Source organism: Clostridium collagenovorans DSM 3089 (assembly GCF_900130005.1).
Lineage (GTDB): Bacteria > Bacillota > Clostridia > Clostridiales > Clostridiaceae > Clostridium_D > Clostridium_D collagenovorans.
Map to the genome: position 1 here is coordinate 128,046 of NZ_FQXP01000004.1, position 230,686 is coordinate 358,731.

196 protein-coding genes, 4 pseudogenes, 2 CRISPR repeat arrays, 2 riboswitches and 2 other annotated features (1 of these 206 running past the window's edge) are annotated in these 230,686 nt (G+C 28.5%); of the genes and pseudogenes, 143 read left to right on the forward strand and 57 right to left on the reverse strand.

Annotated features, from left to right (window positions below):
• Both BUA48_RS05065 and BUA48_RS05070 read left to right on the forward strand, forming a co-directional pair.
• Positions 1-33 carry the 3' portion of a response regulator transcription factor gene (locus tag BUA48_RS05065; RefSeq protein ID WP_072830785.1) on the forward strand. Its footprint begins 654 nt before the window's first position, so 33 of the gene's 687 nt are visible here — the last part of the coding sequence; the start codon falls outside the window, past its left edge; its stop codon occupies positions 31-33.
• Positions 26-1,051, forward strand: coding sequence for a sensor histidine kinase (locus tag BUA48_RS05070; protein ID WP_072830787.1), 1,026 nt, complete (start codon positions 26-28; stop codon positions 1,049-1,051). Before BUA48_RS05065 ends, BUA48_RS05070 begins: the two co-directional genes overlap by 8 nt.
• Positions 1,052-1,199: 148 nt before the next feature.
• On the opposite strand, the gene BUA48_RS05075 is transcribed toward BUA48_RS05070, so the two are convergent.
• On the reverse strand, positions 1,200-2,639 hold the full coding sequence (locus BUA48_RS05075; protein WP_072830789.1) for a DUF4317 domain-containing protein: 1,440 nt from the start codon (positions 2,637-2,639) through the stop codon (positions 1,200-1,202).
• 311 nt (positions 2,640-2,950) lie between these two features.
• Here BUA48_RS05075 and BUA48_RS05080 point away from each other — a divergent pair, with 311 nt between their 5' ends.
• From BUA48_RS05080 to BUA48_RS05105, 7 genes and pseudogenes are all read left to right on the forward strand, one after another.
• Positions 2,951-3,484: a UBA domain-containing protein gene (locus tag BUA48_RS05080; RefSeq protein ID WP_072830791.1), complete on the forward strand. Its 534-nt coding sequence runs from the start codon at positions 2,951-2,953 to the stop codon at positions 3,482-3,484.
• 155 nt (positions 3,485-3,639) lie between these two features.
• Positions 3,640-4,204 (forward strand): annotated as a pseudogene (locus BUA48_RS05085) (ubiquitin).
• A complete protein-coding gene (locus BUA48_RS05090; RefSeq protein WP_072830795.1) occupies positions 4,197-4,877 on the forward strand; it encodes a response regulator transcription factor in 681 nt (226 codons plus the stop codon). The pseudogene BUA48_RS05085 and the gene BUA48_RS05090 overlap by 8 nt, the downstream one beginning before the upstream one ends.
• A complete protein-coding gene (locus BUA48_RS05095; protein ID WP_072830797.1) occupies positions 4,870-6,132 on the forward strand; it encodes a sensor histidine kinase in 1,263 nt (420 codons plus the stop codon). The genes BUA48_RS05090 and BUA48_RS05095 overlap by 8 nt, the downstream gene beginning before the upstream one ends.
• A gap of 121 nt (positions 6,133-6,253) precedes the next feature.
• Positions 6,254-6,709: a hypothetical protein gene (locus BUA48_RS05100; protein ID WP_084666094.1), complete on the forward strand. Its 456-nt coding sequence runs from the start codon at positions 6,254-6,256 to the stop codon at positions 6,707-6,709.
• The gene (locus BUA48_RS15530; RefSeq protein ID WP_178138947.1) at positions 6,706-6,867 is read left to right on the forward strand and encodes a hypothetical protein; all 162 of its coding nucleotides are present in this window, start codon (positions 6,706-6,708) and stop codon (positions 6,865-6,867) included. The genes BUA48_RS05100 and BUA48_RS15530 overlap by 4 nt, the downstream gene beginning before the upstream one ends.
• 114 nt (positions 6,868-6,981) lie before the next feature.
• On the forward strand, positions 6,982-7,446 hold the full coding sequence (locus BUA48_RS05105) for a GNAT family N-acetyltransferase (RefSeq protein ID WP_072830799.1): 465 nt from the start codon (positions 6,982-6,984) through the stop codon (positions 7,444-7,446).
• A gap of 104 nt (positions 7,447-7,550) precedes the next feature.
• Here the strand turns inward: BUA48_RS05105 and BUA48_RS05110 are convergent, their stop codons facing one another.
• The 4 genes from BUA48_RS05110 to BUA48_RS05125 all read right to left on the reverse strand — a co-directional run bounded on the left by BUA48_RS05110 (position 7,551) and on the right by BUA48_RS05125 (position 10,454).
• On the reverse strand, positions 7,551-8,123 hold the full coding sequence (locus BUA48_RS05110; protein WP_072830801.1) for an accessory gene regulator ArgB-like protein: 573 nt from the start codon (positions 8,121-8,123) through the stop codon (positions 7,551-7,553).
• A complete protein-coding gene (locus tag BUA48_RS05115; protein ID WP_072830803.1) occupies positions 8,123-8,266 on the reverse strand; it encodes a cyclic lactone autoinducer peptide in 144 nt (47 codons plus the stop codon). The genes BUA48_RS05110 and BUA48_RS05115 overlap by 1 nt, the downstream gene beginning before the upstream one ends.
• Positions 8,267-8,395: 129 nt before the next feature.
• Positions 8,396-9,430: an ATP-binding protein gene (locus tag BUA48_RS05120; protein ID WP_178138948.1), complete on the reverse strand. Its 1,035-nt coding sequence runs from the start codon at positions 9,428-9,430 to the stop codon at positions 8,396-8,398.
• Positions 9,431-9,734: 304 nt separating this feature from the next.
• Entirely contained in the window at positions 9,735-10,454 is a 720-nt protein-coding gene (locus tag BUA48_RS05125; protein ID WP_072830807.1) for a LytR/AlgR family response regulator transcription factor, read from the reverse strand.
• Positions 10,455-11,017: 563 nt separating this feature from the next.
• On the opposite strand from BUA48_RS05125, the gene BUA48_RS15535 reads away from it, so the two are divergent.
• From BUA48_RS15535 to BUA48_RS05135, 4 genes are all read left to right on the forward strand, one after another.
• Positions 11,018-11,176, forward strand: a complete 159-nt coding sequence (locus tag BUA48_RS15535; RefSeq protein ID WP_178138949.1) for a hypothetical protein — start codon at positions 11,018-11,020, stop codon at positions 11,174-11,176.
• 143 nt (positions 11,177-11,319) lie between these two features.
• Positions 11,320-11,475 carry a hypothetical protein gene (locus BUA48_RS15540; RefSeq protein ID WP_178138950.1) on the forward strand — a complete coding sequence of 52 codons (156 nt, stop codon included), beginning with the start codon at positions 11,320-11,322 and terminating at the stop codon, positions 11,473-11,475.
• 317 nt (positions 11,476-11,792) lie between these two features.
• Entirely contained in the window at positions 11,793-12,320 is a 528-nt protein-coding gene (locus tag BUA48_RS05130; RefSeq protein WP_072830810.1) for a dihydrofolate reductase family protein, read from the forward strand.
• A 472-nt stretch (positions 12,321-12,792) separates the two neighbouring features.
• Positions 12,793-13,611, forward strand: coding sequence for an SDR family NAD(P)-dependent oxidoreductase (locus BUA48_RS05135; RefSeq protein ID WP_072830812.1), 819 nt, complete (start codon positions 12,793-12,795; stop codon positions 13,609-13,611).
• 262 nt (positions 13,612-13,873) lie between these two features.
• Here BUA48_RS05135 and BUA48_RS05145 read toward each other — a convergent pair whose 3' ends face one another.
• The 3 genes from BUA48_RS05145 to BUA48_RS05155 all read right to left on the reverse strand — a co-directional run bounded on the left by BUA48_RS05145 (position 13,874) and on the right by BUA48_RS05155 (position 15,214).
• The gene (locus tag BUA48_RS05145) at positions 13,874-14,338 is read right to left on the reverse strand and encodes a GNAT family N-acetyltransferase (RefSeq protein ID WP_072830816.1); all 465 of its coding nucleotides are present in this window, start codon (positions 14,336-14,338) and stop codon (positions 13,874-13,876) included.
• A 245-nt stretch (positions 14,339-14,583) separates the two neighbouring features.
• Positions 14,584-15,012 (reverse strand): hypothetical protein, encoded by a 429-nt coding sequence (locus BUA48_RS05150; protein ID WP_072830818.1) that lies wholly within the window; start codon positions 15,010-15,012, stop codon positions 14,584-14,586.
• Entirely contained in the window at positions 15,002-15,214 is a 213-nt protein-coding gene (locus BUA48_RS05155) for a helix-turn-helix transcriptional regulator (RefSeq protein ID WP_072830820.1), read from the reverse strand. Before BUA48_RS05155 ends, BUA48_RS05150 begins: the two co-directional genes overlap by 11 nt.
• A gap of 266 nt (positions 15,215-15,480) precedes the next feature.
• On the opposite strand from BUA48_RS05155, the gene BUA48_RS05160 reads away from it, so the two are divergent.
• Positions 15,481-16,839 (forward strand): D-serine ammonia-lyase, encoded by a 1,359-nt coding sequence (locus tag BUA48_RS05160; protein WP_072830822.1) that lies wholly within the window; start codon positions 15,481-15,483, stop codon positions 16,837-16,839.
• Positions 16,840-17,005: 166 nt separating this feature from the next.
• Positions 17,006-17,467: a hypothetical protein gene (locus BUA48_RS05165; protein WP_072830824.1), complete on the forward strand. Its 462-nt coding sequence runs from the start codon at positions 17,006-17,008 to the stop codon at positions 17,465-17,467.
• 262 nt (positions 17,468-17,729) lie between these two features.
• Here BUA48_RS05165 and BUA48_RS05170 read toward each other — a convergent pair whose 3' ends face one another.
• The 5 genes from BUA48_RS05170 to BUA48_RS05195 form a co-directional block, all read right to left on the reverse strand.
• Positions 17,730-18,683: a GNAT family N-acetyltransferase gene (locus BUA48_RS05170; RefSeq protein ID WP_072830827.1), complete on the reverse strand. Its 954-nt coding sequence runs from the start codon at positions 18,681-18,683 to the stop codon at positions 17,730-17,732.
• A 291-nt stretch (positions 18,684-18,974) separates the two neighbouring features.
• Positions 18,975-19,198, forward strand: a binding site (T-box leader).
• Between the two features lie 199 nt (positions 19,199-19,397).
• Positions 19,398-20,615, reverse strand: coding sequence for a tyrosine-type recombinase/integrase (locus tag BUA48_RS05175; protein WP_001291561.1), 1,218 nt, complete (start codon positions 20,613-20,615; stop codon positions 19,398-19,400).
• Between the two features lie 81 nt (positions 20,616-20,696).
• Complete coding sequence (locus BUA48_RS05180) at positions 20,697-20,900, reverse strand: excisionase (RefSeq protein WP_000814511.1); 204 nt, start codon at positions 20,898-20,900, stop codon at positions 20,697-20,699.
• Between the two features lie 460 nt (positions 20,901-21,360).
• Positions 21,361-21,591, reverse strand: coding sequence for a helix-turn-helix domain-containing protein (locus tag BUA48_RS05190; protein WP_000857133.1), 231 nt, complete (start codon positions 21,589-21,591; stop codon positions 21,361-21,363).
• Entirely contained in the window at positions 21,588-22,010 is a 423-nt protein-coding gene (locus tag BUA48_RS05195; RefSeq protein WP_000804885.1) for a sigma-70 family RNA polymerase sigma factor, read from the reverse strand. The genes BUA48_RS05190 and BUA48_RS05195 overlap by 4 nt, the downstream gene beginning before the upstream one ends.
• Before the next feature lie 504 nt (positions 22,011-22,514).
• Here BUA48_RS05195 and BUA48_RS05200 point away from each other — a divergent pair.
• The gene (locus BUA48_RS05200) at positions 22,515-22,868 is read left to right on the forward strand and encodes a helix-turn-helix transcriptional regulator (protein WP_001227347.1); all 354 of its coding nucleotides are present in this window, start codon (positions 22,515-22,517) and stop codon (positions 22,866-22,868) included.
• A gap of 59 nt (positions 22,869-22,927) precedes the next feature.
• Here the strand turns inward: BUA48_RS05200 and BUA48_RS05205 are convergent, their stop codons facing one another.
• From BUA48_RS05205 to BUA48_RS05275, 14 genes and pseudogenes are all read right to left on the reverse strand, one after another.
• A complete protein-coding gene (locus tag BUA48_RS05205) occupies positions 22,928-23,116 on the reverse strand; it encodes a cysteine-rich KTR domain-containing protein (RefSeq protein ID WP_012962334.1) in 189 nt (62 codons plus the stop codon).
• Between the two features lie 97 nt (positions 23,117-23,213).
• Entirely contained in the window at positions 23,214-25,133 is a 1,920-nt protein-coding gene (gene tet(M) / locus BUA48_RS05210) for a tetracycline resistance ribosomal protection protein Tet(M) (RefSeq protein WP_026389858.1), read from the reverse strand.
• Between the two features lie 15 nt (positions 25,134-25,148).
• Positions 25,149-25,196 (reverse strand): annotated as a pseudogene (locus BUA48_RS16040) (hypothetical protein); the annotation flags it as partial.
• 313 nt (positions 25,197-25,509) lie between these two features.
• Positions 25,510-26,442: a conjugal transfer protein gene (locus tag BUA48_RS05220; protein WP_001224318.1), complete on the reverse strand. Its 933-nt coding sequence runs from the start codon at positions 26,440-26,442 to the stop codon at positions 25,510-25,512.
• Entirely contained in the window at positions 26,439-27,440 is a 1,002-nt protein-coding gene (locus tag BUA48_RS05225; protein ID WP_000769868.1) for a bifunctional lytic transglycosylase/C40 family peptidase, read from the reverse strand. The genes BUA48_RS05220 and BUA48_RS05225 overlap by 4 nt, the downstream gene beginning before the upstream one ends.
• Positions 27,437-29,602, reverse strand: coding sequence for a CD3337/EF1877 family mobilome membrane protein (locus BUA48_RS05230; RefSeq protein WP_430516984.1), 2,166 nt, complete (start codon positions 29,600-29,602; stop codon positions 27,437-27,439). Before BUA48_RS05230 ends, BUA48_RS05225 begins: the two co-directional genes overlap by 4 nt.
• A gap of 14 nt (positions 29,603-29,616) precedes the next feature.
• Positions 29,617-32,064 carry a conjugal transfer ATPase TcpF gene (gene tcpF / locus BUA48_RS05235; RefSeq protein ID WP_000331160.1) on the reverse strand — a complete coding sequence of 816 codons (2,448 nt, stop codon included), beginning with the start codon at positions 32,062-32,064 and terminating at the stop codon, positions 29,617-29,619.
• Positions 32,048-32,440, reverse strand: coding sequence for a conjugal transfer protein (locus BUA48_RS05240; protein ID WP_000723888.1), 393 nt, complete (start codon positions 32,438-32,440; stop codon positions 32,048-32,050). The genes tcpF and BUA48_RS05240 overlap by 17 nt, the downstream gene beginning before the upstream one ends.
• A gap of 88 nt (positions 32,441-32,528) precedes the next feature.
• Positions 32,529-33,026: an antirestriction protein ArdA gene (locus BUA48_RS05245; RefSeq protein ID WP_000342539.1), complete on the reverse strand. Its 498-nt coding sequence runs from the start codon at positions 33,024-33,026 to the stop codon at positions 32,529-32,531.
• 116 nt (positions 33,027-33,142) lie between these two features.
• Positions 33,143-33,364: a hypothetical protein gene (locus BUA48_RS05250; protein ID WP_001009056.1), complete on the reverse strand. Its 222-nt coding sequence runs from the start codon at positions 33,362-33,364 to the stop codon at positions 33,143-33,145.
• A gap of 42 nt (positions 33,365-33,406) precedes the next feature.
• Positions 33,407-34,597, reverse strand: coding sequence for a MobT family relaxase (gene mobT / locus BUA48_RS05255; RefSeq protein WP_191619837.1), 1,191 nt, complete (start codon positions 34,595-34,597; stop codon positions 33,407-33,409).
• A gap of 192 nt (positions 34,598-34,789) precedes the next feature.
• Positions 34,790-36,175 carry an FtsK/SpoIIIE domain-containing protein gene (locus BUA48_RS05265; protein WP_000813488.1) on the reverse strand — a complete coding sequence of 462 codons (1,386 nt, stop codon included), beginning with the start codon at positions 36,173-36,175 and terminating at the stop codon, positions 34,790-34,792.
• Positions 36,176-36,203: 28 nt separating this feature from the next.
• Positions 36,204-36,587, reverse strand: coding sequence for a YdcP family protein (locus BUA48_RS05270; protein ID WP_001234286.1), 384 nt, complete (start codon positions 36,585-36,587; stop codon positions 36,204-36,206).
• A gap of 18 nt (positions 36,588-36,605) precedes the next feature.
• Positions 36,606-36,920: a YdcP family protein gene (locus BUA48_RS05275; RefSeq protein ID WP_000420682.1), complete on the reverse strand. Its 315-nt coding sequence runs from the start codon at positions 36,918-36,920 to the stop codon at positions 36,606-36,608.
• 471 nt (positions 36,921-37,391) lie between these two features.
• Here BUA48_RS05275 and aspS point away from each other — a divergent pair, with 471 nt between their 5' ends.
• Together aspS and BUA48_RS05285 are read left to right on the forward strand one after the other, a co-directional pair.
• On the forward strand, positions 37,392-38,681 hold the full coding sequence (gene aspS / locus BUA48_RS05280) for an aspartate--tRNA(Asn) ligase (protein WP_072830829.1): 1,290 nt from the start codon (positions 37,392-37,394) through the stop codon (positions 38,679-38,681).
• Positions 38,682-39,144: 463 nt separating this feature from the next.
• Positions 39,145-39,666, forward strand: a complete 522-nt coding sequence (locus tag BUA48_RS05285; protein WP_072830830.1) for a P-loop NTPase family protein — start codon at positions 39,145-39,147, stop codon at positions 39,664-39,666.
• Positions 39,667-39,855: 189 nt separating this feature from the next.
• Here the strand turns inward: BUA48_RS05285 and BUA48_RS05290 are convergent.
• Positions 39,856-40,347 (reverse strand): annotated as a pseudogene (locus tag BUA48_RS05290) (class I SAM-dependent methyltransferase); the annotation flags it as partial.
• 225 nt (positions 40,348-40,572) lie between these two features.
• Here BUA48_RS05290 and trxA point away from each other — a divergent pair.
• From trxA to BUA48_RS05305, 3 genes are all read left to right on the forward strand, one after another.
• Positions 40,573-40,911, forward strand: coding sequence for a thioredoxin (trxA, locus tag BUA48_RS05295; RefSeq protein ID WP_072830832.1), 339 nt, complete (start codon positions 40,573-40,575; stop codon positions 40,909-40,911).
• Positions 40,912-41,079: 168 nt separating this feature from the next.
• Positions 41,080-41,412, forward strand: a complete 333-nt coding sequence (locus tag BUA48_RS05300) for a winged helix-turn-helix transcriptional regulator (RefSeq protein WP_072830834.1) — start codon at positions 41,080-41,082, stop codon at positions 41,410-41,412.
• 139 nt (positions 41,413-41,551) lie between these two features.
• Positions 41,552-42,769 (forward strand): cytochrome c biogenesis protein/redoxin, encoded by a 1,218-nt coding sequence (locus tag BUA48_RS05305; protein ID WP_072830836.1) that lies wholly within the window; start codon positions 41,552-41,554, stop codon positions 42,767-42,769.
• 164 nt (positions 42,770-42,933) lie between these two features.
• On the opposite strand, the gene BUA48_RS05310 is transcribed toward BUA48_RS05305, so the two are convergent.
• The 3 genes from BUA48_RS05310 to BUA48_RS05330 all read right to left on the reverse strand — a co-directional run bounded on the left by BUA48_RS05310 (position 42,934) and on the right by BUA48_RS05330 (position 46,466).
• A complete protein-coding gene (locus tag BUA48_RS05310) occupies positions 42,934-43,575 on the reverse strand; it encodes an ABC transporter ATP-binding protein (RefSeq protein WP_072830838.1) in 642 nt (213 codons plus the stop codon).
• Between the two features lie 1,558 nt (positions 43,576-45,133).
• The gene (locus tag BUA48_RS05325; RefSeq protein WP_072830844.1) at positions 45,134-45,892 is read right to left on the reverse strand and encodes a hypothetical protein; all 759 of its coding nucleotides are present in this window, start codon (positions 45,890-45,892) and stop codon (positions 45,134-45,136) included.
• Between the two features lie 163 nt (positions 45,893-46,055).
• Complete coding sequence (locus tag BUA48_RS05330) at positions 46,056-46,466, reverse strand: hypothetical protein (RefSeq protein WP_072830846.1); 411 nt, start codon at positions 46,464-46,466, stop codon at positions 46,056-46,058.
• Positions 46,467-46,934: 468 nt separating this feature from the next.
• Between BUA48_RS05330 and BUA48_RS05335 the strand changes: the two genes are divergently transcribed.
• Positions 46,935-48,191, forward strand: a complete 1,257-nt coding sequence (locus tag BUA48_RS05335) for a hypothetical protein (RefSeq protein WP_072830848.1) — start codon at positions 46,935-46,937, stop codon at positions 48,189-48,191.
• 781 nt (positions 48,192-48,972) lie between these two features.
• Positions 48,973-50,706 carry a peptide ABC transporter substrate-binding protein gene (locus tag BUA48_RS05340; protein WP_072830850.1) on the forward strand — a complete coding sequence of 578 codons (1,734 nt, stop codon included), beginning with the start codon at positions 48,973-48,975 and terminating at the stop codon, positions 50,704-50,706.
• 271 nt (positions 50,707-50,977) lie between these two features.
• Here the strand turns inward: BUA48_RS05340 and cls (BUA48_RS05345) are convergent, their stop codons facing one another.
• Complete coding sequence (gene cls / locus BUA48_RS05345) at positions 50,978-52,408, reverse strand: cardiolipin synthase (RefSeq protein ID WP_072830852.1); 1,431 nt, start codon at positions 52,406-52,408, stop codon at positions 50,978-50,980.
• 445 nt (positions 52,409-52,853) lie between these two features.
• Here cls (BUA48_RS05345) and BUA48_RS05350 point away from each other — a divergent pair, with 445 nt between their 5' ends.
• From BUA48_RS05350 to BUA48_RS05365, 4 genes are read left to right on the forward strand one after another with little or no spacing between them, the layout of a single operon-like run.
• Positions 52,854-53,783 (forward strand): ABC transporter ATP-binding protein, encoded by a 930-nt coding sequence (locus BUA48_RS05350; protein WP_072830854.1) that lies wholly within the window; start codon positions 52,854-52,856, stop codon positions 53,781-53,783.
• A 16-nt stretch (positions 53,784-53,799) separates the two neighbouring features.
• Positions 53,800-54,663 (forward strand): ABC transporter permease, encoded by an 864-nt coding sequence (locus tag BUA48_RS05355; RefSeq protein WP_072830856.1) that lies wholly within the window; start codon positions 53,800-53,802, stop codon positions 54,661-54,663.
• A 13-nt stretch (positions 54,664-54,676) separates the two neighbouring features.
• Complete coding sequence (locus BUA48_RS05360; protein ID WP_072830858.1) at positions 54,677-56,134, forward strand: GldG family protein; 1,458 nt, start codon at positions 54,677-54,679, stop codon at positions 56,132-56,134.
• A 15-nt stretch (positions 56,135-56,149) separates the two neighbouring features.
• Entirely contained in the window at positions 56,150-57,562 is a 1,413-nt protein-coding gene (locus BUA48_RS05365) for a DUF4340 domain-containing protein (protein ID WP_072830860.1), read from the forward strand.
• Positions 57,563-57,701: 139 nt separating this feature from the next.
• Here the strand turns inward: BUA48_RS05365 and cls (BUA48_RS05370) are convergent, their stop codons facing one another.
• Complete coding sequence (gene cls / locus BUA48_RS05370) at positions 57,702-59,126, reverse strand: cardiolipin synthase (protein WP_072830862.1); 1,425 nt, start codon at positions 59,124-59,126, stop codon at positions 57,702-57,704.
• A gap of 629 nt (positions 59,127-59,755) precedes the next feature.
• On the opposite strand from cls (BUA48_RS05370), the gene BUA48_RS05375 reads away from it, so the two are divergent.
• Complete coding sequence (locus BUA48_RS05375) at positions 59,756-61,672, forward strand: FUSC family protein (protein WP_072830864.1); 1,917 nt, start codon at positions 59,756-59,758, stop codon at positions 61,670-61,672.
• 117 nt (positions 61,673-61,789) lie between these two features.
• Here BUA48_RS05375 and BUA48_RS05380 read toward each other — a convergent pair whose 3' ends face one another.
• Positions 61,790-62,632, reverse strand: a complete 843-nt coding sequence (locus BUA48_RS05380; protein WP_242944302.1) for a helix-turn-helix domain-containing protein — start codon at positions 62,630-62,632, stop codon at positions 61,790-61,792.
• A gap of 231 nt (positions 62,633-62,863) precedes the next feature.
• Here BUA48_RS05380 and mraY point away from each other — a divergent pair, with 231 nt between their 5' ends.
• From mraY to BUA48_RS05425, 9 genes are all read left to right on the forward strand, one after another.
• Positions 62,864-63,820 carry a phospho-N-acetylmuramoyl-pentapeptide-transferase gene (mraY, locus tag BUA48_RS05385; RefSeq protein WP_072830866.1) on the forward strand — a complete coding sequence of 319 codons (957 nt, stop codon included), beginning with the start codon at positions 62,864-62,866 and terminating at the stop codon, positions 63,818-63,820.
• Between the two features lie 277 nt (positions 63,821-64,097).
• Entirely contained in the window at positions 64,098-64,640 is a 543-nt protein-coding gene (locus tag BUA48_RS05390; protein WP_072830868.1) for a hypothetical protein, read from the forward strand.
• Positions 64,641-64,897: 257 nt separating this feature from the next.
• Positions 64,898-66,679, forward strand: a complete 1,782-nt coding sequence (locus tag BUA48_RS05395; RefSeq protein WP_072830870.1) for a sensor domain-containing diguanylate cyclase/phosphohydrolase — start codon at positions 64,898-64,900, stop codon at positions 66,677-66,679.
• Between the two features lie 84 nt (positions 66,680-66,763).
• Positions 66,764-66,997, forward strand: coding sequence for a hypothetical protein (locus BUA48_RS05400; protein ID WP_072830872.1), 234 nt, complete (start codon positions 66,764-66,766; stop codon positions 66,995-66,997).
• A gap of 39 nt (positions 66,998-67,036) precedes the next feature.
• Complete coding sequence (locus tag BUA48_RS05405; RefSeq protein WP_072830874.1) at positions 67,037-67,498, forward strand: hypothetical protein; 462 nt, start codon at positions 67,037-67,039, stop codon at positions 67,496-67,498.
• A 171-nt stretch (positions 67,499-67,669) separates the two neighbouring features.
• Positions 67,670-68,047 carry a GntR family transcriptional regulator gene (locus BUA48_RS05410; RefSeq protein ID WP_072830876.1) on the forward strand — a complete coding sequence of 126 codons (378 nt, stop codon included), beginning with the start codon at positions 67,670-67,672 and terminating at the stop codon, positions 68,045-68,047.
• Positions 68,048-68,764, forward strand: coding sequence for a hypothetical protein (locus BUA48_RS05415; RefSeq protein ID WP_072830878.1), 717 nt, complete (start codon positions 68,048-68,050; stop codon positions 68,762-68,764).
• A gap of 97 nt (positions 68,765-68,861) precedes the next feature.
• A complete protein-coding gene (locus BUA48_RS05420; protein WP_072830880.1) occupies positions 68,862-69,551 on the forward strand; it encodes an ATP-binding cassette domain-containing protein in 690 nt (229 codons plus the stop codon).
• On the forward strand, positions 69,544-70,233 hold the full coding sequence (locus tag BUA48_RS05425; RefSeq protein ID WP_072830882.1) for a hypothetical protein: 690 nt from the start codon (positions 69,544-69,546) through the stop codon (positions 70,231-70,233). Before BUA48_RS05420 ends, BUA48_RS05425 begins: the two co-directional genes overlap by 8 nt.
• Positions 70,234-70,359: 126 nt before the next feature.
• On the opposite strand, the gene BUA48_RS15545 is transcribed toward BUA48_RS05425, so the two are convergent.
• Positions 70,360-70,518, reverse strand: coding sequence for a hypothetical protein (locus BUA48_RS15545; RefSeq protein WP_178138951.1), 159 nt, complete (start codon positions 70,516-70,518; stop codon positions 70,360-70,362).
• Positions 70,519-70,720: 202 nt separating this feature from the next.
• On the opposite strand from BUA48_RS15545, the gene BUA48_RS05430 reads away from it, so the two are divergent.
• The 26 genes from BUA48_RS05430 (at position 70,721) to cas2 (ending at position 104,931) form a co-directional block, all read left to right on the forward strand.
• On the forward strand, positions 70,721-72,313 hold the full coding sequence (locus BUA48_RS05430) for an ATP-binding cassette domain-containing protein (protein ID WP_072830884.1): 1,593 nt from the start codon (positions 70,721-70,723) through the stop codon (positions 72,311-72,313).
• A complete protein-coding gene (locus tag BUA48_RS05435; RefSeq protein ID WP_072830886.1) occupies positions 72,310-73,902 on the forward strand; it encodes an ATP-binding cassette domain-containing protein in 1,593 nt (530 codons plus the stop codon). Before BUA48_RS05430 ends, BUA48_RS05435 begins: the two co-directional genes overlap by 4 nt.
• Before the next feature lie 231 nt (positions 73,903-74,133).
• Positions 74,134-75,297 (forward strand): AI-2E family transporter, encoded by a 1,164-nt coding sequence (locus BUA48_RS05440; protein ID WP_072830888.1) that lies wholly within the window; start codon positions 74,134-74,136, stop codon positions 75,295-75,297.
• 584 nt (positions 75,298-75,881) lie between these two features.
• On the forward strand, positions 75,882-76,304 hold the full coding sequence (locus tag BUA48_RS05445) for a DUF2871 domain-containing protein (protein WP_072830890.1): 423 nt from the start codon (positions 75,882-75,884) through the stop codon (positions 76,302-76,304).
• 11 nt (positions 76,305-76,315) lie between these two features.
• On the forward strand, positions 76,316-76,828 hold the full coding sequence (locus BUA48_RS05450; RefSeq protein ID WP_242944303.1) for a hypothetical protein: 513 nt from the start codon (positions 76,316-76,318) through the stop codon (positions 76,826-76,828).
• A gap of 647 nt (positions 76,829-77,475) precedes the next feature.
• Positions 77,476-77,838 (forward strand): GntR family transcriptional regulator, encoded by a 363-nt coding sequence (locus tag BUA48_RS05455; protein ID WP_072830892.1) that lies wholly within the window; start codon positions 77,476-77,478, stop codon positions 77,836-77,838.
• Between the two features lie 3 nt (positions 77,839-77,841).
• Positions 77,842-78,717: an ATP-binding cassette domain-containing protein gene (locus BUA48_RS05460; RefSeq protein ID WP_072830894.1), complete on the forward strand. Its 876-nt coding sequence runs from the start codon at positions 77,842-77,844 to the stop codon at positions 78,715-78,717.
• Positions 78,717-79,460, forward strand: coding sequence for a hypothetical protein (locus BUA48_RS05465; protein WP_072830896.1), 744 nt, complete (start codon positions 78,717-78,719; stop codon positions 79,458-79,460). The genes BUA48_RS05460 and BUA48_RS05465 overlap by 1 nt, the downstream gene beginning before the upstream one ends.
• A gap of 370 nt (positions 79,461-79,830) precedes the next feature.
• Positions 79,831-80,006, forward strand: a riboswitch (cobalamin riboswitch).
• Positions 80,007-80,300: 294 nt separating this feature from the next.
• Positions 80,301-85,109, forward strand: coding sequence for a DUF4430 domain-containing protein (locus BUA48_RS05470; protein ID WP_072830898.1), 4,809 nt, complete (start codon positions 80,301-80,303; stop codon positions 85,107-85,109).
• A 563-nt stretch (positions 85,110-85,672) separates the two neighbouring features.
• Positions 85,673-86,368, forward strand: a complete 696-nt coding sequence (locus tag BUA48_RS05475; protein ID WP_072830900.1) for a response regulator transcription factor — start codon at positions 85,673-85,675, stop codon at positions 86,366-86,368.
• Positions 86,369-86,563: 195 nt separating this feature from the next.
• Positions 86,564-86,794, forward strand: coding sequence for a hypothetical protein (locus BUA48_RS05480; protein ID WP_072830902.1), 231 nt, complete (start codon positions 86,564-86,566; stop codon positions 86,792-86,794).
• A gap of 328 nt (positions 86,795-87,122) precedes the next feature.
• Positions 87,123-87,821 (forward strand): response regulator transcription factor, encoded by a 699-nt coding sequence (locus tag BUA48_RS05485; RefSeq protein WP_084666102.1) that lies wholly within the window; start codon positions 87,123-87,125, stop codon positions 87,819-87,821.
• Entirely contained in the window at positions 87,796-88,815 is a 1,020-nt protein-coding gene (locus BUA48_RS05490; RefSeq protein WP_072830906.1) for a sensor histidine kinase, read from the forward strand. The genes BUA48_RS05485 and BUA48_RS05490 overlap by 26 nt, the downstream gene beginning before the upstream one ends.
• A 112-nt stretch (positions 88,816-88,927) precedes the next feature.
• Positions 88,928-89,683 (forward strand): ABC transporter ATP-binding protein, encoded by a 756-nt coding sequence (locus BUA48_RS05495; RefSeq protein ID WP_072830908.1) that lies wholly within the window; start codon positions 88,928-88,930, stop codon positions 89,681-89,683.
• A complete protein-coding gene (locus BUA48_RS05500; protein ID WP_072830910.1) occupies positions 89,683-91,767 on the forward strand; it encodes an ABC transporter permease in 2,085 nt (694 codons plus the stop codon). The genes BUA48_RS05495 and BUA48_RS05500 overlap by 1 nt, the downstream gene beginning before the upstream one ends.
• Positions 91,768-91,909: 142 nt before the next feature.
• Positions 91,910-92,833, forward strand: a complete 924-nt coding sequence (locus tag BUA48_RS05505) for an ATP-binding cassette domain-containing protein (protein ID WP_072830912.1) — start codon at positions 91,910-91,912, stop codon at positions 92,831-92,833.
• The gene (locus BUA48_RS05510; RefSeq protein ID WP_072830914.1) at positions 92,826-93,710 is read left to right on the forward strand and encodes an ABC transporter permease; all 885 of its coding nucleotides are present in this window, start codon (positions 92,826-92,828) and stop codon (positions 93,708-93,710) included. The genes BUA48_RS05505 and BUA48_RS05510 overlap by 8 nt, the downstream gene beginning before the upstream one ends.
• A gap of 120 nt (positions 93,711-93,830) precedes the next feature.
• On the forward strand, positions 93,831-94,733 hold the full coding sequence (locus tag BUA48_RS05515; RefSeq protein ID WP_242944304.1) for a sensor histidine kinase: 903 nt from the start codon (positions 93,831-93,833) through the stop codon (positions 94,731-94,733).
• 178 nt (positions 94,734-94,911) lie between these two features.
• A CRISPR array of direct repeats spans positions 94,912-96,190; the repeat unit is 30 nt; unit sequence CTTGAAGATTAACATTAGATGTATTTAAAT.
• Between the two features lie 156 nt (positions 96,191-96,346).
• On the forward strand, positions 96,347-97,039 hold the full coding sequence (gene cas6 / locus BUA48_RS05520; protein WP_072830916.1) for a CRISPR-associated endoribonuclease Cas6: 693 nt from the start codon (positions 96,347-96,349) through the stop codon (positions 97,037-97,039).
• Positions 97,040-97,050: 11 nt separating this feature from the next.
• Positions 97,051-98,787 (forward strand): hypothetical protein, encoded by a 1,737-nt coding sequence (locus BUA48_RS05525; RefSeq protein WP_072830918.1) that lies wholly within the window; start codon positions 97,051-97,053, stop codon positions 98,785-98,787.
• A 2-nt stretch (positions 98,788-98,789) separates the two neighbouring features.
• Positions 98,790-99,728 carry a type I CRISPR-associated protein Cas7 gene (locus BUA48_RS05530; RefSeq protein WP_072830919.1) on the forward strand — a complete coding sequence of 313 codons (939 nt, stop codon included), beginning with the start codon at positions 98,790-98,792 and terminating at the stop codon, positions 99,726-99,728.
• A gap of 2 nt (positions 99,729-99,730) precedes the next feature.
• The gene (gene cas5b / locus BUA48_RS05535) at positions 99,731-100,546 is read left to right on the forward strand and encodes a type I-B CRISPR-associated protein Cas5b (protein WP_072830921.1); all 816 of its coding nucleotides are present in this window, start codon (positions 99,731-99,733) and stop codon (positions 100,544-100,546) included.
• A gap of 11 nt (positions 100,547-100,557) precedes the next feature.
• Positions 100,558-103,116: a CRISPR-associated helicase/endonuclease Cas3 gene (locus tag BUA48_RS05540; RefSeq protein WP_072830923.1), complete on the forward strand. Its 2,559-nt coding sequence runs from the start codon at positions 100,558-100,560 to the stop codon at positions 103,114-103,116.
• Positions 103,117-103,135: 19 nt separating this feature from the next.
• Positions 103,136-103,630: a CRISPR-associated protein Cas4 gene (gene cas4, locus BUA48_RS05545; protein WP_072830925.1), complete on the forward strand. Its 495-nt coding sequence runs from the start codon at positions 103,136-103,138 to the stop codon at positions 103,628-103,630.
• Between the two features lie 11 nt (positions 103,631-103,641).
• Complete coding sequence (gene cas1b / locus BUA48_RS05550) at positions 103,642-104,640, forward strand: type I-B CRISPR-associated endonuclease Cas1b (protein WP_072830927.1); 999 nt, start codon at positions 103,642-103,644, stop codon at positions 104,638-104,640.
• Positions 104,641-104,643: 3 nt separating this feature from the next.
• Positions 104,644-104,931 carry a CRISPR-associated endonuclease Cas2 gene (cas2, locus tag BUA48_RS05555; RefSeq protein ID WP_072830929.1) on the forward strand — a complete coding sequence of 96 codons (288 nt, stop codon included), beginning with the start codon at positions 104,644-104,646 and terminating at the stop codon, positions 104,929-104,931.
• A 178-nt stretch (positions 104,932-105,109) separates the two neighbouring features.
• A CRISPR array of direct repeats spans positions 105,110-106,654; the repeat unit is 30 nt; unit sequence CTTGAAGATTAACATTAGATGTATTTAAAT.
• 163 nt (positions 106,655-106,817) lie between these two features.
• Here the strand turns inward: cas2 and BUA48_RS05560 are convergent.
• A complete protein-coding gene (locus BUA48_RS05560; RefSeq protein WP_072830931.1) occupies positions 106,818-107,066 on the reverse strand; it encodes a hypothetical protein in 249 nt (82 codons plus the stop codon).
• 697 nt (positions 107,067-107,763) lie between these two features.
• On the opposite strand from BUA48_RS05560, the gene BUA48_RS05565 reads away from it, so the two are divergent.
• The 8 genes from BUA48_RS05565 to BUA48_RS05600 all read left to right on the forward strand — a co-directional run bounded on the left by BUA48_RS05565 (position 107,764) and on the right by BUA48_RS05600 (position 117,202).
• Positions 107,764-108,540: a DUF5027 family lipoprotein gene (locus BUA48_RS05565; RefSeq protein ID WP_072830933.1), complete on the forward strand. Its 777-nt coding sequence runs from the start codon at positions 107,764-107,766 to the stop codon at positions 108,538-108,540.
• A 79-nt stretch (positions 108,541-108,619) separates the two neighbouring features.
• The gene (locus BUA48_RS05570; RefSeq protein WP_072830935.1) at positions 108,620-109,378 is read left to right on the forward strand and encodes a DUF5027 family lipoprotein; all 759 of its coding nucleotides are present in this window, start codon (positions 108,620-108,622) and stop codon (positions 109,376-109,378) included.
• Positions 109,375-110,238: a hypothetical protein gene (locus BUA48_RS05575; protein WP_072830937.1), complete on the forward strand. Its 864-nt coding sequence runs from the start codon at positions 109,375-109,377 to the stop codon at positions 110,236-110,238. The genes BUA48_RS05570 and BUA48_RS05575 overlap by 4 nt, the downstream gene beginning before the upstream one ends.
• The gene (locus BUA48_RS05580; RefSeq protein WP_072830939.1) at positions 110,228-111,088 is read left to right on the forward strand and encodes a hypothetical protein; all 861 of its coding nucleotides are present in this window, start codon (positions 110,228-110,230) and stop codon (positions 111,086-111,088) included. The genes BUA48_RS05575 and BUA48_RS05580 overlap by 11 nt, the downstream gene beginning before the upstream one ends.
• A 13-nt stretch (positions 111,089-111,101) precedes the next feature.
• Positions 111,102-111,746 (forward strand): ABC transporter ATP-binding protein, encoded by a 645-nt coding sequence (locus tag BUA48_RS05585; RefSeq protein ID WP_072830941.1) that lies wholly within the window; start codon positions 111,102-111,104, stop codon positions 111,744-111,746.
• A gap of 17 nt (positions 111,747-111,763) precedes the next feature.
• Positions 111,764-112,351: a DUF5028 domain-containing protein gene (locus BUA48_RS05590; RefSeq protein ID WP_072830943.1), complete on the forward strand. Its 588-nt coding sequence runs from the start codon at positions 111,764-111,766 to the stop codon at positions 112,349-112,351.
• Between the two features lie 146 nt (positions 112,352-112,497).
• Positions 112,498-113,721, forward strand: coding sequence for an exonuclease SbcCD subunit D (locus BUA48_RS05595; protein WP_072830945.1), 1,224 nt, complete (start codon positions 112,498-112,500; stop codon positions 113,719-113,721).
• Positions 113,708-117,202, forward strand: a complete 3,495-nt coding sequence (locus tag BUA48_RS05600) for an AAA family ATPase (protein WP_072830947.1) — start codon at positions 113,708-113,710, stop codon at positions 117,200-117,202. Before BUA48_RS05595 ends, BUA48_RS05600 begins: the two co-directional genes overlap by 14 nt.
• A 1,231-nt stretch (positions 117,203-118,433) precedes the next feature.
• Here the strand turns inward: BUA48_RS05600 and BUA48_RS05605 are convergent.
• Together BUA48_RS05605 and BUA48_RS05610 are read right to left on the reverse strand one after the other, a co-directional pair.
• Entirely contained in the window at positions 118,434-119,714 is a 1,281-nt protein-coding gene (locus BUA48_RS05605) for a sensor histidine kinase (RefSeq protein ID WP_072830948.1), read from the reverse strand.
• A gap of 13 nt (positions 119,715-119,727) precedes the next feature.
• Complete coding sequence (locus BUA48_RS05610) at positions 119,728-120,435, reverse strand: LytR/AlgR family response regulator transcription factor (protein ID WP_072830950.1); 708 nt, start codon at positions 120,433-120,435, stop codon at positions 119,728-119,730.
• A gap of 755 nt (positions 120,436-121,190) precedes the next feature.
• On the opposite strand from BUA48_RS05610, the gene BUA48_RS05615 reads away from it, so the two are divergent.
• Both BUA48_RS05615 and BUA48_RS05620 read left to right on the forward strand, forming a co-directional pair.
• Positions 121,191-121,622 carry a hypothetical protein gene (locus tag BUA48_RS05615; protein WP_072830952.1) on the forward strand — a complete coding sequence of 144 codons (432 nt, stop codon included), beginning with the start codon at positions 121,191-121,193 and terminating at the stop codon, positions 121,620-121,622.
• Between the two features lie 610 nt (positions 121,623-122,232).
• Positions 122,233-123,345 (forward strand): uroporphyrinogen decarboxylase family protein, encoded by a 1,113-nt coding sequence (locus BUA48_RS05620; protein ID WP_072830954.1) that lies wholly within the window; start codon positions 122,233-122,235, stop codon positions 123,343-123,345.
• A gap of 274 nt (positions 123,346-123,619) precedes the next feature.
• Here BUA48_RS05620 and BUA48_RS05625 read toward each other — a convergent pair whose 3' ends face one another.
• Positions 123,620-124,003, reverse strand: a complete 384-nt coding sequence (locus BUA48_RS05625) for a DUF5412 family protein (protein ID WP_072830956.1) — start codon at positions 124,001-124,003, stop codon at positions 123,620-123,622.
• Between the two features lie 479 nt (positions 124,004-124,482).
• Between BUA48_RS05625 and BUA48_RS05630 the strand changes: the two genes are divergently transcribed.
• Positions 124,483-125,481: a hypothetical protein gene (locus BUA48_RS05630; protein ID WP_072830958.1), complete on the forward strand. Its 999-nt coding sequence runs from the start codon at positions 124,483-124,485 to the stop codon at positions 125,479-125,481.
• A gap of 318 nt (positions 125,482-125,799) precedes the next feature.
• On the opposite strand, the gene BUA48_RS05635 is transcribed toward BUA48_RS05630, so the two are convergent.
• Complete coding sequence (locus BUA48_RS05635; RefSeq protein ID WP_072830960.1) at positions 125,800-126,549, reverse strand: hypothetical protein; 750 nt, start codon at positions 126,547-126,549, stop codon at positions 125,800-125,802.
• Between the two features lie 472 nt (positions 126,550-127,021).
• Here BUA48_RS05635 and BUA48_RS05640 point away from each other — a divergent pair, with 472 nt between their 5' ends.
• The 8 genes from BUA48_RS05640 to BUA48_RS15550 all read left to right on the forward strand — a co-directional run bounded on the left by BUA48_RS05640 (position 127,022) and on the right by BUA48_RS15550 (position 136,044).
• A complete protein-coding gene (locus BUA48_RS05640) occupies positions 127,022-127,423 on the forward strand; it encodes a hypothetical protein (protein ID WP_072830962.1) in 402 nt (133 codons plus the stop codon).
• Positions 127,424-127,505: 82 nt separating this feature from the next.
• Positions 127,506-129,338 carry a M3 family oligoendopeptidase gene (locus BUA48_RS05645; RefSeq protein ID WP_072830965.1) on the forward strand — a complete coding sequence of 611 codons (1,833 nt, stop codon included), beginning with the start codon at positions 127,506-127,508 and terminating at the stop codon, positions 129,336-129,338.
• 148 nt (positions 129,339-129,486) lie between these two features.
• The gene (locus BUA48_RS15350) at positions 129,487-130,485 is read left to right on the forward strand and encodes a GNAT family N-acetyltransferase (protein WP_143147668.1); all 999 of its coding nucleotides are present in this window, start codon (positions 129,487-129,489) and stop codon (positions 130,483-130,485) included.
• A 118-nt stretch (positions 130,486-130,603) separates the two neighbouring features.
• On the forward strand, positions 130,604-131,347 hold the full coding sequence (locus BUA48_RS05660; protein ID WP_072830967.1) for a LytR/AlgR family response regulator transcription factor: 744 nt from the start codon (positions 130,604-130,606) through the stop codon (positions 131,345-131,347).
• Between the two features lie 27 nt (positions 131,348-131,374).
• Positions 131,375-132,049: a sensor histidine kinase gene (locus BUA48_RS05665; RefSeq protein WP_072830969.1), complete on the forward strand. Its 675-nt coding sequence runs from the start codon at positions 131,375-131,377 to the stop codon at positions 132,047-132,049.
• A gap of 123 nt (positions 132,050-132,172) precedes the next feature.
• Positions 132,173-134,017 (forward strand): ABC transporter ATP-binding protein, encoded by a 1,845-nt coding sequence (locus BUA48_RS05670; protein ID WP_072830971.1) that lies wholly within the window; start codon positions 132,173-132,175, stop codon positions 134,015-134,017.
• Positions 134,010-135,842: an ABC transporter ATP-binding protein gene (locus tag BUA48_RS15255; RefSeq protein WP_084666104.1), complete on the forward strand. Its 1,833-nt coding sequence runs from the start codon at positions 134,010-134,012 to the stop codon at positions 135,840-135,842. Before BUA48_RS05670 ends, BUA48_RS15255 begins: the two co-directional genes overlap by 8 nt.
• A 55-nt stretch (positions 135,843-135,897) precedes the next feature.
• Positions 135,898-136,044: a hypothetical protein gene (locus BUA48_RS15550; RefSeq protein WP_178138952.1), complete on the forward strand. Its 147-nt coding sequence runs from the start codon at positions 135,898-135,900 to the stop codon at positions 136,042-136,044.
• A gap of 131 nt (positions 136,045-136,175) precedes the next feature.
• Here BUA48_RS15550 and BUA48_RS05680 read toward each other — a convergent pair whose 3' ends face one another.
• A complete protein-coding gene (locus BUA48_RS05680) occupies positions 136,176-138,170 on the reverse strand; it encodes a S9 family peptidase (RefSeq protein WP_072830973.1) in 1,995 nt (664 codons plus the stop codon).
• Positions 138,171-138,654: 484 nt separating this feature from the next.
• Here BUA48_RS05680 and BUA48_RS05685 point away from each other — a divergent pair, with 484 nt between their 5' ends.
• The 8 genes from BUA48_RS05685 (at position 138,655) to BUA48_RS05720 (ending at position 148,622) form a co-directional block, all read left to right on the forward strand.
• Positions 138,655-140,283, forward strand: coding sequence for an ABC transporter substrate-binding protein (locus BUA48_RS05685; protein WP_072830975.1), 1,629 nt, complete (start codon positions 138,655-138,657; stop codon positions 140,281-140,283).
• Positions 140,283-141,239, forward strand: a complete 957-nt coding sequence (locus BUA48_RS05690; RefSeq protein WP_072830977.1) for an ABC transporter permease — start codon at positions 140,283-140,285, stop codon at positions 141,237-141,239. Before BUA48_RS05685 ends, BUA48_RS05690 begins: the two co-directional genes overlap by 1 nt.
• A 2-nt stretch (positions 141,240-141,241) precedes the next feature.
• Positions 141,242-142,024: an ABC transporter permease gene (locus BUA48_RS05695; RefSeq protein ID WP_072830979.1), complete on the forward strand. Its 783-nt coding sequence runs from the start codon at positions 141,242-141,244 to the stop codon at positions 142,022-142,024.
• Positions 142,025-142,027: 3 nt separating this feature from the next.
• A complete protein-coding gene (locus BUA48_RS05700) occupies positions 142,028-142,669 on the forward strand; it encodes an ATP-binding cassette domain-containing protein (RefSeq protein ID WP_072830981.1) in 642 nt (213 codons plus the stop codon).
• A gap of 8 nt (positions 142,670-142,677) precedes the next feature.
• A complete protein-coding gene (locus BUA48_RS05705) occupies positions 142,678-143,442 on the forward strand; it encodes an ABC transporter ATP-binding protein (RefSeq protein WP_072830983.1) in 765 nt (254 codons plus the stop codon).
• On the forward strand, positions 143,435-144,994 hold the full coding sequence (locus tag BUA48_RS05710) for an aldehyde ferredoxin oxidoreductase N-terminal domain-containing protein (protein WP_072830985.1): 1,560 nt from the start codon (positions 143,435-143,437) through the stop codon (positions 144,992-144,994). The genes BUA48_RS05705 and BUA48_RS05710 overlap by 8 nt, the downstream gene beginning before the upstream one ends.
• Positions 144,995-145,856: 862 nt before the next feature.
• Positions 145,857-147,605 carry a peptide ABC transporter substrate-binding protein gene (locus tag BUA48_RS05715; RefSeq protein ID WP_072830987.1) on the forward strand — a complete coding sequence of 583 codons (1,749 nt, stop codon included), beginning with the start codon at positions 145,857-145,859 and terminating at the stop codon, positions 147,603-147,605.
• A gap of 226 nt (positions 147,606-147,831) precedes the next feature.
• Positions 147,832-147,934, forward strand: a riboswitch (purine riboswitch).
• 112 nt (positions 147,935-148,046) lie between these two features.
• Positions 148,047-148,622 carry a xanthine phosphoribosyltransferase gene (locus BUA48_RS05720; RefSeq protein WP_072830989.1) on the forward strand — a complete coding sequence of 192 codons (576 nt, stop codon included), beginning with the start codon at positions 148,047-148,049 and terminating at the stop codon, positions 148,620-148,622.
• 327 nt (positions 148,623-148,949) lie between these two features.
• On the opposite strand, the gene BUA48_RS05725 is transcribed toward BUA48_RS05720, so the two are convergent.
• On the reverse strand, positions 148,950-149,153 hold the full coding sequence (locus tag BUA48_RS05725; protein ID WP_072830991.1) for a hypothetical protein: 204 nt from the start codon (positions 149,151-149,153) through the stop codon (positions 148,950-148,952).
• Between the two features lie 222 nt (positions 149,154-149,375).
• On the opposite strand from BUA48_RS05725, the gene BUA48_RS05730 reads away from it, so the two are divergent.
• Positions 149,376-149,726, forward strand: coding sequence for a DUF3784 domain-containing protein (locus tag BUA48_RS05730; protein WP_242944305.1), 351 nt, complete (start codon positions 149,376-149,378; stop codon positions 149,724-149,726).
• Between the two features lie 196 nt (positions 149,727-149,922).
• Here the strand turns inward: BUA48_RS05730 and BUA48_RS05735 are convergent, their stop codons facing one another.
• Entirely contained in the window at positions 149,923-150,276 is a 354-nt protein-coding gene (locus BUA48_RS05735; RefSeq protein ID WP_072830995.1) for a hypothetical protein, read from the reverse strand.
• A 495-nt stretch (positions 150,277-150,771) separates the two neighbouring features.
• On the opposite strand from BUA48_RS05735, the gene BUA48_RS05740 reads away from it, so the two are divergent.
• From BUA48_RS05740 to BUA48_RS05760, 5 genes are all read left to right on the forward strand, one after another.
• Complete coding sequence (locus BUA48_RS05740) at positions 150,772-151,314, forward strand: chromate transporter (RefSeq protein WP_072830997.1); 543 nt, start codon at positions 150,772-150,774, stop codon at positions 151,312-151,314.
• Complete coding sequence (locus BUA48_RS05745) at positions 151,311-151,874, forward strand: chromate transporter (RefSeq protein ID WP_072830999.1); 564 nt, start codon at positions 151,311-151,313, stop codon at positions 151,872-151,874. Before BUA48_RS05740 ends, BUA48_RS05745 begins: the two co-directional genes overlap by 4 nt.
• A gap of 275 nt (positions 151,875-152,149) precedes the next feature.
• A complete protein-coding gene (locus BUA48_RS05750; protein ID WP_072831001.1) occupies positions 152,150-152,851 on the forward strand; it encodes an FUSC family protein in 702 nt (233 codons plus the stop codon).
• 46 nt (positions 152,852-152,897) lie between these two features.
• Positions 152,898-153,506 (forward strand): histidine phosphatase family protein, encoded by a 609-nt coding sequence (locus tag BUA48_RS05755; RefSeq protein ID WP_072831003.1) that lies wholly within the window; start codon positions 152,898-152,900, stop codon positions 153,504-153,506.
• Positions 153,507-153,531: 25 nt separating this feature from the next.
• Positions 153,532-154,098, forward strand: a complete 567-nt coding sequence (locus BUA48_RS05760; protein WP_072831005.1) for a flavodoxin domain-containing protein — start codon at positions 153,532-153,534, stop codon at positions 154,096-154,098.
• Between the two features lie 163 nt (positions 154,099-154,261).
• On the opposite strand, the gene BUA48_RS05765 is transcribed toward BUA48_RS05760, so the two are convergent.
• Positions 154,262-154,516: a hypothetical protein gene (locus BUA48_RS05765; protein WP_072831007.1), complete on the reverse strand. Its 255-nt coding sequence runs from the start codon at positions 154,514-154,516 to the stop codon at positions 154,262-154,264.
• Positions 154,517-154,789: 273 nt separating this feature from the next.
• Here BUA48_RS05765 and BUA48_RS05770 point away from each other — a divergent pair, with 273 nt between their 5' ends.
• From BUA48_RS05770 to BUA48_RS05790, 5 genes are all read left to right on the forward strand, one after another.
• Positions 154,790-156,442 (forward strand): ABC transporter ATP-binding protein, encoded by a 1,653-nt coding sequence (locus tag BUA48_RS05770; protein ID WP_072831009.1) that lies wholly within the window; start codon positions 154,790-154,792, stop codon positions 156,440-156,442.
• Between the two features lie 11 nt (positions 156,443-156,453).
• Entirely contained in the window at positions 156,454-158,115 is a 1,662-nt protein-coding gene (locus BUA48_RS05775; protein WP_072831011.1) for an ABC transporter ATP-binding protein, read from the forward strand.
• Positions 158,116-158,223: 108 nt separating this feature from the next.
• The gene (locus tag BUA48_RS05780) at positions 158,224-159,531 is read left to right on the forward strand and encodes a UTP--glucose-1-phosphate uridylyltransferase (protein ID WP_072831013.1); all 1,308 of its coding nucleotides are present in this window, start codon (positions 158,224-158,226) and stop codon (positions 159,529-159,531) included.
• 744 nt (positions 159,532-160,275) lie between these two features.
• Positions 160,276-161,082 carry a Shedu anti-phage system protein SduA domain-containing protein gene (locus BUA48_RS05785; RefSeq protein WP_072831015.1) on the forward strand — a complete coding sequence of 269 codons (807 nt, stop codon included), beginning with the start codon at positions 160,276-160,278 and terminating at the stop codon, positions 161,080-161,082.
• Positions 161,083-161,098: 16 nt separating this feature from the next.
• Positions 161,099-161,320 carry a hypothetical protein gene (locus tag BUA48_RS05790; RefSeq protein WP_072831017.1) on the forward strand — a complete coding sequence of 74 codons (222 nt, stop codon included), beginning with the start codon at positions 161,099-161,101 and terminating at the stop codon, positions 161,318-161,320.
• Between the two features lie 106 nt (positions 161,321-161,426).
• Here the strand turns inward: BUA48_RS05790 and BUA48_RS16015 are convergent, their stop codons facing one another.
• Together BUA48_RS16015 and BUA48_RS05800 are read right to left on the reverse strand one after the other, a co-directional pair.
• Positions 161,427-161,567: a site-specific integrase gene (locus BUA48_RS16015; RefSeq protein ID WP_084666108.1), complete on the reverse strand. Its 141-nt coding sequence runs from the start codon at positions 161,565-161,567 to the stop codon at positions 161,427-161,429.
• Positions 161,554-161,919 (reverse strand): annotated as a pseudogene (locus tag BUA48_RS05800) (site-specific integrase); the annotation flags it as partial. The pseudogene BUA48_RS05800 and the gene BUA48_RS16015, both read right to left, overlap by 14 nt.
• Before the next feature lie 459 nt (positions 161,920-162,378).
• On the opposite strand from BUA48_RS05800, the gene BUA48_RS05805 reads away from it, so the two are divergent.
• Positions 162,379-164,673 (forward strand): YecA family protein, encoded by a 2,295-nt coding sequence (locus BUA48_RS05805; protein ID WP_072831021.1) that lies wholly within the window; start codon positions 162,379-162,381, stop codon positions 164,671-164,673.
• A gap of 353 nt (positions 164,674-165,026) precedes the next feature.
• Here BUA48_RS05805 and BUA48_RS05810 read toward each other — a convergent pair whose 3' ends face one another.
• Both BUA48_RS05810 and BUA48_RS05815 read right to left on the reverse strand, forming a co-directional pair.
• A complete protein-coding gene (locus tag BUA48_RS05810; RefSeq protein WP_072831023.1) occupies positions 165,027-165,395 on the reverse strand; it encodes a hypothetical protein in 369 nt (122 codons plus the stop codon).
• A 24-nt stretch (positions 165,396-165,419) separates the two neighbouring features.
• A complete protein-coding gene (locus tag BUA48_RS05815) occupies positions 165,420-166,205 on the reverse strand; it encodes a phosphorylase family protein (protein ID WP_072831025.1) in 786 nt (261 codons plus the stop codon).
• Positions 166,206-166,566: 361 nt separating this feature from the next.
• On the opposite strand from BUA48_RS05815, the gene BUA48_RS05820 reads away from it, so the two are divergent.
• Positions 166,567-166,788 carry a YdbC family protein gene (locus BUA48_RS05820; protein ID WP_072831027.1) on the forward strand — a complete coding sequence of 74 codons (222 nt, stop codon included), beginning with the start codon at positions 166,567-166,569 and terminating at the stop codon, positions 166,786-166,788.
• A gap of 62 nt (positions 166,789-166,850) precedes the next feature.
• Positions 166,851-167,219 carry a DUF2116 family Zn-ribbon domain-containing protein gene (locus BUA48_RS05825; RefSeq protein ID WP_072831029.1) on the forward strand — a complete coding sequence of 123 codons (369 nt, stop codon included), beginning with the start codon at positions 166,851-166,853 and terminating at the stop codon, positions 167,217-167,219.
• Positions 167,220-167,313: 94 nt separating this feature from the next.
• On the opposite strand, the gene BUA48_RS05830 is transcribed toward BUA48_RS05825, so the two are convergent.
• On the reverse strand, positions 167,314-168,609 hold the full coding sequence (locus BUA48_RS05830; RefSeq protein WP_072831031.1) for a DUF4026 domain-containing protein: 1,296 nt from the start codon (positions 168,607-168,609) through the stop codon (positions 167,314-167,316).
• A 591-nt stretch (positions 168,610-169,200) separates the two neighbouring features.
• On the opposite strand from BUA48_RS05830, the gene BUA48_RS05835 reads away from it, so the two are divergent.
• From BUA48_RS05835 to BUA48_RS05875, 9 genes are all read left to right on the forward strand, one after another.
• Positions 169,201-171,666: a DEAD/DEAH box helicase family protein gene (locus BUA48_RS05835; protein WP_072831033.1), complete on the forward strand. Its 2,466-nt coding sequence runs from the start codon at positions 169,201-169,203 to the stop codon at positions 171,664-171,666.
• 183 nt (positions 171,667-171,849) lie between these two features.
• A complete protein-coding gene (locus BUA48_RS05840) occupies positions 171,850-172,158 on the forward strand; it encodes a nucleoside triphosphate pyrophosphohydrolase (RefSeq protein WP_072831035.1) in 309 nt (102 codons plus the stop codon).
• Positions 172,159-172,423: 265 nt separating this feature from the next.
• Positions 172,424-173,419: a DUF7662 domain-containing protein gene (locus BUA48_RS05845; RefSeq protein ID WP_084666110.1), complete on the forward strand. Its 996-nt coding sequence runs from the start codon at positions 172,424-172,426 to the stop codon at positions 173,417-173,419.
• Between the two features lie 116 nt (positions 173,420-173,535).
• Entirely contained in the window at positions 173,536-173,949 is a 414-nt protein-coding gene (locus BUA48_RS05850) for a hypothetical protein (protein WP_072831037.1), read from the forward strand.
• Positions 173,950-174,232: 283 nt separating this feature from the next.
• Positions 174,233-174,437: a binding site (T-box leader), on the forward strand.
• 49 nt (positions 174,438-174,486) lie between these two features.
• Positions 174,487-176,193 carry a proline--tRNA ligase gene (locus BUA48_RS05855; protein ID WP_072831038.1) on the forward strand — a complete coding sequence of 569 codons (1,707 nt, stop codon included), beginning with the start codon at positions 174,487-174,489 and terminating at the stop codon, positions 176,191-176,193.
• 476 nt (positions 176,194-176,669) lie between these two features.
• A complete protein-coding gene (locus tag BUA48_RS05860; RefSeq protein WP_072831040.1) occupies positions 176,670-177,437 on the forward strand; it encodes an ABC transporter ATP-binding protein in 768 nt (255 codons plus the stop codon).
• A complete protein-coding gene (locus BUA48_RS05865) occupies positions 177,427-179,430 on the forward strand; it encodes an FtsX-like permease family protein (RefSeq protein WP_072831221.1) in 2,004 nt (667 codons plus the stop codon). Before BUA48_RS05860 ends, BUA48_RS05865 begins: the two co-directional genes overlap by 11 nt.
• 120 nt (positions 179,431-179,550) lie before the next feature.
• Complete coding sequence (locus tag BUA48_RS05870; RefSeq protein WP_072831042.1) at positions 179,551-180,222, forward strand: response regulator transcription factor; 672 nt, start codon at positions 179,551-179,553, stop codon at positions 180,220-180,222.
• Complete coding sequence (locus tag BUA48_RS05875) at positions 180,219-181,220, forward strand: sensor histidine kinase (RefSeq protein WP_072831045.1); 1,002 nt, start codon at positions 180,219-180,221, stop codon at positions 181,218-181,220. The genes BUA48_RS05870 and BUA48_RS05875 overlap by 4 nt, the downstream gene beginning before the upstream one ends.
• Positions 181,221-181,474: 254 nt before the next feature.
• Here BUA48_RS05875 and BUA48_RS05880 read toward each other — a convergent pair whose 3' ends face one another.
• Positions 181,475-181,762 carry a hypothetical protein gene (locus tag BUA48_RS05880; protein WP_084666112.1) on the reverse strand — a complete coding sequence of 96 codons (288 nt, stop codon included), beginning with the start codon at positions 181,760-181,762 and terminating at the stop codon, positions 181,475-181,477.
• A gap of 629 nt (positions 181,763-182,391) precedes the next feature.
• On the opposite strand from BUA48_RS05880, the gene BUA48_RS05885 reads away from it, so the two are divergent.
• From BUA48_RS05885 to BUA48_RS05915, 7 genes are all read left to right on the forward strand, one after another.
• Positions 182,392-182,853 carry a hypothetical protein gene (locus BUA48_RS05885; protein WP_072831047.1) on the forward strand — a complete coding sequence of 154 codons (462 nt, stop codon included), beginning with the start codon at positions 182,392-182,394 and terminating at the stop codon, positions 182,851-182,853.
• 211 nt (positions 182,854-183,064) lie between these two features.
• Positions 183,065-184,672 (forward strand): beta-N-acetylhexosaminidase, encoded by a 1,608-nt coding sequence (locus tag BUA48_RS05890; RefSeq protein ID WP_072831049.1) that lies wholly within the window; start codon positions 183,065-183,067, stop codon positions 184,670-184,672.
• A gap of 495 nt (positions 184,673-185,167) precedes the next feature.
• Positions 185,168-185,920 (forward strand): hypothetical protein, encoded by a 753-nt coding sequence (locus tag BUA48_RS05895; protein WP_072831051.1) that lies wholly within the window; start codon positions 185,168-185,170, stop codon positions 185,918-185,920.
• 150 nt (positions 185,921-186,070) lie between these two features.
• Entirely contained in the window at positions 186,071-187,078 is a 1,008-nt protein-coding gene (locus tag BUA48_RS05900; RefSeq protein ID WP_072831053.1) for a Wadjet anti-phage system protein JetD domain-containing protein, read from the forward strand.
• A gap of 8 nt (positions 187,079-187,086) precedes the next feature.
• Positions 187,087-188,691, forward strand: coding sequence for a hypothetical protein (locus tag BUA48_RS05905; protein WP_072831055.1), 1,605 nt, complete (start codon positions 187,087-187,089; stop codon positions 188,689-188,691).
• Between the two features lie 95 nt (positions 188,692-188,786).
• Entirely contained in the window at positions 188,787-189,491 is a 705-nt protein-coding gene (locus BUA48_RS05910; protein WP_072831057.1) for a DUF6063 family protein, read from the forward strand.
• A complete protein-coding gene (locus tag BUA48_RS05915; RefSeq protein WP_072831059.1) occupies positions 189,484-193,884 on the forward strand; it encodes a hypothetical protein in 4,401 nt (1,466 codons plus the stop codon). Before BUA48_RS05910 ends, BUA48_RS05915 begins: the two co-directional genes overlap by 8 nt.
• A 49-nt stretch (positions 193,885-193,933) precedes the next feature.
• On the opposite strand, the gene BUA48_RS05920 is transcribed toward BUA48_RS05915, so the two are convergent.
• Positions 193,934-195,514, reverse strand: coding sequence for a BCCT family transporter (locus BUA48_RS05920; protein WP_341465240.1), 1,581 nt, complete (start codon positions 195,512-195,514; stop codon positions 193,934-193,936).
• A gap of 637 nt (positions 195,515-196,151) precedes the next feature.
• On the opposite strand from BUA48_RS05920, the gene BUA48_RS05925 reads away from it, so the two are divergent.
• Positions 196,152-196,547: an RrF2 family transcriptional regulator gene (locus tag BUA48_RS05925; protein ID WP_072831063.1), complete on the forward strand. Its 396-nt coding sequence runs from the start codon at positions 196,152-196,154 to the stop codon at positions 196,545-196,547.
• A gap of 414 nt (positions 196,548-196,961) precedes the next feature.
• Here the strand turns inward: BUA48_RS05925 and BUA48_RS05930 are convergent, their stop codons facing one another.
• Together BUA48_RS05930 and BUA48_RS15260 are read right to left on the reverse strand one after the other, a co-directional pair.
• Complete coding sequence (locus BUA48_RS05930) at positions 196,962-198,602, reverse strand: GxGYxYP domain-containing protein (protein WP_072831065.1); 1,641 nt, start codon at positions 198,600-198,602, stop codon at positions 196,962-196,964.
• Positions 198,603-199,009: 407 nt separating this feature from the next.
• Positions 199,010-200,632 (reverse strand): GGDEF domain-containing protein, encoded by a 1,623-nt coding sequence (locus BUA48_RS15260; protein ID WP_084666114.1) that lies wholly within the window; start codon positions 200,630-200,632, stop codon positions 199,010-199,012.
• A 427-nt stretch (positions 200,633-201,059) separates the two neighbouring features.
• Here BUA48_RS15260 and BUA48_RS05940 point away from each other — a divergent pair, with 427 nt between their 5' ends.
• Positions 201,060-201,359, forward strand: a complete 300-nt coding sequence (locus BUA48_RS05940) for an FtsX-like permease family protein (protein ID WP_143147670.1) — start codon at positions 201,060-201,062, stop codon at positions 201,357-201,359.
• A gap of 351 nt (positions 201,360-201,710) precedes the next feature.
• On the forward strand, positions 201,711-203,594 hold the full coding sequence (locus BUA48_RS05945) for an endonuclease MutS2 (protein WP_072831069.1): 1,884 nt from the start codon (positions 201,711-201,713) through the stop codon (positions 203,592-203,594).
• Positions 203,595-203,752: 158 nt separating this feature from the next.
• Here the strand turns inward: BUA48_RS05945 and BUA48_RS05950 are convergent, their stop codons facing one another.
• Positions 203,753-204,100, reverse strand: a complete 348-nt coding sequence (locus BUA48_RS05950; RefSeq protein ID WP_072831071.1) for a phenylpyruvate tautomerase MIF-related protein — start codon at positions 204,098-204,100, stop codon at positions 203,753-203,755.
• Positions 204,101-204,121: 21 nt separating this feature from the next.
• Complete coding sequence (locus tag BUA48_RS05955) at positions 204,122-204,481, reverse strand: hypothetical protein (protein WP_072831073.1); 360 nt, start codon at positions 204,479-204,481, stop codon at positions 204,122-204,124.
• 495 nt (positions 204,482-204,976) lie between these two features.
• On the opposite strand from BUA48_RS05955, the gene BUA48_RS05960 reads away from it, so the two are divergent.
• The 10 genes from BUA48_RS05960 to BUA48_RS06005 all read left to right on the forward strand — a co-directional run bounded on the left by BUA48_RS05960 (position 204,977) and on the right by BUA48_RS06005 (position 215,841).
• A complete protein-coding gene (locus tag BUA48_RS05960; RefSeq protein WP_072831075.1) occupies positions 204,977-206,689 on the forward strand; it encodes a M3 family oligoendopeptidase in 1,713 nt (570 codons plus the stop codon).
• A 753-nt stretch (positions 206,690-207,442) separates the two neighbouring features.
• Positions 207,443-208,864, forward strand: coding sequence for a glutamate/gamma-aminobutyrate antiporter (gadC, locus tag BUA48_RS05965; RefSeq protein ID WP_341465242.1), 1,422 nt, complete (start codon positions 207,443-207,445; stop codon positions 208,862-208,864).
• A gap of 84 nt (positions 208,865-208,948) precedes the next feature.
• On the forward strand, positions 208,949-210,355 hold the full coding sequence (gad, locus tag BUA48_RS05970; protein ID WP_072831079.1) for a glutamate decarboxylase: 1,407 nt from the start codon (positions 208,949-208,951) through the stop codon (positions 210,353-210,355).
• 595 nt (positions 210,356-210,950) lie between these two features.
• Positions 210,951-211,496 (forward strand): GNAT family N-acetyltransferase, encoded by a 546-nt coding sequence (locus BUA48_RS05975; RefSeq protein ID WP_072831081.1) that lies wholly within the window; start codon positions 210,951-210,953, stop codon positions 211,494-211,496.
• Between the two features lie 52 nt (positions 211,497-211,548).
• Positions 211,549-212,376 carry an alpha/beta hydrolase gene (locus tag BUA48_RS05980; RefSeq protein ID WP_072831083.1) on the forward strand — a complete coding sequence of 276 codons (828 nt, stop codon included), beginning with the start codon at positions 211,549-211,551 and terminating at the stop codon, positions 212,374-212,376.
• 78 nt (positions 212,377-212,454) lie between these two features.
• On the forward strand, positions 212,455-212,997 hold the full coding sequence (locus BUA48_RS05985; RefSeq protein ID WP_072831085.1) for a nucleoside/nucleotide kinase family protein: 543 nt from the start codon (positions 212,455-212,457) through the stop codon (positions 212,995-212,997).
• A gap of 147 nt (positions 212,998-213,144) precedes the next feature.
• Positions 213,145-213,492, forward strand: coding sequence for a TIGR04076 family protein (locus BUA48_RS05990; RefSeq protein ID WP_072831087.1), 348 nt, complete (start codon positions 213,145-213,147; stop codon positions 213,490-213,492).
• Between the two features lie 118 nt (positions 213,493-213,610).
• On the forward strand, positions 213,611-214,270 hold the full coding sequence (locus BUA48_RS05995) for a phage head-tail adapter protein (RefSeq protein ID WP_072831089.1): 660 nt from the start codon (positions 213,611-213,613) through the stop codon (positions 214,268-214,270).
• 241 nt (positions 214,271-214,511) lie between these two features.
• On the forward strand, positions 214,512-215,189 hold the full coding sequence (locus BUA48_RS06000) for an SGNH/GDSL hydrolase family protein (protein WP_072831090.1): 678 nt from the start codon (positions 214,512-214,514) through the stop codon (positions 215,187-215,189).
• Positions 215,190-215,322: 133 nt separating this feature from the next.
• Positions 215,323-215,841, forward strand: coding sequence for a nucleoside/nucleotide kinase family protein (locus tag BUA48_RS06005; protein ID WP_072831092.1), 519 nt, complete (start codon positions 215,323-215,325; stop codon positions 215,839-215,841).
• A gap of 173 nt (positions 215,842-216,014) precedes the next feature.
• On the opposite strand, the gene BUA48_RS06010 is transcribed toward BUA48_RS06005, so the two are convergent.
• Complete coding sequence (locus BUA48_RS06010; protein ID WP_072831095.1) at positions 216,015-216,824, reverse strand: MerR family transcriptional regulator; 810 nt, start codon at positions 216,822-216,824, stop codon at positions 216,015-216,017.
• A 105-nt stretch (positions 216,825-216,929) separates the two neighbouring features.
• On the opposite strand from BUA48_RS06010, the gene BUA48_RS06015 reads away from it, so the two are divergent.
• Positions 216,930-218,648 carry an ABC transporter ATP-binding protein gene (locus tag BUA48_RS06015; RefSeq protein ID WP_072831097.1) on the forward strand — a complete coding sequence of 573 codons (1,719 nt, stop codon included), beginning with the start codon at positions 216,930-216,932 and terminating at the stop codon, positions 218,646-218,648.
• A gap of 14 nt (positions 218,649-218,662) precedes the next feature.
• Positions 218,663-220,495, forward strand: a complete 1,833-nt coding sequence (locus tag BUA48_RS06020) for an ABC transporter ATP-binding protein (protein WP_072831099.1) — start codon at positions 218,663-218,665, stop codon at positions 220,493-220,495.
• A 70-nt stretch (positions 220,496-220,565) separates the two neighbouring features.
• On the opposite strand, the gene BUA48_RS06025 is transcribed toward BUA48_RS06020, so the two are convergent.
• A complete protein-coding gene (locus BUA48_RS06025; protein ID WP_207647617.1) occupies positions 220,566-221,201 on the reverse strand; it encodes a GNAT family N-acetyltransferase in 636 nt (211 codons plus the stop codon).
• A 190-nt stretch (positions 221,202-221,391) separates the two neighbouring features.
• Between BUA48_RS06025 and BUA48_RS06030 the strand changes: the two genes are divergently transcribed.
• The 8 genes from BUA48_RS06030 (at position 221,392) to BUA48_RS06065 (ending at position 230,616) form a co-directional block, all read left to right on the forward strand.
• The gene (locus BUA48_RS06030) at positions 221,392-222,192 is read left to right on the forward strand and encodes a MerR family transcriptional regulator (RefSeq protein WP_072831225.1); all 801 of its coding nucleotides are present in this window, start codon (positions 221,392-221,394) and stop codon (positions 222,190-222,192) included.
• Positions 222,193-222,304: 112 nt separating this feature from the next.
• Positions 222,305-222,973 carry an ABC transporter ATP-binding protein gene (locus tag BUA48_RS06035; protein WP_072831101.1) on the forward strand — a complete coding sequence of 223 codons (669 nt, stop codon included), beginning with the start codon at positions 222,305-222,307 and terminating at the stop codon, positions 222,971-222,973.
• Positions 222,973-225,366 carry an ABC transporter permease gene (locus BUA48_RS06040; protein WP_072831103.1) on the forward strand — a complete coding sequence of 798 codons (2,394 nt, stop codon included), beginning with the start codon at positions 222,973-222,975 and terminating at the stop codon, positions 225,364-225,366. The genes BUA48_RS06035 and BUA48_RS06040 overlap by 1 nt, the downstream gene beginning before the upstream one ends.
• 306 nt (positions 225,367-225,672) lie before the next feature.
• Entirely contained in the window at positions 225,673-226,368 is a 696-nt protein-coding gene (locus BUA48_RS06045; RefSeq protein WP_072831105.1) for a response regulator transcription factor, read from the forward strand.
• A complete protein-coding gene (locus BUA48_RS06050; RefSeq protein ID WP_072831107.1) occupies positions 226,365-227,615 on the forward strand; it encodes a sensor histidine kinase in 1,251 nt (416 codons plus the stop codon). The genes BUA48_RS06045 and BUA48_RS06050 overlap by 4 nt, the downstream gene beginning before the upstream one ends.
• 26 nt (positions 227,616-227,641) lie before the next feature.
• The gene (locus BUA48_RS06055; protein WP_072831226.1) at positions 227,642-228,679 is read left to right on the forward strand and encodes a S66 family peptidase; all 1,038 of its coding nucleotides are present in this window, start codon (positions 227,642-227,644) and stop codon (positions 228,677-228,679) included.
• Between the two features lie 96 nt (positions 228,680-228,775).
• Positions 228,776-229,315 (forward strand): GrpB family protein, encoded by a 540-nt coding sequence (locus tag BUA48_RS06060; protein ID WP_072831109.1) that lies wholly within the window; start codon positions 228,776-228,778, stop codon positions 229,313-229,315.
• Positions 229,316-229,794: 479 nt separating this feature from the next.
• A complete protein-coding gene (locus BUA48_RS06065; RefSeq protein WP_072831111.1) occupies positions 229,795-230,616 on the forward strand; it encodes a class I SAM-dependent methyltransferase in 822 nt (273 codons plus the stop codon).
• Positions 230,617-230,686: the final 70 nt, after the last annotated feature.

Genomic DNA, 230,686 nt, shown 5'->3' on the forward strand with positions numbered 1-230,686 from the left:
ATTGAAGCAATGGGAGAAAAGTATAATGGTTAGAAAATTAATGGGAGCATTTGGAAAATATAAAATATGGTTTTTTAGCATTTTAATATTAAATTTTATATTTGGTGCTATGTTGTGGCTTATAGATACTGAAAGATTTTTAGCCATTTTTCCTACAATGTTACTTGCTTCCTTTATGTTATATTGTGCCATAGGATTAATAGTATATTTTTTTGATGAAAAAAAGAAAGAACATTTTATGGATTTCTTAGATAATCCGGATATAGAAAAGCAAAAGAAAATACTTAGTTTATTTTCTTTAGAAGAAAAAGAAGTAATAAAAGAAGTTGGTGAGATATTAAGAAATAAAAATAGTGTTATTAAAAGTCAAGAAAAGAGTATAGATGAATACGAAGAATACATAGAGTCTTGGGCTCATGAAATAAAAACACCTTTAGCACTTATGACCTTTGTGTTAGATAATCGTAAGGAAGAAATATCACCAATTGTTTATAAGAGGCTAGAGTACTCTAGAACGAAAATACAAGAGGATATAGAAAGAATGCTCTATTATGCAAGACTAAAATCTGCTAGTTCAGATTACTTTTTCAAAGAGTTGTCTTTAAAAGAAATTTGTGATGAAGTGGTAGAGGAATACGATATTTTATTAAAAGAAGAAAATATATCTACAGTTATGGAAATAGAAAACTCACAAGTTATTTCAGATAAAAAGGCATTGCTATTTTTAATAAGGCAAATTATAAGTAATTCTATAAAATATAAAAAGGCAAATGAAGAAAGTCATTTTATTATATTTTCAGCTGAGCAAGATGAAATTAGTGGAGATATAAAGCTTATTATAAGAGATAACGGAATTGGTATAAAGGCATATGACTTGCCATATATATTTGAAAAGGGATTTACAGGTGAAATCGGAGAACAAAGAAAAAACTCCACAGGAATGGGACTTTACTTAGTAAAGCAGTTAGCACATAATTTAAAAATTGAACTTCAGGTTTCAGAGAATTATAAAGAAGGATTTGAGATAAGCTTAGTATTTCCAAAAATTTAATCTATAGAGCTTGAATCATGGAGATAATATATTTTCAAAATGTATCTAATTACAAATTAATATTTTCAGTATAAATTAGGGAACTTTTTCATGAGTTCCCTTAAAATTTTTTTATAGTGTCAATATTATTCTTTAGCAAAGATTAAATTTAAATTAAGTCATCTAAGCCATTGACTGTTGTTTGTTCATTTTCGTTAATTGGTATGATGATACACTTTTGTCCGTCAATTACTTGAGACTTTATATGAGGGACTTTTTCAGGTTTTACTTTAAGTATTACATCATATTCTGTAGCTGCAGTATCTTCTGAAGCTGAATTTTCTTCTGTAGCATCTTCACTAGCTTCAACTTCATTGTCCTCAGAGGAGGTGTCTAAATTCTCTTCAGTAGACTCTTCTGTTGTAGACTCTAAGGATTCTTCTAAGTTATTATTCTCAGAATTAGCATCTAGAATTTCAATATCATTTTCAGATTCTACTACTGTAGGAGCTTCAATACTTTCAGAAGTTTCTTGTTTAACTTGCTCAAGTTTAGTCTCAAGTATTTCTACTTGCTTTTGAAGAGCATCTTCTCTTTTTCTTTGAGAACTTGCCTTAAGGATTTTAGAATCAATTAAGTTTTCTACTAAAGGCAGATCTTCACCGAAGTTATCCATGTAGGATTTTTCAATCTTAGATGTCACTTCTTCAGGAACTCCACTTTCGATTAAAAGGTTTTGAATTTCTTTATTGCTTAGAGTTATAGGTTCAGCATCGGTATCATCATAAATGGCATTGTACTCATCTACCATATTATTTAGATTTTCTTGAATATCCATAAAGATTTTCTCAGCTTTCTTTTCATCAGTATTTATGGAATCCTTAATAATTGTTTGGAAGGTTTCCTTTTGTACAGTAGCTGTTTGTCTTGAGATACAGCCTAAAGCACCTTCCATTAACTCAGGGTGTGTATCCTTTGCGTTTTTAGTGTAATACATAATGGAGTTAACATCAGAACTACGCTCAATAAAAGCAGGAAATACAAATCCATTAACAGGGGCTTCAACTACCCAATCTCTAATACGAGCTTTTATTTTATTTTCCTCTTCAAAATATCTAAGTCCAGGCTCAGAAAGTGAAACGGGACAAATTGCACATAATACATATTCATAGACTTCTTCAGATTCATCTATTTTTGAATTATCCTTAGTTTTGGTAATAACATCATAGGCATCATGAAATATAAGTATTAAATAGTTACTTGCAAAGCCATAGCTTTCAATAATTGAATTATAAAAGGCATCAAGTAAGGTATCATCTTTTAATTGGCTATTCTTAAGCTGCATAAGAGAAACTTGTTTTTCATTTATAAAATCCTCATTAACCGGAAAGTTAAGTTCTAAAATATTATTTCCAATAGTCCCTGATAGGACCTTTTTAGCAATTTCTAAATATTTAAAGTACTCATCTTCATCTAAATTTAGAAAGGTTTCTCTAAACTTTAGCATCACATGTTTTTCACCAGTAACATAACAACCACACATTTTTGTGAAGGTACAATAATCTTTCTTAAAACGCTTTTTTAATTCAAGTATATCTTTTTTTCTCATATAGTATCCTTAGCAAGGGGCTAAAGGTATTAGCTCTTACTAAAGTTCACCTCCTTAAAATATCCCATATATTTAAACCAATTAGGATTAAGTTCAAATAACATCATTATATAAGTATAGTATTTTTTCTGTAGTAATTAAAGATTTTATTTTAAAATTTAGGCAAAAAATGTAAAAATAAAAATTAAAATAAAAAAATAAAATTTTAATCTAATTTTAATCTTTCTTATATTTAAGATTAATTTTCCAATTATATTATATAACCATGATGAAGAAAGAAATTAGTAAGCAATTTAGGGAGGAATCTTAATATGGAAAGAAACGAAATGATTCAAGTTTTAATGTCAAAGGTTAATGTAAGTTATGAGGAAGCTCAAGTAGCATTAGAAATCTGCAACTGGGATATGCTAGAAGCTGTTCTTTATTTAGAAAGAAGTGGAAAAGTTCCTAATGAGGAGGTTACAACTATGGTAAAAGTACCTGAAAATAATAATGACTATAAACAAAATAGCAAGAACAATGAGCACTTTGGTGGTATAGGAGAGATCTTAGGAAGAATGTTCAAGTTTGCAGGTAAAATTTTAAAGAAAGGTAATGACAATTACTTTGAAGTAAGAAAGGAAAATGAAAAACCTATAAGAGTATCAGTTACAATATCAGTAATCTTATTAGTATTTTTAGCAATTCCAACTTCAATTTTATTAGTAGCTGGTTTATTCTGTGGATATAAGTACTCAATTGTAGGCGAAAACATTAATTATGATGGTGTAAATAGTGTATTTGAAGAGGTATCAAAATCAGCAGATAGTATTAAAAAGGATTTCAAAAAAGGATATGAAAGATAATATTCTTTATAAATAGGGAAGCAATAAGGAGATTTTGACTAATATTCAAAGTCTCTTTATTTTTGTATAGAAATATTGAGTTAAATGGTATAATTTAATTGTTAAGGTATAATAAAACCTTAGACTTTATTATACCTAGATATGGAGGAAGATTTATGGATAAGCTTAAACTTATAGATAAATTAAGAGAAAAGACTGATATAAGTTATGAGGAAGCAAGGCATGCCTTAGAAAAAGCTGATTGGGATATCTTAGAGGCTATGCTTTATTTAGAGGAATGTGGAATAGTTGAAAAGCCTTCAGTTGGTGTTTTTTACACTAACGAATTAAATGAAAGTTATAATGATCATAGAGAAGTAGTTAATATTAAAGAAAATAGCCAGGGAAATAACTATAAAAACAAAAATAGTTTTGAAGGAATTTTTGAGGCTATATGTAAAACCATAGATAATTGCAATAATATATTTCTTTCAATAAAAAGAAAGAATAAGGTGTTTTTAAAAATTCCAATTACGGTATTAATAATACTTTTATTTTTTACATTTTGGGTTACAATTCCAGGAATTATAATAGCATTATTTTTTGAGATAGAGTTTTTTGTTCATAGTAATAGAATTAACACTGATAATTTAGAGAAAATAAATAATGTGCTTAATCAGATGTCTAGAGGTGTTAGGGACTTTAAAGAAAAATTATAAAAAGGGGCTTAGGAATGGTTAAAATTTTAATAGTTGAAGATGAAGAAAAGATAGCTAGATTTTTAGAACTTGAATTAATTCATGAGGGCTATAAAGTAATAAAAGCAAATAATGGGCGAGTAGGACTTGAGTTAATAGAACAAGGGGATGCAGATTTAGTTGTTCTTGATGTTATGCTACCAGAAATTAATGGGCTTGAAGTTTTAAGAAGGGTTAGGAAAAACTCAGATATTCCTATTATAATGCTTACTGCAAGGGATGCTGTTATGGATAAAGTATCAGGTTTAGATGCAGGAGCAGATGATTATATAACAAAGCCCTTTGCAATAGAAGAATTACTTGCGAGAATAAGAACAGCTCTTAAAAAGAGAGTAGTTACAGCAAAAAAAGATGAAGATGTACTAAGATGTGGATTATTAAGTTTAGATAAGATGAGACATAAAGTAACTTATAAAGAAAGTGAAATTGAACTTACTAATAGAGAGTTTACTTTGTTACAAATTCTTATGGAAAATAAAAATATAGTATTAACTAGAGATGTGCTTATAGAAAAAGTCTGTGGATATGATTATATTGGAGAAACAAATGTAATAGATGTTTATGTAAGATATTTGAGGACTAAAATCGATGATGTTTTTAAGGTGAAAATAATAAGCACAGTCCGTGGCGTAGGGTATGTAATAAAAGATGAGTAGAAGTAAAAGAAAGCAAAAAAATAAAAATGTAACATCTATTGCAATAAAGATTAATGCTATCTCTGTAAGAAAGTTATTTTTTAAGTTTCTTATAATTAATATAGCTTTAATGGCCATATTAACAGTGTTTTGGTGTTTAAATGCTGAAAAAACTTTTTATGGGGAATTAGTAGAAACAGCAGAGAGATCCTTTGTTTTTTATCCCATAGAAACTTCAAAATATACAGTAGTGTGGGATAATGGTAAAACCATGGTTAAGGAAGCTAAGGATTTTTTATATATGCTTAGACAAACAGTTATACTCTTAGGAATTGTAGAATTAGTATTTTTATTAGAAGAGATAATCTTTGGTACAGCTAAGGTTAGAAGAATTTTAAAACCTCTTAATGAAATGGCAGAAACAGCAAGTAGACTTAGTAACATGACTTTTGATGAGGAAAAATTTCAAAATCTTGAAGATGCTATATCTAAAATTAGTCCTGTAATTTCAGATGAGAGAATAAGCATTGGAGATAATGAACTTCAGGGATTAGAAGATGCTATAAATAAATTATTGGATAGAATGAGAGAGTCATATAGGCAACAAGCAAGATTTGTTTCAGATGCCTCACATGAGCTTAGAACTCCTATTTCTGTAATTCAAGGTTATGCAAATATGCTAGATCGTTGGGGGAAAAACGATGAAAGTGTGTTAGAAGAGTCAATTACAGCAATAAAGTGTGAATCAGAAAATATGAAGAATTTAGTTGAACAATTATTGTTTTTAGCAAGAGGAGTTAATGGCAAAACTCAGCTTACTATAGGAAGATTTTCTCTTAATGATATGATGAAAGAAGTATTAGAAGAATCTAGAATGATAGATAAAAATCATACGTATAATTATATTGATTCAGAGGATATAAGCATTCTAGGGGATGTAGCATTGCTTAAACAAACAGCTAGAATATTAGTTGAAAATGCGGCCAAATATACTGAAAAGGATGGTTTTATAACTCTTAGGATAGGAATAAATGATAAAGGAGAAGCATATTTCTCTATACAAGATACAGGAATAGGAATTGATGAAAAGGATGTAGCTCATATATTTGAACGTTTCTTTAGAGCAGATACTGCAAGAGTTAGAAAAGATGGAGGTACAGGACTTGGACTATCAATAGCCAAATGGATTGTGGATAGTCACAGAGGATATTTTAGTATCTTAAGTAGAAAAGAAATAGGAACAAGAATAACAGTATTTTTACCACAAAAATTATAACTATAGATAACTTAATAAATCATAATATGAAAAGACCTCATTTACATAAATACAAATTGTATTATATAAGTAAATGGGGTCTTAAGCTTAAAATAAATATATTAAATTAGGGAGTGGGGACATGAGTGAAAAAATACAGAGAGTTAATAGCTATGAAGATAACAGGTTTGATAAAGAAGTTTTAAAGCAACATGGCGCTTTTATTGTTGATGATAAGTATAAATGTAGCTTTATAATAATAAATAAGGACTCAGCAATTGTAAAATGGGATAAAGAAGTTGAGGTAAATAAGGTAATAGATGAGTTTAGATTTTATTCTGAGCATATTGTAAATTTTTATAATGAAGATATGGAATTGGTAAGGAAGTTTAATGAAATAAGTATATTTGATATAGAGATTAAGGATATTCAACCATCTCAATTCTTTGTGGATAAAGATAAAATTGAAGCTATAAAATCTTTTATAAGAAATGAGAAGGATATTATTATTCCATTGGTAAAAATAAATGATAGTTTTGTATCTTTAGATGGTCATACTAGGCTTTATTACGCAGTAAGTAAAAGTATTCCAAGGTGAAGGGATATTTAACAGAAGCTGGTGACTATATAAATGGATTTGTAGAGGAAGCCAGAAAAAGAGGGGTTTACTCACCTTATGACTTAGAATTTATATCACATGAGGAGTATGAAGTAAAGTGGCATAAGTTTTGTGAGTATTTTTTCAAACTCAAGTAATGTAGCATATATAATTTAGAAGATATATTTATTGAAAAAAATGTATGAATAATATACAATATAAGAAATAAATGGTTATATGGGTGTGAATATATTATTTTAGGGGGAGAGGATATGTCTAAGGTTGTTGTACATGAAATGCAATATTATGGGGATGAAGTTAATTCAGACATAGAGCTAGTTAATTATAGCGAAAAGGATTATGAAAATTATAGAAAAATTTGTTGTGATTGTTTTAGAAGATTAAGCTTATCTACAGGGTTAGATCCAGATGAATTTTATACTAAGGAAGAAATGAATAAAAAGAAAGACAATGTATTTATTATGTTTATAAATGAAGAAATGATTGGATCAGTTGAAATATATGACAATACAATAGATCATTTGTTTGTCAATGAGAAGTACCAAAATAAAGGATATGGAACAAAGCTTTTAAGCTTTGCTATTAGTTCTTTGCAAAAGTTAGGGCAAAAGGAACTTAGGTTACTCGTTGCAGATCTAAATGAAAATGCTGTTTCATTATACTTAAAAAATGGATTTAAAATTGTTAATACAATAGTAGATACTTGGGGTGAATAGTATATAAAAGAGAGGATGGTCTTAAAAATAAATTAATATTTTTAAGACCATTGTATTTAGAATAAATAGAATTGTTTTATTTAAAGTAATATAATTTATTTAAACTATTTTGAAAGTATGTATTGTAGTAATAGTGCAATTAATAAAATAAACATACCCAAAGCACATATAAAGACTAGTCTAAGTTGATTGAAGTATAACAGAATAATCATAAAGACTAACTCAATAGCCATATGAAGTAATATTTTTTTCTTGAAATATGCTACTTCTTCTTTATCTAGAGGTTTGTGTTTTGCTGAAACTGGAGATAGTTTCAAAATAAATGGTACTGATACTATCAAAAATACTAAACTAACAATTAATATTAATTTTAATGGTATTAATTTAGTTGTGATTAACACTAGTGCAATAATTAAACTTGATGCAAAATAACAAGTGCTTGCTTTTTCCGCATGATATCCACCTGCATATGTACGCAAGAATGAGAAGCTTGCTAAAAATACAATGCTTTCTATAAACATTCCAAAGATTGAGCCAAGAATAAGTGTAGTTATAATACTTAAACTTAGTTCTAAAGCTGAGGAAAGTCCATAAACGATAAAGTCACGATTTTCAGCAGGGCATGTCTCATTCTCAACAAGTACATCTGCCAATTTCTCAAATTGTTTAATAAGCATTAGAACTTACGTAAAGCTTTTGCTCCCTTTGGAAGTTCAGGTTGATGAAGAACGTAGTAGCAGCAAGTGCTTGCACTATGAGCTGTTACCATTAATGCTAAAGCAGTTAATACAGTACCATATTTTTGAACAAATTTTTTCATTATGTTCGCCTCCTTAAATAACTTTTATAATCTATTTATAAAACAAAATATGCACTTATTTTCATATTTAGGACAAGTTACATGGTTTTAAGGACTAAATACATTTAAAAAAGCTAAGGTGTGATAATATTATCTATATTTTACTAATTCAAACAATATAATTTCTAAGACAAATATATTGTTATTGTGGGATAAGCGTAGTTGACCATTATTATTTTCAACCATATTTTTAATGCTTTTTAAACCTATTCCATGCATAAAAGAATCTTTTTTATGAGTTAGTGGAAGGTTATTTTTAAGAGTAAGTTTTCTAAGGTATGGATTAGAAATTTTTATGTATAAGTTACTATGTTCTTCATATATTCTAACCACAATTTTTTTTGAAGATGATTTTTTGTCATTATAATTTTCTAAGGCATTATCAAGGGCATTACCTAGTATTATATACAATAAATTTTCATTTACTAAGGCTGAGTTATTAAGTCCAACCTTCACATCTACTTTAATATTTCGTTTTATAGCATTATCTAATTTATAATTTAAAATTGAATTTATTATAGTATTACTTGAGTAGAAGGTTAGCTCCTTTAATTCAATACTACCTATTAGTTTATCTAGTTCAAACTTTAAATCATTGATAGCTACCTCAGAATTTTCCTCAAGTTTATTTTTAATATACAATAATTGATGTTTTAAGTCATGTTTCAAAGTTCTAACTGCATCATAGTTGCTTTTTAAATTATCTTGTTGTCTAATATAATATTGAGCTTGTGCCTTTAATAAGTTATTTTCATATTTTGTCTGCTCAACTTTTTTTAGCTTATCAAATACATAATAAAAAAATAAGTTAACTATAACAAGAACTATTATTGATGAAATTATTAGCCATTGAATATTGGATGAAGTAAACAGTGATACTTGTACTAAAGCATGCATTACAAAGATACTACCAGCAGGAATAAGGAGTATTTGCATGGCTTGAAGTAAATTTAAAGGTTCATTATCTTGCTTACCTTCTGTATAGCTTTGAAAAAATTTAACTATAATTAAAGGAATAACTCTTGATATAACAGAGCCTAATATTTTTGAGGAATCTGTTGTTAAAACGCTATAGGTATTTATTTTAAATATAGAACTAAATATATAAACTATTAATAGTTCCATGCTAACCATAAAAGCAATAAAAAATATAGAAATAAGAATTTTATTTTTTATATCTCCATGATACAAATTAGATAATAATATTAATAATAGAATTTGAATAAAAACATTAACTAATGGGGTACCAGCTATTATAAAGGTTGTAATATTTATTCCTAAGTAGCTTATATAGGTAATTAAATAGTATAACTTAGGAATATACTCTTTGAGTTTCATTGTTGTTTTAAAAAAGCAGGTAACTGTATATAGGGAAACTAAATTTATAATGAAGTATATAATAATTTGTAAATTAAAAGACATATTCAATTTATTCACTTCTCCATTCTATATAATTAAAATATCGATTATATGTATCTTCTTTATATTTTCGCCCAATATTAAAGTCTAAGGAATTATCTTTTAAAATAACTCTATTAGATTTTAAGATTACATATTTTAAATTAAATATAAAAGATTTATTTGGCATAATAAAATTTTTATTTTCACTCATTTTACACCATACATTTTTAAATAAATCGGAATAACATATTAAGGTTTTAGTAGTCTGAATTTTTACTTGATTTCTATTAGCTTCAAAGTACACTATATCTTTTATTGGAACGAAATGTGTATTACCGTTTTTAGTATATATAAAGACCTTTTCAATTTCCTTTTGAATAGTATTATATGCATCTTTTAAAGCATCTTCTAAGTCTGAACATCTTAAAGGCTTATCAAGAAAAGCTATTGTACCAACACGAAATAATTCTCTTAATTTTTCGTCGTAACTTGAAATGAAAATAATTTTAGAATCTTCGCCCATGGAACGAATTTTTCTTGCTGTTTCAATTCCATCTAAATCATCCATAAGAATATCAAGTAATATAATATCGTAGCTATTTTCTTTTAGGTTTTCACATAATGATATTCCACTTTTAAAGGGGTAGATATCAAAGGTATCTTTCCATTCTTCTTCAATATGGCTTAAGTGTGACATAAGTATATTTCTATCATATTGACAATCGTCACAAAATGCAATTTTTAGCATGAAGCATCCCTCCTATTTGCATTGAATATTAATTGAAAGTTATGAATTTTGGAACTAATAATATTAAAGTAGTTAAGCTAAGTGAGAAATATTTAATATGAATAATAGTGTGGTTAATGTAGCTTTAACAGTATTAGTATATAAGGTTCATCACATGAAGTAAAAATAGAATATATTGACATTTATTTTATTGTATATTATATTGTTGTAAAAATGAGGTAATATAAAATTTTATCTCTACGAATCTAAGAAGAAAATACATGTATAATTTATCATATATTGAAAAAAAAGTATAGAATCTATTTTGTAAATAAACCATATTATTTAATTATTTTATTTCGTAGCAAATTATATTTGATCTAAAGAATATATTTTCCAAGTTTATAATGGGGATTTTATACAATAAAATGAGAAATAATCAATATGGGTATGAGAAAAAAACTATGATATTTAACAAAAAACTAGTATATTTAATAATTCTAATGTGCATTCTAAGTGTATTAAAGCCATAAGAGGTACAAGCGTTTCAATTTGCATCACATTATGCATTAATTCAAAGGGTAGTGCATGAGTTACCCAAGGATAGTGTTGTAAAAAAATCAATAATGAAATATCCTGATATAGCAGCATGGGGAGCAGTAGCACCAGATTTAGGATATTTTCAACCATCACAATTCGGAGGGTTACCCCATGAGCTGATAGGTATCACTACTACAAAGTAGGTACTTATGCAGTAGAACAATTAAAAGAAGCTTTAGATTCAGGAGATTATAAGAAGATAGCTTTTGCAGCTAGATGGGTTTCTCATGTAAGTGGTGACTTAGCTTGTCATGGTATTTATGTAAATCCAGAAGCTCAGGTATCTATGGAAAATAAGAATGGTAGAGATTTACATTCGGAACTAGAGAAAAATGCAGAACCTTACGTATGGGCAGAACTTGGAGGATTTCCAATAGGAGTTTATGAGAAAAAGTATTATCATATGTATTTTCACATGTTGAGGATATTCCTTTTGACTTAATTAGTAGTACATAAGAGTCTGTTTATAAAGTTTCATAAACAATTTGAAAATTATATTTTAAAATATAGTTTTAAGAAAAAATAATCCTTAAATAAAACTATAGTATTAAGAGGTTTTTGAATAATAACTTATATCAATAAATTAAGTAAAAGTATGTAGGTTTTAATTAATATTATAGATTTATAGTAAGTTTTGTAGTTATTTTATAATTAGTGTTATCTATAAATAAGATTAAGACTATTTATTGGAATATATAGCTATAATATTTAAATTACTATTATTGAGATAAATACATATTAATGATTTGTGAGGTGCATATGAAGAAAAGAAAGATAATATTAAATTTAGCTATGAGTTTAGATGGTTATATAGCTTCAGAAGATGGTGGTTTTGATTGGATAGTTGGAGAAGAGGATAACACCTTAGATACTAAAAATGAGTGGAATTATAGTGAGTTTTTAAACAATATTGATGTAGTATTAATGGGTAAAAAATGCTATGAACAAAATTTCCATAAAGATTTTAAGAATAAAAAGGTATATGTAGCAACTTCAGCTGAGCTAGAAGACTATGAAAACATACATTTTATAAATGGAAACCTATGTGAAGCTATAGAAAAGGAAAGAAAAAATGAAGGAAAGGATATTTTTCTATTCGGTGGTGGAGAGCTTATTGATAATTTTATTAAAGCTGATATCATTGATGAATATGTAGTTGGAATTATACCAACTATATTAGGGAAAGGTAGACCACTATTTCTGAAAAATAATCCTAAAATAGATTTGCATTTAGAAGAATATGTAGTAGAAAAGGGAGTCGTAGTCTTAAAATATTGCAGAAGATAAGGTAAAGGTATTCATTAATTAAATTAGTGGATACTTTTTTATATTTAGGAGATAGTTATTATTACAGAAGTTTGAGAAAATTAATAGAGGTGCTTTTCTTAAGATTATTACTTCTATAATCAAAGCAAGAAAGGTATTTAAAGATTTAATCTATGGACGGTAAAAAAGTAAAAGAGGTTGCATGAGGTAAAACAAAAGTTTACTTTTATAACTTCCTTAAAAGTATATAATTTATAGTAACTTAAAGTATAAAAAATATGAAAGAATGATATCTTAAGGTTATATTAGATAAAATTATTATAGGAATTTTACAATGTTTACAAAGTAACATTTACAAATTAGTAATTTTTATAATATAGTAATTTAACTTTTAAGGACTATACTATAAATAATGAATATATATTAATAATAAAGAATGGAGGATTTAGCGAGGGTTATGATTCATAATATACTCTTTCGCTAAGAAGTTTTTATGATAAATGTAATAAAAGATAGATTTAAAGATAAAGTTATGGTTGTTACAGGAGCAGCGGGAGGAATAGGTAAGGCAATTGCACTAAGAGCAGCAAAAGAAGGTGCAAAATTAGTATTAGCAGACAAAAAAGAAGAAATGAGTAAGAAAACTTTAAGTGAGATAAAAGAAATAACTCCTAATGTAGAGTTTTTAATAGTTGATTTAAGAGAAGCAACAAACTGTAAAAAGGTTATAGATACTGCAATAGAGAAATTTGGTGGATTAGATATACTTATAAATAATGCAGGTGTAACAGGAACTCCGGCTCCAGTACATGAGATGTCTGAGGAAATGTTTAGATATGTTCTTGATTGTAACGTTATGTCAGCATTCCATTGTTCTCACTTTGGTATAAATGAAATGATTAAATTAGGTAAGGGTGGAGCTGTGGTAAATATATCATCAGTAGCTGGATTAACTGGCTTCCCAGGACATAGTGCATATGTTACTTCAAAACATGCTTTAAATGGTTTGACTAGAAATATGGCATTAGATTATGCTAAAAATGGTATAAGAGTAAATGCTGTTAATCCAGGAACTACAGATACACCAATGTATCATGAAGCTTTAGATTTCTTAAAGAAAAAAAGAGAGATGGCAGCTAAAACTAATATAGAAAGTAATAGTGGAATAGTTTCAGGAAAGACAGTATCTCCACAAAATAGAGTTGCTTCAGTAGAGGAAGTTGGAGATGTAGCTTTATTCTTAGTTTCAAATGAAGCTAGTAATGTAACGGGTATATTTATGCCAGTAGATGGTGGTTTTACAGCATTTTAAAATATAAAATTAAAGATTTGTGAAAATATGAAATTTGTGCCTAGGGGTATGAATAAATTAATGGGAGTAAATATAAAATTTACTCCCATTAGCGGTATATAATATTTGCTGTTGCTTTCTAAATAATAGGTACCTAATATATAAGCATATGGTATACCTAAAAATAAAACCATACTTAAAATTAAAAGTAATATGGATTTTTTTATAGACACTTGAGTCCCTCCTAAAATGATGCATAAATAATTTCAAGTCTATAGCAATATTATAATCTTAGTTCCATAGGAGTAAATAAAATTCCTTGATATGTTTGTTGTTTTCCTAAATCCTTAAATCCAATTGAGTGGTAAAAAGGAACAGCATAAGGAGTAGAATTTAATTTTATACTTTTTACTTCTTGCTTTTTCAAATCTGAAATAACTTGTGAAAATAATGCCTTAGCAATTCCATTTCTATGATACTCCTTATTCACAAATACACATGAAATAAAGTCACTTCCCCTAACTGACACAACTCCAAGAAGTTCATCCTTTGAATAAGCTCCATACATGACCTCTTTACCAGATATAAAGAAATTTCTGTAATCCATATTATCTATAATATTACGCTTAAAGTTATCAACAGCTTCATCAGTATAGTCCGGTGACACAAATTCTGAAAATGTTCTCCAAATTAATGAAAATCCCCTATCTAATTCAGTATCTTTAACCTTTCTTATTAAATACTCCATAAATATACCCTCCATTTAGTTATTATTTCTTGAAATGATAAGAAAAAGATTTAAGTTGATTTAAGGATTATTATAACATAACTTATAAAATATAGGATGATTTTTGATATTATAATATATATAATTGCTTAGTGTCTTAATTGATAAATTTTTCCTATATAATGAGAATTTTTAAATAGCAGGGAGTTATTGCAGTATTAACAATAACTCCTTTTTAGCTTATTTAGTTTTTATAAAATAATATTTTAAAATTCTTTATTATATTTAATTATAAGCATTATTTCAATAATATACTTTAATAAGAATACTCCTAAAACAAAGAAGATTAGCCATAATGGATATCCCATAATAATACAAATATAGGCTATTAGTATTACAAACCAATTAGTAATATCTCCAGCTTTGGATTTAGCTATATTTCGTATAAGTTCATTTCTTTCGTCTTTGTAATCAATTTCCATTTGTTTAGATTTTCCAGGTATCTTTTCAATATTTCTAATCTTATATAAGTTACCTAAACCACCTCCAATTAAACCGAATCCTAAAGCAAAAATTAGTGTTGATAATCTTGAAAAAACGTCTCCTGCATTTACGAAGATAGTTAATAGTAATCCTATTATCGATAATGCTACTCCTAATAGTATAATAATTGATGTATTTTTTTTATTCGGCATTTTCATCATCCTCCTCATAGATAAATATGTCTTCAATTGACATATTGAAGTATCGAGCAATTTTAAAAGCAAGAAGAATAGAAGGGTTATATCTTCCTTTTTCTAAAGAGCTTATAGTTTGTCTAGAAACCTCAAGTATAGATGCTAACTCTTCTTGAGTAATTTGCTGTCCTTTTCTAATTTCTTCCAATCGATTATTCATACATAAATACTCCTCCTCAAATTCATGTAAAGTCAACTTTCCATATTTAAATAATAGCATATATAAAATGAATGTCAAGCTAACTTTACATTGAGATTATAAGATTGATAATCTTTATTTTTATAATAAATAAATTCAACATAGTTAATTATTTTGAAGATATAATAATGAATATAAGGTTGAATTATAAGATATATAGTATTAAGAGAGAAGGGAGGGTTTAGTGATAGCATATAGTATATATGCTTTGTCACTAAAGATAAATTATGAGTGAGTCATTAGTGTTAAATAAAAAAATATCAACTTGGACTAAAGAATATCCCTTGTTAAAAGAGATGATAGATTTACAAGAGGTTTTATGGATAAATCCTAAGTATAGTAGCTTTAAAGAAGCTGTTGATAAGATTAGTATTTCACAAGAGGATATAATAGATGCTGAAAGAAGATTAGAAAGATTTGCACCCTATATAGCTAAAGTATTTCCAGAAACTAAAGCTGAAAATGGAATCATAGAATCTCCTATAGTTGAAATAAATAATATGAAAAAAGAATTAGAAAATATGTATGCATGTAAGATTTATGGAAAGGTTTTATTAAAGTGCGATAGTCATCTAAAGGTCTCAGGCTCCATAAAAGCAAGAGGGGGAATTTATGAAGTTTTAAAGCACGCTGAAGATTTAGCTTTAGAACATAATATTCTTCACCTAGATGATAATTATGAAAAATTGGATAGTGATACAGCAAGAAAATTTTTCGGGGAATATTCTGTTGTTGTTGGATCAACGGGTAATTTGGGATTGAGTATAGGAATAATGAGTGCAAAGTTAGGATTTAAAGTTACTGTTCATATGTCAGCTGATGCAAGGCAATGGAAAAAGGATTTATTAAGAAGTAAAGGTGTAGAAGTTATAGAGTATGAATCAGATTATAGCAAGGCTGTGGAGGAAGGGAGAAAACAATCAGAAGCAGATCCAAATAGCTATTTTGTAGATGATGAAAATTCTAAAAATTTATTTTTAGGGTATTCAGTAGCAGCAAAGAGGTTAGATAAACAATTAAGCTCTATGGGAATAAAGGTAGATTCAAAAAATCTATTGTTTGTATATTTACCATGTGGAGTTGGAGGAGGGCCAGGAGGAGTTGCCTTTGGTCTTAAAATGTTATACAGAGATAATGTACATTTTTTCTTTGCAGAACCTACTCATTCTCCATGTATGACACTAGGGTGTATGACTCAGCAGCATGATAAGGTATCTGTTCAAGACTTTGGGATAGATAATTTAACAGATGCTGATGGCTTGGCAGTTGGTAGAGCTTCAGGTTTTGTTGGAAAAACCCTAGAGAAATTACTTAGTGGATGTTATACAGTCACTGATGAGAATATGTATAGGTTATTAAGTAAAATGGGAGATAGTGAAAATATATTTTTGGAACCTTCAGCACTAGCAGGTTTACCAGGCATAGTAAACCTACTTACTTCAGAAGAAGGAAAAAAATATTTAGAAGATCAAGGACTTGAAGATAAACTTAATAATATAACACATATTGCTTGGGCAACAGGAGGCAGTATGGTACCTAAAGATATTATGAAAGAATATTACAATAAGGGAATAGCCCTACTTTAAGAAAATAGACTTTAACATAAGAAAATCAATATATCAATTGCTTATAAATTAAATAAATAGTAAAATATACCCAATCTTTAAGAGAAGTAGACTTGAAACTTAGTATTTTCGTATAAAATACTAAGTTTTCTATCAAATGTTATAGCTATATTATAAGGGGGAACCTATGAGTAAGAAAAGAGTCATTTGGGTAATAGGTATAATTATTATAATAACTATAGTATTAGTGATTGCTAATCCATATATTTTCAAATCAAATAATTTAATTTCAAAAAATAACTATGACTACGAATATGTACAATTAGAAACTTTAGATTTAGATGGTGATTTAGGTTGGCTTGATGATACTGATGTTGGCGATATAGATAAGTTAGTTCATATAATTGATGATTTATCAGTTAAGAAAGCTATAAAGTCTAGCAATAAGTTTAAGTATAGCATTACTTTTATTGCAACCTACGAAGAAGATAAAAAAATACAATATACTAAACCAGTTTTTACTCTTAACTTTTATAAAGGTAATATAATGGGTTTTAAGAAATATCCTGGTTATAGAGAACAGTATTATAAAGTTCAAAATAAGGAATTTGATATTAAAAAAGTTATGGAACAATTACAAAAAAGGTAGCATATATATTCTAATAAACAATCTTTCTTATATTTAGAGGTAACATTCATTATATAATAAATATAACCATTATTAGTAATGTAGAATATTTATTAGAACTTATATATTTTAAAAAAATCATTTTTAAAAAAGTTATGTTTATAAATAAATAAGCTAAAAGTGGACAATTAAGGTGTCCACTTTTAGGTTCTATAATATTAAAAATGTTATACCTTAAAGAAATATAGTTACATAATGCGTATTTATATTGTGTTTAGTATATTTAGTCTAAAGCTCTTTCATCAATTCTTCTAATAAAACTATAAGTATAAGATTTAAAGTATTTTGTCCAAAATCCAAGAGCAGTGGGATTCAATGTTTCATAATCGACACCTAAATACTTAACACCTTCATTTGCTAGTTTTTTCATAGTGTATCCTAAGAGTTCCTTTGCTATGGAACCATTTCGATAGTCATAATCAATAAATGCACCACATATGTTGAGCATTTTAGAATTCTCTGAAATAAATGTTTCGGCTCCTTCACTTATTTCAATATATCCAATAGGTTTATCCATAACATATGCAACAAAAAACCTATTTTTTTCTTTATTGCATAACTCTGAAAACTGTTCATTTGTGAATTGTACATATGGAAGACATATAGGATTATCATTCAGATGCTTAAGAAGTTTATTTTTAAAATCTAATAAGATAGTCGCCTCTTGATAATTGATTTCTTCATATCTACACCTAGTATCCATATTCAATTCAGCTATATTATCTAGGCTTCTTATTGCATCACTGCATCGGATACCAAAACCATTCAATACTAAAGATTCTGCAATCTCTTTATCATGTGCATATTTACAGATTGCAAAACTAAATATTTTATCTTTAATCATTATTTCTGATAGACTTTGAAATAATAGGGTAGCTGTTTTTTTTCTGCATTTTCCTGAAAAAGCACTTCCGAATAATGGGGAAAATGCCCCTTTTACATTTCCAAAATGATCTTCAATTCCACCCCAAAAGATTAAATATCCTACAAGTTGTTCATCTTCTATTGCTACTAATCCATACTTGCTATTAAATATATTAGAGATTAAATCCTTTAGTGTATTTTTGTAATCTGCAACTAGTAATTGATTATTATTGCTACATTCATTTTTATATTCTCTTATTGCCAACTCAACAGCTTGATCTATATATTTTGCCTCTGCTTTTTTTAAGTTCATTTCATTCCTCCTGATTCTAATATAGGAGGGTTACTTAATTTCTTCCCTCCACCCAATGGTTACAAAAAAGTCTTTTTTCATCATAATACATCATCCTTTCTGTATTTAAGATTTATTAAAACACATGTTGTGTAGTAATATCATTAATTATAAACAATTTTATTGTTATTTAATATTATTTATAATCAATGTAGTTACATTATATAGGATTTATGGGTTATAATTCAATGGAAATTTTAAAATAAATGTTGACAATAGAAATATTATTGCATATACTAGGTAATAATAAATTTAAATTCTATGAAAGAAAGAGTAAATATGTACTAAGTATCCAAAGCGAGTAGGGTTGGTGAGAGCCTATGAGAAAAGTTATATTGAAAGACATTCTGGAGATGCTTATTTGAATATATAGTAGGATAAGACGGGTTTCCTCCGTTAAAGGGACTTGAGATGATAATGTATTAATACGTTATTAAACTAGGATGGTACCGTGAACATAAGCATTCACTCCTAAATTGGAGTGGTGCTTTTTTATTATATAAACAAAGTATAAATTTCTAATTATCTTTTTATATTTTCTTAAATGCTCGTAAAGCCTTATTCTATGTGCTTTCGAGTATTTTTACTGTAGGAAGATACTTCACGTTTCTTTGCATATTTCCTCATGTCTTAGCTGTCAGAAGTGGTAAATAAGTAGTAAATTCATTTGTACTACTAAGCAACAAGACGCTCCTGTTGCTTCTCTTTATTCAAGCGTTTCATTTCTGCCATTGCAGAATCGAATGTTGCATGTGCGTAATAGTTCAGCGTCATGGCTATATTAGCATGTCCCATAATGTACTGTAATGCCTTTGGATTCATTCCTGCATTTGCATAGTTGGTACAGAATGTATGTCGCAAACTATGTGGAGTGATGTGTGGCAATTTATCCTCGTTATACTTATTGTATTTCTTAACAAGACCTTTCATCATGCCGTTGTAATCACTTGCCACTTTTGGATAGTTCTTTCTATTAAGAAAGAGGAAATCACTATATCCATCAATCTCAACACGCTTATCATTCTTTCGATTCGCTAACACTCGCTTAAATGCTTGATAGGCTTCTTCAACCATAGGAACTTGACGTTCGCCACTTTTGGTCTTTGGTGTTTCAATGTAGTACCCAATTTCAGTATCTCTCAATAGCTGATGGTCTATATTGACAAGACGATTCTCAAAATCTAAATCTGGAAGTGTCAAACCACCAAACTCTGAAATACGAAGACCTGTTTTTAAGAGTATCAGAATTTCATCATAATTTTTGCTGTAGGTTTTATCAGCTTTTGCAAAGGCTAACAGTTTTTCTTCCTGTTCTTCTGTTAGTACGGTCTTAGGGACAGTATCATCATCAAGAACTGCTTTCAGTTGAAAGTCAAATGGATTCTTCCGAACACAATCATCTTGTATAGCAATATAGAATGAAGCCTTTAAAGAACGTTTGTAGTTATTGATGGTTTGATAAGCATAACCATTTTCACTCATTCTAATAGCCCATTCTTTAGCGTCTGATGGCTTAATACTGTCAATACTTCTTACACCTAACTTGTCTTTCTTCAAAATATCCATAAGATATTTGCGTCCAGTTTCAGTGTTTTTTCTAACCTTTGGTCTTTGAGCGTTCTGTTTTGCGTAAAGCTGGCAGAGTGTCATTTTCTTTCCTACAACATCAATACCATCATGAATGTCTTTCTGTAACTCTGCGATTTTCTCTCTAAGTGAGATACAATCACGCTTTCCTGCTGGTACTCGGTCTGTAGCCACAAGTTTCCACGAGTAAACAAATTGCGGTTCTCCAAATGAATCTATATATTTGTATAAGTATCTTCCGTCTTTTCGTTGGCTCTCTCCAGTCTTTAAGATTCGACCTTTATTGTCACGTCTTTTTTCTGACATGGCATTTGCTCCTTTCCTTTATGGAAAGAGCCTTGATACGACTTAATACTATTTTATCATATACAAGACCCTTTGGCGACGCTAGATTGCGTCCAATGTATCTATAATTTTTTCAAATTGTTTTCGTTTAATCTGAATACGATTGCCATTCATAATCAGCCAATTTGCATTTTTATTTTCCTCTGCCAAGCGTCGTAGCTTGTTTTCGCCAATACGAAAATATTTTGACGCTTCTTCAATGGTTAGGGTATAACGTTCCCAAATAGGAATGTCAGTCTGCTTCATAAAATCCTCCTTTCCAAATCACTTATTTGGATTTCATAAAAGTTGTTTTACCAGCAATCGAACAGCTTTAGCAAAGCTCACGGGAGTTCCACCCCTGCATGGTTCTCATGTAGCCATACTCATTGCCTGCGACGGTTTTATCACGCTCGGACTATTGACTGTATGGGAGTATCATTATCACGATAAGAATGTCGTTGCAGGCAATCCTGCTAAAGATTGCTTCTCGGATCACTAACATGAATCGCTCGCTATCTTTATAAGATAGGTCATGGCGGTTAGTTCCGTTGGCTCTTTTCTTATCGAAACGTATTCGATTACTTTTATTCAGTTTTCAAAGAACAATGGCTCGTTAGCCTATCAAAACACATTGAAAGCTCAATATGCTTTGGTGGAATAACAAACCTCCCTGTTCGGGAAGCGTGGAATGGTTTAGCACGCTTCCACGAAAGGAGAGAGGATATTACTTAATTTCAAATGACAAAATCTTTGTAATCAGTCTGGTTTCCATTCTTCCACGTAAGACTTCATCAACGACCATACTTTGATTGCCATATTCATCTTTCATAAGTCGTAGGGAACGCTTCGTTATGTACCCTCTGTAATGATGTAGAATCTGGTTAATCGCTTCGGTATCGCCATCTGTTGCCTTTACAATGAGAGGAAAGGGAATCATAGGATATTGTGTTTTCATTCTTCAAATTCCTCCATAAACTTTTTAATTAAGGCTAGTCCACTGGTTCTATGCCGATAGACAGTAGAACGGTTCAATTTCAACAGGTCTGCAATTTCTGAATCGCTCATGTCCATAAAGTAAAACAGCAGTAGAATTTCACGTTTCTTGTCTGGCAACTCACGTAATGCTTCACTCAACAAATCATTTTCAACGCCTACTGATAACCCATTGAGTGTAAAAATCTGAAAGTCAGTTGAATAGTTATCTGTTGTCGCAAACTGGCTAACAAGATAATCGCCAACATCCGAAAAGGACACCTCACGCTTTGCAATCCTTGAAAGATAAAGCATATAATTCTTTCGCTCGTCTTCCATAGCACGTTTACAGATATAGTCAAACTGATTTTCTATTGTGGTCTGAAAAGAAGATGGTTTCATGTTTCTCACCCCCTTTCTGTCTAGGAAAGGAAGTGAGCCTTGCTCGTTTATCTCCTTTCACTCTTAGTCCCAATGTGAAAGGGGGATTTGTTGCATTACTGATAAATAAACTTTGTAAAAAAGTTCTGAATAGCCAAAAAAGCATATAAACAGATTTATTTCTCTGTTTACATGCTTCTGTTATTCTATCTATATGATTTATAAAACCACATTGGTGGACGTACTTATCTATTGCAGATAGACGACTTTTTTTGACAAGAACCCAATGTAAGGAAATTTATTGTATATGATGTACTTCATGGCGACGTTGACCTCCAACAAACCGCCATTTGGAAGTAATATACAATATTTTAACAGCGTAAATAGCACTACCATATAACGGTTTTTTTTATTGGCGTTTAGTAGTGCTTTTTATTAAATATAAACCTATAAACCATATAACACGTTTTTCTATACCTGTTTTTAATTCAGTAGGAACAATAAAATGTATAGAGGTGGTCTACTATGCGTAAAAAAGAAGATAAATATGATTTTAGAGCCTTTGGTTTAGCCATTAAAGAAGCTCGATTGAAACGAGGTTTAACTCGTGAACAAGTGGGAGCATTGATTGAAATTGACCCACGGTACTTAACTAATATTGAAAATAAAGGGCAACACCCCAGCATACAAGTTCTTTATGACCTTGTATCGTTACTTCATGTTTCCGTTGATGAATTTTTCTTACCTGCTAATAACTTGGTAAAAAGCACCCGACGATTACAGATAGAGAAATACATGGATAGCTTTACAGACAAAGAACTATCCTTAATGGAATCTTTAGCCAGCGGTATCAACGAAGCAAGAAACATCGAAGACTAATTAAAAGAATCCATACATAACGGAAAGAGCCGATAAAATGAGATTGTATTAATCTCATTTTATCGGCTCTGCGTCTTTGCGTCTGGCTCTGTAATCACAGTTACTTTGAACTGCTTTATTTCAATTAAATTTTCTTGTCTGCATTTCGGACAATAGAGGGGGAATTTTTTTAATTCAGTATCTTCCCTTATCTTTAATCGTGTTTTATTTCCACATACAGGACACAATATCCACTTGTAGTTTATAATAACTATCTCCTCCTTTACACTTTAATTCAAATCTTTATTAAAAAATATTTCATCTTATTTAACAAGAAACCATATTTATATAACAACATAAAATACACTAAGTTATTTTATTGAACATATATCGTACTTTATCTATCCGACTATTTGGACGACGGGGCTGGCAAACAGGTTCACCGGTAGTAACATGGTACCCTTTTAACTCTGTTAAACAAACACTACGTCCATTTGTAAAGAAAGTTAAATCACTACGATATTCTTGAATACACCGAGCAGGGATTTCTCCACTAAGAATGACCTCATTATTTTTCAATTGAGTGTCTACGATGTTCGCACAATATTTAGGAGCATCGTTGTATGCTCGTGAAAGATATTCCTGTGGCGCATAAATTTTAAAACTAAGATATGGCTCTAACAATTCTGTTCCAGCTTTTTTTAAGACTTGTTCCAATACAATAGGAGCAAGCATCCGAAAATCTGCTGGGGTACTAACAGGGCTATAGTATAAGCCATACTTAAAACAGATTTTACAGTCCGTCACATTCCAACCATACAATCCTTGTTCACAGCCATAGCGTATCCCCTCCATAACTGCATTTTGAAACGATTGATTTAAGTATCCAAGAGAAACCGAGCTCTCATACTGTACTCCGCTCCCTAATGGAAGCTGTGCTACAGATAGACCAATGGAAGCCCAGAAAGGATTCGGTGGAACTTCGATGTGAATGGTATACTCTGCTTTTTTTAACGGTCTTTCCATATAAATGACTGTAGGCTCTTTTATTTCTATCTCCACATGATACTTTTCTTGCAGCAGAGCACAAGTCACTTCCATTTGTACTTTCCCTAAGAAAGAAAGTATGATTTCATGTGTCGCAGAATCCACATAATATCGCAGAAGCGGGTCACTGTCGGAGATTTCTAAAAGTGCATCAAGTAACATTTCCCTTTGTTGAGGTTTGCTCGGTTCAACAGTCGTTTGCAGCAGAGGGAGGGGATTTTCAATTCTCTCTCTCTGTGGCAATAGCTTTGTATCTCCAAGAACACTATTTAACTTCAAAAACTCATTCTGCAAAATAACAATTTCCCCGGAATAAGCCTTATCGATTTTACATAATTCACCATTTATTGAAGTATACATTTCTGTAATTTTTATTTTTTCCTTTTCCGATATTCTAACCGAATCTCGCAAATGCAGTACGCCACTATAAAGACGTATATATGCAAGACGCTGTCTTTTTTCCGAATACTCAATTTTGAAAACTTTTCCGCAAAGTTCAGACTGACCTCGATGTGTTGATGAATAAAATTTATTCGTAATCACTTCTATAAGGTTATCAATCCCTATATTGTTTTTTGCACTTCCGTGATAAACAGGGAACAGGGAACAATTATGAAATCTTATGCTTTCCTCTTGTTCGAGTTCTAATGCTTCCAATAATTTCCCAGACGTATATTTCTCCAAAAGGTAATCATTTCCTTCTATTACCATATCCCATTGTTCAGATTCGGTAAAGTTCATTACACGCATATTAGGATGCAGTTCTACCTTCTGTTTGATTACAATTTCCGCAGAAAGTTTCTCTTTAATATCCTGATAAACCGTTGATAAATCAATTCCATTTTGGTCAATCTTATTGATAAAAAAGATTGTGGGAATACCTATTTTCCTAAGTGCATGAAACAATATACGAGTTTGTGCTTGTACGCCATCTTTTGCAGAAATCAGTAGAATTGCCCCATCTAATACTGATAATGAACGATATACTTCTGCTAAAAAATCCATATGTCCTGGCGTGTCTATGATGTTCATCTTAGTATTTTTCCACTGAAAAGAGGTTATCGCCGTCTGAATTGTAATTCCTCTCTGACGTTCTAAAAGCGTATTATCCGTTTTCGTTGTACCTCTGTCCACGCTTCCTAATTCTGTAATCGCTCCACTGTTATATAATAAGCTTTCTGTTAAGGTAGTTTTTCCCGCATCAACATGAGCTAAAACTCCAATATTAATAATTTTCATGTGATTTTCCTCCATTCAAAAGCCCAAAAGGGCATAAAAATCCCAGTGATAAATACTCTTATCACTGGGATTTTTATGCATAACCATAGGCATACAAAGCATACAGATATTCTCCGGATACTTTAGAATCACATGATAAAGGTATTCTTAAACTGGGTACAAAAAACTAAGCCCTCCTAAAAAAGGACATCCAATTATTTGTTCCCACTATCAAATTGACAGTTTATTTAAGAATACCTTGCCGCATATTTATTAACTCCTTTTAAATAGATACTTAAATAATAGCACGTAAGAGCATATTTGTAAAGGAATCTCCAATTTTTTATCAAAGAGAGTACGTGATTACAAAATAGCTGTAATAATGTACCAATATTTGTTATTCTATAATCTTCCAATTACTCCCGTTCTTTTCAAGTACCAAATCAAATTGAGATACCTGCGTTGCTTTGGTCTGCTGGTCGATATACTCCACTGTCAGCGATACCGTGACTTGATTATCCTTACGATTGTGAATAGGATTTACCAGTTCTTGAAAGATGTACTCTTTTCCGATTGGTTTTAATATCCCGTCATTCACATAGTAGGAAAGTTCACTGGCTGTCGCTGTAGGATAGAGCTTGAAGAACGTCGTTAAAAACTCATTGATTTCATTGGTTGTAATGGAATCAACCGTCCCCTCACTTTCAATGGCTTTTGGTTTATAACTTGATTTCTTAGGTATGTTGGTAATGGTCGGATTCTTAACCAGTACCATATTTCCAGAACCATCTACATAGACACTCACTATATAAGCAGAGTGGACGGTCTTTGTATTTTCTCCCTCTGTAATGAGCTGGTCTACACTGTAGGTTACATTAAACTCATTGTCGCCAGTTGGCTCTACCGTCCATATCTGAAATCCTCTTACAGAAGACGATACAGGAATATCTTTGCGTACTGTATCAACATTGAGAGCTTGAAGTTCATCTGTCAGATAGCCTTTTAGACTTTCCATTCGATTATCAATGGACTTATCGGATTGCTCCCATGAATAGTAGACTTTCGCAAAGTTCTCTACAAAATTTTCTACATGATGAGTATCAACGTATTCCTTTTCTATGATAGTTGTTTCGTGAATAGTATGAGTATCTATAGCTGTAAAGTGCTTGAATATCGCAAAGCTGAAACTAAGCCCTAAAAGTACCCACAAGGCAATCACAACCTTTTTATGAGGATTGACCTTATAGACACGAGGTTTCTTTTCCTTTGGTATCTGTTTTTCTTTATTCTGATTTTTTCTAAATTTCATCATTAAATCTTCCTTTCTCATTGTTTGATTCGTCCTGCTCCCACTAAATGCTGTTGCCAGTAGGGGCTTGTTAAGTCGGCATAACCGATTGGGTCGCCTGCATGAAACATACGGTTATTGCCAAGGTATATCCCAACATGAGTAATATAAGAGCCAGCGTTATAGGTAGAATGAAAGAAAACCAAATCGCCAGCTTGTGCTTCCGATAGTGGGATATGCTGGGTCACATCATATTGCTGTTGTGCGGTTCGTGGTAAGTTAATTCCAGCTTTTCCATACGTCCATTGTGTCAGTCCGCTACAATCAAAAGAAGTAGTCGGGGAAGCTCCACCGTAAACGTATCGCCAGCCCTCATATTTCAGTGCTTCGTCCATGATGGCTTGTACCGTATCATCATCAAACTCTGTTGTGACAAGATACTGCGTTACCAGTTGCACATAAAACATATTGCCATAGTTGTATCGCCAGCCCCCATTGATAGGTATGGCTATGGGATTGGGGTAAGACACTTTTTCGCCACCTGAATACTCTTTTGAGAAACTTTGAGCCAGTTCAAAGGTATATTTATTTCCACGATTAGCCACATACCCTAAGAAACCACCACCATAATTGTAGGACTGGATAACCGATTCTAAATCTACACTGAGCCTTTCGCTACTGGCTAATAATTCACTGAAATACTTCACACCTTGCTTAATGGATTCTTCTGTACTCAATGAATTAGGTGGAAGACCGAGGGATTCCGAGGACTGCATAACATCTTCCGCAGTACCGCCCGATTCCACCTGTATAATCGCAAGAAGTATGTTGACATATTCTTCAACGCCATATTCTTTGGCATATTTTTCTACCATAGGCTTATGAGCCAGCACTTCTGCGGAAACATTCACACCTCCATAATGAATATTGGAAATTCCGCTGTCCTGTTCATCTGAAAATAAAATGGCAACAAACAGAAGCAGTGAGAAGACCATCAAGAATAATCCAGAACCACCAATCACTAAAGTTTTCAACTTCATGGTTTCTTACCGACTTTCTTAATGGTGGCGGTTTTGATTGGTGGTCTACTTCTTGTATTTTGTAGTGGTACTCTTTGAACAGTAGACGGACGTTCTTTTGTGATTGGACGTTGTGAAGTTCTATCTGCTGTAGTGGTTGAAGTTGCTGGCTTTTGAACGGTTTTTTCTTGAACGGTATTGCCTTGGCGTTCCACTTTTGGACTTGAAAAATCGGACTTAACTGCTGGACGCTCTTGTTTGGCTTGTTGAGATTCCTTATATGAAGTCTGAATATTAGACTGTTTTGAGGTCTGTTCATCATGATATTGTTCTTGTCTTGTAGTCGGTCTTTCATGAACAGAAGAAGCAGGCTGTTTTTTCTGTTTGACCTGTTCCATTTCAGAGCGACGCTTCGCAATGGTTTTTCGCCTTTGTTCCTGCTGTTCCTTGCGTCCACTGGCTCTGTCCGCTTTGGTTTGAGAAATACTACTGGTTAAATCACGGACATTCTCTTTTACTTTGGATTTTCCTTGATATACTGCATATCTTGCATTGGTCGGCAAATCTTTAACCTGTTCTTTCAAACCACTAGCAGTGTCTACCATTCTGTCTTTGGTATCAGCTACTGTACCGATGGTTTGACCGATACGTTTTCCAAGTGTTGATTTTTCCTTTCCGTCTGGTCGGGAGTGATCTGCTTGTGTCCTTGCAGAACTCCCCGAACCCGACTGTCCTTTTTTACCTGTAACAATGGCAGACCCAGCCCCTAGAGTAGTCATGGAACGTCCAAGTTTCCGCTGTAGACGGTGCATGTGAGCGTGCATAAGCATACGAGGTTTTCTCATCACACGACTTCCCACACTTTGAGAATCGTTACTCTGTAGAGAAAACATACTCATTAAATCGCCCAGCTTGAAGTAGATTCCTGCAAAGGTCACAATCTGTAGAAAAGCAATCAAAAAGAACGGATAACCAGCCGATAAGGTATAGAGCATGGTTGAAATACTAAATGCTGTCGTAATAATCAATGTGATTCCAGCTCGTGTCAAAATGGTATTAAAGAGCTTTGTTATGGCTCGTTTTGACATACCATCAAATGATGGAATCATGCTTAAAATAAAGCTCACAGGCAGAAACATAGCATAGATGATAAAAAGTACCTGCGAGAAAATCATGATTCCTGTTAATAGGAATACAAATATGGAAATCCCAATATTGAAGACAAATAGGAAGAAGACTGTACCTAAACGGTTAATGGTCTTTGTAATGGTTAGATTGGTATTGCTTCTGTCTTCAATTTCTTCCGCAACAATTTTTTCTCTGTCTTCGCCATTGTTGGAATCTGGGCTGGTGGAGAGCAGGCTTTCCACACGGTCAATACCGATACTTTCAATGTCTGAACTGTTGTATTGAAGCAGTAGCCACGGTTGCTGAACCTGTATGGAAAACAGGCTATCTCTGATTAAGTCCACGCTGTCCTTGCCTTGACTATCGGAATGGGGCATGACAATCTTCGTGCCAAGTGATAAACTGGCATTACTGATGTCTGATGAAAAGTCATTGATTTTTTTAATGTAGTCGGGAGCGTAGGCAATAAAGGAAGCCGATAGGATAAACACCAGCACAAAATTCATAATGGCATGAATTGCCTTTGTGGTTTCTCTCTTTATCAGTCCCGTATAGGCAACATAAACCCCAAGAACCAAAATCAAGAGTAAGAGGAATCCAACATAGAAACCCTCTGTTGAAAATCCGTTTGCACTCACACCAGCTAAGGTCTGCATATTCTTACCAATGGAATCTGCTGTAGCGGAAATGAAGTCTAAGGAATAGGCTTCCTGTACTAAGTAACCTGTCGCATTGGAAACATACAAACTGATTGTCCAAATAAAATTGGTAATGGCATATAGTCCATACATGACCTGTTTTCCAATCCCGTCCGACCAGTTCCACGGAAGCCAGCCCCAGCTATTATCCACATAAAAATCCAGTTGATAGTTTTCAAGTGGGTATCGGCTGTATTCATTTGCCACATTGACCGTATCATCTACCAAGCCCGCAGCTTGAACCACCGTTCCCAGCATGGCTAAAAGAAAAATGGCAATCACAAGTGTGAAAGCCACTGTCATTGCCACTTTACCTAGACGTTTCAGCGTCCAGTTTGATTTTATTCTGTTTACTATTGATGGTTTCACATTTACACCTCTTTTCGCACAGGTGGTCTGGTATCAAAGGCATGGAGCAGTTCTTCAAATACAGGGTGGAACTGTATCACACCGACACGACCATATAAATCACTGATAAGGCATTGCCCGTTTTCCAAATCACGCAATCGCTTCTGATTGTTTTCGTCCTCTGGGTCTACACCAAAAAAGGCTAAGGTCTTTTTAATCTCGTTAAGGTCAGTGGAACGAAATGCAAATTTTAAGCCGAGGTTATTTTTCAGTTTTTCATCTAAGAGGTCGTCTGTATTTTGGGTCACGAAATATACCCCAGCGTTCATAGCACGACCAGCCCGAACCAGCTTCATAGATAGTGTTTTTCCTTGTGCTACCTGTAAAAAGCTCCATGCTTCGTCTAAATCTACAATCTTGAAAATGCTTCGGTCTGTATGGATAAAGTCTAAAGCAAAGGTACTAATGACAATCAGCATAGCAACGGATAAAAGCTCCATAGTGGTATATTCCTCAAAGGAAGTTTCCTTGTCGGGAAGTACCAAGTCCGCAACCTGTATAATGTTCAGTTGTTTTTCTAAGCTGATAGACTGCTCCACATAACCATTACTGAATAATAAATGTGCAAAGTCATAGTCTGTAAAACTTTCGATATGGTCGGCTATACTGGTACTTAGTGGCGTATTCTCAACCCGTAATTCCTCAATCACTTTCATCAACCCTCGTACTTCACTATTGGTTACTGCACGAATGGCTTTTCTAAGGATTGGGAAGCGTTCCCCATCACGAGAGGAAATCCCCGTAAGGAATGTCAGAATATCAATAGCCAGTGATTCAGAATCTTTGGGATTTTTCATAATCACATAAGGGTCAAGTAAGCCTTTGTTTTTCTCATCAGAAGTCAGAGTGACGATATTGATTTCATGGGAAATCTCTGGCAAGGTTTCTTTCCATCTGCCACGTTCTGCTTTTGGGTCTACAATCACTGCTTGTGCCCCATAAAGCACCGCATAATAGACGATAAGGTTATTCGCAAAGGATTTACCACCACCCAGCGAACCAACAAAAGCCGACGCTAACGCATTGGTTACTGAACCCTTAACCCCTTGACTGGCAAGAGCAGGTTTCAGATAGACATTGCGTCCAGTATCTAAGCTGTAGCCAACATAAATCCCCTCATTTTCCCCCAGCATTTGAGTAGCACCAAAACCTAAACCAGCGAGGAAATCAGAGGTCACGTATTGAATATAATCATTCATATAACGCTTGCTGGCAGGTAAAAATTCTTCATGTAAGCCGAGCATATCCCCAAATGGTCGTACCAGTTTTACGCTTAAATCGTCATAAAAATCTTTCACTTCATTACAACGACGTTTGAGTTCGTCAAGATCATTTGCTGATACCCTTACCACATAAGACAGCTTGTACATAGATTCCTTGCTTTGGTCTAAATTGGTTTCCAGCTCATTCACACTTTCCAGAGCTTCCGCCACATTGGAGCTGGTTTCATTATCACTTTGCCAAGCGTGGTTATCCAAGTCTTTCAGTTCTTTCTTTTTATTGCGGACAGTAGATAGGGCTTTACGATTCGCTACAATTTCCACATTCATTGACGTATCAATCGGGAATGTAAATTGCTGTTGCTGGTAGTAGAAGATTTCAGAGGACGGGAAGTCCAGTTCTCCGACAATGCTGTTAATGGTAAAGTAAGCTACATAGACGGTTTCATCTTCCTGCTGGATTTTCAAATATCGCTGTTTTTCTTCCACCAAACAGCGAGTAGGCTTAATCAAGTCATAGTATTTAATCAGCGTTTCATTATCCAGCTTTTTCTTTGATAGATGGTACTCATACTCTTCATAGGCAGTGCCTGTCTGTCCGTAAAGGTGTTCAATCAGATAGCCGAAGTCGTCCTTATCTAACCTGCGGATTTTGAAACGACGAGAGATTTTATTTTCTAAGAGCTTTTCCATCTTCTGAAAACGCAGGATTTCATCATTACTCATACTAACAAAATCGCCCATCAGCTTATGGTTCACATCATAGACAAAATCAGACAAAGCATTTTTTGCTTCAACGGTAAGACTTTTCATAGAAAACTCCTGATCGTTGAGAAGCAACTTAAAGCCGATAAAGAAACGGTAGTTCACTTGATTTTCGCCAATCATGGATATTAAAGCGTCTGTCTGTTGGTCGATTTTGTCATAGGCAACCGCTTTGAGCTTGCCAGTGACTTCATTTTTGGAACGCTCTTGTGCAGAACGTATGCTGGATTCTGTACTGATTTGTAAAGCATGAATTTTGCCATCACGATTTTGTGCGATAAGCTGTCTGAAAGAATCATGCACTTGTATTTTCTGTTCTGGACTTAGAAATGAGTAATTGTAAGGAACAAGCTCATAGTAAGCATAACATTCCCCGTCTTTATTCCAGACGAGATTGTTTTCAATGTATTTAATTGGATATGCCATAAAATTCACTCCTAACTGCTGTAATGGCTTCTTGTGGCTGGTTTCTGCCAAGCGTTACTTTTTTTCCTGCATAGGTCAGCTTTGGTCGCAGTGCATAAGCAATGACAGACTTCAAAAATCCATAAGGCTTTTTACCATCAAAAGTTTTTGTAGACATAAACCATGTGAAAGCCACAGGAATCCCAAAGTATTTGAGAAATGCTCCCTCTATCATGGAAAGAGGGGGCAAGTTGCCAAGTATCATCACTGCAAAGAGTGACACGACAAACCATGTCATTTGCGTAAAGGTTATGGGAAACGGAAGTCTAAAATCATTGATAGAATACAGTACCTTTTCCACAGACCAGATACTGGTATAGCTTCGTATTTTCTTCATGTAATCAATCCTTTCATAAAAAATAGGGGTAGCTGATTGAGCCACCCCGTAAAATAGAAAATCTGCCAGTAGTAATGTACCGACAGATTTAATAGACGATTTCAAAAATCCCATGATTGGTTGAGATAAACGTTCCTGAAAGGTCTAAATCCCGACCATAGGCTTGATAATCAATATAGTTTTGAAGACTAGCTGGTACTTCGCCTAAAGCACCCGTTTCTTCAATGTAGTAGCGTGCCACGTCATACATATCATCACAATCGGAATGAATGATAATATCCTCTTGATGTTCGCTTAGTTCTTCAATGCTTGAAAAATGAGTGAGCAGAGCAGATAGCTCCGATTGTAATTCTTCGGGTAATTCCGATACCATTTCCCATAGTCGATTGAGTTCGCCAATGGAAGTGTATTCGTCAACCGTAAAGGGTAACTCGTAGTCATGAATGGCGTATTCCTCATATTCATCATTCAAGCCGATTTTCTCTTTGACTTCCTCAAAGTCAATGGGAAAGGTAAACCACGCACCGACCAATTCGCCCTCATTGTATTTGCCTAAATTCGCAATATAGACTTGCATATCGTCCATATATTCACGTCCTTTCTTTGTAGAGATTCAAAAATCCCTACCGCACTTCGTTTGGTGTACCATTCCTTTGCGGAACATAAGAAAACCACTTATATTCCACAAAAGAACGGTTTTATTTAAGCACCAATAATGCGATTGAATAGCTCTAGTAAAATGTCTTTTACTCCAGCAGCGTTGAAGACTAAGCCAACCGCAATAATCGCAATAATTAAAAAGCCAATCAGTTTGCTAAACTCACGCTTGAAGCCAAGATACAAGCCAATCACAACGATTGCTAAAAGCACCAGTGATTGAGCGTTTGATAGAAACCAGTTATAAAGGTTTTGTCCAAAATTCATAAAAATGTTCTCCTCTCTATATTCAATGAATTTGTATTTGAGTTATTTTTTTGTTGTTATCACGTCCTGTTCTTTTACTGACTGTTGCTTCAAAATCTGCTTGTGTCGGTCTGTCAGTTTCGCATGGTCGAGAATGTCTTTTACAACCTGCGTCTGGTTGATTTCATCAAGTTTAATCGCAACCTTTAAGGTCGGGGCAACTTGATGAGATAGCCAGTTCAGCGTCCTTTGGAAGGAGTAAGGCTCTGGTTTTGTGGTTAGTTTTAATCGTTCACGATTGTTCCCAATAAACCAAGCCCATTCTTCATTCAGTTTCCAATCAGAACGAGGTTTGGAATCGTCTTTATCTACAAAACGGATATACCGATTGATAATTTTAAAGGCGGTATGCTCTGGATTGTCATAGACGAGTAAATCACGGACTGCATAATAGGCACGCTCATTTTTCAATCGAATCTCAAAACGGTTTTTTACTTCTGCGTCTTCAATGGGAATATCATTTTTCTTGTACTGCTCGTAGTCCTTTTCATAGATACAGAAATAAACTTCACTTTGTAATGAACCGATATAGAGGGTGTTTCCCATACATTCCTTTTCCTCTTTGCGTACCAGTTCGCCACTGCGATAGCTTTTAAAACTGCGGAAGACGGAGATACATTCTTCCTGTTGGCACTTTTCAGTGAGTACAGGGATATTTAAAATCCCTGTCTTATCGTTAATGGCAAGGTCAAGGCGTTTCATCACACCGCCAGCCACCAAAACGTCCATAAAGAACTCATACCAGCTTCTTTGTTGTGCCAGAAGATAGCTTTCAAATTGTCTGCACCCACGACCTTTCAATTCCACCAGAACTCCTTTGTCCAGTTCATGGGAGCAAAGGACGAATATGTCGCCTAAAGCATAATGCTCTGAATAAGAATAGAAACCATAGTCCTCATGAAGAAAATAGGACAGTTTCAGTTGTAAGATGTTTTCGACCACCTGCTGTACGTCTGTTGTCGGAAAGCGAATTCTTACATAATCAAACAGCATTTCAAGGGGAGCGTCGGGATTGAAGCGTTCCAGAGCTTCCCAAAGGGACTGCTGTAAATCCTCTGATGGCTTGACTTTTCCTGTTTCAATATCGCTTAGATACTGCCTTGTAATACCAGTCGCAACAGCTAAACGGTTTTGAGATAGTCCATAAGCCAAGCGTTTTTCTTTTAAATGCTGTAACCAAGTTTGTTCATTCAGTAAAAATCCCTCCAATCAAAAAGGCGTATGTCAACTTTTAAAGCCCATTTGACATACGCTGAAATTTTGTAAATCCCTTGTAACCAAAGGATTTTCTAATGTTTTTTTGACTGTTTCCTGTCGATTTGTACCCCCCTGTTAGATACGGGGGGTTAAGTGCTGGCGTGGCTATTGCCACACCAGCCAGCAAGATCAGTCCACACCTGCGACTTCCGCTTCGCACGTCGCCTGCGTGGACTGTCTGCTGTTGGATAACTTTTTAATTTCCTCCAAGAAATCATATCCTTTTGGTACAAGGGGAGTATAAAACTCTGATATGACACTTGTTCCTACATCAACATAGCCACGACCTTTGATTCGCTTTAAGAAGAAATCCTTTTGTACGTCACTGCCAAACATCATGCCATAGCCCATTTCAGACATACGACCTAAAGCCACTCTGAAATTAAACTGATCACGGATTCCGTCGCCTAAATATTTTGCGTCTGGACGTTGACAAGCCAGTATTAGAAAGAAGCCAGCTTGACGACCTAACATGACAATCTGTTTCAGCTTATTCATAACTGCGGTGTTTTCTTTTGTTCCCAGCATTTCCATGAAAGCGACGTATTCATCAAAGATTAAGAAGTGTGCCGGGAGACCTAAGTAAGCATAATTTTTGCCAGTCTTATAGTTCTTCATCTGCTTCATTTCCTCACTACGTTTCATCATTTCTTCATAGAATGTTTCAATGCAAGAAAGCAAGTCTTCTTTTCTATAGTAGACATTTGCCATCACAGAACCTAAGTCCGCAAGATCAGCATTTTTCGGGTCAAGAATATACAGTTTTGAATCTGTATGAAGCAAGGCTTCAATCAGTGTCAGTATAAAGTAAGTTTTACCGCCACCTGTACCACCAGCAATCAACATATGAGGGAGCTTATCATATTCCCACCATACGTTTTTCATTAAGCGAAGTTTACCATCTTTAGCTTCTACTTCATCAATAGAAATACGACTGGCTATGGTGTCATAGAGCAAAGTATATTCCACATAGGAATCCTTTAACTCTTTATCCGTCAGCTCACAGTACAAGCCACTCTCTAATTTCTTTTCCAAGTGTAAGAGTTGGTCTTGATATTTTCCCAGCGTGATTTCCACCCGTATCTGTATCAAGCCATTTTTAAGTCGATAATACATTTTAGGGAAGTAGGTTATCTTTTCCTTTGTACGACCAGCACTATCTTTAAAGAAACCCTCTGTTTTGACCTGTTCAGATTCATACCACTTGTTTTCAAGTATCATCTTTGCCAGTTTTTGACGGTGGTAAAGTTGTTTAACCGTATCATAGCGAACCCGTTTGAATACAAACGCTACCAGCAAGCAGATAAGAATTGCGACACTGAAACTGATAATTAAATAGGGAATGTCAATCTTATCTGCTTGTGATAGGTTAAAATCCTGCCAGTTGATCTGCTGGATTGTCTTCACATGAAACAGTCCGACAACCAGCAGGAAAACAGGCAGGAGTGACGCTATCGTAAAATGAAAGACTAAATCTTTACCAGATGGGCGAATCCTTTTACCACGCTGTTTCATGCGAAAAAGTCTCCTTTCTACCTAGCGACTATTTGTCTTGTGTCGGTTCTTTCTTTGCTTGTGGTTGAGCTTTGAATGAACTAGAATCCTTTGTCAGCACAATATCGTCTGCCTTGATATACCAGTCAACATCTGCTCCTTGATAGGTGGCAGTAGCAACGGTGTCCGCAATGGGATTGATAAGTTCCACCCGTGCGTTATAATCAAACTCTTTCAAAGGCACGCTGGCAGGAATACTTACTTGAATCATGCGTCCTTGTCCTTTGGATTTTAAGTCATAGGTACGTTCCTTGATTTCATCTGAAACCGACCCGTCTTCATTTTGGATTCTCACTTCACGACGTAGAGCAGAGAATTTCAATTCTCCAAAAGTCGTGTCTTTATCTAATACAATGCCATTTGCTAATCTCATCATTTTTCCTCTCTTTCTTTATTCTTTTATCATGTCGTCAGCATGTAAAAGGTAATTTGTAAAACCACGAGTGCCGATTTTGTAGCCCTCTGCGGTAATACGTGGATTGACTAACTTCACACGTTCCTCAAAGCCGAAATGTTTTTCGCCAGCTTCAGCAGGAAGCACCACCACAATATCATCTGCTCTTTGAACATCAGAATAGAGATTATAGCTTCTTGATAAGACAGTTAGCCGTCCGTTGATTCTTCGCTGAACGACTTTATCCTCGCCAGCAAATTCTAAATTGCCGAATGTTTTTTCCATGTTGGGAATCACAAATTTAAGTTCCATATTTTTACCTATCCTTTCTTTTTTATTGGCTGAATGAATGTTTGATGGTCTTAAAGAGTGGGGAACGACCTTTTGATTCTTGATTTTTTGTTTTCATAAGTTCACTTCCTTTCAAAATCGGGTAAAAAAATAGACACCTCATTTTTTGAAGTGTCTACCTATTAAATATTCAAATTTTATTGGAAGTATCTTTATATCTTCACTTTTCAAGGATAAATCGTCGTATCAAAGCTCATTCATAAGTAGTAAATTAGTAGTAAATTGAGTGGTTTTGACCTTGATAAAGTGTGATAAGTCCAGTTTTTATGCGGATAACTAGATTTTTATGCTATTTTTATAATAAAAAAAGAGCTCATTTTATATAAGGTGCTATTTTAATTTAAGAAAACATTATTAAAAAGGGTGGTACCGCGAATATTTTGCCCCTTGAGTATAAAACTCAAGGGGCTAATTTTTTTGGAGGTAATTGAGATGAAAAGAATTTTAATAAGTGAGTTGAGAAATCATTTGAATAAAGAAGTATGTGTTGAAGGATGGATTCATAAAGTTAGAAAATTAAAAGCTGTAACCTTTGTAATTCTAAGAGATAGGTCAGGACTTCTTCAATGTGTACTTGATAATAATAGCTTTGAGGCTTTGGAATTAACATTAGAGTCTGTTGTATCTATTGATGGAATTGTTAAAGAAGGTAAGAATGCATTGAATTCCTTTGAACTACAAATAGAAGATATAAATATTATTAGCAAGGTTAATGGAGAGCTTCCAATAGAAATAAATAAGGAAAACTTAGAAATAAATTTAGATACAATGCTTAATAATAGAGTGTTAAGCCTAAGGCATAGAAAGATTAGTTCTATTTTTAAGGTGCAAAATTTAATAGTGAATTCCTTTAGAGAATTCTTGAATAAGGAGGGATTTACAGAAATTCATACTCCTAAGATTGTTAAGGAAGGGGCAGAGGGTGGAACTGAGGTTTTTGAAGTAAAATACTTTGAAAATAAAGCTTATTTAGCACAAAGTCCACAATTCTACAAACAGATGATGGTTGGAGCAGGCTTTGAAAGAGTATATGAGGTTGCACATGCATACAGAGCAGAAGAGCATAATACCAATAGACATCTTAATGAATATGTAAGCATGGACTTAGAGATGGGATTTATAGAAAATGAATATGACATTATGGACTTAGAAGAAAGTTTTTTAAGATTTATGATAAATTATTTAGAAAAGCAAGGAGGGGAATATATTCAGTTATTGGATGTGAAATTACCAGTAATAACTGAAAAAATACCAAGAATAAAATTTAAAGAAGCAGTTGAAATTTTGAAGAAAACTTACAATAAGGAAGGTATTGAAGAGGACTTGGATCCAGAGGCAGAAAAACTTTTATGTAAGTATGTGAAGGAGAAATTTAATAGCGACTTTGTATTTTTAACTAATTATCCAAGGAAAAAGAGACCTATGTATACTATGCCTTGTGGTAATGAGGAAACTCATAGCTTCGACCTTTTGTTTAGAGGAATAGAAATTACCACTGGTGGACAAAGAATTCATGAATATAATATGCTTGTAGAGAACATGAAGTATAAAGGACTTAATCCTAGTAATTATGAAAGTTATTTAGAGCTATTTAAGCATGGAATGCCTAAACATGGTGGTATTGCTATAGGCTTAGAAAGAATAACAGCAAAGATTTTAGGGTTAGAAAATGTAAGGGAAGCTACATTGATTCCAAGGGATAGAAAAAGACTAGTTCCTTAATAAAATTTTAACTAATAACTAAAATACAAAAATCATTTGCTTAAGTGAAGAATTAACTATTAATTAAGAAAAGATATATAGATAAAATCTAAATTATTTAAAAATCTATAATATATGGGTTGTTATATTGATAAATTTATATACAACATAATGGATTTGGAATTGATTTGCAAAACTCAGTGTATTGTAAATATTATTTTTTAGTGTGACAGCCCAATATATTAGGTTACTTTTAAAGAATAAAACATTCATTTAGCTTATAGTATATGATAAAATATCTATAAAAATAAAATATTCAAAATAAAGTAAGAATATGGTTTGAAAGTCTATTTTGTAGTTTATTACTTAGAATAATTCTAAAGAGCCATATAAAATAACCTATTTCATGTATTTACATAATATTAGATAAATATAGCCTTCAAATCTATGCTAAATTATAAAGAAAAATTTCTAGAGGTGATATATGAATATATTTGAATATAATCGAATTATTATTATTGGCAATAATGGTAGTGGTAAAAGTTTTTTAGCTAGAGAAATAGGTGCTATAACGGGATTACCAGTTACTCATTTAGATGCGCAATTTTGGGGTCCTAATTGGGAGAAGCCAACAAAGGAACAATGGATAACTAAGCAAAGTGAATTTATATCAAAGGAAAAATGGATTATAGATGGTAATCATACAGAAACAATGGAATTAAGAGTTAAAAATGCAGAATTAATAATATTTCTTGATATAAATAGACTTGTATGTTTATTTAGTGTACTTAAACGATATGGTACAAAACGAGCAGATATGCCTCAAAACCTTGAAGAAAGATTTGATTTAGAGTTTTTTAAATTTTTAAAAGGTCTATGGACATTTAATAAAACTAGAAAAGAGGTTATTAATGATCTACATAAAAGATATTCACATAAGCCTTTTTTAGTTCTTAGAAGTAGGAGAGAAATAAATAATTTATTAAAACAATTGAATATTATGTAATAAAATGTTATATACATATTATAGTTATAAAGGTATGAGATTTATTTTAGTATGACAGAGCAATATTAAGTAGATGATAAATTGAAAAAACAAGACTAAAAAAAGCCTTGTTTTTTTATTATATAAATTTTAGTATATTATTTTTATATTGAATAAAACAAACCTTAGAAAAGTTATAGATAACAATTATTAATTATTATTTTTCATTAATATATAATCATAATAAGCAGATATGTACTCTTCATCATCTAGTTTTCTTTTGATTATTCGTTTTTCCTTGTATAGAATTTCAAATTCACCGAAATATTGTTCGATTTCAGTATCATTATAATGACAATAAAGCACTTCATCATTATCATTGATATCTATGAATTCTCCATTACCTATCGCAGTACCTTTACCATATGAATCACATTCTTCACTTAAAAAATTCACATAACATAGTCCTCCATATTTTAATACTCGGTAAAACTCTAATAATGCAAGTGAAAAGTCTGCTTTTCTTATATGAACTGATGTATTATATGAAAATAAGAAACTAAAAAATTCGTTATCAAATGGAATTTTCATCATGTCACCTTGTATAATATTTAAATCTAAATTATGTTCATCACAGAATAAATTAGCCTTTTGTAATTGGTCTTTACATAATTCAATTCCATAAGTTTTATATCCAAACTCGTAAAATAAAGAAAGAGGTAGATTATTGTTTAGAAAATTAAAAGTAGTTAATTTATACTCTCAGTGGTAACTTTAAAGTGCCTAATTGTTAAGTTCTTCAGCTATTAGTACAATAAAGACAAGTTAAAGGTAACTTATAAAAAGAAAATAAAGTTATATATTAAAGGAGGTGAACTTTAGTAAGGGAATGGATTTTAATAATGAATTCTCTTACTGAAGATAATTATGTTAAAACATGTAAATGAAAAAGAATTTGAAATAGAAGTATTAAATGAGGATAAATTAGTTGTTGTTGATTTCTTTGCAACTTGGTGTGGACCTTGTAAGATGTTAGCACCTGTATTAGAAGAAATTCAAGGGGAAATGGATAATGTAAAAATAGTTAAAGTAGATATAGATGAAAATCCTAATTTAGCTGCTCAATATGGAGTTAGCAATATACCTACAATAAAATTATTTAAAAATGGAGATGCTATTACTACAAAGGTTGGGTTTGCACCTAAGGATTCTTTAGTTGGAATGATAGAAAACGCTCATAAGGGTAAAAGCAATTCAATCTTATAAATCATAGATATTTATAATTAATAAAAAATTGTAACTATGAATATTATACATTTGTGATATATAATATATCTACCTATCTTACTATAGTAGGAAGATAGTATTTTAAAAATAATATATTAAGTTCTAATGAAGAACTTATATTTAAGGAATATTATATGGGAGGAAAGAATGTATAATATAGATTCAATTATGTACGGTTGTCCTGTTGAGGCATTATCCAATATATTAGGAAAAAAGTGGGTAGCTCAAATTATATGGAGTATACAAGATAAAAGTATTAGATTTGGTGAACTTCAAAGAAGGCTAGATGGATGTAGTAAAAAAATGCTTACACAGCAACTAGAGATGTTAATTGAGAATAACATCATAATAAATGATAAAAAAACAATAAATAACATTGTAGAATCAACTTATTATTTAAGTGAAGCAGGGATATTATTATTACCCATTATGTCAAAAATGATAAAGTGGAGCAATGATAATCTTGCTTGTGGAAGATAATTAAATAAATAGTATTAAATAATAGCTAATATAAGGTTGTTATTTAATACTATTTTTTATATAAGGTATATAATTGTATCTTAATTATTAGAGGTTTAAAAAGTAAAGTTTAGAAATTATGATTCAGGAGGAATTTTCAGTGGAAAATATCAATTTTTTTATTGTGTTTATAGAGGGAATATTATCGATTTTCTCGCCGTGTATTTTGCCGATACTTCCCATATATTTAAGTATGTTGTCTAATAGTAGTGTAGATGATTTAAAAAGTTCTAACTCTTCAAAGAGCGTTTTAATAAAAAATACTATATTCTTTACATTAGGTATCTCTATGACCTTTTTCATATTAGGGTCCTCAATAAGTGTATTAAGCTCATTCTTCACAACTAATAAAAATATTATAATGTTAATAGGGGGAATTATAATATTAATTATGGGGTTGTTCTATTTAGGGGTAATAAAATCTAATTTCTTAAATAGAGAGAAAAGAATTAATGTTGAATATAAAACAATGTCACCATTATCAGCTTTTTTCTTAGGGTTTACATTTAGTTTTGGTTGGACTCCATGTATTGGACCAATATTAGCTTCAGTTCTAGTTATGGCATCTAGTTCAAGCAGTTTTCTTACAGCTAATTTATTAATCTTAATTTACACAATAGGATTTATTTTACCATTTATAATAGCATCAGTATTTTATAGTAAGTTATATAAAAAGTTTGATAAAGTTAAGAAGTACATGAACGAGATTAAGAAGATAAGTGGAATCTTTATTATAATAGCTGGGTTAATCATGCTAGTAAATGGAGTTATGGGAATAAATAGAGAGCTATCAACTAATAGAGAATCAGGAAATCAAACTCAAAGTAGTGAAAATAGTAATGGTTCAAGTAATGTTGTAGAAAATAAAGAGAAAAAAAGTAAGGAGGAAGCAATAAAAGCGTTAGACTTTACTTTATATGATCAATATGGAAATGAACATAAACTTAGTGAATATAAGGGTAAAACTATATTTTTAAACTTCTGGGCAACTTGGTGTCCACCATGTAGAGAGGAAATGCCTTATATAGATGAATTATATAAAGAGTATAATGAAAATAACGATGATGTAATAATACTTGGAGTATCAACTCCTAATGTGGGGAGAGAAGGCTCTGCAGACCATGTAAAGGATTTTTTAAACAAGGAAGGATATACTTTCCCAGTTGTTTTTGATGAAAAGTCACCTATGGCATTTGAGTATGGTATAAATGCATTCCCTTCAACCTTTATAATAAACAAAGAGGGATATATAACTAAATATATTCCAGGAGCAATGAGTAAAAAAACTATGAAGAATTTAATAGAGAGTGAAAGATAAGTTGTAAGTAAATGATTCACAATGAATATTATGACTTAGTGTAAAATTAATTCTAAGCTTTAAGTAGAGTATATATATCTTAAAGCTTAGAATTTTTGTGTTTATATGAGTAAATTTTAGTGTGTTTAAGTTAGCTTATTAAAGTAATATTAAGGTTAACTAGGTTATAAAATTAAGCTTAGCTTACCACTATTCATTTTATAAATCTCATCACATAAAATTTCGATATCTTCTTTATTGTGACTAGCTATTAATATAGTTACATTTTGAGACTTTAATTTTAGTAGTAAGTCTCTTACTAATTCTACTCCTTCTTCGTCTAAACCATTCATAGGTTCATCTAAAATCAATAATTTTGGATTTTCCATTATTGCTTGAGCTATTCCTAATCTTTGTTTCATGCCTAAAGAATACTTTTTAACGGGAGTTTTATCTTCTGCATCTAAGCCTAAAAGATTTATAGAATCTTTAATTTGCTGTTCACCTATACAATGCTTTATACTAGCTAACATTTCTAAATTTTTAAAACCACTATATTGAAGTAAGAACCCAGGGTTTTCAATTATAACACCAGTATCTTCTGGTAAATCTCCTTTATGTATAGCTTTGTTAAAAACAAATATTTCTCCTTCACTTGGCTTTATAAAGCCACAGATTGACTTGAATAACATAGTTTTACCTGAACCATTTCGTCCAACTATACCGTAGATTTTACCAGGCTCAAGATTTAAATTCACTTTATCTAATATTACCTTAGAGCCCACTATCTTAGATAAATTATTTATTTGTATAATATTATTTTTCAATAAATATCCCTCCCCATAAACAATGACTTAATGCCATAAAATGTAATAACTAAAAATACTAATATTAAAGTTATAGAAAATACGTAATTAAAATTATAAGAAATATGTTTTATTAACATACCTTGACTAATTAACAAATACTTATTTATATTTCCTTCTATAGAAGTTGAAATAATAGTAAAGAAAAATATTAGTGTAAAAACTAAATTTTCATTTTTTATAAAGAAAAACATTAATATTCCTATTAGAGAAAATGTGTAACTAAATAATATGCATAATAGGAAAATTTTAAAGAGATAAATTGAATTTATAGTAGTAAATAATAGTTTTAAGTTAAATGAAATTAATACAAGGAAGCCTATTAAATAATATAAAATGCAAATGCAAAACATAGAGACTAATAAACTATTAATAAAGGTTTTTTTATCTGAAACTCTTAATAATGTCATGTGGAGCTTCTCGTATACTTCAGTATAAAATAATTTTAGTATAATATATAAAATAAAGAATTGAATAGCACTCCATTTTAAAAATTCTATTGGCAATTCACTTATTTTAGGTACTCCGTAAAAGGATAGGTTTAGTAATTCGTTAAAGGTATTAATTTCATATGAACTTAAGGTTATTAAGTTTACAAGAATAAATAATATAGACACTTGGAATATATTTTTTTTAGAAATAAAACCTAATACATTATTTTTTACAATATTTAAGTTTATGTTCATAAAATTACTTTTCATAATAAAAGTCCACCTTAGATTTTATTATATTTCCTATAATGATTAATACTGTAATTAATATTACCCAATATAATATTCTATAAACTATGCTAAATACATTAATATCACCAATTGGAAAACTCAAGATAATGAGATTATAATATAAAGATATTTTCCTTATAAAATCAACTCCTAAATCACCAGTATAAATAACTATATTTAAGCAGTTTATAAAAAACATAATAGAAAATGAAATAATTTTATTTTTTATAATTAAAGAAAGAATAAAAATTGATAGTCCTATAACTATAAAAAAACAAATTACAAAAAAGAAGTTTATGAGAACAAAAGTTAATGGTGAAAATGTTTTCATAATGTATGAAAGCATTTCTTGACTGTATAAGTAAGTTATTGTATTGTTACTTGCTAAATTAACAATATATTGGCTCCAAGAATTATTTAAATCTAGTTTAATAACTCCTTGTAAAAAACATTGAGAAAATATTACAGTTGCAAAAGTAAATGAATAAAGAAAAATTTTATATACATTAAATTTATACCATTCCATGCTACTGGAATTCTTTAAAAAAACATATTTATAAAAGCCTTTATTAGAAGTTATATTGTAGTATAGTAAACAAAATAATAAAAATAGCATATAAGCAATCGCTAAATAGCTATTAGAAAGTGAAATACTTATATCATATATATTAAGTTGACTTACATTATTATATTTTAGAAGTAATAAATATTCAGAAAATACATAAGTTATCAAAGCTATTAAAACAAAATAATTAATTTTCATATTTCCTATAGTAATTTTTAAGTAGTAATAAAATTTATTCTTCACTGTTTTTTTCACCCCAAAAACAAAATAATGATATTCCAATAAATAATAAGATAGCTTCGTATATTAAAAGGTTAGCAATGGTCAAATATAAGTTATATGATATATCAAATAAAATAGAAACATTTAAATTAAAGATATCATTTATACCAAACACATAGAATATAGTTCCAGAAATCAAAACATATACAAATGGAACTATTATTGTAAGATACTTATTTTTAACTACCTTAGAAAGTCCCATAGAGAAAGTTGAAAATACAATACTGGAAAGCATTGTTACTAAAAGCACGATACCTATATATCCTATTTTGGATATAAAAAATACTTCATGGAAGGCTCCTACCACTTCTATTTCAGTACCATTTATGCCATGTCTTAAAATAAGAAAACTTAACATTATTATTTGCGGAATTACTATAGTAAAAGCACTTACCATGGCATTAACAATTAATCTGACCTTAAGATAATCTTTTCTTTTTATTTTTATAAAGAGAAATTTTGAAATTCCAGATGTCTCATCTTCTATGTATTTAGTCGAGCTTGGAAGGCAACATATAATAGGTGCTAATAATGGCAATAGGTATATGTTACTTCGTATAAAAAATATTGTTCCATCTGAATTAGGGTATGGAAATTTACAATCAGACACATATGGTATTAATAGTGATACCATAACCATTATCATAGCCATTAAGTTTATTTTAGAAAAAAAACATCTTTTTACTTCATATTTTACATAATTATTCACATAAAAACCTCCTTGAAATTATTGAATGATATTTTAAAAATATAATTAATAGAAAAAACCATAGTAAAATATTTTTTATTATACTTAAGATAATTAAAATAGTTACTATGGTTTTCAATTATACTTTCAATATTAACTTTAAAAATACAAATACCTTAGTAAATTAAGGAGTGTATGTCCCGCTAACAAACATTTTATGGTATACAGTTGGACCAGTTTTAATACCTAATCCAATGTTAGTACCGATTAAAGCAGATGCATGAGATTCATTAACATAATATGCATACTTTGGTCCTGTACCATGTGCGGAGGATCTATTCGTTTCATCACTAGTTATAGAGTTTCCGATTTTATATCCCCAGAAGTCATATCTGTCTCCAGAATCTACATGGGTAACATTATTAACTAAGGCTGGATATTTAGAATCTTTTTTTACATTTCCGATTCCATGACTTCCAGTAGCATTTAGTGTTATTCCATATTGAGCTGTTGCAGCAAATGCTGAGATAGCAGAAAGTGAAACTCCACCAGCGATTAAAAGTGATAAAAATAATTTGATTTTCTTATTTTTCATAGTTGTATCCCCTTATGAATATTTATTTTAACACTTGAAGAATACTAAGTGTTAATTGCAAAAACTTAATAATATATATTTTATAAATTTACAAATGTTATAAAACGAAATTTAATTGGAATTTAATTGGAATTTAATGAGTCAAATACACTATAATTGATTTTATGATAAAATAACGATTTAAATTCGGATGAAATTTATTACATTATGAATTATATTTGGCAATTATATTGTATAAATTTTAGATAATATTGTCAATAGTTTTTTAAAAATAAAATCATAAAGACTATGTTATAGAGTAAATATGTAAAATATTAATATTTAATCTAAAAGAAGTGAAATAGTTATAATAATCCCATAACATAAAACTTATCCTTATTACATATTATGTGATATTATATAAATAAATATAAAAAATATATATTATAGGAATGGATTATAAAATTAGTTAAAGGAATAAGTGGTGGGATGGATTTAATATACAAATTTAAGGATATTACAGAGGAGAATATTACGAAATGGTATAGTCTAAGTGGTGATGAGTTTTGTAATATGAAACCCTATACATTAGACGAAAAATTAAGTATAGAAAAAGAGATACTGTATTCTATAGATGGAAGCTTTGGAACTTTAAATGAATTTCCAGAAGAAGAAGAGAAAAGAAAAAAGTGGGTAAAGGATTTTACTTCTTTAATAGAAAGCCAGTTTAGGGGTATAAGTATACTTGATGAGGAGTTAAAGGATTATTTTCTTTCTTCTGGTATTGGAGAGGCAATAAAAAAGTTTTTATGTAGGGCTGTTAAGGAAGAGGAAACTCTTACTATAGAAAATATAATGCAAGCAATGAAGAACTTCATAGTCATGAATATAATCCAATTGATATTAGGAAAGGACGTTGAAGTTACGGAATCGGCTTATGCATATAGTATGTTGTATCCGTACACTGATAATTATTTAGATGATCCTTTATTAAATAGCAATATGAAGACAAAGATAAATGAAAGACTTTATAAAAAGCTTAAGGGTGAAGAAATAAGTAGTAATAATATATATGAAGATAAGCTTTTTTCCTTAGTTGATAATATAGAATCTCAATATTCAAGAGAGGCCTTTGAAGAGGTCTTTGAAAGTTTAGTGCTTATCCATGAAGCGCAAGTAAGAAGTCTTATCCAACAGGAAAATATAATTCCTTTTCAAAATGACATTATCTCTATAAGTTTCTCTAAGGGAGGCACTTCAGTATTAGCAGATGGGTATTTAGTTGCAGGTGAATTAAGTGAAAATGCAATAAGATTTTTACTTGGTTATGGAGTTGTGCTTCAACTAGGTGATGATATTCAAGATATAAAAAGTGATAAATTAAGCAATAGTAATACTATATTTTCTATATTGGCTGGGAAATATAATTTAGAAGCACTTACTAATAAACTATTTAGGTTTATAGATAATTTAGTGTCCATAGATTTACAAAGTATGGATTTTGAAAAAAAGGAACTTATGACAAAATTCATAAGAGAAAATAGCTTTTTACTTGTATTATATTCTGTATGTAGAAGTAAAACATACTTTGAAAGAAGGTATATTAAAGAGCTTGAAAGATATTTACCTGTTAGAGTTAAGTTTTTAAAGATGGTGGATAAGAAGATTAAAAAGCAATCTAAGAGGTTTAAAAAGAACTTTAGTGAAGAAGATTTTAAGCTTATATGCAAGTATTTAGAAGAATAAATATAATTTTAAATAAAAAATCATAATTACAATTAAAGATTTGAATTAGTATGGGTAATAATTATTAATAAAGTTCCTACTTAAACTGTAACATGAAGAGATAGTTTGAGCAGGAGCTTTATTTATTATGTTTATAAAATTATTTTAATATATTTTAAATCTTATTAAGACTTATTTTTAAAGTATTCAGTATATTTATAATTTTCACAAAATATTTTTAAAATTTTCAAAAAATACTATAAAAACATACATAAAGTATCTTTTTTTTAGTTTTTAAGCAATATTTTATCTTTTTTTCATGATTTTTATGAATATTTTTAATTTTTTATTAATAAAACTATTGTGTTGTTTATTAGAATAGTATACAATAATTTCTATAAAACATTATTAAAGTATATTTAGGTATTTAATTTAAAAACTTTAATATATTTGTTATTTTAGTTGAAGGATATTTTTGGTGTATAAAACCTTGAATTTTCTGATAATTAATACTTGTTATTTCAATGAATATTACACAATGATATTTATTGAAATAACAAGTTGATATTAAAACTTCCTATTATTAAATAAAAATATTTATGGTAAATCTATATTTAAGGCTACAATAATATATTTTTAACTAAAAGTATTTTGCTTTACCTTGCAAGCTCACTTATTAAGTAGTTTGATGTCTATTAAGTTTTTTTAGATTTTGCACATTGTTTTCTGATTTTTATAAATTTTAGAAATTCAATGTTCATATAATTTTAAAATGGATTTTAACTTTTGGAGGTAACTATTAATGAAAAGCAAAAAAATTCTTGCTACAATTTTGGCAGTATCAGTACTTTCTACTTCTGCTTTAGTTGGATGCAGCGACAAAAAAGATAGTTCTAATGGGGGTACTGGCTCAGCTAGTGGTCAAAAGGATAAAGAGCAATACCTAAATTTATTTGGTGGTGAACCACAAATCCTTGACCCAACAATAGCTGGTATAACAACTACATGGCAAGCTGTAGCACCTATCAATGAAGGTTTAACAAGAGTTGAGGGCTCTGAAGAACCTGGTGGACCGGATAAAATAGTACCTGGTGTTGCTGAGAGTTGGGAAAGCAATGATGATTCCACAGAATTTACATTTAAATTAAGAAAGGATTCTAAGTGGCAAGATGGAACTCCTGTAACAGCAAATGATTTTGTATACTCACTTAGAAGAGTTTGTGACCCAAGGGTTGCTTCTGATTATTCATCATTTATATCACCAATTATAAAGGGAGCTAAAGAAGTTTTAGATTTAACTGGACAAGCTGATGCTACTATAGATGCTGCATTAGAAAATGTCGGGGTGAAAGCTGTAGATGATTATACTTTAAAATTTGAATTAGTGAAACCTACACCATATTTTTTACAATTTTCTTACTTCCCAACTTTTAGACCTGTTCAAAAGGCAGCTATCGAAAAGTTCGCTGGTAAATATGGTACTGAAGCTGAAATGACAATGGCAAATGGACCATATATTTTAAGTGAATGGAAACATAATGGTGTATTAGTATATGAAAAAAATCCAAATTATTGGGATAAAGATAATGTATTCATTGAAAAAGTAACAAAAACTATAGTGGAGGATGCAAACTCTGCTATGCAAGCTTTATATAATGGGGAAGTTGATAGAGGAAATGTAAATGATCCTCAGTGGGTTGGAAAATTTGATTCTTCTGACAAATTTAATATAGAAAAGGTTCCAGCATATGATGTTGAATCCTTAGTATTTAATCTTAAAGAAGACAGACCTACTGGTAATATTAAAATAAGAAAAGCACTTGCTGCAAGTGTAGATAGAAAAAAATATTCTGAAGATATAAGTAATGGAAACAGCATTCCTGGTTTCGAATGTGTTCCTGAAAATGTATCTATTGATGGTAAAAGCTATCAGGAGAGACTTGGTAATCCTAAGTATGTAAAAAAACTAATAGATGAAGTAAAAGATCCTAAAGCTTTATTAATAGAAGGCATGAAAGAAGCTGGGTTAGGCGATGATCCATCTAAATTAAAAATTTCTATTAATACAAGAGGAGATAATGCTTATTGTAAAAAGCAAGGAGAATGGTTCCAAAATAAATGGAAAGAAGCTTTAGGAATTAACCTTGAAGTTATATCAAATCAATATCAGATAATGTATGAAAATATGCAAAATGGTAATTTTGATATAGCAGTAGGTAGTTGGTTAGCCGACTTTGATGATCCATCAAACTTCTTAGATGTATATGCTTCTGATGGTATTTATTCATATTTAAACTTTAATAATAAAGAATATGATGAGAAAATCGAAAAATCTAGATTAGAATTAGATCCTCAAAAGAGAGCTGAATTATTAGGTGAGGCTGAAAAGATTCTTACTTATGATGAAGTTTTAATAAGTCCTTTTGAGCATTCTTTATATAAAATGTATACTGCTAAATATGTTAAAAATTATAGAGTTCCTGGTTTAGCAGGTTTCTGTATGGATTATAAGGGTGTTTATACTTCTGGTAGATAATAAACTCATATTTTGTAAAGTTTTATAATTTAATATTATTTGTAAATTACAATCTTAGAAAAGTTATAAAATTTATTAGTATAAGCCAACTATAAATTCAATTATAAATGAAAAATCATGCATAATTAGTGCATGGTTTTTTATTATAAAGAAAAAAGAATATAAAAAAAACCATGCATGTTTATAAAGTATACTTATAAAATCATCTTATAATGAACTGAAATATAAGTATATAATTTATCAATACATGGTTTTACTAAGTTTAGAATCTCTATAGAATAGGAGCTATAAGTCTTATAAGAGCTTCCTTGATTTTAAGACTTCTGCTTCTGTTTTCATAGGTATCAAGATCAAGTTTTGTGCAGTAGTTTTGATCCTCTAAGAATATTTTTTCATGTTCACTGGCTATATTTTTATCGTATATAATAGCATTTACTTCGAAGTTAAGTCTAAAGCTACGTATATCTAAATTTGCAGTACCTACGCTTGATACTGTACCGTCAGAAACAATGGTTTTAGCATGAATAAATCCATTATTGTAGCCGTAGAATTTAACTCCAGAGGTTATAAGTTCACCTATACTAGCACTTAAAACCCACGCCATAAAAAAGTGGTCAGGTGTACCAGGAACGATTATTCTTACATCAACTCCTGATAAAGCAGACATCTTTAATGCCTGTATCATAGGGGCGTCTAAAACCAAATAAGGAGTTTGGATAAATAGATTTTTCTTAGCATTATTTATTATTTTTAAATAGTTATACTTTATATATTCATCTATATGGTCAGGACCTGAGGATACTATTTGTAGTCCCACATCACCATTTTCTTCGATATCCGGAAAGTACTTAGGATTCAAGGAGATATCATCCTTTGCGGCATAATCCCAATCAAGCACAAATCTTTTGTTAAGCTCTTTAACAGCATCACCCTTAATACGTAAATGAGTATCTCTCCAAAAGGCGAATTGTTTGCCCTTATTAACGTATTCATTTCCTACATTAAAACCACCAACATAGCCAATCTTTCCATCTATAACTACAATTTTTCTGTGATTCCTATAGTTAATACGTAAATTTACAAAACGAGTTATTCCAGGGAAGAATACAGCAACCTGTATGCCTACGCTTTTCATGTATTTTTCGTGCTGTCCTCTTGTTGCCTTAGAACCCATTCCATCCATTAAAACTCTAACTTCTACTCCTTCAGCAACCTTTTTTTCTAAAATTTTCATAAGGGAATGTCCAAGGTCATCTAATCTAAAAATATAATACTCTATATGAATAAAATTTTTAGCATTTTCTAAGTCCTTTAATAGAGATTTAAATTTATTTTCACCATTTATAAAGGTTTCTACATTATTATTATCTGTGTATTTACATCCTGCAGTTGCATAATTCATTTCAATTAAGTCTTTATAATCATTGCAGCTACTATGAGAGTTACAATCAACATTGAATTCAGATTTTAATTTTTTCCTTTTGGTAACATCTACGAAGGTTTTTTCTCTAAATATTTTTTCACGGCTTAGATTTTGTCCTATTGCTAAATACAGTATAAAACCTAATCCTGGTAGGAGAATTAAAATTAGTAGCCAAGCCCAAGTGGTATCGGCAGCTTTCCTTTCAAAAAATATAAGAGAAAATACACAGGCTATATTTACTACCGTTGCTATTGTTAATAAAACAAAATAAGCATTCATAAATTCCTCCTAGTTAAGTGCCTGTATTTTTATTTAAGTGTCATATTAAATTATATCCAATTTTTGAAAAGATAAATTCAAAAGCTTTATTTTACAAGCTATTTTATTATAAGCTATTTCTAAAAATAATATTATTCCATAACTATAATTTAAAGTACAAAGAACAAAAATTTTTATAGAAAAGCTAGTAAATTGTAATGTAAAAATTAAAGATTTACATTAGATTACAAATAAATCCTTAGCATAACAGTGTATACAATAATATTTTAAAGGTTCTTAAACAATTAAATGTGATTCATATCATTATATTCAAAAGTAATTAAAAGGATAAAAAGTTTTATAATTTATTCATTTAATGTTAACAAAAAAAGGTTTTTTGACACTTAGTTGACACATTAGGCAATTAAAATAATGTAGGAAAGTGAAATTAAAAAGGAGGGTTACCATGTTAAGGGTTGAAAATATTACAAAAAAATATGGTGATAAAGTTGTTGTAAATAATTTATCCTTTGAACTTCAAAGAGGTGAAGTTTTAGGATTTCTTGGTGCTAATGGTGCAGGTAAATCAACGACTATGAACATTATTACTGGATACATAGGTGCAAGCAGTGGTAGAGTTCTAATAGATGGTCATGATAGTGTGGATGAGGTAAATAAAGTTAAAGGACTTATAGGATATCTTCCAGAAAATCCGCCAGTTTACTTAGATATGACCGTTGAAGAATATTTGAAATTTGTTTGTGAACTTAAGAGGGTTAAGAAAACAGAGATCCATAATGTTCTTGAAGAAATTATGGATTCAGTAAATATTGTTGAGGTAAGAGGACGACTTATTAAAAACTTATCTAAAGGATATAAGCAAAGAGTAGGCATAGCTCAAGCTATAATTGGAGATCCAGAAATAGTTATTTTTGATGAACCTACTGTTGGATTGGATCCTAAAGAGATTGTAGAAATTAGAAATTTAATCAAGAAAATAGGAAAAGAAAAAACAGTTATAATTAGTTCTCATATACTTTCTGAGGTGGAAGAGGTATGTGATAAATTATTAATCATAAATAAGGGTGAGTTTGTAGCTATAGGAACAAAGGAAGAACTTAAAAAGAAACTTTCTAGTTCTAATAAGATATTCCTTAGAGTTAAGGGAGAAAAGAAATCTATATTAGAAGTTCTAAACACTATAGATGGAATAAATAGTATTAATGAATTAAAGAGTATTGAAGAAAACTCTTATGATTTCAATTTAGAATTAGAGGAAAATAAAGATCCTCGTGAGGATATTTTCTTTAAGTTAGCAGATAAAAAATTACCTATTATGATTATGAATACTGAAAATTTAGATTTAGAAAATATATTCTTAAAAATTACAGAATAAAAAGGGGTAGATTTAATTGTTTATATTATTTAAAAAAGAGTTTAAGGCTTATTTTAATAATGTAATAGCCTATATATTTTTAAGTACATTCTTGTTTTTTACTGGAATATACTTTGTGGTTACTAACTTATTTAATATGAATAGTTCTTTTAACTATGTATTAAATGATCTTGTGCTTATAATTTTATTTATGGTGCCAGTGTTTACTATGAGACTTTTATCTGAGGAGCGAAGAAATAAAACGGATCAATTACTATATACATCTCCTCAAAGTATATCAGGAATAGTTTTAGGTAAATATGCAGCTGCCTTTACTTTATTTTTATTAGGAACTTGCATTACTATAATTTATCCTATTATTTTAGGACGATTTGGTAAATTAGCACTTTCAGAAATTATTTCTAGTTATATAGGATTTATACTTATTGGAGGAACTTTTATATCAATAGGTATGTTAATATCAGCTATTGCAGAAAGTCAAGTAACAGCAGCAATAGGAACCTTAGGAGCTTTACTTGGGCTTTGGTTTATTGAACCAATTACAAATTCACTTCCTAAGGATGAAGTTTCAGGACTTATATTTGTAATAATTTTAGTTATAGCTTTTGCAGCTATAATTTATGTTGCAACTAAGAACATAGTAATTCCTATTATAGTGGGATTAATAGGCACTGCAGCTTCAGTTATTACATTCTTTGTTAATAAGGCTGTGTTTTCAGGGATTATAACTAAATTTTTTCAATGGTTTGCAATCATTGATAAAAGCTATAGCTTTAGTGAAGGTTTAATTCCCCTAGCATCAATAGTGTATTATATATCATTTATTTTTATAATGCTACTTTTCACTGTTAGATTAATTGAGAAGAGAAGATGGAGCTAAGGGAGGAATTTTCATGGGTATAAAGAAAAAAGATTTATTTAAAAATATTTCAACTAATGCTAAGGCTTCCTTTAAAACTAAACAAAGTAAGCATGGTTCATTAGTTACAGTGTCTACAAGTGTAATAATTTTAATAGTACTTGTAGTTAATCTTATCTTTGGTAAGCTAGATATCAAATTTGACTTAACTAAGGATAAGCTATATTCATTATCTGAGCAAACAAGCAATATATTAAATGCATTACAAAATGAAATTACAATTATGTCCTTAGAAGAATCGGACAAGAAAAATAATGCAGTTAGAGATATGCTTTCAAAATATGAATCAGAATCTAAAAATGTAAAGGTTGAATATGTAGATCCAGTTGTTAATCCTAGCATAGTTAAGGAGTATTCAACTAATGGTGAAAACATAACTGCTGGAAGTATAATAGTAAAAAATAAGGATAGATTTAAGGTTATAAGTAATATGGATATGTATGATGTTGATTATAACCAAGGTACTGTAAAGGGAATAAAAATAGAACAACAGGTAACAAGTGCCATTGATTATGTAACTAATAATAATCTTCCTACAGCCTTTGTATTACAAGGACATAATGAAGGAACTCTTCCTACTACAGTAAGTGATTCTTTAAAAACTGAAAACTATACAGTTAAAGATTTAAACTTATTAAGTGAAGGAAATTGGGAGTATAAATCTTCAGATGTATTAATAATAAATGCCCCTCAAAAGGATTTAACTACTGAAGAGTATGACTCAGTAATGAAGTTCTTTAATGCTGGTGGTGGAGCATTATTTATAATGGATTATGTTCCAGAAGGATTAGAAAACTTTAATAAGTTATTTGACAATTATGGAATTGCTATTAAACCTCATATAGTAGTTGAAGGAGATAATTCTCAGGTTTATAAGATGAATACTAACATAATACCAAGTATAGAATCTCACGAAATTACTAATCCAATAGCAAATGCAAAACTACCAATTTTAGTTACAGCATCACAAGGAATAGAGATTAAGGATTTAAAACGTTCTTCATTAGAAGTAAAACCGCTTTTAGAAACAACTGATTCTGCTTACTCAAAGAAAAACCAAAAGTTTGAAACAATTCAAAAGGAAGATGGAGATGAAAATGGTCCATTTAACTTAGGTGTTGCAGTAAGTGATAAATTAGATAATGAAGCTTTAGGAAGTGCTAAGCTTGTAGTAATAACTTCTAAGCAAATAGGAGATCCTCAATTAGTTAACTTAACAAAGGGTGGAAACTTAGACCTTATAATGAACTCTATGAACTGGTTAACAGAAAGAGAAAATAATATTTCTATAAGATCTAAAAACATACAACCAGAACAAATAATGATACAACAAAATCAATTTTATGTATTAGCTATGTTTAGTGTTATAGCTTTACCACTAGTATTTGCAATTGCAGGTGTTGTTGTTTGGATGAAGAGAAAACACTTATAAAATAGGGGGAGTATTATGAAAAAGCAATTAATTACCATAATTAGTTTAGTTGTAGTGCTTGCTTTAGTTGGTGCAGCGTACTTTTTCATGCCAAGCAAGGAAGATAAGGATAAAAACAGTAGTGAGGATAAAATAAACCTTCTAAATATTGATACAAATAAGCTTTCTAAAATTCAATATATAAATGGAGAAGAAAACTTTACACTTATTAAAAATAAAGAAGTAAAAGAAAATGATGAAGAGGTAAATGAGAAGAGTGAAGAAGCTAAGGTGCTTTGGAGTGCAGAGGGAAGTAAGGAAAGTGTAAAGCAAGAGATGATAAATGAAAGACTTAATATCTTTGGTACATTAAAAGCCGAGCAAAAGGTTACTGAAAATGCAGAGGACTTAAAACAATATGGCTTAGATAATTCTTCTAAAAAGATTATTTTAACTCTTGAAGATAACTCTACAAAGGAGCTTATAATAGGAGATAAGGTTCCAACAGGGTATGACGTATATTGTAAACTAGGTGATAGCAATACAATTTATACTGTAAATGAAACTACTATAGATCAGTTATATTTAAGCTTAGAAGATGTGATACAAATTAAATTACCAACAGCTGATATAGTATGGGACAGTGTTAGAAATATAAGTGTTACCCCTAAAGGTGAAGAGGAAATAGCATTAAATAAATCTGATGATAAATGGTATGTAGTAAGTCCATATAGTAAGAGAATATTTGCTAATAATAGCAAGGTGGAGAGTATTTTATCTACAGTGACCTCCTTATCTGCTAAAGAATCTTTTGATACTACGGGTAAATCCTCAAGTGAAGTAGGACTTGATAATCCTGCCTATATAATATTAGTTACAGATTCTAATAAAGAGTATAAGATTAAGTTTAGTGAAGATAAAGATGGAAAATCATATTTTAATGTGGAGGGTACTGATAATATATATGCTACTAGTTCAAGTATTTTAGCGAGTTATAAGATTAATGCCTATGATATGGTAGATGTGAACCTGTTTGCTATTAATGATACAGATGTATCTAAGATAATTATAAATAGTAGTGAATATGGCAATAAAAATTGGACTATAGAAGAAAACAAGGGTGAAAATAAGGATGGAGTAGAAGCAGAGTTAAAGGGTAATAATTCTTCAAAATACATTTATAAATTAAATGATGAGGAGAAGGATGAAGTGTATTTTAAAACCTTCTATGACTTATTGAAAAAGTTAAGTATTAAGGGAGAATTAAAGGAGAATGTAGCTGATTCTGAACCAGTAATAACAATTGACTTACAAGGAAAATATAAGGTTGATGCTAAACTCTATAATTACGATAAAGATAAAGACTTCTATGTTTTAGAGTTAAATGGAAACAAGAATTTCTTAATGGAAAAGAAGTTTGTAGATGAAGCTATCAAAATGCTTAAATAAAGAGTTGCTTTAAAAAGCTTATATAGTTCATTAAATAAACTATACTTATTTTTACAAACCTATAGTAAAATACTAAAACCTAATTAATATAATATGCTAGGCTTTTAGATTTATAAGCCTAGCATATAAACACATAATCTTATAATATAGGTGATAGTAATCTTATAATAGCCTCCTCAATTTTAAGTCTTCTAGGACGATTATTATAAGAATCCTTAGTAACTAAATCACACTTTTCTTGATCTTGTAAGAATATTTCTTCATGACTTTTAGCTATTTCATTGTCATAAATAATAGCGTTAACTTCAAAGTTAAGTCTAAAGCTTCTAATATCTAGATTAGCGGTACCAATACTAGATACAGCACCATCGGAAACTATAGTTTTAGCATGAATGAAGCCATGTTTATATCTATAAAACTTAACTCCTGAATCTATTAAAGTACCTATGCTTGCACTTAATACCCATTCCATAAAGAAATGATCAGGCTTATCAGGAACCATAATTCTAACATCTACTCCAGATAAGGCAGAAATCTTAAGTGCTTGTATCATTGGAGAATCTAAAACTAAATAAGGCGTTTGAAGGTACACACTCTTTTTAGCATTATTTATTATTTTTAAGTAGTTATACTTAATATATTCTTCAATGTGGTCTGGTCCAGAAGAGACAATTTGTAATCCAACATCTCCTTGATCCTCAACATCAGGAAAGTATTTAGGATTTAAGGAAATATTATCACTTGCAGCATAATCCCAGTCAAGTACAAATCGTTTATTAAGTTCTTGAACAGCATCACCTTTAATTTTTAAGTGAGTATCTCTCCAAAAGTCAAATTGCTTTCCACGGTTTATATATTCATCGCCAACATTAAAGCCACCGACATATCCAACCTTTCCGTCAATTACAACAATCTTTCTATGATTTCTATAGTTAACTCTTAAGTTAACTAAGCGAGTCAATCCAGGGAAAAATACAGCCATTTGCACTCCAAGGCTTTTAATATATTTCTCAGCATCACCTCTAACTCCTTTAGAACCCATACCATCAACTAATAATCTTACCTCTACACCCTCTTTAATTTTCTTCTCTAGGATTTTTACAATTTCTTTCCCTAAGTTATCTAATCTGAAAATGTAGTATTCAATATGAATAAAGTCCTTAGCATTTTCTAAATCATTAAGTAAGCTTTTAAATTTATTTTCTCCGTTTATAAAAGTTTCCACGGAGTTATTTGAAGTATACAAAGAACCAGAGTTATTATAGTTCATTTTAATTAAATCCATATAATTTTGAGAAGAACTATGAGAGTTAGTGTTAGAAAGTAAGTCCTTTAAATTTTTTCTTTTACTAACATCAATAGCTGTTTTCTCTCTAAAGATTTTTTCACGACTTAAATCTTGTCCAATTGCTAAGTAAAGTAGAAATCCAAAACCAGGCAAAAGTATTAAAATTAAAAGCCAAGCCCAAGTTGTATCAGGTTCTCTTCTTTCAATGAATATAAGTGAAAAAACACAGGCTGCATTAAGTAAAAAGAAAATTAAACCTATAACAAAATATGTCATAATAAACCTCCTAAACTTTAAAATTATGACTAATAGTGTATTATTACATAAATGATAAATTAATTTTAACAAATAAGCAACAAAAACTTAAAACATATAAAAGTATAAATTCAATAATAAGGTAATTAAAATGAAAATTATTATAAAATATATGAAATGTTAATACTTACAAAAAAATCTGAATATAATAAAAATAATTCAACGTATTGAATAAAAAAAATATATAAGATATAATAATATTGTTGCTATAGCAACAATACGAGGTTAATATATTTATCAGAATATATACTTTGTAATATTGAATTTATATAAGAATAATTTAGTGCAAGCTAAGCATTAAACAACTAATATTAAATACTTCTATTATATAAAATATGAATTAGATTTCTTTAATGCAACTATTATAAATTTTAATTACAGTTTTGCATATATTCAAGTAGTGTAATTGAATAAAAGTATTAATAAGATTATTTACTAGTATATATTAATAAATAATTGTAAGAATAAGCTGTAATTTTTATTACAGCTTTTAAATTTCTTTAAAATGCTAACTATAAACTTTATAGTATAAGTAAATAGATAATAGAAAAAAACTATATAAATAGAAATTCTAAAGTGAAGGTGATAGGATGAAGAAAAAAATTATAGAAAAAACAAAGATGTTTATTATTATTGTTTTATTTATTACAGTATTTAAAAGTATTTTTGGTGTAGAAAACTCAATAGTAGGAGTTGCAGGAATAACAGTAGGACTTACATTACTATGCATAGATTACACTATAAATCCACTACATAATACAATTAAGTTTGTCCTAATACAAGTGGGTATAGGTGCCGCTGCTTTTATAGGGTCACTTAATCCTATAACAGCATTAATAATGACTTTTGCAGTGTATTTCTTTATATTATATTATTTCACATATGATGCAAAGAAATCTGTATTTTTCCCATTTATATTAGAGTATATATTTATGCTGTACTATGAAGTTGATTTAAATAAGTTACCAATGCGTATAATGGCTTTAGCTGCCTGTGGAATACTTATTATGGCATTACAGCTTTTAATTAATAGAAATATGTTTTCAAAATCTTTAAATGTAAGAATTAAAAATCAAGTGCTTAAAGTTAAGGAAGAAATTGAATATATTTTTCAAAAAAGAGATATTCATCAGTTAACAAAGGAAAACATAGATATAGAGACTTCCTTAGTAAATCTTATGGATGAAATTTACTCTAGGGGCGAGCAAGAGTTTTATGAAACCAAAATTGGAGAAGTAGAACTTAATATTTTAATTGCTCTTAAAAGTTTAAATGTAACTTTATATAAAATTGCTTTAGAAGTGGACAAAAATCAAAATATAGATTTGTATGAAGGTGCTTTAAGAGGGGCTGCAGATTGTATTGATAGTATATATAAATGTTTAAATAGAGAAATAGATGTAGAATTATTAAAATTACAATTGAGTAATTTTGAAGAATATAATGAAGAGTATACACTTAATAAATATCTTACTTATGAAATTAAGCAAGATTTCCAATTACTTTTAGATAGTATAAATGATGTAGAGTTTAACAAAAAGGATTTTTATAATAGAGAGTGTAGCATCCATAATAAATGGGTAAATATTAAGTCTCTAAAGTTTAAGTTTAGTAGAAAATCATTAAGATTTTCCTTTGCTTTAAGGGGTGCTATTCTAGCCAGTATAAGTGCATGTATAATAAATTACTTTAACTTAGAAACAGGTAGATGGTTTATCTTGACACTTTCAACATTAATACTTCCATATGTTGAAGAAAGTAAAACAAAGGCTATAAAAAGACTTAAGGGAACTGTTATAGGAATAATAATCTTTGAGATTGCTTTTATGTTAATTCCATCAACTAATGCTAGAGTATTATTGATTTTATTAGTAGGTTATTTAAGTACATTCCCAGAAAAATATGATGTTAAAATGATTTATGTAACAATATCTGCTTTAGGTGCTGTTGCAGTAGGAAGCGATTTTACTCACTTTGCAGTAGATAGATTTTTATTCATAATAGGGGGAATTATAGTAGCTTTATTAGGAAACAAGTATCTTTTACCATATAAAATTGTAGATTCAACTAAAGAGTTAATAAAGAACTCCATAGATTTAGATAAAAAGATATTAAAGGATATTTTCTTATCATGTAAGGATGAAGCAAAGAAAGAAGAAATAAAAGAATTAATGATTTGTAATAGATTAATTAATGAAGAAATTGCAATGAATAATCAGGTTTTAAATAAGGATAGTGTAAAGAACTTTTTAAACAAACAACGTATATCTATGAACAATGTGTATTTCTTATTTAAAAATTTAAGTGAAGATAGCAATGATAATCTTAAAGTAGAAGAGATATCTAAAGAAGTAATTTATGCAGTAGAGTCAGGACAAGATAGTATAAGAGATTATGTAGTTTCAAGATTAAAAGAAGTAAGGAGTAGCTCAGATATATTACTACTTATTAATCTAGAAGAAATCTTTAATATGTTTAATGAAAGCTTAAAAGAACAAAGCATATAAAATAATAAAAAAGAGAATGTTACATTATGCTTCTAATAAAATATCCTATTAATTAATATGGATATTTTATTAGAGTATTCACTGTAACATTCTTTTTTATTTTTAAGAGTTTAAATTTTAAGATAAACTTTCTATAAAATTATAAACTATTTCATCTTCATAGGAAGAGAGTTTTAAATTTTCTATATGTATATCTTTAAAGTTAAAGCTTAAAAAAGTTTTCAATTCATTAAAGTTTAAGTCTCTATTTAATTTAGTCTTACTAAATAAAATCTTTTGCACACATGGTTTACTATTTGCATCTGATGGTAATAGCATCAGGCCCAGGCCGCCAACATATTTGTTTTTATTTATATTAGGTTTAATCATATTTATATAAGCATTGCCGTCAATATTACTGTATAAATTAAAAAAAACTAATTTATCAGATATTGTATAGGTACCATAAAAAGATTTAACTATTTTATTATTAGAGAGTATTCTAAAAACTACATTTGAATTAGAAAACTCCATAATGCCTTCATGAATAGCCCCTTCTTTATTTAGATTAGTCACTAGAAAATATACGTGATATATATCAAGAAAACAATCAAACTTAAAATCAGAAGAAATAATTAATCTTTCCATATCTAGTGCATTGAGTGGAACACTTAAAAATTTATTTAAATCAAGATTATAAAGTTTACATATATAAATTAAGGTTTCTATTGAAGGAAAGGCTTCACCAGATTTATATTTAGATAGTAAATCTTGAGATATTCCAATTTTAAAAGCTAATTTTTTCTGAGTTCCTTCAATTTGAATAAGTCTTTTTAAATTATGTTGAAAGATTTCACAGGTTTCTCTATATATATTATTTTTAATTATCTTAATTGCATTCATATCCGTTGTATCTAGATTAGGTTCGACAGAATTTGTTAAGTAACATGATGGCTTTGAGATTTCTAAATTTGTTTTCAATTAATGATCCTCCTTTAGAAGTAAAATATAATAAATTCCAAAAAAAAGTTGAATTATATTCAACTATATATTTTATATTTTTATAATCTATCTTAAGTTTTTATATAGTTATTGAGTTAATGTAATTAATATTTTACCATAATAATTAATTAATAAGAATAACTAGAATGGCTTTATAGAAAAGTAAAATTCAAAAGAGAGATTGGAGTTAACAATAAAGGAGATAAGAAAATGATAAAAATAATTATAATGGGGATGACTTCATTTATTTTAGCAGTTATTACGGGGAAGATACTTATTCCGATATTTGAGAGTTTAAAACTAGGGCAATATATAAGAGAAGATGCTCCAAAAGAACACAGAAAGAAGTCAGGAGTTACAACTTTTGGAGCAGTTATATTTATTATACCTACTTTAATTATAATTTTATTTAATATTGAAAGAGTAGACAATGAAATAAAGTTTATAATTATATCATTTATTATTTTTGCATTTGTAGGTTTTATAGATGACTTTTTGAAGAAAATCCATAAGAGAAATGAAGGCTTAGCCATTATGCAAAAGTTTATTTTGCTTACAATAGCTATAACTTATTGTGTATGTTATTTTAAGACTAATTTAAATCTAGATACATCTATTATAGTACCCTTCATAAAAAAAACTTTAGATTTAAAAATCTTTTATATACCATTTATTATTTTTATGTATATGTCTATGACTAATGCAGTTAATTTAACAGATGGATTAGATGGATTGGCAGGAGGGGTATCAGTTATTGTTGTAACGTTTCTAGGGGTTGTTAGTTTTCTCTTTAAGAAGTATTCAATTTGTGCAGTATGTATTGTTTTAATGGCTTCTCTATTAGGCTTTTTAAAATACAATAAGCATCCAGCTAAAATCATAATGGGGGATACGGGGGCATTGGCTTTAGGTGGAGTTATAACTTCAATTGCTATAGTTCTCAAATTACAACTTATTATACCAATAATAGGTGTTGTATATTTAATTGAAGCTTTAACAACAGTAATACAGATAGTATTTTTTAAAATAACTGGGAAAAGATTTTTTAGAATGGCACCTATACATCATGCTTTTGAGTTAGAAGGATGGAGTGAAGTTACTATAGTAAATAGTTTTTATATAGTAACAGCAATAATGTGCTTACTTGGATTCTTATCATTATTATAAGTGTTTTGGTAAATTTAAATATGAATTAAGTAAATTTTACAAATATAAAAAATAGTATTTATATTAAAAAATATTTAATAAAATATTAACGGAAATTAAAAAATATTCACAAAATATTTCAAAGTATGATAGTATGTAAGTATACTTAATAAAATAATATATACTATATATAAAACAATATATATTATATGTTTTTAAAAGTCTAAGTAAGGCTACATAATAACTTAATATTATGTATTAACTTATAATAAATTGTATACTATGGGGGATATTTTCTATGAAAAGAATTATTACTTTTTTACTAGTAGCTTCTATGAGCTTATTTTTACTTACAGGATGTAAAGAGGGTGCAAAGGTTATTACTTTAAAATCTGGAGCTAAGGCTTTCAGTTTTAATAATAAGGAATTCACTAAGAGATTCAATGAAGGAATCAAAGATGAGAAGGGCAAATTAGGAGAATGGGAAGAGAAATTTGATGGTGGTGAAGTTTTAAGAAGATATGATTATAAAAATGGGGTAAATATCTTAACAACTTCAGATTTAGTAGAAGATAAGGTAACATCAGTTGTGTCTATTTTAAAATTAGATGGGAAAAGTGATTCTGCAATGTGGGGTACTAACACAGCTCAATTATTTTATGCTGTTGATGGCAAGATGAACTCTGAAGATGGGACAAAAGTAATGATAGAGTTAGGTTTAACTAGTCCTGATAAGTGGACAAAAAATTATAAAGCAAATGCTGAACTTAATGGTATAAGTTATCATGTTGAAATTGACAATGCTAAGACATTATCCTTAGTGATAATACCTAGTCCATAATAAAATATTAATAGATAGACTATATCGGAGAGTTTAGAAGGTGATTTACTTCTATACTTTGATATAGTCTTTTAAATAACTTAAAATTGAAGTGCAAGTATAGGGTAAAAAATAAAGTTTAAGTTAGAGAATTACTTTACAGTAAATGTATTTACATCAGTTAAAAACTAAGTTAAAATATAGAATTGTGTAGAAATAAATAAAATGTTGAGGATAAAATTGTAAATTGAAATATATAGGGAAAAGGTGTGTTTAATATGTTGCACAGTAAATTTTTAGATCGTATCGACTCTCCAGTATGGGTATTAGATAAAGAGTTTAAATATGTATATGTTAATAAAAAATATTATGAATTGTATAAACTCCAAAATCCCAATATTATAGGAAAAACTATTTATGAGATTCTTCCTGAATATCTAACTTCAGAATATACTGAAAATATAAACAAGGTTATTTTATTAAAAAAACAAATGAAGTTTAATAAAGTTATAGATGAGAATTATTATGAATGTAAAATCTTTATTATGTTCAATGAAGATGATGAGGATGAAATTCAGTATATTGCAGGGTATGTAGTGGATGTAAGCGAGATAATTGAAAAGCGAAATGAAGTAATAAAGCAGAGAAACATATTACAAACAGTAATTGATACACTTCCAGATGTTATTTTTTTTAAAGGAGTAGATGGAAGGTATGAGGTTGCAAACACCAATTGTAGTAAATATTATGTTGATTTAGGTATAGAGAGTATAATTGGAAAAAAAGATTCAGAGATTAATCCAGATCCTATCTTAGTCAAGGCCTTTGAAGAAGATGATTATAATGTAATTAACAGAGGTGTTACGTTACATTCACAACCTACAATGAAACAAATTGATGGTAGCTATTCAGTTAGGCATGTAACTAAAGCTCCTCTTATTGGAGAAGATGGAAGTGTAAAAGGGGTTGTAGGTATTTCTAGAGATATAACAGAGAATAAGCGGTTGGAGGAAAAATTAAAGTACATAAGTTATACGGATATTCTTACAGGTGTATATAATAGAAGTAGTTTTGAGGAAAAAATTCAGGGTTATGGGAATGCAGAAAAAATGCCAGTTGCAATTCTTATGGGAGATGTTAATGGTCTTAAACTTATAAATGATACCTTTGGGCATTTAGAAGGGGACAAGCTACTTAGGTCAATAGCTAACGTACTTAAGAAAGTTTGTGGAGATTATGCAGATGTTTTTAGATGGGGTGGAGATGAATTTGTAATAGCTATTCCTAATGCAGCAGAAGACATATGTGATAATGTAATAAATCAAATAAAAGAAGAATGTAAGAATTATCAGAATAAGTATATTGAATTGAGTATTTCAATGGGTGGAGCGATTTACAAAGATAGCAAAACAGATATATATGATACTTTAAAAGTTGCGGAAGAGATGGTATATAAGCATAAGCTTCTAGAGCAAAAGAGTATTGTAAGTAGTTCAGTAAAGTCACTACTTGAGATGCTAGAAACCAAGACTTCAGAGACTCAAGAACATACTCAAAGAATGGTATCCTTAGCTTTAGAACTTGGAGAACTAATGCAATTAAGTATTTCTGACCTAGACGAATTGGTCATAGCAGCTAGATTACATGATATAGGCAAAATAGGTATAAGTGAGGAATTACTTACAAAACCACAGAGGCTTACAGGGGATGAATTTGAAATAATGAAAACTCACTCTGAAAAAGGCTATAGAATAGTAATGGCTTCTAATGGATTAGAAAGTGTAGCTAAGGCAGTTTTAGCTCATCATGAAAAGTGGAGTGGAAAAGGATATCCTTTAGGGTTAAAAGGAGAAGAGATACCATTATTGGCTAGAATTATAAGTATAGTGGATTCCTATGATGCTATGACAAGTGTAAGACCTTATCAAAAGCCTAAAACTATTGAGGAAGCTTTAAATGAGATTGAAAGATGCAAAGGAACTCAATTTGATGCTAAGATAGCTGATGTATTTATAAAAATGATAAGAGCAAAATTTACACCACAAAATATTGTTAAATAAATACAACTATTATTTCATAACAAAAATAAAATCTTAAGTATGATATAATACTTAAGATAAAAATATAAAGAACAGGAGTTTGAAATGATAGATAGATATAAACATATGAAGCATAAAAATATAGAACTTCATTTTATAGAGGGACATGAATATTTTGCCAAAAAAGCCTTTGATTCATTGAAGAGTTCTTATAAAAAGTTAAAAGAGTACTTCGAATTACAGAATGATATAAGTATAATGACAATTTTGGCACCTAACAGGTTAGAATTTGAATATATAATAATTAGTAAATTAAACGTTTCTATAGAGATACCCTAAAGAAGTAGCAGAATTGCTCAGCCAAATAAAAGTCAATTAGTGTTATTATCGCCAATAGCTTACGAAACAGAATCAAGTTATAAGTATAAAAGTGAAGATTTTGAGAGACTAATCTTTCATGAGTTAGTTCATATGTTTCAAGAGCACTTAATAGTCGATAGTGGGAGGTTTCCCATATGGTTTAAAGAAGGGGAGGCTATTTATTTATCAGGGCAATGGAACATAGAACCTGAGTTTAAAGATTCAGTTGAAAAATCACTTTCAAAAAATGAAATACCAACCTTAAGAGAAATAAACAATAATGTAGTATTATCTTATGAATGGGGAGGGGTACTTTTAAAATATATAGATGAGCTTTACGGTAGAGAAGGAATAGTAGATATTACAAAGAACTGTACGCATAGATATATATTTGAGTATTTAGATTGGGATTTATCAGAGTATGAAATTCAATGGAAAAAATGGGTTTTAAAAGTTAAAGAAGAGTACTTTAACTTTTAAGAAAAAGTAATTAAAGAAATGCTTTAAAGTTTAATAAAAAAATGTGTATTTATTCCTCTAAGCTAAATTTTGCTTGGAGGAATTTTTTTAGAATAATTTAACAAAAAAATGTTTACAATTATAAAATGTTAGTGTACTATGTAACTAGAACAGTGGTAAGGAGGTGTACTAGTGAATCTAGAACTTAAAAACTTTGAATTTAATGACAAAGAGTCCATATACCTTCAGATAATTGAATTAATAAAGAAAAGCATTGCCTTAGGAGAGCTAAAAAGTGGAGATAAACTTCCTTCAGTAAGAGAAATGTCAACAGCGCTAGGAGTTAATCCTAATACACTTCAAAGAGCTTATGGTGAGCTTGAAAGATTGGGGATAACTTACACTAAAAGAGGGATGGGGTCTTTTGTTAATGAGACTGATGACAGTGCAGATAGTCTTAAAGAGGATATGGTATATGACATAGCAAGAAAATTTCTTAAGGAAATGAAATCAATGGGAATTGAAAAAAGGGAAGCTATAAAAATAATAAAAGAGTTGGAGGAAGAATAAATGAAAAAATTATTTGGGGATGTATTTTTTTCAAATGCACTAACTAAAGTTATGATAGGATTTATTCCTATATATTTAATATGTGGAATAGTTGCTTACTTATGTAATAGCTTTGGATATATAAATTGGATTACCAATAGACCTATTGGTAATATGGAGATTGGAGCTATTACTATAGTAGCTATGCCTATGGTTATGATGTTTAAATTAGCTTTAAATATTATACCTATTTTATGTGGAGTTACATTATTTGTAATTTATATAAATACTTTTTCAGGAGAAAAAAATAAATTACAGATAATACCTAAAAGTAATAGAGAAAAATTAGTGAGAGAATTAAAACTATGGGGTATGGCTTACGGAATATATTTATTTATTACAGTAATTGGGCATTTAATATTATCACTTAGTCATATTAATATGAATTTTATCTTTGTAGTAGGAAATCTAATAATTAAATGGGCAATACCAATATTTGTAGCTTTAGCTGCTATTATTATGGATATGCAATGTAAAAATAGCTCCTTAGGAAAGTCTGCTACAGTAACATGGAATATTGTAAGTATAGTTATTGCTGCTTCCTTGATATATTTACCAATATCCTTATTAAGTGCAGTTATAGAATCTAGCATAATTATAGCAAGTATTATACTTATGGCTTTAATTTTAGAGATGTATTATATACTAAACAAGGTAAATTCTTTGAAGATAAATTAAGCAGAACTTTAAATTTATTATATGCTAGAATATATTTTTAAAAAGGAGGTGAACTTTAGTGAGCTTTTAGAATGTAAGGTCTCACTAAAGAAAATTAATGATTAAACTAACTAATATAAATAAATCTTATAAGGAAAAAAGGGTTTTAAATAATTTAAATCTTCAAATAAATAAGGGGGAAATCATAGGACTTTTAGCTCCCAATGCCGAAGGAAAAAGTACACTTTTAAAAATCATTGGTGGACATATTTCTATGGACAGTGGAGAATATACTTTCAATGGTGAAACCTTCAACCACACTCATAAAGAATTCATTGGCTATATGAATGATAGTTCTATAATACCTAGTTATTGGAGAATTAAGCATAGCATTGAATACTATAGAAATAATTTTAATACTTTTAATGAAAAAAAGTGTATGGATATACTAGAAAAGTTTAAATTGGATTTAGATAGAAAGATAAAGAGTTTATCAAAGGGAGAAAGCGAAAAATTACATTTGGCACTTTCGATTTCTGTAGAAGGCCAGTTATATATAATGGATGAACCTCTTGCTGCTATTGATTTAATTGGAAGAGATGATGTTATAAAAATGATATTAGAAAACTTTAGCTTAGATAGTAGCATAATAATAGCAAGTCATTTAGTTTCAGATATAGAGAAAATGCTAGATAGAGTAATTCTTTTAAGAGATGGAGAAATAATCGAAAATGTCTTAGTTGAAGATCTAAGAAGTAATGGAAAGTCAGTAGTATCTTTTTACAGGGAGGTTTATGGCAATGCTTAAATTTAAAAGAGATTGGCTATGGGAGCTTAAGATTATAGCTTTAGTAATAATCATAATAATGTTTTCAATTGGAGTTATAGCAATAGTTTCAATGAGCATTAATGATACCTTTGCTTATGTAATGCGTACTATTTATGAGGAATTTTCACGAACAGCAATTGGAATGCTAGGATTTGGACCCGTATGTAGTTTATTAACTATATGTCCACTTCAGTCAAAGGGAAAATCAAATCTTTCCATAGCACATCTTCCATATAGTAAAAAACAATTATTTTTTAAGGGGGTAAAGTCATGGATTAAGTTTTATCCTATTATAGTTATCATAAATATGGTGATTTTAGTTGTAATTAGTCCATATTTAGAAAGCAAGGGCTTTAAGTTTGCCTTAGAATTGGTGATAAATACTCAAATAATACATTTAGTTGCTATTGCAGTAATGCAAATTCAAGCTATTTCAGCAATAATATTTTACTTTGCAAATAAGAAGAAGTTATATGTTTTAATACCAAGTTATATTTTAATGAATATGTTGGTTATAACATTCTGTGTATTAGTAATTAGATTCTTAAATATTTATACTGCAAGAAATATTATGTGGATGCTAATATTAGCACTGTCACTTATGATTCCAAGCATTATACTTTTTATGAAGTCATGGAGAAATATAGAAAAGGTAAGTTAGCTAAAAATAGTTGGCTATTGCATAAATAGGTGTAAATACAATAATAATTATTAAGTGAATTTATTTAATAGATAACTTTACTTAATGCATTGTATTTATATATTTTAGTGCAATAGCCCTGTTGTTTTAATGGAACCCTTTTTTCTTAGCTTCTATACCACTTTCGTTTATTCCAGGTTCCTCAATAGTGGTATTAAAACTGTTTTTAGCATATTGGTGTTGAGATTTAAAACCATTAGCTAAGTAATTTTCTTTAGAGAATTCTCTTTTTTGTTTGCTTTTCATAATACATCTCTCCTTAGGCAAAAGTAATACGTTTAACTTTGGTGAAGAAGTACAATTATAGTATGGCTTTAAAATCAAAATTTATATTGTGATTTTAGTTCATTATTTTACAAGAAAAGTATTTACATATAAATAATAGATTGAATTATTTGATAATTGTGATAATATTAAAATGGAAAATATACATAATAAAGGGGGAAATATGCATAAAAGTTTTTGCAAGATTTATGGATTAAATTCATTAATTAACATAGGAGTAGGGTATATAAAGAGCTTAGTTGGATTATTTGTAATTTATTCAATATCTAAAATCTTTAATAGTGCAACTATGGGAGAAACTCATAAAATTTTAAATGAGATTCCAAAATTCATTATAATAGTAACCTTATTTACTGTGTTTAATTTTATAATGGATTTAGTAATTAATTTAAAAAGGCAAAAAAATAATAAAGCTTTCATGAGTGGTGTCTATGAAAGACTTTTAAAAATGCCTTATGAGGAAGTTGAAAAAAGAAGTTTTGGAGAGATTATTACTAGACTTGATAAGGATATGAAGGAAATAATAGAAATACTAGATATTAAAATAAGTGAACTAAGTATTTCAGTTTTAACCTTAATAACTTATGTTGTGGTCTTATTCAATATAAGTAGTTATTATAGTATAACAGTAATCTCATTAGGGCTAGGAACTTTGATAGTTCCATTTATATTAAAGAAAAAATTTGATAAGGCTATTAGTGATTATTATGTTAGTTGGGAAGCTTTAGAGAATTCCTTAATTACCACTGTTAAAGCCTTTGATTTTATAAAGCTAAACAACTTATATAAGTATTTTGAAAAGAAGTATTTTATTGTAGCGAAGGATATAGGAAGAGTTTCAATAAATTTAGACAAAACTGTACATATGCAAGATGGACTAAAGGTTTTTGTTGAGAACTTGGGTAATGTAATAGGTTTTGCTATAATAGGATTTTTATTATATAAAGATGTAATAGGTTTTGGACAAGTTATAATTTGCGTATTTTTAGGTAAAGAAGTTTTAAGGCTATTGAATGATGTATTCAATGAATATAGCAGTATACAAAAATATAAGATATGCAAAAATAGAGTTTATGAGATTTTAAATAGTGAGGAAAAAGAAGAGGGAGTGACTTTAAAATCCATAGAAACTATAGAATTTGAAGATGTTATATTTAGCTATGAAAAGGAAAATAAAGTTATTCAAAGGGTAAATTTTATTATAAATAATGGGGATAAGGTTTTAATAGAGGGGGAGAATGGTGCTGGAAAGTCCACTCTACTTAAGCTTATATTAAATTTATATAAGGATTTCAGTGGAAGTATAAAAATAAATGATTTAAATATAGAAGAGATAAACAAAGAGTCATATAAAAATCGTATAAGATATGTATCTCAAAATCAATGTTTTATATTAGAAAATGTTATGGATAATTTAATGTTATTTAATGATGATATTGAAGTTATAAAAGCATATTTAGAAGCATTTCAGTTATCTTTTCATGAAATTAAAGATAAACCATATTATGAATTATCAGGTGGTCAAAAGCAGAAAGTCTGTATAATTAGAGCCTTAATTGGGGAGTTTGATGTGCTTATATTAGATGAACCAAGTAATTTCTTAGATTATAAATCCATTGAAATATTAAAAAACATAATTAAGGAACTTGATAAGACTGTAATAGTGATAAGTCATGATTCTTCATTTAAAGAAGTACTTGAAAAAAGGTTCTTAATTCAAGAGGGAGCTGTACAAATGGAGGATTTAAAAATATGAATTTAAAAGAAAAAAGCAGTATTTTTGAGTTTGTAAAGAAGTTTTATAGCACAATAGTTATTTATATAATTGCTCAAAGTATAGGTAAGTATATAAGCATATACATGGTTAATGTAGTTGGTAATGTGACCAATGCTTTAATTGATAGAAATTTTATTTATTTGAAAAGTAATATAAGTGAATTTTTAATTTTGCTTTTAATAGTTTCCTTTGTAGTACCAGCAATTTTATTTTTGTCTTCAAAGGGATATGATAAACTTATCATGAACTTTAGTATTCTATCATATAGTAAATTTTTAAAACAAAAAAGAGGAATATTAGATCAATATGATGAGGGAGAAATTATATATAGGATACCAGAGGATGAAGTATCATACACAGGGGGAATTTATACTTTACTAGGTGATGGAAGTATAGTCATCTTCGTTATAATTCAAAGCTTTTATATAATGAGTACTATCCACATTAAGTTTGCAGTTATTTGTATGATTTTAAGTACAATACCTATTTTGTTAGTTAAGTACTTTGATAAGAAGATAGAAGATTTATATAGTAAGGAACAGGACTCTTTAAGTAAGATATCTAATATGGAAAGAAGTATTATAGAAAATTTTAGCTTTGTAAGAAGCCATTCTTTAAATAATAAAGTTATAAGTAGCATAGGAGAACAATATGATAGCTATTATGATATCTATAAAAATCAAACATTTATTATTAAGGCATTAGAAAATTTTAAGGATATTTTTTCTATAGTGTGTGAAGTTTTAATATACATAATAGGAAGTTATTATGTTAGTTCCAATCAATTAAATATAGGTAATGTTGTGAAATTTTTTGGACTATCAATTATATTAAAGGATAATGCAAAGTTATTTTCTAAGGTTTTAGCTAACTATTTTAGATTAAAAGCTGCCACAACAAGATATGTTGAATGGACTGGAAATGAGGAGAGCTTTGGGGATAAGCAACTTAAGGAAATAAATTCCATAAGCTTTGAAAAGCTTAGCTTTAAGTATGAGGATAAAGCTGTTATAGAGAACTTTACTTATAAGATAAATAAGGGTGATAAAGTACTTATTGAAGGGAAAAATGGAAGTGGAAAAAGTACTTTAATAAAACTTTTAACAGGATTATATAGTGAATATACTGGTGATATCTGTGTAAATGATTTAAATCTTAGCGAAATTGATATAAATGAATTTAGAAGTCATATATCAGTAGTTACTCAAAATCCTTTTTTATTAAATTTAAGTGTAATTGATAATATAAAAACTTGTTATAGAGTGGATAAAGGTGATAATATAGAAGATATATTAAAGGAATTGGATTTATATAGTATAAAAGACAAAATTGTAGGTGAAAACGGAGAACATTTATCAGGTGGACAAAGACAGAAGGTAGCACTAGCAAGAGCTTTGGTTGCAAAGTCTGACCTTATAATTTTAGATGAACCAGATAATGCACTTGATAAGAATGCTCAAGACTATATAATAAAAAAGTTCAGTAATGAAGAAAGTATTATTATGGTTATCAGTCACAATAATAAATGGAGAGAAGAATTTAAAAATAAAAGTATTGTATTAAAATAATTTCAAACAATAGTTCTTAAGGAGAAATTAATAATAATATAAATGCTTTCGTAATAATTTATTAAGAATTTAATGGTATAATAGCATAGAAATAGAGAAAAAAAGTATAATAGTCTTAAATTTTTAATCTTCTTACTTTATAGGATGAACTTGAAACTTAGATTTAAGTTGAAACTAAGTGTATAAAGATAGGTAGCATAAGGTTTAGACATAATATAGAGGGGGATGACTTTGAAAGTTAATTGGAATACTAAATATACAACTATAGCTGTATATATGCTTATAGTTATTTGTTGTAGCATAGCCTTTTATTTGGTAGCTTCAGATTTAACCATATTTACAAGTAAATTAAACTTGATTATAACTACATTACAGCCCTTTATTATAGGTTTTATTATGGCTTATTTATTAAACTTCGTACTAAATTTTTATGAGAATCGTTTATTAAGCCATAAATCCTTTGATAAAGTTAAGCCAAAGGGAAAACGTGCATTAGGTATGTTTATTACTTATGTTACTACTTTTGTAGTATTGTATTTATTTATGCATTTTGTTTTACCACAATTAGTGGATAGTATAGTTGGGTTAGCAAATGATGTTCCTTATTATGTAAAGGATCTTACAGAGGTTGCTAATGACTTAATGAATAAATTTAACATTGATAATCAGTACTATGATTTAGCACTTAATAAATGGAATGAGTTTTTAAATTATGTTATTAGATTCGCAACGGATTTACTTCCTGTTGTGGGGAATGTAGTTAAGGGAATTGCATCTAGCATTTGGAATATAGTACTTGGACTAATTATATCTATATATTTATTAATGGATAAAGAAAAGTTCTATGGATTAGGTAAAAAACTTACTTATGGTATTTTCAATAAAAGATGGGCAGATAAAATATTAGAATTAACACATAGAAGTAATGATACTTTTGGTAAATTCTTAAGTGGAAAGATTTTAGATTCATTCATTATAGGAGTTCTTACATTCTTTATATTAACAGTTTGTAAGATGCCATATACTTTACTTATATCTGTTATAATAGGAATAACCAATATAATTCCATTCTTTGGACCATTCTTTGGTGCTATTCCGTCCTTTATAATAATTTTATTTGTATCACCAATTAAAGCTTTATGGTTCCTACTTATTATATTAATAATCCAACAAATAGATGGAAATATAATAGGACCTAAGATTTTAGGTGACTCTATAGGAATTTCAGCTTTCTGGATTTTATTCTCATTATTAGTTGCAGGTAAATTCTTAGGTTTAATGGGAATGATAATAGGAGTGCCATTATTTGCTTTAGTGTATTCAATAATAAAAGAAATAATTGAAGAGCAACTAGAGAAAAAGAACCTCCCAAAGGATACCAATAATTATATGTAAATATAAATGTTAATTTGAATTTTAGAAAACAGTCTTAAGGACTGTTTTCTTTATTTTTGCAGTAAGTACTTTAGATATCTCTATAGTGATAGGTGAAACTAGTATGTTTAATTAGTTAATTATGTTAATGATATATAATACATAATTAGACATCATTAAGAAAACTATTATAGTTAGTTAGATAGTTAACTATACATGCAGTAGAAGGAGTATCAAGATTACTAAAAACAATAAGTAAACTTGAGTAAGGTAGAATTGTATCTGCTTTGTTATTGAATAGGGTAGTAAGATAAAGATATTAGAATATAAAGGTAAATTATATAGCTAATAAAATTTTGAAATTTATATAAAATAATTTTTAAAAATAATTAAATAATAATTTTTATTGTTTAACTTTAAATGTCTAGTATCCTCGTAAACATTGAAATATCAAGGTTTATGAGGATTTTATTAGAAAAAATATATTCAAATAAATGTATTTAGTTCAAAAAATATGCTTTGACATTGTTAAAATTCAGGAATATAATAAACAATGAACAAGGTTCAATTGTTAAAAAAAAATTAAAAATAAGGAGAAAACGATCATGAAAAAGTTAATTAATCTTTCTTTTATTTATGGAATTTTAGCGATGATAAGTGGAGTTTTTTATAGAGAATTTACAAAATTTAACGACTTTACAGGGAGAACAAGTCTTTCTTTTACACATACACATTTATTTGTATTAGGGATGTTCTTTTTCCTTATAGTTCTTTTAGTGGACAAAGAGTTTAAGCTTAGAGAACATAAAAACTTCAATAAATTTTTAGTTGTTTATAATTTTGGATTAATTGTAACAGCAATAACCTTTGTATGGAGAGGTGTTACTGAGGTTTTAAAAATACAATTATCCTCAGCACTTACAGCATCTATTTCAGGGATAGCTGGTATAGGACATTTATTTATAGCTATTGGTGTTATAATGTTTTTCTTAATATTAAAGAAAAGTGTAGAGAAAGTTGAAGCATAGGAGATGATTATATGGAAGAAAAGATGAGTTTAATAGAAAAATATTCACCAAAGGTTTCTAAAAGAGTATTACTTTTATTAGCAGGTATTGTTTGGGGTTTTGCTGGATATAATATCTTAAGACTTGGTATTCCAGATATGATAAGTAATTGGCATACTCCAATAATTAACTTAATCTTTGCTTTAGTTATATTTGGTTTGTTTTTTAAATTTGTATTCTTCAAGATGTTCAAAAAGCATAATAAGAGAATAAATTCTTATGTTAAGTCAAAAATTTGTGCTTTTGCTTTCTTTGATGCTAAGGGTTATTTAATTATGGCTTTTATGATTACTTTTGGAGTATTACTTAGAAAGTCAGGCATAGTAAACCCACTTTATTTAGGTACTTTTTATGTAGGTTTAGGATCATCACTAGCAGGAGCAGGGGTATGTTTCCTAGTAGCATATATTAAAAAAATAATGAAAACTGAAGAAATAAATGAGGATATACCTAATGGAGAGATAACTGAAGAATTAATGAGATAAAGTAATTAATTGGAATTAATTTTAAGTATTATGAAGATATATCATTAAAATATGCAGTATATAATTATGAAAGTTATATGTTATATTTTTGATTTTAGAATAAGTATTTGTTAAATTAATATTTTAATGGAAAAAGTATAATAGTGATATTTTAAGCGGCTGGCGCATTAAAATAAATATGACAACACATGATATTTGTGAGTAATTTACAAAGAAAATGTGTTGTTAATTTATTGATGTGGCAGCCTTTTTTATATATAAATTTACACTGTGAAATGAGTAACTTTACAGGAAGAGTGATTTATGAAATAGAGGCATAGTGAAAAAAATTAAAATTTTAATGTAAATTAAGTTGACAATATACTTAAACACATATATAGTTAATTACATAAGTAATGAACCAAACAAGTTGGAAGTGAATATAGTAAAATTACAAGAAGAATTAAACTCAAAACTTTATAAGTTTCATTAAAAAACAATAACTTTGCTTTGGTTATAGATAAGTTGAAGAATATAAATAAAACTAAAGAAAGCTGTTTATATACTTCGAGAATTATTAAGAGATTAAGGTGAAGTATTATCATAATAAAAAATATGAGTTCAAAGTAAGACAAGTGCTTTATGAGATTCAAGAAAGGAGGCAGCCTATGAAACTAAATTTAAATGAGGATAGTCCTATATACATGCAGATAGCTCAAGCAATTGAGGACAATATTTTAAAAGGAATTTTTGAGGAAGAAGAAATGATACCTTCAACTACAGAGATATCAGTGCAGTATAAGATTAATCCAGCGACTGTTGCTAAGGGGTTTAAGCTTCTTGTAGATGATGAGATAATTTACAAAAAGAGAGGTGTAGGTATGTTTGTTGCAGTGGGGAGCAAAGGTAAATTAGTTGAAAAGAGAAAAGATAGTTTTTATAAAAATTATGTTGTGTCTTTAATAGAGGAAGCAAAGAAATTAGATATTTCAACGGAAGATATTGTAGATATGATTAAGAGGGGGAAGTAGTATATGGCACTAATAAAGATTTCTAACCTTAGCAAAGCCTATGGGGATGAGTATGCATTAAAGGATTTATCTTTAACAATTGAAGAAAATAAGATTTATGGTTTACTTGGGAGAAATGGGGCAGGTAAAACTACACTTTTAAATCTTATTACAAATAGAATATTTCCTACAGAAGGAAAGGTAACTATAGATGGAATAGATGTAGCAAGCAACGAAGAAATAGTTGATAAAATATACTTTATGACGGAAAAGGACTTATACCCTGATAGTATGAGAGTAAATGAGCTTTTCAAGTGGACGAAGAGCTTCTATCCTAATTTTGATATGGAGTATGCTTTAGAGCTTTCAAAGAAGTTTGGAATTAATATAAAAAAGAAGTTTAAGGAATTATCAACAGGATATTCTTCCATAAGTAAGATCATAGTTACCTTAGCATCTGGGGCTGAAGTTTTAATTTTTGATGAACCAGTTTTAGGACTAGATGCACATCATAGAGAGTTTTTTTATAAAGAGTTAATTAGAAATTATACAGAGGAGCCAAAGACAATTATTCTTTCAACTCATATTATCGAAGAGATTTCAAGTATTTTAGAAGGGGTAATTATTGTTAAGGACAAAAACATTTTAAAGAATGATGATGTGGAGAACATTTTAAGTAATAGTTATACTGTATCAGGCTTAAGCAAAAAGGTAGATGAGTATATTAAAGATAAAAATTGCATTAATGTAGAATCCATGGCTAATTTTAAAGCAGCTACTATTATGGAGAAGTTAAGCAAAGAAGAAAAGGAATTAATAAGTAAATTAGAATTAGAAGTTTCTAAGGTAGAGCTTCAAAAGCTATTTATATATTTAACTGGAGAGGAGGAGTGTAAATAATGAAAAGTCTTAAAGTAGCTAAATATAATATTGAAGGTTGCATAAAACCAGTTGTTATTTTTTATACTGTAATGTTAAGTTTACTTGTTGTTATGACTGGTGTTAATGTAATAGAAAATGGAAGTATAAGAAACTCAGCAATAGATGTAGCAACAGTAATATTTTTATTTATTGCAGGAATAAGCACCTTTAAGGAAACATTCTACTTTTCACAAGCTAACAATATTTCAAGAAAGGACTATTTTAAGGGTATAGTTATGCATGCATTTCCCTTAGCAGCAGTATGTTCTATTATGGACATTATAATAAATAGACTATTTAATTTAATGAGTACATGTCCAAGCAGCTATGATATGCTATATGGTACTTTTTCAAATTTAGGTTTTAATACATGGGTACAAAGTAGTGATGTAGTAACACTATTTAAAACATTTTTATTTCAATTTTCATTATATACTTTAATAGTTTTAATAGGATTATTTGTAGGGGTCATGTATTACAGATGTAATAAAAAATTAAGAGTAGTAATATCAGTGGTACCAATAGCTATTATAATGGCATTCAATGCAATTGCACTTAGTTATCCAGAACTTCAGATGAGAGTTATAGAGGTTATAGACAAGATATTTGGAATTAGTACACAAAACGTATACTCAGCTATTATTACCTTTATATGTGGTATTTTAATACTAATAGTGCTTTTATATGTATTAATTAGAAAAGCTGTTATAAAAGAAAGATAAAAAATAATTATCTAATTTAAAGTTAATATATATGTTATAATAAAAAATCTTCGCTGTATTTGTAATTAAAATTCATTGTGGAATAAATGCAGCTACTCTTAGGAGTATAGAATATTAATTAAAACTTATATAAGAATATTAAAGAAAATTCATTAATATGAAGTGATTATAAAAAAATAAAATTACTAAGTAAAAATAGGCTGTTAAATTAAGAAAAATTCATAGAATATATTTATACAATATAAAGTTTTAAGGTATATATATTCTGTGAAAAACCCTTAGTATAACAGCTATTTTAAGTTTAAAATGATATTTCAAATATAAATATTATGTTAAATTATTATTGACAATGCAACATTTATGTTGTTAAATGTAAGAGAACGAAATAGGTGTATATATTTACTTAATAGGGAATTTAGTTTATGCTAAAGCTGCCCCAGCAACTGTAAATGATTACGAGCTAGTGTATGCCACTGTATTTTACGGGAAGGTTCTAGTGAGGTTTGAGTCATAAGCCAGGAGATCTGCCTATTTTGCAACTGCTCTTTCTGGGGAAAGATACATTTGTAATTGAATAAATTATTATGAGATTTATAAGCATGCTTATATTGTATAAATTATGAGTTATATTGTATTATAAGTTTATATAAGCATGCCCGCAGCCTTAAAATTATAGTAATGACTTAACTAGCAAACCTTAACAAGTTTATAGTTAGGTTTATAATGTATAATATATAAATCTAATAAACAATTACAGTGTAATCAAAATGATCCCTAGAATAGATATTAAGTTTAATATCTATTTTTTTATTGTCTAAAATCAAGAAGGGAGAATGATTTATGAAAAGAACAATGAGAAATTCAAGAAAGATGTTTTCGATTCTTGTAGCATTATGCTTTGTTTTAAACATAATTATGCCTAATGCAGCATTTGCTCAGGAATTACTTACAGCTGAAAATAGTGTTACTGTTTCAGTTGAGAGAAGAGTTTTAGGAGAAGAGGACATACTTGCTCCTATGAAGATTAAAATAACACCAGGGGAAAAAGCATCAAGTGTTATTGATAGAGCATTTAAGGAAAGTGGAATAGAATATAAAAGTACAGGAACCATAGAAAATGGATTTTATCTTGCACAGGTAAAGGATCCAAAGAGTGGTGAATGGATAAAAGAATTCCAACATGGCATTATGAGTGGATGGATGTATAGAGTAAATGGACAATCTCCTAATGTGGGAGCATCACAATACAATTTAAATCCAGGAGATGTTGTAAGAATTAATTATACAGCTAAGGATTTCGGAGATGACATAATAGCTGTTGATAAAATTTTTGCAGTAAGAGAAAAGCTTCAAGAAGCAGAGAAAATTTCTAAGGACAAATACACTGAAGAAAGCTTTAATAAGCTTCAAGGTGAAATAACTAGAATCAAATCAGAACTTCCAAGTAACGTGGAAATCGGAGAAATGATGTCAGATACAATAGGTGATGGTAAATGTGATACTATAGCCTATGGTAAAAAAATGGACAATTTTTTAAAGGCTTTAGAAAAAGCAATTGCAGAGCTTCAAGAAAAGCCAGTAGAACCAACAATAAATCCAGAGTTTAGCATTGACTTATTTAATAACTGGGATAATGTTAATTTTGAGACATCAGAACAACCTAATACTGTATATTTACAAGAAGGACAAAAATCAATAGGGGCTAAAATAGTTAGACTTTCAGACAGTAATAAACCTGTTAAGTTTAATGGAGTTGAATTACCTATTGTAGATAAAAATGCATTAGTAGAAATTAAACCAGGAATACAAACTATATCATTAATGAGATGGGGAAGAACATATGAATTCTCTATACCTTGTAAGACTTTACCTTATACAATAGAAGGTGATACTACACCAGGTGGAACAGTTACTATTAACTTTAAAGGTGGAGTTGAAGAGGGATTAAAAAACACTGCAGCTCATAAGTTAGAAGAAACTACTTTAGAATTTAGCACTAATATTCCAGGACTTAAAAAAGTAACTTCAGAAACTTTAAGTGGTGCACCAGTAGATAGAGAAAAATTATCAAAGGTAACTTTTACAATTCCTAAGGATACAGAAGTTGGGGAATATGAATTAACTAATGGAGGAGTATCTCAAACTTGGGGTGGGACTTCCTATGGTAACGATTTTTTTAAAGGAAAGTTCTCAGTACTTCCTAATATTAAATTAAATGTAACTCCAAAGATGGATTTAAGCAAAGCTTATGATATAGACTTAAGCACATGGACTAAATTTGATAAAGTATACTCTTTAGAAGACAATATACTTTTAAAATTGAACAATGTTAATGTTTCTTCAAAGGTTTTAGTAAATGGAGAAGCTATAAATCCAATAGAAAATTTATATGCTGTTAAATTACCAGTAGGTGATAATACAGTAACAGTTGATGGAAAAGACTATAAGGTATTTGTTAAAAAGGTTACTTATAGAATAGTTAATGAAAATGCTATAATACCAGGTTCAGAGGTTCAAGTTGTATTTGATGGTTTAGAAGAAGCTTTCTTATATATTCCAAGTGAGTATAATCCTAATAATATAAAAACAGTTTATAGCACTGATTTATCAGGTGTAGATAAAATTGAATCAGAAAAGGCTGGAAGCTTTACAACTGTAGATCGTGAAAAATTAAATACTGTAAAATTTACAGTACCAAAGGACGCTAAGGTTGGAACTTATACTATGTTTGATGGAGCTATTTATCAATCATGGTGGGGAATGAATATAAACGGAAAGAGTGAGAGAAACTTCTCAATACTTCCAAAGGTACAATTTAAAGTTAGAGAAGGAATACCAGAGGATAAAGAAGCACCACAAATTTCAACAACTTTAAATGATAATACAACAGTTTCAAAGGAAAGATTAAACTTTAAGGTTATTATAAGCGATAATGTAGATACATCTATAATACCAACTGTTAAATTAAACAATGAAATTATAGAAGGAAATACAACTGGAGAATACAACGTACTTTTAAATGAAGGCGAAAATAAAATTGAAATAGAAGCAATTGATGCAGCTGGTAATAAAGCTAATAAAGTATACACAATTAACTATAAAGTTAAGTTAAGAGAAGGAGCAAGTATAATATTAGATACTTTAGATTTAGCTCTTAACAGTGGGGATACTCATCAGATAATAGCTGTTGATGCACCAGATGCAAGATCAAGTGAAGATGAAGATACAGCTAAAATGACTTATAGCGTTGTAACTGGACAAGATGTTGTTAAAGTAAACAAAACAGGATTAGTTACAGCATTAAAAGCAGGTTCAGCAGAAATAAGTGTTAGATACCCAGGATTAGAAACTTCAGCTATAATACATGTTCATGTAAAAGGTGAAAATGAAGCAAATGGTCCTAAAATTACAACATCAATAAAAGAAACAAAGTATGATACTTTATATTACTCAGGAAATAATTATGATTATAACTTCACAGTAGATGCAGAAGGTAGTGACGTAACTGTAAGCTTTAATAATTCAGAATTATCAAAGGACAGTAATGGAAAATACAATGCTAAACTTACTGAAGGATATAACTTAATTAAAGTAAAAGCTACAAAGGGTGAAGCGACAACTTATGAAACTTATAATTTAAGAGCTAAAAAAGCTTCTGTTGATATAGAAAACTTAACAAATCCTGGACAACCTATAGTTCAAGGAAATGAAGTTAAAATTAGTCTTAAGGGAATAGAAACACCAGTTCCAAAGTTCTTAAGAGTTTATAACCCTAAGAGAACAAGAGTAGAATATAAAACAGATATTCCAGGAGCTACAAATATATTTGGTAATCCAACACAATATAATGTAGCTACAGATAATGCTATAATATTTACAGCAAGTAAAGCAGGTACATTTAACTTTACAGGTGGAAATATAGAAGAAGCTTGGTGGGGAGACGACTTATTCAGTGAAAGAGATATAAGCGGAGAAGGACCAAATATGTCAGCATCAGTTAAACAAGGTAACTTCTCAAAACTACCAGACTTCCAATTAGAAGTTAAAGAAAACAAAGACTATACAAATAAATATAGTGTAGAAATATTAAATAAAGAACCTATTAAGGCAGGAGATGAGGTTACATTATCAATAAAAAATCTTGATATGCCAAACACTGGTTCAGGAGCAGTAATTCAAGCTTACACAGTATTTAACACTGATATTAAGGGCTTAGATGAAATACAATCTGAAGATGCAGCAAGCGATGCAAGCAAACTTCAAAGTATTAAATTTACAATTCCAAAGGATACTAAGGCAGGTATTTACACCATTACAAATGGTAGAGTATTTAAAGAATGGCAAAAAAGTGTTCTTTATTCTGACTCTGAATTCTATAAAGGTGAACTGCCAGTTATTAAACTAGAAGTAACTGAAGATAAGGTTGAAGTGGTTAACCCAGCTATGACAGTAGAAGAGGGAATAAAATCTTCTATTAATTGGGCTTTAGAAAATATGAAAAACCCAACATTAGGTAGTGAATGGTACATGCTAGGTTTATCAAGAACAGATTACTACTCAAATAAAGAGTATGTAAATAAGTACTATGCAAACTTAGTAGAAGCAGTTAAAAAGTATGAAGGAAACATTAGTCCTAATAAATACACAGAGTACTCAAGAGTTATAATAGCTTTAACATCTATAGGAAAAGATCCTACAAATGTGGGAGGATACAATCTTGTAGAAAAACTATATGACTTTGATAAAGTATCAAAACAAGGAATTAATGGAGTTATATTTGCATTAATAGCCTTAGATACAAAGAATTATGCAATACCAGAAGATGCAAGTAACTCAAGAGAGAAAATGATAACTAGAATATTAAACTCTCAACTTGAAGATGGTGGTTTCAACTTATCAGGTAAAGAAGGCGATGTATATGTAACTGCAATGGCACTTCAGGCCTTAGCAAAATATAAGGATGAAGAAAAGGTAGCACAAAGCATAGAGAGAGCCTTAGACTTTTTATCAAAAGCACAATTAGAAAATGGTGGATTTGAAAGTTATGGAACTGAAAATGTTGAATCAGTAGCACAAACATTAGTTGCATTAACAGCTTTAGGAATAGATCCTAAGGACAGAAGATTTGTTAAAAATGGAAACTGGCTAGTATCAAATATTATGACTTTTGCAGCTGAAAATGGTGGATTTAAACACAGTAAAGATGAAACAGAAGCAAATGGCATGGCAACAGAACAAGTACTTTACAGCTTAGTAGCATATGAAAGATTCTTAAATAACAAGACTAGTTTATATGACATGAGCGATGTAAAACTAGATACTACAGAACCAGGTACAGATGACAACAACGGAAATGATAATAACAATGGCAACGACAATAATGGAAATGACAACAATAATAACGGAAACAATAACAATGGAAATGACAACAATAGCAACGATGGAAATGATACTAATAAACCAGGTACAAATGATGGAGTAAATCCACCAAGTGATAACAATAACAGTGGTACACAAAACACAGATAAGGTTGAAACAGGGGATACAAATACTTTAGATATTCAATTAAATGCTATTTTAATGGTAGCAGCAATATGCACTATAGCATTTGTAGCAACAAGAAAAAGAACTGCTAAAAAAGCAAAATAATTATAGTAACACAATATATAATGAAGCAAAATAATAAATAAAGTAAGACAACAAGCTTTACTTTATTTATTAAGATTAAATAACAGTACGCGTAAATAAAAGCTGAAAATTAATTTAAATAACCAAATAACTTAACCATGCATAACTAGGATAAAACTTAGAAGTGCATGGTTTTTTTTGATTTATAAAAGATATAGTTAGAGAATTAATTGAAAATGCTCTAACATACAAGGTATAATTTAATTGATAGCTTAAAATAAGTAAAAACAATGTAGTTTATTTAAAGTTGAGTTATATATTCATATGAGTTGATGATTCTAAGTAAGTTATGAAGAAATAAGTTAAATAAGGCTATGATACAAGTCACATAATAAAGTAATAAGTTATATAAGAAAAAGGTTAAGTGAATAAATTTACATAAAAAGAGGAGGATAATAAGATTCTTAGAACTAAGTAAAATTAAGTTTTAATTTAAGCTAGAATTTTATTTTCATATGAAATAAAATCTTAAGTTTAAAGAAAGTTTAAAAATTAGCTAATAGAAATCTTATTAAGGCAAAAATATGAATGGGGATATTAATATTTTAGTAGTTGAAGATGATTTAGATATAAATACTTTACTTTGCAGTATATTAAGTAAAGAGGGGTATAGAGTAAGAAGTGCTTACTCTGGTACAGAAGCTAAAATGTGTATAGAGCAATATAATTATGAACTATTATTGCTTGATCTAATGTTACCAGGGGCAACGGGAGAAGAACTTATAGAAGAAATAAGAAAGATAAAAGTAATGCCTATCATAGTTATATCAGCTAAGACATCACAGGAAGATAAAATAAAAGTATTAAAGATGGGAGCTGATGACTTTATATGTAAGCCCTTTGACATAAATGAAGTATTAGCTAGAGTTGAGGTGCAATTAAGAAGAAGTACGCAATTTACTAAGGTAAACAGTTCAAATAGTAAATTAAAACATAAAAATATAATTTTAGATAAAGATAGTAGGCAAGTTTTCATAAATAATAAAGAGATTTCATTAACAGCAAGAGAATATTCAATTTTAGAATTATTTATGGAAAATCCTAAAAAGGTATTTACAAAGGCAAACCTTTTTGAGTCAGTATGGGGAAGCGAATTTTTAGGGGATGACAATACCGTAAATGTTCATATGAGTAACCTTCGTTCTAAAATCTCAAAGGTAGATGAAAAGGAAGAATATATACAAACAGTTTGGGGAATAGGCTTCAAATTAAAGGACTAATAAAAATAATCTTTCAAAAATATCATTAATTGATAACATTTACTCGCCACATGAATATTATATAAGTATGGTATTACAAGGTCATAAACTAAGCTTTTAAAATATAAAGCAAATAGTTTAAGAAAGCTAAATCAAATCTTGTTATATAAATGAATCTAGGTTTTAGATTCAGCTTATAAGTGGGGAGGACTGTTAATGAATATTTTAGGAATAGTTATGAAAATAAAAGAGAAGATGAATGATCCCGTTTTTGCAAAAAGATTTAAAAAATCATCACAGGTTGTAACAAGCATACCAGGATTACAACAAGAAGTAATGAGAATATTACAAATAAGTGATGAAAAACAAAGAGATGCAGCTATAGCTAAATTACCAAAGGAAGCTAAAGAAGCTGTTATGGACATAATATCCTTATTAAACTCTTAGTTATTAATAAATAAAGTAGGAAACTTAAAGTATAAAAAGCAGCTCTAGGAGTACCTAGAGTTGTTTTTTTATACCTTATTAAGGTATCGGCAAAATACTGGTATTCTTTTTAAAAGGAGCATTTCAAGAAGAAACAGTGGAATCTCTTGGAACTTCTATTTGTAGAAATATACTCTGAAATAAATTGGAATATTAAAAGTGAATCTTTATATAATAAATTTTTGAACTTATATGTATGGAGGGTACGCATTGTGGTATAAGAGTCTGATATATATAATGCAATTTTATAGTATAATTAAGAAATAACAAAGAAAACTAAGGAGCAATTATGAAGATTTTATTAATTGAAGATGATACAAAACTAAAAGAGTATATTAGTGAATATTTAGAGGCTTATGATTTTAAGGTTAGAGCAATAGATGATTTTAATAATGTTATGAATATAGTTGAACAAACAAATCCTAACTTAATAATACTAGATATAAATCTGCCAAAGTTTGATGGTTTCTATTATTTAAGACTTATTAGGAAAAAATATAAAACACCAGTAATTATACTGTCTGCAAGAAGTGATGAAGGAGAACAAATAAGGGGAATGGAATTAGGTGCAGATGATTATGTAACAAAGCCTTTTGTAATTGGAATATTGATTGCAAAGATAAATGCATTACTAAGAAGAACTAATGAGTATGTTGACATGAAATATAGCAATGAGGAAAATAAGAATGATTATAAAGAGGAAATAAGTTTAATTCATGAGAGTATGAAACTTAAATATAAAGATAAGGTTATTGAGCTTACAAAAAATGAATATAAAATACTTAATATTCTATTAAGCAATACAGGAAAAGTAGTAACAAGAGAGGAAATGTTAGAAGTTTTATGGGATGACACAGTATTTGTTGATGATAATACTTTAACTGTAAATATGACTAGAGTTAAGAAAAAATTAAATGATTTAGGTATTGAAAATGCAATTGTAACTAAACGAGGAGTAGGCTATGTATTTAATGGAATTAATAATTAAAGTAGCTAAGGTAAAGCGTAGAGAACTAACAACTCTTATATTAAATGCATTAATCATAATTACATTCTATTATCTATTATTTGAAAATAGTGAAATTATATATCCATTAATGTTAAGTGCATTTATAATTATTATTTACTTTATTGTTGAAATTTTTAAGTATAATGTATTTAAAACTAAGTTAGAAGATAGTAGGGTTAGTCCCAATTATCAAAGTAATAGTTTAAGTTCTAATGAAGAGGAGATTTTAGAGATAATCAGTAGTATTCACAAGGAGTATTTAAGTAGAATAGATAGTTTAAAGCAGGAAAGAGATGAAAGGGAGCAATTATTTTCACAGTGGATTCATAATATGAAAACATCTATAACTGTAATAGACTTAGCTTGTAATAAGGATGAATTAACAAAGGGAAATAATAAGTATATTGAAGATATAAAAGAGGAAAATGGAATTCTTAAAAAAAATTTAGATGAGTGCCTAAATGTATTAAGATTAGATGACTTTTCAAGAGATTACATAACAACATCTTGCAATTTGAAGGAAATAATAAACACTGTAGTTAACTCAAAAAAGAGAGATTTCATATATAAGGGTGTATTTCCAATGGTTAGTATAAATGATGATGTTAATATTTATACTGATAGAAAATGGTGTATATATATGCTAGAGCAAGTTATTACGAATGCTATAAAATATTCTGAAAGTAAAGATGGGAATAAAATAGAAATCTGTGCAGTTAGAAGATGTGAAGAAGTTGAACTTATAATTAAAGATAAGGGTATAGGAATTAGTAAAGAAGATTTACCAAGAGTATTTGAACCCTTTTTTACAGGGAATAATGGTAGAAAGGAAAGAAGTTCAACTGGCATAGGGCTTTATATGGTTAAGATAATAGCTAAGAAGTTGGGACATAGCATTAGTTTATCCTCACAAGTAGGAAAGTGTACAGAGTTTAAGATATTATTTAAAGACATAAACCTTTCAGGACTGTAAGGTTGTGTAAGGTAAATCAATTAGAAAATCTAAAACTATGCTTTATACTTATATTTAAGAAGTGTTCAGAATAAAAGAATGCTTAAAAGTAATATAAGCGAGGTAAGAAGAAATGGAGATTTTAAATATTGAAAATTTAACTAAGGTATATAGTTCTTTTAAAGGAGCTAAGGAAGTTAATGCTTTAGGGGGAATAAATTTAACTGTTAATAAAGGTGAGTTTGTTGGGATAATGGGTCCTAGTGGAAGCGGTAAGACTACTTTACTTAATATCCTTTCAGGAGTAGATAGAGGTACTTCAGGAAAGATTATTATAAGCAATAAAGATGTTAGTAAAATGAAAAAAGATGAATTAGCTTTATTTAGAAGAAAAAATATTGGATACATATTTCAAGATTTTAATCTTTTAGATAGCTTAACACTTGAAGAGAATATTTCTTTACCATTAATTTTAGATAAAAAAAATCCCAAAGAAATTGAAAAGAGTGTAAATAACTTAATGAATTTCTTTAATATTTTAGATTTAAGGAAAAAATATCCTTATCATATTTCAGGGGGACAAAAGCAAAGAGTAGCAGCAGCTAGAGCTTTAGTTAATGATCCAGCTATAATTTTTGCTGATGAACCTACAGGAAATTTAGATTCGAAGTCAGCTAATAACATAATGACTACAATAAGTAAAATGAATGATGAAATTAATAGTACAGTACTTATGGTAACTCATGATTCATTTGCAGCTTCCTTTTGTAAAAGAATTGTATTCATAAAAGATGGTAAGATAAAAATGGAAATAGCATCAGATGGGGATAGAAAGAAATTTTTTGATAAAATACTTGAAGTTCAAAGTGTTATAGGAGGAGAAAACTAATGACTTTTTCTTCTATAGTACGAAAAAACTTTATGTATAATTTTAATAAGTATATATCATTTTATTTTGTAAACTCATTAATTACTACAATGCTTTTTATGTATGGTAGCTTAAGTTATAATCCAGCTATATTAGCTGACATAGGAAAGACTTCTTTATATGAAACAGTTAACATGGCACTTTTAGGAATAATATTATTTTCAATAGTATTTATTACATACACAAATATATCATTTCTTAAAAATAGAGGAAAAGAATTTGGAATGTATTTGACATTAGGAATGACAACAAAGGACTTAACTAAATTAATATTAGTTGAGAACTTAGGAGTAATGGTAGCTTCAGTAGTAACAGGAATATTAAGTGGAGCTTTATTTGGTAGATTATTTTATATGGGGTTAAATAAAATTTTAACTGGGACAAATATTCCTTATGAACTAAATTACAAGAGCTTTTTATTAAGTGGAGGAATCTTCACATTAATATTTATATGTAATTTTATTTTTAATGTAATTTATATAAAAAGAGTGTCCATTATTGATGTTATAAAGGCAGAGAAGAAAAAGGAAGTTGGAAAATCAAATATATTGCTTGGAGCAGTTTCATTAATATTATTAATAATAGCCCTATATTGTTTACCGAAAACAATGTTAAAAGAAATATTTAAAGAGCAATCTTATATGATTGGGGTATTTGTGGTTATAATTATGATTTCTCCATATTTGATAATAGGCTCATTTATTTCTATATTTAAGAAAATACTGAGCAAGTTTCCTGAAATTTACAATAAGAATTTGTTAATATTATCTAATTTATCACATAGATTTTTAGCATATAAAAATCTTTTATATGTACTTTCATTACTGATAGCTGGAGCAATGTTCTTTGTTGGATATAGTTATTCACTTTATACATCTAGTAGAGAGTATGTAAATAATGATAATCCATTTGAGATAATGTTTGTAGAAAGTGATAAGTATAATAAAGTAGATAAAGAAAATCTTGAGCAATCAATAAATAGTGCTAATGGCAAAGTGGAAAATTATAGTGTATTAGAATTTATAGAGGTACCTTCATTTAGAGAAAATGAAGGTAAGTTAAGATTATGGACAGATAAACAATCTGTAATAAGTGAATCAAACTACAACAAGCATATGAGAACTAAAGAGGATATTAAAACTAATGAAGCTATATATATAACAGTGGCTAATGAGAGATTAGAATTTAAACATCCAGCAACAATCTTAACAAATCTTACAGAAGAAAGATTAGATGAGGTTAGAAAAGCAGCAGTAGACCATAACTATTCAGTAGATAGAGAAAACTTAGATAGTATTATTGGAAATAATTTTAAATTGAGAATAGAAGAGAATAGTATTAAAGAATATAAAAATGTTAAGTTTACAAACTTTAGATATGGAGGAGAATATAACTCAGGTACTGCACTAGTTATTGATGATAAAGATTATGATGTATTAAAAAATAATTTCACAGAAAAATCTATAAAAAAATTACATTTGATAAATGTAAAGAATAAGGATATAGCATTCAATGAATTGATAAGATATTTAAAAGATGCAAATAGATTAGACAATACTTATTGGAAAGAAGGAAATCTTTGGGGTGGAAAGATAACGGATGATGAAAGAGGAACTACAGAAGCATATAGACCTATTTATAGAGAAGAAATTATTAGAATGCAGCTTGATAACAATGGCATAATGTTATTTACAATGATATTTATAGGAGTATTATTTGTTATTGCTAATGGAGTAGTATTATATTATAAAGCATGTTCTGATATAAGGGATGATAAGGAAAGAATTATATCATTAAATAGAATTGGAATTTTACAAAGAGAAGTAAAGTCAATGATTAGTAAGGAATTAGCTATAACGTTTTTCATTCCAATAATTCTTGGGGGGAGCCTAGGAATGTATTTCTTATATATAATGGTATCAAATTCTGGAATGACAAAATTGCTTATTGGCAAAGCCTCAATAGTACTTCTAATTGGGACTATTATTCAAATATTATTATATCTAATTAGTTTAAGAAAATATTTTAAGGAAGTCTCAGAATAAATAAAAAAGATAAACTCTTACTTATAATTAAAATAGGTAAGAGTTTATCTTTTATAACTTAATACTTTCTTAAGGTTTTTTTTAATCTATTTTATAAGTTTATAATTAAGATATAAATATAAGATAAGAGGAGGGGAAATACATGGGAGAAGTAATTTTAAAGACTCACAATATTTCAAAAAAATATGGAAATCAATTTGCAGTTAATAATGTAAATATGACTATAAAAAAAGGACAGATATACGGATTTATAGGACAAAATGGAGCAGGTAAAACAACATTAATTCGTCTTATTACAGGACTTGCTCATAAAACAAGTGGAGAATTAGAACTATTTAATTTATCAAGTGAGGGTGATTTAAATAAAGCTAGAACAATGATAGGAAGCTTAATAGAAACACCAGCTTTTTATGGCAATATGACAGCTAGAGAAAACTTAGAAGTATCAAGATTAGTTAGAAATATAGCAGGAAAAGAATGTATAGATGAAGTATTAGAATTAGTAGGATTAAAAGATACAGGTAAAAAGAAGGTTAAAAACTTCTCATTAGGTATGAGGCAAAGATTAGGAATAGCAAATGCCTTACTTGGTAATCCAAGACTTCTTATACTAGATGAACCAATAAATGGTTTAGATCCTATGGGAATAGTTGAAATAAGAGAACTCCTTAAGAAAATAAATAGGGATAAGGAAGTAACTATATTAATTTCAAGTCACATATTAGGAGAGCTTTCAGAATTAGCAACTAGCTATGGAATAATAAGAGAAGGAAAGCTTATAGAAGAGATAAGTGCAAAGGAATTAAAAGAAAAGTGTAGACAATATATAGCTCTAAAAGTAGATTATGCAGATAGAGCAGTTACAATACTTGAAAATGAATTAAATATAAGCAACTATGAAGTTATAGAAAATAATAATATAAAAATATACAGTAATTTAGATGATATTGGAAATATAAACTCTACCCTTTCAAAAAAAGGAGTAATTGTAGAAGGAATTACTTTAAAAGGTAAAAATCTAGAGGAGTACTTTATGAATATCGTTGGGGGTGGGAAAAATGCTTAGATTAATGAAAGCAGAACTTTATAAATTATTTAAAGGAAGAGCATTTAAAACCTTATGTGTAGTTGCAGTTGTTTTAGGAATATTATTAGTAGGTATAACCTCAATAATTACAGAGGACTTTCTTATGGATAGCTTAGGGGATGTACCACAGGCACAGAAGGAACAAATGATTACAGAATTAAAAAGCATGGGTTCAAGTGACAGTGTGGTAGTAGCAGGACAATTAGGATATAATACAAATGGTGTAAAGGATATGTTTAAGGTAACAGGACAAGAAGTATTCCATGTAGCCTTTGGATCAGGAGTAGCAGAGGTATTAATAGCAATATTAGTAGCTTCAATGATGGCGAAGGAATATACACAGGGAACAATAAAAAACACCTTAGCTTATGGTAAGAGAAGAGATCACTTCTATATAGCTAAACTTATAGCTATATCCATAGGAGTTGCAATAATACTAGCAATAATGACAATAATTCCGACAATAATCATAACAATAAAAAATGGTTGGGGTGGAAGCTTTGAAATATCACAACTTCTAAATATCATAGGAGTATATCTAGGAGCAACAGTAGTATATTCAGCAATAGCAGCAGTAATTATGTTACTTGCAACAATATTAAAAAGCAATGGAGCAACAATAGGAATAAGTATGGGTATATTTGTATTTGTACCAACAATACTAGGATTTTTATATGGAAAATTAGATTGGTTTGATGCAATATATGAAAAAACCCTATTCTATAGCTCAGCATTAGCTACATCCATATTATCAACATCAAAGGATGTAATAACAGCAACTATAATTGGAGCAGTAACCTTAGTAATAGCTACTATATGTGCAATAGCAATCTTTAAAAAACAAGACATTAAGTAAAAGTAAGAATTAAAAATATGGTAAAAACACTTAATATATGATACATTGACTATAAAAATAATAAGAGAAAAATATCTAATATATTATGTATTAATTAAAGAAATAATAAGAACAAGAGAGGTGAGAAAGATTATAATAATAATTTTAGTATTAATAGGAATTATTATAGCTTTACTCACCTTTGTTATAGGTTTAAAAAAAGATATAAAATCAATATCAAATCAAATAGGAAACTCAAAGGGCGAGTATAGAAATATATACATTAATACCTTAGATAAAGACATAGAAGAATTAGCAAAGAAAATAAATATATTATATGATAAAAATCAAGAAGTAAATGCAAAGGCAAAACATGCAGAAGAAGAGCTAAGACAAAGCATAGCAAATATGTCACACGATCTTAGAACACCACTAACCTCAATAATGGGATACGTGCAATTAATAGAAAAAGGAAATCTAGTTGGAGAAGAAAAAGAATACATGGAAATAGTAAAGAAAAGAACTAAGGTACTACAAAACCTTATAACAAGCTTTTATGAACTATCCAAAATACAAGAAAAAGAATACAACTTCCAGCTAAAACCCCTTAACCTAGGAAACATACTATGCGAAAACCTAGCAAGCTTCTACATGGAATTTGAAAATAAGAACATAGAACCAATTATAGAAATAGAGGATAACTTACCAAACATAATAAGTGATGAAAATGCAGTAATACGCATATTTTCAAACTTAATAAACAACATGCTAAAACATGGAGAAAACTACACCAAGATATCCTTAAAGCAAAGAGAAAATGCTATAGTATCAGAATTCATAAACAATGCACCAAACCTTACAGAAGAAGATATACCCAAAATCTTCAATAGATTCTATATAGCAGATAAATCAAGAAACAGCAACAACACAGGCTTAGGATTAAGCATAACAAAAGCCTTTGTAGAAGAGCTAGGCAACGAAATCAAAGCCGAACTAAAAGAAGGAAAATTAAAAATAGAAATAAAGTGGAAATGTAGAAAATAAATTTACCAGGCATGAAAGAAAATAAATTGTCCTTAAAGCACTGATATAACTTGCTTTAAGGGCAGTTTTTTATAATTTATAGACTTTTTGTATTTTACTTGGTAAAATAATCTTAGAATCCTTTAAATACAAGGGATAAAGCAGAAATTCCATTTATAAGAATGGCTAATTTACTGTGCTTGAAGATTAACATTAGATGTATTTAAATTTGGATTATTACCTAACATACCCATTAATTGTTGGGCTTGAAGATTAACATTAGATGTATTTAAATCATTTTGCAGATGTATTAGCTATGGCTTCTAATGCACTTGAAGATTAACATTAGATGTATTTAAATGTATATCCAATACCGTTATTTCCATCTCCTGCAGCTCTTGAAGATTAACATTAGATGTATTTAAATCCTATTAATGCCTCTATTACATTCTTTCTAATGTAGCTTGAAGATTAACATTAGATGTATTTAAATAACCAATATTTATTTGCATAAATACCACACCAATAGCTTGAAGATTAACATTAGATGTATTTAAATTCTACTTATTCTCCTTATACCATTCATAAATAAGACTTGAAGATTAACATTAGATGTATTTAAATGGTTTATTCTGATATATCTAATATAAATACCGCTTACTTGAAGATTAACATTAGATGTATTTAAATTGCTATACCTCCTAAGGAGGGGCAATGCCCTCTATTCTTGAAGATTAACATTAGATGTATTTAAATCAACTTGCATTACTTCATTTATTTCAGCTACTTTAGGCTTGAAGATTAACATTAGATGTATTTAAATAGAGAAATGCAAGCGAATGCACGAGACTAGGTATTCCTTGAAGATTAACATTAGATGTATTTAAATTAATGTTGTCTAAACTAGTTATAAATTGACCACTATCTTGAAGATTAACATTAGATGTATTTAAATTGATCTTGACTAGCCCAATAAAACATTTTTCCGTTCTTGAAGATTAACATTAGATGTATTTAAATTTTAGAACCACCCCCACTGTGAAAATCTGCACCACCTTGAAGATTAACATTAGATGTATTTAAATATTTTCATCTTTCCGAAATCCTCTTTATACTCAACCCTTGAAGATTAACATTAGATGTATTTAAATTACTTCTTGCAAGTCTACTAAAATCCCAAACATACTTGAAGATTAACATTAGATGTATTTAAATCTCCTTGACTATATTATACCATTTTGTAAATTTAAACTTGAAGATTAACATTAGATGTATTTAAATATCTTAATCCTAGTGTTTGGAAATATGATGATGTGCTTGAAGATTAACATTAGATGTATTTAAATGCATTTTTATTTTGCCATGCTCTCAACTCTTCATACTTGAAGATTAACATTAGATGTATTTAAATTTTTGAAGTAGAAGGTGTATAAATGACTAATATTAGACTTGAAGATTAACATTAGATGTATTTAAATAGACAAATTTCAGGTGTTTGTTCTTTAACATATTGTGTTAAAGAGTAACAGTATATATTAATTTTAGCAATAAATATGGAATATTTTATACAAATATAGAATATATATTTGCATTTTTGTAATTATATTGTAGAATAGAAGGAAAGGGGGATAGTCATGAAAGTATATGAAATGAAATTGAAGGTTTTTATGTTACAAAGTATAGAATTGAATAATTTAAGAGAGTGTGTATGTAACTTAATAGATAAAAGCTTGTTTAAGGATGAGTTTACTGCTGAATTACATAATGAAAATAAATTTAAGTTTTATACTTTCAATAATTTATATCCTATAGAAAATGATAAGCTTTATAAAGCTGGTAATATATATACCTTAATAATAAGAACTATTGATGAAACCTTAGTAAAACATTTCCAAAAACATCTTGCTAATGAATATAATGAGCAATTAAAGGCTTTATTAATAGAAACTAGAGTTATTCCTAAAAGACATATAGAGCGAATTTATAATATAACTCCAGCTGTTGCTAAGTTTGAAAATGGGTATTGGAAAAATGGTGAGGGAATTGAAGCTTTAGAGAAGAGGATAAAAGAAAATTTAATTAAGAAATATAATACTTTAATGAATGATAAAATTGATGAGGACTTTGAATTGTTTTCTTTCTTTAAGTTAGAAAATGCTAATCCTATTCCATGCAAGTATAAAAATATTAAGTTACTAGGTGATAAAATGACTTTAAATATTGCTGAAAATGAGAAGGCACAGGACTTAGCATATTTAGCTTTAGGTACGGGCCTGCTTGAAATGGGTACCCGTGGCTTGGGGTTTGTTAATTATAAGTTTTTATAGGAGGGGAGAAGATGTTAAAGGACTGCTTACAGGTCTTTAAAAAGTTATATGAAGAAAAGGGAGAAGCTTTAATTACTGATAATTATATTTTATCAGAAGGGACTTATATACTTGTTGATGATGATGGAAATATTGAAAATGTATTAGAAGTTTCTAAGAAGAATTTTGATAGAATAGCAGCTAGTGATTTTATAGTTATAGATTATTTAAGTAAGTTAATAGATATGAATAAACCCATAGATGGCAGAAAGGTAATTCATAGTAATAACTACTTAAGCTTTTGGGTTAAAAAGGAGAGCTTAACCGTAGACAACAAAGGCGAAAGAAAATTAACTAATAATATTATAGAGGATTATTATAAAATTCTTTCTGACCCTAAAATAAAATATAAAAAGGGAAAAGCTTTAACTTTATATGAAGATATAGGAAATCAAATAGGAGAACCACCAAAAGAGCAAATCTTAAAATGTGAAACTTGGATAAAGAATAATATATTTTCTATATTAGAGAAGTTAAAAATAAAAGAGGACAAAAGTTATCTTAAAATATTTTTTAAAACAGATGTAGAAGAATATGAAAGAGAAAATAAAAGATATATAGTCCCTAATATATACAATTCAACGGATTATAATGTTGATAAGGATAATATTATATATGGGTTACCCAATGACAATATGGGGTTAAATTCTAAAAAACCTTATTTGGAAAATAAAACAAGAGTAAATAGCATACCATATTTAATTTCCACAGAAGAAGTTAATTTACAAAAGAAGTTTATAGATTATTTATATAATGAAGCTTGCAATAGAAAAACAAATATTTATATAAATGAAGAAAATATTAAGGCCTGTGAATCTAATGAAGCTCCAGAAGAAGCGTTTAAAGGGTACTTTCTAAGGATAAAAAAAGGAAAAGAGTTAGAAATACATGAGTTTGATACAATAGCTGATTATAATCCTAAAATAATAGATTTAAATATAAATCAAGTAATTCCGGTTAAGGATTTCTTAAATAGTAAAATAGAGTATAAATTACAGTATGGATCTGTGAATTTATTAAAAGAGTTAAAAGCTATAATTAATACGGTATTTTTCTCAGGAATGTTATTATCTCATTATTTTACTGAAGAGAAAGATATAAGAGTAAGAGATGAAAGATTAAAAAAAGAAATCTTGGAATATAGAGATGGCTTTTTTCAATGGTTTCATAAAGGAAATAGTAGCATAATAAAGTCTCAATTTAAAGTAAACTCCTTGGAAATTATTAAAAATTCTTTAAAATGTAATGATAATAAATTAAGAATAATAGAAAAGTTTAATCTTAGAAGTGCTATTTTAAACTATTTGGAGGGAAGAGAAGAAATGGGTGATAAGTTAAGAACAATACATGATTCTTTAAGAGGAAAAATAAACGAAGACAATACTTCAAGTATCTCTAATGATGATGAGTATTATTTTGCAGTAGGACAATTAGTAAGTTACTTAATATCTTTAAACAAGGGAAGCAAAAAAACTCATTCATTAATAAATCCTATTTTGAATTGTAAAAGCGATGATAAGTTAAAAAAAGAAGTATGTAGAATGTTTAAAAAGTATAGTTACGATATAAACCAAAATAACAGAAGATTCAATAATTTAAATGCAATGATAATAAGTTATGAACCAGAAAATAAAATTTCTAATGAAGAGACAATAATAGCTGGATATTTATATAGCAATTTAATATATGAAAAAAAGGAGAGTAATTAGTTATGGAAAAAAGAGTTTACGGTGTTATAGGTATAAAATCAGTTATGGCTAATTGGAATGCTGATTTTACAGGAAATCCAAAATCAATTTCAACAGGAGAGGTTTTTGGTAGTGATAAAGCTTTGAAATATCCTATGAAAAAGATGTGGAATGAACAAGGTGAAAAGGTAGTTTATATCAAATCATTAAAAATGGATGAGGGCAAAAAGGGTAAGAAGGATGCTGAAGGACCTAAGGTAAGACCTAAATCTTTAAAAGAGAGATATGAAGAAGTTTTTGAAGTTGAGGATCTAAAAAAGGAAGATAGCATTAAGGTATTAACTAACCTGTTTAAGGCTGTAGACGTAAAAAACTTTGGATGTACATTTGCTGAAGAAAAAAATAACATTTCCATAACTGGAGCAGTTCAAATAACTCAAGGATTTAACAAATACAATGGACATAATGTTGAGGAACAACAAATTTTATCTCCTTTTAGAGATGGGACAAAGGATGAGGCAGAGTCATCAACTTTAGGAACTAAAATAGTAAGCAATGAAGCGCACTACTTTTATTCATTTTCTATAAATCCTTTATCATATAAAGATTATGTTGCTATGGGAGTAACAGAGGGATATACAGAGGAAGATTATAATAAATTCAAGGAAGTTGCTATGGTATCAGCTACATCTTTTAATACTAATGCTAAAGTTGGCTGTGAAAATGAATTTGCCATATTTATAGAAACAGAAAAGGAATTATATCTTCCAGAATTAGCTCAATATGTTACTTTTAATAAAGGTGAGAAAAATATAATTGAGTTAGGCTTTAATGACTTAATAAATGATTTTAAAGATAAAATAACTTCAATAGAAGTGTATTATAATCCATATACAACAATAATAAAGGGAGAATTAAATAAAGCTAAATACTTTAATATATTCACTAAAGCAGAGGTGTAAATATGGAAATTCTAAAATTTACACTTAGTGGTGATACAGCTTTTTTTAAAAAGCCTGATGTTAACTCATATTACTACTTTACCTATGGAAATATTCATAAAATAGCTTTAATGGGTATAATGGGAGCTATACTTGGTTTTGGAGGATATAATCAACAAAAAATAAAGAATGACATTAAAAAATCTTCTAAAAGCAAGGAGTTAGCAGTATATCCTGAGTTTTATGAAAGGTTAAAGGATATAGAATTATCAATAGTTCCATTACAAGACAAGGGATATACGAATAAAAAGGTACAAGTCTTCAATAACTCTGTTGGATATGCTTCTAAAGAAGAAGGCGGTAATTTAATAGTAAAGGAACAGTGGTTAGAAAAACCTATATGGGATATATATATAAGTTTAAATGATGAAAAATATACTGAAGAATTAAGGGATATTCTTAAAGAATTTAAAGAAAGAATGATAAATAGAAATTTTGTATATATACCTTACTTGGGTAAAAATGATCATTATGCTAATATAACTGATGTAAAGATATATGAAGATGCAAAGAAAACATATCTTAAACAAGGGGAAATTACTGATATTTATGGTTTAGCTTTAGATTCAATGTTTTCTTTAGAAAATGATAGTATGGAAGAGGATGACTTGTTTGAAACTGAAGTAAAATGGAAGTATCAAGAACGTTTACCTATAGAGTTAGAGAATTCATGGAATCAATATATAACATCAAGCTGTATTAATACAAATTTTAAGTTAAGAGCTAAAAGTGAAACTTATATATTTGAAATAGATGGGAAAAGATTATTCTTTTTATAAAGGTGGTTAAAATGTATTTTGACAATATAAAGATGTTTAATTTAAATGATGAAGTTAGAAACATAGATAAAATATATGCTCACTTAAAAGAAAATGAACTTCAATATGAAACCTTAGAAAATCATATGAATTTATCTTTGCATTATTTTGAAAAGTTATGTAAGGATAAAAACCTAGACAACGTATTTTTGAATTTTCAAAATAGTTTCTTTAAAGAGGCTTCTTATGAAGATATAGGATTATGGAAAGAATTAATATGTAATACCATATATATGCATGATTTAGGTAAAATTAATCCTAACTTTCAAAGAGAGAAGATGAAGAATACGTTCTTTGAAATGACTAATAGCATGAATAGTAAACATTCTTTAATGTCTTCAATTATTTATTTTAATTACTATTTTAATGAAGTTAATAAAAGAAAGGGAGAGCAGAAGAAAACTCTCCTTTTATTTTTACTCATAAATAGTTATGTTATAAGTAGACATCATGGATACTTGGGAGATATTAAAGAATACATTGACAAGTTATATTATTCATTAAAAGAAGATAAAAAAGAAGAACTTATAAATTATAAGGGGAGCTTTGAAAGTATCTCTAAATTAAGAAATTTAAATGAGAATTTCAATAAAATAATTGCAGAATTAGAAGGAGGAAAGACTTGGATTTCGCTGGATATATACATATATACAAGGTTTATATACGGAATTTTAGTATCTTGTGATTTTTATGCAACATCACATTATAGTGGCAATAAGGAAATTGAGGATATAGGTGTAATCGAAGACGTTGAAAAATACCTTAAGGGCTTTAGAGAAACAGAGGTATGTAAAAGTATCAATCAATATAGAAGATTTTTAGATGGAGAGGATATAAATCCATTTGGAAAAGACGATATAAACCAGTTAAGAACTGAGATGTTCTTAGAAAGTGAGGAGAACTTAATTAAGAATTTAAATGAAGATATATTCTTTTTAGAAGCTCCAACGGGCAGTGGAAAAACTAATACTTCAATAAATTTGGCTTTTACTCTTTTAGAAAAGAATAAAGAGCTTAATAAAATATTTTATGTTTTTCCATTTAACACTTTAGTAGAGCAAACAAAAGACTCTTTACTTAAGGTATTTAATAATTATGAAGATATAAAAAATGAGATAGCTGTTATAAACTCAATTACTCCAATAAAAATGTGTAAGGATGAAGAAAGTACTTTAAAGTATGAAAAGTCTTTATTATCAAGACAGTTCTTACATTATCCCATGACCTTAACTACGCATGTGAATATATTTAATTATTTATTTGGTATAGGAAGAGAAGATGTATTTCCATTAGTTCATATGGCAAATGGAGTTTTGATTTTAGATGAGATACAAAGTTATAGAAATTTAATATGGAAAGAAATAATTATTTTCCTGAAAGCTTATGCTAGGCTTCTAAATATTAAGATAATAATAATGTCTGCTACTTTACCTAATTTAGAAAAGCTTAGCTATGATAAGACGGGATTTACAAAACTTATAAAACAGCGAGAAAAATACTTTTCAAATAAATTATTTAAAGAAAGGGTAGAATTAGATTTTTCACTTTTACAATGTGACTTATCAAATGATGACAATGTACTTTTAGATAAAGTAATAGGATCATCTTTAGAGTTAAAGGAAATTGATGATTTAGAAGGAAAAGTGGTAGTTGAATTTATAAAAAAGACTTCAGCAATGAAGTTTTTTAAGGCACTTAATGAAAGGGTAGAAGAAGATAATTTAGATGTAGAAGTTCTATTAATAACAGGTGATGATAATAAAATTGAGCGTAAAAGAATTATTAATAAGGTAAAACAAGAACGGAATTTAATTTTAGTTGCAACTCAAGTCATAGAAGCTGGTGTAGATATTGACATGGATATTGGATTTAAGGACACTGCTCTTTTAGATGGTGAAGAGCAATTCTTAGGAAGAATTAATCGTTCTTGTAAGAAAAAGAATTGTAAAGTATTTTTCTTTAATAAGGATGAAGCAAATGTTATATATAAAAATGATGTAAGAAAAATGAATGATTTGATCTTAAAGAATGATGATATAAAAACAATATTAATGAATAAAAACTTTGATTTATTTTATGAAAAGGTAATGGAAAGATTAGAGGAAGAAAGTAAAAGAATTAACGTAGATATAAACATAGACGACTTTAGAAAAGAGAAAATGTGTAAACTTAAGTTTGAAGATATAAAAGATAAGATGAAACTAATCAATGATGATAGATTTATGTATACAGTATTTTTAAATAGAGAAATAGAAGATGAAGATGGTAAAGTTATATCTGGAGAAAATATATGGAAGGAATATAAAAGTATATTAATGGATAATAAGTTACCTTATGCAGAGAGAAGAGTGAAGCTCTCTATTATAGCAGAAAAATTAGATTATTTTACTTACCAAATTGATAAAATAGGTTTTACCTATAATGATGTTCTTGGAAATATGATTTATATAGAAGATGGAGAACAATACTTTGAGAATGGTAAGTTTAGTAAGGAATTACTACAAAAACATGAAAGTTTTGAGTTCTGTTAGGTATTAGGAGGAAAGTGCTGTGAAAATAAATGGTACTCTTATAAATTATTATTTTCATTGTAAAAGACAATGTTGGTTACACGGAAATAGAATAAATCTAGAATCTAATAGTGAAGATGTAAAAATAGGAAAGGCATTGCATGAAGTTAAGGAACTTGAAAGTAAAAATACGGAAATATCTATTGACAATATAAAGATTGATAAGATAACAGAGGAATATTTAGTTGAAATTAAAAAATCAGATTCAGATTATGAAGCTGTGAAGTGGCAAGTTTTATTTTATTTAAAGATACTTAAAAGTAAAGGCATATATAGAAAAGGCAAAATAGAGTTCATAGAGAAAAATAAAGAAAAAAATAAAATATTCTATGAGGAATTGACAGAAGAAATAGAAATGGAACTTGAAGAAATAGAAAATAAGGTGGAAGCTCTGTTAAAATCAGATACTCCACCAGTAGCAGAGTTCCAAAATAAGTGTAAAAAATGTGCATATTATGAGTATTGTTATATTTAGTGGAGGAGTAAATGGGAAGTACAAAATATTTAACGTCTATGGGAGAACTTTCTAGAAAAGATAATTCTTTATGTTTTAGAGTGAATAATAAAAATAACTATATTCCAATAGAAAATGTATCAGAAATATATTGTTTATCAGAAATATCTTTAAATAGTAAGCTATTAGATTTTTTAGCTAGAAATAATATAGTGGTACATTTCTTTAATTATTATGAGGGGTATAGTGGAACATTTTATCCTAAAGATAAGATGCTTAGTGGAAGACTATTAGTAAAACAAGTAAAAGCATATGAAACTAAAAGGTTATATATAGCTACAGCAATAGTTGAAGGAATAGGAGAAAACATATGCGAAACATTATATCATTATTATAAACATGATAAAAAGGAAGTTAAAGAAACTATTGATTGGATAAAAGGTGAATTTAAAGAAAAGCTTAAGAGAGTAAGCACAACACAAGAACTTATGCAAGTAGAGGGTGAAGTTTGGCAAAGATTTTATGGAGATTTTAAGTATATACTACCAGAGGACTTTGTTATGAATAAAAGGGTGAAAAGACCACCGGATAATCCTATAAATGCCCTAATATCCTTTGGTAATAGCTTGTTATATTCTAAAACAGTATCAATTATATATAAAACTCATCTAGATCAAAGAATAAGTTTTTTACATGAGCCATCTGAAGGAAGGTTTTCTTTGAGTCTAGATATAAGTGAATCATTTAAACCAATAATAGTTTTTAAGACAATATTTGATTTAGTAAATAACAAGAAGCTTAAAGTAAATAAACATTTTGAGAAAAAGGTTAACTATTGCATTTTAAATGAGGAAGGAAGAAAAATTTTTATAACAGCCTTTGAAGAAAGGTTAGAAACAGCTTTTATGCATGCAAAATTAAAAAGAAAAGTAACATATAGGACTGCAATAAAATTAGATTGCTATAAACTAATAAAAACTATTTTAGAAGATAAAGAATTTAGGACTTTTAGCATAAAGGAGAAAATGTAAAAGGTGAGTAAAAAATTCAATTATAATTATGCATTTTTATTTTATGATGTAAAAGAAAAGAGAGTAAATAAGGTATTCAAGGTGTGTAAAAAGTATCTCTCACATTATCAAAAATCCGTATTTAGAGGCAGTATAACGCCATCTAATTTAATAAAGCTAAGAAAAGATTTGAAGATGGTAGTAAATGAAAGCGAAGATTTTATATGTATAGTTAAATTACTCAATGATGAAGTTTTTGATGAAGAAGTTATAGGTGTATCTGGTCAAAGTGGAGAAGATCTTATCTTCTAAATTTACCAGGCTTGAAATAAAATAAACTCCTTATAAACCATTGATTTTACTAGGTTTATGGGGAGTTTATTATAAGTTATAGACTTTTTGTATGTTACTTGGTAAAATAATCTTAGAATCCTTTAAATACAAGGGATACAGCAAAAATGCCATTTATAAGAATGGCTAATTTACTGTGCTTGAAGATTAACATTAGATGTATTTAAATTGTCCTAAAAAAATAAATCACCTTAGAAAATCATCGCTTGAAGATTAACATTAGATGTATTTAAATAAATTTAAAAATTCTAGGAGGAATGAATTATGAAACTTGAAGATTAACATTAGATGTATTTAAATTAGTTTGATAAAGGTCGACAATGAAAGGAGAAAATCTTGAAGATTAACATTAGATGTATTTAAATCCCATTGATATACCAGTATTTTTCACTTGATTTAATCTTGAAGATTAACATTAGATGTATTTAAATATAAGTGCATCTACTAAGCTTGCGCAGCCTAAGGCACTTGAAGATTAACATTAGATGTATTTAAATAGTAAAAATGAGTGTGAATTAGGAGAAATAGGTAAGCCTTGAAGATTAACATTAGATGTATTTAAATTTTGTTGGTCCACTTCTTTCACTGTAACCAATGGATCCTTGAAGATTAACATTAGATGTATTTAAATTCTGTTAAAGTCATCAAATTTTCCACTTCTCATACCCTTGAAGATTAACATTAGATGTATTTAAATAATTTACTAAAAGAGAAATAGAGAAGGCAGTTGAAACTTGAAGATTAACATTAGATGTATTTAAATTTGTTAGCGGCTACGATAGCCTTTAATATTTTGTAACTTGAAGATTAACATTAGATGTATTTAAATCCTAATTGAGCAACGTTAGTATTGGACTTTTGGGACTTGAAGATTAACATTAGATGTATTTAAATTGGTTTGAAAGGGTTAAGGTTAGAAATAAATATAACCTTGAAGATTAACATTAGATGTATTTAAATAATTGAGTTTATATGTAATCCATTCATATACTATACCTTGAAGATTAACATTAGATGTATTTAAATTCGTTAAAATAGTTAAATACGTACACATTTTGCTTACTTGAAGATTAACATTAGATGTATTTAAATGTATGGGTAATTTTCCTATACTTAAGCTAGGTGAACTTGAAGATTAACATTAGATGTATTTAAATACTAGTATTCTATGTCGTGTTCCATTAGCTTTTAGCCCTTGAAGATTAACATTAGATGTATTTAAATAAATTAATAAGTAACTATGCTAGAATTTACGCTAGCTTGAAGATTAACATTAGATGTATTTAAATCCTTCTTTAATATCTGCAATTACTTCTCTAAATGTCCTTGAAGATTAACATTAGATGTATTTAAATTAGTGAAAATACCAAGCATGCTTTTAGATTAAAACTCTTGAAGATTAACATTAGATGTATTTAAATTTAAAAGCTTTTATATATTTAACTTTCCACTCTAACTTGAAGATTAACATTAGATGTATTTAAATTTTGTTGAATGGGTATTAGGAAAAGATCAATCACAATTTGAAGATTAACATTAGATGTATTTAAATGGATTAAGTGTTGCCATAAGATAATCATTTCTTGTACTTGAAGATTAACATTAGATGTATTTAAATGAATGTAGAGAAATTAGCAAAAATGAATTTGAAAGACTTGAAGATTAACATTAGATATATTTAAATTTGGTGACAGTACTAATAAGTGAGGTAGGAAGTGAAGTTTATAATTGAAGAAGGTTTCAACATAAAGTAACCAACAAGAGAATTGTTATTTCTTATTGGTTACTTTTTTATTGTTAAGTTTCATTATTTTTCGAAGTTTTATTCTTTGGTATTCTGTAGGTTCTTATGGTTCTTTATTCTTAATGTACATTTCTTTTTCTATGAAGCTCATCATTTTGTTTCTCATATATAAGTAAACTGAAAATGCTAGTATTGTATTAAATGCAACAAGGAATATGCTATTTAATATTTTGGTTACCACATATATAACTAAAATTATTAAGGTGATTATGCATAATGCAAGAGTATTGTCTTTAAGCCATTTTCTTTTTAAGGTCTTTTTTATTTCGGTGATATTTGAGGTATTTTTCATGATTTCACCTTCTTTTATTTGAAATTATATCCATATTGTATTGCGATTAAGTGGTGTTGTAAATAGGGTGGAGGTAATATATTTTATTAGAAGTTTTCAGTCTGTACTTCCAGGTATCATGTAGTAGAACTATTCTAACAATGTTTATGTACATCTGTTATTAAAGTATTATGACATTGATTTACACAAAAGTAACAAAAACTGTTATCATATTGATTAAATAACATAAATACAATAAAATTGAATTCATAGAATATATATATTAAAACTTGCTTCATAGTTATGCAAATCATAAAGAAAAAAATATTTATGGAAAATCTTTGTTGCAATTAAAAGCTTACATAAAAATCATATCAGAGAGTTTTCATGTTAGAGGTATAAATTATTTATATTACATAAATTACCAATTTATAAAGATGTTTTAAGTAAAGTATATTTAAAGGTTAAAGGGTGAAGCATCAATATGAGTATTCACTACCTATATAATCATTAGTTCTATCATTTAGTAGGTCTTGACTTATCAAAATTTAAAATCATTAATTCTATATTTATCAGAACATTATTAATATTAAAGACATAAAAATCCAGATTTGAGCAATGAATTTTAAAGATAAAGGGGGGACAATTAGTTTTTTTATAAATATTAAAAATATAAAATGGTATTTAATACTGTATATTAATTGAGGGGGAGTAAAAAATGAAAAAAATACATTGTATATCTATGGCTACTGCTGTGTGCATTATTTCTGGTACTATGCTTGGGGGCTCACATCAACAGTTTGATAATAAGCTTTTAAGTAGTACTAAAAAAGTTATTGACAGTGAAAAAAATAGTAAAGAAGAGAATAAGAATTTAAATAACGACGAAAAAAATTATGGTGAAGATGTTGGAAAAGGTGATGAAGTTTTCAACCCTAAGATATTCAATATATTTGAGGATAATAAGATAGCTCAAATGGGAAGTGTAATTAAACTTGAGCTTCCAAGTGATGATGTGAAACCAATAAGTGAGTATAAAATAAATAGTACTGATGTGTATTCCTCTTTAGATGAAAGTAATATTGATAAAAGTTTAATCTTAAATAACAATAATGAGAATGTTGATGAAATGTTAGGTAATGGAAAGAAGCTGTTACTTATGAATGTAACTATAAAAAATGTTAGTAGAGATGATGATATTTATATAAGTGATCTTGGATTAAGCTACCTTGAAAAAAATGGAGAAATCAGCACCACAAAATTTCCACCAGAAATAAAGTATTTTTCTGAAACGGGCTACAATAAAGATGGCAATTGGAAAAGTTATTATAAATTTCCTTTAGAAAAAGGGGAAAGTAAGAATGTTGAAGTTGGCTGGATAATAGATACAAATGAATTTGATTTAGATAATGTATATGTTTGTATTGGTTCTTGTACATCATATGAATATCAGAATTTTGTTAAATTAGATATAGTTGAAGATAAAAATAAGTAATTTTAAATAATATTTAATGAAGTAAGCATATTATTTAATTGATATGACTACTTCATTATTTATATAAAGGAGTAATAAAGTGAAAAAAATAAGATGTATATCTATGGCTACTGTCATTTGTATTATTGCTGGAACTATGACGGGGTGTTCATATAAAGAGTTTGAAGATAAGACTTTAAGTGGAATTAAAAAATTTTTTAATAGTGAAAAGAGCAATGATTCAAATAATTACGCAAAGAATGATGATGTAGATTCAGGAAAGTCAAGTGAAAAATTAGAGGAAAGCACCAAAAATATAATTAAAGATAATGCGATCCGTGAAATGGGGAGTTTAATTACCATAGATTTACCCTATGAAGGCGAAAAACATATAATTGAATATACGATAAATAATACTAAGGTATACTCATCTTTAGATGAAAGTAATATTGATAAGAATTTGATTCTAAATAGGAATAATGAAAATATTGATAAAATCTTAGGTAATGGAAAAAAACTAATACTTGCAAATGTAACTGTAAAAAATGTTGATAGAAATAGTAATATTAATATAGGTGAACTTGGATTAAATTACATTATGGAAAATGGAGAAAAGAGCTCAGGGAATTTTATGTCAGAAATTGAGTATTTTTCTTTAGCAACTCTAAAGGGAGATGGCAAAGAAAAAGGCTATTACAATTATAATTTGGAAAAAGGTGAAAGTAAGATTGCTGAAATTGGATGGATTATAGATCCAAATGAAGTTGATTTAGATAGATTATATATTTGTATTGGCAGTCATACATCATATGAATATCAGAAATTTGTTAAATTAGATATAGGGGAAGGTAAGAAATGAAGAATATAATTAAACTAGAATTAAATAAGGCTCTTAAAAATAAATTTTTTTATATAGCCATAGCTATTGGGTTTATGGCGACAATGATGAATTTTTTATACAATTTAGAAACTTTTAATAATGATTTAAGAATGCTTAAAGAAGCAGAAATTGCTATGAATGCTGTATATAATCCTATGGTAAGGTCATCAACTATATTTAATAACTGGGTTTTAGGTGAAACTCATACCTTAGGATCAGTAATATTTTTCTTTATCTTGCCTATTTTAGCAGCTATACCTTATACATGGTCTTATTGTTCAGAACGTAATAGTGGGTATGTTAAAAATATGATAATTCGTTCTGGAAAGAGGGAGTATTATACTGCAAAATATATAGCTGTATTTGTATCTGGTGGACTAGCTGTACTTATACCATTAGTATTAAATTTCTTACTAGCCTCAATGTTTTTTCCAGCATCAGTACCAGATTCACAATATTATATTTACTATGCTATTAGTGGAAATTCTTTATTGTCAGGATTATTTTATACTAAGCCTCTTATATATGTTTTCATTTTTTTAATAATGAATTTTCTATTTAGTGGGGTTATAGCATGTATTAGTTTTATAGTAGCTAGATTTATTAAAACTAAGGTAGCGGTAATTTTATCACCCTTCTTTTTAGTATTAGCTGTAGATTATTTTAAAAGGATACCAGAGGCCTTTATTAAAGTAGAGCTTTCTCCTATGCAATTTGTGAAAGGAATGAAATTTGGGTATGACAGTAAGTTGGGAGTTATTATTGCAGAGTTTATTTTCTTGTTTATAGTGACATATACATTCTTTGCAATTACAAGGAGTAAAAAAGATGTATATTAAGTTATTTAAGTTTGATATAAAAAACGGGTTACTAAAAAATAAAGTATTACTTAGTGCAAGTTTAATTATTCCAATAATTTTATGTATTGATTATATTATTAAAGTTAAAGGTATAACCTTTGGACAAGAAGTTACATTATCCTTTGCTGATTACTATATGTATATTTTTGGGGGGGTGAAGGAAGGTGTTGTTTTTGGTATGAAAGATTATATTCCATCTCCAACAACAAATTTTATTATGCCTATAATGTGGAGTATAGTATTTATTACTTTATTTTATGGAACCTTAAATTATCCCTTCAATGATATGAGCGGTATTGGAAAGCAGATTTTAATTAGGACTAAGGGAAGAATTTCTTGGTGGATATCAAAATGTATCTGGAATCTTATATGTTGTTTATTTTTCTTTTCTATAATTTTAGGAGTAATATGGATTTTTTGTTTGATTACAGGTGCAGAAATATCAGGCAAAATTAATGTACAGCTTCTCAATAGTGTGTATAATACAAAAATTGAAGAAATAGATGGAAATAACATATTAATGCCCGTTTATATGTTTGTTTTACCTATTATAGTAACTAGTGCTATTAGCATTATGCAAATGACAATTTCACTTTTCATAAAGCCAATATTTAGCTTTTTAGTAACTGTAGTATTACTAGTGTTTTCTGCATATGTATTATCGCCTTGCTTAATAGGAAACTTTCTTATATTAATTCGTTTTGATTATATTGTGGCCAATGGATTAAATTTTTATATGGGTATTTTTGTGTCAATTTTTGTTATTGTATGTTCTATTATAATTGGAGTGTTGAAATTTAGACATTACGACATTATTAATAAGGAATAAGGGGGTAAACTTCATGGTTAATATAGAAATAAAAAATTTAGAAAAAGAGATAAGAAAGGTAAAGGTTCTAGATGACATAAACATGTCAATGCAGTCAGGGAAGATATATGGGTTTCAAGGGATTAATGGATCAGGAAAAACTATGCTTATGCGTGTAGTGTCAGGATTGATCTATGCAACTAAGGGATCTATTAAAGTTAATGATAAGGAACTTGGTAAGGATATTGCTCTTCCAAACAGCATAGGTATTCTTCTTGAAAATCCATCCTTTATAGATTCATATTCTGGATTTGATAATTTGAAGATGTTAGCATCCATTCAAGATAAAATTTCAGATGAAGATATAGAAAATGTGCTAACAAAGGTAGGATTAAATTGTAAGGATAAAAAGAAGTACAAAAGGTACTCCTTAGGAATGAAACAAAGATTAGGTATAGCAGCTGCAGTAATGGAAAAGCCTGAAATAGTTATTCTTGATGAACCAACTAATTCTTTAGATTCTAGTGGAGTTGAACTGGTTAAGAATATTTTGATGGAAGAGAAAAAGCGAAATGCATTGGTCATAATATCTTGTCACGATTTAGCTGTTTTAGAATCCATGTCAGACGAAATTTTTGTTCTTACAGAGGGAAAGATAAGTAATCATATAATGAAATAGAAAGAGAGGGGTATTATATGAAAAAGAAGGTTTTTATCATTGTAATTATCTTGTTAAGTGCATTATGCATATTCAGAATATATAAGGTAAATAGTGGTTTAAAAAAAGAAATTGTTCAGGTTTACCCAAAGGGAGAAGCTGTCCAAGTTGGAAAGAATTTTTTTAAAAGCAGTATTGAAGATATGGATGGCTATGAGGTTACTGTAATAGACTCTGAAATTATTCCAACAAATAAGTTCTTAGAATCTCATGGAGAAGATCCAAGTGTTATTGATTCTGACTTTGATTACATATATTCTATTAGAATATTAGTGAAAAATAAATACAACCAATTTATGGGAGAAAAAGGAATTGATTTTAGGGAGTATGTACTTCAAGGTACAGATTATATGTTAACAATGGATTCCATAGCATATAAGTTAGCAAATATTAAAATGGATGGGCAAACAAAGATGTCTTTAAATATTGATGATGTTGGAATGGAATTTACATTAACCTATGATATATCAACAGAATTATATACTTCTCTTGAAAAAATAGAACAGGACCCACCTAAATTAGTAATATGTCAATATCCAGAAAAGAAGATGTTAATGACTAAGTAACATAAATTATTTTTTATATAATAAAAATCCCGATGGAAAGCATAACTGCTAAGCTATCGGGATTTTTAAAACTATATTTTAATGTTATTTTGTCTATTTTAAATGTTATAATGAATTTAATGTTATTTTTAGTAGGAGGTTAGGTTATGAGGGTGTTACATACTGGTGATTGGCATTTAGGTAAGAACTTAGAGGGTCAAAGTAGGCTTCAGGAGCAGGAGCTTTTTTTAGAGGATTTTGTTCAAATTGTGCAGAGTAATAAGGTGGATTTGGTTATTATAGCTGGTGATGTTTATGATTCTAGTAATCCTCCTGCTAGGGCGGAGAAGTTATTTTATGATACTTTAAAGAGGATTTCTAATCATGGTGAAAGGCTTACTTTAGTTATTGCTGGGAATCATGATAACCCTGAGAGATTGGTTGCAGCGGGTCCTCTTGCTAGGGAGCATGGAATTATAATGGTGGGCACACCTAAGTCTGTTGTGCAGTGTGGTGACTATGGCAATCATAAAGTTGTGAATTCTGGTGAGGGTTTTGTGGAGCTTGAGATTAATGACGATAAGGCTGTTATACTTACTGTACCTTATCCAAGTGAAAAGAGATTAAATGAGGTTTTATATAATGATATGGATGGGGATGAGGAGAAGTTAAAGTCTTATAGTGATAGAATCTATTCTTTATTCAATTCTTTGGAGAGTAATTTTAGAGATGATACTATAAATTTGGTGGTTTCACATTTGTTTGCCATGGGTAGTGAAGAGGGTGGCTCTGAGAGAAGTATTCAATTAGGTGGAAGTTATATTGTAAGTGGGGATTGTTTCCCTAAGAAGGCTCAATATATTGCCTTAGGTCATGTTCATAAACCTCAAGTTGTTCCTGGTACTTTAAAGAAAGCTAGGTATTCAGGTTCTCCTATTCATTACAATAAAAAAGAGATTAACTTTAAGAAGCAGTGTATTTTAGTTGATGTTAAAGCTTGTGAAGAGTGTGTTATAAATGAGATTGAGCTAGATGTTTATAAGCCTATTGAGATTTGGAAGTGTAGCAGTATTGAGGAGGCTATTTCTAAGTGTGAGGAAAATAGCAGTAGAGAATGTTGGGTTTATTTAGAGGTAACTACTGATAGGTATATAAGAGAAGATGAGATAAAACTTATGAAGTCTTTGAAAGCTGATATTTTAGAGATTCTTCCTAAGCTTGAGTCTATGGAAAATCATGAGGATGAGGCTTTGAATTTTTCTGAGAAGTCTTTTGAGGAGATATTTAAGGAGTTTTACAAGAAGGAAAGAGGAGTTGAGGCTCAAGATGATCTTGTAGAGTTGCTTTTATCAATTGTGTCAGAGGATGGTGATAGTAATGAAACCAATTAAGCTTAAAATAAAGGGATTAAATAGTTTTATAGAGGAACAAACTGTAGATTTTGAGGATCTTACTTGTAGGGGGTTGTTTGGAATTTTTGGTCCTACTGGTAGTGGTAAGTCTACCATATTAGATGGTATTACTTTAGCTTTGTATGGTGAGGTTGCTAGAAAGAGTTCTAATTATATAAATACTAATTGTAAAGCTTTAAATGTTAGCTTTGAATTTCAGATATCTGGTTCTGAGAGTAAAAGATATATTGTTGAAAGACAGTTTAAAAGAGATGCTAAAACTGGTAATCCAAGAGCAGCAGGTGCTAAGATAACTGATATTACAATGGACCCACCTGAGGTTTTGGCGGATAAATCCACAATGGTTACTAAAAAGTGTGAAGAGGTTATAGGTCTTGGGTTAGATGACTTTACTAGAACTGTGGTACTTCCTCAAGGTAAATTCAGTGAATTTTTAAAGCTTGAGGGTAAAACTAGAAGAGATATGCTTGAGAGATTATTTAACCTTCATAACTATGGAGATAACTTGGCTATAAAATTATCTAGAGAAATAGCTAAAGAGAAAAGTGAAAATAGTGTACTTTTAGGTCAACTTAAGGGTTATGAAGAGGTTAGTGAAGATTTTCTAAAAACGAAGAATGAAGCTTTAGAAGTTCTTTATGAAAATATAAAAAATGAAAGAAAGAGTTTAGATGAACTTGAAAAGCTTTATAAGGAAAATAATGAGCTTTGGAATCTTCAACTTGAACTTGAATCTTATAAAAAAGAAGAGGAGATTTTAAGGGAAAGGTCTAAGGATATAGAAAAATGTAAGGAGAGAATAAGTTTAGGTGAACGTGCTTTAAAGTTAAATCCTTATATTATAGCCTTTGAAAATACTCTTTTAGAAATAGAAAAAACTAATAAATTAATTGAGGAACTAAGTAAAAACTTAGAGTCCTTAAAGAAGGAAAAGGAAGAGGCTGAAAAGAGATTAGTTGTTGCTAGGGAGAAGAAGGATAAGGAATTACCAGAGCTTAAAATAAAGGAACAAAGAGTACGTGATGCCATAGAGGAAAAGAAATTGTTAAGTGAGCTAGAGAAAGAAATTAGCTCTATTACAATTAAAATTAATGCTCTTAGAGATGATTATAAAGCAAAGAAAAAGCATAGTGATGCTCTTAGGGAAGAAATAGAATCTTTAACTACCCTTATTAAGAAGGATGAAGAGAGTTTTGAAAGCTTAAAGATAGATGAGGATTTAAAACTTAAGGTTCAGCAAGGAATATTATTAAGCGAAAAACATAATGGGATTCAAGAATCCTTATCTAAAAACAAAGCTAAGATAAATAGCTATGAAAAGAGTATTGAAGATGCTAGTAAGGAAAGAGAACTTTTAAGTAAGCAGCATAAGGAAAAGAGTGATTTGCTTAATGAAAGTAAAAATAACTTAGAAAATCTACTTAAAAACTCTCCAGGGGAGCAAAAGGACTTACTTGAATTGCAAAGGCTTTTAACTGAAAGCAAAGAGAAATGGGGTAAGTTTAATGAGGCTTCATTAAAACTTCAAGAAAGCGAAAAGTTACTTTTAAATCTTAATAAATCTGTTGCGGAACATAAGGAGAAAAGGAAAGCTTTAGAAAAGGAATTGCTTAACTTAAGAGAGGATTATAAGAGGCTTCAAGTGGAGCATTTAGCTTATAAGTTAAGATCAGATTTAAAAAATGGTGAACCTTGTCCAGTGTGTGGTTCTCTTGAACATTTTAAGGAGCATGAGGAATTGCTTCAGCATATGGACTCACAAGGCATGGAAAAATTAATTGAAGAAAAGGAAAAAGATTTAGGGTTAATTGGAGAAACCATAATAAGAGAAGAGACTAACATTGCTAACGAAAATGAGAAGATGACTTATGCTAAAAATTCTATTTTGGAGCTAGGAGAGGACTTTAAAGTGCTTTCTGTAGATGAGATGCAAAATAGATTTAATGAATTGAATGTGGCGTTAGAAAAGTATGGCAAGGAAAAGGAAGCTCTCGAACAAAGTATGGAATTATTAAAGGATGAGATCAATTTAGTCTTTAATAAGATTACTAACTTAGATAGTATTAAGGGTGAGAGTGAAAAGCAATTAGGTATTTTAAGAGAGGACTATGAGAAGGAGCTTAAGGACTACAGTAAGCTTCATGAGGAATTAGATAAGCTTAAAAAAGATACCTTAGTTGAGGATTTCCATGAGAAAAATAAGGAAATACTGAGAATTGAAAAGCAAAGAGAAGAGCTTTCCAATGCTATGAAGATAAATAGAACTAAACTTGAAAAGTTAGAAAAAGAAAGAGCAGTTTTGCAGGAACTTTTAAATAAAATAGGAGAAGATGGTGGTATTCTTAAGGGAACTTTAGAAGCAAAGAATAAAAATAGAGAAGAGAAGATTGAGGCTCTAAAAATAAAGGTTGGAGAAGTAGAGGATTTACAAGGCTTACTAAGCAAAATAAAAGTGGATATAGAAAATATAGATAAGCTTTTTGTACAGGCTGAAGAGCATAAGACTTTGACTGATAATAAGTACAAAGAGATTAATGAGAAATTCATAGCTGTGTCTAGTAAAGCTCTGGAGCTTAATAACAGAAAAGTTACTGACAATGAAAATCTAAATGTAGCTTTAAAAAATGAGAATTTCCAATCAGTATCTCAAGTAAAAGAGAGCTTCATAGAAAATGCAAAAATTGACGAACTTAAGGAAAATGTCGAAAAATATAAAGAAGATTTGGCTAAGGTAAAGGGTAACATTGAGACTTTACTTAAAAAGATAGATTCTAGAGAATTAAGTGAAGAAAAATGGAGAGAGATTCAAGAGCTAAAAAGCAAAAAAGAAGAGGAACTAAAAATTTTAAATGAAAGCAGAGTTAAGTTAGAAGAAGAGGTTAAGGCGTTAAAGACTAAACTTCAAGAGCTTGCGGATTTATTAAAGAAAAAGGAAGAGCTAGATTATAAACTAGGTATGCTTTCAGATTTAGAAAAATTATTTAAGGGTAAAAAGTTTGTGGAGTTCGTGGCAGCATCACAATTAAAATATATATCTATTGAGGCTTCTAAGAAACTTAAGGAGATAACTAATAATAACTATGGCTTAGAGGTTGATGAAAATGGTAAGTTTATAATTAGAGACTATAAAAATGGTGGAGCAGAAAGAGATGCCTCTACATTATCAGGGGGAGAGACTTTCTTAGCATCTTTAGCACTGGCACTTGCTTTATCGGCTCAAATCCAATTAAAAGGAACAGCACCACTTGAACTATTTTTCTTAGATGAGGGATTTGGAACCTTAGATGACAATTTATTAGAGGTGGTTATGGGATCTCTTGAGAGAATTCATAATGATAAGCTTAAGATAGGAATAATAAGTCACGTGGAAAGTATAAAAAATAGAGTACCAGTTAAGCTTATGATAACACCAGCAGAATCAGGTAAAGGTGGAAGCAAAGCTAAGATAGAAAGAAGCTAGATTATACAAAGATAAAAAGGTTTAATCAAATTAAAACTATTTTCAATGAAAGAAAAAATAAGTTTAATTTAATTAAAAGGGCATAAGGGTTAGGATACAGCTACTTATTAACATGGTATATAATGTGGACAGATTAATGACAAGGTAATTTTAAAAATAACTACTAGAAAAATAATAAATAAAAAGAGTATTACTAGTGCTTTAAAGAGAAAAGTAGATATTAAAAGTAAATATTAATTGCAGGGTTGGTTATAATTAAGAGCAGTTGTAATTTAGAGGTAAGTGAAGAGCTTATTTCTAAACTATAACTGTTTTTTTATTATGTGATTTTTGCATGCCGATTAGTTTTAATTGATTAATGGCTTTTGGTTGGTAGGTTAACTTTAGTTGTTTGCTTACTTTAAATTATTTCATGATTTTAGGTTGGTTAGGTCTAATTACTTATGTTACTTATGTTACTTATGTTACTTATGTTATTTGGGTAGAAGGTTAAAGTTTATCATTTTAAGTTAAGGTTTTAAGTTATAACCAGGGTAAGAAGAGGTTATAGAACAATATTCACAGTCTGGGAAATAATTACTTATGAAAATAAATGGGTTTGGGAAATAATTATTTTTATAAAAATTAGTCGGGAAATAATTTACTAAAGGTGTATACAAAATTTGGGAAATAAAATTGTGTTGCCATACATAATTTTACAAATAATGATAAAAATTGAACAACGTCAAATTAACGATAAAATAAAGTCGAAAGCAGTAGTGCATAAAATAGGGAAAAAAGGTGTTGATGAATAAAAAGTAATATTTTCAATTAAATAGTAAATAAGTTAAAAATATGGGGTTAAAAAGATATATAGGATTTTTTTATAAAAGAATTTTAAGATTATAAATGATAAGATGTAGATATTATAGAATTCTTGATATTTCTATGTCACAAATATGTTGAATTACAACAAAAAAATATATAGTTCACAACATTTCCATGCATAAAAAATCAAAAAAGCTATAATTTAAATTATGATATGTAAATATTAATTAAGTTTTAAGGTGCAAGCATACAACTTTTAAAAATAAATTTTAATTTATACGTTACTTACAGAATTACTTACATAATGGATTATGACAAATCGAACTATTTCAATACAAGTCATAAATAGTTTTATCAAAATCCTTCAAAAGGCAAAGTAGATTACATTCCTATTTTCTACTTTGCCTATTTTTTTATTATGGATTTAATTTATGTACATTAATAGTTTTGTGGAAAACATTTCCTCAGTATAATCAAATTCTAATGCACCATTATATTTCTTTAAGATATTTTCTATATTTTTTATTCCTAAGCCATGATTTTCTTTGTCTTGCTTTCGTGTTATTAGTGAGTTATTTTCTTTTAATACTACTCCATCAAAGGAGTTACTTATTTTTATAATAAGTAATGATTTAGAGTGTTTTACGCTTATATGTACCCACTTATTATTAGGTGATGTTTTTGCACCAGATATTGCGTTATCAAGTAAGTTACCTAGTATAACTGCAATATCAAAGGGGGGCATAGAAAAATCATTAGGAATACTTATATCTATTTTTGTATATATGTTTTCTTCTTCAGCTTGTTGTAATTTAAAGTTGATTACACTATCAATACTTATATTACCAGATTTAGAATACTTTTTATTATTGCTATAAACATCGAATATGTTAGATAAATACCGCATAACTTCTTGGTTGTCATTTGTTTTAGCTATTTCATATAAAAAGGATATATGATTTTTTAGATCATGACGTAAACTTTTATTACTATCAAGAGAAATTTTCATTAACTCTAATTGATTCTCATAATATATATTTTGTTGAGTAACAAGCTTTTTTTCCATTCTTTCTGTAAAAAATTTAGCAATACTATCATATAAATAGAAGGCTAAAATATTTATTAAAAGTACTATAATAACACTTATTGCAACAAGATTTGGTGTAGCTACACCTGAAAAAAATATTACTGATAGTAAAAATGAAGTTCCTAGAGGGATAATAAATATGCTTAACCAATAGGGAAGACTTACGAAGTTACCATTTTTAATATTTTTGCAGTTCTCAATTATTAACACAATAAGATAAGAAAGAACATGTATGAAAATAAGTGCTAAAATAGAGTTATATTCACTTTTAGCTAAAATATTTGTCTGTAAATATCCTGTAAAAGCTACAGCTATTATATCCACAAAAAATAATGTGGTGTACAGGTATAGTGTTGTAAGTAAACGTTGTTTAATAGTCCCACAATAATTGAATGTTAATGCAAAGAACAACAAAATATTACCCAATAATATAAAAACTGGTATTTTAATAAAGAAATATATCAAGGAAATCAATAGGGCATAAGCTATGTATAACAAAGCTTCTATTGAATCAGAACTTCTCTTTTTATCAAAAAATATTTTCATAAACTTATATATAACATATGCTATGAAAAAGTTTCCTATAAAATAAATTAAATTATATAAATGATTATTCAATACATTATAACTCCTACTCCGAATTTAATTGCATAGCTCTAATTTCTTTTCTTTTAGATTGACTTATAGGTAGTATTTTATCATTGGACATTGTTACTTCATCATACTTAAAGGATACAGTATGATGATAGTTTATAACATATGACCTGTGAATCTTAACAAATTGGTGATTTGCCAAGGTAAGAAATACATCCTTTAATAAGCCATAGAAAAAATCTTCACCATTTACAGTTACGATTCGTATTTCTCTATTCATAGATTCAAAATAAATTATATCTTCAATTGGTATTTTAAAGCTGTCTGATCTCTTTTTATATTTAAAATAAGCATTTAGATTGTTAGATTTTTCTATTGCTAACTCTAAATCTTTTATAACAGTTTCAGCATTTATTGGTTTAGGTATAAAATGTAGAGGTTGTACATCAAATAATTGCCTGTCATATTGATCTTTTCCAGAAATAAAGACTATTTCAGTCTTATAATCCTTAAGCTTTTTGCGTAGTTCTTTTCCTACATCAATACCAGACATGTCCCCCATTTCAATATCTAAGTATATTAAATCAAAGAAATTATTGCAAAGTATGTACCTGAACAATTCTTCACCGGATAAAAAGGTTTCTATCTCAATTTTTAAGAAGGATCTTTTAGAATGGGCTAAAAGAATTTTTTCTAATTGAGAGCATATACAAACCTCATCATCACAAATAGCTACTTTAAACATTTCTTATATCACCCCGCTTATTCAAAGAAATGCATGAATATTATGTCGATTTTATGGCTAATAAGATACTAATATATATTTTGCAATAAGAAAACTTCAATATAACTTTACAGTTAAACTCTAGTATTTGACTATAAAATTATAAGGATATATGTAGTTTACTTAATGCAATATATAAGAAAAATTAAAATCTAGAAATACTAAATTTTATCAGTAACTTGCAATATTATACAGAAACTGAGTGAAAATGTCAATGAAACTTTTGATTTGTAGCTCTTTATACAATGTGAGAGTATACATAGTTTATAAAGTTTTTTTTGATTTTATGAGTTTGGAATAAAAGACTTGAAAAAGAAAATAATTATAAAATTAGTAAAAATTACTCAATATGGAAGTATAGCGAACTTTACATCTTACTAGTTGTGCTAAGATGTTTTAAAGAAGGAAATATTAAATTTCTATTTTAATATGTATAACTAATATATTGTTTAGATTATAAATTTTGTATTTTAAAGGATATAATTAATATATGGACCATATTTTATATGAAAATAAACTTAGCTGTTTATAAGGTAGGTATGTTATGAAAAAACTTAAGGATTTTAAGATTGATGATAAGTTAAATTTGTATAGAATGACGAGATTAGCGCACTTAAAGGAAATAAATTAAGTGTGCTTATTTTTGCGGATATATTTAGGGATATAATAAGATTTTTAGTGAATAATAAAATTATCTTTTATTGTGAGGTGATTTTATGAATGCCAATAATGAACTTTTGAATTTTATATACCAAAACTCTGAAATGGGAGTAACGACATTAAAGGAACTTATGGATATATGTAAGGATGAAGAGTTTAAAAAAGTCTTAGCTGCACATCATTCCATGTATGAAGACATAAATAAAAAAGCCATTTCATTAATTAAAAGTCAGAACAAAGAGCCAAAGGAAATCAATGCTCTTAGTACTGCAACCACATACATTATGATAAAGGTGAATACCTTGATGGATAAAAGTCCTTCTCATATGGCAGAAATGATGCTGCAAGGTAGTACTATGGGTATAATTGATATGCGCAAAAGGCTTAATGAGTATGAAGGTGAAGTAGAGAAGAACCTACTAAGCTTAGCTAAAGAGTTACTTAATAATGAAGAAAAGAATGTAGAAGAATTAAAAAAATATTTGTAAATTTAAAAATAATTATAGGGTTAAAAAGTAAATACATAAAGTGCAGTCCTATAATTTTAAAGCACTGCGAAAATTAAATAATAGATAAAATAAATGAGCTACCACATTAGAGATTTAAACTATGACATAGTGTATTTAAAGATTAGATATAATTCACTATATTATTATAATTTCTCTTAGTATGATAGCTCGTTATTTATTTTTATAAGTATGTTTTTCATTATAAAGTTTTAGTTTAGAAATGATATTCATATTAATATCATCATGTAGTGCAACTTAACTTTATGTTAGTATTTTCTCTTGATATAAAATAAATATATTTCTTTTATATAGGAACTATGGTTTATAATTCAGTGAAAGTCATATAAACTTCATAAAATAACAATTATCATAGGATAATTAGTTTTAAAAAGATAAATAGTCATTTGAGAGATTAGATATTAAGCATTTGAAATCTCGATGATTTAAAGTCAATTTATAGAAATATATAACAATACTTTTTATGAAGGTTAAAGTATTGTAAGATTACACTTAATATAGTAGTGAAAAATATTGCTAGAGGTAAAGTTATTATTATATTTATAATTTTTAATATATTAGGGGGGCTAATATGGATTATCAAGAATTAAGATGTGAGAGTGAAAATTATAAGGATACTATGAGTAATGGTGAGAGAATGAGGGCGTATATGAAGGGAGAGGAAGTTGATAGAATCCCTTTTACTTTTTCGGGAAATGATACTTTGATTTCATTGTATGGATACTCAATGGAGCAATTTAGAGAATCTTTTGAAGTTCAGTGTGAAATGGTTAGAAACATTGAAAGGGATTTCGGTGTTTTTGCTGCTGGAGTTGGACCTGGACTTAAGGGCATAGGAGAAGCTCTTGGATCAAAGATAATTTATCCTGAAAATTCAATTGAATATGTAGATGAGCATGTCTTAAAGGATTATTCAGATTTAGATAATATGAAGGTGGTTGATCCTTACACTAATCCTGTATTAAAAAAAATGATGGATAGAATAAGAAACTATAGAGAAGTTTTTGGGGAGAAGCTACCTATAGGAACAGGTGTGGCAGGTCCGTTAAGTACAGCAATAGCAATTAGAAAAACAGAACTAGTTATGAGAGATATGATAAAGAATAAGGAAAGATTGCATCAGTTATTGGATTACTCAGTTAAATGCAATCTTGCATGGATACAAGCTTTAAAAGATGAGTTTGGAATTGTTGGAGTAGGTTTAGCTGATCCTGCAACTTCTACTAGTTTGATTAGTGAAAAGCAGTTTGATGAATTTACAACACCACATATGAAGGATTTATTAGAGGGAATTGTTAAGATAACAGGACGTGAGCCAGGACTACATATTTGTGGAAAGACAAAAGCAATATGGCATAAATTAAGTGATATTGGATTTAAAACTTTTAGTGTTGATAATTATGAGGATTTAGAGCAATTGAAATTAGCTGTAGGAGATAAAATGAGCATTTCAGGTAATGTTCCACCAGTAGAAGTTTTGAAAAATGGCAGCATTGATGATGTTATTGAGTCTGTAAGACAATGTTTATTAAAGGGTAGTGATAGTCCTATGGGATATACCCTAGCATTTGGATGTCAGATTCCATTAGGAGTACCAAGAGAAAATTTAGAAGCATATATGTTTGCTGCTAGAAAGTATGGACGTGGAGCTCAAAAAGGAAAGTTATGTAAGGGGCTTTTATAAGTTTTAAATTTAGTTTTTACTTTAAGAGACAATTGAATTTAATATATTAGTATGACAATGAATTCTAACATAAATGAGAAGACTTTATTTTGAAATACTGTGTAAAATAGCTGTGAAAATAGACAACATATTTATTTAGGTTGTCTATTTTCATATTTATCTAAAACTCTTTGCTAAAGTTATTTAATTACAATATTATTTCTAAATATAAAGGTAACATAGTGTATTTATAATATGACCTTTATTCTTAGTGTAATAACTCCTAATAGTATTTTTAATTTCTCCAGTCGTATTTATCATAAGGAAGAGTTAACTTATGTTTGTTTATTATTACTGTTTCTTCGTCCTCCCAGGTTATATTGGCTTCGTTTACTCTGTAATCCCAATAAATATTTTTGATTTTATTAGGCTCAGAATTTATTATAAGTTCAGCTCTAACAGCAAAGGAGTTTTCACGTCCTCTTCTAGGACAAATATATGTTTTGATTGTGTAAGTTCCATCTGGTGAAGTAGATTCACTTAAAAAGTCTCCCTGTGGCAAATGGTTTATATTATAAAAGAATGTATAAACTAAAAAAATACCAATGCTTAAAAGAAGAGTAAGAATAATAGATACAGTAAATATTTTTTTTCTCTTTTTCATAGTGGTTTTCTTCATTTTATTTCCTCCACAATTTAATCATTAAGCTTACTACAAAATAAAAGTAGTTTTGTATAGATTCCTCTTAATACTATATAAAGTAAAAAAATAGAATATGACAAAAATAATAATTAAAATTAAGCGTCAAAAATTAAGCGATTAGAAACCATTACCTCCAATTGGTAAACTTAAGTAAAAGATTATCAATTGGTGGTTTATGTAGAGGACCTTTAACTCATTATTTGTTGGAGTAAGCCCACCCAAAGAACACAAATGCTTTGAAGCAGGAAAAATATCCATGTTTGCACCTATTTCGGAAATTAATGATAATTATTTGGTCACTTCAAAATGAATTAGCCCGCTCACATCCCCATGCTTTGTAGCGTACTAAAGTTCCAATAGTTTGATTGTTGACTGATTAGAAAATAAAATTCGTTCAAGAAGCACATGTTCATTACGTTTTGTGCCTTGAGCTTGCGAAAGGAATGTATATAATTATGAAATATAATAGTTTTGATGAATTAAAAATAGCTTACTGTGAGCTTTTGGATCAAGAAAAATTTAAGGAATCTATAATATTATTTGAAGAAGGCATAAGAAATCTTTCAGATGATGAAGTCGAAAAGAACTTTTATGATATTATGACTGAAAAGTGTTGGTTATATTGTAATAATGGACAATTTGATGAAGCTATTGAAGTATTTACAAATCTGATTCAAAATGGGTATATATGCCCTATAGATTGGAATTTTGAAGAGCTGAAAGGGCATGAGAGATATAAAGAGTTAAATGCTAAGAATGAACTACTAAAAATAGAAAAACAAAAAATCACTAAATTTGAGTATGTTGTTCATGTTCCGGAAGGGTATAGTAAAGATAAAAAATATCCCTTATTCTTTAGTTTCCACGGAGATGGAGAGAATATTAGGAATCATGAAAAATACTGGCTACCAGAGTGGCTTACACAAAGAGGTTTTATTGTTGTATCTCCTCAATCATCAAAAATTCATTATCATGAAAGGTTTATTTGGATAGATAAAGCTTTTTATAATGAAGCAATTGAAACTAGGAAATATCCATATACTTATATTGATATGCATAAAGAGATTAGAACATGTTATGATTCAATCTGTAAAGAATATTCTATTGATAATGAAAACATAATAGTTGGTGGGTACTCTGGAGGGGCTGTAGCTTCTATTGACATTGCAGTATCAGATGTTATTCCTGTAAAAGGTGTGGTTTCACTATGTTCATTAAAACCAAGAAGTTTTACAAAGGAGAATATTCTAGCTGCGCTTGAGAAAGGTTTGAAATTTGTATTTATGGATGGGGAAGAAGATATACCAATGAAGGAAGTAGATGAAATGATTAAGGAGTTAGAGGATCATAGAATTCCATATAAATATTACATTAATAAAGGAATAGGTCATTGGTATCCTGAGGATTTAGAAGAGAAATTAGCTAGAGCTTTGAAATTTATTGATGGTAAATAATTAACAAGTTCATCTTATAAGAAATTAGAGTACTCACATAAATTAAGTTGAGATAAATTAATCCTAGTAAAGCTATAACATTGCCTTACTAGGATATTTTAATGCTATTCATTTTTGCAATAGCATTATTAAAGAGAGTTACAACATCTTTAAAATCCGTATTCTGAGCTAATCTAAAATTTAGTTCCACAATATAAAATTCACCTCAATTAAGTTAGTTGTAGATAAGTTTATTCATAACTTAAGTAAAGAATACTAAGTATTAATTGAATACACATTAAATTCTATAATTTTAAGTAAGGTAAAGATGTGTTTAAATCAATTTTTAATTTGAACATTTTCTATGGAGATTAGTTTATTATTAAAGGTTTTATTATCACAGTTTGTCATTATATCTACTGAATAATCAGCACTTTCTTCAAAAACTAACACTTGATTATGATTTAAATGTATAGTTAAGGGATAATTTTTTACTATATTTTTATCAAATATTTTAGAAATAAGTTGCCTATCTTTAGGGGTTAAAGGTCCATTTATAATAACCTTACTTATACCAGTTATATTATTAACTTTACTATTTGGAATCATATATCCTTGCATAAATTCTCGAGATTTTTCGTCATTCATCTGTTGAAAACCTATTTGAAGAGGAATTCCTTCTAGAAAATCACTATAGCAATTTTGCCAAGGCATAACTCTTGTAAAGAGATTAAAAAACCACTTAAACTTTAAAGGTTCTGGCTTTGTAATTTTTACATTTTTGGACAGCAAAAGATTATAAATATCATCTATATTATTCACATCTAACATAATACAAATTAATCCTCTATGTCCTTTATTATATAAGTCAACCCAATCGCTTTTCCAACCACCACCATTAGGATTTAAAATGGTAATCATCTCTAGATATTCATTTCCAATCCATAGATTAGAAGCTTTAAAACCTTTAGTGCCCTTACCCCAAGATGGTTTATAAGGGAGACCAGCATCAGTAATACTAGCTATTATTTTTTTATCCTTTTGATATTTTTTATTGATATTAATTATAAAATGATCAAACTTAAACAAGAATCTTACCACCTTTTTATTAATATATGTAATTATTTTTGTTAGTTATATAAAATTAATAGTTGTGTTCTAGGCTTAATAAAAACCCTTCACAAGATATATTTTTACTTTGAATATGTATTAGATATTAGGATATTTCTAAACATAAGCTTAAAAAATTCATTTAAGTAGATATTCATATAAACTATAAAGTACATTTCCTATAGGAGTATAGGTATATAAGTTTAATGAAAGAATTATACCATAATTCACGTTAAAATATAATTAATTGTAAAAATATTTTAGAGTGTTCAAAACATATATTTTGTATATTTGGTAAAATGAAATATTTTATGAAATTAAATGGAATTAGATGTTATAATGAGTAATAGAGATTAAGTAAAAGATAAAAAGTAAAAGAGAGGGAATAAGGGGTATTGTTATTGTAAAGAAATAATAGTTAAAGGTTAAATGCGAAAAGGGGGGAAGGGTAATGAATTATTTTATTATTGGTTTAGTTGTATTGGGTGGAGTATTACTAATGTGGATTGTTGGTAATGCTATTCATGAAAAAAGTGAGTCAATGAGGGAAGACAAACATTTAAGTAAAGCTACTAAGGGTAGAGGATCTATTAATAGAAAGTCTAGGACGAATAGTGGGTGTAGTGAAAATAGACAATCAGATAATATAAGTAAAACTAGGTTAAATAGAGAGTTTAATGAGAATAGTCAATTTAGAGTAAATAGTAGATTTGTAGTTCCTCAGGATTTAATAGATGAGCTTAAAGCTCTTAGTGTGCATGGGAAAAAGTTTGAAGCTATAAAGAAATATAGAATGGTTACGGGAGCTTCACTCCAAGAAAGTAAGGACTTTGTTAATTCATTAGAGGATTAGAGAGTGTAAATCATACAAAGGTGAAATTCAGTGATATTTTAATTGAATTATTTAATGAGAAGCTAAGGAAGTGAATTTTAATATGGAAATGAAATGTGATTTGGACAGAATATATTCTTCTATTGGTTCGGAGGATTTTAAACGAGATTTTAGTAAATTGAATAGACATATAAAAGATGTTAATCTGTGGAGTAATGAAAATCTTAGGAAAGATATTGAGATTGCAAAAAAAGTTGAGGTTATAAATGAAATTGAAGTTGGAAATTTAACTGAAGTTGCAAGTTTAATTGAGAAGTTTTTAGAGTTTTATAATGAGTATAGGGATATATATTTAAGATTATATTGTTACACATATTTACTTGTGAGTTTAGATGGAGAAAATATTGAGGCTTTGGACATGCTAGATGAACTTGAGGAAAAGGATAATGAGTTTATGTACTCCTTTGTTATTTTTACAAAGTGGCTAAAGTATATTGAGAATTTAGATGAAGTTATAGAGTCATCTAAGGAGTTGTTAGAATATAAATTTTATTTAAGGGAAGTTTATTGTAAATCAAGATACATTTTAAGTGAAAACGAAGAGGAATTAATAAAAAGAATGCAAGGTACAGGTTCAAAAGCTTGGCAGAGACTCTATATGGAGACAGCATCTTCATTTAATGTGGAGATTGATGTTAATGGTGAATTAAAGGAAGTTTCCTTTGGAGAATTAAAAGCTATGGCATATGATAAAGATGTTAATTTAAGAAAATTGGCATGTAATGCGGAGAAAAAAGCTTGTGAAGAAATAGCTTTAAGTATGAGTTCTTGTATAAATTCGATTAGTGGAGAGGCCATGAACATATATAATATGAAGGGCTATAATTCCATTATTGATAAAGTTTTAATTGATTCTAGAATGGATCAAGAAACTTTAAATGCTATGATTGAAGTAATAGAGGAAAACTTAAATATACTGCATAGATATTATAAAATAAAGGCAAGGATTTTAGGACATGAAAACAAGCTTCCAGCATATGATTTTTATGCACCAATAGGTAATGGAAGTGGGAAAATATCTTATGAAAAGTGCAAAGATATAATCATATCAAGTTTTAAAAGCTTTAGTAAAGATCTTTCTGATTTTGCTAAAAGATCTTTTGAGTTTAGATGGATTGATGCAGAGCCATCACCAACAAAGGGCAATTACGCAATATCAATTGACATATTTCCAATACAAGAAAGTAGAATAATGAGTAATTTTTCAGAGAAATATATAGATGTTCCTATTTTAGCACATGAAATTGGACATGCGTATCACAGTTATTGTATTAAGGATGAAAAGCTAATAAATACAGATTATCCAACTCCAATAGCTGAAACAGCATCAATTTTTTGTGAGACTATAGTTAATAATGAACTAATTAATACTGTTCATAAAGAGGAAAGACTAATGATTTTAGAAAGAAGCATTTCAGATGCAGCTTATTACATTGTAGAGGTGTATTGCAGATTTTTATTTGAAAGTGAATTGCTTAATAAAAGAAAAGAGGGTACATTATCTGTTAATGAATTAAATGATATTATGAAAAATTCTATGGCAAAAGCATATGGGGATTCAGTAGACTTAAATTCTATGAATTCATATTCATGGATTACTAATATTGGTTTTTACATGGTAGGTAATGAGTTTCTTAATTTCCCGTATATTTTCGGAGTATTATTTTCAAAGGGATTATACTCAGAATACTTAAAAAACAAAGAAGCTTTCGTAAATAACTATAATAAATTTCTTAAGATTACAAGCACAAATAATCTTTACGATATAGCAAAATTTATGAATATTGATATCCATTCAAAGAAGTTTTGGGAAGAAAGTTTTAAAATAATTGAAAAGGATATAGAAGAATTATTTAATGAAGCTTTTAATTGTTGATATAAATATACATTTAAGAGATGGTGATAAAACCGTTGGGGGTTATACTATGTGACACCTTTATATATTATAAAAAGTTAGAAAATTTATAAAATTCAAAAATGTAAAAACAAAGATTAAAATTCAATTGTATTATAAAGGAGAGAATATGATAATACGTGAGTTGAAACATGAAGAATTATTAATGGTTGCTGAATTAAATTGTAGCTTTTTAAATGAGGAATTTGAAGAGGATAGACCTCTTAATTCTATAGAAATAGAAAAGGAGTTTAGCTTTTTATCAAATTGGATAAATCATAAGGAGTGCAAAGAGATTAGACGTATATATGGTGCTTTTGATAAAGAGAAATTTTTAGGGTATGTAGGTGGAAGTCTAGCTAAAAAAGAAGATGCAGAACATGGTGTTGAATTAAATTATTTATATGCAAAAAAAGAATATCGTGGAATGGCACTGAGTTTTAAATTAATACTAACTATTATAGCTGAGTTTGAAGATTATGGAGTAGATACACTAATAGTGAAGAATTTTCATGACAGTGAGTCTAATGGGCTTTATAGATATATTGGAGGAAAGGTAATTAAACAAGTTAAACAAACCGTAAAAGAAAAAGATATGTTTATTGATGTATTTAGTTGGGAAATCCATGAGCTTATAGAGAAGTTAAAGGATAAATTAAATTCTCGTAGTTATGAAAATGGTGGACTTGCTTTTCATGATAAGTTAGCACAAGGTATTTTAATGACTAACACTCATACTGAAGAGGATTTTGATATAGTTTTAAAAGGAATCTTTGAGCATAACACTAAGGGAACTAAGGGCTTACTGAAAAAACCAGCTATTGATATAAATATATATCTAAAAGATGGTGATAAAACTGTTGGTGCCATACTATGTGATACCTTTAATTTCTGTCTTTATATTGAAATAATGTGGATAGATAAGGAATACAGAGGAAAGGGACTAGGAAAAGAACTTATATCAAAGGCAGAGAAAATAGCTAAAGATAATGGTTGCATTTTCGCTCACACCTGTAGTCTTAGCTACCAAGCACCAGAGTTTTATAAAAGATGTGGCTATGAAGTTTTCGGAAAACTTGATGACTATCCTGATGGTATAGTACAGTACTTTTTAAAGAAAAAGCTATAAGAAAAAAGTAAACTTTATTTAAGTACTATAGTAGATTTTGAATCAATGTATGATAAGGCCTTTTATGTATGGTGTTGGTTGTAGTATACTTGCATTATACAAATAGGGGGGAAGTACTATGAATATAAATGTTGCCCTTTGTGATGATGAAAAAAGTCAGTTAGATTATCTTGAAAATATGGTACGAAAATTAAGGGAAAAGTATAAGGGCACAATGGATATATATATTAGTAGATTTTACAGTGCTGAAGAGTTTTTGTTTAAATACGAGGATAAAGGTGATTTTCATATAATATTTCTAGATGTGGAGATGAAAGAAATAAATGGTGTGGAGTTAGCTAGAATGATTCGCAGAGTAAACCCATACGTTCAAATTGTATTCATAACGGGATATAGCGAATTTATGGCAGAGGGCTATGAAGTTGAGGCTTTAAATTATCTCTTAAAACCTGTGAAGGAAGATAAATTCTGTGATGTGTTTATAAAAGCTGTGGACAAACTTAAGAGTCAACAAGCCCATGGAGAGGATTATGTGTTATTCAATGGTGAGGATGGCATTACAAAAATCAAATTAAACAGTATAATGTATCTAGAGGCTATAGGACATCAATGTAAGGTGTTTTGTGAAGAGCATATATATTTTGTTAAAGAGTCTTTAGGGGAGATTAAGGATAAGTTGAGTAAGCAATCAGTAAATTTCATATTGTGTCATAGATCTTACATGGTAAATTTAAAATACATGGACAGTATAAGGAAAACTGAGGTTATTCTTGATAGTGGCGATAAAGTACCTCTCTCTAGAAGAAAATATAAAGAAATAAATGAAAAGTTTATTTCATATTATACTAGCGAAGTTAAATAACATTATAGTTTTTAGGTGGTAATACTCATGGGCATATTTAGTTTTATTGCAAATAAACTCATTGACAAAAGAATAAAAGAGTATCAAAGTGATTTAATAACTAGGCACTATGATGAAGTAAACAGTATGTATATTAAGATGCGGGTTTGGCGTCATGATTATCATAACCATATGCAGATTATGAAAGCTTATATGTCCTTGGGACAGTATGACAAGGTTTCAGATTATCTTTGTGAGCTTGAGGATGAACTTCATAATGTAGATACTGTGGTAAAAACGGGAAATATAATGGTAGATGCAATATTAAATAGCAAACTTACTCTTATAAATTCAAGAAATATTGAGACAAAGGTTATGGTGAAGGTACCAGAGAATATTAATATTTCAGAGATGGACCTATGTACTATCCTTGGAAATCTTTTGGACAATGCATTAGAAGCAAGTGAAAAGGTGGAGAAGCCTATAATTAGGATATATATGGGGATTTTAAAGGGACAACTATACATATCTGTTGCTAATGCAGTGAGTAGTCAACTTAAAAGAAGAGGAGATAGATTTTTATCTACGAAAAATAGTAGCAATCATGGTTTTGGTCTTATGACTGTAGACAGTATTGTAAGAAAATATGATGGATATTTAAATAGGCAAAGTGAGGGTGGAATTTTCGCCACAGAAATATTGCTTCCATTGAATAAAGTATAATATGTCACATGAATATTTCATGTGACATATTTGCCGTTTATGCTGATATTTTACCCTTCATGCATAGGTTTCTAAATTTGCTAAAGAAGAATATATAATAAATTCATGAGGGGGTGAAGTTAAATGAAAAAGAAGAATAAATACAGTATGGTTAATAATGTAATATATGTTTACGGTGAAGCTAATGAATTTATGAAAAAAATAATATATCTTACTTTAATAGAAGTAATATGTTCTATAATAATCCCTGTGGCTAATGTATATTTACCTAAAATGGCTATTGATATTGTTGTTGCAAATCAGAATATTTCGAGAACTATGTGGATAATGTTAATATTCACTATAGTTATGGTTATTGTTTATGCTATACATGGTTATACACAGGATGGAAAGTATATGTATACCAATATGCTGAGGGGTTATATTAATACAAAAATTATTCTAAAGACCTTTACCTGTGATTATAAATTTGCAGAAAGTGCTAAGGGACAAACTATGTATGAGCGAGCTCGTAATGCTTTAGCACGTGGTGATGTTTCTGGGTCTTCTGTTGTTCTTAGGGCAAGTAAAGAGTTTATAATCAATGGCAGTTGTTTTGTTTTATACTCTGGTGTTATATCTACTCTAAATCCTTTGGTGTTAGTTTTATGTATTTCAATGTCTGCAGTGAACTGGTTTGCTTTAAAGTTTGCTAGAGACTATGAGATAAAGCAAAGGGATAAAAAGGCTGATATAAGTCATAGGCTTTATTATATTCAGAGAAAGGTAAAAGAAGATATTTTTGCTAAGGATATTAGGATATATTCTATGAAAGCCTTTATACTAGACATTCAGAAAAAACTTATGAATAAGGAACATAAGTTACAGTGCCAGGTTGAGAAGAAAAAATACAATGCACAGATTATCAATGCTATAACACTTATTTTAAGAGATGGAATTTCATATATATACCTTATTATTTGTGTGAGTAATGGCAGTATATCTGTAGGAGATTTTGTTTTGTATTTTGGGGCTATAACAGGGTTTTCAGGGTTTGTATCAGAAATGGTAAGTAATATAAGTGAGCTTATGGATGCATCTAGTGAGATTAGTGATGTTAGACAATATATAGATTATGAAGATGAAGAATGTAGAGTTATAAGTTGTATAGAGCAAAAATTCAATAAGGAATTAAAACAAAACAAAGAATTTTCTATAGAATTTAAGAATGTGAATTTTTCCTATGATAAAAATACGAAAATACTTGATAATTTTAGTATGAAGATTGAAGCGGGAACAAAGGTAGCATTAGTTGGGGTAAATGGAGCTGGAAAGACTAGTATTGTAAAGCTTATGTGCGGTTTTTATAAGGTGAATTCAGGTGAAATTCTCATAAATGGTATGAACATAAATAAGATGGATAGGAAAACAGTATCAAAATTATATTCTGTAGTATTTCAGGATATAACTATGCTTCCACTAACCATAGCAGAAAATATATCAATGAAATGTTTAGAAGATACAGATACTTTCCTAGTGGATCAATGCCTTAAAACTGTTGGACTTTATGACGAGGTTATGGAGCATAAGGATGGAATAAAGACCTATATCACTAATTATTTTAGTGAGGATGGTATAAACCTTTCTGGAGGACAGCTTCAGAAGCTGCTTATGGCAAGGGCATTATATAAAAATGGAAAAGTCATGATATTTGATGAACCTACAGCAGCTTTAGATCCAATAGCTGAGGATGAGATATACAGAAAGTTTAGGGAAATCATAGGAGGTAAAACAGCTGTTTACATTTCACATAGATTATCTAGTACAAGATTTTGCGATAAAATTGTACTTATAAAGAATGGTAGAGTATGTGAAGAGGGTACCCATGAATTTTTAATGGAGCTTCATGGAGAATATAGAAATATGTTTGATCTTCAGAGTCAGTACTATAAAGATAAAGCTGAGAGGAAGTGTGAAGAGTATGTTTAAAGAAGCTGGAAAAAACATGAGGGATACTTTCAAATTAGCATGGGATATAGACAAAAGATGTATTATTTCTATAACGGTACATGCATTTTGTGTGGCTATGATATCTGTAATGGCATTACTTTTATCCTCATATTGTATAGAAGCTTTGGATACAGCTATACCTTATAGAACTATAATTTGGAATGTAATTTTAGTTATCTTTGCTATCTTCATATTAATGTTATGTGGTTCATATGCTGAAAAGATAAAATCAGCACGTATTTTCCATACTGAAACTGAGCTTAATAGCAAAGTCACTGAGAAAAATCTTGATATGGATTACGAAGCTTTGGAAGGTTCTGAAATTCAAGAAATAAAGAATAAGATGGCTCAAGATAGAAATTGGGGTTGGGGTATAGTAAGTTTTTATTGGTATTATGATGAATTAATAAGTGCAGTTTTAAAAATAATCATGTCAATCATAGTTATTTTTCCATTGCTTTGTGGGCGTGGAATGACAGGAAAGCCATATTATTTTATATTAATAGTTCTTGGATTAATACTTCTCAGTATAGGTATTTCTATTTACACATGCATAAAGGGAGAGAAGGGTATGAGGGAACTTCTAGAGAAACCTATCCCAGCTTCATTAAGTTCATATATTATTTATGATAAAGGGCTAAGTTACAATAATGGAAAAGATATGAGAATATATGAGGGCAATAAGTTATGTGAAGGTCTTTTTGATAATGAATATAATTTTGCAAGAGAACATGGTAAAAAATTTGAGAGAAATATGGGGTTAAAGTCTAGAAATCTATCTATGATAAAGGGTTTAATCATGTGCGGGTCATATTTTGCTGTGGTTTTCGCTGCTAAAAGTTCTGGGTTAAGCATTGCAAACATGGTTAAATATGCCGGTATAATATACATTATGTGTGAAAATCTTTCTTTAGGTGTTGATATTTTCTTTGAATTTAAACTAACTTGTAATCGTCAACAAAGTACCTTGGATTATTTAAATTATCCTAACAAAATGCATAAGGGATCGCTTCCGGTTGAAAAAATGTATTTCTGTGATAATGGTGATAATGACTATGAAATAGAATTTAGAAATGTGTCTTTTAAATATCCTACTAGCGATGTATATTCTCTTAAAAATATTTCTTTCAAATTTAAAGTAGGAGAAAAACTTGCTGTGGTAGGTATGAATGGTAGTGGAAAAACTACTATGATAAAACTTTTATGTAGGCTTTATGATCCTACAGAGGGAGAAATTTTATTAAATGGTGTAAATATTAAAAGCTATGATTACAAAGAGTATATGTCTATATTTAGTGTAGTATTTCAGGACTTTAGGCTCTTGTCCTTCACATTGGGTCAAAATATATCTTGTGACTGTGAGTATGATAGCTATAAAGCTATAGAGTCATTGGAGAAAGCTGGTTTTAAAGAGCGATTTGATTCTATGGAAAAGGGTCTTGAAACATGTTTATATAATGATTTTGATAGCGGCAATGGAGTGGAAATTTCAGGTGGAGAGGCACAGAAAATTTCTTTAGCTAGAGCATTATATAAAAATTCTCCTTTTATAATATTAGACGAACCAACCGCAGCCATGGACCCTGTGGCAGAATACGATATATATTCCAGGTTTAATAAGGTTGTAGGAGATAAAACTGCAATCTATATATCTCACAGACTATCTTCTTGCATATTTTGTGATAGTATTGTGGTATTTCATAATGGTAGCATAATTCAGAATGGCAGTCATCAAGAACTTTTGAGTGATGAAGAGGGTAAGTATTATGAGCTTTGGAATGCTCAGGCAAAGTATTATGTATAGCTTGATTATATAAGTTGCAAAAGAGAAATATAATCTAAGTACCATAGGATTATCGGTGCTTAAATTTAATGAGAGAGATATTAGACTTTATAAAAATTTAGATTTTAAAGTAACTGATGAGTTCATTGGTAAAACTGTTGATGGTGAAAAAGAGTTTATAGCTATTAGATTTATAAAAACTAAAGAAAAGAGATTAAATTAATCCTAGTAAAGCTTTTATAATACTTTACTAGGATATTTTAATCTTAATACTGGAATAAGATTTGTAAAATAAATGCTATATTAGAAAAATACATGTAAACATTAATACTAGAGTAACAATTCTAAGGAACATTATAAAGTTCTAAGATTTTCAAGGCTTTCTCCTAGGATATAGTGTGAAAACCACATTAAATTTTGTTTCATAATAGCCTTAGTAACATTAGGGTTTTCAGGACTATAGCCCATTTTAAATACAACTAATTCGCTATCAATATTCATATCTTTTAATCCTTGATATAACTTGTATGCATTTATAACTGGAACTCCTGTATCACTTTCTCCATGTTGAATTAAAGTTGGAGTGCAGGCTGATTTAATATATGTCATTGGTGAAGTTTTAGCGTATATTACTGGATCATTCCATGGCGTATCTCCTAAAAACATACTTATAGAGTGTGGAATATCTGTACTTATATAGTAGGTTGTCCAGTCACTAGCACCACCACCAACTGAAATAGCTTTAAATCTATTACTATAAGTAGAACAGAAGGCTGATATATAACCACCTTGACTCCAACCCATAACTCCTACTTTATTTTTATCCACAATTCCTTTGTCAATTAGTGAGTCTACACCAGATATAAGATCAGTATAGTCACCAATGCCTAAATTTCTATAGTTTGCATTTAAGAATTCATTACCATATCCTGAACTTCCTCTGTAGTTTGGTTCTAAAACTATAAAGCCCTTTTCAATAAATTGTTCAACAGGATATTTTTCATTAAAGCATCCTGAATGGACCGGGAAAGCAGACCACTCTGGGCCACCATGAACTAATACTAATAAAGGGTATTTTTTATTAGGATCAAAGTCCACTGGAGTTGATAAAACTCCTTCTATCTCAAGAGAATCGCTGCTTTTCCATGAGATTACTTTTCTTGTGCTTTTAAGTTTATCCTTAAAAATATCATTTATATCTGTTATTTTTTTATTGTTTAAATAGATCTCAAAGGTTTCATTTGATTTAGCTTTAATACATGAAAAGTTAGTTCCATTCTCTGTTATAGAAGCATCTATTACAAAGCAATCACTTGTTTCACTTAACATGTGAATATGGCTGTTTTCGGATAGCAGACCAGTAATATAGTTGGTTTTGTTTTGCCATAGAATTAAAATACCTTTATCTGTCCATTTTATTGGAGTAATGGTACTATCAAAATCTTTTAAAGGCTGGATTTGTTCTTCATTGGCAATATTATATATTTCTAATGTACTGTTTTCTATGTGAGTCTTATAGTAAGTGTTTTCTCTTAAACTTGTCTTATAACATACTTTAGCACCATCAGGAGAAAAGCAGACATTGCCTCTTAATAACTTATCTCCATTCATCTTGTGCAATTTTTTAGATTTAATATTTAGTATATATAATTCTCCATTCTGATCATCATCTCCATTAGGACTTGGTGTAGCTATAAATGCAGCTTTCTCCCCATCCTTTGAAATATCAAAGGCAGTTATATGAAAATCTTTACTACTGGTTAGTTCATAAGGAATCATAGTGTTTTCTTTCATGTTAACATTATTAGTCATACTAAGATTTTCTATGTTCTTATCTTGAGTAGTAACCTTTGATATAGTAGAGCTTATATCAATATAATATAGAGAATTGTTTTGGTACTCCTTGCCTACATAATTAAAGTCCCCATAAATCTCCTTACGCTTTCTTAGCTCTTCAGATTCCTTTGATGGTGCAACATAATAAAAACCCTTGCCCTGAGGCTCCCATTTAAAATTAAGGACTCCTTCTTTCTCATCAGTAATTTGAATAATATTAGAGTTATCCATTGATTTAAGAAAGATTTGTCCACAACTAAGGTAAGCAATATGTTTAGAATCTGGAGACCATGAAGGTGATGTACCTTCTATGTCTGTATTTGTTAAGGTATAGGATTCATCCTTAAATTCTTCATATATCCATATGTCACTTTTATATTGATTATTTTCAAAGTCAGCTGTATTTTTTACAAAGACTACATTTTTACCATCATTACTTATATTAATTTCTGGTAAAGTTGGTAATGAAATAAGCTCATCTATACTTAGATATGTTTTTTTATTAATATTCATTTATTATCCTTAGTGAGAGTATGTATTGTAAGTATCAAACCCTCCCTAGGCCCCCTTTTTATTATTTGATTTTTAGTACTTTATTTTTAGTGTTTGAAAAGTTAATTTTAGTTTTAAATTCTAAGTTAGTATGAGAATTTTTAATTATTAAAAGGTGCAATTTTAAAAAAGATAGTACATATAAATGCAAAAGAGAAACATTATTACGGCAATATAATCCAAATTATACTTATATAATCCAAGTTTAACCAAAGAGTGTAATAAAATCAAGATTAACTTCTGTTTTGTGAAGTAATAATAAAATAATACATAGATTGAATTTTTATAATTATTTAGCTTATTCGCAATTATTAGAAGATTCTATAGATGAACCTTTATTCATTTAGAGTTTCAATAGTAATATGAAATAGTTTTAATAAACTAGGGTGCTGTGTTAAACTTTAGTAGGAAAAAATACGAAAAGTTTAGAATATTAGGAGGGTTTATGAAGAAATTAGTAAGTTTTTTATTAGTTTGCTTTATGATGATTTCTGTAGTTGGATGTGGTAAATCAGATTCTTCAGCAGAGGGGAATAAGAACAAGGAAGAGAAACCTAGAGAAGAAAGAGTTTTAAGGATGAGTGGAGATAATTTAGGGTATCCATCTGTTTATACTGTTTCATCTAAAGGTAGAGGGTATTTATTAACTAGTTACATTTTTGATACTTTAACTTGGAAGGATGAAAATGGGGTAGTACCATTATTAGCTAAGGAGTGGAAGGTATCAGAGGATAATAAAACTTGGACTTTTAAGTTAAACGATAAAGCTAAGTTTACTGATGGAAAAGAGCTTACAGCTGAGGATGTAAAGTTTTCTTTCGAGTACATAAAAGATCACCCTTATCAATGGGTATCTGTAGATCCTGTTAAAGAGGTTAGAGTTAAGGACAAGCATACAGTTGAAATTGAACTTAAGGAAGTTTATGCTCCTTTTATAACTGATATAGCTGGAAATGTTCCTGTTATGCCTAAGCATATTTGGGAGAATGTAACTGAACCTGAGAAGTTTAACACTGCTGATTCAGTAATAGGTTCTGGTCCTTTAACTTTAGAAAGTTATGATAAAGAAGCTGGAAGTTATATTTTTAATGCTAATAAAGAATATTTCTTAGGGGAGCCTGTTATTGATAAGCTTATAATAAGCAAAGTTAATAATGATAAAGAGGCTTTAGAGGCAGGAGAATTAGATGCTGTTAGTAATTTGAAATATGGTGAAGCTAAACAAATAAAAGAAGCAGGAAAATTTAAAGTAATGGAAGGTCCAGGATTCTGGGTTGGAAGATTATATTTTAATTTTGATGTAGAGGAATTTAATAAGAAAGAATTTAGACAAGCATTATATCATGCTATAAATAGAGAAGAGTATGTGCAAAAGGCTTTAAAGAATGGTGCTGTTGCTGGTAATCCAGGACATATTCATCCAGATTCAGAGTGGTACTCTAAAGAGGTTAAAAACTATGACTTTAATCCTGAGAAGTCTAAGGAGTTATTAGCTAGTATAGGAATTAAGGATAATGATGGAAATGGTATTGTGGAGTATAATGGTAAGAATCTTTCTTATGAATTAATAACTTCAGAGGATAAGGTATCTGAAGCTGAAATGCTTAAAAAGTATTTTGGAGATATAGGTATAGATTTACAGGTTAAAACTATAGATTCTAAAACTTTAGATGCAATGATAAAAGAAGGGAACTTTACTTTAGCATTAAATGGTCATGGTTCCTTTGGGGGAGATCCAGTTCTTTTACAAAGATTTGTATCAAGTAAATCACAGGGATCAACACCACAGGTAACAACTCAAGGTGGAAAACAGTGGTCTAATGAGGAGTTTAATAAGTTATTTGAATCTCAATTAAAAGAGTTAGATAACAAAAAGAGATATGAAGAGGTTGAAAAGCTACAATCTATTATAGCAGAGGAACTTCCTACTTTAACTTTATATTATAAGAAAATTACTTTTGCTTATGATAGTTCAAAGTTAGATGGATGGTTTTTCACTAAGGATGGGGTTGCTATAGCTGTTCCAACTACTCAAAATAAATTAGTATTTATAAAGGGGAAATGGAATAACTAATGAAGTTTTTAGAAAAATTTAAGTATGTTTTATATGTGTTATTTATACTGGGATTTACATTTTTGCTTCCTAGAATAATACCTGGAAGTCCCTTGGCATTAAGTGATACAGATAGCTATGTACTTAACTTGTCCTTACCAGAGGAAACTTTTAATAGCTTTAAGGAGTACTATGCTCCTGATAAGCCCTTAGGAGAACAATTCTTATTATATTTGAAAAATATTTTAACTTTAGATTTGGGGTATTCTTTTTATTATAAAATGCCTGTGTCAAAGCTAATAGTTGGGAGATTGCCATGGACTATACTATTGTCCATGGTTTCTCTATTACTATCATGCTTTATTGCTATACCTCTTGGTATTAAACATGCTTTAAGTAAGAAAATGAAGAAGTATAGTGTTATGTCTATTGTTACTATGCAAGCGATACCAGCTTTTATAGTTGCTATTATAATACAGCTGATTTTTGCTTATAGACTTAAATTATTTCCTTCTTCAGGAGCATATACTGTGGGAGTTCAGTTTTTTACAGGTGCTTTTTACATTGATGTACTTAAGCATATGGTACTTCCTTTAATAACTTTGTTAATAGGAGAAATACCTGCTATGTATATTTTATCTTATAATTCAGCTAAGAGAATTAAGGATGAAAATTATGTTAAGATGGCATCTTATTTGAACATAGGTAAAGCTCAAATAACTAAAAGTTTTATATTTTTAAATATGATTCCAGAGCTTATAGGAAAGCTTAATATACAGTTTATATATGTTATTACAGGGTCACTTTTTGTGGAAACTGTATTTTCATATCCTGGTATGGGACAATTATTGAATGTAGCTGCATCTAATAGAGACTATATTTTACTTCAAGGAATATTGTTATTAGTTGCATTTTATGGTCTTGTAGTAAACTTTGTTTTTGAGATTATTTTAAAGAAATTCACTCCGAGGTACTAGTTATGAAGGGTAAAAAGAAAGCAATTATTGTACTAATGCTATTTATTATAATGGCTATTTTTAGTGATAAAATAGCTCCTTATAGCACTGATGATTTCAGCTTTGAGGTGTTGCTTAAGCCATCCTATGAGCATATTTTAGGAACAGATGAAATGGGTCATGATTTACTTTCTTTGGTAATGAACGGATTTAGAGTGACTATAAGTATAGCACTTATATCAGCTGTTTTTAGTACTTTAATAGGGAGCTTATTAGCTTTAATATCTACAATCATGGGTGGAATAGTAGATAAAATTTTAGTGAGAATATGTGATGTTTTTATTATGATTCCAGAGATAATAATCATTTTATTCTTTGCAGCCTTTGCAAAACCTTCTTTGCTTAATACTTTATATGCTATTATATTCTTTTCCTGGGGTAAGGTATTTAGAATATTAAGAGCTAAAATTTTGGCTGTTAAAGATAAAAGCAAGGTTAAATATACATTGTTAATGAAGGGTAATGTTATAGATATAAGTAAAAAGCTTTGGTATGACATAAGAGGAACCGTTGTAACTATGTTCATACTTCAGTGTAGTAAGGCAGCTGTTTATGAAACTACTTTATCATATTTTGGTATAGGTGATCCTATAGTTAAAACTTGGGGAAAGGTGATAAAGTCAGCCATGAATTTCGAAGGTATATTTTATGATGGAGTATATATGTGGTATTTAATTCCTCCAATTTTGTGCCTTATTGTATTTATAGTGAGTTTAGCGTTTTTAACTTTTGATAAAATGGAGTAGGTTATGAGTTGTGATAAGGTTGTAGAGTTAATAGACTATAGGGTTAGTTATGATGATGGTAAGATTATAAATTACAGAAATATTGAAATATTCAAAAATGAATTAGTGGGTATTATGGGTAAAAGTGGATGTGGAAAAACTACTTTATTAAATTCTCTTTTTGCTTTGGACTTTAGGGGTAAAAGGGAATATTCCTGTGGAAATATTTTAGGACAGGACTTACAAAGTATGAATCACGAAAAATATAAATTTATAAGTTATATGCCTCAATATTCCCAAGATGCTTTAAATCCATTATTAAGAATAGACAAGATAGTAAAGCTAATACTGAAATGTAATAATATTTCTTACGACGAAAATAAAATTATAGAATTATTAAAAAATATAGATTTAAGTGAAGAGGTATTATTTAAGCACCCTTATGAGCTTAGTGGGGGCATGAAACAAAGAATTGTAATGCTGATTTCATATATTAAAAATCCAGAAATATTTATATTGGACGAGCCTTCATCAGCTTTAGATTTTATAACTTTAAGGGCTATTGTAGATTTTATAAAGTCAATTAGAGGAAGTAGAACTATAGTAATAGTCTCACATAATAAGGAGTTTTTAAATAATTTATGTGATAGGATTATATACATTTAGGGGGAGCTATGAAGGAGATTTTAGTTGTAGATAAGGTAAATAAGTTTTATGGGGAAAGGCTTGTTTTAAAGGATATTAATATTGCTTTTAGTAAGGGGGATATGGTTGCAATTATAGGTGAGAGTGGAGGGGGAAAAACCACTTTAGCTAAACTTATAATTGGATTAGAGAATTTAAACAGCGGTGAGATTTTATATGAGGGAGTAAAGCTTAAAAGTTTAAGAAAAAGAGATTTTAAATATTGTGCGGATATACAGTATATATTTCAAGATCCTTATGCTGCCTTAGAGGAAAACAAAACTGTAAATGAAGTTCTTACGGAGCCGATTAGAATATGTAAAAGACATAAACGTAATACTTTAACTCCATCAGAGGCCTTAGAAATTGTTGATAAAAATCTGCTTTCTTACATGGATAAGAAAATAGAGAATTTAAGTGGTGGTCAAAGACAAAAGGTTTCTATAGCAAGAGCGTTGATTCCTATGCCTAAGATAATCATAGCTGATGAGTGTACATCTATGCTTGATGAGGGGAGTAGTGAGGAAGTCCTAAAGGCCTTTGAAAATATAAGAAAAAGTCAAGGGGTAACGATCTTATCAATTGTCCATGAGGTAGATTTTCAGAAGGATCCATGGAATAGAATTATTGTTATTAAAGATGGAGTTGTAGTTGAGGATTTAGGTTTTAAGGAGTTCCAAATAAATTGTAAAAGTGATTATAGTAAGAAGCTAATTGAAAGCTATAGATTTTTGAGGGGGATAGAAAATGAATAAAATTTATGTTGTAGATTTGAGTAATAAAAGTGTTGAAGCTATAAATTATGATGTGAAAGCTTATAAACATTATGGAAGAGGACTTGCTGTTGATTTAATGGAGAAGTATGTTGCACCACAGGTGGATAGATATGATTCTGAAAATGCGGTGATTATGGCACCGGGATTATTTACTGGGACATATATACCAACTACTGGTAGACTTGTAGTAGCTACTAAGAAGCATAAAGAAAAGGGTGCTCAAATAAATAACATGTCAGGGTCAATAGCTCAAAGAATTGCATCACTTAATATAGCTGCTGTAGTTATAAAAGGCAATTATGAAGAGGGACTATGTAGTTTGATTATAAGTCATAAGGGAATTGAGATAATATCCTCTGAGGACTTAAAAGGTGCTGAAGTTTCAAAAAGTATTGAAGTTATGAGAAAAATCTATGGAAAGGATGCATCAATTATAGGAATAGGTCCTAGTGGAGAAGCATTACTTCCTTTAAGTACTTTATTTAGTACATATCCAGAGGGTGATCCGGTTTACTACTGTAGTAGAGGTGGAGTTGGAGATGTTTTTGGAGTTAAAGGAATTAAGAGCATTGTGGTTGCAGAGGAAAGTTATTTTAAGGCAGAGGTTTTTGATCAAGAGAGTTTAGAAATTTCAGCTAAAAGATTAGGAAAACTAATGGTGAGTGATCCTGTATGTGGAACTGCTTTGCCTGGATATGGGTCAATAACTTTAATGAAGATGCTTAAAGCTGGAAGAAATATAAAAATAGAAAAAATAAAAAAGAAAGCAAACACAACTATATTAGAAAATAAGATAAACAGAACTTGCTCACCTATTTGTGTAATAGGATGTTTAAATAGACATTGCAAAGATGAAAATAGTATTTTTTCATCTCCGGCTGAAAGTGAAGCCTATGCAGCTTTAAAACAATGTTTTAATATAGATGATATGAAATTTACTTCAGAGTTTAATAATAAGGCTTTTGAGTTAGGTTTAGATTCAACAGAGCTTATCTTTGCATGTGCGTTATATTTAAAAGCTGAAAACATAGAAGGAACAAAAGAAGTATTAAATGGATTATTGGAAGAGATAAAAAACTTGAGCATAGTGGGAAGAGTTGTAGGAAGTAGAACAGAGGGAATATATAGTTTATATAAAGAGAAAAAAGAGCTTAAACCTATGGTATCTAGACCATCTACAAGAGAAGAAGGAAACTTTAATGTTAAACTTATAAATAAGGATAAATTCCCTGAAATAAGCGATTTAGAATTATTATATGGTGAAATAATAACTCTAGAAAATTTAGGATTTTGTTTGTTTTCATCCTTTGCACTAATAGATAACAAAGATGCATTAGAGATTATAACTGAACTATATCACGCTAAGACAGGTGGAAAATGTACTGGTGAAGAGATAATAAAATATAGTTTAAGTTGCTTAGAAAAGGAATTAAGCTATGAAGCTAAAGCTAAGGGAGTATCAGTAGAAAAAACAATTCCAGAGTTTGTTAAGGTTTTATATAGATACTTTGATAATAAGATAAATGAATAAAAATAAAATGAAATCGTACTTAGATAAAATATATCAACTCTAAGTACATTTAAGGCATATACTTAAATTAGTGCAATTTGTTATTGAAATTTGCCAAAGAAAGTGATTGAACAATTTTATACATAAAAATATGACTTAAGGAATTAAAAATACAGAGAGAAATTTTAAATCTATAAGATTTTAAAAGACTTAAAATAGCTTTAAAGAGCTAAATTTAAGTCTTTTTTTATTTTATTAGGAAACTTAAATTTATAAATTAATTTAAGTTTATCCTGTCTTTAAATTTTCATTTGCAGGAATAAAGTAAAGGATATTAAAATCCCTACATTATTTTTTATTTTTTAATATTTTAAAGAAAAATTCTAAGTATGAGCTAATATTTACTTTAATAGAAACAGCTAATTATACGGTTAAATTAATAAGTATTGATTATGTAACTTTTACGTAACTATTTAGAAGCTTTAAATTATAGAAAACATTTTACTTTTTGAATTTAAACAAAAATAAAAATTATTTATTATAATTTTCAGAAAATTAAAAATTACGTAAAAGTCGAATTTTCTAGCCAAATCCACATAAAAAACATAAGAATTATGGAAGTTTAACGCGAAACTTTTCGAAGTGAAGTGAATAGGTAAAGTTTTTAAAGTGCATTTTGCAAAAAAAAGTAATACGATTATCTGAAGAACATTATAACTTAATCTTGCATATTTATGAAATTAGATGTATGATATAAAACATAACATAAAAGTAAAGAAAGTTACTAAAAGATTACGTAAAAGTTACGAAAGAATTTAGAATGACTTTAAATTAAAAAATTAGCAAGATAATTAAGCTAATTAAAAAAAGGGGGAAGTAAAAAATGAAGGGAAAGAAAATTTTAGCAACATTATTAGCATTATCAGTTGTTTCATCTTCAGCCTTAGTTGGTTGTGGTGATAAAAAGGACAGTGGTTCAGGAAATTCTAATGTTAATACATCACAGGGAAATAGACCGGAAATGGATGACAAGCAAGAATTAACAATTGTAGGTGGAGAACCTAAAACATTAGATACAACTGTTATGTCTAATGCTACTGACTCAGAGGCTGTTGGTCCTATAAGTGAAGGTTTAACAAGAGTTGTTGGACAAAATAATGGTCCAGATAAGATTGAACCTGGAGTTGCAGAAACTTGGGAGTCTAATGAGGATGCTACAGAGTGGACATTCCATTTAAGAAAAGATGCTAAATGGCAAGATGGATCACCTGTTACTGCTCAAGATTTCATATTCTCTTTAAGAAGATTAATAGATCCAAGAACAGCATCAGAATACTCAACATTTTTAAATCCTTTTGTTAAGGGTGCAGCAGAGGTTACAAAAATGACTGGTAAATCTGATGAAGAAATAGATGCCGCTTTAAAGAATTTCGGAGTTACAGCACCGGATGATTATACTGTTAAATTTGATTTGAAGGCACCTGTGCCATTTTTCTTACAATTATCTTATTTCCATAGTTTAAAACCAGTTCAAAAGGCTGCTATTGAAAAGTATGGTGATAGTTATGGTACTGAGGCAGATAAAACAGTTGCTAATGGACCATTTATATTAACTGAGTGGGTACACAATGGTAAGATGGTTTATGAAAAGAATCCTAATTACTGGGATAAAGATAATGTTTACTTAGAAAAAATAGTGAGCTTAAAGAGTGCAGATAAAAACTCTACAATGACAGCTTTATTTAATGGTGAAATTGATAGAGCTAACGTAACTGATCCTCAATGGATTCAAAAGCTTGATTCTACAGGACAATTTGATGTTGTAAGTAAGCCTCAATATGATTCTGAATCTTTAGTATTTAATCCTAAATCAGGTCCAATGAAAAATAAAAAAATAAGACAAGCATTTACAGTTGGATTTAGTAGAGAATCATATAGTAAGGATTTATATAATGGACTAGATATTCAAGGTTATGAGTTCGTTCCAGAGGTTGTAGCTATTGGAGATAAGTCATTCCAAGAAATGGTTGGTAAACCTCAATATACAAAGCAATTAATAAATGATATTAAGGATCCAAAGGCATTATTAATTGAAGGTATGAAGGAAGAAGGTTTAGGAGATGATCCATCTAAGTTAAAGGTTTCTATTACTATGAGAGGTGATGGAGAATTCTCTAAGAAACAAGGTGAATGGTTCCAAAATAAATGGAAAGAAACTTTAGGGGTAAATGTAGAAGTTATCCTTATACAATATCAAATAATGTTTGAAAATATGAAAAAAGGTGATTATGATATAGCTGTTAGTGGATGGGTAGCTGACTATGATGACCCTGTAAACTTCTTAGAAATATTCCAATCTGAGGAATATGGTAAGTATCACTCTTATATAGGGTGGAACAACAAAGAGTTTGATAAGTTAGTAAATGAAGCTAATGTTGAAACAGATAGTAAAAAGAGAGCAGACTTATTAACTAAGGCTGAAAAAATCTTACTTTATGATGATGCTATAACATCACCATTCCAACACCATGTAACTAACACTTACCAAAAGAAATATATCAAAAACTTCAATATTCCAGGTTTATCAGCAACATCAATGGATTATAAAGGAGTTTATATACAAGGAAGATAAAGTTGAAAAGTGCTTATTAAGGCATTTGACATAAAATAATAGCATTAAAAAACAATAACTTTTCTCCTAAAAAGTTAAAAGGTAGTGCAGGTTTAAAAAAGAGCTTAGATTTGTTTTAGATATAAACTTCTAAAATTATAATCTAGGCTCTTTTTTATAGAAAAAGTATATATAAATAAAGTTCTGTGATGAAACTTGTTGTTTTTTTCTGAAAAATATAGTATTATATGAATACAACTTAAAAACTCGTATATTTGTCGGAGATATGGTCCGAGAGTTTCTACCTACTAACCATGAATTAGTAGACTACGAGGTATGAATAATATATAGATAACTTTTATTTATATTTGGAAATCAGCACCTCAATTTTTATAATTGAGGTGTATTTTTTTTACTTAAAAATTCAAGAGTTTATTATAAAAGAAGAGTGAGGAAAATACTATGGAATTACTAAAGGAACGTATTTTACAAGAAGGACAAGCATTGAGTGAAACTATATTAAAGGTAGATTCTTTTTTAAATCATCAAGTAGATGCTAAACTTATGTTTGAAATGGGAACATGCTTTAAAAAGTACTTTGAAAATCATGGTGTTACAAAGATATTTACCATAGAAAGCTCAGGCATAGCTCCAACGGTAATGACTGCTATGCAAATGGATTTACCGATGGTTACGCTAAAAAAACAATCATCTAAAATATTAAAGGGTGAGGTTTATCAAACAACAGTACATTCCTTTACAAAGGGATTAGATTATGAACTTACTTTATCTAAAAAGTACATAAATGAAAATGATACTATACTTATAATAGATGACTTTTTAGCTAATGGAGAAGCAGCTTTAGGGGCTATACGTTTAGTAGAAGAAGCAGGAGCTAAGGTTGCTGGTATTGGAATAGTAATAGAAAAGTCTTTCCAACCAGGAAGAGCTATGTTAGATGAAAAGGGATATGATGTATATTCTTTAGCGCGTGTTAAAAAGCTAGGTAAAGGCTTAATAGAATTTATAGAAGAATAATCATAAAATTACATACACTTTATAATGAAGAGCAAAGCTTTAAGACTAATTAATAGTAGTTACTTATGATGAGGTAAAGCTTTTAAATTAATTAACAGTAGTTAATTAAGATGAGGAGAAAAAGTTTAAGCTTAAGTAATGATTGATATTTTATATGAAAATGAAAGTTTTATGTTTATATAATAGTAGGCTGTGTTACTAATAAAAGATATCTATATATTGTAGTAGCTTTAAATGAATGGATACTATATTAAAATGTAGATGACTTAGTAATACAGCCATATTTTATTATAAATACAAACTATAGAAGGTTAATTAGAATGTAAATTATTTTATGAATAAAGTTTTTTCAGGCTCTTTAAGCTTAGATACATTATACCTTGTAAAAAATATTCCTATGGCTAAGAATATAAGACTAAATACAACGCATAACTCTTCAAGGATTTCTGGCAATAAATTTAATCGAATTGAAAATAACCATATTCCACTTAAGGCTATTCCGAAGTAAGTACAATTATCGAAAAATTTCACGACTTCACCTCCAATATTAAGGAATACACACATATATTATTATACATAAATCTTAAAAATTTACAATTAAAATTTGGTTACAAAAAAGTCGATATTTGACTGAAAATAAATTCCTACAACTTCTATAAAACCGTTGCAAAACGTGAAGTAATATTATATTATAAGTTATAATAAAACTTATTACATGGTGAACGTAAAGTTATTAATAGGAGTGAGATTATAATGGGGGAAGTTGGAGTAATCGTAATATTTGTATTTTTAGGCATAATGCTATCATTAGGTAAATTTTCATTTTTAATAGCTGGCTTTAATACTTTAACCAAGGAAGAAAAGGAAAAGTATGATGTGAAGTCCTTATGTAAATTCATGGGTAAGATCATGTTTTTAATAGCTTTTTCTGTAGCATTACCTTTAATAGGAGAAAAGTATAACATAGAGGGAATGATTTATTTAACTCCTATATGTATTGTTGGAATAGTTATCTTTGCTGTGTTTTATGCTAATACAGGAAATAGATTTGAAAATAAAGTTGAAGAGAGAAAAAAACCTACAATAAAAGATGAGGATAAATAAAAAATAGGGGCTGTTACACTAAGAATATTACATACAAAGAGTTGTAGTAAGTACTCTTCAGGTAGCAGCTCCTTTTCAAGGAATCAAATAAAAAAACATTTATGATTTATAATATGATAAGTTGTGATAAAAAATAACTAAAAAACTCAGTAAATATTAATTTATCTAAGATAATATCAATACTACTGAGTTTTAATTACTTTTTGCATGCTTTAGGTTTAGTAAAGAATTTGCTTAATAGGTATCCTAGAGAACCGAATAATAGATATACAAGGCTATATCCAAGGGCAGAGGAATTCATATAAAGAACTAATGTTAATAAGAATATTAAGGTAGAGACGAGAATTCCAATAAAGAAGTTTGTTTTAGTTAAAGCGCTTATTATGCCTTGAATAAAGAATATTATAGGAAATAATAATGCTAATGCGTATAACATTAACCCCTTAATATGAAGAGCATCAAATCCGAATATATTTTGAAAACAAACAAGTACTACCATGGCCATGATTATTGATGGAAATAATATTGCTAATAAGTTTTTAGCTTTCATGAATAACTTTCCTTTCTTTTTATATTTAAATATATGTATCTCAATAAAGAATACTTAGTATATTTGTATTTATTTTTAATTATTAAATAACTCCGAGCTAATATAATATGTAGAAAATCACTTTTAAAGTATATATGTTCAATAGATAAATCTTCCTATATAAACTTAGCGGATTATGTAGTTATATTTGTTTGAAAATAAATTTAATTTTAAGATTATACTAGTGAAAGATATTAAGGTTGCTTTTAATTTCATGAATTTTAGTGTTAAATTTATATTAATATGGGAAAAATATTTTTATTTGGTGTACAATTATTCTTGGAATACTTTTAGAGTATAATATGTGTTCATTATAATATGTAGCTATAAGTAAGGTCAAGACTAATATGGAAAAATATGAAAAACATATGAATAATAGATATTAAAGTATGAAGTAAAGATTAAAAATGTAAACAGTTAGAATATATATAAGCATTAAAATTAGGAGGGGAAGTTTTGAAGGAATTAATGGATTTATTTTGGACCTTTTGTAAAATAGGAGGTTTAACCTTTGGAGGAGGTTATTCTATGTTACCTATGCTACAAAAGGAAGTTGTAGAGAGGAGAAAATGGGCAACAGAGGCAGAGATAATAGATTATTTTGCTGTTGGACAATGTACTCCAGGAGTCATAGCAGTTAATACGGCTACCTTTGTTGGATATAAGCAAAAGGGGATTATGGGGGGCATTATGGCAACCTTGGGTGTTATTTTTCCTTCTATAATTATAATCACTATAATAGCTGCATTTTTACAAAACTTTGCAGAGATTGCAGTTGTACAACATGCTTTCAATGGAATTAGAGTAGCTGTTGTTGCACTTATTATAAATGCTGTAATAAAAATAGGAAAAACCTCTATAGTGAACTGGTTAGGCGCAGTTATTGCTATTATTGCCTTTGTACTTACTGCCTTTTCTGGAATATCACCAGTGTATATTGTAATAGCAGCTGCACTTGTTGGGCTATTATCAAAGGGAATGAGAGGTAAGAAGGCATGATTTATTTAACTTTGTTTTTAGAGTTTTTTAAAATAGGATTATTTTCTGTTGGTGGAGGGCTTGCAACTCTTCCATTTTTATATGAATTAGCCGATAAGTATACATGGTTTGATAAAAATATGTTATCCACAATGATAGCTGTATCAGAATCTACTCCGGGACCTATTGGAGTAAACATGGCAACTTATTCAGGATTCCATTCTAGTGGGATTTTAGGTGGAATAGTAGCAACTATAGGGTTGATAGTTCCATCAATTATAATTATTATAATTGTTGCTCATTTCTTAGATAAGTTTAAGGAAAGTGTATATGTGGAGTCTGTATTTAGTGGATTACGTCCAGCAGTTGTAGGGCTTATTTCTGCAGCTGGATTTGAGGTTCTGAAATTAAGTATTATAACATGGAATAGCATGGTACAGATTAAATCTATAGGTGACATTATAAATGTTAAAGCCACCATATTTCTGGCAATTTTAATTTACTTAACTAATAGGTATAAAAAACACCCGATTTTCTATATTGGAATAGCAGCTGTGGTTGGAGTTGTATTTAAAATATAGAATTAAACTATGTGAATTAATATTTTGATAATTTAAAATGAAGGAATGTAAATAAAAAGTTTCAAAAATTCATAAAAATGTGAATATAAAAGGAATTTAAAGGAAGAAGAAAAAGGGTGAAAAAGGCTATCTTTTATAGGTAGCTTTTTTTATTTGAACATATTCTTAGAATTTAAAATATTATAGATTTGTATATTTTATAAATAAGTTATATATTATAAAAATAGTATAAAACTATACATTTAAACAGTCAAAAGATAAGGGAGGATTTTATAATGCCAAAAATAGGAATGAGAATTGTTAAATCGTCCATAGCCGTATTTAGTTGTTTCTTAATATACCTAATTAGGGGGGAACAGGGGGTACCATTTTATTCCGCTATAGCAGCGATTTTATGTATGCAGCCTTGTGTAGCAAATAGCATAAAGGTAGGGAAAAACCGTGTTATTGGTACTTTAATTGGTGGTATATTTGGAATGGTCATATTACTCCTAGAAAGAGGACTTTTCGCTAGTAGTCCCCTTATGATACAATATATGTTAATATCAGTTGCAATCATACCATTAATTTATATTACAGTACTTATTGAAAAAACCACAGCATCATATATAAGTTGTGTTGTTTTTTTAAGTGTAACAGTTTCCCATGCAATAGACGTAAATCCATATGGATTTGCATTTAATAGAATATTAGATACTTTAATTGGGATTTTTGTATCAATAATTATAAATAGAATTTGGTTACCTAAGAATGAAGATGAGGCAATGGAAGAGCATGTTGAAGAAGTTATAGAAGAGATGGTAGACGAAGAAATGATTGATGAAGAGTTAATAGAAGAAGCTCTAAAAGAAGAAGTATTAGAGGAAGAAGCAAAACTGGATAAAGCTACTCTAATTAAAATAAAAGAAATTCAAGAAAAAGCTGCGAAGGAAATATCATTATTAAAACAACAGGCACATGAGAAAAGTAACAAGTAATATAGAGTTTTAATAGTATTTTGCTTTAGTAGTGAAGGGGGAAAATATGAAAATATATTTAGTGCGTCATGGGGAAACTAATTGGAATTTAGAACAGAAAATGCAAGGCTCTTATGATTCAGACTTAACAGAGAATGGGGTAAATGACGCAAAGTTATTAGGAGAAAGTCTTAAGAGTATTCATTTTGATGCAATATACTCTAGTCCCTTAGGAAGAGCGGCAGATACAGCAAAGTATGTTGCAGGAGATAGGGATGTAGAGATAATCTATAAGGATGAATTAAAGGAAATGAACTTTGGTATATTTGAAGGAGAACTTTATGAGGATATAAAAGAGAAGTATTCAACTGAATGGGATAACTTTTGGAATAAACCTCATTTATATAAGTCTATAGAGGGAGAAGAGTACACTGAAGTCATAGATAGAGCTAAAAGAATTTTAAATGAAATTATAGAAAATCATGAAGAGGGTAACATCCTTGTAGTTACTCATACAGCTTTAATAAAAGCTATTTATAGTATAATTAAGAATTTAACTCTTGAAGAGTATTGGAAAGAACCATATATTCATAATACCTGCTTAAGTGTAATAGAAGTAATAGAGGGAAAAGCAAGATTTGTTTTAGAGTGCGACACATCACATTTAGAAAAATAAAATCATATAAATTGGAGTGGATACTATGAAAAATGTAGTTGTAGTTTATGAGTCTAAGTATGGGTACACTGAAAAATATGCTAAATGGATTTCTGAAGAATTGGATACGGATTTATTTTCAACATCAGATATTAATTTAGAAAAGCTAAACAATTATAATTGTATTATTTATGGTGGTGGTCTTTATGCTGGAGGAATAAGCGGCATAAATCTTATCACTAAAAATTATGATAAACTAAAGGATAAAACAGTAGTTGTTTTCACATGTGGACTTGCAGATCCTAAGGAAGAAATAAATATAGAAAATATAAAAGTTTCACTTAGCAAAGTCTTTGATGAAAAAGCAATGAAGGATATAAAGTTTTTTCATTTAAGAGGCGGAATCAATTATAAAAAGCTTAATTTTATGCATAAAGCTATGATGGCTATGATTAAAAAAGTTTTAAGCAAAAAAGATCCTAAGGAACTTAAAAGTGAAGAGGTTACTCTCCTAGATACTTATGGAAAAGAAATAGATTTTTCAGATAAAAACACAATAGCTCCAATTGTAGAATTTGTTAAAGAAGTAGAGAACTATAGCTCAAATAAGTAATGTTATAGTAAAAATAAAATGTAAAAACCAAGCATAAAGTGATTTTAGGCTTGGTTTTTTTAAATTGTAAAATAGTTATTTTTAACAATGTTCCTTTCGTAATCTTTTAATTTCATTTATATCTAATCCAGTTTTCTCTGCTATGGTTTCATCATCTAATATATCAAGTAACTTTAATAGCCACTTCTTTTTTTCCTTCTTCAATCTTTTCTTTATCACGGTCTAATAATGTCATAAATTCCACCTCCACACTAGGATTGCTTTTAACTTCAATTACTCTTTTATTAATATTCTTAACCAAAGTTCCAGTAGCTTCTTCTGAGGTTTTATCATCAGAATTCGCCACGTACTTTAAAAACTCAATAAGCTCATCACTTAAATCTTTTATAACTCCTGTAGTGTTAAATATATTTTTCATTTGAAGGAGCATGTCAATTTAGTATAAAAAATATGTTATAATATCTTTGGTAAAATTAACTAGGAATTTAAAGGATATTTATATAAGAGATATAAGATCTAATTAATATTCTACATTTGTGTTTATTCCGAAATTAGGTTTAATATTAAATAAAATCAAGAGTGTTTATTAGAATATATATTAGTATTTTTAAACTTAACTTTAGTTACAAATTTAAATTTATAGATAGTGAATTCATTTAATTATAAATATTTTATGGAGAGTGCAATTACCATGAAAGACGATAATAGGAAGGTATTAAATAGTTTATTTAAATTAATGAAACCTTATAGTAAGTCCTTTGTATTATTCTTTTTTGCTATACTTTTTCAGGCGAGTATAAGCGTATTATTTCCTTTTATATTTTCATATTTAATAAATGAGGTATATTATAATAAAAACTTAAGTGTATTAGGCAGTGTTATAGGTATTTATTTAATTTTGTTTTTAATAAGAAGTTTGCTAAATTTAGTTGAGAGTCGTATAAAAGCTAATATGCTTACGGATTTTTTACTAGATATAAGGAGTAAAACCTTTAATTCTATTATTTTTCTAAAGCCTAAGTATATGAATGATATTAACATAGGTGAAGAAATAATGAAGTTAAATAAGGATATGGAGCATATATTCTATTTTGTTTATGGAATATTTTACAATATAACAGATGCAATAAAATTAATATTGACTTTAATAATTATATACACAATGAATAAAGAATTATTTTTAATTATACTGTTTATTGTACCTTGTATAGTTGTTCTTTCTCATAAGCTTGGAGGAAAGATAAGCAAAGAAAATATGAAGTATAGGAAAGAGTGTGGCAAGCTATCAGGATGGTTATTTGAAATTATCCAGGGGATTAGGGATATTAGATTAATGTCTGCTCATAAAAGTGTAATTGATTTATATAAGGAAAAGCTTAATAAGATAAATAACAAGGAAATGAAGCTTAATCTTAATAATGCAATAATTGAAAGAATAATAAGCTTTGCAGAACTTATTGGAACTCTTATTGTATATGTATCATCAGTTATATTTATTAGTGCAGGTAAGTTGTCAATAGGAGGTTTTGTAGCTATTATTGATTACTTTGGAAATACTCAAGGTTTGCTTGGAAGCTTAGCTACCTCACAGGTAACTTTATGTAAAGATTTTGAGTACATTAAGAACTTGCTTAATTATATGGAGCAATGTCTAGAAAAGGGGGAAGCTTTTAATAGTAGTAATAATACTTACATATCAAGTTCAGAAATAGAGTTTTGTAATGTTGATTTTGGTTATGATAATAGAGACAAAATCCTGGATAATATAAACTTTAAAATAAAATCAGGAGAAACCATTGCTATTACTGGTAAAAATGGCTCAGGAAAAAGTACTTTAATGAATTTATTAATGAGATTTTATGAAGCTGATGAAGGGAAAATAACACTTGGTAATGTAGATATAAGAGAAATACCTTTAGATTATCTAAGAAAATATTGTGGTATTGTACTTCAAGATCACATGGTTTTTGATGGTTCCATAAAAGATAATCTACAAATTGGAAATGAAAATTGTAGCTTTGAAGACTTAGTAGAGCTATGTAAAAAGGTGAATTTGTATGATTTCATATGCGGTTTACCTGCAGGCATGGATACTATACTAGGTACAGAGGGAATACAACTATCAGGGGGACAAAAACAAAGGCTGTGTATTGCTAGAGTTTTACTAAGAAATCCTGAGATTATAATTTTTGATGAAGCCACTTCAGCTCTTGATAGTGAAACAGAGAAAATCATTATGGAAACCATAGAGTGTTACAAAGGTAAAAAGACGATAATATTTATAACACATAGTTTATCCATGGTGCAAATAGCGGATAGAGTACTTTCAATGGACAGTGAGTAAAGGGGGATAACATGAGAGGATTTAAAGAAAGATTTGAGATTTTTAACTTAATTAAAAGTAATACAAAGCTTAAGTTAAATCAAATTATAATAATGAAATTACTTTTAATGATTGTCACCCTTATACCACCAATGTTGTATAAAATCTTAATTGATGATGTAATAGTAAAACAAAAGCTATCTTATTTAAAAATAGTAGTTATCTTATATATAGCTTTATTTTTAATAGAATCCTTAATTTTATATTATAAAACCTATAAAGAAAACTTAGTATACAATAAATTATCATATGATATTAAAACAACATTATTTAAATTTTGCATATATGAAAAAAATGATTTTACAGAGAGATTTGAAAATGCAGATATAAAGAATCGTTTGGATAATGATGTGGAATCAATGGTTAATTTTGTTCAAATACAAATTGTTGAATGCATAATAGAAGTAGTTCAATTACTTATAAGTGCAGCTCTTTTGATAAGTATAAATTATAAGTTAGCATTCATATCATTTTTAGTTGTACCCACATCCTTTATAATATCTAAGAAAATAAAAAATAATATTTCCAAGGAAACAAAGGAATATCAAAAGAAATTTTATAGCTATGAAAACTGGCTGCAGAAGACTTTATTAGGATGGAAAGAGGTAAAAGCCTTAAATATTGAAGATGATGTATGCAATGACTTTACAAAGAGATGGAATGGATTGAAATCTCATTACGTAAAAAAGACAGTAAATACTGATTTAGGATACATTCTGTCATCCTTTAATAACTTCTTTGTGAAAAAACTAAGCATTTACTGTATTGGAGGGGTTTTTGTTTATTACTCCTTGACAACTATAGGACAAGTACTTATGTTTATAAAGTATTTTCAATTGCTTTTTAATAGTATAGAAACTATAAATGGTTATGATATTAAATTTTCAAGTGAAAAAATATTAATCTATAGAGTATTAGAATTCTTGAAGCTTGCTAAAAATTCAAAGGAACAAACAATAAGTAAAAATACCTTTGAGAATATGAATATAAAAATAGAAAATTTATATTTTAAATATCCTAATAGTTCTAACTTTGTACTTAAGAATCTTAAGCTTTTAATCAAGGAAGGAGAGAAAATAGCTATATTAGGAGAAAGTGGCTGTGGTAAATCAACCTTGGCAAAGTTAATTCTAGGATTATATGATGACTATGAGGGGAATATTTATATAGGAGGCAAAGATATAAGAGAGGTAAAGGATACAGAGTTGTACTCAAATATCTCTGCTATAATGCAAGACACCATGCTTTTTAATATATCCATAAAAGAAAACTTAAGGATTGCTAGTAGTGAAGCAACAGAAAGTCAAATAGTTGAGGCATGTAAAATTGCCGACATCCATGATTTTATAGTTACATTACCACAGGGCTATGATACGGTAATAGGAAAAAACGGTACAAAACTATCAGGAGGACAAAGGCAGAAAATAGCAATTGCCAGAGCTCTTATAAAAGATGCCCCAATACTAATATTTGATGAATCAACATCAGCCTTAGATCGTGAAGCAGAAAGAACCATAATAAATGAATTAAATAAAATAAGTAAAAACAAAACAGTAATAATAATATCTCATAGAGAATCAACTATAGAATATTGTAAGAGAATAGTGAAACTAAATGAATTAAATGAGTTATAGGTGTTATAGGTGTTATAGAATGTAAGTTGGAAAGTTAATATAAATTAAGATATTAATATGTTTATTTTATTGAAGTAATATAATGCGCTATGAAAGGAATTAGAAATTATGGAGAGAATAATTGAAGATTTAAAACAATACAAGCAATTAGAGCTAATACAGCATCTAGAAAAGTTGTCCTTAATAAAACAAGAAAAGCTAATTAAAAGTATTACAAACTTAGATAAAGCATTTAGTATATATTCCTTATCTAAAATGAATGAAAATAATGCTAGTAGCAATGATAAAATAACAGCAGCAAAACATTTTGATATTGAAGATGCTAGTAATAAAGAAGAGTTATTTAAGCTTGGAATAGAAGCTTTGAAAAATGGAGAAGTAGCTATTTTATTATTAGCAGGAGGGCAAGGAACAAGATTAGGACATAATGGACCTAAGGGAACTTATAGCATAGGATTGCCTTCAGGAAAATCTTTTTTTCAATTACAGGCTGAACAACTAACTTATATGAAAACATTAACAGGGAAAAGTATTCCTTGGTATATTATGACTTCTTTGGAGAATAATTATGATACCATTAAAACATTCAAGGAAAATAATTATTATGGACTTGAGGAAAGTGCAATAAATTTTTTCATTCAAGATGAGCTTCCTATAATAAGTTTTAATGGAGATTTACTTTTAAAAAATGATACGGAAATTCTGAAAGGGTCAAATGGAAATGGAGGAGTTTTTGAATCACTTATTAAATCAGACAATATAAAGAGAATGAAAAATCAAGGTGTAAAATGGTTGTTTATTTATGGAATTGATAATATGTTAGTTAAAGTAGCAGACCCATACTTTATTGGATTTACAATTAAATCTGGGCTTGATTGTTCAAGTAAATCTGTTAAAAGACTTGATCCTGAAGAAAATGGAGGAGTTTTTTGTTATAGAAATAATAAGCCATCTATTTTGGAATACACTGAAATTGATGATGAAATTAAGTATTCAGTGGATGATAATGGTGAATTAAAATATAATGATTTAAATATTCTTTGTCATATGATTAAATTAGATGCACTTGAAAATATAGCAAAAGAAGAACTTCCATATCACAGAGCAATTAAGTCATATGAAGTGCTAAGTGAAAATGGCAAAAATAAGGTTGAAAAGGGTTATAAATTCGAAATGTTTATTTTTGATATTTTCAATAAGTTACAGGACATGGCAATTATGAGAGTTAACAGAGAATTAGAGTTTTTACCAGTTAAAAATAAGTCAGGAAAAGATAGTGCCGAGGTTGCGAGAGAAGTGTATTTGGAATTAAGCAAAAACTGGCTTATTAAGCAAGGTACATCAAAAAACATCCAAGACAATAAGGAGGTAGAAATACCAATTACTACACTTTGGTATAAAAATAGCTTAGATTAAGCTCTATGAAAAGCTTAGATAAAAAGCTTTATGCAATGATATAAGGAAGGAGTAGATAAGGTGATTATCTACTCCTTTAACTTATTGAATAATTCTCTGCAACTAGAATTTAATTGATAGATTTCATGTTCACTTACATTTATCATTTAAACCTTGAAGTTCATACCTTTTTTAAATATAAAATTTACACAAAAATGAGAAGATATAGTGTTCAAAAAATTTTTTCTAACGTAGATGCTTTCATTTCCTGAATAATATAATAAATATATTTTGTATCATATGATAGATTGATAAGTGCTATATTGCTCAATGCAATATAATATAATTTATCTAGAAAACAAGTTAACTTAATATTTGGAGGGAAATATTAAGTTGTGATTAATACTGAAAACATAATGGCTTAATGAGTCTTTATTAGGTTTATGAAAATCCTTATTTTTATAAAGAGTCATCAAAGGCTCATCAAACATATAAAAAGCATAAATAAATGTATAAAATAGGAATAATATGTTAAAATAGAATTAAGTATATTGGACAAGGTTCATGCCTTACAAGAGCCAACAAAATTACAAGAGAATAAAGGGGGATGTCCTATGATTATAAACTTCATTAGAAATATAACAAAAAGATTTAGTGGTATCACCTTAAACATTGGACCAGTTGGATTTAACTTTGATAGAGATGGCTCTTGTCGAGTATATGATTTAAAGTGAAGAGTTATATAAATATATTTTAGGAGGAAACATGGGGTTATTTGGTAGAGATTATAGGTTCTTAACACAAGAAGAAAGGAAACAATGGGATGAGGTTCTAGAGAGAGAAAAATATAATGAAGATGGTAGTAGATTACCAATAGGGAAACGAAATTTGTTTAGAGAATATCCGAAAGCAGCAAGATATTATGATCAATTATTTCCTAATAATTATTTAGATATTGTTGAATTAAAGGATATAGAAAAATTACAGTCGTTTAATGAAGGTTTTAAAACTTTGTTAGATTCTAATTGTAATGAACGAGAAATATTGAATTATATAAAAGATAATAAGGCATATTACATTATAGGTTCTATATTTTCACAATATAATTTTGGACATCATGAAGCATATATTTTTCCAGAATTTCAGTTAGGTATAACTTATAGAGTAGACTATTTATTAGTAGGAAAAAGTTCTGGAGGTTATGAATTTATATTTATTGAATTAGAACATCCTTGTGGTAGTATAACTAAACAGGATGGCAAATTAGGGGGAGTATTTAGAAAAGGAATTGAACAAACTAAGGATTGGAAAAGATGGCTTGATAGAAATTATCAATCACTTAGAGAAAATTTTGCCAATAATATTAGAGATCATGATCGATTACCAAGTGAGTTTATAGAATATGATTCAACAAGAATACATTATGTTGTAATTGCAGGAAGAAGAGAAAATTTTAAGGAAAATACTTACTGCATAAAGAGAGAATATCAAAAAGATCAAAATATAATACTTTTACATTATGATAATCTTTTAGATTTCTCTAAAAATATTATTGGAAAATTATCATATTAAATATGGGAGAATATATATGTTTGATGTGGTGTGGAAAAATATAATTTTTAATAAAGGAAAAACATTTGTAACTAAAAGTAATATTGAATTTAAATATAAAGTTAAGGGAAATGATATTATTCCTTATAGAACAAACTACCCATTAAATAAAAATGATTTTAAGAAGGCATATAACTTATTACCGTTAGATGGACCAGGAAAGATAAACAATATAGTTAGAGGACCAGCATATGTTTAGGCTATATTAAATGATAATAGAATTATAGAATAATATAAGCCACACAATTATTCTTGTGTGGCTTGTCCGTTAAGGCTTGTATCTAAGGCATTTAGAGCATTTTTAATCATATTTTTGTTCCTGTGTTGATAAGTATTTCTAGTAAAACAGGAGTATAGTGTCCTAATAGATCACTAACTGTTTTTTCATCAACACCTAAAAGATAAAGTTGTTGTGCACAGCAGTGTCTAGTGTCATGGAATCGCATCTCTGATAAATTTAATTTTTTTTAGAGTTCTCTTTAAACTACTAGTTAGTGAAGATGGATTATAATTACATCCATTATCTTTGCATATAACAAGATTATGTTCATTTACCATGACTTTCTCCTTTAAAGATTTTTGATATTCCTGTAGTTCAAGCAATAGTTTAAATACTGAATTAGGTATTGGATTAATTCGGACAGAACCCTTAGTTTTTGGTTCTTTAAATATAGGTCCTTTCGTAGTTAATACTAGTTGCTTAGTTATACTCAATTCTTGTTCCTCAAAATTTATACTATCCCAAGTAAGTCCTAGTATTTCTCCACGCCTCATGCCCATCTGAAAACCTAAGGTAAAAGCAACTTTATGAGTTTAGGTAGGTGCAGAATTTATAACTCTTTGAATATCTTCTAATATTGATATCATTAAAAGTTATTTTGTTATCTCCTTTAGTAAAATAAATGTAGTTTTCTTCGATTCTCATAAACATCAATCATTTCAATATTTATATTTGTAAATGTTGTAAACAACAAAAGTTTGTATAAGTATTTACAGTCAATACAATATAAATAACCAATAGAGGAAAATCAAATTTTTAATTCAATTTTATTTGGAAACTTTATAAAAAGTGGTTTCAGAATCGAAAGGGAATTTTAGAAACGATTTCCTTATAGAGATAATAAAACCTAAAGCACCCCCTAAATACTACTGAATTTAACCTTGAAATGATTTATATGAGTTCTAAATCAATATAATTACTTTAGAAACCATTTGTGTTAAAATTATGTATAGTAAGTAGTGAAGGAGATAAAATTTATGGTAAAAAAATTTTTTGAAGAGTTGAATAAAAATACACCTAGAGAACTTGAAAATTTATTTTTAGAAATTGATGAGTTAATTACAGATATTAATCCTATCAACTTAATGGAATATTTGTCAGTAATATCAATTTTTTCTGAAGAAAATTATTCTGACAGTAATTTCTTACAAATATCACAGTTGGAGTATATTTGCGGATTAATGTTGAAGAAGAAATATAATGAAAATAATAATAATAAAATTGCTCCAAAACGGATTCAAAAAATCCAAGATTGTATTAATAAATTTTTCACTTTATGGACATTATCTGACTATTATAGAAGAATAGATAAAACTAAAAGTAATAAAGAGAATGAAAAGAATATTATGATCTCTTCTTTATCTATTAATTATGGTATCGTAAGAGGAGATGCATTTGGAGATCAAATAATAAATCAAATGGTTGGTTTATTTGAAAAATATGATGAATGGATTATGAAAAATGAAGGATTTACAATAAGAGAAGCAATATTATTTTTTGAAAAGATAAAAGAGAGATATGAAAGGTTGTTAAATAAATGTAGAAATAATATTATTAATTCTAGTGAAGATATGGTAAATGAATTAATTAATAACAAAGATAACATAAAGAATAATTTGCCACTATCAATATTCAAAAAAATATTCAAAGGTAAAAAGAAAAATTTAGTACAAAGTAGTGCAGCATTTCTTTTTGATTGCACATATAAAGGTACACTAACTTTTACAATTGAAAGTTTCTGCGAGGAAGAAGATATAACTAACGTTGAATCCTTTAGAAAGTTTATAGATAGATTTTCATCAGAAATCAATAAGGATTTAAATAAAAAATTTAAGTATCCTTCAGATAACAATATTATAAGGGAAAGACCAATAATGAGATATAATGATAAATATGTAGTATCTAATCTTTCTAGTTTAATTTCAACCATTCAATATGAAATTGAGAATGATATGAAAAAAAATAAAATATGGGATAAATATCAGAAAAACAAGGGAGATTATCTTGAAAATAGGACAAAGGTTATATTAGAACAAATATTACCAAGTTCTAAATCATATGAATCATTACTTTATGATTTTGTTGAGAATACAGGAGAAGTTAGAAGATGTGAATTGGATTTATTATTAGTATATGATAATAAGATATTTTTAGTAGAATCTAAAAGTGGATTATTTCATACACCAGCAAGGAGAGGAGCATTAAAAAAATTAGAAAACAATATTAAAGAAAATATTGAATATGCTTTTGAGCAAGCGAGTAGAGCCAAGCAATATATAAATGATAATGAAGAAGCAATATTTTATGATGAAAATGGAAATAAAGTAGTGGAGATTAGAGGTAGTGATTATAGTGAGGTTTTTATAATAAATACTACGATGGAGAATTTTGGAGAAGTAGCAACATCAATTAATAAATTCAAACAAATGGGACTATATAACAACGATGAGTACCCCTGGTCAGTAAATATCAATGATTTAGATATTATAAAAGATTTTATTGAATATCCTTTTCAATTCATACATTATATTCATAGAAGGTTAAAAATAAATAATCGCTCAAATGAAATAGCAGAAATAAAGTGTAATGATGAGTTAGATTTATTTATTCATTATTTACAGAATAATCTTTACTATGATGATTGTGAGGAATATAATTTAGTTATGATTCCTGATTCTTCAGAAATAATAAATGAATATTATTTAAGTAAAAACAAGGATTTAATAATTAAACAGAATATAGACAATGATTTTAAAAGAATTTTAATTGATATAGAAAAGTTAAATACATTTGGCTACACTGATATAATAGTATCACTTTTGGAATTAGATGGTTTTACTAGAAATGAGATTATTGATAATTTAAAGTTACAGATGGAAAGAACGAAAGTAGATAAAAAAATTCATGATGTAACATCTATAGTATTAAATAATCCTAATGACAAAAGAACTGGAATTGGAGTTACAATTTTTACTGCATTATCATCGATGAGAGCGGATGTAGGGAAGAGGCTAGAAGGGTATTGTAGGTTAAAGAAGTATCAACAAAAATCATATGAGTGGATTGGGATTTGTAAATTTATAGATGATCCATTATGGAGTATTAACGAGGTAATGTATTTTAAATGGGAAGAAGAACAAAATTTACATTATGATAAATTAGTTGAAGAAAATCTAACTAAACCATTAACTTGGGCTAATAAGGTTGGGAGAAATGACATGTGTCCATGTGGAAGTGGTATAAAATTCAAAAAGTGTCATGGTAAGAATTGAGTCATCAAAAAGATCATCAATGAGTCATCACTAAATAGAAATAATGGACGAAATATTACTAAAAAAGACCCTTTGTACATAATGGATAAGGGAGATGTTCTTATACTTTTAATTCGAAAACAAGTTTTTATAAAGAGTAATCCAAGGCTCTCAAGCGTATAAAAGACATAAATAGTTATATGAAACAAGAATAATATGTTAAAATAGTATTGTATTAAACATTGCATCATTTAGATTTGATTTTTTATAGTAATATTAAATTAAGTGTTGAAGAAGTTGTTGATAAAGTACTTAAATTAATATAAAGCAAATTGTGTTTATGAATTAACTATAAGCACAATTTGCCTCAAGTATTACTTTTTATATAAAAGCTCAATATCACCATCTACAAAGCCAAGTCCTATAGCTTCTAGTTCTTTTAGCATAGTAGCATGCTTACCATTGTTAAGATAGTTTTTAATTATATTAGATATAAGAAGTAAACCATCTTCCCAGTTCTCAATATCCTTAGTTATTGGTATAAGAAATAAATTTTCTTCAGTAGAAAAAATTTCTTCACAAGCCCAATCTTCATCATCTTCATTAAAGCTATCAGTTGCTATTAATTGAATATCGTAAGTTTTATCAGAACCTTCATACAAATTAAAGTTAATAGCTACAGCTTTAGAGGGAAGTTTTTTTAAACAGTTATCCAGCCATTCTGCAAAATCTTCACTATACAAAATAAAGTCCTCCTTTTAGTTTTATTAAATAATCTCATAAATTATCTTTGGAATTAGTTCCTTTCGTATCTTCTTTCTATATAGGTGTTCTTCCTCATTTATTTCGTTGAATAGGGACTTCTTTTGAAGAGTATTGTCAGATATACTGAAAATAGCTACAGCTGGTATATTACAAAGAGAACTTGCCTTAAATACAGCAGCAGTTTCCATTTCAATACTATTACAGCCTAAATTTAAAATGTGTTCCAAATGAGCAAATTCAGCAAATATAGTATCAATACTAAAGTTGTTAACCAAATGATAAGTAACATTTTCATCACTACATAGTTTTTTAGTTTTATCAATAAGTGTATTATTAAACTCATCATCAGGATAGTATTTTTCACCGAAGCAATCCTTAGTAATATCCTTCTGTAAGTACCTGCATACCCCATCACCACAGATAGAGAATAAAGGAATTGCAATGTCACCAATATTCATATTTGAATTTAGTGCACCAGAAGAACCAAGGAAGATAAGCTTCTTACAATTAGTAGTACCTAAAGCTAGTATTGCATCTGTGCACATACTTGCACCCATACCTGTTTTGATAAAAGTAAATTTTTTATCAAACAAAGTACAATCCCAGACCTTAATACAACCATCTTTAATTAAAGTTGATTCTATATTAGCTAATCTATCAGGCTCCCACCAAGGTGCAACAATAACAGTTTCTCTAATAGAAGTACTATCACAACCTAAGGAAGTCTTGCAAAGAAGCTCCCTTGAAGTACCGTAGTTTAAATGACCATTTATTAAAAAGTTATACATAGTGATCTCCCTTATTACGTTATTTTATTTAAATTTTACATTATTATTTTAATTAAGTATATATTTTACAATGAATAACGTGGATGAAAATTAAGGAAAAATAGAAACAACGGAATGCTTTAGAAGAGATAATGACTTTAGAGATGTTTTCAAAATAAAATCATATAGTTAAAAATTTATTAAATTATTTAAAAGGAGTTTTATATTTAGTTGTATAAAAATAATTATATGGTAGAATAAAATTAATATTAACTATTTGAAACTTTAACCAGATTAAGCGAAGTTAATCTTAAGGTTAAATATACTTATAAATTTGAAAACGGTCACAATTTTATAAGTAAGCGATAAGAAGGAGAGCTTTATGGCAGAGATTAAGTATGAAATAAAAGAGGAGCTTGGGCTAATATCAGAATCAGCTAAGGGTTGGAAAAAAGAACTTAACCTAGTTAGCTGGAATGATAAAGAACCTAAATATGATTTAAGAGATTGGGCTCCAGGACATGAAAAAATGGGTAAAGGTATAACATTAAGTTTAGAGGAGTTGAGAGAACTTAAGAAACTATTGAATGCTTTAGATTTATAATATTAATTTTCTTCGTTAATGAAAAGTCGTGAGTTTTATAATCTTGAAAGGAAGGAATTATAATGAGTGGAAATAAGTGTTCTTATTGTGGATCTATAATAGATAACAATGAAGAATTCTGTAATGATCAATGTAAGCATGAGTATAAGGAGTTTAATAAGTTCTTAGAAAAAAGAAAAAATTTCTTTGGAGTCTTAGTGGCTATTAGTATAATAGTAACCTTTTTTGGCTCTATAGTAACAGTAGCAAATGTTACTTTTGGTATTTCAACTGTTGCAATGGCAATGTTCTTACTATGTGGGACAATGTTAGCACTACCTTTTGGTACACCAGAGACATTTGACAGACTAGGAGTAAAAAAGACCGTATTACTTATTAGAATTTTAGCAGTAGTAATTATGATAGTAACTATAATTTGTTTAATAATGTAAATCAGATGTGTATTCTGAATTAGTTATTAAAATATAAATCTAATATAAATAATAAAAATCCAGTATTAAAATTTTATTTTAATACTGGATTTTACTATTGAAAGTATTTGTATATATTATCTGGTACGAAGGTACCTTTTTCACTATAGATAGTCCAATCAGTAAGCATATTTATAGGTATTTCATATATTTCACCATTTGTCATAGTACTTACTCTATAAGCATCATTTATTAATTTTCCTACTAAAACTTCATCTTTAATCTCTTTTAACTCAAACCATAGATGCTCTTTATCATACTCATCTGAAGCGTCATCAGTTAGTATGCCAGCTTTGAATGTATAACCATTAACCTTTTCTAAAAGCTCTTTTTCAAAGGCACTTTTAAAATAATTTAATCTTTTTTTAGCACTTAAAGACATTTTTTCACTTTCTCTATTTGTAACAAAAAATATAGGGTTATTGTGAAATAGAGTATTATATCTTGTAACTTTTTCTATTTTATTATTAAGTACTGCAAATAATACTCCTGATGGTTGTCTATGATAATTATCTCTATCTTCTAAACCTCCTAAAATATCAACTTTCTTTTTAAAAAAAGATTTCTTAGTATACTCCTTTAAGGCTTCTTCCCAAGGTATCCATGTGTAATTTAAATAAATACTACTTGCATATCCAACTTGTATTGAGTGCTTTCTTTTTATCATTCCTTCTTCAACAAATCTTGATGCTAGTGTGTTTAATGCCTGATAATGGTTTGATGATTCATCACTTATTTCTAGCATTTCTAGTTCTATACAACCACATCTACTTAATCCATGAGTATGAAACCAGTACTTTTTTAGTCCATTTTCTTCACTGTAAACAGCATGAATAGTGTATAGATACATATTTAAAGGCTCAATGTCATCTTCTAAGGTTAGTCTCATCCATTCTCCAGAGGTTATTTTCTCAGAGCTTGAATCTATTAATGCTACATAGTCACTTGAAATACAATTTAATATTTTTAATTGTGCTAAATATGAGTGAGCTGCATTTGTACTAAATCTCATTACAGTAAGAATATTCACTTTTGATTTGTTTATATTACACAATTCATCCTCTGATAGTCCATTCATACTGCTAAGTGAAGAAACATCTATTTCAGCACTTATTGCTCCACCTATATATATTTTTATATCATATTTATAATCTTCATATGTTATTGATCCAACAATTTCATCATCATTTTTTAAGAGTCTAACGTCTTTAAATAAATCACTTTTTTGTAATCTATCTAAAATCTCCTCATAACTTAAAGTTTCAATATCCTCCCTAAGAATTATCCCCATCTCTGATGGAGTATTTATTTGTCCATCTTCAATTAAATTATACAGTTCATTATTTTCCATCTTACCACTCCTTATAAATATTTTTTGAAATTTTTAAAAGTATCGTTACTATTTAGAACTTATTTATACTATTAATTTCTTTAGAAGTACTGTAAATATATAGCTTCAGTTTATTTATATATACTAAATTATTTCAATGGATTTAAACCTGAATATAGTTCAGTTATAATTTTTCTTAGAGATTAAAGGATTTCGCTATCTTTGATAAGAGTTCTAATTAAAAAATGTTCATAAGCATATATTAAATTTGAAAAAAATATCTTTTTTCATCTTGGAATATATACAAAATTATACCATAAAAAATATTTTATGTATAAATAGTGTGTGTAGTATATTAAGTAATATAGGTATACTAAGAAGATATGTAATTTTAAATATATATTTTTAATAATACACTCAATATATCCTAATTTAAATATAGATGTTACTTAGGGATGTATGTTTTCAATCAAAGAATAATAATTTTAAAATTCATTTATTATTTGATATAATTAGTATATAAAAATTCTTAGAAAAACTATTTTTAGCTTAGAAAAGATATTTGTTATTAATATATAGTTGTGAGGATTAAAAAGAATTTAGGAGCAATTTATGGGGATTAAACAAAAGGAAACATTTAATATAGAATCCAAGGGGATTTTAACTGATCAGTGTAATAGAAACGTAATAACGGGTATAAATGAACATTTATATATAAGACTTAAGAGAAGTATTAAAGAGGCTAAATCCATTGATATTATAGTGTCATTTTTAATGGTATCAGGGGTTAGACTTATTCTTAATGATTTAAAAGAAGCTGTTAGTAGAGGAGTTAAAATTAGAATTTTAACAGGAAACTATCTTAATATAACTGAACCAGCTGCTTTATATTTAATAAGAGGGGAGTTTGGGGATGAGGTAGACTTAAGATTATATAATGTTACTAATAAATCATTTCATCCAAAGTCTTATATTTTTCATAATGATGATAATTCAGAGATATATGTTGGTTCTTCTAATATTTCTTATGGTGCTTTAACTAGTTCAGTTGAATGGAATTATAGGTTTGATAAGAATGGTAATGAAGAAGATTTTAATGCTTTTTATAGAGAGTTTGAAAGTTTATTTTTAAACCATTCTACTATTGTAGATGATGAGGTTCTTAAGGAATACTCAAAGGTTTGGAAAAAGCCTAAGATAATTAAGGAGATAGAAGAGAAGTCAGAGGAAAATCCTAATGTAACTGAACTTATTCAACCTAAAGGTGCTCAAATAGAGGCGCTTTATGAACTTCAAAACTCTAGAAATGAGGGCTTGGATAAAGGTATCGTAGTAGCTGCTACTGGTATAGGTAAAACATATCTTGCTGCTTTTGATTCTTTTAATTATAAGAAAGTATTATTTGTAGCGCATAGAGAAGAAATAATAAAACAAGCTGCTGAGAGTTTCAAGAGTGTTAGAAAAAGTGATGATGTTGGATTTTTCTATGGTGGAGAAAAACACAAGGATAAATCATTAATTTTTGCACTTGTTCAAACCTTAGGAAAGGATGAGTACTTAAATGAAAAAGTATTTCCTAAAGATTACTTTGATTATGTTGTAGTGGATGAATTTCATCATGCAGTTTCTTCACAGTATAAAAAGATAATTGAATATTTTAAACCTAAGTTTCTTTTAGGTTTAACAGCTACACCAGAACGTTTAGATTCTAAGGATGTATTTGCACTTTGCGATTACAATCTTGTGTATGAAGTTAGATTAAAAGAGGCTATAGAAAAGGGTTGGTTGGTTCCTTTTAGATACTATGGTGTTTATGATGAAACTGTGGATTATGATAATATTGATTATAAAAATGGAAAATATGATGATAATCAATTAAATGAAAAGGTAATGGTAGAAGCTAGAGCTGATCTTATACTTAAACATTATTCAAAATACTCAAGTAAAAGAGCTATGGGATTTTGTGCATCTAAAAAACATGCTGAGTATATGGCTCAATATTTCACAGAACAGGGTGTTAAAGCAATAGCTGTTTATTCAGGTGAAATGGGTGAGTATTCAGAAGAGAGAAATAAAGCTATTTCAATGCTTACTAAGGGTGAAGTACAAGTTATATTTTCTGTTGATATGTTCAATGAGGGATTGGATATAAAGGATATAGATATGGTAATGTTCCTAAGACCAACAGCTTCACCAACGGTATTTTTACAACAACTTGGTAGAGGACTTAGAAAATCAAAGGGAAAAGAATACTTAAATGTACTAGATTTTATAGGAAATTATAAGAAAGCTGATTTAATTCCATTTTTATTAGCTGGAAAAGCTTACTCTAAAGTAGGTGTTAAAATTAAGAAGTTAGATGAATATAGTTATCCAGAGGATTGTATAGTTGATTTTGATTTTAGGCTTGTTGATATATTTAAAAAGTTAGCGGAAAGAGAAATGAGTATAAAGGATAAAATCAAAGAGGAATATTATAGAGTTAAAGAAGTAGTGGGAGTAAAACCTTCTAGAATAGATTTCTTTACATTAATGGATGATGATATATATGATAACATAAAATCTAAAAGTGCTATTAATCCATTTACGAATTATTTGGAATTCCTAAAGGAATTAAATGAACTTACGCAAGAGGAAGAATTGCTTTATAATACAAGAGCAAGAGAATTCATTAATATGATAGAAACAACAAGCATGAGTAAGACATATAAAGTTCCATTACTTAAAGCTTTTTATAATAAGGGAGATATAAAACTTAACATAACTGAAGAGGATGTTTATGAAAGTTTTGAAGAGTTTTATAAAAATGGTTCAAATATAATAGACATAAAAAATGATAAAGATAAGAAGAACTTAGATTCATGGGGAAAAAAAGAGTGGATTAAGTTAGCTGTAAAAAATCCTGTGAAATTTATGCTTTTAACACATGGTGACTTTGTAAAGGAAAGAGAAAATTATGTGCTTGGATTAAGCGAAGACTTAGAAGAATTTTTTAAAAATGAGAGCTTTAAAATGCATATGAATGATGCAATAGAACTTAGATTAAAAACTTATTATAAAAATAGAATGATAAAGTAAAAATGATATAATAATATGTACGATTTAATGATAATTTTGTAGTATAGTTAGAATTAATTATAATGCTAAAATAATCAAATTATAGACTACATAGTTTATATGTTAGTCTATGTATAATATAAGATAAGTAAAATTAAGACTTGTGTAAGGATATACACGAGATATATAAAGGAGATATTTAAAATGAAAAAATACGATAAATTAGTTAGAGATAGAATTCCAGAGATAATAAAAGCAGATGGGAAAGAATGTGTAACGAAGGTAGTTCCAATTGAAGAAAGAGCTGAATTATTAGAAAGAAAGCTAATGGAAGAAGTTAATGAATACTTAGAAGATAAGAATTTAGAAGAGTTAGCAGATGTAATGGAAGTTTTATTTGGATTAGCTAAAAATCTTGGTTATAGCGAAGAAGAATTAATAGAAAAAAGAAATGAAAAGCTAGAAGCAAGAGGTGGATTTAAAGAGGGGATAGTGCTTTTAGAGGTTAAATAAATTAATTGAAAAATAGAATAATAATATTTTTCAAAAATAAGAGTTGAACAATTAAATAAACTTTAATGACATTAAGAAAGCTTGCGTATCAAAATTTGAGACGTAAGCTTTTTAATTATAATTAAGGAAGGTTATTTGTATTGGATAAAAATATAAATGAATTTTGAATTAGGGATAGATTTATTATAGAAAAAACAGTTTATTTGTAAATATGATCTATATAATAAAAGTTTTTATAGAATGTTATTATGAGGGGTGCAATGATATGAGAGAACACTATAAGTTTAGCAAGTTATCCCAATATTTAAGGGATAAGGATGAAGATACTATTACTCTAAGTTTCTTAGAAATTGAATCGATATTAGGAGAAAAAATGTGTAAGTCAGCATATAATTATCAAGCATATTGGAGCTTATCTAAGACACATACATTCCCATTAGCTTGGATAAATGAAGGATATATACTGAAAAGTTTAGATTTGAAAAATAGAATTATAATTTTAGATAAGGTTAAATTAGAAAATGCTAAAACAAGAATTGCTACTAGAATTGATTCAAATAAAGTTTCATACTTAGATAATTACATTTTACAAGAAAAAGATATAATAGTGAATGTTTTAAAATATTATAGTGAAACTTTGAAGGATGAAAATAGTAGATACAACTCTTGGAAACATTGTCATGAATACTTCTTAAATAATAGATTTAGAACTAGCGAAGAAATAACAGATAATATGTGCTTACACTTAGCTTTTTATCTTGCTAGTTGGGGAATGTATAGAGGATCATCTTTTCTTTTAAAAAAGGATTACAAAGTTCATAATGAAGTGGTAAAAGAAATTCTAAAAGAAAAATATACTTCTCTATGGGATATAAATTGTGAAGATCTAAGAAATAAGGTGGATTTAGTATTAGAGATTAGTGAAAAAATAAAGAAAATATATATAAAAAAAAGAGAAAGTCTTGATGATTTAGAAGAAGTATCAGATACATTAATTACTAAAATATTAATGGGCACATTTGGATGCGTACCTGCTTATGATAGATTTTTAAAATTAGGACTTAAAATTAAGAAAGTTGGCATTCAAATGTATAATAAAACATCTTTGATAGAATTAATAAGCTTTTACGAAGCAAATAAAATAGCATTTGATGAATGCAAACTATTAGTTAACAAGTGTGGTGATAATTACTCTGAAATGAAATTACTTGATATGTATTTATGGCAAATAGGTTATGATAATTGGAACAAACATTTGTAGAGATCATATTAAATTAACTTTCTATAAGGTAAGAGCTCTATAAATGTATTGTGATAAACTTTTATAACTTATTTTATTAAGCTAATGGGAATAATATAAAAAGGAGGAGTAACTCAATGTATATATTAGTTAGTGTAATAAGTGAACTTTTAAGAACATATATATTTCCCAATCCATTTACTAAATTATTTGAACTATATTTTTCAGGTTCTGCACTAAGTTCATCAGCTTCAATGTTAGCAGATATATTTAATTATTTATTAGGAGGAATAATTTTATATGGTATCTGTTATAATATGGTAGGAATAGTTTATAATAAAGGAGAGGCGCCTGTTTTAGGATCTATTCTATATGGAAGTATTGTATTAATAAATTCAAAGATGTTAGTTTATATCTTAGAAGGAGTGAATGAATTAAATTTAAAGCTAATATTAATCAAAATTATTATAGGACTAGCTATTGAGATAATAATTTTATACAATATTAGACATGCTAAAAAGTGGATATTAAGCTCGTTATACGGTTATTAGATAAATAAAAACATTTTAATTTTTATAAAAATCAAAAAATAAAATTATTATTTGGTTGGCAATTTGCTTTAGAAGAGAACTCAAAAGTCAAGTTCTTGGTGAATTTATGGATTATCATAATATAAAGATAGATAATATGAACTTATATGAAATTAGAAATAAATTAATTTGAATCAAATATTAAGAATATTCAAATGTATATAAAGGGAAAATATAGTTTGTAAATAACGAAATAATTGACAAGATTGCTTTTCCTATGATATCATCATAGGAATTTAAAAGATTAAAGACAGTGAATGGAGCCAGTAAACAGTTATATCTTAAGAGAACAAAATTCATGGCTGGAAGATTTTGTGGTCACTAATTGTTGAAACCTACTCTATTAGTTGTAAGTTAAGCTTACCGGTTTTAACCCGTTAAAGTTATATAAAGTTGGATTATTAAATTAATCAATTTGAGTGGTACCGCGGAAAGTTTTCGTCTCAATATTTGAGATGGAAGCTTTTATTTTTTTATCATGATAGGAGGAGTATATTTATGTATATGTCTAAGATGTTTATACCAACCCTTAAAGAGGCACCTAATGATAGTGAGATTGCAAGTCATAAGCTTATGATTAGAGCGGGTTTAGCAAGAAGTCTTACTTCTGGTGTTTATAATTATTTACCATTAGGATTACGAGTTTTAGATAATATTAAAAATATAATTAGAGAAGAGTTGAATGAAAAGGATGCTCAAGAGATTTTATGTTCTGCACTTCAACCAAGGGAGCTTTGGGAGGAGTCTGAGAGATGGAGTGATTATGGTAAGGAAATGTTTAGACTTGAAGATAGGAATGGAAGGGCTTTCTGTCTTGGGCCAACTCATGAGGAGGTATTTACTAATATAGTAAGAAGGGAAATTAATTCTTACAAACAGTTACCTATTAACTTATATCAAATTCAAAATAAGTATCGTGATGAGATGCGCCCAAGGTTTGGTTTGCTAAGGAGTAGGGAATTTATTATGAAGGATGCTTATTCCTTTGATAAGGATGAGGCTGGTTTAAATAAAAGTTATGAAGAGATGTATGATGCTTATGGCAAAATTTTCTCTAGATGTGGTTTAGATTGGAGAGCTGTTTTAGCTGATACTGGTGTAATTGGTGGAGCTGGTTCTCATCAATTTATGGCTTTAAGTGAAGTTGGTGAAAGTGATATTTTATATTGTAATAATTGTAGTTATGCTGCTGATAAGGAAAAAGCTGAATTTATGCTAGAAAATCAAGTGTGTGAAGAAGTAAAGTTATGCTGTGAAAAGATTTATACTCCTGATAATAGTAAGATTGAGGAGCTTAGTACATTTTTAGGTGAGAAGAGATCTAAAATTGCTAAATCTTTAGTGTTTAAAGTAAATGGTAAACTTGTTTTAGCTTTAATAAGAGGTGATAGAGAACTTAATATGGTTAAACTTGCTAATGAACTTAAGACTATTGAGGAATATATTGAGATGGCAAGTGAAGAGGATATAAGAGGGGCAGGTAGTGAGCCTGGATATATTGGACCAGTGAATTTAGAAAATGTTGAAATATTAGTTGATAGGGAAATTCAGCAGTTAAGTAATTTCTACACTGGAGCAAATGAAAAAAACTATCACTTGAAAAATGTGAACTTTGGAGTTGATTTTAAAGGGAAAGTTCTAGATTTAGTTGATGCTTCTGAAGGAGATAAATGTCCTCATTGTGGAAATTTAATGAGAATGGAAAGAGGTATAGAGGTAGGTCAGTTATTTAAATTAGGTACTAAATATAGTAATTTAATGCAATGTAACTTTTTAAATGAAAAGGGTGAGAATATGCCTATGATTATGGGATGTTACGGTATAGGAGTTACACGTACATTAGCGGCTATAATAGAAAAGCATCATGATGATAAGGGAATAATATGGCCTCTTGAAGTTGCTCCATATAAGGTTATAGTAATACCAGTTAATCATAAGGATGAGGCACAAATGAATGCTGCAAAGGATATATATAGGAGTTTAAGGAGCATAGGACTTGATGTTATTTTGGATGATAGGGATCAAAGAGCTGGTGTTAAGTTTAAGGATGCTGATTTGATTGGTATACCACTTAGAATTACCATTGGTAGAAAGATAAGTGAAGGTATAGTTGAATATAAGGAAAGAAGTAATGATAATATCGAAGAAATAAGCATTGATTCGCTTTTACAACGTGTACAGGATTTTATAGTGAAGAAGAATTAATAGAAAAAAATGAAAAGCTAGAAGCAAAAGGTGGATTTAAAGAGGGGATAGTGCTTTTAGAGGTTAAATAAATTAATTGAAAATGGGTATTAAAAGAACATTGTGAACTTCCATTTATTAAGTGAATAAGGGAGTTCATAATGTTCTTTTTATTTTAGGTACTTTAATAAATGCTTAAGGAGCTGATATTATATTAACACGGTAATAATGTAGAAAGGTTATAGTTATAATTTAAGCTTTTTTATATTACAAAAATGTAATGTTAATGAAAAGTAAATCAATATCTAATAAGTTGTTAATACTATATACTGAGTTCATAGGTTTTAAATAAGGAGATGATTTTTGTTGAAGATATATGAATTATTTAAGATGATATGTTTAGTTATTTTTGCTGGGTATGATGAAGAGGTTTTAAAGGCCAATAATATGATGTAAATATAGATTTAATAATAGATTTAGGAGAGGAGAAGAGGGTTATGAAAAATATTTTAAAGGTTGAGAAGATTGAGAAGTACTATGGGAATAGAGACAATGTAACAAAGGCTATAGATAATATAAGCTTTCAAGTTGATGAGGGGGAGTTTGTTGGTATAATGGGGCCTTCTGGTAGTGGTAAGACTACTTTACTTAATTGTATTTCAACTATAGATACTGTTACAACAGGAAAAATAGTAATAAATGATGAGGATATTACAAGATTGAAGTCAAAGAAGCTTGATAAGTTTAGACAAAATGAGCTTGGTTTTATATTTCAAGATTTTAATTTGTTAGATACTTTAACAGCATATGAGAATATAGCTTTAGCTTTAACTATTAAGGGTGAAAAGCCATGTGAAATTGAGGGGAAGATTAAGGACGTAGTGAAGTATTTAGATATTGAGGATGTTTTACATAAGTATCCTTATCAAATGTCTGGTGGTCAAAAACAAAGAGTTGCTTCAGCTAGAGCTATTGTTACTGATCCATCTTTAGTTCTTGCAGATGAGCCAACAGGTGCATTGGATTCAAAATCAGCAAGGTTATTGCTTGAAAGGTTTGAGAGTTTAAATAAGGATTTAAAGACAACTATTTTAATGGTTACTCATGATGCTTTTACTGCAAGTTATGCTCATAGAATTTTGTTTATTAAGGATGGTAATATTTTTACTGAATTAGTAAGGGGAAATGACTCTAGAAAGGAGTTCTTCAATAGAATAATTGAGGTAATAACTTTAATTGGAGGGGATGATGGGAATGTATTTTAAAATAGCTTTTGGTAATGTAAAGAAGAGCTTTAAGGACTATACGATATACTTTTTAACTTTAACTTTAGCAGTATGTATATTTTATAGCTTTAATTCCATAGAGTCACAGAAGGCACTAGTCGAGATGTCTGCATCAGGTAAGGAGTATGCGAGTATGCTTACTCAAATTATATCTTATGTATCAGTTTTTGTTGCTGTTATCCTAGGAAGTCTTATCTTATATGCTAATAATTTCTTAATAAAAAAGAGAAATAAAGAGCTTGGTATTTATATGACTTTGGGCATGGGTAAACAAAAGATTTCTAGAATTCTTATTATGGAAACAGTTATTGTTGGTATGTTATCTTTGGTAAGTGGATTGATTCTAGGGCTTATAACATCTCAGGGGTTATCTGTAGTAGTTTCTAAGCTTTTTGAAGTTAAGATGAGTGAATATAATTTTGTAATATCTATAGCTGCTATAGGTAAGACTGTGCTTTATTTTGGCATAATGTTTATGCTTGTAATGATATTTAATACTTATGTTATTTCAAAGTATAAGATAATTGATTTATTAACAGTGGGTAAGAAAACAGAGGAGATAAGGTTTAAGAGTCCATTTGTTTATTTGATAGCTTTTGTTTTATCTATGGTATCTTTAGTTACAGCGTATAAGTTTATAATTGATGTTGGATTAATTGCCTCGGATCCTAAATTTCTTATGTCAATTATACTTGGTGTAATAGGTACGGTGTTATTTTTCTTTAGCTTAGCTGGATTTATGTTGTATATAGTTAAAAAAAGCAAGGGTATTTATTTTAAGGGACTTAATATTTTTACAATAAAACAAATAAATAGTAAGATTAATACTAATTTTTTATCTATGAGTGTTATCTCTTTGATGTTATTTCTTACAATATGTGTCTTATCTACTGGCTTTAGCTTTAAGTCAGCATTGGAGGCTGGATTAAAGGGTGCAACTCCTTTTGATGCAAGTGCTAATATGTTTATAAATCCCGATTACAAGCTTCAAAGTATTGAGGAAGCCTTTAAGGTTGCAGGTATTAATTTTCATGAGGATGATAAGATTGCATATTACAATGAGTACAGAGATGATACTGTGATTTCAGATATTATTACATTAAATAATGATGTTAAGGATATGTATTTTCATGTGAGTTTTATTAAAGTTTCTGAGTATAATAGAATAAGAGAATTGGATAATGAGGAGCCTATAGAGTTACAAGATAATGAGGTTTTAATTACATCAAATTTTTCTAAGGTATTACCTTATATAGAAGAATATATGAGTGAAAATCATAGTGTGAAAATTAAGGATAAGGTCTATAAAATAAAAAATGATAAAGTAATTAAGCATAATTTAAGAACTTACTATATGCAAAATAATATGTTATCAATAATAATTAATGATGATTTTTGTAATGGTATAGAATTATCTTCAAGTAATATTAATATTAATTTTGGTGGAAACGATAAAATTCAAAGAGAAAGTGATTTTATATCTAATATGAACCGAGTTTACGGTGACCCTAATAGAGATTATGATAAGGTAGGCTTTGCATTAGGGAATACTAGAACTGAAGTTTATGGGGAAGTCAAGGGTATGAGTACTACTGTATTGTTTGTAGTAATATATTTAGGAATTGTTTTTCTAATAAGTAGCATGGCTGTTTTAGCTTTACAACAATTAAGTGAAGCAAGTGATAGTATTAATAGATATGTAGCTTTAAAGAAGCTTGGTGCAAATAAAAAGAGTATAAACAAGACTATATTTTATCAGACTTTAATTTACTTTAGTCTTCCAGTTTTATTAGCCTTTATTCATTCTATAGTTGGTATAAAGGTAACTAATGAGTTTATTACTATGTATGGTAGTACGGATATAAGTGCATCATCTTTTATAACAGCGCTTATTTTCATTGTGGTATATGGAATATATTTTTACACAACATACACTGGTTATAAAAATATTGTTAAAAACAAAATAGCATAGATATATAAAAATCTATTTAGAGCAAGATGTTGCACTGAATAGATTTTTGCTATAATTAATTAAATAAGTAATTGGGATAATATTATTAGAAATCTATGATTATTATGGGAGGAAGGTTAATTGAAAAAGATAGTTATAGTTGAGGATGATAGTATAATTAGAGAGGAGCTTCAAAGCTTTTTAAGAAGATATAACTATGAAGTTGTAGTTTCAGAGGATTTTGAAAATATAGTAGAGTTTATATTAAATGAGAAAGCTGATCTTATATTATTAGATATTAACTTGCCTATTTATGATGGTTATTACATATGTAGAGAAGTACGAAAAAAGTCAGAGGTTCCAATAATCATTGTAACTAGTAGGGACAGTGATATGGATGAATTAATGAGTATGAATTTAGGGGCCGATGATTTTGTTACAAAGCCTTATAATACAGAGATACTTTTAGCTAGAATTGGAGCATTACTAAAGAGAACTAGTGGAAATTCAACAATAAGCAGTTGTTTAACTTATAAGGAGTTTAAATTGAATTTATCTAATGCTACTGTTCTATATAAGGATGAGGAGCTAGAGTTAACTAAAAATGAGGTTAAAATTCTTTCATATTTAATAGAAAATAAGGGAGCTATAGTGTCTAGAGAAGCTCTTATAGAGCATTTATGGAAGTCGGATTATTTTGTTGATGATAGTACACTGTCTGTTAACATAACTAGGTTGCGTAAAAAATTAGAGGGTATTGGTATAATGAATGCTATAGAAACAAGAAGAGGGCTGGGTTATATAATGATATGAAAATTTTGGATTTTTTAAAGGAAAAGGCTGTATTTTTATCTTTAAATATTATTTTTTTTATTGTGGTTATGAGCAGTATGGTAGCTGTAAAAACTAGTTTAGTAATGATGTTTGTAGTTTGGTGTATATGGTTTTTGCCTTTATTTAGTTATATGATTATAGATTATATAAAATATAAAAGGTATTTTAGTAATATAGAAAATGTTTTGAAGAATCTAGATAAAAAGTATTTATTGCCTGAAGTCATAGAAGAAGAGAGTTTTTTAGTAGGTGAGAAATTTAATGAGTTATTAAGGATTTTAAGCAGAGATATGCATGAGAATGTTAAATATTATAGAGATATGCAAGAGGAGTATAGAGAATATATAGAAATGTGGGTTCATGAAATTAAAACTCCTATAGCATCATCTAAGCTTTTAATCGAGAATAATAGCAATGAAGTTACTAAGAAGATAGATACTCAAATAGATAAAATTGAAAATTATGTAGAACAGGTATTATATTATTCAAGAAGTGATGAGGTTGGTAAGGATTACATAATAAAAGAAGTTAAGCTTGGTGAATTAATAAGAAAGGTTATAAAGAGGAATCATAGGGATTTTATAAGCAAAAAGATAGTGTTGCAGTTAGATGATATTCCTGAAATTGTGTACTGTGACGCAAAATGGCTTGAATTTATATTGAATCAAATAATAGGGAATGCAATAAAGTATTCAAAAGAAAAGGAAAGTAGTATTAAAGTTGAAACTAAAGAATTCTCTAATTCTGTGGTATTAAATATAAAGGATACCGGAGTTGGAATAATAGATAGAGATGTAAATAGAGTCTTTGAAAAGGGATTCACAGGAGAAAATGGTAGAATCTTTGGAAAAAGTACTGGTATGGGATTATATTTATGCAAGAAGCTTTGTGATAAATTAGGTTTAGGATTAAAACTTGAATCCAAAGAAAATAAAGGAACAAGGGTAAGCGTAATATTTCCTAAATACAAGTTGTAGATAAAGTTGATTTAAATAAATAGTAAATATAATTTCATATTGATTAAAGTCATTTATGTATAAGAATATGATTAAAATGGCAAATTTATATTGAAGTTAATCCATGAAGGTTGTATTAAATAGATATATTTAAGGAAAAAACTATGCTGATTTTATCGTAATATTACCTTTGAAAGCCAGCATAGTTTTTAAGTATATTTATAATATAGAAAATCTATAATTAATTGAGCTTAATATATCAAAGCTTATTAGCACTAGTTGTCAGGACCGAATTCATCTTTAAAGTCGTCATAATCCATTGACCATGAACCAAATTTTATTTCATCATATCCATTTGATCTATGGAAATCTATTACTTTATATCCTAAACCATAATATGTCATGGTACCGCCATCATTACACTCTTTTGTAAGACTTGGAATATAAAAAATAGGCTTTTTATTATTTTTAGCTCTTATGAAGTCTACAGCAAAGAAAGTTGTTAATAATATTATAATAACTAATAGAATACTTAGTATGATTTTTATAGTTCTTTTAATCATAGAAATATCTCCTTTTTATCGTTAAACTTCAGCTATTTTTTTAAAATATTATTTAAAGTGCTTTATGGTATTTATTGTACAAGTCTTTTTTACATAGTCCCTTGGTTTTAGCTTTACTATTCCAAAATTGAGTTCCCATGGCTATGAATATTATTTTTGAAAGTTTAGGGTTTACTAGTTAATATTTTCATCATTTCTATAGCATGAACATTTTGATTTTCTTCAATAAAACCGCAGTTAATCACAGTGTAAATCTCTATATTTTCACTATGATGATTTTTGAGAAAATTTTCAAGCATCTGTATATATTTCGAAATTTTCTTCAGAGGTAATGTAGTTTTTTAATTCAGTATTTTTTAAATCGCTTAATATTAGCATAAGTAAACCCTACTATAAATTTAATTAATCATATCATAAATACAATGTTAGTACAATTTACCTTATACTATATAAAAAATTTAAATCTTAAAGGTGCAATTATAGTGTGGAACCATGGGGAGAATATATATGTTGTTTAGTTTTATTTTTGAAATATACTTAATTTTCAAGAAAATCAACATTATTTTTAAATAATATTGTATAATTAATAAGTAAATTAACAAATACTTTACTAAAATGGGAGAAAATAAATGAAAGACAAAGAAAAATTTTTACTGATTTATGTGATATTGATCATTCCAACTTTAATTATAGGTATGGCAACACAGAAGCCTTTTATATCTGTTAATAATTTTGCATGGATAATAGTACTTTTTAATACTGTAGTGTTTTTGGTATCTCTTAGATTATTTAAGGTTGAAAGCCAAAGTGCATTATTTTTTCTTACTTACATTTTAGTCATATTCATAATACTTATTATTGATAAGGATTATTTTTATGCAGCATATATTCAAAGCACTCCAACGTGTATATTTCCAAAGGTTGTTTTGAATATATGTATTATACTGGCAGTACCTTTCATACCAATATTTGAGGTTTTGTTTAATTTAAATATATTTTCATTGTCAGCTATTATAATACCTGCTTTCATAGGTATACTTATGACTCTTAGTAAGGTGGTTATAGAGTTTAATAGAAAAGGAAAAAAATGAGTTCTTATTTGCAATATAATTTTTAGTTACTAAGTGAGGTTGTTTCAACGGAGAAATGCCTTATTTTTTTGTCTTAATTTATTAATTTTAATATTTTGGGTATAGTCTTTAGGTTTTGGGTTATAAATTAATATTGAAGAGAAAAATTAAAATATCATATTAGTATTTAGTATAAATAAGCATAGTTTTTATATGCAAGGATGGTGAACAAATGAAAAGGAATTTTAAGAAGATTAGCAGGAATATAGCTATAATTATGATATTTACTATACTTATAACTACTTCTCAGACTATGGTTTTAAGAGGAAGCAGTGAGTCTATGCCAACTTTAGCTGTTGAAGGGAGTAATGGTATTATTCCTAAACCTTTAAGTTATAAACAAGGTAATGGAAAGTTTATACTTAAAAAGAATGCTGCTATTTATGTTAAGGGCAATAATGAAGGCGAAACAGAGAAAATTAATAGAATTGCAGAGTTTTTAAAAGAAAAATTAAAACCTGCAACTGGTTTTGAATTAAAGGTTATAAATGATGATAAAGTGCCTGTTGGAAGTATTTATTTAACTACAGTAGGTGGAGAAGAATCTATGGGTAAAGAGGGTTATAAGATTGACACTACTCCTGAGGGGATTAAGGTTATTGCTTATGATCCAGAGGGACTTTCAAGATCTGTTCAAAGTTTAAGACAGTTATTGCCTTCAGAAATTGAAAAAAATACTTTGGTTACTAATGTTGAGTGGAGTATACCTGTCTCTACAATAGAAGATAAGCCAGAGTACGGTTATAGAGGAATTATGTTAGATGTTGCAAGACACTTTTTTACTGTAGACGAGGTAAAGCGTCAAATTGATCTTGCAGCTCAATATAAGATAAATAGATTTCATTTACATCTTAGTGATGACCAAGGATGGCGTCTAGAAATAAAGAAATATCCTGATTTAACTAAAATAGGTGGAAGTACTGAGGTTGGTGGTGGTCCTGGTGGCTATTACACTCAAGAGGAATTTAAGGATTTAGTTAAATATGCAGCGCAAAGGTATGTTGAAATAATTCCAGAGTTTGATATGCCAGGTCATAGTAATGCTGCTTTGGCATCCTATGGTTTCTTAAATGAAAATGGTGAAAAAAAGCCTTTATATACTGGAACTAAGGTAGGTTTTAGCTCTTTTATGACTCATAACGATAAAACCTATGAATTTATTGAGGATGTAATTAAGGAAGTATCAGCAATATCACCTTCTAAATATATTCATATTGGAGGAGATGAAGCAGATAGTACTAAAAAGGATGATTATGATTACTTTGTAGGTAAAGTATCTGGTATTGTTCAGAAGTATGGAAAAACTCCAATTGGCTGGGACCCTATTGATACGGCACCTCAAATAAACTCTAGTGTTGTTCTTCAAAACTGGAAGGATTCTAATGAAGCTGCTAGAAAGAAAAATATGAAGATGGTTATATCTATTGCAAAAAAAGCTTACTTAGATATGAAGTATGATGAAAGTACACCTTATGGATTAGATTGGGCTGGTTATATTCCAGTTGAAACTGCTTATAATTGGGACCCTACAGATTTTGCACCTAAGGAGTTAGTTTTAGGAATCGAAGCACCTTTATGGACAGAAACTATATCAAAGGTAGAAGAAATGGATTATATGATATATCCAAGATTACCTGGTTATGCTGAAATTGGCTGGACTCCTAAAGAAAGCAGAGATTGGAATGAATATAAGCTTAGACTTAAAAAACAAGGATCAAGAATGAATTACGAAGGCATCAATTATTATAAAGATAGCAGCATTTGGGGAGATAATAAATAATTAAGATTTTAATATACATATTATAATAAAGCATTTTTTATTATAAGATCTAACTTTACTTATAAAATAAGTGTATATAAATACAAAGGTAGAAAATTAAATTGGAGACTATATAAGTTTAAATTAGGAGCTATATAATAATAAACTCTATTTTAATTTATATATAAATTTTTTATTAAGCCAATAACTAATAAATGTTGTTGGCTTAATTTTTTCTTATTGATGGAAATTTTAATGAAGCCTTGTTACTTGTAGGGGTGGAGATTAATAAGTAAAATATAATTAAGATATATTATATAGAAAGGATTAAGTAGTTAGATTTTCTTATGAAACTTTATAATATACATTCTAATGAAGAGCCTTCATTCTTTTTAAAACATAAGTTTTTTATGGAATAGATTCAAGGAGTAATATAAATGCAGAAGATTAATTAGAATTTATATATTAGAGTTGATTAATAAACACATAAGGGGAATTTTAACTTAAGGGTAAACTATGAAAAAGAATTTAAATGACTATAAAGATAAAATAAAAAAACTTCCTATTAAAGATAAGTACACAAAGAAAGAATTACTTATAGATGATTTTTTAGTAGATAAGGAAGGTAATGTAGAAATATATTATGCTCCTCATAATGAATATTTGAATCCTAAGGCTAAGATTTTCATTATAGGTATAACTCCAGGATTTCAACAAATGAGTACTGCTATTGGAGTTGCAAGAAAAGAGTTAGAATCGAACTCTAAAATAGAGGATATTCAATATAAGTGCAAAGCAGCAGCTAGATTTAGTGGAACTCTTAGAAAAAATATAATATCTATGCTAGATGATATAAAATTAAATGAGGCTTTAAAAATAGAAAGCTGTAGTGAGGTATTTGAAGATAAGGATTATTTATTACATACAGTATCTCTTATTCCATATTCTGTTTTTGTAAAACAACAAAATTACTCTGGACATACACCTAAGCTCATAAAAAGCGACTTTTTAATGCAATATGTTTATGAGAATTTTATAGAAGAATTTAAAAAATTAGAGTATGCAGAAGAGGTTTTACTAGTACCTCTAGGAAGAGCAGTTGAAGAAGTGCTACTAAAACTTGCTGAGGAAAAAATAATAAATGAAAAACAGATTCTTATAGGATTTCCTCACCCATCAGGAGCAAATGTAAATAGAATACCTCAACTTAAGGAAAATAAGGAGAGTATGATAAAAGCCATTGAAGGATGGAGTAAAGAAAAGATATAAAGTAGATTTTTAGGAGGATAATTATATTCTTATAAAAATATTATTAAAACAATCCCTTAAATTTTAATTTAAGGGATTGTTTTAATTTAGTTACTATAATATTCTTAACGTATAACTATGATATATTAATTTAGAGAGGAATGTTTATATATGATAGATTTTAATAAAATTAAGGGTAGCTATATAAGTTTAGATGAACTTATAAAAGCCATGAAAAATGAGGATTATATAGAGATATATGAGAACATATGTGATTTCCTTGATAATGGTAAAATTATTTCAGTAAAGGCTAGTCCTTTAAATGGAAAAAAGCCTGCTTTACATACTAAATATAAAGTTATAAGGACAGAAAAGGATAATAGTGAGTTACTGTATGAAATTAATTATAGCTTATGTATAGAATTTGATACGTCATATTATAAGACGCATTTAGATAAGTATGAGGATAATAGAAAAGAAATTAAGTTATTAAATGATTTTTTTATAAGAAAAAAGCATCTTCTAAGTGATACTATCTCTATGAATGAGAGAGCCTTTCAAATATGGGGACAAGAAAAGTTCTTACAAAAGGGTTCTGGAAAAACTATCTTAAAAAATTTAGGCTTGAAAGAAGAGGATTTGAATTATTATGATACCTCTGAACCATTAGCATACTATTCTGTTTCAAAGGAAGTTCCACAAAAAATTTTAATTATTGAAAATAAAGATACCTATTATACTTTTAGAAAGCATTTAATTAACAAAAATTCAACTCTTTTAAATGAAGATATTAAGACTGTTATATATGGTAAGGGAAAAAACATAAATAAAACTTTTAAGGATTTTGAGATTTCCGCTGAAGAACATGTTTTTAATAAAGAAAATTTAGTATTGTATTTAGGTGATATTGATTGTGAGGGTATAGTTATATATGAAAGTTTTTATAAGTATTTTAGTGCAAGATATAAAGTTGCTCCCTTTGTAGAGGGATATTTAAAGATGATTGATAAGGCAGAGGAATTAGAAGTACCTTTACCTGTAACTAAGGTAGGGCAAAATAGAAATATTTCTAATATCTTTTTTGAAAATTTTACTTGTAATGATAAAGATAGAATTTTAAAGATTTTAGAAAGGGATGAGTATATCCCTCAAGAGATATTAAATATTAGGGATTTGTAGGAGGAGTAATGTATTTAGATTTTTTAGATTCATATCACATAAGGATGAAGAAGATAGGTGCTTATTCTATACTTTTTAGAAACAGCATAAGAAAAGATAGGTGGAAAAAGTATGGTTTTGAAGAATATGACCAGGATAATATGCTTTTTTCAGTATTACTTTATATAATGGAACAATCATTGAAGGAAGAAATATGTACATTAGATAATATAGCTAGTTTTATAGATGATATTAATTCTATGTACTATGGTAAAGCTATTATTTATGAGGAATGTAAGGAGCTTGGGGACTTTATAATTAACAATGTCTTATGCAATGAAGGAAAGCCTATGTATTTTGAAGCTTTTAATTATAATGATTCTAAATATGAGTCTATTAATATAAGCTTTGTTAGAAACTCTATAGAGTATGTTGATGGGGTAAAAAGGGTCTCTTACAAATTAACAGATAATGGTTATTCCTTGCTGTTATCAACTTTAGAGCTAGAAGAGAACTTAAGATTTACAGTAAATGAAATAATTTTTAGAGAGCATTTAAAAAAAGCTGATTATGGAAAGGCTGTAGATGATATAAAAGATATTTTTAAGGATTTCAGAAAAAGGGTTCAGAAAATTGAGTCAGATATTTTAAGAATTAGAGAGAATCCCTTAAGTTACTCCATAGAAGAGTACAAGAAAATCACAGAGGGTAATGTTGAACTTCTAGATTCAAGTAAAAAGAAGTACATAGCACATAGGGAGCATGTAGATGAGAAGATAAAGGAATTCAATGAAAAGAACATAAATATAGAGGAGCTAAATAAAGAAGAAGAAGCTAATTTAGAAAAGTTGAAAATTATATATGATTATTTAAGTAGAACTATTGATGAGGATCAAAGGATTTTAAGATCTCATTTTAGCTTGAAGGAAGTATATTCTAGGGAGCTTGAGAATATGTCCAAGATGTCTTTAATTGAAAGGTTTAACTTAAAAAAAGAGGTATACGATAAGATACTTAATGATTTAAATAAAATAGAAAATATTGATATTTTATTAAGACCTTTGTTTGTAAATGAACCTGAAAAAATTTACAACTTAAATAAGGCTTTAGTTTATGAAATGGGCAAGAAGGGGAAGTGCGGCGATGATAATGAGATAATATCCTTTGATGAAGATGAATTTGCTCTGGATGAAGAAAAAAGAAAACAGGACAAGCTTGCTAAATATAAAGGTGTAATCAATGTTATATTGGAATTAGCCTTAGAGAAGGATAGCATTTCTTTAGGAGAGATAAAAGAGCTTTTAGATGAAAGTAATGAATTAATGAGTAGGCTTATACCTAATGTTCAAATCTTTAGAGAAGTAGTTATAGAAATGCTTAAAAATAAAATGATTTCAGTAGAAGAAATTAGAAAAGAAAGAAAAAACACTATTGAAAATGATGAAATAGCTTTTCAGCTTAATAGATGCATTTTAGATGTAATAGAGGAAAATAGTGTGTTAAGTAAAATCGAGTTTATAAATGTAGAAAAGATAGAAAATAGTGAAGATATAAAGCTTAAGGACTTAAAGGACGAAAATGGGGAATATAAGAACTTTATATGTTCTAATATTTTATTTGAAATTAAAATATAAAACAATGAGCTAAATACTGAAAAAATAAGAGGGAAGAAAGGAGGACTTAGTGAGAGGTTTCTATTGATAATATATTTTCTCACTAAATATAAGTTATGAGATATTCTTATGATGAAATAAATCTAAGTAATAGAATTTTTTATTATCTTTTAAAAAACGGATCTTTGGATGATTCACAAGAGGATTTATATAAAGCTTACTCGGATAATGAGAGCATAACCTACTTAGTTAAGGGTCTAGGAGAAGCAGCTGAGTGTGAGATTAATAAATATGGTGGAGTGGTGTATGTAATGCCTAAGGAGGAAAATGATTTTTTAGGTTACTCTAAAAATGACCTAAAGAAGGAGTTATGTAAATCTAATGCTAATGATAAGGATTATTATTTATCACAATTTATTATCTTAACTCTTCTTGTAAACTTTTATGGTTCTCAAGGCATATCTAGTAACTCTAGAGATTATATGAGGGTTGGAGAACTTTTAAATATTATAAGTGATAGACTTAATGAAGGGATAAGTAAGGCGGAAGAGGATACGGCAGGTATTAATTATAGTGACTTATTAGAGAGGTATGAGGCTCTAAGAAGCTCAGAGAAGAAAAGTAGCTCTAAAACAACTAAGGAAGGCTTTGTAAATACAATTTTGGGGTTTTTAGAGAAGCAGGGGTTAATTGATTATATTAAGGCTGATGAGACTATAAAAACCACTGGAAAACTAAATAGTTTTATGGATTGGAACTTATTAAATAAAAATAATTATAATAGGGTACTTAAGGCTTTAGGGGAGAATATAGATGAGTAAAATTAATAAGATTAGAATAATCAATTTAAATTACAATAATAACAATATAAAAGTTGATGATTTGGATTTCTTTTTAGATAGTGAAGATACTATGTTTAATTTGCGTAATGGGGGAGGAAAGTCAGTACTTGTGCAAATGATAATGGCGCCTTTAGTCCATAAAAAATATAGAACCTTAAAAGAGAGAAAGTTTGACAGCTATTTTACTCAAAGTTCCCCTACGTATATACTTATAGAATGGAAACTAGATGATAATGCTACATATGTTTTAACGGGAATGATGGTTAAGAAAAGGGACAGGGGCATTGATGATGATTTAAAGGAAAGCTTGGATATAATTAATTTTATATATGAATATAAGGGGAAAAATAATTATGATATAGATAATATTCCTATTATAGAAAAAGTTGATGGTAAAAAGAGAATAAAGAGTTTTGCTAACACTAAAAAGCTTTTTGATGATATTAAGAGGAGTTTTGGAAGTGCATTTTCTCATTATGATATGAATAACTCTTCAACTTCAAAGGTGTATTTTGATAAATTGCTTACTTATGATATAAACTATAAAGAGTGGGAAGAGATAATACATAAGATTAATTTGAAAGAATCTGGGTTATCAGAGTTATTTTCTAAATCTAAGAATAATGAGGGATTATTAAAGTACTGGTTCTTACCCACAGTTGAAGAAAAGCTTAATAAGGGCGAAGATAGAATAAAAAATTTTAGAAGCATAATAAACAGTTACATAAATCAATATAAGGAAAATGAAAGTAAGATTGAGCAAAAGCAAGTTATAGAATTGTTTAATAATATTTCAGAAGATATCGAAGTGAAGCTTAAAGAAGTAATTGATACAAGGAATAAAAAGGATGCTTTAGAAAATGAAATAGCTAATATAAGGGGTTATTTAGATAAAGAGGAAGCACAAAGAAACGAGCAAGAAGAAAAGCTAGATGAGACTATATATGAACTTCAAGGGTATCTTAATGAAATAAAATATGAAGAAATATCTCTGGAGCTTTATAAAAAGGAGAAAAAAAAATATTTAGTAAGTGAAGAATTAAATAAACTTAATGAAGAAAAAAACGTAGAGGAAAAAAATTTAGAATCATTGAATAGGGAAAAGTCCATTTTAGAATGTTCAAAGATTTATGCTGATTATACAAATATAGAATGTGAGCTTCAAGAGTTTGAAAGCAAAAGAGAAATAGCTTTAAATACAATGGAGGATAGTAAATCTAACATAAATAATATAGGTTTTTCAATAAAATCTATTATTGAAGAAGAAATAGGTAGAGAAAAACCTAAGAAGTTAGAAAAAGAGAATCAGTGTAAGTGTATAAAGGAAAAAATAAGAACCATAAAAGAAAAATTAGAAAAGAATAATAAATATCTTCAGGAATTAAGGGAATGCATTGGAGGACTTAACTCTGACGTACAGAGCTTTGATAAGGAAGAAAATAGATTTAACTCTACTTATAATGAAGAGTTAAGTAGAAATATAGAGGGGTTCTATCAAGGACATATAATTCAAACTCTAGAAAAAAATATTTTTAATTCTAAGAACCAATATGAGGATAAGTATAAAAGTATTAATGAAAATTTAAATAATAAAATAGAAGATAAAAAACTTAAGGAAAGTAAGAAAGAAAATGTAATAAAAAGTTTAACTAGCAATGAAGGAGTACTAAAAGAAAGGGAAAAATCTCTAAGGGATATTGAGCTAGAAATTGAAAATAGAAAATCTATCCTTAAGTATGTGGACTTAGATGAAAAACATATATTTAATAGTATTAAGATAATAGATGCCTTTGAAGATAAAATTAAGTTATTGAAAATTAAGGAAAAGGATGTTAATAAGAAGGTAGATTCTCTAGAGGAGGAGATAAAAAGATTACAAACAGGAAAACTTCTAGAGCTACCAAGGGAGATAGAGAATGAACTTATTAATAGAGGTATAAATCCAGTTTATGGTATGGAATGGCTTAAGAGAAATGGGTATTCAGAAGAGAAAAACTTAGAGATGATAAATAAGAATCCATTTATACCATATGCTTTGATTATGGACTCAAAGGAACTAGAGCTGTTAAGTAGAGAGCCTTTGAGCACATTTACATCTACACCAATTTTAATTATAAAAAGAGAAAATCTTACTAGAGAATTAGAAATTCATAGTGAAGGAATAGTTAATTTAGAAGTAGTAGAATTTTTAGTTTCTTTTAATAAAAAGCTGTTAAATGAAGAGGAGTTAAAACTTTTAATAGATAAGAAAAGTAAGGAACTGAAAGAGCTGAAAGCTGAAGCAGAAAGATTTACTAGTAATATAAAGCTTTTAGTAGAGAAAGAGGCTGAAATAGCAATATCTAAATTAACTAAGGAAGGTTACGAAGGGATATTAAAAGAAATAGATGAATTAAAAAATCAGTGTGAAAACTTGAATAGTGAATTAAGTATACTTATAAAAAGTATTAAGGATATTGAGGAGAATCTAAGGAAGCTTGAAGATGAGAGACGTGAGTTAAAAACTAATATTGATAATATTTCAAGAAAAGAGAAGGACTTTAATAATTTTAAAGAGGAGTATTCTCAGTATGTCAAGAGTAAGGAAAAACTTAAAGAGAAGGATGAACTTAAACAGGTAATTGAAAGAACAGAAATTGATTTAAAAAGAAATGAGAAAGAGGAAAAAGAAACTCTAAGGTATGCTGAGGAGGGAGTCAATTCTTCAAATAAGGTTATAGAAGGTTTAGAGAAGGAAAGAATAGATTATTTAAGATATGATAAAGGAAGCTTTATGAAGAAAGATAAGGCAGATTTAATAGCTAGGTATAAAGCCTTGAACAGTACCTTACATGAGAATATTAAAGAAATAGATGAAAAGATAAAGGAGCTTAATAAAAGATATAGCGATAAAACAGGAGAACTTAAGTATTATTCAGAAAAGTTGAATCTTATAGATGAAGATTATATTTGTATTAAATACACAACTGAAAAAATGAAAGAAGTCGATAATTTAATAGAGAATCAAAATAAACTTCTTTATAAAAATAACTCTGATGTTATTAAGTGCACAGGTAAATTAAATAAAATTGAAGCCGAGATTGATCAAGTATATAAGGAACTTAAAAAGGAATGTAAAAGAGAAGCACCTAAATCTAGGGAGGATATTGTTGAAAAGGATTATGAACAAGAATATTCTCGAATTGAAATAGATATAAAGGATATAAGAAAAGAAAAAGATATAAACTCTAATATTATAAAGAAGATTGGTGAAGCAATATCTACACTTAAAGAGTATAGTGATTTTACAATTAAAGAAGAAGTTTCTATAAATTTAGATATTAAAACGCTAAGTGATGATATTGGAATTAAAAGACGTGACTTAAGAAATTTAGCGGATAAAGAAAGAAGTGAATTAAATACTTTAGAAAATGAAATAACAAGAAAGCTATTGAATAATAAGGTATTTATGGATAATCAGCATTTTAAAGATCCTGTTGAGACTATTTTTAAACTAGCTTCTATACCAAGACAGTTATTAGAGCAGCTTAAGGTGTTTAAAGATGCTTTTAAAAAGCAAATGGATAAGTTAGCTCAAGATATTAATCTTATAAAGAAGGAAGAAGAAAAAATATTAGAAAACATACTTGAATATATTAAGGAAGTTAATGAAAATTTAGGAAATATAGATAACAATTCTAGTATTTATATAAAAAATAGAAGCTTTAAAATGCTTAATATAATTGTTCCTAAATGGGATGAAAATCAAGAGATTTATAAAATGAAGTTAAAGGAATATATTCATCAATTGAGAGAGCAAGCAATGATGCAATTAAGAAAAAATGAGAGCATTGAAGATCTTATAAGTAGTAGAATAAGCAACTATAATTTATTTAATGAAGTTGTATCAGTTAGTAGCGTAAATATTAAGCTATATAAGATAGAAGAAGATAGACAAAGACAAATAAGCTGGAATGAAGTAGCCACTAATTCAGGAGGAGAGGGATTCCTTTCAGCCTTTGTAATTTTATCAAGTTTACTTTCCTATATAAGAAAGGATAGTAATGATATATTCAATAGAATGGAAAGTGGTAAAGTATTGGTTATGGATAACCCATTTGCTCAAACAAGTTCAGAACATTTATTAAAGCCACTAATGGAAATAGCTAAGAAAAGCAATACTCAATTAATTTGTTTTACAGCTTTAGGTGACGATGCTATTTATAATAGATTTGAAAATATTTATGTATTAAATACTAGGCAATCAATCTTAGGTCATGGAATTAAATACATGACAAGTAAACATGTAAAAGGAAAAGAAGAAGAGGAAAATAATGAAGAAATTATGGTAGCCTCTAGATTCAAGATTGAAGAGCAGATTAAATTATTTTAATGAATAAACTCCGATAAGGGTAAAAAATATTTTACCTTACCGGAGTTTCCTAATTTTCGTAGGATTTAAATGGTTCGTCTTTATCTGGATAAGTATCAGGTTTAATATATAAACCCATTTGTTTTTTTTCATGATTAAGCTCAATAAAAAGAGATATCATTAAAAGTAATATAACAACTGAAAAAGGCAATGCAATAATAATTAGTACATTTTGTAATGCATCTAATCCTCCAGCTATTAATAAAACTATAGAAATTAATGATACAAGCATACCCCAGGTAACTTTTGTTTTATTCTTAGGATTTAATGTGCCATCTTCTGAGAGCATTCCTAAAACAAATGTAGCCGAGTCTGCTGAAGTAATAAAAAATGAAAAAATAAGTATAAGTGCTATAATTGATAGAAAAGCACCAAAATTATAATAATTAAACGTTGCAAATAGTGTTTCTTCAACAGAAAAGATTCTTAAATCGATTCCAGAACTTTGAATATTTGTTGACATGCTACCAAAAACAGTAAACCATAAAAAACTAAAAAGTGATGGAATAAGTAAAACGTTTATAAGAAATTCTCGTATAGTTCTTCCTTTTGAAATTCGAGCAATAAAAACTCCTACAAATGGAGACCAAGAAAGCCACCAAGCCCAATATAGTAAAGTCCATTTCTCTATCCAATTATGTTGGGTTATATTAAAAGGTGCAGTTGAAAAACTCATTTGAATAAAGTCTTGAAGATAATTACCTAGTGAGTTTACAAAGGTATTTAGAATTAGTGTTGTTGGACCGATTAAAATTGCTATAGCACAGAGACCTACAGCTAAAATTAGGTTTATATTTGATAATATTTTAACACCTTTTCCAATACCACTAAGAGCAGAGGCTATAAAAAGAGCTGTAGTTATAGCAATGATAATCATCTGTACATATATATTTTTAGGTATATCAAATAGATAAGTTAAACCACCATTTATTTGAATAGCTCCAAACCCTAAAGTAGTTGCAACACCTATAACAGTAGAGAAAATAGTTATGCTATCAATTGTAGTACCTACTATACCATCAGTCTTATTTCCAAATAGAGGTTTTAAAGTTACAGATATTAGAGATTTCTCTTTTTTTCTAAATTTGAAGTAAGCAAGAGCTAATCCTACAATACCATATATAGACCAAGCGTGAATTCCCCAATGGAAAAAGGTATATTTAAATGCTTCTGCAAGTGCAAAATCTGTTTCGGCATTCATTGATGGAGTTGAAATAGCATAATGTGATAATGGTTCTGCTGCACCCCAAAATATTAAACCAATACCCATACCCGCGGAAAAAAGCATAGCTAGCCACGAAATTTTAGAGTGTTCGGGTTTTGAATCAGGATCACCAAGGCGTATTTGACCTATAGGACTAAAAATTAAGAATAAACATAAAAAAACTATTAAGGTTACTAATAATAAATAGTACCACCCTAAATTTGTACCAATTATCTCTCTTATTTCGTTAGTAGTGTTTAGAAAAATATTAGGGAAAAGTAATGCAAAAGATACAGTAATGCTAACTAATATTAATGATAGCCAAAATACTTTTGTTAATTTGTTTTTCAAAGAAAACCTCTCCTTTTGATATTTTTGTGAAATCAAAAACTTTAATAGTTATATAGTATACAACTTCCTATTTTTTATGCTATAAGATTCAAGTAATAAAGTTAATATAAGTTTCAATTAACAATCTATATTTTGAATTTGAACTAGGTTTATTTAATAAGAGTTAATTCTAAATATGATGAATACTTATTATTTAAGGGGGAGTGCTTACTAATAATAAGTAAAAATATTAATACATATATTCTACTAAAGAATAGTCGTTCTATTTAGATATAAGGTTCATTATAGAATAAATTTAATAATTAATATAAATGTAGAATATTAATTATAACCTATATATAAGTTATTTAAGGTGGTTGTTTTTATAGGATTTAATGAAAATGTTGTTTATAATTATTCTTTATTCGTAACATAAATAAAGAATGAAGAAAATAAGGTCAAATAAAACACATAATAAAGTTTGAAAAACTTCTATGATCTTTAAGCTTTGATTAAGAATAATTAAAGTTAATGTTATAATTAATATAGGTTGATTATATAAGGTATAATTAATTTTTATACGGAGACTTAGATTCACTTAATAATGAATATAGTCTTTTAATAAGATAAAAGATTTATTAGAATGTGTATAATGGAATTGATAGATTTTACAAATAAATTAGGAGAAAAGACTATGCAATTATCAAAATTTACGGATTATTCCTTTAGAACTTTAATATATTTAGCAAAGAATGTACATAAGAATTGTACAGTGGATGAATTAGCAAAGGAACTAGATATATCAAAGGATCATTTGAAAAAGGTGGTACATAAATTAGCTAAAACAGATTATATCATTTCAACTAAGGGTAGAAATGGTGGATTAAAGTTAGGTTTAGATTCGGGGAAGATAAATTTAGGCGAAGTTCTAAAGTTAACTGAGGAAAACTTAAATTTAGTTGAATGTATGAATGAATCTGATTCTTGTCCACTTATGAAGGATGGATGTAAGTTAAAAGGTCTTATATCAAAGTCTTTAAAGGTATTTATAAAGGAAATGGAACAGTATACCTTAGAGGATATTTTGTAGCTTAGAAATAATATAGTAGAATATTAAAAACAAGGCTAGTAATAGTCAGTTTAATTTGAAGTAGAGATATTATTTTTTAAAAATATATAATAAAGTGTAATAAATCATAAAGAGTTTTAATATAAATAAATTAAATATAAACAATAAAAATATAGCAAAACCCTAAGAAGATATAAGTTTAAAACTTAGATTTTCTTAGGGTATTTTTTTATGGATGAAGTAATTAAAGTATAGAAGATAATAGAATAATAAACTTAGGTCTTCATTATGCATTAAGTGCTTTTCAAAAGTCTAATTATAATATATAAGCTTTAATTAATATTCTACATTTATATTAATTATTAAATTTATTCTATAATGAACCTTCTATCTAAAAATAATGAAGATTTTTTATTAGAATATATATACTTATTTTTAACTTAAGTTTTCTTTTATAAGCTTCATAAAGTTATCTGGAGTTGTTATTTTAACCTTTGGATTTTCATTTAATTTATTTATAACATCATTTATATTATCCATGTTATTACTCCAGACATGAACATAAACAAAGGTATATGTATTAGGGTCATTTAATTTTGTATGACCTTCATTAATTCTGTTATTTATATTAGAGATAAGATTAGCCTCATCCTCTAAGCCTCCCCAAAGTAAATCTCTACAAGAAACTATTGGTTTATTATTAGACCACCTTATTTCACCATTGTAAGTATTATGCTTATAATAGTTAAGATAAAATAGTCCATTTATATTAGATTGACAGGTGTATTTATCCCAAAGCTTATTATCATAAAAGGATTCATCATCTAAGATTAGTACATACTTCTGATCTACTTTTTCCATATAGTTATTTAATCTTTTAGTATAGGAGTCTAGTTTACTAAAGGGAAATTTGCTAGGATACATATACCCATTTCCAGAGGGGGCAACTACAAAGTTGTCGGTGAAATCTCTGCTAATAGGACTCTTGTAATATCTTTCAAAGACTGTAGGAGCTAAATAATAAAGCGAAGGATTTAAGGACCATCCTAAATTAAACTTACCTCTGTAAGGTGAGCCAAACCAATTTTTATTATTATAGTTACTTCCAAGTAGCCATTGCTGATTATCCCCATCTGACATAATGAAGGTAATATAATGATATCCATCTTCATCCTTAATGGAGGGTGAAGTTTGCTGTTTTTGAGGCGTTGATGGAAAGGCGCTTAAGGTGGAAAGATTATATGACCAATCAGCTGCAACCATATCCACTCCATATTTAGAGCAAAGAGATACATTTTCATGTTCATCTGGTCCCCAACCTAAAACAACTCCATTTTCATTCATGGAACTAAAAATTTTATCTCTTAAGTCATGGTTATTGACTTCATTTTCATAAAAAACTAAGGATTTAGATAAAAGAGCATAATCTCTTAAGGGCGTAGTTTTATCAGGAGATAACTCTATTACTGTAGAATGATTTAAGCCAGAGTTCCAAAGTGTATCATAAGCCCAAGATTTATCTGTGAATTTACAATCCTTAATTAAATTAGTTATGCCATGAGACTTAACAGTGTCTTCTATAGAGCCTTCAATAACAATTGCATCATTTAATCCAGCAAGACTACAAGCATTGTTAATTGAACATGGATTTCCAGTATCATAAAGAATATATCCCTTAATATCTCCTCTGAATTTCTTCAAGAGTTTCCAAGGGTTAGTGATAATTTCATATTTGATTTTGTGATGATATTTTAAATCCTTTAACCAAACTTCATAATCAGGCTCATTAGAAGGAAGAATATAAATTTGTTTTTTACTCTTATTTGAAATAATTCCTTGTAGCGTAGCTATCATAACCTGCTCTGCTTTAGTCATGTCCTTTTCACTGATTACATAAAGTCTTTTAGGGATTATAGAATTTTTTATATAACCATTATTAGAATCTGGATTTGAAGAAGTAGCGTTAATATTATTTGTAGCATGGTCATAAAATGAATCTGCAAAACATGGGGTAAAGCTAAAAATATAAATTATTATTAGTGATAAGATAAAAAATTGCTTCTTAAAGCTTTTCATTAATAAAATCCTCCTGTAGATATGTTATAAATCTTATATGTATTTCAATAATGAATATTTATCATATTTAGAATTAATTATTATTAAATAAAGTTAACTCTAAATTAAAGTGTAGATCGTTAATTGAAGCTTATATATTTAAAGAAAGAACCCTTAATATGGTACAATTAAATTTAATTACTGAATAAATTAGAATATATATATATATATATATATAAATCCCACTAATGTAAGTAAGTTATTCTAATTTCTATAAAATAAGAAGAACATTGAATAAAAGTGTATATAACTATAAAAAATATATAAATAGAATGGAAATAACATTATGTAATATTAAGTAAAATAAAAAAGAGATATTGTATAAAAGCATATATACAATATCCCTTAAGGATGTAATTATTAAGTTGTTAAGGTAAATCCGTATATGTAACTTTATTTCTACCAGATTCCTTTGATTTATATAAATTATTATCTGCCAATTTAAATATATCATTTGTTTGCTTTGAGTGAGCAACACCTAAGCTAATAGTCACAGAAATATTGTTGTCTAAGGGCATATGCTCTATTTCAAACCTTAAAACTTCAGCAATTTTAACCACTTCATCTAGGGTTCTATCCCTACATAAGACACAAAATTCTTCTCCGCCGTATCTAAAGACATCTTCATTTTTACTTAGCTTAGTTTTTATCTTAGAAGAAAGTTCTTTTAATACAATATCTCCAAAGTCATGACCAAAGTCATCATTAATTGCTTTGAAGTGATCTATATCTATAATTAGTAGACCTAAATTTTTAATTGTAGATATAGATTTTTTGTAATCTAAATTAAATTTTCGCCTATTATATATTTGAGTTAATTCATCTATTTCAGTTTGGATTTTAGAGTTTCTTGCGTATACAGAAACTATTACTAAAATAATGGATAAAGCTAGTATGATAAAGATAAACTTTATAACAACTTTTAATTGAGTTTCTTTAGAATCCATAACATCAAACTTTGCTTCACAGGAGTTTATAATAAAATCTACAAATATGTGATTCTTATTGTTAATCATGTTATTAAGTTCTTTTAGCATTTCAGTTTCGAAAAGTTTAATTTCATCTATTGAGTCTTCCGTTGAAGAAATCTGTAATACTCTCAATATAGAATTCATATAAGTACGTTTTGTTTCGTTGCTACCTTCAAGGTCGCATAATTCAAAAAGCTCTTTAGAGGACTCGATTCCCTTGCTTATATAACCTTCAGATATTTGAATCTGAGATATAAGAGACAAATATGGTATTTGAAGATTAAAAGCTAAGTTTATATCATTAAATACAGGATTGTTTTCAATTTCATGGATACCTTTTTCAATATCTGCTAATATAGATTTAGCCTCCGATACTTTCCCTTCATAAAAAAGAGATCTAGCCTTTGATAAAGATAAAGATAATAAATCCATTTGATGAAATCTACGTTTAGGATTAGTGTAATTAAGTGCAACTTCAATAGTTTCTAGAGCTTCCTTGGTTCTATAAGTTTTAGAATAAAGTTCTGCAAGATTTATATTAGCATATAAATTAACAGCATTCCTATCATTTTCATTATCAAACTGCAAGGATAATGCATGCTTTATTGAATCTTCAGCTATATCATAAGCTCCTAAATCTGAAAATACATTAGATAAATCAATTAATACAGAAGCACAAGTCATATTATCCCCTAATTTTTTAGAGAGATAAATGGTTTCTATTGCATACTCTAGTCCATTAATATAATCAAAGTTTATTAAATAAGTAGTACTTATCATTTTTAATACTGTAAGTTGCTGATTTTTACTTAAAAATCGTCTTTCATTTAAAAGGTTGGTTAAATTCTTTATTGTTTGATCTCTTGATTCTTTAGTATCTATTTTCAGAGAAGTTATATTTTTCTCAATAAGTTTAGAATTTTTAATCAATATTCCTGTAAAAGAAAACGCACTAACAATAAAAGAAAGAAAAATCACGATAAATATAAATGTTTTTACGCTAAACTTATATTTTTCCATATAGTTTTTATTTATTTCCTTTCATAGTTTAATATAAAAATATATATTTAAGCATAACTTATTTCCAATGGAAATGAATAATTATTAAAGGAAAATATTATTTTTTCTATATAAAAGTGAGGTTAAATCGGTTTAATTCCATGAGGAAATTTGAAATGTTGAAAATAATACCTAAAGTTATACCTTAAATATAATTACATTATTTCTTTCATAATAATGCACTTAGAAGTTAATTATATATTAAATATTAATGCTTGTCTAACAATTTACATAATATTTTATCGATTATTCAAAATAGTGCATAAACTCTAGGATTTGCTACTAAATTTAACTTTAAATAAGGAGAAATAAAAAAGTGTGAAATACAAAATAAGTTGACTATGGTAAAAAATATAGCAATATAAAATTGACTTAAATTAGTCAGTTTTTGAAAAGAGTAGAGGAAGAAAATCTTCTTCAAGTAAACATAATCACGAAAACTATGTATATTGTTTTATTTCAGATGGTAATAGAGCTGGTATTAGGTATTCCAGTAGGAAATGTATTTTTAAATATGTATGTAAAGGTTGCATCTACTTCAAATTTTCAATATAAAGCACATTTAACTATGGCATCTTTAATAATTTCCTTAGGAGTTACCATAGGATGTTCTTTAATTATAAATATGATAGTTTGTAGAAAGGTGAGAAAAATAGATATGGTAGAGGCATTAAAATCCGTGGAATAAAAATAATATTGACAAAATATTTAAAGTTACTATATTATAGTATCATGATAGATTTTAATATAAAGTGAGGGAATTTTGTGAGTGTTTAGTATCTAAAATAGGTAATTTAATATTAGTTCTAAAAAATGGGGGTTTTATACCTTTATTTCTTATGGAATTAATTGTTTGTAATTAAAACTATTTAAGATACAAGTCCACGAATTTGCTTCCTAAAGGTAATAGTATTACCTTTATTAGTGTCGAACTTTAAGCTGTGGGATTATGTGTCCACAGCTTTTTATTTTTGTAGAAATAAGATCTATCAGGATTCGGTGACTTGTAATGTAATAAAATTAAAGGTGGTATAAGGAAATGAACAAAACTACATTAGAGAAGTTACATTACTATGAATTAAAGGAAATAGTAAAGTTATATTGTGTTAGTGGATTAGGCAAGAGATTAATTGATAAATTAGAACCAAGTTCAAATATAAGAGTTGTTAATAAGAGATTAGATGAAACTTCAGAGGCAAGAAAGCTTTTAGATGCTTCTTATGTTATACCCTTAGAAGGGATATTTAATGTTAATCCACTTATTGAAAAGATTGAAAAGGGAGCTTCTTTAGAACCAGCAGATTTAACTATGATGTCAAACTTTTTAAGGGGATGCAGAAAGGTTAAGGGTTTCATGAAGGATAAGGAGTATTATGCACCTAACTTAAATATCTATAGTGAAAATATTTCGGACCTTAGCTACATTGAGGAAGAAATAAATTTATCAATAAGAGGGTCTATAGTGGATTCTAATGCAAGTAAAGAGCTTAAGAAAATAAGAAGGCATATTGATATATGTGAAGATAAGATAAAAGAAAAGTTAGATAAATTCCTTAAAAGTGCTGGAAATAAGGAGTATATTCAAGAATTTTTCATAAGCAAGCGTAATGAAAAGTACACTATACCAATTAAATCAGAGTATAAGAATAAGGTACAAGGAAGCATTATAGAGACATCCTCAAAGGGGACTACTGTTTTCATGGAGCCTAGTGTAATATCTCGATATACAACAGAACTTAGCATATTAAAAGCTGAGGAAAGTGTTGAGGAATATAGGATATTAGCAGTTTTAACAGAAATGTTATTTGAGAAAATAAGAGAATTAAAAATGAATATAGAGGTTATATCTGAGTATGATATGATTTGTGCAAAGGCTAAATATAGTAAAGAAGTTCAAGGCATTAAGCCTAAATTAAATGAAAGAGGATATATTAAAATTAATAAGGGAAAATATCCTCTTATTGAGAATAGCGTTCCTTTAGATTTTGAAATTGGAGAAGACTACAGAAGCTTAATAATAACTGGTCCTAATGCAGGTGGGAAAACCATAGTGCTAAAAACTCTTGGATTATTAACTTTAGCAGTACAATCAGGATTTCATATATGTGCAAAGGAAGGAACGGAGATTGCAGTGTTTAATAAGGTCTTTGTAGATATTGGAGATAATCAAAGTATTACTAATGCCTTAAGTACTTTCTCATCTCATGTTAAGAACTTAGCAGAAATAATAAAGGAAAGTTCTAAATCTACTTTATTGTTATTTGATGAAATAGGAAGTGGAACAGAACCTAATGAGGGATCAGCTTTAGCTATTGCAATATTAGAAGAATTATATCATAAGGGATGTATAACTATTGCAACAACACACTACGGAGAAATAAAAAATTTCTCAGAACAACATCCAGACTTTGAAAATGCAGCTATGGAATTTGAAAAGGAGAGCCTTGAGCCTTTATATAAACTTAGCATAGGTAAGGTTGGAAATAGTAATGCCTTATATATTTCTAAAAAGATGGGAATATATGATTCAATTTTAAAAAGAGCTAAGGATTATATGGATAGTAAAAGCTATAATTATGACTTAGTAAGCAATAGCAAAGTTATTAAGGATAAAGTGGAGAGTAAAATTGATGATATATATAAATACTCAATTGGAGATAAGGTGATTCTTTTAGACAATAATGAAAGTGCCATTGTATATAAAGAAATGGATAAATTAAATAATGTAACTGTATTATACAAAAATCAATTCATAGAAGTTAACTATAAAAGAATGAAATTAGAGATAAAAGCAAGTGAACTTTATCCAGAGGATTATGATTTAAACCAACTCTTTGTAAGTTATAAAGAGCGAAAATTAGAACGAGATATAGAAAGAGGATCAAAGAAAGCCTTAAAGAAAATAAGAAAAGAAAGCATGTAACAAAGACTTTAAGAAAAAGTAAAAAATTATAGGAATCTAGCATTAATAAATTTATATAGCACAGTGTACTTATATATTAGATATAAATACACTGTGCTAATATAACTACTCTTAATTCTATAGTTCATTCTTTTTTATGAAGAAAGCATTTTAAGAAATTACTTATTTAAAGTACCATTAGAGCCCCAACACTGGTGTTCATTGATACTTAAATATACATTGGCTTTAGGAATATTAAATTCTTCTTCAAGAAAGTCAAAGACTTTTTCAGTAAATTTAGCTTTGTATTCAAAGTCGCAACTTTTGAATAGCTGAACAATTATATAAGCAGCCTTTTCCTTTTTATCTCCTGCATGATATAAAGAGTAGTCATCATTGATTCCTATCATTAATCTAGCTTCAGTTTTACCAGGAATAATTGTAATTAATTCTCCTAATTTTGATTTTAAAGTATTCTTTTCTTCTTCATTTAACTTATTAGTAATGTTTATATTAATGTAAGGCATAGGTATAAATCTCCTTTATATTTAAAATATTAATTTGCTTATTTTATATATAATTGATAATAGCATAAATAATATAGGTATCAAAGTTATCCACCATAGAATTATAATTAAAGAATGAATTCTTTGTAACATAGAGCCCATTTCATCAGCGTGTAAAAGCTTAAACCCATAATCGCTATACCAATTATCTTTAAGGCTTTTATCCTTAATTTCATAATTATTACGTAACCATTGAACATTTTGAGTTTTTACAATAGCAACAGTTGGATCATTATTAAATGATACTTGAGTAGTATAAAGTTTTATATAAGAAAACCAACTAAATAACATCAGAATGCAGATTACTGATAAAATAGTAAGATTTTTATTGCATTTTTTCAACAGAGCACCTACTTCCGTATAAGAGTTAATATAAAAACTATAAACGTAATTATACATAGTAAGTATAAACCAAATAATACACAAATTACAATGACAATAAGCAGAATTTATATAAAGGTTTTGATGAAGTTAATAACTGTGTTAAACTTTGGCACGATATAAATATACAGTAAGGCATTTTTAAGATATTAAAAAATATATTCATGGCTATTTAGAAATATTGTTTTGAACTTACTAGTATTCGTGTATAATTAAATAAGATAATAAGGAAATATTGGATTGAATTGTAAAGAGGGTAAAGTATACTAGGGAGATAGAATACTAAGTTATATATCTAAATATAGTAGTTAATGAATTTGAGTAATAGTTTCAAGGTAATTCTTGGTAAATACCTTATGAAGTTAGAGGTTATTTGGATTTAAGAAGTTCTAAATATTATATTTAAATATAATAAAATTTGGTAATAGGTTAGAGATAGCTTTAAGGGAGGATAAAATGAGGTTTGAAGATATAAGTTATAAAAGACCTGATATAGATGGCTTTGAAAAGAAAGTATCTAAATTATTGGGAGAGTTTAAAAATTCTAAAACTTTTCATGAGCAAAAGGAAATAATTGATCAAATAAATTCGTTAAGAAATAAAGTCCTTACTATGGCTATGGTTGGAGAAATAAGGGGTCTTATAAATCTTAAAAGTGATGTGTATAATGAAGAATCAAAATACATAAACAAAAAATGGCCCATATATGACTTAGTTGGTGGAAATTTTTACAAGGAACTAATCAACTCTAAATTCAATAAGGATATAATTGATACTTATGGGGAGCAGTTAATGAATATTGCAAAATCAAGTATTAACACTATAAGAGAAGATGTATTGGAGGATTTAGAACTAGAAAATAAATTACAAAGAGATTATACGAAAACTATAGGATTGGCAAAAATTAAATATAAAGGAGAGTTGAAAACTTTAGCTCAACTTAAATATTTTTGTTCATCTGAGGATAGAGTTATTAGAAAAGAAGCAAATGAGAAGAAATATGAACTATTAGAAGCAATCTCTCTAGAATTAGATAAGATTTTAGATTCTTTAATAGAGGTAAGATCAAGAATTGCTAAAAAGCTCGGTTATAAGTCATTTGTAGAGCTTGCATATGCAAGATTGAATCGAAGTGGATACACATATAAAGATATAGAAAACTTCCGAAATTTAACAATAAAGTATATAGTACCTATCTGTAATGATCTGAAAACAAGTATGCAGGAAAGATTACAAATAGATTCTTTGAAATATTATGATGATGAAATAGATAGTATAAAATATGAGCAAAAGGATATAAAAAATACAGAGTGGATTAAAGAAAGGTTTAAAATAGTTTGTGAATCAATATCTTTAGAGACTAAAGAATTATTTGAAGTTATAATACAAAATAATTTAATGGATTTAGAAGCTAAAGAAGGAAAAGCAAAGATTTCAATGACTACTTATTTATGTGATTTTAAATATCCCTATATAATTGCCAGTTTAACAGGAATAAAAAAAGACTTCAAAACTATAGCACATGAATTTGGACATGCTTTTCAGATGTATGTATTTAATGAGAAAAATGAAGTTCCAGAATATATTTTACCTACAAAAGAAGCTGCTGAATTTAGCTCGATAGCTATGGAGTTTTTAATATGGCCATATATTAATGAAGTTATAGATGAAGCAGAAGTGTATAAATTTAATCATTTAGAAGAAGTAATCAAATGGATTCCCTACAGAGCTTGCGTTGATGAATTTCAAGAATATATTTATAGTAAACAAAAACTAACAATAAAAGAACGAAAATTAAAGTGGATACAATTAGAGAAAAAATACATGCCGAATTTAAATTATGATGGTAATAAATATTTACTACAAGGTAACTTCTGGCAACAACAGTCACATATATTTACATTGCCATTTTATTATATAGATTATGCATTAGCACAAATATGTGCTTTGCAGCTATGGTCAATATGTGAAGAAGACAACAAAAGGGCATGGAAAGTTTACTCAGAAGTTTGTAAAAAAGGAGGCAGTTTATCTTTTTTAAATTTAATAAAAGGCACGGGTATTTCTTCACCTTTTGAAGAGGATACATTTATTGATATAACGAAAGCAATTAATAAATGGATTTGTGATTATAAAATTTTAGAAAAGGCCTTTAGAATTAAAGTATAGCTAGAAATTTAGTTGTAAAGCATATTATTATTAAAATTAATAATATAGGATCGAATATGGAATTGAGAAGTCTAATATTATAAATATTTTAAATGTCTTAAAGCATGGAGTTGAAAAAAGTATAACAGTACAGGAAAAAAGGTTAGATATAGAAAAAGTTGATATATTTAAAAAAGAGACAAGTTATAAAGAAAATCGAAAAGCAATTAATATATAAAGAAAGAACCATAATTATTTTCAGAGAGTGAAAGTATTTATGGTTCTTTTTTAAAAAATATTTTAGATTTTTATATTAGATATTTATTCAATAGCTGTAGTTAATCTTCTTACTATGTAACTTATTTAGTTTCTTATGATTTAAAATTAGGTATCATTTCATTAATAATACATAAATTTATTTTTGCACAATTCTGAAGTTTTGGAAAGATTTAAATCGTTATAATTCATGCATTATTTCAAAAAAAAGGAATATTATTCAGAAAATGCTTTGGAAATTTTAAAGTATTGTAAAGAATTAAGAGAGAGTTAAGGGTAAATATGCGAAATTAATGTCGAATTTTAGGTGTTTTTTAGTGGAATATTAGTATTTGTGAACAAAAAACAAAAAAATGTTGAAAAAAACAAGAAGGTAAACTTTTACACCGTTAATCTTGGATTTGTAATAATGATTGAGAAGAGTATAATAATTTTCATGAAAAGGTAAATCCTTTTTAAACATAAAAACTTAATACATTTTAGGAGATGATTAAAATGATTGATGAAAAAGCAAGTAGTAAAGGTAAACTTAGTTTATTTGCCTTTTTCGCAATGACTGCATCAATGGTTATGACAATTTATGCATATCCTACATTTGCAACATCAGGACTACATTTAGTATTTTTCTTATTACTTGGTGGTTTCTTGTGGTTTTTACCAGTTGCTTTATGTGCAGCAGAAATGGCCACTGTAGATGGATGGCAAGAAGGTGGAATATTCTCATGGGTAGGTAATACTTTAGGAGAAAAATTCGGATTCGCAGCTATATTTTTTCAATGGTTCCAAATAACAGTTGGATTTGTTACAATGATTTATTTTATTTTAGGTTGCGTATCTTACATATTTGATTTTCCAGCATTGAATTCAGTACCGGAAGTTAAATTCATAGGGGTATTAGCAATATTTTGGATTTTAACATTAACTCAATTAGGAGGAACAAAACATACAGCTAAAATTGCAAAAACAGGATTTGTATTTGGTATTGTAATTCCTGCAATCATATTATTTGCACTAGCTATTGCTTATTTAATACAAGGAAACCCTGTAAATGTAAAAATAGGAGCAGAGTATTTGATGCCCGATTTTTCTAAGGCAAATACTTTGGTAGTCTTTGTATCATTTATATTAGCATATATGGGTGTAGAATCTTCTGCATCACATGTAAATGAATTAGATAATTCAAAACGTAACTATCCCTTAGCTATGATTATTTTAGTAGTTTTAGCTATAACATTAAATACAATTGGTGGATTAACAGTAGCAGCAGTTATACCAGAAGATCAAATTAGTTTAAGTGCTGGTGTTGTACAAACTTTCCAAGCATTAATACTTCATTTTTACCCAAAAGGAAAATTACTTGTAAAAGGAATTGCTTTATTATTAGCACTTGGTGTTTTGGGAGAAGTAAGTGCATGGATAGTTGGACCTTCAAAGGGAATGTATTCTGCAGCTAAAAAAGGAATATTACCTAAAGCATTAACTAAAACAAATAAACATGATGTTCCGATTAATTTAATATTTGTACAAGGCATAATAGTTACAATTTGGGCAGCAGTTTTAACTTTCAGTGGTGGAGGAAGCAATGTATCCTTCTTAACAGCAATGTCTTTAACAGTTGTAATTTATCTAGTAGGATATTTATTATTCTTTATTAGTTATTTTGTATTAATATTTAAGAAAAAATCATTAAAACGTTCATATGAAATTCCGGGAGGAACAGTAGTTAAAACTATTGTTGCAATAGCAGGATTATTAACATCAATTTTTGCATTAGTAATTTCATTTGTACCACCTGCAGAGATAACAGGTAAAAGTATACCTAGTTATTTAATGATATTAAGTGTTGCTTTTGTAGTAACAATTATTATACCATTTGCTATATATTTTATTGCGAAGAAAAAAGGAAGTATTAAGTCATAAAAAAAGCCAATGCTTTTCATTTATAGTAATATAAATTTTTTCGAAAATATAAATATTAATGATAAATTTTAGGAGGCTTTTAAAATGCTATTTAGTAAAACAAATGAAACCAATAGGGAAAGTAACTCAACACCAATTTTTGGATCAATCGAATCTAACTCAGAGATTCCAAAATGTAAATTAGGGATGGATTCTATTGCTCCAAATTTAGCTTACAGAATGATAAAGGACGAGCTTATGGATGAGGGAAATGCAAGACTTAATCTTGCAACTTTCTGTCAAACTTACATGGAGGACGAAGCTGTTAAGCTTATGTCAGAAACCTTAGAAAAAAATGCTATAGATAAATCAGAATATCCTCAAACTACAGAGATGGAAAATAGATGCGTCAACATCATTGCAGATTTATGGAATGCTCCAAAAGAGGGCAAATTCTTAGGAACATCAACAGTAGGTTCATCTGAAGCCTGTATGCTTGGTGGAATGGCTATGAAGTTCAGATGGAGAAATAGAGCTAAAAAATTAGGATTAGATGTGAATAATAGAAAACCTAATTTAGTTATTTCTTCAGGATTCCAAGTATGCTGGGAAAAATTCTGTGTATATTGGGATATAGAAATGAGAACTGTTCCTATGGATAATGAACATATGAGCATAGATGTAGATAAAGTCTTAGATTATGTAGATGAATATACTATAGGTATTGTAGGAATATTAGGAATAACATATACAGGAAAATTTGATGATATTAAAGCATTAAATGATGTTGTAGAAAAATATAATAGTACAACAGAACATAAAGTATATATACATGTAGATGCAGCATCAGGTGGAATGTTTACACCTTTTATAAATCCAGAATTAGAGTGGGATTTTAGATTAAAAAATGTAGTGTCAATAAATACATCAGGACACAAATATGGTTTAGTTTACCCTGGTATAGGTTGGATACTTTGGAGAGATGAAGAGTGTCTTCCAAAGGAATTGATATTTGAAGTAAGCTATTTAGGTGGTAATATGCCAACAATGGCTATAAACTTCTCAAGATCAGCGAGCCAAGTAATAGGTCAATATTATAACTTCTTAAGATTTGGACTTGATGGTTATAGAAAAATTCATGCGAAAACTAAAGATGTAGCAATGTATTTATCAGATGAAATTGAAAAATTAGGGCTATTTGAAATATATAATAATGGAGAAAATCTTCCAATAGTATGTTATAAATTAAAAGATGAAGACAGTGTACAATGGACATTATATGATTTAGCGGATAGATTATTAATGAAAGGATGGCAAGTGCCAGCTTATCCATTACCAGAGGATTTACAAAATACAATAATTCAACGTGTAGTTTGTAGAGCTGATTTAAGTCATGATATGGTAGAATTATTTATTCGTGATTTTAAAACTGCTATTAATGATTTAAATAATGCAAGAATATTAACTCATAAAAAAGACAATGAAAAAAAGGTTTATGGATTTACACATTAATCATTTAAATTTTATATAAGAAAGATATAAGGCTAGGTTCATACTATTTTGAACTTAGCTTTATTATTATATAGAAAGCATACATTAGAGTTAAGTGGACTTTTAGTATATTAGTAAACTAAAAAAGCTTTAAGTTTTCACATTTTAACTTTATAGACTAACATAAATATCTGATATTTAATATAGTGCAGCTTTTCCACTAAGTTTAACGCTAGTACCTTCCATACTACAATAAAGTGTTCCCCCTAGTAAATGCTTGATATGCAATAATGTTTCTTTTATTCAACTTATTTATCCAATATTGAGCAATATGACAATGATTAGAACCACATACAGCATAGATTTTTACAATTTAAATATATTTATTGTAAATGAATTTTATACTTTAACTGAAAGAAAAACTTAAGGAAATATTAACGCTTTTATTCCTAATGTTTTGAGGGTATAAATGCTTTAGTTAATTTAAGCATATTTGTGTAAATAAAAGAGAAATATAAAGAATTCAATGGTATAATATACTAAAAATATAAAATTAATGATTGTATTAATGCAAATGATGTAATGAAGTTATAAATAAGGTAGAGGTTATAGCATTATGATATCTAGTAAAAGACTTAAATTCAAATATATTGGAAAAGAAGATTTTGATTCACTTTGTGAAATACTTAAAGATCCGGAGGTGATGTACGCTTGGGAGCATGACTTTACAGAGGAAGATGTAAATGCATGGATTGAGAAAAGATGTGCATTGTATGAGTTGTTTGGATATGATTATTTTCTTGCTACTGATAAATTAACAGGGAAAGTTGTTGGACAGATTGGAATTTTAGATGAAATTGTAAATGGAGAACATATCACGGGTATTGGATATATATTAAAAAAAGAATTTTGGTATAAGGGACTTGCTACAGAGGGTGCGGAGGCAATGATAGAGTATGCTTTTAATGTACTTAAAAAAGATAAAATAATAGCAACTATTCGTCCAGAAAATATATCATCTTGCAAAGTTGCAGAAAGAATTGGAATGAAAATAGAAAGTAACTTTATAAAAGTATATCAGGGCAAAAACATGAGACATTTAGTATATGCTATTACTAAAGAGGAGTATATTAATAGCAAGATGATAGACAATAAAAATTAATTTGAACTTGTGGTTACATTGTAGAGTAATTTAAAAGAGGGGACATGTTTAAATGTATATGGAAATGAGTGATAAAGTTAATTTATATGTAAAAATATCTGGTGAAGGTATTCCATGTTTATTTATTCATGGAGGACCAGGAGAGGGAAGTCTTGACTTTGAAACTTTAGGTGGAAATTCTTTAGAGAATTTTATGCAGGTTATATATTTTGATCAACGAGGGTGTGCTAGGTCAGAAGGAAATGTCAATGATGATTATTCTATAAATAGAATGATTGAAGATATTGAAGAAATAAGAAAAAAATTAGGAATATCAAAGTGGATAGTACTAGCACACTCCTTTGGTGGTATTATAGCAGTAAACTATGTATACAAATACCAAAATTTTGTACATAAACTTGTTTTACTAAACTCAACACTTTTTATGGAGGATTCTCTTATAAATCAATTAGAATATGGAGCTAAGCTTTTAGCAGAAGAAAATTTACAATATGGTAAAGGTAAAACTGTCTTAGAAAGTTGGCAGAATATAATTAATAAACTTATTGAAAAAAACTTGTTTTATAAACTGCAGTATACTAATTATGAAAGTTTTTTAACTGTAAACGAGGTCAGTAATAAGATAGAAAAATTTAATACCGTTATGGCTAATCAAGCTTTTAGTAATATAGAGTACTTTAAAAGTTATTTTAACCTTACAAAGCAGATATTTAAACCTGTACTTATTATAACGGGAAATGAAGATTATGCTATTGGAACAAATCATTATAAAAATTTTGAGTTTCCTAATAAAAAGATAAAAGTTATAGAAGGAAAACATATGCTATATTTTGAGAATAATGAAGAGGTTACTAATATTATTAGAGCATTTGTTAAGTAAATAAGAAAAAATAGAATGTAGATAATTCATTATGCAATCAAGGAGATCTTAACAAAAAAAGTAATAGGGGAGGTTTATATGAATAAACCATTAGTAATAGCAATTGCAGCAGTATCAGGTGGAGGTAAAACCACAATTGTACAGGCTTTAAATAATGAGCTTAATTTTTCAAAGTCACTTTACTTTGATGAGTATGATTTTGATGAATGTCCTGATGACTTTTTTGAATGGGTACAAAGAGGTTGTAATTATAATGAATGGAACACAGAAATCTTAGTAAATGATATTAAAGAGCTATTAAGTCAACCAAATCTTGAGTATGTATTACTTGATTATCCCTTTGCATATAAAAATGATAAAGTTGCATCATATCTTGATTATACAATTTTTATAGAGACTCCTTTGGATATTGCAATGGCAAGACGAATTTTAAGAGATAGGGAAAATGAATCAATTGAGGTATTAAAAGAAGATTTAACTTATTATATTTCTAAAGGAAGAATTGCTTATTTAGAGATGTTAAATACAATAAAGCCTAATTCAGATTTTATTATTGATGGTAACTTAAGTATCGATAACCTTATAACTGAAATAGTAAAAAAAATAAAAACCTTAAATTAATAAAGTTAAACTATAGTAGAAATTTAAATAATAAACTATCTATTTGCAATTTTTATATTTTTAAGTAGATAAATTTAATTTGTATATTTGAGTTCATGAATAAATTTACTTTATATTGAAGCTAAAATATGAATTTGGAGGTTAATTATGAAAAAATGGTATGATGAGGAGTACAAATTTGAAATTGAAGTAACAGGGTTTCTTCGCAGTGACCATACAGAGAGATATTGCCGAAATGGTGAGGAAGTTGGAGATAAGTATACGTGCACCTATGGCTGTCCTGTAAATTCCCATGGACAGGGGATATGTTCCAAGGTTATGATGATTATGTTTCCAATCATGGAGGCGGTCAGAAGCGGTGGAGATTTAGAGAATATTGGTGGTAATGATAAATATAGCAAAGATATTGTATGTCCAGATGGTTGCGTCATGTTTAGACTTACAGCAAAGAAGCTTGATAATGAGAATTTTTATAAGGGAAAGTTTTTTGATTAGGTTTCATGGTTATTGTGTTAAGTTTAAAAGGTAAGTTGAACTTGCGGACTCACACATATATTTAGAACTTTACTTAAACTTCAGAGTATTAGTTTAAACTCTAATTTATGGAGGAATTATGAATAAGGAATGGTCAGAATTAAATAAAAAAATGCAGCTTCAAATAAAGAAAAAAGAAACTTTTAGAAGTGGAATTGATACATTGATAACTTTAAGAGAAAAATTGATGAAACAAATTTTTGAATTAAAAGAAATCTTAAGCATAGAGGAGTTTTATGAGATACCTTTTATAAATGCAGATGGTTATCATAGTAAGACTATTTCATATTCTTTGTATCATGTATTTAGAATTGAAGATATTGTAGCTAATTCTTTGATTAGAAAAGACATGCAGATATTTTTTGAGTATAATTACCAAAATAGAATGAATTCATCGATTATAACAACAGGCAATGAATTAGTAAAGCAAGAGATAGCAGCTTTTTCTGCTAAACTGAATTTAGATGAACTATATAAATATATTATAGATGTAGATAAGTCAACAAGAAAATTATTATATCAGTTAAATTATCAGAATATTAAAATTAAAATGACGGAACAAGACAAAGAAATACTTAGATCATTGAGAGTAGTAAGTGAAGATAAGAATTCAATATGGCTAATTGATTATTGGTGTAATAAAAATGTTCAAGGATTAATTCATATGGCATTTTCAAGACATTGGATTATGCATATTGAAGCTAGCATTCGTATTAAGAATAAAATACATACAAATTAGCCAAGTCCTATTTAGTTTATATAAAAGAACTTAAGAATAGAAATAAAAGATTAAATATGTGTAAAACAATAATTGAATTACAAAATAGGGAATTTATATGCAGATATTTATGGTTGATAAACATCGGGAATTATAAAACAATAGAAAAAATGTATTTAAGGACACAGGTATGATAGTAAAAAATAAAGGAGGGATTAGTGAGTTTGCTATCTAGGATAGACTTTCTCACTAAGTATAAATTATGTATAAAGATATATTGGCAAAGGGAGTTAAAATTAAGATCATAGGTGATAGTGTAGCTGCTGGTGCGGGGAGTTCAATGAGCTTTAAAACTGAAGAAGTTATAATGGAGGAGGATAGAAAGAAATTCTTGAAAAGAATAGCACCTAACAGTTGGTGGGGGTTATTGGAAGAATACTTGAAAGAGAATTATTATGCATGTACTATTGAGAATAAAGGATGTGGAGGAGCATATACTTATCAGATAGATAAGCATATAGATGAACTAATATCAATTGATGACAATTTAGTATTTGTTTTAATGGGGTTAAATGATCGTAAACTTATAAATGGTATGGAAGAGTTAAAGAGTAATTGCGAAGGTATTGTTGATAAATTGATTAGCAAAGGGAAAATGGTGATTTTATTAACTCCAACACCATCAGTTCATAGTAATGAGTACTACCCAAATAGGCTTTATCATACCGATGAAGTTGTTGAAATTTTACGTAGTATTGCAAAGAATAAAAATATTTTACTAGTAGATAACTATAAATATGTACTTGAGCATCTTAAAAAAAATCAAATGGTAATTGATGATATAAATTATGGTGATAACTGTATGAATGATGGGTTGCATCCATCAGATTATGTACAGAAATTGATGTTTCAGAATTTAATAGAAACCTTGGAAATATAGGAGGAAATTTTAAGTTATGGAATAGAGTAAGAAATAGAAAATAACTTATTAGACACCAAAAAGTGAATAATAAGAAAGGAGGATTTAGTGCGAGTTTGTTACTTACAATACACTCTCTCACTAAAGATAAAACATGATTTTTTTAATATCAGGAAGTTCACATACGGGAAAAACTGTATTAGCTCAAAAGCTACTAGAAAAATATAAGTATCCATACCTTTCAATAGACCATCTTAAAATGGGGCTTATACGTAGTGGACAAACTACGCTTACACCTGAGGATGATGATAAGCTAACAGAATATTTATGGCCTATAGTTCGTGAAATGATTAAAACAGCCATAGAGAATAATCAGAATTTAATTGTGGAAGGTTGCTATATTCCATATGATTTTAAAAATGACTTTTCAGAGGAATATTTAGAATCTATAGAACATGTTTGCCTTGTATTTAGCGAGAATTATATTAAGAATAACTATAAGGAAATTATAAAACATAGAAATACTATTGAAAAACGTATGGATTATGATTATTCAAAGGAATTGATGATAAGAGACAATAATAAAACCTTTAAAGAATGTAAAAAGCATGGCTGTGAATACATTCTAATAAATAAAATTTATGATATAAAATGGAGACTTAGTAGTTATTAGGTAAAGGAACAAGTGCATATGGAAGCTTCGGCGATTGTAGCTCTTACACATTATGGAGAAAATGATATATTTCATTTTCTCCATAATAAGATAATTTAAAATATGAAGATTGGAATCTAATAAGTATGTCAAATGAGGCTAATCCATTGCACAAGAATCTATCAATAAAATTACTATTCTATATAAGAAGGCTTCACCATAATCTCTATTCTCACGCAATACTTATTTTCATCTACAATAGAAAGTTCATTTAGAGGATACTCCTCATAAGCATCACTACATATTTCAAGATTATTTTCCTTTATAAAAGAAAGCAATTTTTTATACAAATCATCAGACTTACCATAAGCACATCTTCCATAAATTACTGCATATTTTCCTTTAGGCTTATAAGAATTTTCACTGTTTTCAAGTTTGAAAAAATACCTTGAGGCTACTAAAGGTTGATTAGATGCAAGATTATCTTTACTTACAATACTACCTAAGGGGTATCCTAATTCAAAACCATTATTATAGGCAAAGTCATAAAAAGAAATAAAAGAATCATCAGTATATGGATCTGTAAGAATTGGACCTAATAAAATAGGTTCTTTCTTTTTATATTCTATAAATATACCTTCTTCTTCATATTTAAGTGCAGTATCAGCCATATTGGTATAAAGTCTCATAATTTCTAAAGTAATTTGAAGTTTTTTTATTTCCTCTAATATATGAGTTTCTTGATCCTTAAATAATGAAAACATTTTTTCAGGAGTACGATTTTCAATATATTTTCTTATTTCATCAATACCAATACCAATTTCTCTAAGAGAAATTATTAAGTATGCAGTATTAAGTTGACTTCTAGTATAGTAGCGATACCCATTTTCACCTCTAAACTCTGGTGAAAGCAATTTAATTTGATCATAATATCTTAGATTTTCAGATTTAATACCAGTTATACGAGAAAATTCGCTAATTGGCATATGAGATTTATCTTTCATAATTGCCTCCCAATATATATCCTATTGACATTAAAGTTACTTTAAGGTTTATAATACACCTTAAAAGGAAATTCTACAAACTTATTTAGGTAATGGAGGCAACATATGAAGTATTTAAAGCAATTCCTAAAAGAGAAGAAAGGGAAAGTAGTATTAACACTAAGTCTACTTTTAGGACAAGCAATAGGAACACTACTAATACCATTTTTAATCGCTAACATTGTAGATAATGGTATTTTAAAAGGAGACATAACTGAAATTCTTAAAATCGGAGGGGTAATGTTAGTAGTTATACTTATTACAACTTCTGTGGCAACTTTAGGAAGTTATTATTCTGCAGATTTAGCAGCAGGTTTAGGTTATGAAATGAGAGATAAGATTTTTCGTAAAAGTCAGGAATTATCTATTCACAATTTTGATACGATAGGTATTTCATCTATGATTACGCGTACAACTTCAGATATTTCTAACTTACAACAAACCTTTGGGTTAGCATTACAACTTATAATTCCAGCACCATTTTTAATAGTTTCATCAATAATTATGACATCAAATATAAGTAAGACATTAGCAGTGGTGCTGATTGTATCAATTATAATATTTATAATTTTAGCTTGGATAATAGTAAAAAAATCAATCTTTATTTCTACAAGAGTTCAAAAGAAATTAGATCATATTAATCAAGTAATAAGAGAAAATATTACAGGAATTAGAGTTATTCGTGCTTTCGGAAATGAAAGGTATGAAGAAAATAGAGCAGGTGATTCATATAAGGAATACTCTATAGATATGATTAAGTTAAATAAATTATTTGCCATACTTAATCCAATTATATGGTTGATTATTGGATTATCTATGGTAGTTATGCTTTGGTTTGGTGGTTTGTTTTCTATGCAAGGAACAATGGAGATAGGGCAAATAACAGCGGTTATTGAATATGCAATTATTACTCTTAGTTATTTAATACTTGCTACATCAACAAGTGTTACACTGCCTAAAATGGTTTCATGTTTTAATCGTATTGAAGAGGTTTTAGAAATTACTCCAGAGATTCAAGATTCAGTTACTAAAGATGAGGTTATAAATAAAGAAGCTCCAGCTTTAAGTTTTGAAAATGTATCATTTTATTATCATGGTGCTGAAGAACCAGTTATTAAAGATTTATCTTTTTCATGTAATGAAGGTGAAACTATTGCTATTATAGGAAGTACTGGATCAGGTAAAAGCACTATTGCTAATCTTATTTTAAGGTTACATGATATTAGTAATGGAAAAATCTCTATAAAAGGAGTTAATATAAAGAATTTTACTCAAAAGGATTTAAGAAATAAAGTGGGATATGTTCCTCAAAAGGCTTTACTATTTAGTGGAACAATTGAAAGTAATTTAAGAATGGGTAATGAAAAAGCAACAATTAATGAAATTAAAAAGGCTCTTAATATTTCTCAATCAGAAGCTTTTGTAAATAAACTGTCATCGGGTCTAGAATCTTCAGTATCTCAAGGGGGATCTAATTTTTCAGGAGGTCAAAAGCAACGTTTAGCTATTGCTAGAGCGCTTGTAAGAGAAGCTGAAATATATATTTTTGATGATAGCTTTTCTGCACTTGATTTAAAGACAGATTTAGCTCTGCGAAAATCTCTTAAAGAAAATATGACAAAAGCAGTTAAGCTAATAATAGCACAAAGAGTAAGTACTATTATGGATGCAGATAAAATTCTTGTATTAGATGAAGGAGAATTAGTTGGATTTGGAAAACATGAAGAATTAATAGAAAAATGTTCTGTATATCAGGCAATTGCTAAAAGTCAGATGAATATATAGGTAGGTGTGATTTTATGAAAAAAGATAAAGATAAAGATATAGATATAAAGGACCTTGGTGAAGATATACCTAAAAACACAAAGAAGACTATTAAAAGGTTAATGATAAGATTAAAGGATCAAAAAAATAAGCTAATAGTTGTAGGTGTATCTGCATTACTTGGAAGTGTAGCTTATGCAGTTATGCCATTAATAATTGGTAGTGCAATAGATAATTTACTTAAAGGAATTCAAAGTTTAGATGGAAGTGTAAGTGCAATATCAATGATTATAGAAGTACTAACAATTCCAATAGTATTGTTAGTAGCTGTTACAATTATAAGTAGTTTATTATCCTATATACAACAATACATTATAGCTAGTATAGGTGAAAATTTAACATATTCATTACGGAAAGAAATAAGCAATAAGATAAACAAATTACCACTTAAATATTTTGATTCTCATAAAACAGGGGATGTAATGAGTAGAATAACTACAGATCTTGAAAAAGTATCACAAGTTATGCAGGTTGGATTTATGCAATTTATCTCATCTACTTTTACAATAGCACTTACAGTTATTGCAATGCTTCTTTTAAATATAAAGCTATCTTTATTAATATTTATATTTATAGGAATTAGTGCATTTGCAACTAATTATGTATCAAAGTTAAGTCAAAGATATTATGCAGAGAATTTCGCTGTTATGGGTGAGTTAACTGGTAAAGTAGAGGAAGTATATTCAGGGAATGCTATTATTAAAGTCTTTAATAAGCAAAAAGATGTTGTGAGTGAAATGGTAGAGCTTAATAAAAAACAATTTGAAGTAAATAGAAAAGCTCAATTTGTTGACTTTGCAATATATCCAACTATAAGGTTTTTAAGTCAGTTAGGCTTTATATCTACAGCTATTATAGGGGGAATTATGACACTAAATGGCTATATTACATTGGGTGGAATTCAAGCATTTTTACAATATGTAAATCAAGTTTCAGAACCAGTTACTCAAGCATCCTATGTTATTATGTCTCTACAATCGGCTATTGCTGGAGCTGAAAGAGTATTTGAGTTATTAGATGAAGAAGAGGAAGTTAAGGATAGTGAGTATTCCTTAGGTAAAACACCTATAACTGAAGGAAAAGTTAACTTTAAAAATGTTAAGTTTGGATATACAAGTGAAAAAACTTTAATTAGTAACTTGAATCTTGAGGTAAAGCCAAATGAAATGGTAGCCATTGTAGGACCGACGGGGGGCGGAAAAACCACATTAATTAATTTAATTATGCGTTTTTATGAGTTAAATGGAGGATCTATTTCAATAGATGGTACTAACATAACTCATATTCCACGTAATGAGCTTAGAAGACAAATTGGAATGGTACTCCAAGATACGTGGCTTTTTAAAGGTACGGTAGCAGAAAATATTGCTTATGGTAATATGAATGCAACACGTGAAGATATTGTTGCAGCAGCAAAAGCAGCTTGTTGTGATCACTTTATTCGTACTTTAGAACATGGATATGATACTGTTATATCTAGTGAAATAGCTAACGTTTCTCAAGGACAAATGCAGCTATTAACTATAGCAAGAGCTATGTTAACTAATCCAAGCATAATGATATTAGATGAAGCAACTTCAAGTGTAGATACTAGAACAGAAGTGGAAATTCAAAAAGCTCTATCAAGACTTATGAAAGATAAAACGAGTTTTGTTATAGCTCATAGATTGTCTACTATTCAAAATGCAGACATGATTTTAGTTGTAAAAGATGGTGATATAGTAGAAAGAGGAAATCATAAAAATTTATTGAAGCAAAATGGTTTTTATGCTTCGTTGTATTATAGTCAGTTTGAAGTAGCAAATTAAAATATAATAAAAGTTTAAAAAGGAAACCTATAAGGTTTCCTTTTTTATCTAACTTGTAAATTTAAATTCTTTATAAATCATAGCCATATAAGAAGATATCTAAACTTTCATTTAAAGAGTCGAAGTATACTTCTTTTGAGTTTAGACGTTTAAAATTTTGGCTATCATAAAATCCATAGTTACAACGAGTATCTGTATATAGGTAAAGCTTTTTAACATCCATGCTTTTCATGTAGGAGAATAATTGTTTTACTAGTGTTTTACCAACTCCAAGTCCTCTAGATTCTTCTGATACAATAAACAATTGTATGCAACCTTGAAAGTCATCTTTTTTACCTTTTATTATTTCTTTGTATGCATCATCAATTTTTGAAAACTCTTTAAGCGATTTTTTGTTATCACTTTTACTAAAGATTGCTTTAATTCCATTTTTAGCAATACTAAAAAGATTATGAGCTTTCCTTAAGTGATGCTTGTCCTTTTTAGCATCACCAAGTATAAGTCCTATTACGTTATTATCTTTTACAGCTACCTTACCAAAGGTGCTTCCTAAGATACAATTTTGTAAATAAAGGTTTAAAACTGAATCTAAAAATTTTTTGTCCTTTATAAATTGATTAAAGCCAAAGGCACTTCCTATTAGTTCCTTAAGTCTTTCATAATCCTCTTTAACTAAATCTCTGTATATTACATTATTGATTTTCATAACATTATCATCCTTTCATATAACAAATTTTAAGTTCAATACTTTTGGTAAATACTTTATAATGATAATAATGTCTCCCCTAAAGGGAGTGTCAAGAGGAATGTTATAATGAAGAAAATTAAATTTTATAGATGGAGGTGGAGTTTAGTGAGAGAATATTAAAAATGTGTTTTCTCATTAAATATTGAATATGGATAATTTATTTTCTATTGGAGAGGTTTCTAAGATAAAGGATATTACAATAAAAGCCTTAAGATATTATCATAAGGTAGGAATATTGGTTCCTAGCTACATAGATGAAGAAACGGGGTATAGATATTATTCAATAGATCAGTTTGTTTATATAGATATTATAAAAGGATGTAGAGCATTGGGAACTAGCATAGCTGAACTTCAGGAGATTTTTAAGGATTGTGACACAGAGAGGTTACTTAAATTCTTAGAGCAAAAAAGAAAGGAAGCACAAGATAACATAATTAAGATGAAGGAAATAATAAAGAATATTGATGTTCTAAATAATAGTGTAAAAAACTCTAAGGATATTTTAAATAATGAAGAAATTGAAATTAAATATTTTGAAGAGAGAAAGATACTTGTAGTGCCTTGTAAAGAAGCAGGAGAACTAAAGGAACTATTGTATTATTCTGAGCTAGAAAAGCTTTTGCAAGATAAAAAGGACAAAATGTCTATGGAAAGGGGCATATTGTACTCTGCTAATAGAGAGGGTAAGGTAGAACCACTTTATGTTTTTAATGGTTTTAAAGAAGAAGTAAATCTAGAAAATGAAGAAAATATAAGTATACTACCAAAGGGAAAATATTTAACTCTAGTTTATAGTAAGGAAAATGAGGATGAAAGGGTTAAGAAGATAATCGATTATGTAAAGAGCAAGGATTTAGACATTAAAATATTAATCGAACTAGAATTATATAATGACCTTTTTAATACTAAATCCTATAGTTGTCAACTTCAAGTTTATATTGGAAAGTGATTATTACAGAACTGTAAGTTTTCTTGAAAGCTTTAAGAAAGGGAAGGATTTTATACTTAAGTTATAGTAAAGAGAAATTATAATTAACATAAGAAATGGGAGGATATATTTTATGAGAAATATATTAGAAACTATAAGTTTAAATAAGTACTATGATGAGGGTGAAAATCTTGTAAAGGCTATAGATAATACTAATCTTCAAATTAAAGAGGGAGAGTTTGTTGCAATAGTTGGTAAATCAGGTTCTGGTAAAAGTACATTACTGCATATGCTTGGAGCCTTAGATAGACCAACAAGTGGTAAGATCCTAATAGATAATAATGATATTTCAAATATGAAGGAAGAACAGTTAGCTGTTTTTAGAAGAAGAAAAATAGGGTTTATATTTCAATATTATAATTTAATTCCTTCAATAAATGTTTGGGAGAATATAGTTTTACCAATTGGGCTTGATTCAAGAAAGGTAGATGTTGAATTTGTGGAAGAGATACTTAATACTCTGAATTTACAAAATAAAAAATACAATATGCCTAATACTTTATCTGGTGGTCAGCAACAAAGAGTAGCTATTGCAAGAGCGCTAGCATCTAAACCTTCAATAATTTTAGCGGATGAACCAACTGGAAACTTAGACTCTAAAACAGAGGAAGAGGTATTAACTTTACTTAAACTTACGGCAAAAAAATATAACCAAACTATAGTTATGATAACTCATGATGAAGGAATTGCTCAAATGGCAGATAGAGTTATAAAAGTTGAAGATGGTAAGGTGGTAAGATAATGAGTACTTTATCAGCTTTGGTTAAGGGGAATTTAAGTAAAAATAAATCAAAAAATATATTGGTCATTATAACGATTATTTTAACAACGGTGCTTTTAACTTCTGTTGGACTTATTTGTTTTGATTGGATTGAAGGAAACAAGCAAAGAACTATTGAATACTCTGGTAGCTTTCATGGAATTTATAAAAGAAGTACTGTGGATGAATTGAGGATAATAGAAAATAATTTAGATATAGAAAGCTTTGGAGTTATTAAAACTATAGGATATGCAGAGAAAGAGGAAAGTAAGTTATCTATAGCGTATGCAGATGAAAATGCTATGAATATGAATAATGTAAAATTTATAAAGGGTTCTGCACCAATTAAAGAAAATGAGGTAGCAATACAGGAGGGATATCTAAAGTTATTAGGTATTAAAGCAGAAGTAGGAGAAAAGATAACTTTAGAATATGAATCCAGAGAAAGTGAAGAAACCATAAAAGAGGATTTTATAATAAGTGGAATTATTGAAACTTCAGAAGCTAACTTAGCTAATAAAAAATATTCGGCTATGCTATCTGAAGAGTTTTTAAATAAAAAAGCAAATTCTACTGATATGACCTTTACCACATATATACGAGTAAAGGGAGAAGATAAATTATCAGGTACTGAACTTAAAGAGAAGATTAAGACTGTGGCAGGAGATATTGGCATAGAAGAATATAGAGTAAAAATTAATGAAGATTATATAAATGCTTCTAATCCAGATCCATCTGTTATAGGGGGTGGAATAGTAGTTGCTTTAATAGTAGTTTTTTCTAGTATGCTTGTTATTTATAGTATTTTTTATGTATCAATAATAAATAAGGTTCAAGAGTATGGAAAGCTTAGAGCTATTGGAGCTACGAAAAGACAAATAAAAAGAATTATTTTCAGAGAGGGAGTTATTTTAGCTACTATATCAATTCCTATAGGAGTAATTCTAGGATATTTTTTATGTGACCTTATAATTATAAAACTTATCCAATTGGACAAGTATAACATTGGTGGATTTAACCTACCAATAATAATGGGAATTGTAATAATAAGTTACTTAACTGTTTTTATATCCTTAATAAAACCTATGAAAATTGCTTCTAAAGTATCACCAATAGAAGCTATAAGATATACAGAAGATAGTAAGGGGAAAAATAATAGACGAGGTTATGAAGAGCTTACATTAAAAAAAGTAACCTTTGCAAACCTTTCAAGAAATAAGAAAAGAACATTTATAACTTTAACTTCACTTGCTTTAAGTGGAATATTATTTATAACAGTATCAAGTTTATTGTACAGTATAGATGCTAAGAAAATGGCTAATATGCACAGTTTAGGAGATATTACTTTATCTTTAAGTAATTATAAATTTGAATCAGAAATGACTACAGATATGACCATAGGTAAGCTTCATGATAATAATCCTTTAGGAGAAGAATTAAGAAATAGAATAAAGGATATACCTGGGGTTGAAGAAGTAAATAAGTCCATAGGCACAAGTGCAAAGCATATTAATAATACTTCAGGTGAAGAGATTGTGGTATCCTTTGGTGAGTATGAGGAAGATTATTTTAAAGAAATAGAAGAAAAATTAGTTGAGGGAGAAGTTAAGAAAGAAAGATTGCTATCTGGAGAAGGTATAATTTACGGATATCCGGATTTTGCTAAAGAAAATGGAGTTAAGGTTGGAGAAAAGATTAAGCTAAAAATCATGGATGGAACTGATTATGTTGAGAAGGAATTTACAGTAGATGCCATTAGTGCTGTTTATGGAGATGAGTTTTTAATTCCAAAGTCTTTAAGAGAAAAGATACTTAAGAAGGATTTAACTAATGCAGTTGGTGTAGTTGTAGAAAAGGATAAGATAAAATCTGTTGAGGAGACTTTAAAGGCAATGGTTGAAAGCAATGGATTCATAAAAGTATCAACCTTAGAAGAACAAATAAAATTAAATGAAAAGTCCTTAGAAGCAACTAAGGTTTTAGGATATTCTTTAGTTATAATAATAGGTGTAATAGGCTTTATGAATCTTGTTAATACAATGATAACAAGTATTTTAGCAAGAAAAAAGGAACTAGGAGTACTTCAAGCTATTGGACTTTCAGACAAGCAGCTTATAAAAATGTTGCAAATAGAAGGATTATTTTACACTGTAGGAACTTTATCTGCTACTTTAACTATAGGAAATATAATAGGGTATATGTCTGTTATAATGTTTAAAAATTCAGGAGCTTCTTATGCAACATATAGTTATCCTGTAATACCTACTATAGTATTGATTATAGCAATAACTTTAGTACAAATATTAATAACCTATTTAATAGCTAATAATTTTAAAAAGGATTCCTTAGTAGATAGAATAAGATATAATGAGTAATTTAAAGAGTAATATAGTATTAGTTTTCTATACTTATAATTAATAGATTTTCATAGAGTTCTAAGTAAAATTAAGGATTTAAGTTTGAAAAGCATATTAGGTATTTTATAAATCTGAGTTTTAAATGGCTTTGTATATATTAAGTGATAAGAAAGAAAATCTACTAATTATTATTGCCCCAAAATATATATAAGTAAAACCATGTATAACTAGGAGTTTAAAAACTAGAAGAATACATGGTTTTATTAATATATAGATTTTTATGATATAATTCAGTAAGTAATGACGTAAATGGGGGTATTTTATATGAAGAACATATTATTAGTAGAAGATGATGTATCCTTAAGTAGAGGAATAAGTTTCAAGCTTAAAAGAGAAGGATATGAGGTGTTTTGTGCATCAAAGCTTCAAGAAGCTTTAGATATATTTAATAACAATGAAATAAATTTAGTAATTAGTGATATTGGACTAGAAGAAGGTGATGGATTTCAGCTATGTGAGGAAATAAGAAAGAGGAGCAATGTACTTTTAATTTTCTTAACCGCTTTAGATCAAGAAGTTGACATAGTTACGGGATATGATATAGGTGCGGATGATTACATAACTAAACCATTTAGTTTTATGGTTTTAATATCTAAGGTAAATGCACTAATGAGAAGAATTGCAAAGAAAGAGGGGGTAAAAGAAGTTATAGAGTGTAGAGCTTTAAGCTTTAACCCCTCTAAAATGCAGTTATTAATAGAAGGAAATGAAGTTGTTTTAAGTAAAAATGAATATAAACTATTAAGTTGTCTTATAAATAATCCATTGCAAATCATAACAAAGGAACAGCTTTTAGAGTCTTTATGGGATAAGGATGGAGTATATGTAGATGAGAACGCTGTTGCTGTTAACATAAGACGACTTAGAGAAAAGATAGAAGAGAATCCATCAGAGCCTCTTTTCATTAAAAACATAAGGGGGATAGGCTACAGATGGAATGAGGAGTGTACTAGAGTATGATAAGTAAGATGGTATTTGAACCGAAGTTTAAAAAAATATGTTTTTTACTTAGCATTATTATGATAATTACAGCTTCTATATTTTTAGTTTTTCAATATGAAAACCTTAATAATATACATAGAGAAAAGATAAGAACCTATGAGAGACTCATTGGAACTTTAGTAAAGCAACATCCTGAAGATGAAATTTATATAATAGAAAGCTTCTTTAATGAGAGTAAGGAAGACTCTACTTATGGAGCTAAGATTTTAAAAAAATATGGTTATAGCTTAGAAAATGATATTGAAAGACAAAGCAGCTTTAGAAAAATTAGGAGATCATATTTAAGAAATAATTTTATAGCAATAGGGAGCTTCTTAATAATAATATTTTTAGTGATAACTTACATTTTGCTTTATCTCTTAAAATATTTAGAGAAAATATCTTCGGTTTTAGATGATTTTATAAAAGGGGAGTTTAATTATGAAGATAACTTAGCTGATGAAGGAATAGTAAATGTAATAGAATCTCAACTTAATCAACTTGGGAGAAGTGTAAGCTTTAACTATAATAAACTAGAAAGTGAAAAGGAAAGTTCTAAGTCTCTTGTAACAGATATATCACATCAATTAAAAACACCCTTAGCTTCTTTAAGTATGTGCAATAGTATTCTAGAAGAGGATGAACTTACAAAGGAAGAGAAAAAAGAGTTTTTGGACATGAGTAATAAAAATATAAGTAAACTTAATGCATTAATAGATTCTTTAGTTAATATATCTAGATTAGAAGTTGCTATGATAAAACTAAATCCACAGAAAAATAATTTAAGAGATACTATATTAAAAGCTTATAATAGTGCTTATATTAAAGCAAAACATAAGAATATAGATATTGTATTAGGAGATATAGAGGAGTATACTATTACAAAACATGATAAGAAATGGACAGAAGAAGCTATTTTTAATGTTTTAGAAAATGCAATAAAATATAGCAATAAGAGTGAAAAAATATATTTAGATGTAGAAGATAGTTTAAACTATATAAAAATAAATATAAAGGATAATGGAATAGGAATAAGCAAAAATGAGTTCAATAATATTTTCAAGAGATTTTATAGAGGCAAGGAAGTTGAAAAGCTTGAAATAGAAGGCTCTGGGGTTGGATTATATTTAACTAGAAAGATTTTAGAAGATCAAAGTGGAAGTATTATGGTTAAATCAGAAAAGGGTAAGGGAAGTACCTTTAGTTTGTTTTTGCCTAAAATATAAGATAGGATGTGAATATAATGAATACTATGAAGTTGTTAAAGCCTAGGGCTTTAAAAAGGGGTGACAAGGTAGCTACTATAAGCTTATCAGCTGGTACTGCTGGAGAAAAGGATATTTTATGGAGATATGAACAAGGGAAAAAGAGATTAGAAGAAGTATTTGGTCTTGAGGTTGTTGAAATGGATAATACCTTAAAGGGGTGTAAGTATTTATATGAACATCCAGAAAAAAGAGCAGAGGATTTAATGAATGCTTTTAAGGATACTTCTATTAAAGGAATATTTACTTGTATAGGTGGAGAAGAAAGTGTAAGAATGTTACCTTATATAGATTTTCAAGTTATAAAAGAAAATCCTAAGGTATTTATAGGATATTCAGATACAACTACAACACATATGATGTGTTTAAAAGCTGGTATTTCAAGTTTCTATGGACCAGCAATTTTATGTGATTTTGCTGAAAACATATCTATGTTTGATTATACAAAGCATTGGCTTGAAAAGGTTTTATTTAGTAATGAAGCAATAGGAGAAGTGTATCCATCAGATGTATGGACTAGTGAGTTTTTATCATGGGAAGAAAAGAATAAAAACACTGCAAGGAAAACTAATAAATGTGAAGGACCAGAATTATTACAGGGTGTAGGAAAGGTCCAAGGACATTTAATAGGTGGATGTATGGAAGTTCTAGAAATGCTTAAGGGGACAGAACTTTGGCCTCAAGAGCAGTCATGGGAAAATGCTATATTATTTTTAGAAACCTCTGAAAATAGAACTCCTCCTGTATATTTTGAATATTGGCTTAGAAATTATGGAACACAGGGAATTTTAAATAAGGTTAATGGGATAATCTTTGGAAAACCTTATGACAATAAATATTATGAAGAATATAAAGAGATAATATTAAAAATTGTAAGAGAAGAATTAGGACTTAAAGATTTACCTATTATGATTAATATGAACTTTGGACATACCGCTCCAATAATGACAATACCTTATGGTGCTTTAGCAGAAATAGATTGTGATAAAAATAAATTTTCTATATTAGAAAGTGGAGTTTTATAATCTTAGACTTAAGCTAGAAAATTATAATGTTTATAAATAATATAGAAAGTGTTTTATTGAATCTTATGAGGGCATTATATAAGGGAGGCGTTTAATATGACTAATAATAATCTTAGAGTGGTTGAAGTTGTTGAATATAATCCAAACTGGCATATTGAGTTTAAAGAAGAAGCACACAAGCTTAGAGATATTTTAAAAGATGAGATTGTGGAAATACACCACATAGGAAGTACATCTATTCCTAATATGAGTGCTAAACCTGTAATAGATATATTACTTGAGGTTAGGGATATAAATGCAATTGATTATTACAATGAAAAAATTCAGCAAATAGGATATATACCTAAGGGTGAGTATGGAATAAGAAATAGAAGGTTCTTTTTAAAAGGTGAGAATGATAGAACGCATCATATTCATGCTTTTGAAACTGGTGATACTGAAATAAAAAGACACTTGAACTTTAGAGATTATATGATAAATCATCCCGAGGAAGCAGAGGAATATAAGAATTTAAAAAAGGATTTAGCTTATAAATTCAAATATGATATTGATAAATATATAGAAGGCAAAGATGCATTTATTAAAAATATAGATTTAAAAGCAAAGCAAGAATTTACTGAAGGTTTTATGAAATAGCTTGAAAAATTTAAATATAAGTGGCTTAACAATAAGAGTATATATAGATATATTAGCTTTGAAGGTTTAAATTAGCGCAATATATGGGTATGTTTACTCTTAAGGTCAAAGCCACTTTTTTTATTGTATATAAAAAATCTTAAAAAAAGTAAAATTATACTTTTAAAATAAATTATTTTTATTTATAATAAATTAGTCTTAAAAAGTTTAAGATATAAACTATAGGTATAATAAAAAAGTAATTTTATGAGTTTCACGGTTTATATGGTTAGTGCTTAAATGGAAAATATATACTTTGAATTTAGGTATGTTTAATAGAGTTTAGTATATATTGTAATCTTGAAACTACATTAACTAACTTTGTTTTAAGGTGAATTTTAAAAAGCTATAAAATAAGTAAAGTTTATTTAATTAATCATATATAAAGAAGTAATCTAAAGAAAACTAAGTTAAAATATATAAGATAAAGGATAATTAATATGGAGAAAACAAAACTTGTAGGAAATGAAAATGAGAGTAAAGAAGTGTGTATTGAGAAGAATAAAGATTCGTGGAATGATAGCAGCTATGAGGCTTGGGTAAACAGATTTGGAATGCCAAGTGAAGCAATACAAAGGATAACTAAGGACCCAGCTAAAATGGTTTCAAGTATTTATGGTAAATTTGGAGATGTTAAGGGTAAAAAAATAATGAATCTTATGGGCTCTAATGGGACTAAGGCAGTGTCATTAGCTTTATTAGGTGCAAATGTATCAGTTGTAGACTTTTCTGATGGTAATAAAAAATATGCTCTAGAATTAGCACAAGAAGCAGGAGTAAGTATAGAGTACATATTATCAGATGTTCTTAAATTATCAGAAAGTAAATTAAGTGGAGACTTTGACATTGTATTTGCTGAAATGGGCATATTACATTATTTTTCAGATTTAAAAGTGTTTATGGACATAATATATAAGCTACTTAAGAAAGATGGTATCTTTGTAATTAAGGATTTTCATCCAGTATCAACTAAACTCATTACTTCAAGAGGCTCTACAGCTAAGGTACGTAAGCACAAGGTAACAGGAGATTACTTTGATAAGGAACTTAAAGAGAAAAATGTGGCATATTCTAAGTACTCTGATGAAAGTGATGAAGAGTCAAAGGTTTTACTTCGTCTTTGGACATTAGGAGAAATTGTTACAAGTATTGCAGAAAGTAATTTAGTAATTAAATGTTTAGATGAAGAACCTAATCAGTCATCAGATACTTTTGATAAGGGTATACCTAAGATTTTTACAATTGTAGCTAAGAAAGCTTAATAATAGAGATGATACAAAGTAAATTAAATACTTTTAAATTTTAAAGTATAGTATTAAGTAATATAAGCCG

Bases quoted from the DNA above. Each gene is read 5' to 3' on its own strand.
- BUA48_RS05070 (WP_072830787.1), top strand. From the start codon at position 26: ATGGTTAGAAAATTAATGGGAGCATTTGGAAAATATAAAATATGGTTT.
- BUA48_RS05075 (WP_072830789.1), bottom strand. From the start codon at position 2,639: ATGAGAAAAAAAGATATACTTGAATTAAAAAAGCGTTTTAAGAAAGAT.
- BUA48_RS05080 (WP_072830791.1), top strand. From the start codon at position 2,951: ATGGAAAGAAACGAAATGATTCAAGTTTTAATGTCAAAGGTTAATGTA.
- BUA48_RS05090 (WP_072830795.1), top strand. From the start codon at position 4,197: ATGGTTAAAATTTTAATAGTTGAAGATGAAGAAAAGATAGCTAGATTT.
- BUA48_RS05095 (WP_072830797.1), top strand. From the start codon at position 4,870: ATGAGTAGAAGTAAAAGAAAGCAAAAAAATAAAAATGTAACATCTATT.
- BUA48_RS05100 (WP_084666094.1), top strand. From the start codon at position 6,254: ATGAGTGAAAAAATACAGAGAGTTAATAGCTATGAAGATAACAGGTTT.
- BUA48_RS05105 (WP_072830799.1), top strand. From the start codon at position 6,982: ATGTCTAAGGTTGTTGTACATGAAATGCAATATTATGGGGATGAAGTT.
- BUA48_RS05110 (WP_072830801.1), bottom strand. From the start codon at position 8,123: ATGCTTATTAAACAATTTGAGAAATTGGCAGATGTACTTGTTGAGAAT.
- BUA48_RS05115 (WP_072830803.1), bottom strand. From the start codon at position 8,266: ATGAAAAAATTTGTTCAAAAATATGGTACTGTATTAACTGCTTTAGCA.
- BUA48_RS05120 (WP_178138948.1), bottom strand. From the start codon at position 9,430: ATGGAACTATTAATAGTTTATATATTTAGTTCTATATTTAAAATAAAT.
- BUA48_RS05125 (WP_072830807.1), bottom strand. From the start codon at position 10,454: ATGCTAAAAATTGCATTTTGTGACGATTGTCAATATGATAGAAATATA.
- BUA48_RS15540 (WP_178138950.1), top strand. From the start codon at position 11,320: ATGGAAAATAAGAATGGTAGAGATTTACATTCGGAACTAGAGAAAAAT.
- BUA48_RS05130 (WP_072830810.1), top strand. From the start codon at position 11,793: ATGAAGAAAAGAAAGATAATATTAAATTTAGCTATGAGTTTAGATGGT.
- BUA48_RS05135 (WP_072830812.1), top strand. From the start codon at position 12,793: ATGATAAATGTAATAAAAGATAGATTTAAAGATAAAGTTATGGTTGTT.
- BUA48_RS05145 (WP_072830816.1), bottom strand. From the start codon at position 14,338: ATGGAGTATTTAATAAGAAAGGTTAAAGATACTGAATTAGATAGGGGA.
- BUA48_RS05150 (WP_072830818.1), bottom strand. From the start codon at position 15,012: ATGCCGAATAAAAAAAATACATCAATTATTATACTATTAGGAGTAGCA.
- BUA48_RS05155 (WP_072830820.1), bottom strand. From the start codon at position 15,214: ATGAATAATCGATTGGAAGAAATTAGAAAAGGACAGCAAATTACTCAA.
- BUA48_RS05160 (WP_072830822.1), top strand. From the start codon at position 15,481: ATGAGTGAGTCATTAGTGTTAAATAAAAAAATATCAACTTGGACTAAA.
- BUA48_RS05165 (WP_072830824.1), top strand. From the start codon at position 17,006: ATGAGTAAGAAAAGAGTCATTTGGGTAATAGGTATAATTATTATAATA.
- BUA48_RS05170 (WP_072830827.1), bottom strand. From the start codon at position 18,683: ATGAACTTAAAAAAAGCAGAGGCAAAATATATAGATCAAGCTGTTGAG.
- BUA48_RS05175 (WP_001291561.1), bottom strand. From the start codon at position 20,615: ATGTCAGAAAAAAGACGTGACAATAAAGGTCGAATCTTAAAGACTGGA.
- BUA48_RS05180 (WP_000814511.1), bottom strand. From the start codon at position 20,900: ATGAAGCAGACTGACATTCCTATTTGGGAACGTTATACCCTAACCATT.
- BUA48_RS05190 (WP_000857133.1), bottom strand. From the start codon at position 21,591: ATGAAAACACAATATCCTATGATTCCCTTTCCTCTCATTGTAAAGGCA.
- BUA48_RS05195 (WP_000804885.1), bottom strand. From the start codon at position 22,010: ATGAAACCATCTTCTTTTCAGACCACAATAGAAAATCAGTTTGACTAT.
- BUA48_RS05200 (WP_001227347.1), top strand. From the start codon at position 22,515: ATGCGTAAAAAAGAAGATAAATATGATTTTAGAGCCTTTGGTTTAGCC.
- BUA48_RS05220 (WP_001224318.1), bottom strand. From the start codon at position 26,442: ATGAGAAAGGAAGATTTAATGATGAAATTTAGAAAAAATCAGAATAAA.
- BUA48_RS05225 (WP_000769868.1), bottom strand. From the start codon at position 27,440: ATGAAGTTGAAAACTTTAGTGATTGGTGGTTCTGGATTATTCTTGATG.
- tcpF (WP_000331160.1), bottom strand. From the start codon at position 32,064: ATGGCATATCCAATTAAATACATTGAAAACAATCTCGTCTGGAATAAA.
- BUA48_RS05240 (WP_000723888.1), bottom strand. From the start codon at position 32,440: ATGAAGAAAATACGAAGCTATACCAGTATCTGGTCTGTGGAAAAGGTA.
- BUA48_RS05245 (WP_000342539.1), bottom strand. From the start codon at position 33,026: ATGGACGATATGCAAGTCTATATTGCGAATTTAGGCAAATACAATGAG.
- BUA48_RS05250 (WP_001009056.1), bottom strand. From the start codon at position 33,364: ATGAATTTTGGACAAAACCTTTATAACTGGTTTCTATCAAACGCTCAA.
- BUA48_RS05265 (WP_000813488.1), bottom strand. From the start codon at position 36,175: ATGAAACAGCGTGGTAAAAGGATTCGCCCATCTGGTAAAGATTTAGTC.
- BUA48_RS05270 (WP_001234286.1), bottom strand. From the start codon at position 36,587: ATGAGATTAGCAAATGGCATTGTATTAGATAAAGACACGACTTTTGGA.
- BUA48_RS05275 (WP_000420682.1), bottom strand. From the start codon at position 36,920: ATGGAACTTAAATTTGTGATTCCCAACATGGAAAAAACATTCGGCAAT.
- aspS (WP_072830829.1), top strand. From the start codon at position 37,392: ATGAAAAGAATTTTAATAAGTGAGTTGAGAAATCATTTGAATAAAGAA.
- BUA48_RS05285 (WP_072830830.1), top strand. From the start codon at position 39,145: ATGAATATATTTGAATATAATCGAATTATTATTATTGGCAATAATGGT.
- trxA (WP_072830832.1), top strand. From the start codon at position 40,573: ATGTTAAAACATGTAAATGAAAAAGAATTTGAAATAGAAGTATTAAAT.
- BUA48_RS05300 (WP_072830834.1), top strand. From the start codon at position 41,080: ATGTATAATATAGATTCAATTATGTACGGTTGTCCTGTTGAGGCATTA.
- BUA48_RS05330 (WP_072830846.1), bottom strand. From the start codon at position 46,466: ATGAAAAATAAGAAAATCAAATTATTTTTATCACTTTTAATCGCTGGT.
- BUA48_RS05335 (WP_072830848.1), top strand. From the start codon at position 46,935: ATGGATTTAATATACAAATTTAAGGATATTACAGAGGAGAATATTACG.
- BUA48_RS05340 (WP_072830850.1), top strand. From the start codon at position 48,973: ATGAAAAGCAAAAAAATTCTTGCTACAATTTTGGCAGTATCAGTACTT.
- cls (WP_072830852.1), bottom strand. From the start codon at position 52,408: ATGAATGCTTATTTTGTTTTATTAACAATAGCAACGGTAGTAAATATA.
- BUA48_RS05350 (WP_072830854.1), top strand. From the start codon at position 52,854: ATGTTAAGGGTTGAAAATATTACAAAAAAATATGGTGATAAAGTTGTT.
- BUA48_RS05360 (WP_072830858.1), top strand. From the start codon at position 54,677: ATGGGTATAAAGAAAAAAGATTTATTTAAAAATATTTCAACTAATGCT.
- BUA48_RS05365 (WP_072830860.1), top strand. From the start codon at position 56,150: ATGAAAAAGCAATTAATTACCATAATTAGTTTAGTTGTAGTGCTTGCT.
- cls (WP_072830862.1), bottom strand. From the start codon at position 59,126: ATGACATATTTTGTTATAGGTTTAATTTTCTTTTTACTTAATGCAGCC.
- BUA48_RS05375 (WP_072830864.1), top strand. From the start codon at position 59,756: ATGAAGAAAAAAATTATAGAAAAAACAAAGATGTTTATTATTATTGTT.
- mraY (WP_072830866.1), top strand. From the start codon at position 62,864: ATGATAAAAATAATTATAATGGGGATGACTTCATTTATTTTAGCAGTT.
- BUA48_RS05390 (WP_072830868.1), top strand. From the start codon at position 64,098: ATGAAAAGAATTATTACTTTTTTACTAGTAGCTTCTATGAGCTTATTT.
- BUA48_RS05395 (WP_072830870.1), top strand. From the start codon at position 64,898: ATGTTGCACAGTAAATTTTTAGATCGTATCGACTCTCCAGTATGGGTA.
- BUA48_RS05400 (WP_072830872.1), top strand. From the start codon at position 66,764: ATGATAGATAGATATAAACATATGAAGCATAAAAATATAGAACTTCAT.
- BUA48_RS05415 (WP_072830878.1), top strand. From the start codon at position 68,048: ATGAAAAAATTATTTGGGGATGTATTTTTTTCAAATGCACTAACTAAA.
- BUA48_RS05420 (WP_072830880.1), top strand. From the start codon at position 68,862: ATGATTAAACTAACTAATATAAATAAATCTTATAAGGAAAAAAGGGTT.
- BUA48_RS05425 (WP_072830882.1), top strand. From the start codon at position 69,544: ATGCTTAAATTTAAAAGAGATTGGCTATGGGAGCTTAAGATTATAGCT.
- BUA48_RS15545 (WP_178138951.1), bottom strand. From the start codon at position 70,518: ATGAAAAGCAAACAAAAAAGAGAATTCTCTAAAGAAAATTACTTAGCT.
- BUA48_RS05430 (WP_072830884.1), top strand. From the start codon at position 70,721: ATGCATAAAAGTTTTTGCAAGATTTATGGATTAAATTCATTAATTAAC.
- BUA48_RS05435 (WP_072830886.1), top strand. From the start codon at position 72,310: ATGAATTTAAAAGAAAAAAGCAGTATTTTTGAGTTTGTAAAGAAGTTT.
- BUA48_RS05445 (WP_072830890.1), top strand. From the start codon at position 75,882: ATGAAAAAGTTAATTAATCTTTCTTTTATTTATGGAATTTTAGCGATG.
- BUA48_RS05450 (WP_242944303.1), top strand. From the start codon at position 76,316: ATGGAAGAAAAGATGAGTTTAATAGAAAAATATTCACCAAAGGTTTCT.
- BUA48_RS05455 (WP_072830892.1), top strand. From the start codon at position 77,476: ATGAAACTAAATTTAAATGAGGATAGTCCTATATACATGCAGATAGCT.
- BUA48_RS05460 (WP_072830894.1), top strand. From the start codon at position 77,842: ATGGCACTAATAAAGATTTCTAACCTTAGCAAAGCCTATGGGGATGAG.
- BUA48_RS05465 (WP_072830896.1), top strand. From the start codon at position 78,717: ATGAAAAGTCTTAAAGTAGCTAAATATAATATTGAAGGTTGCATAAAA.
- BUA48_RS05470 (WP_072830898.1), top strand. From the start codon at position 80,301: ATGAAAAGAACAATGAGAAATTCAAGAAAGATGTTTTCGATTCTTGTA.
- BUA48_RS05475 (WP_072830900.1), top strand. From the start codon at position 85,673: ATGAATGGGGATATTAATATTTTAGTAGTTGAAGATGATTTAGATATA.
- BUA48_RS05480 (WP_072830902.1), top strand. From the start codon at position 86,564: ATGAATATTTTAGGAATAGTTATGAAAATAAAAGAGAAGATGAATGAT.
- BUA48_RS05485 (WP_084666102.1), top strand. From the start codon at position 87,123: ATGAAGATTTTATTAATTGAAGATGATACAAAACTAAAAGAGTATATT.
- BUA48_RS05490 (WP_072830906.1), top strand. From the start codon at position 87,796: ATGTATTTAATGGAATTAATAATTAAAGTAGCTAAGGTAAAGCGTAGA.
- BUA48_RS05495 (WP_072830908.1), top strand. From the start codon at position 88,928: ATGGAGATTTTAAATATTGAAAATTTAACTAAGGTATATAGTTCTTTT.
- BUA48_RS05500 (WP_072830910.1), top strand. From the start codon at position 89,683: ATGACTTTTTCTTCTATAGTACGAAAAAACTTTATGTATAATTTTAAT.
- BUA48_RS05505 (WP_072830912.1), top strand. From the start codon at position 91,910: ATGGGAGAAGTAATTTTAAAGACTCACAATATTTCAAAAAAATATGGA.
- BUA48_RS05510 (WP_072830914.1), top strand. From the start codon at position 92,826: ATGCTTAGATTAATGAAAGCAGAACTTTATAAATTATTTAAAGGAAGA.
- cas6 (WP_072830916.1), top strand. From the start codon at position 96,347: ATGAAAGTATATGAAATGAAATTGAAGGTTTTTATGTTACAAAGTATA.
- BUA48_RS05525 (WP_072830918.1), top strand. From the start codon at position 97,051: ATGTTAAAGGACTGCTTACAGGTCTTTAAAAAGTTATATGAAGAAAAG.
- BUA48_RS05530 (WP_072830919.1), top strand. From the start codon at position 98,790: ATGGAAAAAAGAGTTTACGGTGTTATAGGTATAAAATCAGTTATGGCT.
- cas5b (WP_072830921.1), top strand. From the start codon at position 99,731: ATGGAAATTCTAAAATTTACACTTAGTGGTGATACAGCTTTTTTTAAA.
- BUA48_RS05540 (WP_072830923.1), top strand. From the start codon at position 100,558: ATGTATTTTGACAATATAAAGATGTTTAATTTAAATGATGAAGTTAGA.
- cas1b (WP_072830927.1), top strand. From the start codon at position 103,642: ATGGGAAGTACAAAATATTTAACGTCTATGGGAGAACTTTCTAGAAAA.
- BUA48_RS05560 (WP_072830931.1), bottom strand. From the start codon at position 107,066: ATGAAAAATACCTCAAATATCACCGAAATAAAAAAGACCTTAAAAAGA.
- BUA48_RS05565 (WP_072830933.1), top strand. From the start codon at position 107,764: ATGAAAAAAATACATTGTATATCTATGGCTACTGCTGTGTGCATTATT.
- BUA48_RS05575 (WP_072830937.1), top strand. From the start codon at position 109,375: ATGAAGAATATAATTAAACTAGAATTAAATAAGGCTCTTAAAAATAAA.
- BUA48_RS05580 (WP_072830939.1), top strand. From the start codon at position 110,228: ATGTATATTAAGTTATTTAAGTTTGATATAAAAAACGGGTTACTAAAA.
- BUA48_RS05585 (WP_072830941.1), top strand. From the start codon at position 111,102: ATGGTTAATATAGAAATAAAAAATTTAGAAAAAGAGATAAGAAAGGTA.
- BUA48_RS05590 (WP_072830943.1), top strand. From the start codon at position 111,764: ATGAAAAAGAAGGTTTTTATCATTGTAATTATCTTGTTAAGTGCATTA.
- BUA48_RS05595 (WP_072830945.1), top strand. From the start codon at position 112,498: ATGAGGGTGTTACATACTGGTGATTGGCATTTAGGTAAGAACTTAGAG.
- BUA48_RS05600 (WP_072830947.1), top strand. From the start codon at position 113,708: ATGAAACCAATTAAGCTTAAAATAAAGGGATTAAATAGTTTTATAGAG.
- BUA48_RS05610 (WP_072830950.1), bottom strand. From the start codon at position 120,435: ATGTTTAAAGTAGCTATTTGTGATGATGAGGTTTGTATATGCTCTCAA.
- BUA48_RS05615 (WP_072830952.1), top strand. From the start codon at position 121,191: ATGAATGCCAATAATGAACTTTTGAATTTTATATACCAAAACTCTGAA.
- BUA48_RS05620 (WP_072830954.1), top strand. From the start codon at position 122,233: ATGGATTATCAAGAATTAAGATGTGAGAGTGAAAATTATAAGGATACT.
- BUA48_RS05625 (WP_072830956.1), bottom strand. From the start codon at position 124,003: ATGAAGAAAACCACTATGAAAAAGAGAAAAAAAATATTTACTGTATCT.
- BUA48_RS05630 (WP_072830958.1), top strand. From the start codon at position 124,483: ATGAAATATAATAGTTTTGATGAATTAAAAATAGCTTACTGTGAGCTT.
- BUA48_RS05640 (WP_072830962.1), top strand. From the start codon at position 127,022: ATGAATTATTTTATTATTGGTTTAGTTGTATTGGGTGGAGTATTACTA.
- BUA48_RS05645 (WP_072830965.1), top strand. From the start codon at position 127,506: ATGGAAATGAAATGTGATTTGGACAGAATATATTCTTCTATTGGTTCG.
- BUA48_RS15350 (WP_143147668.1), top strand. From the start codon at position 129,487: ATGATAATACGTGAGTTGAAACATGAAGAATTATTAATGGTTGCTGAA.
- BUA48_RS05660 (WP_072830967.1), top strand. From the start codon at position 130,604: ATGAATATAAATGTTGCCCTTTGTGATGATGAAAAAAGTCAGTTAGAT.
- BUA48_RS05665 (WP_072830969.1), top strand. From the start codon at position 131,375: ATGGGCATATTTAGTTTTATTGCAAATAAACTCATTGACAAAAGAATA.
- BUA48_RS05670 (WP_072830971.1), top strand. From the start codon at position 132,173: ATGAAAAAGAAGAATAAATACAGTATGGTTAATAATGTAATATATGTT.
- BUA48_RS15255 (WP_084666104.1), top strand. From the start codon at position 134,010: ATGTTTAAAGAAGCTGGAAAAAACATGAGGGATACTTTCAAATTAGCA.
- BUA48_RS05680 (WP_072830973.1), bottom strand. From the start codon at position 138,170: ATGAATATTAATAAAAAAACATATCTAAGTATAGATGAGCTTATTTCA.
- BUA48_RS05685 (WP_072830975.1), top strand. From the start codon at position 138,655: ATGAAGAAATTAGTAAGTTTTTTATTAGTTTGCTTTATGATGATTTCT.
- BUA48_RS05690 (WP_072830977.1), top strand. From the start codon at position 140,283: ATGAAGTTTTTAGAAAAATTTAAGTATGTTTTATATGTGTTATTTATA.
- BUA48_RS05695 (WP_072830979.1), top strand. From the start codon at position 141,242: ATGAAGGGTAAAAAGAAAGCAATTATTGTACTAATGCTATTTATTATA.
- BUA48_RS05700 (WP_072830981.1), top strand. From the start codon at position 142,028: ATGAGTTGTGATAAGGTTGTAGAGTTAATAGACTATAGGGTTAGTTAT.
- BUA48_RS05705 (WP_072830983.1), top strand. From the start codon at position 142,678: ATGAAGGAGATTTTAGTTGTAGATAAGGTAAATAAGTTTTATGGGGAA.
- BUA48_RS05710 (WP_072830985.1), top strand. From the start codon at position 143,435: ATGAATAAAATTTATGTTGTAGATTTGAGTAATAAAAGTGTTGAAGCT.
- BUA48_RS05715 (WP_072830987.1), top strand. From the start codon at position 145,857: ATGAAGGGAAAGAAAATTTTAGCAACATTATTAGCATTATCAGTTGTT.
- BUA48_RS05720 (WP_072830989.1), top strand. From the start codon at position 148,047: ATGGAATTACTAAAGGAACGTATTTTACAAGAAGGACAAGCATTGAGT.
- BUA48_RS05730 (WP_242944305.1), top strand. From the start codon at position 149,376: ATGGGGGAAGTTGGAGTAATCGTAATATTTGTATTTTTAGGCATAATG.
- BUA48_RS05735 (WP_072830995.1), bottom strand. From the start codon at position 150,276: ATGAAAGCTAAAAACTTATTAGCAATATTATTTCCATCAATAATCATG.
- BUA48_RS05745 (WP_072830999.1), top strand. From the start codon at position 151,311: ATGATTTATTTAACTTTGTTTTTAGAGTTTTTTAAAATAGGATTATTT.
- BUA48_RS05750 (WP_072831001.1), top strand. From the start codon at position 152,150: ATGCCAAAAATAGGAATGAGAATTGTTAAATCGTCCATAGCCGTATTT.
- BUA48_RS05755 (WP_072831003.1), top strand. From the start codon at position 152,898: ATGAAAATATATTTAGTGCGTCATGGGGAAACTAATTGGAATTTAGAA.
- BUA48_RS05760 (WP_072831005.1), top strand. From the start codon at position 153,532: ATGAAAAATGTAGTTGTAGTTTATGAGTCTAAGTATGGGTACACTGAA.
- BUA48_RS05765 (WP_072831007.1), bottom strand. From the start codon at position 154,516: ATGAAAAATATATTTAACACTACAGGAGTTATAAAAGATTTAAGTGAT.
- BUA48_RS05770 (WP_072831009.1), top strand. From the start codon at position 154,790: ATGAAAGACGATAATAGGAAGGTATTAAATAGTTTATTTAAATTAATG.
- BUA48_RS05775 (WP_072831011.1), top strand. From the start codon at position 156,454: ATGAGAGGATTTAAAGAAAGATTTGAGATTTTTAACTTAATTAAAAGT.
- BUA48_RS05780 (WP_072831013.1), top strand. From the start codon at position 158,224: ATGGAGAGAATAATTGAAGATTTAAAACAATACAAGCAATTAGAGCTA.
- BUA48_RS05785 (WP_072831015.1), top strand. From the start codon at position 160,276: ATGGGGTTATTTGGTAGAGATTATAGGTTCTTAACACAAGAAGAAAGG.
- BUA48_RS05790 (WP_072831017.1), top strand. From the start codon at position 161,099: ATGTTTGATGTGGTGTGGAAAAATATAATTTTTAATAAAGGAAAAACA.
- BUA48_RS16015 (WP_084666108.1), bottom strand. From the start codon at position 161,567: ATGCGATTCCATGACACTAGACACTGCTGTGCACAACAACTTTATCTT.
- BUA48_RS05805 (WP_072831021.1), top strand. From the start codon at position 162,379: ATGGTAAAAAAATTTTTTGAAGAGTTGAATAAAAATACACCTAGAGAA.
- BUA48_RS05815 (WP_072831025.1), bottom strand. From the start codon at position 166,205: ATGTATAACTTTTTAATAAATGGTCATTTAAACTACGGTACTTCAAGG.
- BUA48_RS05820 (WP_072831027.1), top strand. From the start codon at position 166,567: ATGGCAGAGATTAAGTATGAAATAAAAGAGGAGCTTGGGCTAATATCA.
- BUA48_RS05825 (WP_072831029.1), top strand. From the start codon at position 166,851: ATGAGTGGAAATAAGTGTTCTTATTGTGGATCTATAATAGATAACAAT.
- BUA48_RS05830 (WP_072831031.1), bottom strand. From the start codon at position 168,609: ATGGAAAATAATGAACTGTATAATTTAATTGAAGATGGACAAATAAAT.
- BUA48_RS05835 (WP_072831033.1), top strand. From the start codon at position 169,201: ATGGGGATTAAACAAAAGGAAACATTTAATATAGAATCCAAGGGGATT.
- BUA48_RS05840 (WP_072831035.1), top strand. From the start codon at position 171,850: ATGAAAAAATACGATAAATTAGTTAGAGATAGAATTCCAGAGATAATA.
- BUA48_RS05845 (WP_084666110.1), top strand. From the start codon at position 172,424: ATGAGAGAACACTATAAGTTTAGCAAGTTATCCCAATATTTAAGGGAT.
- BUA48_RS05850 (WP_072831037.1), top strand. From the start codon at position 173,536: ATGTATATATTAGTTAGTGTAATAAGTGAACTTTTAAGAACATATATA.
- BUA48_RS05855 (WP_072831038.1), top strand. From the start codon at position 174,487: ATGTATATGTCTAAGATGTTTATACCAACCCTTAAAGAGGCACCTAAT.
- BUA48_RS05860 (WP_072831040.1), top strand. From the start codon at position 176,670: ATGAAAAATATTTTAAAGGTTGAGAAGATTGAGAAGTACTATGGGAAT.
- BUA48_RS05865 (WP_072831221.1), top strand. From the start codon at position 177,427: ATGTATTTTAAAATAGCTTTTGGTAATGTAAAGAAGAGCTTTAAGGAC.
- BUA48_RS05875 (WP_072831045.1), top strand. From the start codon at position 180,219: ATGAAAATTTTGGATTTTTTAAAGGAAAAGGCTGTATTTTTATCTTTA.
- BUA48_RS05880 (WP_084666112.1), bottom strand. From the start codon at position 181,762: ATGATTAAAAGAACTATAAAAATCATACTAAGTATTCTATTAGTTATT.
- BUA48_RS05885 (WP_072831047.1), top strand. From the start codon at position 182,392: ATGAAAGACAAAGAAAAATTTTTACTGATTTATGTGATATTGATCATT.
- BUA48_RS05890 (WP_072831049.1), top strand. From the start codon at position 183,065: ATGAAAAGGAATTTTAAGAAGATTAGCAGGAATATAGCTATAATTATG.
- BUA48_RS05895 (WP_072831051.1), top strand. From the start codon at position 185,168: ATGAAAAAGAATTTAAATGACTATAAAGATAAAATAAAAAAACTTCCT.
- BUA48_RS05900 (WP_072831053.1), top strand. From the start codon at position 186,071: ATGATAGATTTTAATAAAATTAAGGGTAGCTATATAAGTTTAGATGAA.
- BUA48_RS05905 (WP_072831055.1), top strand. From the start codon at position 187,087: ATGTATTTAGATTTTTTAGATTCATATCACATAAGGATGAAGAAGATA.
- BUA48_RS05910 (WP_072831057.1), top strand. From the start codon at position 188,787: ATGAGATATTCTTATGATGAAATAAATCTAAGTAATAGAATTTTTTAT.
- BUA48_RS05915 (WP_072831059.1), top strand. From the start codon at position 189,484: ATGAGTAAAATTAATAAGATTAGAATAATCAATTTAAATTACAATAAT.
- BUA48_RS05925 (WP_072831063.1), top strand. From the start codon at position 196,152: ATGCAATTATCAAAATTTACGGATTATTCCTTTAGAACTTTAATATAT.
- BUA48_RS05930 (WP_072831065.1), bottom strand. From the start codon at position 198,602: ATGAAAAGCTTTAAGAAGCAATTTTTTATCTTATCACTAATAATAATT.
- BUA48_RS15260 (WP_084666114.1), bottom strand. From the start codon at position 200,632: ATGGAAAAATATAAGTTTAGCGTAAAAACATTTATATTTATCGTGATT.
- BUA48_RS05945 (WP_072831069.1), top strand. From the start codon at position 201,711: ATGAACAAAACTACATTAGAGAAGTTACATTACTATGAATTAAAGGAA.
- BUA48_RS05950 (WP_072831071.1), bottom strand. From the start codon at position 204,100: ATGCCTTACATTAATATAAACATTACTAATAAGTTAAATGAAGAAGAA.
- BUA48_RS05960 (WP_072831075.1), top strand. From the start codon at position 204,977: ATGAGGTTTGAAGATATAAGTTATAAAAGACCTGATATAGATGGCTTT.
- gad (WP_072831079.1), top strand. From the start codon at position 208,949: ATGCTATTTAGTAAAACAAATGAAACCAATAGGGAAAGTAACTCAACA.
- BUA48_RS05975 (WP_072831081.1), top strand. From the start codon at position 210,951: ATGATATCTAGTAAAAGACTTAAATTCAAATATATTGGAAAAGAAGAT.
- BUA48_RS05980 (WP_072831083.1), top strand. From the start codon at position 211,549: ATGTATATGGAAATGAGTGATAAAGTTAATTTATATGTAAAAATATCT.
- BUA48_RS05985 (WP_072831085.1), top strand. From the start codon at position 212,455: ATGAATAAACCATTAGTAATAGCAATTGCAGCAGTATCAGGTGGAGGT.
- BUA48_RS05990 (WP_072831087.1), top strand. From the start codon at position 213,145: ATGAAAAAATGGTATGATGAGGAGTACAAATTTGAAATTGAAGTAACA.
- BUA48_RS05995 (WP_072831089.1), top strand. From the start codon at position 213,611: ATGAATAAGGAATGGTCAGAATTAAATAAAAAAATGCAGCTTCAAATA.
- BUA48_RS06000 (WP_072831090.1), top strand. From the start codon at position 214,512: ATGTATAAAGATATATTGGCAAAGGGAGTTAAAATTAAGATCATAGGT.
- BUA48_RS06005 (WP_072831092.1), top strand. From the start codon at position 215,323: ATGATTTTTTTAATATCAGGAAGTTCACATACGGGAAAAACTGTATTA.
- BUA48_RS06010 (WP_072831095.1), bottom strand. From the start codon at position 216,824: ATGAAAGATAAATCTCATATGCCAATTAGCGAATTTTCTCGTATAACT.
- BUA48_RS06015 (WP_072831097.1), top strand. From the start codon at position 216,930: ATGAAGTATTTAAAGCAATTCCTAAAAGAGAAGAAAGGGAAAGTAGTA.
- BUA48_RS06020 (WP_072831099.1), top strand. From the start codon at position 218,663: ATGAAAAAAGATAAAGATAAAGATATAGATATAAAGGACCTTGGTGAA.
- BUA48_RS06025 (WP_207647617.1), bottom strand. From the start codon at position 221,201: ATGAAAATCAATAATGTAATATACAGAGATTTAGTTAAAGAGGATTAT.
- BUA48_RS06030 (WP_072831225.1), top strand. From the start codon at position 221,392: ATGGATAATTTATTTTCTATTGGAGAGGTTTCTAAGATAAAGGATATT.
- BUA48_RS06035 (WP_072831101.1), top strand. From the start codon at position 222,305: ATGAGAAATATATTAGAAACTATAAGTTTAAATAAGTACTATGATGAG.
- BUA48_RS06040 (WP_072831103.1), top strand. From the start codon at position 222,973: ATGAGTACTTTATCAGCTTTGGTTAAGGGGAATTTAAGTAAAAATAAA.
- BUA48_RS06045 (WP_072831105.1), top strand. From the start codon at position 225,673: ATGAAGAACATATTATTAGTAGAAGATGATGTATCCTTAAGTAGAGGA.
- BUA48_RS06050 (WP_072831107.1), top strand. From the start codon at position 226,365: ATGATAAGTAAGATGGTATTTGAACCGAAGTTTAAAAAAATATGTTTT.
- BUA48_RS06055 (WP_072831226.1), top strand. From the start codon at position 227,642: ATGAAGTTGTTAAAGCCTAGGGCTTTAAAAAGGGGTGACAAGGTAGCT.
- BUA48_RS06060 (WP_072831109.1), top strand. From the start codon at position 228,776: ATGACTAATAATAATCTTAGAGTGGTTGAAGTTGTTGAATATAATCCA.
- BUA48_RS06065 (WP_072831111.1), top strand. From the start codon at position 229,795: ATGGAGAAAACAAAACTTGTAGGAAATGAAAATGAGAGTAAAGAAGTG.